185 protein-coding genes and 7 tRNA genes (2 of these 192 cut by a window edge) are annotated in these 230,686 nt (G+C 38.4%); 109 read left to right on the top strand and 83 right to left on the bottom strand.

The features are described 5' to 3' along the window. A protein-coding gene (locus P1K33_RS03815) for a M16 family metallopeptidase (protein ID WP_284651545.1) crosses the window boundary here: on the top strand, positions 1-514 show its 3' end. Its footprint begins 2,291 nt before the window's first position; 514 of the gene's 2,805 nt are visible here — the last part of the coding sequence; its start codon lies beyond the left edge, outside the window; the stop codon is at positions 512-514. 54 nt (positions 515-568) lie between these two features. Here the strand turns inward: P1K33_RS03815 and P1K33_RS03810 are convergent, their stop codons facing one another. The 6 genes from P1K33_RS03810 to P1K33_RS03785 are packed head-to-tail and all read right to left on the bottom strand — an operon-like array spanning position 569 to position 7,279. Then, positions 569-1,339 carry a class I SAM-dependent methyltransferase gene (locus P1K33_RS03810; RefSeq protein WP_284651544.1) on the bottom strand — a complete coding sequence of 257 codons (771 nt, stop codon included), beginning with the start codon at positions 1,337-1,339 and terminating at the stop codon, positions 569-571. Next, positions 1,339-2,157 (bottom strand): type I methionyl aminopeptidase, encoded by an 819-nt coding sequence (map, locus tag P1K33_RS03805; RefSeq protein WP_284651543.1) that lies wholly within the window; start codon positions 2,155-2,157, stop codon positions 1,339-1,341. Before map ends, P1K33_RS03810 begins: the two co-directional genes overlap by 1 nt. 43 nt (positions 2,158-2,200) lie before the next feature. Beyond that, positions 2,201-3,586, bottom strand: coding sequence for a TolC family protein (locus P1K33_RS03800; protein WP_284651542.1), 1,386 nt, complete (start codon positions 3,584-3,586; stop codon positions 2,201-2,203). After that, entirely contained in the window at positions 3,586-4,932 is a 1,347-nt protein-coding gene (locus P1K33_RS03795) for an HlyD family secretion protein (RefSeq protein ID WP_284651540.1), read from the bottom strand. Before P1K33_RS03795 ends, P1K33_RS03800 begins: the two co-directional genes overlap by 1 nt. Before the next feature lie 2 nt (positions 4,933-4,934). Then, positions 4,935-6,602, bottom strand: a complete 1,668-nt coding sequence (locus tag P1K33_RS03790) for a peptidase domain-containing ABC transporter (RefSeq protein ID WP_284651539.1) — start codon at positions 6,600-6,602, stop codon at positions 4,935-4,937. A gap of 2 nt (positions 6,603-6,604) precedes the next feature. Then, positions 6,605-7,279: a TetR/AcrR family transcriptional regulator gene (locus tag P1K33_RS03785; RefSeq protein WP_284651538.1), complete on the bottom strand. Its 675-nt coding sequence runs from the start codon at positions 7,277-7,279 to the stop codon at positions 6,605-6,607. A 146-nt stretch (positions 7,280-7,425) separates the two neighbouring features. Here P1K33_RS03785 and P1K33_RS03780 point away from each other — a divergent pair, with 146 nt between their 5' ends. Further along, the gene (locus tag P1K33_RS03780) at positions 7,426-8,694 is read left to right on the top strand and encodes an acetyl-CoA hydrolase/transferase family protein (RefSeq protein ID WP_284651536.1); all 1,269 of its coding nucleotides are present in this window, start codon (positions 7,426-7,428) and stop codon (positions 8,692-8,694) included. A 25-nt stretch (positions 8,695-8,719) separates the two neighbouring features. On the opposite strand, the gene gpmI is transcribed toward P1K33_RS03780, so the two are convergent. Together gpmI and P1K33_RS03770 are read right to left on the bottom strand one after the other, a co-directional pair. Further along, on the bottom strand, positions 8,720-10,246 hold the full coding sequence (gpmI, locus tag P1K33_RS03775) for a 2,3-bisphosphoglycerate-independent phosphoglycerate mutase (protein WP_284651535.1): 1,527 nt from the start codon (positions 10,244-10,246) through the stop codon (positions 8,720-8,722). A gap of 45 nt (positions 10,247-10,291) precedes the next feature. Continuing rightward, positions 10,292-12,748 (bottom strand): DUF5916 domain-containing protein, encoded by a 2,457-nt coding sequence (locus P1K33_RS03770; protein ID WP_284651533.1) that lies wholly within the window; start codon positions 12,746-12,748, stop codon positions 10,292-10,294. Between the two features lie 191 nt (positions 12,749-12,939). On the opposite strand from P1K33_RS03770, the gene P1K33_RS03765 reads away from it, so the two are divergent. Together P1K33_RS03765 and P1K33_RS03760 are read left to right on the top strand one after the other, a co-directional pair. Beyond that, positions 12,940-13,647, top strand: coding sequence for a murein L,D-transpeptidase catalytic domain family protein (locus tag P1K33_RS03765; protein ID WP_284651531.1), 708 nt, complete (start codon positions 12,940-12,942; stop codon positions 13,645-13,647). Between the two features lie 205 nt (positions 13,648-13,852). After that, positions 13,853-13,925 (top strand) — tRNA-Gly (locus P1K33_RS03760). Positions 13,926-14,079: 154 nt separating this feature from the next. Here the strand turns inward: P1K33_RS03760 and pepE are convergent. Further along, positions 14,080-14,796, bottom strand: coding sequence for a dipeptidase PepE (pepE, locus tag P1K33_RS03755; protein WP_284651530.1), 717 nt, complete (start codon positions 14,794-14,796; stop codon positions 14,080-14,082). 121 nt (positions 14,797-14,917) lie between these two features. On the opposite strand from pepE, the gene P1K33_RS03750 reads away from it, so the two are divergent. Genes P1K33_RS03750 through P1K33_RS03725 form a run of 6 tightly spaced genes read left to right on the top strand, consistent with a single transcriptional unit; the run spans position 14,918 to position 20,228 of the window. Next, positions 14,918-15,685 carry a hypothetical protein gene (locus tag P1K33_RS03750; RefSeq protein WP_284651529.1) on the top strand — a complete coding sequence of 256 codons (768 nt, stop codon included), beginning with the start codon at positions 14,918-14,920 and terminating at the stop codon, positions 15,683-15,685. 29 nt (positions 15,686-15,714) lie between these two features. Next, entirely contained in the window at positions 15,715-16,479 is a 765-nt protein-coding gene (locus P1K33_RS03745) for a BamP family beta-assembly machinery protein (RefSeq protein WP_284651527.1), read from the top strand. Positions 16,480-16,492: 13 nt separating this feature from the next. Continuing rightward, the gene (locus P1K33_RS03740; protein ID WP_284651526.1) at positions 16,493-16,993 is read left to right on the top strand and encodes a DUF6702 family protein; all 501 of its coding nucleotides are present in this window, start codon (positions 16,493-16,495) and stop codon (positions 16,991-16,993) included. A 59-nt stretch (positions 16,994-17,052) separates the two neighbouring features. Further along, entirely contained in the window at positions 17,053-19,302 is a 2,250-nt protein-coding gene (locus P1K33_RS03735; RefSeq protein WP_372508193.1) for a M1 family metallopeptidase, read from the top strand. A gap of 45 nt (positions 19,303-19,347) precedes the next feature. Continuing rightward, a complete protein-coding gene (locus P1K33_RS03730; protein WP_284651525.1) occupies positions 19,348-19,671 on the top strand; it encodes a Sec-independent protein translocase subunit TatA/TatB in 324 nt (107 codons plus the stop codon). Continuing rightward, complete coding sequence (locus P1K33_RS03725) at positions 19,671-20,228, top strand: phosphatase PAP2 family protein (RefSeq protein ID WP_284651524.1); 558 nt, start codon at positions 19,671-19,673, stop codon at positions 20,226-20,228. The genes P1K33_RS03730 and P1K33_RS03725 overlap by 1 nt, the downstream gene beginning before the upstream one ends. 231 nt (positions 20,229-20,459) lie before the next feature. Here P1K33_RS03725 and P1K33_RS03720 read toward each other — a convergent pair whose 3' ends face one another. Next, positions 20,460-21,101: an O-methyltransferase gene (locus tag P1K33_RS03720; protein WP_284651523.1), complete on the bottom strand. Its 642-nt coding sequence runs from the start codon at positions 21,099-21,101 to the stop codon at positions 20,460-20,462. 60 nt (positions 21,102-21,161) lie between these two features. Here P1K33_RS03720 and rlmN point away from each other — a divergent pair, with 60 nt between their 5' ends. Next, positions 21,162-22,202 carry a dual-specificity RNA methyltransferase RlmN gene (gene rlmN, locus P1K33_RS03715; RefSeq protein WP_284651522.1) on the top strand — a complete coding sequence of 347 codons (1,041 nt, stop codon included), beginning with the start codon at positions 21,162-21,164 and terminating at the stop codon, positions 22,200-22,202. A gap of 53 nt (positions 22,203-22,255) precedes the next feature. On the opposite strand, the gene P1K33_RS03710 is transcribed toward rlmN, so the two are convergent. After that, positions 22,256-23,080 (bottom strand): hypothetical protein, encoded by an 825-nt coding sequence (locus P1K33_RS03710; protein ID WP_284651521.1) that lies wholly within the window; start codon positions 23,078-23,080, stop codon positions 22,256-22,258. Between the two features lie 131 nt (positions 23,081-23,211). Here P1K33_RS03710 and P1K33_RS03705 point away from each other — a divergent pair, with 131 nt between their 5' ends. The 5 genes from P1K33_RS03705 (at position 23,212) to dnaG (ending at position 28,851) form a co-directional block, all read left to right on the top strand. Continuing rightward, positions 23,212-24,192 carry a polyprenyl synthetase family protein gene (locus P1K33_RS03705; RefSeq protein ID WP_284651520.1) on the top strand — a complete coding sequence of 327 codons (981 nt, stop codon included), beginning with the start codon at positions 23,212-23,214 and terminating at the stop codon, positions 24,190-24,192. A gap of 147 nt (positions 24,193-24,339) precedes the next feature. After that, the gene (locus P1K33_RS03700) at positions 24,340-24,900 is read left to right on the top strand and encodes an RNA polymerase sigma factor (RefSeq protein ID WP_284651519.1); all 561 of its coding nucleotides are present in this window, start codon (positions 24,340-24,342) and stop codon (positions 24,898-24,900) included. Further along, positions 24,887-25,636: a hypothetical protein gene (locus P1K33_RS03695; RefSeq protein ID WP_284651518.1), complete on the top strand. Its 750-nt coding sequence runs from the start codon at positions 24,887-24,889 to the stop codon at positions 25,634-25,636. The genes P1K33_RS03700 and P1K33_RS03695 overlap by 14 nt, the downstream gene beginning before the upstream one ends. 37 nt (positions 25,637-25,673) lie before the next feature. Then, the gene (locus P1K33_RS03690) at positions 25,674-26,747 is read left to right on the top strand and encodes a coiled-coil domain-containing protein (RefSeq protein WP_284651517.1); all 1,074 of its coding nucleotides are present in this window, start codon (positions 25,674-25,676) and stop codon (positions 26,745-26,747) included. Positions 26,748-26,868: 121 nt separating this feature from the next. Further along, positions 26,869-28,851, top strand: coding sequence for a DNA primase (gene dnaG / locus P1K33_RS03685; protein WP_284651516.1), 1,983 nt, complete (start codon positions 26,869-26,871; stop codon positions 28,849-28,851). Between the two features lie 29 nt (positions 28,852-28,880). Here dnaG and P1K33_RS03680 read toward each other — a convergent pair whose 3' ends face one another. Together P1K33_RS03680 and nadE are read right to left on the bottom strand one after the other, a co-directional pair. Continuing rightward, entirely contained in the window at positions 28,881-29,510 is a 630-nt protein-coding gene (locus P1K33_RS03680) for a response regulator transcription factor (RefSeq protein ID WP_284651515.1), read from the bottom strand. A gap of 82 nt (positions 29,511-29,592) precedes the next feature. Continuing rightward, positions 29,593-30,399, bottom strand: a complete 807-nt coding sequence (nadE, locus tag P1K33_RS03675; protein WP_284651514.1) for an NAD(+) synthase — start codon at positions 30,397-30,399, stop codon at positions 29,593-29,595. A gap of 96 nt (positions 30,400-30,495) precedes the next feature. Here nadE and gldB point away from each other — a divergent pair, with 96 nt between their 5' ends. Beyond that, positions 30,496-31,458: a gliding motility lipoprotein GldB gene (gene gldB / locus P1K33_RS03670; RefSeq protein ID WP_284651513.1), complete on the top strand. Its 963-nt coding sequence runs from the start codon at positions 30,496-30,498 to the stop codon at positions 31,456-31,458. After that, positions 31,451-31,786 carry a gliding motility protein GldC gene (gene gldC, locus P1K33_RS03665; protein ID WP_284651512.1) on the top strand — a complete coding sequence of 112 codons (336 nt, stop codon included), beginning with the start codon at positions 31,451-31,453 and terminating at the stop codon, positions 31,784-31,786. The genes gldB and gldC overlap by 8 nt, the downstream gene beginning before the upstream one ends. A 39-nt stretch (positions 31,787-31,825) precedes the next feature. Here gldC and P1K33_RS03660 read toward each other — a convergent pair whose 3' ends face one another. From P1K33_RS03660 to P1K33_RS03650, 3 genes are read right to left on the bottom strand one after another with little or no spacing between them, the layout of a single operon-like run. Then, on the bottom strand, positions 31,826-32,365 hold the full coding sequence (locus P1K33_RS03660; protein ID WP_284651511.1) for a hypothetical protein: 540 nt from the start codon (positions 32,363-32,365) through the stop codon (positions 31,826-31,828). Between the two features lie 3 nt (positions 32,366-32,368). Then, the gene (yihA, locus tag P1K33_RS03655) at positions 32,369-32,986 is read right to left on the bottom strand and encodes a ribosome biogenesis GTP-binding protein YihA/YsxC (RefSeq protein WP_284651510.1); all 618 of its coding nucleotides are present in this window, start codon (positions 32,984-32,986) and stop codon (positions 32,369-32,371) included. 38 nt (positions 32,987-33,024) lie between these two features. Beyond that, on the bottom strand, positions 33,025-33,789 hold the full coding sequence (locus P1K33_RS03650) for an alpha/beta fold hydrolase (RefSeq protein WP_284651509.1): 765 nt from the start codon (positions 33,787-33,789) through the stop codon (positions 33,025-33,027). 390 nt (positions 33,790-34,179) lie between these two features. On the opposite strand from P1K33_RS03650, the gene mraZ reads away from it, so the two are divergent. The 15 genes from mraZ (at position 34,180) to P1K33_RS03575 (ending at position 50,725) form a co-directional block, all read left to right on the top strand. Further along, positions 34,180-34,653: a division/cell wall cluster transcriptional repressor MraZ gene (mraZ, locus tag P1K33_RS03645; RefSeq protein WP_284651508.1), complete on the top strand. Its 474-nt coding sequence runs from the start codon at positions 34,180-34,182 to the stop codon at positions 34,651-34,653. Then, entirely contained in the window at positions 34,628-35,536 is a 909-nt protein-coding gene (gene rsmH, locus P1K33_RS03640) for a 16S rRNA (cytosine(1402)-N(4))-methyltransferase RsmH (RefSeq protein WP_284651507.1), read from the top strand. Before mraZ ends, rsmH begins: the two co-directional genes overlap by 26 nt. A 3-nt stretch (positions 35,537-35,539) precedes the next feature. Beyond that, positions 35,540-35,887: an FtsL-like putative cell division protein gene (locus P1K33_RS03635; RefSeq protein ID WP_284651506.1), complete on the top strand. Its 348-nt coding sequence runs from the start codon at positions 35,540-35,542 to the stop codon at positions 35,885-35,887. Continuing rightward, on the top strand, positions 35,878-37,887 hold the full coding sequence (locus P1K33_RS03630) for a PASTA domain-containing penicillin-binding protein (protein ID WP_284651504.1): 2,010 nt from the start codon (positions 35,878-35,880) through the stop codon (positions 37,885-37,887). The genes P1K33_RS03635 and P1K33_RS03630 overlap by 10 nt, the downstream gene beginning before the upstream one ends. Next, positions 37,884-39,347, top strand: a complete 1,464-nt coding sequence (locus tag P1K33_RS03625; RefSeq protein ID WP_284651503.1) for a UDP-N-acetylmuramoyl-L-alanyl-D-glutamate--2,6-diaminopimelate ligase — start codon at positions 37,884-37,886, stop codon at positions 39,345-39,347. Before P1K33_RS03630 ends, P1K33_RS03625 begins: the two co-directional genes overlap by 4 nt. Positions 39,348-39,351: 4 nt before the next feature. After that, on the top strand, positions 39,352-40,578 hold the full coding sequence (mraY, locus tag P1K33_RS03620) for a phospho-N-acetylmuramoyl-pentapeptide-transferase (protein WP_284651502.1): 1,227 nt from the start codon (positions 39,352-39,354) through the stop codon (positions 40,576-40,578). Between the two features lies 1 nt (position 40,579). Beyond that, positions 40,580-41,914, top strand: coding sequence for a UDP-N-acetylmuramoyl-L-alanine--D-glutamate ligase (gene murD, locus P1K33_RS03615; protein WP_284651501.1), 1,335 nt, complete (start codon positions 40,580-40,582; stop codon positions 41,912-41,914). Positions 41,915-41,988: 74 nt separating this feature from the next. After that, entirely contained in the window at positions 41,989-43,299 is a 1,311-nt protein-coding gene (locus P1K33_RS03610) for an FtsW/RodA/SpoVE family cell cycle protein (protein WP_284651500.1), read from the top strand. A gap of 39 nt (positions 43,300-43,338) precedes the next feature. Beyond that, the gene (gene murG, locus P1K33_RS03605; protein ID WP_284651499.1) at positions 43,339-44,430 is read left to right on the top strand and encodes an undecaprenyldiphospho-muramoylpentapeptide beta-N-acetylglucosaminyltransferase; all 1,092 of its coding nucleotides are present in this window, start codon (positions 43,339-43,341) and stop codon (positions 44,428-44,430) included. A gap of 1 nt (position 44,431) precedes the next feature. After that, a complete protein-coding gene (murC, locus tag P1K33_RS03600; RefSeq protein ID WP_284651497.1) occupies positions 44,432-45,772 on the top strand; it encodes a UDP-N-acetylmuramate--L-alanine ligase in 1,341 nt (446 codons plus the stop codon). Continuing rightward, complete coding sequence (locus P1K33_RS03595; protein WP_284651495.1) at positions 45,769-46,491, top strand: cell division protein FtsQ/DivIB; 723 nt, start codon at positions 45,769-45,771, stop codon at positions 46,489-46,491. Before murC ends, P1K33_RS03595 begins: the two co-directional genes overlap by 4 nt. A 6-nt stretch (positions 46,492-46,497) precedes the next feature. Next, on the top strand, positions 46,498-47,880 hold the full coding sequence (gene ftsA / locus P1K33_RS03590; RefSeq protein WP_284651494.1) for a cell division protein FtsA: 1,383 nt from the start codon (positions 46,498-46,500) through the stop codon (positions 47,878-47,880). Positions 47,881-47,920: 40 nt separating this feature from the next. After that, positions 47,921-49,909, top strand: a complete 1,989-nt coding sequence (ftsZ, locus tag P1K33_RS03585; RefSeq protein ID WP_284651493.1) for a cell division protein FtsZ — start codon at positions 47,921-47,923, stop codon at positions 49,907-49,909. Positions 49,910-50,110: 201 nt separating this feature from the next. Continuing rightward, entirely contained in the window at positions 50,111-50,560 is a 450-nt protein-coding gene (locus P1K33_RS03580; protein ID WP_284651492.1) for a GatB/YqeY domain-containing protein, read from the top strand. A gap of 91 nt (positions 50,561-50,651) precedes the next feature. Next, positions 50,652-50,725, top strand: a tRNA-Arg gene (locus P1K33_RS03575). 54 nt (positions 50,726-50,779) lie between these two features. Here P1K33_RS03575 and P1K33_RS03570 read toward each other — a convergent pair. Beyond that, complete coding sequence (locus P1K33_RS03570) at positions 50,780-51,232, bottom strand: hypothetical protein (protein ID WP_284651491.1); 453 nt, start codon at positions 51,230-51,232, stop codon at positions 50,780-50,782. 111 nt (positions 51,233-51,343) lie between these two features. Between P1K33_RS03570 and P1K33_RS03565 the strand changes: the two genes are divergently transcribed. Beyond that, on the top strand, positions 51,344-52,144 hold the full coding sequence (locus P1K33_RS03565) for a zinc-dependent peptidase (RefSeq protein ID WP_284651490.1): 801 nt from the start codon (positions 51,344-51,346) through the stop codon (positions 52,142-52,144). Positions 52,145-52,147: 3 nt separating this feature from the next. Here P1K33_RS03565 and P1K33_RS03560 read toward each other — a convergent pair whose 3' ends face one another. The 6 genes from P1K33_RS03560 to P1K33_RS03535 are packed head-to-tail and all read right to left on the bottom strand — an operon-like array spanning position 52,148 to position 60,533. Beyond that, complete coding sequence (locus tag P1K33_RS03560; protein WP_284651489.1) at positions 52,148-53,818, bottom strand: sodium/sugar symporter; 1,671 nt, start codon at positions 53,816-53,818, stop codon at positions 52,148-52,150. Between the two features lies 1 nt (position 53,819). Beyond that, a complete protein-coding gene (locus P1K33_RS03555; RefSeq protein ID WP_284651488.1) occupies positions 53,820-54,872 on the bottom strand; it encodes a UDP-glucose--hexose-1-phosphate uridylyltransferase in 1,053 nt (350 codons plus the stop codon). Further along, complete coding sequence (galK, locus tag P1K33_RS03550; RefSeq protein ID WP_284651486.1) at positions 54,853-56,043, bottom strand: galactokinase; 1,191 nt, start codon at positions 56,041-56,043, stop codon at positions 54,853-54,855. The genes P1K33_RS03555 and galK overlap by 20 nt, the downstream gene beginning before the upstream one ends. After that, on the bottom strand, positions 56,043-58,403 hold the full coding sequence (galA, locus tag P1K33_RS03545) for a beta-galactosidase GalA (RefSeq protein ID WP_284651484.1): 2,361 nt from the start codon (positions 58,401-58,403) through the stop codon (positions 56,043-56,045). The genes galK and galA overlap by 1 nt, the downstream gene beginning before the upstream one ends. Before the next feature lie 55 nt (positions 58,404-58,458). Next, on the bottom strand, positions 58,459-59,484 hold the full coding sequence (locus tag P1K33_RS03540) for a glycoside hydrolase family 53 protein (RefSeq protein ID WP_284651483.1): 1,026 nt from the start codon (positions 59,482-59,484) through the stop codon (positions 58,459-58,461). A gap of 2 nt (positions 59,485-59,486) precedes the next feature. Then, a complete protein-coding gene (locus P1K33_RS03535; protein WP_284651482.1) occupies positions 59,487-60,533 on the bottom strand; it encodes an aldose epimerase family protein in 1,047 nt (348 codons plus the stop codon). Positions 60,534-60,636: 103 nt separating this feature from the next. Here P1K33_RS03535 and P1K33_RS03530 point away from each other — a divergent pair, with 103 nt between their 5' ends. Beyond that, positions 60,637-61,635, top strand: a complete 999-nt coding sequence (locus P1K33_RS03530) for a GntR family transcriptional regulator (RefSeq protein WP_284651480.1) — start codon at positions 60,637-60,639, stop codon at positions 61,633-61,635. A 2-nt stretch (positions 61,636-61,637) separates the two neighbouring features. Here P1K33_RS03530 and rpe read toward each other — a convergent pair whose 3' ends face one another. From rpe to P1K33_RS03475, 11 genes are all read right to left on the bottom strand, one after another. Then, complete coding sequence (gene rpe / locus P1K33_RS03525) at positions 61,638-62,300, bottom strand: ribulose-phosphate 3-epimerase (RefSeq protein ID WP_284651479.1); 663 nt, start codon at positions 62,298-62,300, stop codon at positions 61,638-61,640. Positions 62,301-62,537: 237 nt separating this feature from the next. Continuing rightward, complete coding sequence (locus tag P1K33_RS03520) at positions 62,538-63,401, bottom strand: sigma-70 family RNA polymerase sigma factor (RefSeq protein WP_121311792.1); 864 nt, start codon at positions 63,399-63,401, stop codon at positions 62,538-62,540. Positions 63,402-63,483: 82 nt separating this feature from the next. Further along, entirely contained in the window at positions 63,484-67,092 is a 3,609-nt protein-coding gene (locus P1K33_RS03515; RefSeq protein WP_284651478.1) for a DUF2339 domain-containing protein, read from the bottom strand. 104 nt (positions 67,093-67,196) lie between these two features. Next, a complete protein-coding gene (locus tag P1K33_RS03510; RefSeq protein WP_284651476.1) occupies positions 67,197-68,744 on the bottom strand; it encodes a hypothetical protein in 1,548 nt (515 codons plus the stop codon). Next, the gene (locus tag P1K33_RS03505; protein ID WP_284651475.1) at positions 68,734-69,288 is read right to left on the bottom strand and encodes an RNA polymerase sigma factor; all 555 of its coding nucleotides are present in this window, start codon (positions 69,286-69,288) and stop codon (positions 68,734-68,736) included. The genes P1K33_RS03510 and P1K33_RS03505 overlap by 11 nt, the downstream gene beginning before the upstream one ends. 12 nt (positions 69,289-69,300) lie before the next feature. Continuing rightward, on the bottom strand, positions 69,301-70,614 hold the full coding sequence (locus tag P1K33_RS03500) for an Lcl C-terminal domain-containing protein (RefSeq protein WP_284651474.1): 1,314 nt from the start codon (positions 70,612-70,614) through the stop codon (positions 69,301-69,303). Between the two features lie 54 nt (positions 70,615-70,668). Next, positions 70,669-71,499 carry a hypothetical protein gene (locus P1K33_RS03495; protein ID WP_284651473.1) on the bottom strand — a complete coding sequence of 277 codons (831 nt, stop codon included), beginning with the start codon at positions 71,497-71,499 and terminating at the stop codon, positions 70,669-70,671. Between the two features lie 270 nt (positions 71,500-71,769). Continuing rightward, positions 71,770-72,450, bottom strand: coding sequence for a hypothetical protein (locus P1K33_RS03490; RefSeq protein WP_284651472.1), 681 nt, complete (start codon positions 72,448-72,450; stop codon positions 71,770-71,772). A 157-nt stretch (positions 72,451-72,607) separates the two neighbouring features. Beyond that, positions 72,608-74,764 carry a polyribonucleotide nucleotidyltransferase gene (locus P1K33_RS03485; RefSeq protein ID WP_284651470.1) on the bottom strand — a complete coding sequence of 719 codons (2,157 nt, stop codon included), beginning with the start codon at positions 74,762-74,764 and terminating at the stop codon, positions 72,608-72,610. A gap of 139 nt (positions 74,765-74,903) precedes the next feature. After that, the gene (rpsO, locus tag P1K33_RS03480; RefSeq protein ID WP_162127217.1) at positions 74,904-75,173 is read right to left on the bottom strand and encodes a 30S ribosomal protein S15; all 270 of its coding nucleotides are present in this window, start codon (positions 75,171-75,173) and stop codon (positions 74,904-74,906) included. Positions 75,174-75,278: 105 nt separating this feature from the next. Next, a complete protein-coding gene (locus P1K33_RS03475) occupies positions 75,279-75,734 on the bottom strand; it encodes an XrtF-associated fRMsr-like GAF protein (protein ID WP_284651469.1) in 456 nt (151 codons plus the stop codon). 70 nt (positions 75,735-75,804) lie between these two features. On the opposite strand from P1K33_RS03475, the gene xrtF reads away from it, so the two are divergent. From xrtF to P1K33_RS03440, 7 genes are all read left to right on the top strand, one after another. Continuing rightward, entirely contained in the window at positions 75,805-76,362 is a 558-nt protein-coding gene (gene xrtF, locus P1K33_RS03470) for an exosortase family protein XrtF (RefSeq protein ID WP_284651468.1), read from the top strand. After that, on the top strand, positions 76,337-76,780 hold the full coding sequence (locus tag P1K33_RS03465) for an exosortase F system-associated membrane protein (RefSeq protein WP_284651467.1): 444 nt from the start codon (positions 76,337-76,339) through the stop codon (positions 76,778-76,780). Before xrtF ends, P1K33_RS03465 begins: the two co-directional genes overlap by 26 nt. 40 nt (positions 76,781-76,820) lie before the next feature. Next, positions 76,821-77,240, top strand: coding sequence for an HYC_CC_PP family protein (locus tag P1K33_RS03460; protein WP_284651466.1), 420 nt, complete (start codon positions 76,821-76,823; stop codon positions 77,238-77,240). A gap of 80 nt (positions 77,241-77,320) precedes the next feature. Beyond that, the gene (locus P1K33_RS03455) at positions 77,321-79,342 is read left to right on the top strand and encodes a TonB-dependent receptor plug domain-containing protein (protein WP_284651465.1); all 2,022 of its coding nucleotides are present in this window, start codon (positions 77,321-77,323) and stop codon (positions 79,340-79,342) included. A gap of 18 nt (positions 79,343-79,360) precedes the next feature. Then, the gene (locus P1K33_RS03450) at positions 79,361-79,702 is read left to right on the top strand and encodes a heavy-metal-associated domain-containing protein (protein WP_284651464.1); all 342 of its coding nucleotides are present in this window, start codon (positions 79,361-79,363) and stop codon (positions 79,700-79,702) included. A 65-nt stretch (positions 79,703-79,767) separates the two neighbouring features. Next, positions 79,768-80,505 carry a DUF2490 domain-containing protein gene (locus tag P1K33_RS03445; protein ID WP_284651463.1) on the top strand — a complete coding sequence of 246 codons (738 nt, stop codon included), beginning with the start codon at positions 79,768-79,770 and terminating at the stop codon, positions 80,503-80,505. 70 nt (positions 80,506-80,575) lie between these two features. Beyond that, on the top strand, positions 80,576-81,265 hold the full coding sequence (locus tag P1K33_RS03440) for a DedA family protein (protein WP_284651462.1): 690 nt from the start codon (positions 80,576-80,578) through the stop codon (positions 81,263-81,265). Positions 81,266-81,339: 74 nt separating this feature from the next. Here P1K33_RS03440 and groL read toward each other — a convergent pair whose 3' ends face one another. The 8 genes from groL to miaB all read right to left on the bottom strand — a co-directional run bounded on the left by groL (position 81,340) and on the right by miaB (position 88,786). Further along, positions 81,340-82,971 (bottom strand): chaperonin GroEL, encoded by a 1,632-nt coding sequence (gene groL / locus P1K33_RS03435; protein ID WP_284651461.1) that lies wholly within the window; start codon positions 82,969-82,971, stop codon positions 81,340-81,342. 31 nt (positions 82,972-83,002) lie between these two features. After that, complete coding sequence (locus P1K33_RS03430; protein WP_121311772.1) at positions 83,003-83,278, bottom strand: co-chaperone GroES; 276 nt, start codon at positions 83,276-83,278, stop codon at positions 83,003-83,005. Between the two features lie 133 nt (positions 83,279-83,411). Beyond that, positions 83,412-83,750 (bottom strand): preprotein translocase subunit SecG, encoded by a 339-nt coding sequence (secG, locus tag P1K33_RS03425; RefSeq protein WP_284651460.1) that lies wholly within the window; start codon positions 83,748-83,750, stop codon positions 83,412-83,414. 12 nt (positions 83,751-83,762) lie between these two features. Then, positions 83,763-84,587 carry a tetratricopeptide repeat protein gene (locus tag P1K33_RS03420; RefSeq protein WP_284651459.1) on the bottom strand — a complete coding sequence of 275 codons (825 nt, stop codon included), beginning with the start codon at positions 84,585-84,587 and terminating at the stop codon, positions 83,763-83,765. 71 nt (positions 84,588-84,658) lie between these two features. After that, positions 84,659-85,162, bottom strand: a complete 504-nt coding sequence (locus tag P1K33_RS03415; RefSeq protein WP_284651458.1) for an LptE family protein — start codon at positions 85,160-85,162, stop codon at positions 84,659-84,661. A 39-nt stretch (positions 85,163-85,201) separates the two neighbouring features. Beyond that, a complete protein-coding gene (locus P1K33_RS03410; protein ID WP_284651457.1) occupies positions 85,202-86,023 on the bottom strand; it encodes a hypothetical protein in 822 nt (273 codons plus the stop codon). A 40-nt stretch (positions 86,024-86,063) separates the two neighbouring features. Next, positions 86,064-87,326: a sigma-54 interaction domain-containing protein gene (locus P1K33_RS03405; protein WP_284651456.1), complete on the bottom strand. Its 1,263-nt coding sequence runs from the start codon at positions 87,324-87,326 to the stop codon at positions 86,064-86,066. Positions 87,327-87,337: 11 nt separating this feature from the next. Further along, positions 87,338-88,786: a tRNA (N6-isopentenyl adenosine(37)-C2)-methylthiotransferase MiaB gene (miaB, locus tag P1K33_RS03400; protein ID WP_284651455.1), complete on the bottom strand. Its 1,449-nt coding sequence runs from the start codon at positions 88,784-88,786 to the stop codon at positions 87,338-87,340. A 331-nt stretch (positions 88,787-89,117) separates the two neighbouring features. Between miaB and topA the strand changes: the two genes are divergently transcribed. The 7 genes from topA (at position 89,118) to P1K33_RS03365 (ending at position 98,834) form a co-directional block, all read left to right on the top strand. Then, positions 89,118-91,634 carry a type I DNA topoisomerase gene (gene topA / locus P1K33_RS03395; RefSeq protein WP_284651454.1) on the top strand — a complete coding sequence of 839 codons (2,517 nt, stop codon included), beginning with the start codon at positions 89,118-89,120 and terminating at the stop codon, positions 91,632-91,634. Between the two features lie 3 nt (positions 91,635-91,637). Next, on the top strand, positions 91,638-92,789 hold the full coding sequence (locus P1K33_RS03390) for a formimidoylglutamase (RefSeq protein WP_284651453.1): 1,152 nt from the start codon (positions 91,638-91,640) through the stop codon (positions 92,787-92,789). 270 nt (positions 92,790-93,059) lie between these two features. Further along, positions 93,060-94,478 carry a T9SS ring complex lipoprotein PorK/GldK gene (gene porK, locus P1K33_RS03385; RefSeq protein ID WP_284651452.1) on the top strand — a complete coding sequence of 473 codons (1,419 nt, stop codon included), beginning with the start codon at positions 93,060-93,062 and terminating at the stop codon, positions 94,476-94,478. A gap of 53 nt (positions 94,479-94,531) precedes the next feature. After that, positions 94,532-95,164 carry a type IX secretion system motor protein PorL/GldL gene (gene porL, locus P1K33_RS03380; protein WP_284651451.1) on the top strand — a complete coding sequence of 211 codons (633 nt, stop codon included), beginning with the start codon at positions 94,532-94,534 and terminating at the stop codon, positions 95,162-95,164. A gap of 51 nt (positions 95,165-95,215) precedes the next feature. Continuing rightward, positions 95,216-96,763: a type IX secretion system motor protein PorM/GldM gene (porM, locus tag P1K33_RS03375; protein WP_284651449.1), complete on the top strand. Its 1,548-nt coding sequence runs from the start codon at positions 95,216-95,218 to the stop codon at positions 96,761-96,763. 46 nt (positions 96,764-96,809) lie between these two features. Beyond that, positions 96,810-97,724, top strand: a complete 915-nt coding sequence (porN, locus tag P1K33_RS03370) for a type IX secretion system ring subunit PorN/GldN (RefSeq protein ID WP_284651448.1) — start codon at positions 96,810-96,812, stop codon at positions 97,722-97,724. A 66-nt stretch (positions 97,725-97,790) separates the two neighbouring features. Further along, positions 97,791-98,834 (top strand): NAD(P)/FAD-dependent oxidoreductase, encoded by a 1,044-nt coding sequence (locus P1K33_RS03365; RefSeq protein WP_284651447.1) that lies wholly within the window; start codon positions 97,791-97,793, stop codon positions 98,832-98,834. Here the strand turns inward: P1K33_RS03365 and P1K33_RS03360 are convergent. Next, positions 98,824-99,207 (bottom strand): DUF983 domain-containing protein, encoded by a 384-nt coding sequence (locus P1K33_RS03360; protein WP_284651446.1) that lies wholly within the window; start codon positions 99,205-99,207, stop codon positions 98,824-98,826. The genes P1K33_RS03365 and P1K33_RS03360 overlap by 11 nt on opposite strands. 66 nt (positions 99,208-99,273) lie before the next feature. Here P1K33_RS03360 and P1K33_RS03355 point away from each other — a divergent pair, with 66 nt between their 5' ends. Further along, complete coding sequence (locus P1K33_RS03355) at positions 99,274-101,181, top strand: ABC-F family ATP-binding cassette domain-containing protein (protein ID WP_284651445.1); 1,908 nt, start codon at positions 99,274-99,276, stop codon at positions 101,179-101,181. A gap of 29 nt (positions 101,182-101,210) precedes the next feature. Here the strand turns inward: P1K33_RS03355 and P1K33_RS03350 are convergent, their stop codons facing one another. The 6 genes from P1K33_RS03350 to P1K33_RS03325 form a co-directional block, all read right to left on the bottom strand. Further along, the gene (locus P1K33_RS03350; protein WP_284651444.1) at positions 101,211-101,573 is read right to left on the bottom strand and encodes a hypothetical protein; all 363 of its coding nucleotides are present in this window, start codon (positions 101,571-101,573) and stop codon (positions 101,211-101,213) included. Beyond that, positions 101,570-102,058, bottom strand: a complete 489-nt coding sequence (locus tag P1K33_RS03345; protein WP_284651443.1) for a DoxX family protein — start codon at positions 102,056-102,058, stop codon at positions 101,570-101,572. Before P1K33_RS03345 ends, P1K33_RS03350 begins: the two co-directional genes overlap by 4 nt. Before the next feature lie 10 nt (positions 102,059-102,068). Further along, entirely contained in the window at positions 102,069-102,734 is a 666-nt protein-coding gene (locus P1K33_RS03340) for a GIN domain-containing protein (RefSeq protein ID WP_284651442.1), read from the bottom strand. Between the two features lie 121 nt (positions 102,735-102,855). After that, positions 102,856-104,055, bottom strand: a complete 1,200-nt coding sequence (locus tag P1K33_RS03335; protein WP_284651441.1) for a helix-turn-helix domain-containing protein — start codon at positions 104,053-104,055, stop codon at positions 102,856-102,858. Positions 104,056-104,084: 29 nt separating this feature from the next. Then, the gene (locus P1K33_RS03330; protein ID WP_284651440.1) at positions 104,085-105,236 is read right to left on the bottom strand and encodes a peptidogalycan biosysnthesis protein; all 1,152 of its coding nucleotides are present in this window, start codon (positions 105,234-105,236) and stop codon (positions 104,085-104,087) included. Positions 105,237-105,292: 56 nt separating this feature from the next. Further along, entirely contained in the window at positions 105,293-105,775 is a 483-nt protein-coding gene (locus P1K33_RS03325; RefSeq protein ID WP_284651439.1) for a DUF1761 domain-containing protein, read from the bottom strand. A gap of 215 nt (positions 105,776-105,990) precedes the next feature. Between P1K33_RS03325 and P1K33_RS03320 the strand changes: the two genes are divergently transcribed. After that, positions 105,991-106,845: a leucine-rich repeat domain-containing protein gene (locus P1K33_RS03320; protein WP_284651438.1), complete on the top strand. Its 855-nt coding sequence runs from the start codon at positions 105,991-105,993 to the stop codon at positions 106,843-106,845. A 70-nt stretch (positions 106,846-106,915) separates the two neighbouring features. On the opposite strand, the gene P1K33_RS03315 is transcribed toward P1K33_RS03320, so the two are convergent. After that, on the bottom strand, positions 106,916-107,362 hold the full coding sequence (locus P1K33_RS03315) for a KTSC domain-containing protein (protein ID WP_284651437.1): 447 nt from the start codon (positions 107,360-107,362) through the stop codon (positions 106,916-106,918). 159 nt (positions 107,363-107,521) lie between these two features. On the opposite strand from P1K33_RS03315, the gene P1K33_RS03310 reads away from it, so the two are divergent. The 4 genes from P1K33_RS03310 to P1K33_RS03295 all read left to right on the top strand — a co-directional run bounded on the left by P1K33_RS03310 (position 107,522) and on the right by P1K33_RS03295 (position 112,884). After that, positions 107,522-107,594 (top strand) — tRNA-Met (locus P1K33_RS03310). 77 nt (positions 107,595-107,671) lie between these two features. Continuing rightward, positions 107,672-108,556 carry a GTPase Era gene (gene era / locus P1K33_RS03305; protein WP_284651436.1) on the top strand — a complete coding sequence of 295 codons (885 nt, stop codon included), beginning with the start codon at positions 107,672-107,674 and terminating at the stop codon, positions 108,554-108,556. Between the two features lie 122 nt (positions 108,557-108,678). After that, complete coding sequence (gene der / locus P1K33_RS03300) at positions 108,679-109,989, top strand: ribosome biogenesis GTPase Der (protein WP_284651435.1); 1,311 nt, start codon at positions 108,679-108,681, stop codon at positions 109,987-109,989. 111 nt (positions 109,990-110,100) lie between these two features. Continuing rightward, complete coding sequence (locus P1K33_RS03295) at positions 110,101-112,884, top strand: outer membrane beta-barrel protein (protein WP_284651434.1); 2,784 nt, start codon at positions 110,101-110,103, stop codon at positions 112,882-112,884. A gap of 75 nt (positions 112,885-112,959) precedes the next feature. On the opposite strand, the gene P1K33_RS03290 is transcribed toward P1K33_RS03295, so the two are convergent. The 5 genes from P1K33_RS03290 to P1K33_RS03270 all read right to left on the bottom strand — a co-directional run bounded on the left by P1K33_RS03290 (position 112,960) and on the right by P1K33_RS03270 (position 116,190). After that, positions 112,960-113,760 (bottom strand): TPM domain-containing protein, encoded by an 801-nt coding sequence (locus tag P1K33_RS03290; RefSeq protein ID WP_284651433.1) that lies wholly within the window; start codon positions 113,758-113,760, stop codon positions 112,960-112,962. Then, positions 113,757-114,197, bottom strand: a complete 441-nt coding sequence (locus P1K33_RS03285) for a TPM domain-containing protein (RefSeq protein WP_284651432.1) — start codon at positions 114,195-114,197, stop codon at positions 113,757-113,759. The genes P1K33_RS03290 and P1K33_RS03285 overlap by 4 nt, the downstream gene beginning before the upstream one ends. A 9-nt stretch (positions 114,198-114,206) precedes the next feature. Then, positions 114,207-114,788, bottom strand: a complete 582-nt coding sequence (locus tag P1K33_RS03280; protein ID WP_284651618.1) for a LemA family protein — start codon at positions 114,786-114,788, stop codon at positions 114,207-114,209. A 67-nt stretch (positions 114,789-114,855) separates the two neighbouring features. After that, positions 114,856-115,188, bottom strand: coding sequence for a MerR family transcriptional regulator (locus tag P1K33_RS03275; protein WP_284651431.1), 333 nt, complete (start codon positions 115,186-115,188; stop codon positions 114,856-114,858). Positions 115,189-115,209: 21 nt separating this feature from the next. Continuing rightward, positions 115,210-116,190, bottom strand: coding sequence for a M23 family metallopeptidase (locus P1K33_RS03270; RefSeq protein ID WP_284651430.1), 981 nt, complete (start codon positions 116,188-116,190; stop codon positions 115,210-115,212). Between the two features lie 219 nt (positions 116,191-116,409). Between P1K33_RS03270 and alaS the strand changes: the two genes are divergently transcribed. Beyond that, a complete protein-coding gene (gene alaS / locus P1K33_RS03265) occupies positions 116,410-119,046 on the top strand; it encodes an alanine--tRNA ligase (RefSeq protein WP_284651429.1) in 2,637 nt (878 codons plus the stop codon). A 65-nt stretch (positions 119,047-119,111) separates the two neighbouring features. Here alaS and P1K33_RS03260 read toward each other — a convergent pair whose 3' ends face one another. Continuing rightward, the gene (locus P1K33_RS03260) at positions 119,112-120,671 is read right to left on the bottom strand and encodes a T9SS type A sorting domain-containing protein (RefSeq protein ID WP_284651427.1); all 1,560 of its coding nucleotides are present in this window, start codon (positions 120,669-120,671) and stop codon (positions 119,112-119,114) included. Between the two features lie 230 nt (positions 120,672-120,901). Between P1K33_RS03260 and P1K33_RS03255 the strand changes: the two genes are divergently transcribed. Beyond that, positions 120,902-121,690: a hypothetical protein gene (locus P1K33_RS03255; RefSeq protein WP_284651425.1), complete on the top strand. Its 789-nt coding sequence runs from the start codon at positions 120,902-120,904 to the stop codon at positions 121,688-121,690. An 85-nt stretch (positions 121,691-121,775) separates the two neighbouring features. On the opposite strand, the gene P1K33_RS03250 is transcribed toward P1K33_RS03255, so the two are convergent. The 3 genes from P1K33_RS03250 to P1K33_RS03240 all read right to left on the bottom strand — a co-directional run bounded on the left by P1K33_RS03250 (position 121,776) and on the right by P1K33_RS03240 (position 123,402). Further along, positions 121,776-122,183 (bottom strand): hypothetical protein, encoded by a 408-nt coding sequence (locus P1K33_RS03250; RefSeq protein WP_284651424.1) that lies wholly within the window; start codon positions 122,181-122,183, stop codon positions 121,776-121,778. Between the two features lie 66 nt (positions 122,184-122,249). Continuing rightward, positions 122,250-122,849, bottom strand: a complete 600-nt coding sequence (locus tag P1K33_RS03245; RefSeq protein ID WP_284651423.1) for a GNAT family N-acetyltransferase — start codon at positions 122,847-122,849, stop codon at positions 122,250-122,252. Then, the gene (locus P1K33_RS03240) at positions 122,833-123,402 is read right to left on the bottom strand and encodes a hypothetical protein (protein WP_284651422.1); all 570 of its coding nucleotides are present in this window, start codon (positions 123,400-123,402) and stop codon (positions 122,833-122,835) included. Before P1K33_RS03240 ends, P1K33_RS03245 begins: the two co-directional genes overlap by 17 nt. A 160-nt stretch (positions 123,403-123,562) precedes the next feature. On the opposite strand from P1K33_RS03240, the gene P1K33_RS03235 reads away from it, so the two are divergent. Then, positions 123,563-124,501 (top strand): GSCFA domain-containing protein, encoded by a 939-nt coding sequence (locus P1K33_RS03235; protein ID WP_284651421.1) that lies wholly within the window; start codon positions 123,563-123,565, stop codon positions 124,499-124,501. A 26-nt stretch (positions 124,502-124,527) separates the two neighbouring features. Here P1K33_RS03235 and P1K33_RS03230 read toward each other — a convergent pair whose 3' ends face one another. From P1K33_RS03230 to P1K33_RS03215, 4 genes are all read right to left on the bottom strand, one after another. Further along, the gene (locus P1K33_RS03230) at positions 124,528-126,285 is read right to left on the bottom strand and encodes an aromatic amino acid hydroxylase (RefSeq protein WP_284651420.1); all 1,758 of its coding nucleotides are present in this window, start codon (positions 126,283-126,285) and stop codon (positions 124,528-124,530) included. Positions 126,286-126,581: 296 nt separating this feature from the next. Beyond that, the gene (locus tag P1K33_RS03225; protein ID WP_284651419.1) at positions 126,582-127,112 is read right to left on the bottom strand and encodes a DUF4136 domain-containing protein; all 531 of its coding nucleotides are present in this window, start codon (positions 127,110-127,112) and stop codon (positions 126,582-126,584) included. Between the two features lie 15 nt (positions 127,113-127,127). Further along, positions 127,128-129,113 (bottom strand): urocanate hydratase, encoded by a 1,986-nt coding sequence (hutU, locus tag P1K33_RS03220; RefSeq protein ID WP_284651418.1) that lies wholly within the window; start codon positions 129,111-129,113, stop codon positions 127,128-127,130. A 35-nt stretch (positions 129,114-129,148) separates the two neighbouring features. After that, a complete protein-coding gene (locus P1K33_RS03215) occupies positions 129,149-129,331 on the bottom strand; it encodes a C1orf53 family protein (protein WP_284651417.1) in 183 nt (60 codons plus the stop codon). A 719-nt stretch (positions 129,332-130,050) separates the two neighbouring features. Between P1K33_RS03215 and P1K33_RS03205 the strand changes: the two genes are divergently transcribed. Further along, positions 130,051-130,812 carry a phage tail-like protein gene (locus tag P1K33_RS03205; protein ID WP_284651415.1) on the top strand — a complete coding sequence of 254 codons (762 nt, stop codon included), beginning with the start codon at positions 130,051-130,053 and terminating at the stop codon, positions 130,810-130,812. A gap of 67 nt (positions 130,813-130,879) precedes the next feature. Continuing rightward, positions 130,880-132,649 (top strand): T9SS type A sorting domain-containing protein, encoded by a 1,770-nt coding sequence (locus P1K33_RS03200; RefSeq protein ID WP_284651414.1) that lies wholly within the window; start codon positions 130,880-130,882, stop codon positions 132,647-132,649. A gap of 80 nt (positions 132,650-132,729) precedes the next feature. Here the strand turns inward: P1K33_RS03200 and P1K33_RS03195 are convergent, their stop codons facing one another. After that, the gene (locus P1K33_RS03195) at positions 132,730-138,672 is read right to left on the bottom strand and encodes a RemA C-terminal-like gliding motility protein (RefSeq protein WP_284651413.1); all 5,943 of its coding nucleotides are present in this window, start codon (positions 138,670-138,672) and stop codon (positions 132,730-132,732) included. Between the two features lie 367 nt (positions 138,673-139,039). On the opposite strand from P1K33_RS03195, the gene P1K33_RS03190 reads away from it, so the two are divergent. The 4 genes from P1K33_RS03190 to hemL all read left to right on the top strand — a co-directional run bounded on the left by P1K33_RS03190 (position 139,040) and on the right by hemL (position 144,057). Beyond that, positions 139,040-140,836, top strand: a complete 1,797-nt coding sequence (locus P1K33_RS03190) for a DUF8693 domain-containing protein (RefSeq protein WP_284651412.1) — start codon at positions 139,040-139,042, stop codon at positions 140,834-140,836. A 113-nt stretch (positions 140,837-140,949) separates the two neighbouring features. Next, complete coding sequence (locus P1K33_RS03185) at positions 140,950-141,852, top strand: 1-aminocyclopropane-1-carboxylate deaminase/D-cysteine desulfhydrase (protein ID WP_284651411.1); 903 nt, start codon at positions 140,950-140,952, stop codon at positions 141,850-141,852. Next, positions 141,845-142,744, top strand: a complete 900-nt coding sequence (locus P1K33_RS03180) for a glucosaminidase domain-containing protein (protein WP_284651410.1) — start codon at positions 141,845-141,847, stop codon at positions 142,742-142,744. The genes P1K33_RS03185 and P1K33_RS03180 overlap by 8 nt, the downstream gene beginning before the upstream one ends. A 26-nt stretch (positions 142,745-142,770) precedes the next feature. After that, the gene (gene hemL / locus P1K33_RS03175) at positions 142,771-144,057 is read left to right on the top strand and encodes a glutamate-1-semialdehyde 2,1-aminomutase (protein WP_284651409.1); all 1,287 of its coding nucleotides are present in this window, start codon (positions 142,771-142,773) and stop codon (positions 144,055-144,057) included. Between the two features lie 57 nt (positions 144,058-144,114). Here the strand turns inward: hemL and P1K33_RS03170 are convergent, their stop codons facing one another. The 3 genes from P1K33_RS03170 to lysS all read right to left on the bottom strand — a co-directional run bounded on the left by P1K33_RS03170 (position 144,115) and on the right by lysS (position 146,738). After that, entirely contained in the window at positions 144,115-144,450 is a 336-nt protein-coding gene (locus P1K33_RS03170; protein ID WP_284651408.1) for a hypothetical protein, read from the bottom strand. Positions 144,451-144,527: 77 nt separating this feature from the next. Beyond that, on the bottom strand, positions 144,528-144,941 hold the full coding sequence (locus P1K33_RS03165) for a DUF4890 domain-containing protein (RefSeq protein ID WP_284651407.1): 414 nt from the start codon (positions 144,939-144,941) through the stop codon (positions 144,528-144,530). 105 nt (positions 144,942-145,046) lie between these two features. Then, complete coding sequence (gene lysS / locus P1K33_RS03160; RefSeq protein WP_284651406.1) at positions 145,047-146,738, bottom strand: lysine--tRNA ligase; 1,692 nt, start codon at positions 146,736-146,738, stop codon at positions 145,047-145,049. 229 nt (positions 146,739-146,967) lie between these two features. Here lysS and lipB point away from each other — a divergent pair, with 229 nt between their 5' ends. After that, on the top strand, positions 146,968-147,684 hold the full coding sequence (lipB, locus tag P1K33_RS03155; RefSeq protein WP_284651405.1) for a lipoyl(octanoyl) transferase LipB: 717 nt from the start codon (positions 146,968-146,970) through the stop codon (positions 147,682-147,684). Between the two features lies 1 nt (position 147,685). Here the strand turns inward: lipB and rnhB are convergent, their stop codons facing one another. Next, positions 147,686-148,285 (bottom strand): ribonuclease HII, encoded by a 600-nt coding sequence (rnhB, locus tag P1K33_RS03150; RefSeq protein ID WP_284651404.1) that lies wholly within the window; start codon positions 148,283-148,285, stop codon positions 147,686-147,688. A gap of 198 nt (positions 148,286-148,483) precedes the next feature. Between rnhB and P1K33_RS03145 the strand changes: the two genes are divergently transcribed. From P1K33_RS03145 to P1K33_RS03125, 5 genes are all read left to right on the top strand, one after another. Beyond that, positions 148,484-151,585, top strand: coding sequence for a SusC/RagA family TonB-linked outer membrane protein (locus P1K33_RS03145; RefSeq protein ID WP_284651403.1), 3,102 nt, complete (start codon positions 148,484-148,486; stop codon positions 151,583-151,585). A 16-nt stretch (positions 151,586-151,601) separates the two neighbouring features. Beyond that, on the top strand, positions 151,602-153,218 hold the full coding sequence (locus tag P1K33_RS03140; protein WP_284651402.1) for a RagB/SusD family nutrient uptake outer membrane protein: 1,617 nt from the start codon (positions 151,602-151,604) through the stop codon (positions 153,216-153,218). Positions 153,219-153,338: 120 nt separating this feature from the next. Beyond that, complete coding sequence (locus P1K33_RS03135; RefSeq protein WP_284651401.1) at positions 153,339-155,195, top strand: S8 family serine peptidase; 1,857 nt, start codon at positions 153,339-153,341, stop codon at positions 155,193-155,195. Positions 155,196-155,298: 103 nt separating this feature from the next. Further along, positions 155,299-157,224: a putative porin gene (locus P1K33_RS03130; RefSeq protein WP_284651400.1), complete on the top strand. Its 1,926-nt coding sequence runs from the start codon at positions 155,299-155,301 to the stop codon at positions 157,222-157,224. A gap of 182 nt (positions 157,225-157,406) precedes the next feature. After that, positions 157,407-158,768: a pyridoxal-phosphate dependent enzyme gene (locus tag P1K33_RS03125; RefSeq protein WP_284651399.1), complete on the top strand. Its 1,362-nt coding sequence runs from the start codon at positions 157,407-157,409 to the stop codon at positions 158,766-158,768. Between the two features lie 28 nt (positions 158,769-158,796). On the opposite strand, the gene P1K33_RS03120 is transcribed toward P1K33_RS03125, so the two are convergent. Then, a complete protein-coding gene (locus P1K33_RS03120) occupies positions 158,797-160,446 on the bottom strand; it encodes a GLPGLI family protein (protein ID WP_284651398.1) in 1,650 nt (549 codons plus the stop codon). Between the two features lie 56 nt (positions 160,447-160,502). Between P1K33_RS03120 and P1K33_RS03115 the strand changes: the two genes are divergently transcribed. From P1K33_RS03115 to P1K33_RS03005, 23 genes are all read left to right on the top strand, one after another. After that, on the top strand, positions 160,503-161,771 hold the full coding sequence (locus P1K33_RS03115; protein WP_284651397.1) for a DUF2851 family protein: 1,269 nt from the start codon (positions 160,503-160,505) through the stop codon (positions 161,769-161,771). Positions 161,772-161,774: 3 nt separating this feature from the next. Then, positions 161,775-162,002: a PspC domain-containing protein gene (locus P1K33_RS03110; RefSeq protein ID WP_121311682.1), complete on the top strand. Its 228-nt coding sequence runs from the start codon at positions 161,775-161,777 to the stop codon at positions 162,000-162,002. A gap of 2 nt (positions 162,003-162,004) precedes the next feature. Then, a complete protein-coding gene (locus P1K33_RS03105; RefSeq protein WP_284651395.1) occupies positions 162,005-162,886 on the top strand; it encodes a ComEA family DNA-binding protein in 882 nt (293 codons plus the stop codon). A 31-nt stretch (positions 162,887-162,917) separates the two neighbouring features. Next, the gene (locus tag P1K33_RS03100; RefSeq protein ID WP_284651394.1) at positions 162,918-164,087 is read left to right on the top strand and encodes an acyl-CoA dehydrogenase family protein; all 1,170 of its coding nucleotides are present in this window, start codon (positions 162,918-162,920) and stop codon (positions 164,085-164,087) included. A gap of 78 nt (positions 164,088-164,165) precedes the next feature. Beyond that, positions 164,166-164,360, top strand: a complete 195-nt coding sequence (rpsU, locus tag P1K33_RS03095; protein ID WP_284651393.1) for a 30S ribosomal protein S21 — start codon at positions 164,166-164,168, stop codon at positions 164,358-164,360. A 68-nt stretch (positions 164,361-164,428) separates the two neighbouring features. After that, the gene (locus P1K33_RS03090) at positions 164,429-165,325 is read left to right on the top strand and encodes a tyrosine-type recombinase/integrase (RefSeq protein WP_284651392.1); all 897 of its coding nucleotides are present in this window, start codon (positions 164,429-164,431) and stop codon (positions 165,323-165,325) included. Positions 165,326-165,356: 31 nt separating this feature from the next. After that, a complete protein-coding gene (gene hpf / locus P1K33_RS03085; RefSeq protein ID WP_284651391.1) occupies positions 165,357-165,659 on the top strand; it encodes a ribosome hibernation-promoting factor, HPF/YfiA family in 303 nt (100 codons plus the stop codon). Positions 165,660-165,747: 88 nt separating this feature from the next. Then, positions 165,748-165,821, top strand: a tRNA-Thr gene (locus P1K33_RS03080). 34 nt (positions 165,822-165,855) lie between these two features. Further along, positions 165,856-165,937 (top strand) — tRNA-Tyr (locus P1K33_RS03075). A gap of 171 nt (positions 165,938-166,108) precedes the next feature. Next, positions 166,109-166,180: transfer RNA gene (locus P1K33_RS03070), tRNA-Thr, on the top strand. A gap of 55 nt (positions 166,181-166,235) precedes the next feature. Next, the gene (tuf, locus tag P1K33_RS03065) at positions 166,236-167,423 is read left to right on the top strand and encodes an elongation factor Tu (protein WP_284651390.1); all 1,188 of its coding nucleotides are present in this window, start codon (positions 166,236-166,238) and stop codon (positions 167,421-167,423) included. Between the two features lie 62 nt (positions 167,424-167,485). After that, positions 167,486-167,556 (top strand) — tRNA-Trp (locus tag P1K33_RS03060). A 17-nt stretch (positions 167,557-167,573) separates the two neighbouring features. After that, positions 167,574-167,771, top strand: a complete 198-nt coding sequence (secE, locus tag P1K33_RS03055) for a preprotein translocase subunit SecE (RefSeq protein WP_284651389.1) — start codon at positions 167,574-167,576, stop codon at positions 167,769-167,771. A gap of 10 nt (positions 167,772-167,781) precedes the next feature. Beyond that, complete coding sequence (gene nusG / locus P1K33_RS03050; protein ID WP_284651388.1) at positions 167,782-168,333, top strand: transcription termination/antitermination protein NusG; 552 nt, start codon at positions 167,782-167,784, stop codon at positions 168,331-168,333. 64 nt (positions 168,334-168,397) lie between these two features. After that, positions 168,398-168,844: a 50S ribosomal protein L11 gene (gene rplK / locus P1K33_RS03045; protein ID WP_236460692.1), complete on the top strand. Its 447-nt coding sequence runs from the start codon at positions 168,398-168,400 to the stop codon at positions 168,842-168,844. A gap of 3 nt (positions 168,845-168,847) precedes the next feature. Beyond that, complete coding sequence (gene rplA, locus P1K33_RS03040) at positions 168,848-169,537, top strand: 50S ribosomal protein L1 (RefSeq protein WP_162127315.1); 690 nt, start codon at positions 168,848-168,850, stop codon at positions 169,535-169,537. Between the two features lie 23 nt (positions 169,538-169,560). Continuing rightward, on the top strand, positions 169,561-170,061 hold the full coding sequence (rplJ, locus tag P1K33_RS03035) for a 50S ribosomal protein L10 (RefSeq protein WP_284651386.1): 501 nt from the start codon (positions 169,561-169,563) through the stop codon (positions 170,059-170,061). A 53-nt stretch (positions 170,062-170,114) separates the two neighbouring features. After that, positions 170,115-170,489: a 50S ribosomal protein L7/L12 gene (rplL, locus tag P1K33_RS03030; RefSeq protein ID WP_131476759.1), complete on the top strand. Its 375-nt coding sequence runs from the start codon at positions 170,115-170,117 to the stop codon at positions 170,487-170,489. Between the two features lie 253 nt (positions 170,490-170,742). After that, entirely contained in the window at positions 170,743-174,555 is a 3,813-nt protein-coding gene (rpoB, locus tag P1K33_RS03025; protein ID WP_284651385.1) for a DNA-directed RNA polymerase subunit beta, read from the top strand. An 80-nt stretch (positions 174,556-174,635) separates the two neighbouring features. Beyond that, positions 174,636-178,940 (top strand): DNA-directed RNA polymerase subunit beta', encoded by a 4,305-nt coding sequence (gene rpoC, locus P1K33_RS03020; RefSeq protein WP_284651384.1) that lies wholly within the window; start codon positions 174,636-174,638, stop codon positions 178,938-178,940. Positions 178,941-178,942: 2 nt separating this feature from the next. Beyond that, positions 178,943-179,254 carry a DUF3467 domain-containing protein gene (locus tag P1K33_RS03015; protein WP_284651383.1) on the top strand — a complete coding sequence of 104 codons (312 nt, stop codon included), beginning with the start codon at positions 178,943-178,945 and terminating at the stop codon, positions 179,252-179,254. 311 nt (positions 179,255-179,565) lie between these two features. Then, entirely contained in the window at positions 179,566-189,885 is a 10,320-nt protein-coding gene (locus P1K33_RS03010; RefSeq protein ID WP_284651382.1) for a RemA C-terminal-like gliding motility protein, read from the top strand. A gap of 461 nt (positions 189,886-190,346) precedes the next feature. Then, positions 190,347-196,229, top strand: coding sequence for a RemA C-terminal-like gliding motility protein (locus P1K33_RS03005; RefSeq protein WP_284651381.1), 5,883 nt, complete (start codon positions 190,347-190,349; stop codon positions 196,227-196,229). A 94-nt stretch (positions 196,230-196,323) separates the two neighbouring features. Here P1K33_RS03005 and P1K33_RS03000 read toward each other — a convergent pair whose 3' ends face one another. Both P1K33_RS03000 and P1K33_RS02995 read right to left on the bottom strand, forming a co-directional pair. Continuing rightward, on the bottom strand, positions 196,324-196,542 hold the full coding sequence (locus P1K33_RS03000; RefSeq protein ID WP_284651380.1) for an Fjoh_0651 family PID-CTERM protein: 219 nt from the start codon (positions 196,540-196,542) through the stop codon (positions 196,324-196,326). 74 nt (positions 196,543-196,616) lie between these two features. Then, the gene (locus P1K33_RS02995; RefSeq protein WP_284651379.1) at positions 196,617-198,206 is read right to left on the bottom strand and encodes a peptide chain release factor 3; all 1,590 of its coding nucleotides are present in this window, start codon (positions 198,204-198,206) and stop codon (positions 196,617-196,619) included. 257 nt (positions 198,207-198,463) lie between these two features. Between P1K33_RS02995 and P1K33_RS02990 the strand changes: the two genes are divergently transcribed. From P1K33_RS02990 to P1K33_RS02970, 5 genes are read left to right on the top strand one after another with little or no spacing between them, the layout of a single operon-like run. Continuing rightward, positions 198,464-200,431 (top strand): peptidylprolyl isomerase, encoded by a 1,968-nt coding sequence (locus P1K33_RS02990; RefSeq protein ID WP_284651378.1) that lies wholly within the window; start codon positions 198,464-198,466, stop codon positions 200,429-200,431. Position 200,432: 1 nt separating this feature from the next. Beyond that, entirely contained in the window at positions 200,433-201,281 is an 849-nt protein-coding gene (locus P1K33_RS02985; RefSeq protein WP_284651377.1) for a peptidylprolyl isomerase, read from the top strand. Then, entirely contained in the window at positions 201,244-202,671 is a 1,428-nt protein-coding gene (locus tag P1K33_RS02980; protein ID WP_284651617.1) for a peptidylprolyl isomerase, read from the top strand. Before P1K33_RS02985 ends, P1K33_RS02980 begins: the two co-directional genes overlap by 38 nt. Before the next feature lie 41 nt (positions 202,672-202,712). Further along, the gene (locus P1K33_RS02975; RefSeq protein ID WP_284651375.1) at positions 202,713-203,666 is read left to right on the top strand and encodes an AAA family ATPase; all 954 of its coding nucleotides are present in this window, start codon (positions 202,713-202,715) and stop codon (positions 203,664-203,666) included. A gap of 45 nt (positions 203,667-203,711) precedes the next feature. Continuing rightward, the gene (locus P1K33_RS02970) at positions 203,712-204,074 is read left to right on the top strand and encodes a hypothetical protein (protein ID WP_284651374.1); all 363 of its coding nucleotides are present in this window, start codon (positions 203,712-203,714) and stop codon (positions 204,072-204,074) included. Here P1K33_RS02970 and P1K33_RS02965 read toward each other — a convergent pair. Next, positions 204,071-205,207: a hypothetical protein gene (locus tag P1K33_RS02965; RefSeq protein WP_284651373.1), complete on the bottom strand. Its 1,137-nt coding sequence runs from the start codon at positions 205,205-205,207 to the stop codon at positions 204,071-204,073. The genes P1K33_RS02970 and P1K33_RS02965 overlap by 4 nt on opposite strands. A gap of 18 nt (positions 205,208-205,225) precedes the next feature. Between P1K33_RS02965 and P1K33_RS02960 the strand changes: the two genes are divergently transcribed. Both P1K33_RS02960 and P1K33_RS02955 read left to right on the top strand, forming a co-directional pair. After that, entirely contained in the window at positions 205,226-206,341 is a 1,116-nt protein-coding gene (locus P1K33_RS02960) for an acyltransferase family protein (protein ID WP_284651372.1), read from the top strand. A 165-nt stretch (positions 206,342-206,506) separates the two neighbouring features. Next, positions 206,507-208,771: an aconitate hydratase gene (locus P1K33_RS02955; protein ID WP_284651371.1), complete on the top strand. Its 2,265-nt coding sequence runs from the start codon at positions 206,507-206,509 to the stop codon at positions 208,769-208,771. Positions 208,772-208,824: 53 nt separating this feature from the next. On the opposite strand, the gene P1K33_RS02950 is transcribed toward P1K33_RS02955, so the two are convergent. The 3 genes from P1K33_RS02950 to P1K33_RS02940 form a co-directional block, all read right to left on the bottom strand. After that, entirely contained in the window at positions 208,825-209,199 is a 375-nt protein-coding gene (locus P1K33_RS02950) for a hypothetical protein (protein WP_284651370.1), read from the bottom strand. Between the two features lie 155 nt (positions 209,200-209,354). After that, positions 209,355-210,803: a glyceraldehyde-3-phosphate dehydrogenase gene (locus P1K33_RS02945; RefSeq protein ID WP_284651369.1), complete on the bottom strand. Its 1,449-nt coding sequence runs from the start codon at positions 210,801-210,803 to the stop codon at positions 209,355-209,357. A gap of 154 nt (positions 210,804-210,957) precedes the next feature. Continuing rightward, the gene (locus tag P1K33_RS02940; RefSeq protein ID WP_284651368.1) at positions 210,958-212,349 is read right to left on the bottom strand and encodes a trypsin-like peptidase domain-containing protein; all 1,392 of its coding nucleotides are present in this window, start codon (positions 212,347-212,349) and stop codon (positions 210,958-210,960) included. Between the two features lie 133 nt (positions 212,350-212,482). Between P1K33_RS02940 and dapF the strand changes: the two genes are divergently transcribed. From dapF to P1K33_RS02915, 5 genes are all read left to right on the top strand, one after another. Next, a complete protein-coding gene (gene dapF / locus P1K33_RS02935; protein ID WP_284651367.1) occupies positions 212,483-213,265 on the top strand; it encodes a diaminopimelate epimerase in 783 nt (260 codons plus the stop codon). 77 nt (positions 213,266-213,342) lie between these two features. Further along, positions 213,343-213,870 carry a GNAT family N-acetyltransferase gene (locus tag P1K33_RS02930; protein WP_284651366.1) on the top strand — a complete coding sequence of 176 codons (528 nt, stop codon included), beginning with the start codon at positions 213,343-213,345 and terminating at the stop codon, positions 213,868-213,870. 19 nt (positions 213,871-213,889) lie between these two features. Then, the gene (gene mltG, locus P1K33_RS02925) at positions 213,890-214,918 is read left to right on the top strand and encodes an endolytic transglycosylase MltG (RefSeq protein ID WP_284651365.1); all 1,029 of its coding nucleotides are present in this window, start codon (positions 213,890-213,892) and stop codon (positions 214,916-214,918) included. Positions 214,919-214,921: 3 nt separating this feature from the next. Continuing rightward, entirely contained in the window at positions 214,922-215,833 is a 912-nt protein-coding gene (locus P1K33_RS02920; RefSeq protein WP_284651364.1) for a DUF2279 domain-containing protein, read from the top strand. A 97-nt stretch (positions 215,834-215,930) separates the two neighbouring features. Then, positions 215,931-216,566 (top strand): peptidoglycan-binding protein LysM, encoded by a 636-nt coding sequence (locus P1K33_RS02915; protein WP_284651363.1) that lies wholly within the window; start codon positions 215,931-215,933, stop codon positions 216,564-216,566. A 4-nt stretch (positions 216,567-216,570) separates the two neighbouring features. Here the strand turns inward: P1K33_RS02915 and P1K33_RS02910 are convergent, their stop codons facing one another. Genes P1K33_RS02910 through dnaA form a run of 3 tightly spaced genes read right to left on the bottom strand, consistent with a single transcriptional unit; the run spans position 216,571 to position 219,224 of the window. After that, positions 216,571-217,293 carry an SAM-dependent methyltransferase gene (locus tag P1K33_RS02910; RefSeq protein WP_284651362.1) on the bottom strand — a complete coding sequence of 241 codons (723 nt, stop codon included), beginning with the start codon at positions 217,291-217,293 and terminating at the stop codon, positions 216,571-216,573. Beyond that, complete coding sequence (locus tag P1K33_RS02905) at positions 217,290-217,757, bottom strand: low molecular weight protein-tyrosine-phosphatase (RefSeq protein WP_284651361.1); 468 nt, start codon at positions 217,755-217,757, stop codon at positions 217,290-217,292. The genes P1K33_RS02910 and P1K33_RS02905 overlap by 4 nt, the downstream gene beginning before the upstream one ends. Positions 217,758-217,796: 39 nt before the next feature. Next, a complete protein-coding gene (gene dnaA, locus P1K33_RS02900) occupies positions 217,797-219,224 on the bottom strand; it encodes a chromosomal replication initiator protein DnaA (protein ID WP_121311646.1) in 1,428 nt (475 codons plus the stop codon). A gap of 187 nt (positions 219,225-219,411) precedes the next feature. Between dnaA and P1K33_RS02895 the strand changes: the two genes are divergently transcribed. Next, entirely contained in the window at positions 219,412-219,810 is a 399-nt protein-coding gene (locus tag P1K33_RS02895) for an acyl-CoA thioesterase (protein WP_284651360.1), read from the top strand. Here the strand turns inward: P1K33_RS02895 and P1K33_RS02890 are convergent. The 3 genes from P1K33_RS02890 to ribD are packed head-to-tail and all read right to left on the bottom strand — an operon-like array spanning position 219,797 to position 222,064. Then, positions 219,797-220,408, bottom strand: a complete 612-nt coding sequence (locus P1K33_RS02890; protein WP_284651359.1) for an IMPACT family protein — start codon at positions 220,406-220,408, stop codon at positions 219,797-219,799. The genes P1K33_RS02895 and P1K33_RS02890 overlap by 14 nt on opposite strands. Before the next feature lie 11 nt (positions 220,409-220,419). Further along, a complete protein-coding gene (locus tag P1K33_RS02885; RefSeq protein ID WP_284651358.1) occupies positions 220,420-221,028 on the bottom strand; it encodes an HAD family hydrolase in 609 nt (202 codons plus the stop codon). Then, complete coding sequence (gene ribD / locus P1K33_RS02880; RefSeq protein WP_284651357.1) at positions 221,021-222,064, bottom strand: bifunctional diaminohydroxyphosphoribosylaminopyrimidine deaminase/5-amino-6-(5-phosphoribosylamino)uracil reductase RibD; 1,044 nt, start codon at positions 222,062-222,064, stop codon at positions 221,021-221,023. Before ribD ends, P1K33_RS02885 begins: the two co-directional genes overlap by 8 nt. Positions 222,065-222,171: 107 nt before the next feature. Here ribD and P1K33_RS02875 point away from each other — a divergent pair, with 107 nt between their 5' ends. Both P1K33_RS02875 and prmC read left to right on the top strand, forming a co-directional pair. Beyond that, positions 222,172-222,657 carry a GNAT family N-acetyltransferase gene (locus P1K33_RS02875; protein WP_284651356.1) on the top strand — a complete coding sequence of 162 codons (486 nt, stop codon included), beginning with the start codon at positions 222,172-222,174 and terminating at the stop codon, positions 222,655-222,657. Further along, positions 222,658-223,515 (top strand): peptide chain release factor N(5)-glutamine methyltransferase, encoded by an 858-nt coding sequence (gene prmC, locus P1K33_RS02870; protein WP_284651354.1) that lies wholly within the window; start codon positions 222,658-222,660, stop codon positions 223,513-223,515. It begins immediately after the preceding gene. Here prmC and P1K33_RS02865 read toward each other — a convergent pair. Beyond that, positions 223,506-224,750 (bottom strand): ABC transporter permease, encoded by a 1,245-nt coding sequence (locus P1K33_RS02865; RefSeq protein WP_284651353.1) that lies wholly within the window; start codon positions 224,748-224,750, stop codon positions 223,506-223,508. The two genes, prmC and P1K33_RS02865, sit on opposite strands and share 10 nt — an antisense overlap. Positions 224,751-224,850: 100 nt before the next feature. On the opposite strand from P1K33_RS02865, the gene hisS reads away from it, so the two are divergent. Then, a complete protein-coding gene (gene hisS / locus P1K33_RS02860; RefSeq protein WP_284651352.1) occupies positions 224,851-226,494 on the top strand; it encodes a histidine--tRNA ligase in 1,644 nt (547 codons plus the stop codon). Positions 226,495-226,590: 96 nt separating this feature from the next. Here the strand turns inward: hisS and P1K33_RS02855 are convergent, their stop codons facing one another. Next, on the bottom strand, positions 226,591-230,686 hold the final stretch of the coding sequence (locus tag P1K33_RS02855) for a DUF8202 domain-containing protein (protein WP_284651351.1). 5,354 nt of this gene lie beyond the right edge of the window; the window shows 4,096 of its 9,450 coding nt (coding positions 5,355-9,450); its start codon lies beyond the right edge, outside the window; it ends in the stop codon at positions 226,591-226,593.

The following is a 230,686-nucleotide window of genomic DNA, read 5'->3' as shown; positions in this document are numbered from 1 at the left end:
AAGTAATGTGACGATTATGCTTTATGGCGATGCTACTTATAATGCTGATGAAGCGTATCTCTTGAAAGCGGCGGGAGATATTTTGAATATAAAATTGACCGAAGTAATCAGGGAAAAAGAAAGCGGTGTTTATACGATAAGCTCACGTGGAAGCATGAACAAAGTGCCTTATGGTTCTTATAGTTTTAATATTTCTTTCCCATGCGGACCGGAAAATACAGAGAAACTGATTACCGCGACTTTGGCAGAACTGGATAAGATTATTGTCAATGGCCCAACACAAGTGGATTTGGATAAATTCAAACAGGCAGAGCTTTTGGAATATAAAAAGCAAATGAAAGAGAACAGGTATTGGATGAGTAATTTTACCAGAAGCTATACCAATGCTTCAAAACCGGAAGAAATTTTAGAAATGGAAGCCAAGATTAACGGAGTTACCGCGAAGCAAGTGCAGGAGGTAGCTAAAAAATATTTAACCAAAGAAAAAACCATTGGGGTTTTAATGCCTGAATAATTTTTCGTTGAATAATGCCCGAAAAGCCATCATGCTGAAAAGTGTGGTGGCTTTTTATTTAAAACAAACGGGAATGATTTCGCCTTTCGCCAAACAATATTTCTCTACCAATTCAGGAGCAATTTTGTTGGTGTAATCTTCTTCGACTACTTTGAAACCAATGCTTCTCAGTTTGTCAAAATAATCTCTGCCATACACGCGAACATGGTCATATTGCCCAAAGATTTTAGCGCGTTCCTTTTGATCCACTATGCTATCATCTGAAAAAGTCACAGCTCTGGATAAGTCTTGTGGAATTTGAAAGATGCCCATGCCGCCAGGTTTTAGGACACGATACAATTCCTGCATCGCTTTGGTATCATCGGGAATGTGTTCCAAAACGTGGTTACAGAAAATAATATCATAGGCATTGTCTTCAAAGGGTAAATTACAGATGTCTGCCTTTACATCCGCCAATGGCGAAAGCAAATCGGTAGTCATGTAATCTATATTGGTTTGTTTTTTGAAACGCTTGTAAAATTCCTGTTCGGGAGCAAAGTGCAATACTTTTTTCTTGGTCGTAGCGGTAAAAAAATCAGTTTCTTTCTGTAAATACAGCCACAATAAACGGTGTCTTTCCAAAGAAAGTGTGCTTGGCGACAAAACGTTGTTTCTCTGGTTTCCGTAGCCATAAGGTAAAAACATACGGAAACTTTTTCCGTCAATTGGGTCGGTGAATCGATTTCCTTTTAACAAAAAGGCCAATATTGGTCGAACCACTATACTCAAACGAATCAGTATCGGTCTCGGAATGGTATTTAGGATGAATTTGAATAATTTCTTCATTATAGTACTAAAGGCATTTTACGGAATTCATCTTCTTCATTGCTCTCAATGCCTAAGGCTTTGTAGATATAGGCAAATGTCGAAAGCAATTCGGGTTTACCATCAATCAAAGCCACGTCGTGTTCGAAGTGAGCACTTGGTTTTCCGTCAGCCGTTAGAATTGTCCAACCATCTTTCAATTGCTTGATATTTTTGGTTCCCATGTTAATCATCGGTTCAATCGCAACCACCATTCCTTCAACGAATAGTTTTCCGCGACCGCGTTTTCCATAGTTTGGCATTTCCGGTTCTTCGTGCATTTTCTGTCCTAAACCATGACCAACCAATTCGCGAACCACACCATAACCGTGTGCTTCAGTATATTTCTGAATCGCATTACCCACATCTTCCACACGGTTCCCGATTTTGAATTCACGGATACCAACATAGAGGCTTTCTTTGGTTACCTGCAATAGTTTTTTGACTTCAGGAGCGACTTCACCAATTTCAAAAGAGTAGGCGTGGTCACCATAAAATCCGTTTTTCAACGCGCCACAATCCACAGAAATCACATCGCCTTCCTGTAAAGGGTTGTTGTTTGGAATTCCGTGAACAACCTGAGCATTCGGACTCATACAAAGCGAATTTGGGAAACCATACATTCCAAGGAATCCCGGTTCTGCACCATGATCTCTGATGAAAGCTTCCGCCAATTTATCTAAGTATAAAGTAGTCACTCCGGGTTTGATTTCGGAGGCTATCATGCCTAAGGTTTTAGAAACAATCAACGCACTTTCGCGCATCAATTCAATTTCTTCTCTTGTTTTTTGGATAATCATTTTCTTGAAATTGAGGTTGCAAAAGTAATTATTTTAATAATACTTATTCAGGATTGGCGATGATTTTAAACAAAGCGGCATTCGAATCCAAAAAACGATTTTCGAGTTGTAATTTAGATAATTGAGCAGTAACCAAGTTGTTTTCGCGCGAATTGATTAAAAAGACAGAGCTTTCGCCAAATGAAAAAAGCCTTTCTTCAGAAGCTAACATCGTACTATAATCGTTAACCAAACTTTCAATCAACTGTTGTTGTTTTTCCAATGAAGCGATTTCGGTTTGCTGCACTTTGATTTTGTTTTTTAATTGTACTCTTTCCAAATCTAAATCAAATCTTACATCTTGTAGTTTGTATTTGGCCAATCGCAAACTCCCGCGTTCTTTGCGCAAAAATACCGGAAAGGAAAAATTTACGCCCACTTTGTAATCCTGAAAGCGGTAATTGTCAAAATAACTCGGTTCGGATAAATAGGAATAACCCAAATCGATTTTGGGCAAAAGCATATTGGCTTTGAGTTTTCTTTCTACTTCGAGCATTTCGATTTTATTTTCGAGGGCATTGATTTTCGGATGGTTTTCCAAAGATGGATTGGCCAACATCAAGTCATTGGTTCGCAAAGTTTCTTTGATGGTCGCGGCCAAATTTTCCTCCGGAACCAAATCGTCTTGCAATTCGAGCGGTACATTATTTTCCAACCAAAGGAAATTGGACAATTCCAATCGGGCTTTAGCCAATTTCAGTTTGGATTCTTCCAAACTCAACTTTCGGTTTCTAACGATAATTCCGGCTTCCACGCTGTCAATGGCAGGTTTGTCTCCTTCCTCGATGGATTTTGCAATGCCTTTGTAACGCACTTCGGCATTGGTCAAATAATTTTGATACAAAGTGACTTCACCAAAATTTCGCTTCCAATTGAAATAAGCCACCGAAGCATCATATAGCACTGAAATCGCCATTAAATTGCGTTCGGCCTGACTCAATTTGAGTTGGATTTTGGCTTTGCGCAAATCGGCCATGCGTTGGTTGATAAACATTCCTTGTCCCAATGGAATTGAGATGCCTAATGATGTCAAACCTTGATTTGGAACCGTATTTTCAGGATTTAAATAAATGCCATCGTTGTTGTCAAATCCGGCTTTGATTTCTACGCCATACCAAGTTGGGATTTTGAAACTGCTGTTCAGTATCGAATAATATTCGTTGTCTTTGAATTTCTTTTGTTCAAAATCGACTTCAATTTTAGGATCAAAACCACCGCGTGCCATCATTAAATTGGCTTGTGCCAGATTGAGTTGTAAGTTGGCACTTTTAACCAATGGATGGTATTTTTTAACATACCCTAAAAACTCATTATAGCTGAGTTCTTTGGTAGCCTTTTGACTCCAAACCGTAAATCCGAAAAATAAAAAAACGACAAGAATAGATTTCATTACTTTTTGTCTTTTTGAAGGTTGTTTTTGGGTTGGTAATAATTGGGAGGAAAACCATTTAGTGTTCGCCAAATTTCAAACCAAACCGGAACATTGTCTAACAGCGCTAAAGTTTGCGCTCCCGATCCAATGCTGATTTGTTTTGGCCAAGGCACATCATTTTCATCCGGTGCAATTAAAACTCTGAATTTTCCATTATCGCTGATAAAATTTTCGATGGCTACAATCTTTCCGCCAAAAGTACCGTAAGACATATTGGGCCAACCCGAGAAAACAATAGTCGGCCAACCGTCAAACCAAATTCTCACTTTTTCTCCTTTATGTAAAAGTGGTAAATCTGTCGGAGTGACAAAAGTTTCCACCGCTATATCATATTTCGCCGGCATAATGCTGACGATTTGCGTGCCTTCCTTAATCGTTTCGCCAATGCCCGATTGCAGCGCTCGGTTGACATATCCGCTTTGTGGCGCTTTGATATAATACATGCCGTTTCGAATTTGGTAATTGGTGTACTGGTTTTTGAGTTTGTTGACTTGCGCTTCAGTGTCGTACTGACTGCTGAGTGCCGTGTATTGGTCGCTTCGGGCTTTTTGTTCTTTTTCGTTGTACTCGGCAATGATGCGATTGATTTCTACTTTGGCGTTTATCAATTCGTTTTCACTGGCCAATAATTTGTTTTCTTGGGTAATGATTTTGGCTTCGGTTTCTTGTAATTTCAAGCGTTTTTCTTCCACATCAGTCATGGGTTTTAAACCTTCTTTATTGAGCGCTAAAGAACGGTTAAATTGTGTGGTCGCGATTTTAATTTGGGTTCTCACGGCCACCAAATCCATGCTGTCGCTTTTGACTTTTAGTCTTGACTGTTTGATTTTATTTTGGGCTTGTTGCAATTTCAATTGGCGTTCACTTTGAATCGCTGCTATTTGGGCATCGAGTGAAGTCACTTTGCCACCATAAGATTTTCCGGCGAGTTCTTTCGCTTTGAGTTGGTTTTCGGTGTTTTTTACCAAGTTGGGATCTAAATAATCTTCTTTGGTTTCAGAAATAAAAAGTATGGTATCGCCTTTTTGCACAAAATCACCTTCTTTGATATACCATTTTTCAATTCGTCCCGCGATGGCGGAATGAATAGTTTGTGGTCTTTGGTCGGGCTTTAAAGTCGTAACGGCTCCGGTTCCGGAGATGTTTTGTGTCCATGGCAAAAACAAAATCAGTAAACAAAACAGAGAAACACCAACTATGATTTTGTTCAAAATTTTGTAATGCGGTCGGTTGTTCAGCGTTTTAAACGTGCTGAATTTTTCTATGCTTTCGCCAATTCGGTTGTTGTTTGAAATGTTAAGCATTGTTATTGTTTTTTAGTGTCTTTGATTATTTTTCCTTCACTCATGGTGATGTTTCGGGTGCATTTTTGTTTCCAATACTCGTTTTTAGAGGAAACAATCAGCGTCCAATTGTTCTCTTTGGAGGTAATAAAATCAATCACTTCTTTTGCAGCATCATTGTCCATTTTATCTAAAGCATCTTCATAGAAAAGAATTTTCGGTCGGTTTATTATGCTTCGGGCTAAAAGGACTTTTTGGGCATTAGACGAAGATAGTTGTTTGCCTTCGGGATAAATTTTGGTATCCAAACCTTTGGGTAACGACTTGATAAAATCACCCAAGCGCACGCTTTCAATCGCCCATTTCAAATCTTCCTGGGAAACCAACGGATTGTTGAAAGTGATGTTTTCCAAAATAGTGCCTTCAAAAGGTGTTTCTCCTATAATAATTGTACTGATTTGCGAGCGGTATTGTTCCAAATCAATTTTTCGATAGGTATCATCATTGATGTAAAACGAACCCGAAGTAGGTTGCAGCAACCCGGAAAGAATGCGAATCAAGGTTGTTTTTCCGGAACCATTTAGTCCTTCCAAATAGATTTTTTCTGATTGCTCGATCGTTAGATTTATTTTTTCTAAAACAGAGTTGGGTGCATCGGGAAATTTATAGCTCAAATTTTCAGCGGCTAATTGAATATTGGTATAACAATAATCCGCTGCTCTTGTCGAGGTTTCTTCAATTTCTAAGTCGGTGATTTGACCAATTTTTTCCACCGCGGTCAAAACATCATAAAGGGTTTCCAATCCGATTACAATTTTTTCCACCGAATTGATGACCAATAAGATGATGATTTCTGCCGCTACGAACTGCCCGATATTCATCTTTTGATTCAGTACCAAATAGCCACCAATCAATAATAATCCGGCAGTGATGATGATTTTGAAGACAATCAATTGGGTAAATTGTCTTTTGATAATTCCAAAATGTCTTTCGCGATAGGTCAGGTATTCCGAAACCAGTCGGTCATTTTTGGTCAAAGCAAAATCGAAGTTGGAAGATTTTTTAAAACTGAAATTGTTTCGCGCCATTTCCTGTAGCCAGCTCACGACTTTGTATTTGTATTTTGATTCTTTTAAACTACTCGATAGGCCTGAATTATAAGAAAAGCGAAAGATGACATACAGTAAAAGAACAAGCAAAATGCCAAAGAATATAAAAAAAGGATGGTAAAGAGAAAGCAAGATAATCCCGAAAACAATTTGCAATAAGGCTGAAGAAAAGTCAATCAGCAGCTTTGAAGCGCCCTTTTGAATGGTCAAAGTGTCAAAAAAACGATTAGCCAACTCGGGCGGATATTGGTTGTGCAACGCATCGGTTTTGATTTTTGGCAAACGAAATCCAAATTCAAAGGAAGAACGGATGAATATTTTTTGTTGCAAATTCTCTGTGATGCGCAATTGCATTAAAGATAAAATGCCCACCAATGCCACACCGGCAATTACTATAAACACTAAAACAATCCATGAAACGCTAACTCTGCCCGATTGAATCAGGTTGATGATTGCCTGAATGCCCAAGGGTAATGACAAACTTACCAATCCGGCAAAAATGGCGTAAAAAAATATCTGTAGAATATCCTTTCTATCAAGCTTCAGTAAGTTGATTAATCTTTGAGACGCGGTTAGTGCCATAGTTATTTTCTTAAAGTTTTTTGTGCTAAATCAATATAAAAATCCGTTGGCGAATTATTTTCATTGCAATTGGTAATGGTTTTCAAATGGTCCTTTAAAAAGTGTTGGTGCAACGAACCTTCGACTATCGAAGAAGCCAAACTTTTGGCATAACCATACTCCGGATTTATCTCTTGAATGATATCGATGATTCGGTTGATTACTCTCTTGTAAACCAAAAAGAAACCTTCTCTGTTTTCTTCATCTACCTCTTTGGTCAAAAAGGTTTTGGTGAATTCGGCTATGATTATTTTATTCAAAATTGCTTCGTTGATGTGTAGTGTCGTTGAATCATCTTCAATTTTTTCAGTTACGATGGTAATGGCTCTTTTGAGCTTGTCCATTGGGTCAACAATGTTGGAAGTGGAAAAGGCCAAGCGGTATTCCATCCAACCCCAATACCATGAAGACAAGTAAACCAAAAGTTTGTGTTTGCTCTCAAAATAACGGTATATTGAACTTTCATTGGAACCAATTCTTTCGCCCAGTTTTTTAAAAGTGAAAACTTCAAATCCAATTTCGTCAATCAAGACAATGCTTTCTTGAATGATTTTCTTGCCAAGAGTTGATGTTTCCGGGTCTTTCACGTAAATTTTTTCGTTTACCTGAATTTTTAAGTTAGTGAGAATAGTGTTCATATTGATTGTTTTTTATGCAAATATAATAGTAATACTATCATGTTTGAGATTTTAACTTTTATTTATAAATCATTTATCTTTTCCATTATGAGAAATGTCATATTTTTATAAGGTATTCCGATTTAATTTTGAACAAAATTTTAGTTATGAGCAAATATGTTAGTGCTGCCGAAGCAGTTAAAGTTGTAAAGTCTAATGACAGGGTTTACGTTCAAGCTGCGGCAGCCACTCCGACCATTTTAACCAAAGCCTTAGCCGACAGAGCTGCAGAACTCCGCAATGTTGAGGTTTGTCATTTACATACCGAAGGGCCAGCGCCTTATGCCAACCCTGATTTAGCCGATAGTTTTCACGTGAATTCCTTTTTTATTGGTGCCAATGTTCGACATACTTTATCAGCAGGAAATGGTTCGTATACTCCGGTTTTTCTGAGCGAGTTGCCTCATTTGTTTCGCAAAAAAGTATTGCTGATTGATGTAGCATTCATCCACGTTTCGCCGCCTGATAAGCATGGTTATTGTTCGTTGGGCGTATCCGTTGAAGCGACTGTAGCCGCCATTGAAAACGCTAAAATTGTCATTGCCCAAGTCAATCCGCAAATGCCGAGAACTTTTGGCGATGGGATTCTTCATGTAGACGAAATCGACTATTTGGTCGAGGTTAACGAGCCCATTTTTGGGCATGCGCCAACCCCTTTTTCCAAAGAAGAAGAAAAAATAGGAGAATATGTTGCCTCTTTAATTGAAGACCGAAGCACTTTGCAAATGGGTATTGGTTCCATTCCCAATGCGGCTTTGAGCAAATTGAAAAACCACAAAGATTTAGGGCTGCACACCGAAATGTTCTCCGATGGTGTAATTGATTTGATAGAAAGTGATGTGATTAATTGTAATTATAAAGGCACCTTGCGCGGCAGAGTTTTAGCCACTTTTTTAATTGGTTCCAAACGTTTGTATGATTTTGTCAATGACAATCCATTTATAGAAATGAAGGAATCTTCGATGGTAAACGATACGGCCCGCATTCGTAAAAATCCTAAAATGGTGGCGATTAATTCTGCGATAGAAGTAGATGTGACCGGACAAGTTTGTGCCGATTCTATTGGTGCCAAAATGTATTCCGGCGTTGGTGGTCAAATGGATTTCATCCGTGGTGCTTCTTTGAGCGATGGCGGAAAAGCGATTATTGCCTTGCCATCCATCACCAAAAGAGGTGAAAGCAGAATTGTGCCTTATTTGAAACAAGGTGCCGGAGTAGTCTCAACGCGTTCTCACGTGCAATACATTATTACCGAAAACGGCATTGCCGATTTATATGGTAAAACCCTAAAACAACGCTTCAACGAAATGGTGAAAATTGCCCATCCAAACCATCAGGAAAGTATTGAAAGAAGTTATTATGAAATGTTGAAATAAAAAATCCCTCAGCGGAGGGATTTTTTTATAATCGTACCAAAAGTGATCTTCCGGTCATGACTTCGGGTTTTGGAATGCCCATCAGTTCTAAAATGGTTGGAGCCAAATCGCCCAAAACACCATCGTGTACACGGATGTGGTCTTTGTCAACCAAAATAATCGGCACTGGATTTGTCGTGTGTGCCGTGTTCGGTGAACCATCTGGATTGATCATGGTTTCGCAGTTTCCGTGGTCGGCAATAATGATGGTGGTATAATCATTGGCTAAAGCCGCTTCTACTACTTCTTTAACACAAGCATCTACAGCTTCACAAGCTTTGATAGCGGCTTCCATAACACCGGTATGTCCAACCATGTCGCCATTGGCAAAATTCAAACAAACAAAATCTACTTTGCCTTCTTTTAATTCCGGAACTAAAGCGTCTTTCAATTCAAAGGCGCTCATTTCGGGTTGTAAATCGTAAGTCGCCACTTTTGGTGAGTTTCTCAGGATGCGGGTTTCGCCTCTAAACGGAATTTCCCTTCCGCCCGAAAAGAAGAACGTTACGTGTGGATATTTTTCAGTTTCCGCAATGCGGATTTGCGTTTTGTTGTGTTTTTCTAAGACTTCGCCAAGCGTTTCGGTGATATTGTCTTTGTCGTAAATCACGTGAACGTTTTCATAAGTATCATCGTAATTTGTCATCGTCACATAGTACAAATTGAGCTTGTGCATGTTGAATTCGTGGAAATCTTTTTGTGAAAGCGCTTCAGTTAACTCTCTTCCTCTGTCGGTTCTGAAGTTGAAAAAAATCACCACGTCCTCATTTTGAATGGTAGCCAAAGGTTGGTTGCTTGTGTCAACTGCAGTAATCGGCTGGATGAACTCATCGGTTACATTTTCGGCATAACTATCGGCTATGCTTTGAACGATATTAGTGGAATGTTTTCCTGTTCCGTTTACGATTAAGTCATAAGCCAGTTTTACGCGCTCCCACCGTTTGTCTCTGTCCATCGCATAATAACGACCTACCACAGAAGCAATTTTAACGGTAGTGTTTTGGATATAATCTTCTAAATCCTGAATATATCCTTTACCCGATTTCGGATCGACATCACGGCCATCGGTAAAAGCGTGAACAAATACTTTTTGTAACCCAAAATCCTGAGAAGCATCAATCAATCCGCGCAAATGTGACGTATGTGAATGCACACCGCCATCTGAAACCAATCCTAAAAAATGAACTGCTTTGTTGTTGTCTTTGGCATATTGAAAAGCATCAACCAAAGGTTTTTCCTGATTCATGGTTTTATGAGCCACAGCCAAATTGATTTTGGCCAAATCCTGATACACGATACGGCCTGCACCAAGATTCATATGACCCACTTCGGAATTCCCCATTTGACCTTCGGGTAAACCAACATTTAAGCCGTCAGTTCTGAGTTGGGCATTTGGATATTGCGCATAAAGGCTATTGATAAAAGGAACATTGGCATTGTCAATGGCGGATACTTTAGGATCAGGTGATTTTCCCCAACCGTCTAAAATCATAAGGATTACTTTCTTGTTCATCAGAATTATATTGAACAACAAATATAAAGCTAAATTTTGACTTTTTTAGAAGCGTTCTCTCGTTTTAGGTTTGGTAAACGATTTGAAAAATCTCGAGTTTTTCATCGAATTGTAATCGATAAAATAGCGAATGCTTATTGAAAATACGTGGCTGAGATTTTCGCTGTCCAAAGCGTCATTCAGATTGCTTTCCAGTTGTCGGTTGAATTCCCGGCTGAATAGTGCGGCGTTGTTTCGATACAAAACAGAAACCTGACTTCCGGGAGCAAACCACCAGGAATAGGTTAGGTCCAGATTCCATAAATTCAAATTGGAATTTTTATTTTCAGTATAAGTAGTGTTTTCGGCTAAACTTCCATCATCTTGTAAGGTCAATATTTCATGGTTGACAACATAAGACCAATAATGGCGGACGTTTAGGTTAAAATTCATCTTGTTGTTGATGGAATATTTTCCCTGTAATGTGTTGATGTAAGTGATTCTGTTTCTTCTGGCGAAGATGGTATTGTCAAAATCATCAAAATCTATCCAGCCAACATTGTTGTTTTGCCTGTTGAAATTAAAATTATAAATCAGCGAAAATCGGTCATTAAAACGGTATCTGGGACTAACAATGAAGCCATAATTTTTTCTGTCTTTTTCATCAAAAAGGGTAACCGACGGGCTGATGTCGAAAGCAAACTTTCTATTGTAATTAGTTGAGTACGTAAGGTAAGTTCTGAAATTTTTCGGGACTGCTACAAATTTTTGCTCTTCAAAAGATCTTGGTTCATAAAAATCATAAACTTCTAAAGGACTTGCGTTGATACCAAACGCATAAAAATCATTTTTTTTGTCATAAGTATTAAAAAACAAATTCAAATTTCCAGCCTGAATCCTATCGGTCCTGTTGTCAAACTCTACATAGGAATTCAAATTCGCCTCAAATCCGTTGAATATTGTATTTGGATTCAGGATTCGGTAACTGGAATTGGCATAAAAACCGTGATAATGCGTTTGATTGTTTATGCCCAAATCATTGTTGTCAAAATCTTTGGACGCGTAGACACCTCCAATGCTGTATCGGTATTTTCCACTGGTTTCCCCAAGATTAATGTTGGCCGCAATTCCTTTTTGGTCTTCCGTGTCGGCCATGTTGTTGATGTAGCTGTATTTAACAGCGCCGGAAAGATTGTGCGTGTTTTTCTTTGTATTTAAATCCCAAACGAAAGCTGAAACGTTGGCATCCCTGAAATCTCCGTTTCGGGTTACATTGGTATTGATCAATGAGACAGAAGAGTTTTTACTGAAACGTTGGTCTAAAACAAAAACATTATAATTGGTCAACGGAGCAATATTTTCCAAACGGGTTTCTCCCGTATCGTTATTCTTAATGATGACACCAGTGTTTTCGGTCACAGCGTTTAAGACACCAATGCCTAATCCGTTTTTGGTTCTTCCCGAAACCTTTACGGCATTGATTAGTTTTATTGAACTAGGCCGGTCAATAACGGTTTCATTGTCTGCAACATCAATTTCCGGAGTTTCGCCTATTCGACGGGTATAAAGCAAAGAACCTTTGCTAAACAAATCGGTTCCTTCGGTAAAGAACGGACGGTTTTCGGAAAACTGTTGTTCAAATGCTGTCAGGTTTAATTCAACATTGTCGAATTTGGTTTGGCCAAAATCAGGAATCAAAATAGCATCCAAAGTAAACGCGTCATTGATGCCATATTTAATATCCATTCCGCCTTTGAATTCGCCAAATGTCTTTTGGGTTTTGCTGGTATACAAATACTGGGAAGCGTATGGAATCAAAAACAATCGGGTAGGTGTTTTAATATTTTCAATGCCTTCAAGCATGCCGGCTTGTGTACTTTCGTTTACAATTTTGGCATCCAAAAAAGACCAGGAATATTGTTGCCTGTCGCGACGAATCTCGCGATAGAAATTTAAACCCCAAGGTTGTTTTCCATCGGTTGGGAACCGCAAGGCCGCATATGGTATTTTCATCTCAACGGTCCAGCCGAAATTGGTCACGTCAACATGGCTTTCCCAAATGGCATCCCAGGAAAAATCTTCTCCGTTCGTTTCGGTATATATTCCGTCCTGTTGCACTCCGGCGGCACTCACAAAAAAGCGAAACTCCTGTTGACCGTCATTGTATCCATTGAAAAAGACACCAAAATGGTCGGCAGTTGAAAAATTATCTCTTAAGGTGAGTTCTTTTAAAATTCGGCTTGGTTCGTTATCATATAAAGTAGCGGCAACATAAATAGCGGAGTTGTCATAAACAATCTTTACTTCGGTTCGTTTTTCATTGGCGATTGCCTTACCATTATCGGGATTAATCATGATAAAGTCAGTGGCAATCTCGGCATCTTTCCAGACAGGTTCATCAAACCTGCCGTCAATTACAATTTTTCCGGTGGTGTTTTTTGTATGAAGTACTTTTTTTTGACTGAAAGTATGGCCTGCAAAGAGCAGAAACACACATAAAAAAAAGCTGAAAAACTTTGGCATTGATAGTTTTGTTTGACAAACAAAAATAACTATTTAATTCATATTTGCAATCTTTAGCAAAAGAAAACCGGTTGATTCTAACGGTTTTAGAAAAATTAAAATTTGCTTAATAAAAGGGCAAATATTTGGTTTTGGAGAATTATAATATATATTTGCCCTACCCATGTCTAATATTAAACCTATAGAAGTCAATGAATTATAAGTCTTTCGCTCTATTGTTTTTTGTGTTGTTGATGTCATTCAACACTGTTCCCGATAAAACAAATCCAATTACTGTAGAAACTGCAGCCACTGAAAAGGAGGCTACAGCCAATGTGTCCGTTTACAATCAATTGGACGCAAATTCTTATACTTTGCCGAGTTTTGAAAGTTTTAATCTGGCTTTAGACGGATTTAATTATCTTAAAAATAAAGGCGTTGTTGAAAAAAATATCCTGACGATTGTTGATTTCAGTTTGTCATCAAATGCCAAAAGACTTTGGGTAATTGATTTAGACAATAATAAAGTGATATTCCAAACTTTAGTGGCACATGGTAGAAATACCGGTGAAGAATATGCTCAGGATTTTTCAAATCAGGCAGAATCATTTAAAAGCAGTGTTGGATTTTATGCTACAGCCGAAATCTACAATGGTAAACACGGCATGTCATTAAAATTAGACGGATTGCAAAAAGGACTGAATGATAACGCCAGAGAAAGAGCCGTGGTAATGCATGGAGCGGATTATGTTTCTGAATCGTTTATCAAGCAAAACAAAAGATTAGGCAGAAGCCAGGGTTGTCCGGCTGTTCCGGTTGAAATGAACCAGAAAATCATCAATGCGATTAAAGACAAATCTTGTTTGTTTATCTATCATCCTGCCGCTGCAAGGCAAATCATTTCTAAGTTGGCTTCTTAGTTTTTTACCGTATTACATAACGAATTCCAATTCCGGTTATATCGAATTTTATAACTAAATGGTTCTCTATGGGTTATAAACGCTGAAAATTTTAAAGTAATTTTTTTTAAAAAAAACTTGCATCGAAAGAATGTTATTCTATATATTTGCACTCGCAAACAAGTTCACTGAACACCTTATTTAAATAAGTGCTTTGTGAAGTAATGCGGAAGTAGCTCAGTTGGTAGAGCTCCAGCCTTCCAAGCTGGTTGTCGCGAGTTCGAGCCTCGTCTTCCGCTCTAAAGCCTTAACGAAAGTTGAGGCTTTTTTATTTTGTGGGCGTTCCGGCAGAGCCGTCGCGCTTTCCGCAGTACACGGTACTGGTTTCAATCGCTAACGCAGCGGGCCATGCGCCATCTGGCTCCGTCGCTAAAACAGTCCACAGGACTGTTTTTATACGCTCGGCCCAATCCAGGACAAATCACTTTCCGCTTCCAATTCTGTCGGAGTTTCATTCTGCCTGAACAATCGCGCAGTTAAACTTCCTTTTAAAATTATTTTCGAATCGTTTACTTCTAACCAACTTCCTTCACGCAATCCCAAAACCGGAGTCGTATTGAAAGCATGGAATTCCTTGATTCTCGTTTCGCGGGTTTCGCCCATGTGCTTGCTGTTCAAATCCGGATCTAAATAGTGCGGATTCAAATTAAACGGGATCAACCCTAAAGTCTTAAAACTCGGCGGATAGATGATCGGCATGTCATTGGTGGTTTGCATCGTCAATCCGGTGATGTTGCTTCCGGCGCTCGAACCTAAGTATGGCGTTCCGTTTTCAACCGTCTGGGCCAAAACTTCCATGACCTTATTTTGGTACAATTGGGTCACCAATAAAAAAGTATTGCCGCCGCCGGTAAATATGCCTTGTGCTTTTTGAATTCCTTCTGCTGGATTTTCAAATTCGTGCAAACCTTTGACTGTTTTATTGATTTTGGCGAAAGCCGAACGGACAACATCAGTATATCCGTCATGTGAAATGCCACCGGGACGGGCATAAGGAACAAAAAGAATCTCACTACAATCCTTGAAGTGGTTTTCTAAGGTTGGCAACAAATACTCCAAATAATTTCCCCCGTGTACCGTTGACGTACTGGCAATAATCAGTTTTTTCATTTTGGTTAAATCTTTTTCAAAAGTAATGTTTTTACTGATTTTATTTAACAAAAAATTACCAAGACGTTGGCATTTATTTAGGACAGCCGTAGGATATTTTTACCTAATTTAATTCCTGAAAATGAATCGATTTTTTAAAATAGCGCTCTTGCTGATGATTGTCAATGTGGCTTTTGCCCAAAATAGGACAGCCAAAAAGATAAAAGGCAAAGTGACTTCGGAGTTCATTGATTTGGATGGCATTTATATTATAAACTTACGAAGTGATGCCGCTACGGCAACGGAAAAAGAAGGTTATTTTACCATCAATGCCAGTGTTGGCGACACTTTAATGTTTTCGGCTTTTCAGATAAAAGGCAGAAAAGTGGTGATTTCCGAGAGTGATTTTGATAAGGATTTGATTTTGGTCAAATTGGAGCCAATGATTAACCGACTGGATGAGGTTGTAGTCAAACAATACAAAAACATTAATGCCGTTTCACTCGGAATTATTTCGGCGGATATTAAGCGTTATACACCGGCTGAAAGAAAATTGCGAACTGCTTCGGGTGTTGATTTGGCTGGGAATACAGATGGCAGTTCCGGAGGTTCTGTTGGGCTCGATCCATTGTTTAATTGGATGTCTGGGCGAACGGCGATGCTTGAAAAAGAAGTGGAAGTAGAGCGGAAAGAAACATTGCTTCGAAGAATTGAAAACCAGTTTGGCTTTGATTATTTTATCAAGAAATTAAAAATTCCGGAGGAATACGTCAAAGGCTTTTGGTATTATGTAGTGGAAGATACTACATTTGCCACAGCACTCAATGCAAAGAATAAAACAATGGCAGCATTCAAGTTAGCGGAATTGGCCACAAAATATATTGATCTTTTGAGAGCTGATGATAAATAGTTACTACTTTTGAAATCTTAGTCAAAAAGATGAAGATTAAATTGCTGATCATATTAACCTTTTTTCAAAGTTTCGGGTTTTGTCAATCTACTGAGTTGACTTTTCTGAGAGGAAGAATAATTTGCCCTATTAAGGAATTGGGAGAAGTCAATATCTTTAATCTTCGGTCGGAATCGGGTACTACTTCCAATAACAGCGGTAGTTATACTATGTTTGTGAAAGCGGGCGATACATTGCAGTTTCAGAGTTTGCAGATTGAAACCAAAAAAGTTGTGATTCGTCAAGAGGATTTGGCCAAATCGATTTTGGTAACCACTTTGGTCCCAAAAACCATTAACCTGGAAGAAGTTGAAATCAAAGACAACAGTAATATCAATGCAGTTTCACTCGGAATCTTACCCAAACCGGCAAAAAAATATACACCTGCCGAAAGAAGACTGCAAACAGCATCAGAAGTAGATTTTACACCTTCAGTCGGACTCATGGCCGGAGGTTCGTTTGGTGTAGATCCAATCATAAATGCCATAACCGGAAGAACAGCAATGCTCAAAAAAGAATTGGAAGTGGAGCGAAAAGAAAGATTGATGACCAGAATTGAAAGCCAATTCAAACCAGATTATTTCACCAAAAAATTAAAAATTCCCGAAGAAAATGTCAAAGGATTTTTATACTACATTGTTGAAGATGCTAAACTGACCAACTACATAAAAGCCAAAAATAAAGGCATGGCCAAATTCAGGATGAGTGAATTGGCCACACAATATTTGGCAATGCAAAAAATGGATAAAAAATAATGTTTTTTGAGCTATGAAAAGATTGCTGAGGATTTTGGTTTTGTTATTGCTTTTGTTTGGATTTACTGCCGTGAGTGCTCATCGTTTTTATGTAGCGATTTACCAAATTGATTTTGTGCCCCAGAAAAAAAGAGTGGAAATTACCACTCGGATTTTTATGGATGATTTGAACGATGCAGTAACAAAAGCTTATAAAAAAAGCACCAATATCGGTACCGAAAAGGAAACGCAGGAAGACATAGTATTGCTAAAAAAATATTTAGCAGAAAACTTCAGGATTTCCATCAACGGCAAACCAAAGGAATATAATTATTTGAGCCACGAAATTGAAAGCAATGTGGTTGTCTGCTATTTGAGCATCAAGGAAATTGCCAAAGTTTCTTCGCTTCAGGTTGAGAATTCCATACTGACAGAAGTGCATTCCGATCAGCAAAACATTATTCAGTTCAATAATAATGGTAAGAAACAGAATCTTTTACTGTCTTCTTCAATCACTAAAGGAATGTTAAAATAATTTCCGAATTTATTCCATAACTTAAATTTATTTACATTTATAACCTCAAAAAATAGGCTATGAATCGTAAAACTAAGGTTTTATCAATTTTGGTGTTGTTTGTTATGGGTTTTACCCAAGCACAGGAAACACCAAAAGCAACCAAATCAGAAGAAAGAAATCCGGATAAGTTCAAGCAAATGTACGACTTGTTGGCTACGCCCAATATGTATCGTACGGCATCCGGCGCGCCCGGGCCGGAATATTATCAGCAACAGGCCGATTACAAAATCGATGTGGAACTGGATGATAAAAACCAAAAATTATACGGAACCGAAACCATAACCTATACCAATAATGCCAAAGAATCGCTGGATTATCTTTGGGTTCAATTGGACCAAAACGAAAAAGCGAGAAATTCCAATTCACCATTAATTGAAAACAAAACCACTGATCCTGCGATTTCGGCACAATCTTTTTCGAGAAGGTATTTAGAAGCCGATTTTGATGGCGGATTCAGGATTGAGTATGTAAAAGATGCTCAGGGCAATCCAATGAAATATACCATCAACCAAACGATGATGCGTATCGAAGTACCTAAATTGGTGAAAAGCAAAGAAAAAATTGTTTTCTCTATCAAATGGTGGTATAACATCAACAACTACATTTTAGACGGTGGCCGTTCGGGTTATGAGCATTTTGAAAAAGACGGAAACAATCTTTACGTTTTAGCTCAGTTTTATCCAAGAATGGCGGTTTACAATGATGTTGAAGGCTGGCAAAACATGCAGTTTTGGGGCTCAGGAGAGTTTGCCCTGACTTTTGGAAACTATGAAGTAAACATTACCGTTCCGGCCGATCATATCATGGAAGCGACAGGAACTTTGCAAAACCGAAGTGAAGTTTTTACACCGGCACAGTTAAAAAGATACAACGAAGCTGAAAAATCATTTGACAAACCGATTGTAGTTGTGACACAAGCCGAAGCCGAAGCGGCCGAAAAAGGATTTTCAGAAAAGAAAAAAACCTGGAAATTCAAAGCAGAAAACGTGCGTGATTTTGGAATTTCCACTTCAAGAAAATTCATCTATGATGCTATGGCAGTAAAAACAGGAAGCACTATTTCTATGGCGATTTCTTTGTATCCGAAAGAAGGCAATCCGCTTTGGGGAGAATATTCAACCCGAATTGTGGCGCATACGCTAAAAAGCTACTCGAGCTATACTTTTGATTATCCTTATCCGAAAGCGGTTTCTATCAATGCCAGAGATCAGGGAATGGAATATCCGATGATTTGTTGGAATTTTGGCCGTCCCGATGAAAACGGAAAATACAATGACCAAACCAAATATGGCATGTTGGGTGTGATTTGTCACGAAGTTGGGCACAATTTCTTCCCGATGATTGTCAATTCAGATGAGCGTCAGTGGACCTGGATGGATGAAGGGCTGAATTCCTTTATGGAATATTTGGCTGAAAAATCATTCGACCCAAATTTCCCTTCGCGACGAGGTCCGGTGAAAAATATCATTCCTTATATGAGTGGCGACCAAACCGGTTTGGAACCCATTATGACCAATTCGGAAAGCCTGCGTCAGTTTGGTAATAATGCTTACGGGAAACCGGCTACCGCTTTGAATATTTTACGTGAGACAATCATGGGTCACGAATTGTTTGATTATGCTTTTAAAACCTATGCGAATCGTTGGAAATTCAAGCATCCGACACCGGAAGACTTTTTCAGGACTATGGAAGATGCATCGGCTGTCGATTTGGATTGGTTTTGGCGTGGTTGGTTTTATACCACAGATTATAATGACATAGGCATTAAAGAAGTGAAGAAGTATTTTGTGAGTAACGAATCTTCTAAAGAATCGGGCAATTTTGTCAGAAACCAACGCCGTCGTGATTCAAAACCCGGTGCGATGGTTTATATGATTGCCGATGGAAGTCCGGATTATAAACCCGAGCTGAACAAACCTTTTAAAATAACCGATTATCAGGCTTTGGATGAATATGTGAACAAGCGTTTCACTCCTGAAGAAAAAGCCAAATTGAACGAGCCAAAATACTTTTATCAGGTAACTTTTGATAAACCGGGCGGATTGGTGATGCCAATTATTGTTGAGATTGCCTTTGAAGATGGCACTACCGAAAATCATTATTTCCCGGCACAGATTTGGAGAATGAATGATAAAGAAGTGAGCAGAACATTTGCAACGCAAAAGGCAATTTCAAAAATCGTGGTTGATCCGCACATAGAAACTGCCGATATTGATACGTCTAATAATTCTTGGCCAAAAACAAACGAAAAATCAAAATTTGATTAACAGAACTTTGTAACTTTGCGACTTTATAATTAAGTAATTCAAGATATGTTTGGAATAGGCGGCGGAGAATTAATTTTCATCATTTTCATAGCATTAATGCTTTTCGGTTCAGATAAGATACCGGAAATAGCACGTACTTTAGGTAAAATTATGGCGCAGTTGAAAAATGCCACCAATGACATTAAATCAGAAATCCAAAAAAGTGCCGAAGTACAGGAAATTAATGAATCAGTAAAAGGCTTGACTTCTACATTTACCGATGAAGTGGAAAAAGTAAAGAGTAATATCAACGAAAAAGTATTACCCGAAGTCAATAAAGCCGCAGAAGACCTAGACTCTTTAACCGGTCCGATAAAACGCCAAATGTAATGCTCGAAAAAATCATCGACCTCGACAAGGAACTTATTGTATTTTTAAACGGTTTAGGCTCCGAACGTTGGGATTGGTTGTGGTTGATTATTACCAAACAGGCTTATTGGTCTCCTATTTTCTTATTCGTTTTTTATCTTCTGCAAAAGAAAATCGGCTGGAAAAAATTTGGCTATTACGTGCTTTTTACCGCGATTTTGATTCTGATTTGTGACCAAACCGTGAATCTTTTCAAGTACGGTTTTGAGCGTTTGCGCCCTTGCAATGATGAAGAAATAAAAGGAATGCTCCGTTTGATAAAAACCAGTAGTTCGTTTAGCTTTTTCTCAGGCCATGCGACCAATTCGATGGCGAGTACTGTTCTGACTTTTATGATTCTAAAAAGATACTACAAACAAGCTTATCTACTCTTTTTATTCCCGTTGATATTCGCTTACAGTAGATTGTACCTGGGATTACACTTCCCGACAGATATTTTAACCGGTTATACCTTTGGAGCGATTATGGGCTTTATTGCAGCCCAACTGTATCAAAAGTATATCTTTAAAGAGGATTAACCGTTGAACTCAGCAGGAGACTGAAGTAAGGTGGTTATTATAAAAAACACGAACAAAATCAGTGTCAGTTTGAGGAACAAATACTTAGGTTTTAATTTTCCTTTGAAAATATTTTTCAAAATAATTTTAACGAAAAAACTCCATGTCCCGCCCAGTAAAACGGCAGCGATAACATAAAAGATAATAATCCCCAGAGATAAGTTTTCGAAATGCAACTTCATATCAAATAAATTAAATAACTCTTGAAACTGTCAATCCGTCTCTAATAGGCAATAAAACTGTTTCTACTCTTTGATCATTCTTCAATAACTCGTTGTATTCCAAAATGACTTTGGTGGTAATGTCATTGGGTTTTACTGCTTCCAAAACTTTCCCGCTCCACAAAACATTGTCTGAAAGGATTATGCCGCCTTTGTTCATCATCGGCACAACCAAATGGAAATAGTTGATGTAATTCTCCTTATCGGCATCAATAAAGACCAAATCAAATTTTTTGTTCAGGGTTGGAATAATATCCAAAGCGCTACCCAAATGTTGCACGATTTGATTTCCCCATTCACTTTGGTCAAAATATTTCCTTTGAAAATCAACCAATTCTTCGTTGACGTCAATGGTGTCAATTGTTCCGTTTTTGGCCAAACCTTCCGCCATACATAAGGTAGCATAACCGGTATAAGTCCCAATTTCCAAAACATTTGTCGGATGGATAATCTTGGACAACATGCTCAAAACCCGACCTTGAAAATGACCGCTTAACATTCTGGGCTGCAGAATTTTTTGATAGGTTTCTTTGTTCAATTGCGCCAACAATTCAGGTTCGTTTTCTGAATGTGCGGTTACATAGTCGTCTAATTCGTCTGAAAGGAAATGCATAACATTATTTTTTACAAAAATACAAATTAACAACTAACCAAAATACCCTAAATTTGCGCCATGGAAATCGAGAAAAAAGACATCCGAAGTTTAACCAAAGCACAATTGCGCGATTTTTTTGTGGCCAATGGCGACAAGGCATTTCGTGGCAACCAAGTGTATGAATGGCTGTGGAGCAAAGCGTCGCATAGTTTTGAGGATATGACCAATGTGTCTAAAGAAACCCGCGCCATGCTCGAAAACCACTTTGTGATCAATCATATCAAGGTCGATACCATGCAGCGCAGCGAAGACGGAACGGTAAAAAATGCCGTTCGTTTGCACGACGGATTGGTAGTGGAAAGTGTTTTGATTCCTACGGAAACCAGAACCACAGCTTGTGTTTCGAGTCAGGTTGGCTGTAGTTTGGATTGTAATTTTTGTGCCACCGCGCGTTTGAAAAGAATGCGAAACCTGGAGCCTGGAGAAATTTACGATCAAGTAGTCGCGATAGACAGGGAAAGCCGTTTGTATTACAACCGTCCACTTTCCAATATTGTTTTTATGGGCATGGGCGAACCGTTGATGAATTATAACAATGTGATGAAAGCCATTGATATGATTACCTCGGAAGAAGGCCTAGGCATGTCACCAAAACGTATTACGGTTTCTACATCCGGCGTTTCCAAAATGATAAAAAAGATGGCAGATGATGCCGTTAAATTCAAATTGGCGGTTTCATTGCATTCGGCTATTGAAGAAACCCGAAACCATATTATGCCTTTTACCAAAAATTTCCAATTGCCCGAACTGAAAGAAGCTTTGCAGTATTGGTATCAAAAAACCAAAAGCAAAGTCACTTATGAATATGTGGTTTGGAAAGGAATCAATGACGATAAAGCCTCGATTGATGCGTTGGTGAAATTCTGTAAATATGTGCCGTGTAAAGTCAATTTGATTGAATATAATCCAATTGATGACGGTGAATTCCAACAGGCTTCAGATGAAGCGATTGACAATTACATCAAAGCTTTGGGCAAATTTGATATCGTGGCGAAAGTACGCCGTAGCCGTGGGAAAGACATTGATGCCGCTTGTGGTCAATTGGCCAATAAATCATAAAAAAAGCTCCCGAATTCGGGAGCTTTCTCTTTTATAACTAAGTCAAATAAATTTTAGTTTCCTAAAGTAATCGTTGATGTAGTGCCATTAATGGTTAATGTCGCCTGGTTATCACAATCACCATTTCCATAGTCTAAAGTAATCGTGTTGTCATTTCTAACGATATTTACAACGCCACTAACAATATGTGGGCAAGTTGCTTCTACTCTCAATGGAGTTGAAATGGTAGAGGTTTGTGTTCCGTTAGGGAAAGTGGTTGTCCAACTTCCGGTGATTGAAAATACATTGTCAATCCAAAGTAATGGTGTTCCGAAACCTTCAATCATTTCTCTTACTCGGTTACCAACTCTGTGGTAAGAATTTCCGTTAGGGAAAGTTACTGTCATGTCAATGGCCATCGTGGCTACCGGATGAACAGCCGCCAAAGTATCAGTGCTTTGCATGGTTCTTATTACGGTTCTGTTTCCTTCGATTAAGATATTATTGTGATGGAAATCAACAAAAGTATAGCTTATAGTATGTGATGGTGTATCAAAATTCAAGCTTCCGCTCACAATAATAGTTCCGTCTAGAACGTTTCCGTTTGGTAAAGTACAGTTGTCAAAAACTACTGTTCTGGTCCAGGTAGTTGACGTTAATTCAACAGTTACAGTAGCACAAGGAGGAAGCGCTTGTGTTTCAAGATCATTTTTTCCTGCTCCGGGATTGGCCTGAAGCTCATATTGTTCTTCAACAATTTTAGCCACATCTTCAGTTGCCACATCAATTTTGGCACTTACTTTGGCTTCACTTAAGTCAGATGAACCATTTTCATCTTTACTACAACTTAGGACAAACATCGATAATGCAAATCCTAATACTAAATTTTTAATTTTCATAATGGTTAATTTTTTTGGTTCCAATATTTGAATGTAAAATTCATAAAAGGTTTAATCAAAGGTAAATATTTTTTTCAAACGATTCCATTATCGTATCTTTGAATGCCCGATGGAACTCGGAAGTCATTTTAATGAATATTACTTCGCAAATAAAAAAACCGATTCAGGAAGAAATGGAGCTTTTCGAGAAAAAGTTCTACGAATCAATGACTTCTAAGGTCGCGCTTTTAAATCGAATCACATATTATATCGTCAACCGCAAAGGAAAGCAAATGCGTCCGATGTTTGTTTTTTTGGTAGCCAAAATGCTGTCAGAAAACAGCAAAGTCAATGAACGAACTTATCGCGGCGCATCCGTAATCGAATTGATCCATACGGCAACCTTGGTTCATGATGACGTTGTGGATGACAGTAACCGTCGCCGTGGATTTTTCTCCATCAATGCGCTGTGGAAAAACAAAATTGCAGTTTTGGTTGGTGATTATTTATTGTCCAAAGGACTATTGCTTTCCATAGACAATGGCGATTTTGATTTGCTCCGGATTATTTCCGTTGCCGTACGTGAAATGAGCGAAGGCGAATTGCTGCAAATTGAAAAAGCCCGCCGTTTGGATATAATCGAAGATGTTTACTATGAAATTATCCGCAAAAAAACAGCGACCTTAATTGCTTCGTGTTGTGCACTTGGCGCCAAATCAGTTTCTGAAGATGAAACTCAGGTAGAATCGATGCGTAAATTTGGTGAACTCATCGGGATGGCTTTCCAAATCAAAGATGACTTGTTTGATTATACCGATGATGCCATTGGGAAACCAACCGGAATTGACATTAAGGAGCAAAAAATGACATTGCCGCTGATATACGCCTTGAACAATTGTACCGATCAAGAAAAGAGCTGGTGCATTAATTCGATCAAGAATCATAACAAGGACAGAAAACGGGTTGCCGAAGTCATCCAATTCGTAAAAGACAAAAACGGTTTGCACTATGCCGAACAAAAAATGGTAGAATTCCAGCAGGAAGCGCTCCAAATCCTTCAAAATTTCCCCCAATCTGAATACCGGGACGCACTTTCGCTGATGGTGAATTATGTGATTGAAAGAAAAAAATAATTTTTTTTAAAAATAATTTTTGCTGTAAAGCATTGATTTTGTTGATGTTTTTCATTTTCAAATCTTCAAATTGAAAATTTTTAAAATCATCATGCAACCATTTTTTATCTATTCTCGTCTATGCTAATAGAACACTAACCAAACATTTTGAAAGTAATCAATTTACATAAAGATGAAAAAGAATTAATCGAACTGGCTGTCGAAAGCAATCGCCACGCACAGCATCAGATTTATTCCAAATTCGCTCCGAGAATGTTGAGTGTTTGCCGGCAGTATATCAAAGATGTACAACAGGCGGAAGACATAATGATTACCGCTTTTATGAAAGTGTTTACCAATCTGAAAAACTTTGAGTACAAAGGCAGTTTTGAAGGTTGGATCAGAAGAATTATGGTGAACGAGTGTATTTCGTTTATCAGAGTTCAAAAGAAAGTGAAGTTCATTGAAGACGAAAATTATTTTGAAGAAAGACACAATAATATTGAAAGCCAGTTTTCAGTAGAAGACATTCAGTTTTTGATTGACAGTTTGCCCGAAGGATATAAGATGATTTTCAATCTGTATGCGATTGAAGGATTCAAACATCAGGAAATTGCAACGATGCTGGGCATCAGCGAAGGAACTTCAAAATCACAATTATCACACGCTCGAAAAATGCTGCAGGAGAATATTACCAAATTAAAAAATTATGAAAATGGAACCGAATAAAATAGAAAAACAATTCAGAGACAAGTTGAATGCAAGAGAAATTCAACCTTCATCTCAGGCTTGGGACAGATTGGATGCGATGCTTTCGGTAGCTGAAGAAAAAAAAACAAGAAAACCTTTTGGCTTTTTGTTTATAGCTGCCAGTATTTTGGTCTTCGTAACACTTGGTTTGTTTTTGTTCAATCAAAAAAATACAGTCATTAATGCTCCGAATACCGTTGTTGGAACAGAAACTAAAATCGATACTGTTCAAAACAATAAAGAAAGTCTTCAAGCGCCAATAGTGGAAAGCCAAAAACAAAATGAAGCTGTCGCGACTTCGGATGTTCAACCGACAACCGACAACCGACAACCAATTACAAATCATCCAAGAGTTTCAATCAATAATCAAAAAGTAAATGCCAATCAAAATCAAAACAACATCAGAGACAAAGAAATTGAGTTCCAGGGTTCATCAGATGTGGCGATAAAAAGTTTGCCACAAGTAATGGAGCAGAAGCCAACTACAGTCAATAAAAGCACAATTTCAAAAACAGATGACAGTTTGTTGGCCGATCTGGACAAATCAGCTGCAGCCTCTGCCAATCAGAAATCAAGTTTAAAAGTGGATGCTAAAAGTTTACTTTCTCAAGTCGACGGAGAAGTGGAATATAGCTTCAGAGAAAAAATGCTCCAAAAAATCAATAAAAATTACAAAGAAGTTAAAGTGGCTTTGGCCAACCGGAACAACGAATAATCATCAATCAATTAAATAAATTTAAATCACAATTATCATGAAGAATTTTATCATTTATGCTGCAACATTGCTAAGTCTTTTGGTTACCAAAGCAACCGCTCAGGAAAAGGACAAAGACAAAGACAAACCAACGATTACAGTTGAAGCAACTTCTTTCGAGTTAAGAGTTAAGCTTATCTCTAATAAAATTGAAGCCATCACCAAAGAAGAAAAAGCAGCTTTAAAAGCAGAAATTGAATCGGTAAACAAAGAATTGGAAGCTGGTACCATTACCAAAGAACAAGCCGATGAAAAGAAATTAAAATTTGCCGAAATCCGTTCTAAAAATATTGAAACCAGAGTTGGTCAGGCTCAGGAAGAGTTAAAGGAACTGGTAAATCAAAAAGTAGAAGGCAAAATCAAAGAAGGTAAAGATAAGTTTTCAATTAAGTGGAACTGGGACAGAAATGATTCCATCAGGAGAAACAGAGGCGAACGCAGAACGACTTCACAGTTTGTATTTGCAGCCGGTCTAAACAACTTAGTAACCGATGGAAGTGTGGCTAATTCTGACTTCAGATATTGGGGTTCACACTTTTACGAATGGGGTGTGACTTGGAATACCCGACTTTTGAAAAATGACAATTTATTGCATTTGAAATACGGAATGTCGTTAATGTACAACAACCTTCGCCCAACAGATAGCCGATTGTTTGTGGTGGATGGCAATCAGACCAATCTTGAAACCAGTCCGATACAATTACAGGATTCCCGTATGAGAAACGTGTTTGTATCGTTGCCAATGCATTTGGAATTCGATTTTACCAAAGCCAAAAACAATGATGGCAAAAAAATATTCAGAACCCATGAAAGCGTTCGTTTCGGAATCGGTGGTTATGCCGGATTCAGAGTGAAATCAAAGCAAAAAACCAAATATGAAATGGATGGACATGACATCTATGTTAAAGAAAAAGGAGATTTCAACGTAAATGATTTTATCTACGGGATGAGTACTTACCTTGGATACAAAGGAACCAGTCTTTATTTGAAATATGACTTGAATCCAATGTTCAAAGACAACGCCATCAAACAAAACAACGTTTCACTTGGGGTTCGTTTCGATTGGAATTAAAATAATTTGTTTAGGTTAGATTATATTTCGAAAAGATGTTTCAGCAATGAGACATCTTTTTTTATTTTAAGTTTTAAATTATGTATTTTTACCCTCACTCAAATTTTTAAAAATCCAGAGCTTGATTACCCGCGAAACCATAGATAAAGTTTTTGAAACCGCCCGTGTGGAAGAAGTCATCGGTGACTTTGTCCAGCTCAAGCGCGCGGGAAGCAATTACAAGGGACTGAGCCCGTTTTCGGATGAGCGTTCACCGTCTTTTATGGTGTCGCCAGTAAAACAAATCTGGAAAGATTTTAGTTCGGGAAAAGGCGGAAGTGTGGTGACTTTCCTGATGGAACATGAGCATTTTACCTATCCGGAAGCGATTCGTTTTTTGGCCAACAAATACAATATCGAAATTGAAGAAACCGAAGTTTCTCAGGAAGATAAACTAGAAGCCAATGAAAAGGAAAGTCTTTATTTGGTTTCTGAATTTGCCAAAAGCTATTTTCACGATACGCTTTTAAATACCGAAGAAGGCAAAGCCATTGGTTTGTCCTATTTCAAGGAAAGAGGTTTTACCAACGAAACGATAACCAAATTCGGCTTGGGTTATTCACCCGAAACCTGGGATGCGTTTACCAAAGAAGCGTTGGGCAAAGGTTACCAACTGGAGTTTTTGGAAAAAGTTGGGTTGACGATTACCCGCGAAGACGGAAAGCATTTTGACCGTTTCAAAGGCAGGGTGATGTTTCCTATTCAGAGTTTGTCGGGGCGAAACTTAGGTTTTGGCGGCAGGATTTTGACCAATGATAAAAAGGCAGCCAAATACCTCAATTCACCTGAAAGTGATATTTACCATAAAAGTAAAGTGCTTTACGGAATTTTCCACGCTAAGCAAGCCATTGCCAAGCAAAACAATTGTTACTTGGTTGAAGGTTATACCGATGTGATTCAGTTGCATCAGGCCGGAGTGGAGAATGTTGTAGCGTCTTCGGGAACGGCTTTGACGTCTGACCAAATTCGTTTAATCAACCGTTTGACCAAAAACATTACCGTACTTTTTGATGGTGATGCCGCTGGTTTACGCGCTTCTGTTCGCGGAATCGATTTGATTCTGGAAGAAGGCATGAATGTAAAAGTCTGCACTTTCCCCGATGGCGATGACCCGGATAGTTTTGCCAGAAAGAACTCGTATGAGGATTTGGTTTCCTATTTAGAAAATAACGCCAAGGATTTTATTCAGTTCAAAGCGTCGCTTTTGATGAATGAAGCCAATAACGATCCGATTAAGAAAGCCGATTTGATTCGCGATATGGTGGTGAGCATTTCCAAAATTCCCGATAGGATTAAAAGAGAAATCTATATCCAGGAAACGGCCCGAATCATGGATATTTCGGAACAGGTATTGCTGAATACTTTGGCCCAAATGGTCAAAAAGGACATTTCAGAAGCCGGCAAAAAACTCAAACAAGAGCAAACCGCTTTTGAAGTCGTAAAGAATGAACCACAGATTGCTCAGGAAAAAGTCAATATTGTTTATGATTTAGAGCGCAAGATTTTAGAAATGCTATTGCTTTATGGTTCTCAGGAAGCCGATTTTGACGATTATATTCTAAAAGCCAATGAAGAGGGCGAAATGATTGAAGAAAAGGAAACCAACACCTTTAAAGTGTTCCAGCGCATTTATCTGAGTTTGCAGGAAGATGAAGTGGAATTGGCTAATCCATTGTTTAAGGAAATCTACAATGATTTGATTGCTTATTACAACCAGAATGAGGAATTCAGCATTGAACATTATCTGATGCAATTGTCACCCGAGCATTCACAAATGGTGACCGATATTTTAATGTCGGAAGAAAGAGAATTGCTTCACAATTGGGAAACCAAACACATTTATGTGAAAACCAAAACCCAGAATGTGAGTCAGTATGTTTCTGAAACGATTATTTCGTTGCGCGAATATTTAATCAATAAATTGATTTTGGACTTGATGAATTCTTTTGGGAATGTAGAAGAAGAAAATGAGTCGGGAGAAATTATGGCAACCATCAATGATTACAACAAACTGAAGGTCAGCCTGACCAATAAAATAGGGAGAATACGTTCGACTTATATATAAAAAAACCCCGCATTTTGCGAGGCTTAGTTCTAAACGATTTCCAAAGTTTTAGCTTTATTGACAAGATCAACCAAATTGGTTACGTTCAATTTCGTCAGAAGACGAAGTTTATACGTACTGATGGTTTTCTCATTAAGCGCTAAAATTTTAGCGATTTCGTTGTTTTTCTTGCCGTCACTTAAGAAACGCAATACTTCAATCTCTCTGTTGGAAAGCTTACGGTACAAACGCTCTGATTTGTTTTGTTTGGCAATTAACGCTAAGTTTCTCTTGATCTCTTCATTTAGGATAATTTGCCCTTGGTTTACTTTGACAATGGTTATACCTAAATTTTCAAGCTTTGATGTCTTATGAACATATCCGGCACATCCTGCTTTAATGGCATTTGGTGCGTAAATGTGTTCAGACAAACTACTGAATACAATAACTTTAGTTTTTGGAAAATTTCTGATGATTGACTTGACCTCATAAATACTTTTAAGTCCTTCAAGCTCTAAATCGATGATTAAGACGTCAATTTCTTTGTTTCTCAAGGCATCGGGAACCATAAAAAAATTTCCTACGTTGGAAACGATGCTTATTTCAGGGTGATCCTTGAAGTAAGCTTTCATTCCAAAGTGTACAACTGGAAAGTTATCAGCAATACATACATTTATCATAATTGTGGTATTTGATAAAAATTAATAGAAATTTACTGTAAAGTTAAAAAATTATATTCTAAAAATGTTAACGAAAAGGATATTATTTTAAAAAATTTGGGATAATACATACAGGAATGGGGTTCATTTTGTGCTGGTTAATTGTATTTAACTTCTTATAAATATTGAAAACTTCTTGTTCTCTTCCGGTAAAATCTTCACTTTTCTTGTTGTTTTCTGCTTCCAGCATTGCCCATTCCAATTCGTCATAACTGGCGCCCAATTGATCTTCATCAGTTCTCGAATCGCCAAACAAGCCATCAGTCGGTGCCGCTTTTTGTATCGACATCGGAATTTCTAAATATTCACCCAAGGCATAGACATCACTTTTCATTAAATCGGCAATCGGACTCAAATCAACACCGCCATCACCATACTTGGTATAAAAACCAACGCCAAAATCTTCTACCTTATTACCGGTTCCGGCAACGAGCAAACCGTGAATCCCTGCATAATAGTACAAAGTAGTCATGCGCAATCTGGCTCTTGTATTGGCCAAAGACAAATTCAACTTCACCTCATTGTCTGAAGTGGGAACCGCTTTTTTGAATGTTTCAAAAACACCGGTCAAATCAGTTTCCGCATTTTGCACATTCGGAAAACGCTTTTTCAATTGCTCGATATGTTCTCTTCCACGACTCACCTGACTGCTGTCCTGATGGATTGGCATCTCAATGCATAAAGTAGTTAATCCCGTTTGTGCGCATAATGTTGAGGTTACCGCCGAATCAACACCGCCGGAAATCCCAATCACAAAGCCATTCACTTTTGCATTTACGGCGTAATCCCTTAACCATGTAACAATATGGGTGTTCGTTTCCCCTACCTTGATTTTACTTTTTTTAGCCATTTTTTTATGAAAGTTTTTAGAAACTGAAATGTATATTTGCAAATGTAAAAAAATCAGAAACTTTTTAAGTTGATTTTTGCCTTATATATCCCTAAAATGAAAAAGTACGTTGTAATATTATTTTTGGCTCTGGCTCTGGTTTCCTGTGATAAAAAATCTAAAGTCGAAAAGGCTGTAGAGGAAATTCCGGTATCGCTGAAAGTGAACCGATTTGATCAGGCTTTTTTTGAAGCAACGCCAAAAGATTTGCCTAATCTGAAAGCAGAATATCCTTTTTTCTTTCCGGAAGGTGTTGAAGATAAGGTTTGGACCGATAAAATGCAAAACAAGGACTGGAGGGATTTGTATGCGGAAGTGCAGAAAAAATACCCCAATTTTAATGAGCAAACCAGTCAAATTGAAAATTTGTTCAAGCATTTTAAATACTATTTCCCAGAAACTGTAATGCCCCAAATTTATACGGTAATCGGCAATATGGATTATACCAGTAAGGCCATTTATGCCAATGACAAACTGATTATTGCTTTGGAATTGTATCTGGGTAAGGATGTGAAGTTTTATACCGATGCAGCATATTTGAAGCAAAATTATGAAGAGCGTCAAATGATGCCGGATATTGTTTCAAGCTTTGCCGTAAGAAAAATTCCACCGCCAAGCGACAAGACTTTTTTAGGTGAGATGGTGTATTACGGAAAGGAATTGTATTTAAAGGACGCTATGCTTCCGGATTATACCGATGCGGAAAAAATGGGCTATTTGCCAGAGCAAATTACCTGGTGTCAGGAAAATGAAAGCTATATTTGGCGATTTTTCATAGAAGAGAACATGCTTTTCAGCTCTGATTCAAAATTGCCAAACCGCTTTATCAATCTGGCGCCGTTTTCTAAGTTTTATCTCGAAATCGACAATGAATCTCCGGGAAGAGTAGGGCAATGGATAGGTTGGCAAATCGTTCGCTCGTTTATGGAAAACAATGATGTTAGTTTGCAGGATATGTTGAAAATGGATGCCAAAGAAATATTTGAAAAATCAAAATACAAACCCAAAAAGAATGAGTAAAACGATTAAATCCGAAATAAAATTCCTTGTCGAATTAGATGAAAACCGGGTACCTGAAAAATTAATGTGGACGGCGCAGGATGGCGGAGTAGAACAGGAAGAAGCCAAAGCGATGATGCTTTCCATTTGGGACAGCAAAGTGCAGGAAACGCTTCGTATTGATTTGTGGACCAAAGACATGCCGGTGGACGAAATGAAATTGTTTTTCCACCAAACCTTAGTCGCTATGGCTGATACTTTCCAACGCGCTACAGCCGATGAGAAAATGGCTGATACCATGAAGGATTTCTGTGATTATTTTGCCGAAAAACTGGAATTGAAGAAATAAAAAAAAGCGTCTCAGTTAAAAACGAGACGCTTTTTTAATTTAAAAAGTATATCCGATTCTCAAGTGTAAATCAACGGCGACATTGCTGTCGGTTTCATAGTCATTTAAAACGAGAAAACCACCAATGCCGATGCCTGCTTCGTATGTGAAATGGTTGCCTACCGTTCTTTTGATTCCCCACTTGGGCACAAAAGCCAAAGTACTAATTACTTTTACATTATCTTCATTTGAAATAATAAACCAATCGGGATTGTAGACAATGTTTAAGGCTAAAAAATTGCCGCTGTTTTTAGCAATACTCTTTTCCTTTTTTATTCTTTTTTCAAGATTATAATACCATCTTGGCTCCAATCGAATTGATGGAATTAATGCAGTAGTAGTTGAATTATCATCTCCTGAAATACCAAAATCTAAGCCGAGCTCGCTTCTCAAACTGGTTTGGTTTGACAACCTTGTTTCGTTATGTCCCCAAATCCCCAGAAGTCCGGTCTGCAGTCCAAAAATTGATTTTTCTACAGTAGCTTTTGTTTGTCCAAATGATAGATTGAAAAACAGAAGGGCGAAAAATAGTTTCTCCATAAATTATAACTCTCCGCTTTTAAACATTTCGCCATTGACGCTGTCAATAAAGTCGAGTACTTTGTCTCTTCCGGTGGCTTCGAGTGCCGAGGTCACAAAATGCTGCGGCATTTCTTCCCAGTTGTTGGCCAAAAGGGCTTTTCGGTATGCGGCAATATGGGAATCTATTTTGGTTTTGCTGATTTTATCGGCTTTGGTGAAAATGATGCAAAACGGCACTTCAATTTCGCCCAAATAATTGATGAATTCCAAGTCGATTTTTTGCGCTTCCAATCGAATGTCGATTAGAACAAAGGCACAAACCAATTGTTCTCTTTTCTCAAAATAATCGGTGATAAACTGCTGAAAAACTTCTTTGGTTTTCTTGGATACGCGCGCATAACCATAACCCGGTAAATCCACCAGAAACCAATTCAAATTGATTTTAAAATGGTTGATAAGCTGTGTTTTTCCAGGTTTTCCTGAGGTTTTGGCCAAATTTTTATGATTGGTCAACATGTTGATCAAAGATGATTTTCCCACATTGGAACGACCAATAAAAGCATATTCCGGTAAAGGATCTTTCGGGCATTTACTCACATCGGAATTACTGATGATAAATTCGGCGCTGTTAATTTTCATTGGGTATTAAAATAAAAAAGTCCCAAAAGGACTTTTGTTTATAAATGAACTTCTTTTAACCATTCATGTAATAATCTATTGAACTCATCCGGATGTTCCATCATCGCAGCGTGACCACATTTGTCAATCCAATATAATTCTGAATTTGGCATTAATTTGTGAAATTCTTCGGCCACATCAGGTGGCGTAACCTGATCGTTTTTACCCCAGATAATACAGGTTTTTACATGCATTTTTGGTAAATCTTTGGCCATATTATGACGAATCGCACTTTTGGCAATGGTCAGGGTTTTAATCACTTTGATGCGGTCGTTGACAACAGCAAAAACTTCATCAACGATTTCTTTGCTGGCTACGTTTGGATCATAAAAAACAGCTTCTGCTTTCTTTTTGATATAGTCATAATCACCGCGTTTTGGGTAACTGTCACCCATGGCACTTTCATAAAGACCTGAACTTCCAGTAATTACCAATCCGGCTACTTTTTCTGGATACATTTTGGAGTGGTACAAGGCAATGTGTCCGCCCAATGAATTTCCAAGTAAAATGACACGGTCAAAACCTTTAAAAGTGATAAAGTCTTTTACGTATTTGGCGAAAGCTTTGACATTGGTTTTTAAGATGTTTTGGGTATAAATTGGCAATTCGGGGATGACTACCTTATAGCCGTGAGAGGAAAAATAATCGGCAACGCCTCCAAAGTTACTCAATCCGCCCATCAACCCGTGTAAAACAACGATTGGCGTACCTTCTCCGGCTTCGAAATATGAATACCTGCCTTCTTTTTTAAAATTTCCTTCCATGTAATTTTTTTGACTTTTTACCTCGGCAACAAATATATGATTTTATAGATAAAAATTCGGCTATGCCAGGAATATTTACTACTAAAATGAAGAATTTCATCAACAATTTTCCAAAAAACCATTCTTTCGGTTTTTAAATTTCGCGCCTTTTTTTCGATGTTAATAAAATCAATTTTATGCAACAAAACGACTTAAAATGAGTTTTTTATAACTTTTTTTCGGTGTAATTCCAAAATCGTTAAATATTCGTTAAGAATCCGACGAGACAAATTTTGAACAGTTTTTATATCAAATGGGAAAGAAGTGGTAAAACTTATCAACAAAGTGGTATTTTGTGGTAAATTGTGGTAATTATTTTTATATTTTTGCTCATAACCAAAATAAACGCAATTGAACTCCATAATCGGAACATACGAATGCAAAGTTGACGCCAAAGGAAGATTGATGATTCCTTCGGCGTTAAAGAGGCAACTCGCTAATTCTCTTCAAGATGGCTTCGTCTTGAAGCGTTCCGTATTTCAGCCATGTTTGGAATTATATCCAATGCCTGAATGGAATCTGATGATGCAAAAAATCAATAAGCTCAATCGATTTGTAAAGAAAAACAACGACTTCATCCGACGTTTTACCGCCGGTGTGAAAGTGGTTGAAGTGGATGATTTGGGTCGATTGTTAATTCCTAAAGATTTGGTTGCCTTTGGGCATATTTCAAAAGACATCGTGCTTTCTTCAGCGGTAAACATCGTTGAGATTTGGGATAAAGATTTATACGAAAAAGCCATTGCAGGTGATGATATCGACTTTGTTGATTTAGCTGAGGATGTAATGGGAAATACTAATGACGATGGAGATGGAATATCATAATCCTGTTTTATTGAAGGAAACTGTCGATGGATTGAATATCAAACCCGATGGCATTTATGTCGATGTGACTTTTGGCGGTGGCGGACATTCAAAAGAGATTTTGAGTCGCTTAGGGCCTAATGGCAAATTGTTCGGTTTTGATCAGGATGAAGATGCCTGGGCCAATGCTTTGCCCGATGAAAGATTCACATTGATTCAGGAAAATTTCAGGTATATCAAACGTTTTTTGAGATTTCATGGGGTAAAAAGTGTGGATGGAATTTTAGCTGATTTGGGTGTTTCATCTCACCAATTTGACGTTCCCGAAAGAGGATTTTCTACTCGCTTTGATGCCGATTTGGATATGAGAATGAGCAAAAGAAACGAACTCGACGCCCACAAAGTCATCAACGAATATGATGATGCTAATTTGAGAAGAGTGTTTTTGGATTATGGTGAATTAAAAGCAGCACCGGCTATTGCGAGAACTATCATCGAAGCCAGAGAAAAGAAAACGATCAATACGACTGACGAATTGAAATTGATTTTGGCCAAATTTTTACCGGATCAGTTTAAAAATAAAATCCTGGCGCAAATCTATCAGGCTATACGTATAGAAGTGAACCAGGAAATGGAAGTGCTGAAAGAGTTTTTGGAACAGTCACTTGAAATATTGAAACCCGAAGGAAGATTAAGCGTGATTTCCTATCATTCCTTAGAAGACCGATTGGTCAAACGCTTTATGAAAAACGGGATGTTTGAAGGTGAACCCGAACGTGATTTCTTCGGAAATTTTTCGGTCCCGTTCAAAATCGTTGAAAAATTAATCGTTCCAAGTGACGAAGAAATAAAAGTGAATAACAGAGCAAGAAGCGCAAAACTAAGGGTTGCGGAAAAGAAATAAGAAATGAAAAAAGGAGTTTACGGCATATTAAAAGCTCGATTTTTAGTCAATGAAGATGCTACCAAAAACTGGCGTTTCATCGTGTTCCTGATTCTGCTTGCGATTTTGATGATTGCCAATGAGCACCGATATGATCAAAAGATTTTCAGAATTGCTGAGCTGACTAATGAAGTAAAGGAATTGCGTTCTGAATTCGTAGACAAACGCTCTGAACTAATGAAATTAAAAATGGAATCAACGGTTTCCGAAAGAATGGTGGAAAGAAAAATATTTCCTTCATCGGTTCCGCCACAAAAGATAAAAGTTAAAAAACCAGTAGAAAAAACTTTCTTCCAAAGATTATGGCAGTAGAAGATAAACATATCTCTTACCGAATTTATTTAGTTGCTTTCAGTCTCTTTCTGATGGCTTTGGCAATTACTTTCAAGCTATCCAAAATTCAATGGGTTGAAGGTGATTATTACCGAAAATTGGCCAAAGAGAGAACCGTAAAGAACTTTCCGCTGCCTGCCAATAAAGGAAATATTTATTCAGCTGACGGCAGTTTGCTTGCCACTTCTATTCCTAATTATAACATCCGATTTGATGCTGTAGCACCGAAAGGAGAAGATTTTGAAAAAAATGTCAGACCATTAGCTGATTCATTGGCGTTGATGTTGGGCAAACCAAGTTCTTTTTATCATTCACAATTGAGAATGGCCAGAGCCAACAAAAACAGATACTTATTGGTAGCCCGAGATTTGAGTTATACCCAATACATAAAAATCAAAAGCTTTCCATTGTTTAATTTGGGCGCCAACAAAGGCGGAATGATTACCGAGCAGGAAACTGTTCGCGAACACCCAATCGGGAAAATTGCCGAAAGAACTATTGGTTATGAAAGAATCACACCGGAAGGAAAACCGGATGGCAAAGGAATTGAATGGTCATTCAGAAAATATTTAAACGGAAAAGATGGTAAAGTCCTAAAGCAAAAAATCGCCAAAGGACAGTGGAAACCAATCCGTGATCAAAATGACGTTGAACCACAAGATGGTTATGATGTAATTTCTACCATCGATGTTTATATTCAGGATATTGCGCATCACGCTTTGCTAAAACAATTACAGGATTACAAAGCCGAGCATGGCTGTGTTGTGGTTATGGAAACCAAAACAGGGAAAATCAGAGCGATTTCTAATTTAGGTAAACTAAAAGAAACTGACTCTACTTATTTCGAAACCACCAATTATGCGGTGGCTGAATCGCATGAACCGGGTTCTACCTTCAAATTGGTCGATATGATTGCATTGTTGGATGATGGTAAAGTTGATACCAGTCATGTATATGACAGTCGTGGTGGGATTGTAGAATACCGAGGTAAAAAAGTGCGTGATTCTCACGAAGGTGGTTATGGAAAAATTTCTTTGGCCCGAGGTTTTGAAGTGTCTTCCAATACGGTTTTGGTTCAAGCGGTTTATGAGAATTATAAGAACAATCCAAAAGAATTCGTAGACAGAATCGACAGAATGGGCTTGAACAAACCATTGGGATTACCATTCCAGGGAGAAGGCAAACCATACATTCCGCAGCCGGATGACAAATATTGGAGCGCGATTTCATTGCCATGGATGGCTTTTGGATATGGAGTTTCAGTAACACCATTGCAAACACTGACTTTGTATAATGCAGTTGCCAATAACGGCGAAATGGTAAAACCACAATTTGTTTCCGAAATTAAGGAATGGAATAAAGTCATCAAAAAATACGACAAGGAAGTGATCAATCCGAAGATTTGCTCTGACGAAACTATCAAAGAATTGAAAGCCGTTTTACAAAATGTAGTCAAAAGAGGAACCGGCTCTAAGTTGTATTCCAAAGATTTCTCGATGGCCGGAAAAACCGGAACTGCTCAGGCCAATTATGGCAAAAACGGCGGAAATGACAAGCACTATATTTCTTCTTTCGTTGGATTTTTCCCGGCAGAAAACCCTAAATATTCCTGCATTGTAGTGGTTCACAAACCGAATACATCAGGAAATAATTATTATGGTGCCGATGTGGCCGGACCGGTTTTCAAACGCGTAGCGCAAAAGATTTTTACCGATGCACCATCCACGAATGAAATCAAAAATCTGAACAGAAAAATCGGCAAGCAAGAGAAAGCTTATAATGAATATGCGGTCAAATCAAATTCAGCTGGCAAAACAATTCCAAATGTAAAAGGCATGAGCGGCATGGACGCTGTGGCACTTTTGGAAAATATGAAAGTAAAAGTAAAAGTAATCGGGTTTGGAAAAGTAAAAAGACAATCCATTCAGCCTGGTTCAGCCTTAAGTAAAAATCAAATCATCATACTCGAATTATCGTGATTATTTTAAAAGACATATTGTACAAAGTAGCTATCGAAGTCGTAAAAGGTTCGACCGAAATGCCTATCAATAAAATTGAATTTGACTCACGAAAAATTCAACAGGATGATGTATTTGTAGCCATTCGCGGGACTGTTTCTGATGGCCATGACTTTATCGAAAAAGCGATAAATCTTGGCGCAGTTGCTGTGGTTTGCGATACTTTACCCGAAGTTATAGTTACCGGCGTGACTTATATTCAGGTGAAAGACACCAATTCAGCTTTGGCCTTTTTGGCTTCCAATTATTATGGCAATCCGTCACAGAATTTAAAACTGGTTGGCATCACGGGAACGAATGGTAAAACGACTATCGCTTCTCTTTTGTTCCAATTATTCAAAAAAGCAGGTTATAAAGTTGGACTATTATCTACCGTAAAGATTATGGTGGATGATACCGAATACAAAGCCACACATACCACTCCGGATTCGTTGACCATCAATTATTTCTTGGCAGAAATGAATGCCGTTGGTGTGGAATATTGTTTTATGGAAGTGAGTTCACACGGTATCCATCAAAAACGCACCGAAGGATTAACTTTTGCCGGAGGCGTGTTTACCAATCTGTCTCACGACCATTTGGATTACCATCCAACATTCGCTGAATATAGAGATGTGAAGAAATCATTTTTTGATCATTTGCCAAAAACGGCTTTTGCCCTGACCAATATCGATGATAAAAACGGTTTGGTAATGATGCAAAATACCTATGCCAAAAAGCTGACTTATGCTTTGAAGTCGTATGCTGATTATAAGGCACAAATTCTGGAAAATCAATTGTCAGGATTGTTGCTGAAGATCAATGAAAATGAAGTTTGGGTGAGATTGATAGGAACTTTCAATGCTTATAATCTGTTAGCGATTTTCGGGACTGCGGTTGAATTAGGTTTGGATAAATTAGAAGTATTGCGATTGCTTTCTGAATTGGAAAGTGTTTCGGGTCGTTTCCAATTTATCGTTTCCAACCAAAATATCACCGCGATTGTTGATTATGCCCACACACCGGACGCTTTGGAAAATGTGTTGAGTACGATTAATAACATTCGCACCAATAACGAAAAATTAATCACAGTTGTAGGTTGTGGCGGTGACAGGGATAAAGCCAAAAGACCAATCATGGCCAACATCGCAACGACAATGAGCAATCAGGTTATCATCACTTCAGACAATCCAAGAACAGAAGATCCGATTGACATTATCGCCGATATGGAAAAAGGGGTTGAACCGCAAAACCACAAAAAAACCTTGTCGATTGTCGATAGAAAACAAGCCATCAAAACCGCTTGTCAATTGGCTGGCCCAAATGATATTATCCTAATTGCAGGAAAAGGACACGAAACGTATCAGGAAATTCAAGGTGTGCGCCATGATTTCGACGATATGAAAATTGTAAAAGAACTTTTAGAACAACTAAATAAATAAAACTATGCTATATTATTTATTTGAATACCTAGACAAAACCATGGATGTTCCCGGAACGGGAGTTTTCCAGTACATTACATTTCGTTCGGCTTTAGCAATTATCTTATCGCTGATGATTTCGACCATTTATGGTAAAAAGATCATCAACTTCTTGAGAAACCAACAAGTTGGAGAAACGGTTCGTGAATTAGGTCTGCAAGGACAAAATGAAAAAGCAGGAACACCAACCATGGGTGGATTAATCATCATTATCGCCACGTTGATTCCGGTGATTTTGTTGACCAAACTGAATAACATCTATATCATTCTTTTGATTGTGACCACACTTTGGATGGGAACTATCGGATTTATTGACGATTATATCAAAATCTTCAAAAAAGACAAACAAGGTTTAAAAGGTATTTTTAAAGTAATCGGGCAGGTTGGTCTTGGGTTAATCGTAGGTTCGGTTTTGTATTATCATCCGGGTGTAACGGTTAGAGAAAAAGCGGCAAACACTCCGAATTTTAATCAAACTGAAAATGTAATTTCTCAAACACCAGTTGAGCATAAATCGACTACGACGACCATTCCTTTCATGAAAAACAACGAACTGGATTATGCCCAAATCATTGCCTGGACTGGTGAAGGTTATCAAAATTGGGCGTGGTTGGTTTTTATTCCTATCGTAATCTTTATCATCACAGCCGTTTCCAATGGTGCCAATCTTACCGATGGAATCGATGGACTGGCCGCCGGGACTTCCGCAATTTCAGTGCTCGCGCTCGGGATTTTCACCTTTGTTTCGGGTAACGTTATTTTATCAGGCTATTTGGATATTATGTACATCCCAAATTCAGGGGAAATGACAGTTTTCATTTCGGCATTTGTTGGAGCGTTAATCGGATTCCTTTGGTACAATTCCTATCCGGCATCGGTTTTTATGGGTGATACCGGAAGTTTAACCATCGGTGGAATCATAGCCGTATTGGCAATTTCTGTTCGTAAGGAAATGTTGTTGCCGGTGTTGTGTGCCATTTTCTTTGCCGAAAACCTATCCGTGATTATGCAGGTTTCCTATTTCAAATACACCAAAAAGCGCTATGGCGAAGGGAAACGAATTTTCCTCATGTCGCCATTGCACCATCATTACCAAAAGAAAGGCTATCACGAAAGTAAAATCGTAACCCGTTTTTGGATTGTTGCCATACTGTTAGCCATTGTTTCCATCGTGACTTTAAAATTGAGATAGAATGAAGCGATTGGTTGTACTTGGCGGAGGAGAAAGTGGTGTTGGAACCGCCATTTTGGGAAAGAAAGAAGGATACGATGTTTTTGTGTCCGACTTTGGAAAAATAAAAAATAAATACAGAGACGTTCTTGACAAATATGAGATTAAATGGGAAGATGAAAAGCATACGGAAACGTTAATCCTGAATGCCGATGTAGTCATGAAAAGCCCGGGAATTCCGGATAAATCTCCGCTGGTTAAAAAAATGCTGGAGAAAGGAATTTCAGTGATTTCCGAAATAGAATTTGCTTACCCATTCACGAAAGCAAAAACCATCGGAATCACCGGAAGCAACGGTAAAACAACGACAACGATGTTGACTTACCATTTACTAAAAGAAGGCGGACTGAATGTAGGATTGGGTGGAAATATAGGAAAGAGTTTTGCCTGGCAGGTTGCCGAAGAAAACTACGATTGCTATGTGTTGGAATTGAGCAGTTTTCAATTAGACGGCATCATCAATTACAAGCCTGACATAGCGATTTTAACAAACATCAGTCCTGATCATTTGGATCGATATGAATACAAATACGAAAATTATATTGAGTCAAAATTTAGAATAACAATGAACCAGACTGAAGAAGATTTCTTCATCTATGACGCCGATGACGAAGCGATTTCAGCATGGTTGCAAAACAACAAAACAAAAGCACAACTAATTCCTTTTTCACTAACCAAAACTTTTGAAATCGGAGCCTATATAAAAAACGAAACTATGGACATTATCATCAACAACGAGGAATTTGAAATGAAAACCGCTGACATTTCATTGGAAGGAAAACACAACATGAAAAACGCTATGGCTGCTACTTCTGTAGCCCAATTGATGAAAATAAGAAAACAAACCATTCGTGAGAGTTTGTCCAATTTTCAAGGCGTTGAACATCGTTTAGAAAAAGTACTCAAAATTCACAATGTGCAATACATCAACGACAGTAAAGCAACCAATGTGAACGCGACTTTCTTTGCTTTGGACAGCATGACTGTGCCAACCGTTTGGATTGTTGGTGGTGTTGACAAAGGAAATGATTACAGCGAGTTGATGCCATTGGTTCGTGAAAAAGTTAAAGCCATAATCTGTCTTGGTTTAGACAATAAAAAAATCATCGATGCATTCAGCGATGTGGTGGATATGATGGTGGAAGTAGATAATATGCGCGATGCCGTGAATACCGCCAAGCATTTGGCTGAAAAAGGTGATTCAGTTTTATTGTCGCCGGCTTGTGCATCTTTTGATTTGTTCCAAAATTACGAAGACAGAGGAAACCAATTTAAAGTAGCCGTAAAGAATTTATAAAAGCAATCAGCTTTCAGCATTTAGCTGTCAGCAAAAAATAAAAGCTAACCGCTAATAGCTAAAAGCTCGAAAATATGAAAGAACTAATTCACAGTTTAAAAGGAGATAAAGTCATCTGGGCATTCGTTGCCTTGTTGGCGTTGTTTTCGTTTATGCCGGTGTTTAGTGCGAGCAGTAACTTAGCGTATATGCGCCATGGTTCCGGAAATGCGTTGACGTATTTGCTGAAACACGGAGCACAGGTATTTGTTGGTTTCTTCATTTTATACAAAATCCACAAAGTGCCGTATCACTATTTCCGGACGATTTCACGATTGTTACTCCCGGTCGTTTGGGTGTTGTTGATTTATACTTTGCTCAAAGGAACCATTATCGATGGCGCCAATGCCAGCCGCTGGATTCAGATTCCGTTTATCGGAATTACGTTCCAAACATCAACATTAGCCTCAATCGTTCTGTATGTTTTTGTGGCGCGGTATTTATCCAAAACCAGAGAAACACCCATCACGTTCCAAAATTCTTTATGGGATTTATGGACACCGGTTTTCATTACCATTATGCTGATTCTTCCGGCGAATTTATCGACCGCAGCGTTGATATTTTCGATGGTCATGATGTTGGCATTCATTGGGAAATATCCATTAAAATATATCGGAATCATTATTGGTGCCGGTATCATCGGATTGACATTTTTCATCTTGGTGGCCAAAGCGTTCCCGGATGCTTTCCCCAATCGTGTGGATACCTGGATCAATCGTATTGATAATTTTACCAGCGACAAACCGGATGAAGATGATTACCAAATCGAAAAAGCCAAAATTGCCATTGCTTCCGGCGGTGTGTATGGTTTGGGTCCGGGGAAAAGCGTGCAGAAAAACTTCTTGCCACAATCGTCTTCCGATTTTATCTACGCGATTATTGTTGAAGAATATGGTTTAGTTGGAGGCATTTTGGTACTGTGTTTGTATTTGCTTTTACTCTTCCGATTTGTGGTCGCCGCACACAAAGCCAATTCGCTTTTTGGAAAACTCGTCGTCATTGGTCTCGGTTTCCCGATTATTTTTCAGGCAATGACGAATATGGCAGTAGCGGTCGAATTATTACCGGTTACGGGACAAACATTGCCATTGATCAGTAGTGGAGGAAGTTCGATTTGGATGACGTGTATTGCTTTGGGAATTATTTTGAGTGTGACCAAAAAAGAAGAAGAAATTGCCGAAGAAATCGCCGAAAAACAAAAACGAGAAGACGCTTTACAGCGAATGATTGACAAACAATTACAAGACGAGGAAGAAGCAGAAAAAGCAGCAGAGCAAGCCGAATTGCAAAGCTATTCCATTGAAGGTACAGCCAATCCATTGGAACCGATACTAAAGAAAAATTAAAAAAATATTCGTGCATTCGTGGTGAACTAAAATAAAAAAATGAGCAAATTAAAATTCATATTAAGTGGCGGCGGAACTGGAGGACATATTTATCCTGCGGTAGCAATTGCCAATGAATTGAAGTCTCGTTTTCCCGATGCAGAGTTTCTTTTTGTGGGTGCCAAAGACAAAATGGAAATGCAGAAAGTGCCTCAGGCAGGTTATAAAATCAACGGACTTTGGATTGCCGGTTTACAACGAAAACTGACCTTGCAAAACGCCATGTTTCCATTAAAATTGGTTAGCAGTCTATTGACTTCACGCCAAATATTAAAAAGTTTCAAACCCGATGTAGTCATCGGAACCGGCGGTTTTGCCAGCGGACCGTTATTGCAAATGGCAAATAGTCTGAACATACCAACAGTCATTCAGGAGCAAAATTCCTATCCGGGAATTACCAACAAACTGTTGAGCAAAAAAGCCAATGCAATATGTGTGGCTTATGAAAATTTGGAGCGATTTTTTCCAAAGGAAAAGATAGTTTTTACCGGAAATCCGGTACGTCAGGATTTGTTGGATGTGGAAACCAAAAGAAATGATGGTGTTGCCTATTTCAATTTGGATGCCAATAAAAAAACGCTTTTAATCCTTGGCGGAAGCCTTGGTGCCAGAAGGGTAAATCAGTTAATCGCAAAAGAATTGGATTTCCTGTTAGCCAGCGGTGTTCAGGTTTTTTGGCAATGTGGCAAATTGTATTTTGACGAGTACCAACATTTCAATGAAAGAGCCAATGTGCAAGTTGTAGCATTTATTGACAGAATGGATTTGATTTATGCGGCAGCCGATTTTGTGATTTCAAGAGCCGGAGCTTCATCTGTTTCTGAATTGTGTTTGGTTGGGAAACCAACGATTTTTATTCCGTCGCCGAATGTGGCCGAAGACCATCAGACCAAAAACGCCAAAGCCATTGTAGATAAAAACGGCGCGTTATTGCTAAAAGAAATCGAACTGGATGCAACGTTTGAAACCACATTTTCAGATTTGATTTCCAATGAAGATTTGCAAATCACGTTAAGCCAAAACATAAAAAAATTGGCCAAGCCAAACGCCACAAAAGACATTGTAGAAGAAATAATAAAATTGATCAAGTAAAGTGAATTTAAGCCAAATACATAACGTCTATTTCATCGGAATCGGAGGCATCGGAATGAGCGCTTTGGCGCGTTATTTCCAGAACATCGGTAAGAATGTTTCGGGTTATGACAAGACGCCAACGATGTTGACCGACGAGTTGATTGCCGGTGGTTTGGACATTCACTTTGAAGACAATATCAACATGATTCCGAAGGATTATTACGTTGAAAATACTTTGGTTATTGTAACACCAGCCGTGCCGATTTCTCATTCTGAATGGAATTACTTTTTGGAAAGAAATTATACCGTTAAAAAACGTGCGGAAGTATTGGGTATTATCACCAAAGACACTTTTTGTTTCGCCGTTGCCGGTACGCACGGAAAAACAACGACTTCGAGTATTTTGGGCCATATTCTTTACGAAAGCGGCGCAGATGTGACAGCTTTCCTGGGCGGAATCGTAGAAAATTACCATTCCAATTTAATCGGAAACGGCAAAACGGTTACAGTGGTCGAAGCCGATGAATTTGACCGTTCGTTCCTGCATTTGCATCCTGACATTGCCTGTGTAACCTCGATGGATGCCGATCATTTGGATATTTATGGTGATGCAACTGCCATTGAAGATTCGTTCCGTGAATTTGCCGATAAAGTAGAAGATAAAAATAACTTGTTTGTTCCCAATGGTTTGCCGCTCGAAGGCTTAACGATTGGAATTGATGACAACTCAACCTATAAAGCTTTCAACATCCGAATTGAAGACGGATTCTATGTTTTTGATGTGCAAACACCAACGGAAACGATTCGTGATTTAAAATTCGGTTTGCCCGGAAGACACAATTTGATGAATGCTTTGATGGCTTTAGCAATGTCTAAGACTTATGGCACCCCGACCGAGTCCATTGCTAAAGCCCTAGCTTCATTTAAAGGAATCCAACGCAGGTTTTCCTATCAGATCAAGACCAAAGAGTTGGTTTATATCGATGATTATGCGCACCATCCGACGGAAATTAACGCCGTGCATCAGGCGGTTCGCGAGTTGTATCCGAACCAGAAAGTGCTGGCCATTTTCCAGCCGCATCTGTTCAGCAGAACCAAAGATTTTGCCGATGATTTTGCCAAAAGCTTGTCGCAATTTGATGAAGTTTTACTGTTGGATATTTATCCGGCCCGCGAATTACCGATGGAAGGAATTACGTCAAGTTGGCTACTTTCCAAAATGGAAAATCCAAATAAAAAATTAGTTTCCAAAGGTGAATTAATACCGACAATTTTGAATAACAGCGCTAAAATAATTGTGACAATTGGCGCAGGAGATATTGGTGAATTGGTTCCAAAAATTAAACTGGCATTATCATGAAAGTATTTACTTGGACAAATATCAGATTAGTGTTGATGATTACGGTCGTAATCTTCCTGTTTTCGTTCACTTCGCATCGAAACGCCATGCGAAAAATAAGAAAAACAGAGGTTGTTTTTGTAGGTGAAAACAGTCTTTTTTTGAAGACTGAAATGGTTAATAAATTGTTAATAGAAAAAAATCAGGACCTAAAAACATTAAAAAAAGATGGGTTAGATTTGAATAAATTGGAAAAGTCCATCAACAATCATCAGATGATTCAGAAAGCTGATGTTTTTGTGAGTGTTGATGGTGTTTTAAAAGCGGTGGTGAAACAAAAAACACCAGTGGGAAGAGTGTTTGACGAGACGGGTTCTTTTTATATTGATTATGAGGGAAATAAAATGCCGTTATCAGATAATTACACAGCCAGAGTGCCGCTACTATCGGGGGAAATTACAGCAGTAAAAAAGGAGAAATTATCTGAAGTTTTAGGGATGATTGCGGAAGATGATTTTTTGAAAAAAAATATCATAGGTGTACAGGTTTTGCCTACCGGAAGCCTGATTATGGCGAACAGGAATTATGATTATCAAATCGATTTCGGGCAAACTATTAACATTGAAAGAAAATTCAAGAATTACAAAGCCTTTTTTCAGAAGGCGGTTTTAGATAGTACTTTGAACAAGTACCGAAGAATTAATTTGAAGTTTACCAAGCAAGTGGTGTGCATTAAATAGAAGATTATGGAAAAAGAGAATATTGCAGTCGGATTAGACATTGGGACAACCAAGATTGTAGCCATGATTGGCAAGAAAAATGAGTATGGGAAGTTGGAAATTTTGGGCGTCGGAAAATCCAAAAGTCTCGGTGTAGCTCGTGGTGTGGTAAATAACATTACCCAAACCATCCAATCAATCCAACAGGCAGTTCTTGAAGCGGAAAATAATTCAGGTTACAAAATAAACGATGTGGTAGTTGGTATCGCCGGACAACACATTCGCAGCATACAGCATACCGATTACGTCATCAGAACAAATCCTGAAGAAGTAATCAGCGGAAAAGATATCCAGTTGTTAATCGATCAGGTAAACAAATTGGCGATGCTTCCGGGTGAAGAAATCATCCACGTATTGCCACAGGAATTCAAAATCGACGGGCAATCCGAAATCAAAGAGCCCATCGGAATGTACGGCGGAAGATTGGAAGCCAGTTTCCACGTAGTGGTTGGACAAGCCTCTTCTATTCGTAACGTCGGAAGATGTATCCAGAGTTCAGGCATTGAATTATCCGGATTAACCTTGGAACCATTGGCTTCCGCTGATGCAGTTTTGAGTCAGGAAGAAAAAGAAGCCGGTGTCGCTTTGATTGATATTGGTGGTGGAACCACAGATTTGGCCATTTTTAAAGATGGTATCATTCGTCACACTGCAGTAGTGCCTTTCGGCGGAAACGTAATTACGGATGACATCAAAGAAGGTTGTTCAATCATTGAAAAACAGGCAGAATTATTGAAAGTAAAATTTGGTTCAGCGTGGCCGGGGGAAAATAAAGACAACGAAATTGTTTCGATTCCCGGTTTAAGAGGAAGAGATCCAAAAGAGATTTCGCTAAAGAATTTGTCGAAAATCATCCACGCCCGTGTGGTTGAGATTATCGAACAGGTTTTCACCGAAATCAAAGCTTACGGTCACGAAGATCCGCGAAAAAAATTAATTGCCGGAATAGTATTAACCGGTGGTGGTTCGCAATTGAAACACATCAAACAATTGGTGGAATACATCACAGGAATGGACACCAGAATTGGGTATCCAAACGAGCATTTGGCAGGCAATTCGGGTGAAGAAATTTCAAGTCCGTTATTTGCCACCGCAGTAGGATTGGTGATGAACAGCATCGAAAACAATTCAAACAGTGCGTACAAAATCGAGCTGAAAGAAGTGGTAGCTGAAGCACCAAGACCAGTGGCACAACAACCGGTTTTTGAACCCAAAGAAGAAGTTTCAACAATAGTGGAACAACACGTTGAGGAAAAAGTAGAAGCCGAAACCACAGAAGGCAAAATAAGAAGATCATTTTTTGATCGCTATGTGGACAAGATTAAAGATTTTTTAGATAACGCAGAGTAATTTTAGATTAAAAAGAATAAATACCTAACACCAAAATAGTATGATAAGCAACTCAGAATTTGGAAGCATCTCATTTGATTTACCAAAGAATCAATCAAATGTGATAAAAGTAATCGGTGTTGGTGGCGGCGGAAGTAACGCTATCAATCACATGTTCAAACAGGGCATAAAAGGAGTTGATTTTATAGTTTGTAATACAGACTCACAAGCGCTTCAAAACAGCCCGGTACCAAACAAAATCCAGTTGGGTGTAAACTTAACCGAAGGTCTTGGCGCAGGGGCAAATCCTGACGTTGGACAACAATCCGCTTTGGAAAGTGTTGGCGACATTGAAAAAATGTTGGACAGCAATACCAAAATGGTATTCATCACTGCCGGTATGGGCGGTGGAACCGGTACAGGTGCTGCTCCGGTGATCGCACAATTGGCAAAAGAAAGAGACATTCTTACGGTAGGTATCGTTACGATTCCTTTCCAGTTTGAAGGTAAAGTTCGTTCCGAACAAGCGTTGTTAGGTGTTGAAAAATTAAGAAAACAAGTTGATTCTTTGATTGTTATCAATAACAATAAATTGAGAGAAGTTTATGGAAACCTTGGTTTTAAAGCTGGTTTCTCTAAAGCTGATGAAGTGTTGGCTACGGCTTCCCGTGGTATCGCGGAAGTAATTACGCACCACTACACCCAAAACATCGACTTAAAAGATGCTAAAACCGTATTGTCCAATAGTGGTACTGCCATTATGGGTTCTTCTATAGCAACCGGTGATAACCGTGCTAAGGAAGCCATCATCTCGGCTTTGGATTCTCCTTTGTTAAATGACAATAAAATCTTCGGTGCTAAAAACGTATTGTTGCTTATCGTTTCGGGCTCCAGCGAAATTACTATCGACGAAATTGGTGAAATCAATGACCACATCCAATCTGAAGCGGGCTTTAATGCCAACATCATTATGGGAGTTGGTGAAGATGAAACCCTGGGTGAAGCCATCGCAGTAACGATTATTGCTACAGGTTTTAACGTAGAACAACAAAACGGAATCGTAAACACGGAAGCTAAGAAAATTGTTCACGCTTTGGAAGACGACCAGAAATTGGTTCGCGACCTAACGCAAAAACCGGTGGAAGTTTTTCAATCAATAGTTGAAGCTCCTAAAGCTGAAGCAGTTGAAGAGAAAATCGTATTCGAATTAATCGAAGAAGAACTAGATGTTCCGGTAATAGAAACACCAGTAGTAGCTCCGGCTGCCATTGATGACAACGAGCTAATCGCGATGAACCAATTCATCCGCAACCTGGATGTGACTTTCGAAATCGTATCGCCAATTATGGACATCGATTACAAAGTAACCACTCCGGAAGTTAGAGAAATACAAGTGGTTGAGCCACAAAATATCGTAGAAGAAGAGCAAATCACTTTCACTTTTGATATGCCGGCTGCCATGCCAACATTTGAAAGAGTAGAAGCTGTGGAAGCAGTGGAACCGGTTGAAGCAGTTGAAGAAAGCAGAATTGTTTTTGATTTGTCTGCAGATGCTAACGATATCGTGGTCAACGAACCGGTACAATTCGTTCCTGTGACTGAATTGAACGAAGGTGGCGTAATCAAATATTCTTTGGAAGAATACATGGAGTTGGAAAACGACCTGCTCAACTCAAAACCGGCGGCTAAAACCGTGGTGGAAGAGCCAATCGCAGAGGAATTGAACATTACTATGAAAGTGGAAACCGAAAAACCACAAGCGGTAAACTATTTCGACGAAGTATCTCCGGTAGAAATGACCATCGAAGAAACGTTGAAACACAGAGCCGACGAAAGAAGAAGAAAATTAAAAGAGTTCAATTATAAGTTCCACAACAATCCATCAAGAATTGAGGAATTGGAAAAAGAACCGGCATACAAACGCCTTGGTGTTGACCTGTCAAACAACGCCGACAATAGTTCAAACTCAAGAATGTCTTTGGGAACTGATAGTAATGATGATTTACAAATCAGAACCAACAACTCATTCCTGCACGATAATGTAGATTAGTCTGCCATTTTTTCTAATCTGATGACCCGAAAATTTCACTGAGATTTTCGGGTTATTTTTTTTAACTTCGCAGTGCTTTTTTGGGAGCGGAAAGTTTGGGTTGTTTCAGTAATCCATTTTCCTGCTATCCGCGCTACAGGGTAGCTTGCTGCTATCAGGGCTAAAAGCAAACCATAGTTCAAAATTTAAAACCATAATACAATGAGTTTAGAAACACAAATCATGGACGAAATGAAAAACGCCATGAGAGCCAAAGACACGGTCGCTTTAGAAGCGTTGAGAGCCATCAAATCGGGAATTATTTTAGCCAAAACCGAAGCCGGTGCCAGCGATACCTTGTCTGCGGATGATGAAATCAAATTATTGCAACGTTTGGTAAAACAAAGAAAAGACAGCGCTAATATTTATACCGAACAAAACCGTGCCGACTTAGCTGAGCCTGAATTGGCACAAGTAGCGGTTATCGAAAAATTCCTTCCGGCACAATTGTCAGAGGCAGAAGTTGAAACTGCTGTGGCTGCAATCATCGCTGAAGGTGGTTTTTCAGGAATGGCATCGATGGGTCAGGTTATGGGGAAAGCGTCAGCAGCCTTAGCCGGTAAAACCGATGGAAAAACCATTTCGACTATTGTTAAAAAATTATTGGCATAATTCAGATTGTTAGACTACTTAGAAAGTTAGATGTCTTAGATTTATCTAACTAATTAATCTAAAAATCTAAGTAGTCTAACCATCTAAAAATGGCTCTGTAGCTCAATTGGATAGAGCACTGGATTTCGGCTCCAGCGGTTGAAGGTTCGACTCCTTTCAGGGTCACAAATTAAAAAAGCACTCCATGGAGTGCTTTTTTAATTTAAACCTAACGCAAATTTATAGCTTGTTGAATAATTTATCAATATTCTTTTTGCTTAACCATACCGTTATTCCTCCTTCTTCTCCATTGTTATAACTGATCTTCATTTTCACGGTAGCCATATTCATCTCTTTTTTATACTGAAGGCTCACAGTTTCATTAGGCAATTCTATCTTAATGTCTTCTTTCGGTAAAGACGTAAAGCCATCGTTGATGACCGTATAGAATCCTTCCAGAGCGCCATCGATATCCTTAAAACTGAAGGTTTTGAATTCAGCAAATCCGGGTTTGTTGTAGTTCTGGTATTTAAAGGTGACCAAATCACCGGTTTTCGTAAGTTCCACGGTACTCAAAGTTGGTGTTCCCACTTTACCGATAACGATTGGTTTTGCTTCAGCCTTGGCAACCTTTATTTGGGCATTGGCTGCAAAGACAAGGAATAGAAACGATAATGATATTAATTTCTTCATAGTGTTGTAAGTTTTGATAAAAGTAAAAAAAAAATCTTATTCGTTGAAATAAGAATCTTCAGTACTTCATTAAGCTCAAGTAATCGTTCACTTTTTTTATATCTTTAGCCAATGGAAGTTATCATGTTATTTGTGCTGGGAGCAGCTTTTCTTTACTTCTTCATGTTTATCATGAGTTTACTGGATGATATTTCAATTGCGATTTTTCAAAAGCCACTTTTTGTCCATTTGTATTTCAATCCCAAAAAGATAGCTCCGGAAGAGGAATTTTTTCTCAGGCAGAATTTTCCTTTCTATCAAAAACTTTCAGAAAAGGAAAAGATTTATTTCCATCATCGCCTAAGTAGTTTTAAGGAAACCTATCAACTTATCCCAAGGGAAAATTTCCTAATCAACAGAGAAGTTCAGACCTTGGTTGCCGGAACTTATGTGATGCTGACCTTTGGAATGAGACATTACCTGATTAATTCATTTGACAAAATAATCATTTATCCTGGAGAATATCGTTCCAGTCAAAGCGATGAATACCACAAAGGAGAATTCAACCCGAGATTGAAAGCGGTTGTTTTTTCCTGGAAAGATTTTGTAACAGGATTCGAAATAAACAATGACAACTTAAATCTAGGCATTCATGAGTTTTCCCATGTGGTACATCTTCACAGCCTGCGTGGTAATGACGGCAGTTCTTTGGTTTTCCGAAAGCATTACAAACGATTGTATAAAGAAGTAAATCATCCGCCCAACCGACAAAGATTAATCGATTCGGACTATTTCAGAATTTATGCTTTCACCAATCAGTATGAATTCATTTCGGTTATCATTGAGCATTATTTTGAAACGCCCAATGAATTTAGAACGCAATTCCCGGAACTGTTTGAGCATGTGAGCAAAATGCTCAATCACAAACATTAATGCCTACCAGAATATCGTATACAAAGCGGTCAAAATAAATACAATTACCAGCGACCCAACGACAAATCCCGGTGACATTCTGAACATCGTTTTATCTACCTCCAAACCATTTGGTTGAATCCCTTTTTTGTTTTCATAGGTACTGATAAAGTACATTCCAATGATACAAAGCGCAAAGACAAATCCCATGCGGTCAATAAACGGAATCTCATAAACACCTTCAGCATTTGGTACTGCAAATCCCATCGGGTTTAGGAATGATAAATCGACAAATGCAGGCATTACAGTAAAAAGAATGGAAAGGGATAATCCACCAATCATGGCAAATAAAGCCGCATTCGAAGTGGTTTTCTTCCAGAAGAAGCCAAGAATGAACATCGCAAAAACGCCAGGACTTACTAAACCGGTCCATTCCTGAATAAATTGAAAACCACCTTTTTTATCAATGCCTAAAAACGGAGCAATCACCAGAGCGATTATCATTGCGGTAAGTATGGTCATCTTTCCGATTTTCACCAATTTCTTTTCGCTCGCTTCTACATTGATTTTTTCCTTGTAGATATCAAGCGTAAAAATAGTAGCAATACTGTTGGCTTTTCCGGCTAAGGATGCGACAACTGCAGCAGTTAAAGCCGCAAATGACAATCCTTTTAGCCCAACCGGTAATAAGTTCAATAAAATAGGATAAGCCCTGTCGGGATTCACACTCCCGTTTTGTAGCATTTCGTTTTGGAAGTGACCGTTTTGATATAATACAAATGCGGCAATTCCCGGTAAAACGACGATTACAGGCATTAAAAGTTTTAAGAAAGCCGCGAACAAGATTCCGCTACGGGCCGTCTTTAAATCGGCGCCCAAAGCTCTCTGCGTGATGTATTGGTTGCAACCCCAATAATTCAGATTGATAATCAACATACCGCCAATCAAAACAGACCATCCCGGTAAAGCCATATAATTCTCATTCGACTTGTCAAAAATCATGTGAAAATGATCACCCGCTTTTTCCTGCATAAGCCTAAACCCATTAAAAACACCGCTGGAACCAAATTCATCCGCGACTAAATTCAACGCCAAATAAGTCGTGACCAATCCACCTAAAATCAAAAAGAACACCTGGATTACATCGGTATAACCAATTACTTTCATGCCGCCCAACGTAATCATCATGGCAAAAAATGCCAAGAAGATCATACAGAATGTAATGTTCAAACCAGAAATGCTGCTAATCGCCAACGCGCCCAAATAAAGGATTGAGGTTAGATTGACTATTACATAAAGCAACAACCAAAACACCGCCATAATCATCGCCACATTACTGTTGTAGCGTTTGTTCAGGTATTGCGGCATCGTGAAGATTTTGTTCTTTAGATACACCGGCATAAAGAAAATAGCAACGATAATCAATGTGGCTGCCGACATCCATTCGTAAGTGGCAATAGCCAATCCCATTTTGAAACCACTGCCGCTCATTCCGATAAACTGTTCCGCACTGATATTACTCGCAATCAATGAAGCGCCAATCGCCCACCAAGTCAGCGAACCTTCAGCCAGGAAATAATCGTTACTGCTGGTTTGGGCTTTCTTTTTTCGGTTGTAAATCCAAAATCCATATCCGACAATAATGACGAAATAAAGCAAGAAAACAATATAATCTTGGGTGGCTAGGGTTTGCATATTAGTTGGTTTTAGTTTTGTAATGCGTATTTGGTAAGTCTCTTAAAATTTTGGCACTCTGTTCGGGTGAAATGTCGCGTTGTGCTTCGCCCAGCATTTCGTAGCCTACCATGAATTTCTTTACAGTCGCACTGCGCAACAATGGTGGGTAAAAATGCATGTGAAAATGCCATTCCGGATGCGAAACCCTATCGGTTGGTGCTTGGTGAATTCCGGCAGAATAGGGGAAAGACGTTTCAAAAAGATTGTCGTATTTCACGGTAATACCTTTGATAATTTCTGCAAAAGCCTTGGTTTCTTCATTGCTCATCGCGATGATATTCCCAAAATGGCGTTTGCTGATAATCATGGTTTCATAAGGCCAAGTGGCCCAAAAAGGAACCAAAACCACAAAATGTTCGTTTTCCAAAACGATGCGCTCTTCTTTTTTGAGTTCTTCGTCCAGATAGTCTTTCAGTAAACTTGTTTTGTTTTTTTCGTAATAGGCGCGAAGGTTTTTTTGCGTTCTTTCCACTTGGGTTGGTAACGAGGATTGCGCCCAAATTTGTCCATGCGGATGCGGATTGCTGCAACCCATAACGCTTCCTTTATTTTCAAAAATCTGAACGTAATTGATGTAATCATGACTGCCCAGCTCGATGTATTGTGCGGCCCAGGTTTGGACTACTTTTTCGATGGCTTCTACTTCCATCTCAGGTAAAGTCAGATTGTGTTTTGGCGAAAAGCAAACGACTTTGTTGATGCCGCGTTCCGGTTTTAATTGGAATAAAGATTGTGTTTTGCCTTCAAAATTGACTTCTTCCTGAAGCAAAGCCGAAAAGTCATTTTCAAAGGCATAGCAATCGGTGTAATCGGGATTTTTTACGCCATTGGCACGAACATTTCCCGCGCACAAATAGCAATCCTTGTCGTGTTCTGGACGATTGTCTTCATGAACCGTTTCTTTTTGGCCTTGCCACGGACGCTTGGCGCGATGTGGTGAAACCAATATCCATTCGTCAAGCAAAGGATTGTATCTTCGGTGTGGATGTTCGTTATTGTTGAATGGTGTCATTGTTCGTTTTGTAAAGTGAAGTGCCTTTTGAAATTTTTACTTTATAAGGTTTCAATTCGATGCCAAAGGCGTTTCGGTATCGTTGTGATATGCGTTCGATTAAGTCATTTTCTGTTCCTTTTTCAATCAGATTGATAGAACAACCGCCAAATCCGCCGCCCATCATTCGTGCACCTAAAACCGATTTTTCGTGTTGCACGGCATCAACTAAAAAGTCAATTTCGGCACAACTTACTTCGTATTCTTTGGACAAACCTTCATGGGTTTCCGACATCAATTGGCCTAGTTTTTTGAAATCAGAAATGGTCAAAGCTTCCGCGGCATCTAAGACGCGTTGGATTTCTTTCACCACAAAATGACAGCGTTTGAAAATGGTTTTGCCCAATTGTTCATTGAGTTCCAAAACCATTTCTTCGGTGCAATCCCTGAAGGTTTTTACATTCGGAAAATTCTTTTTTATGATCGCCAATCCTTTTTCGACTTCCTGTCTTCTCACATTATAACCCGAAGTCAAATGCGTGTGTTTTACATTGCTGTCCAATAAAAGTAGCGAATATTTCTTGAAATCGGCTTTGTAATACTCATATTCCAAAGTGTTGCAATCGAGTTTGATTACGCTGTTTTTCTCCCCAAAAACGGAAGCAAACTGATCCATAATGCCACAGTTTACACCGGCAAAGGTATGCTCTGATTTCTGACCAATCAACGCAATTTCTTCTTTGGTTAAACCCAATTGAAACATTTCATTCATCGCAAATCCAACGCCACATTCCAATGCCGCGGATGACGAAAGTCCGGCGCCCATTGGAATGGTACTGCTGAAAACCATATCAAATCCGTTCAGATTATAACCTCTTTTTTTAAGTTCGTGTAGAACGCCCAGTATATAATTCGCCCACATTTTTTCGATGGGTTTTAGCTCATTATTCAAGTCAAATTTGAAGGCTTCGTTGAGATCTTTGGCAATAAGGGTGCAATGCGAATCGTTGTTTTTGGAAACGGCAAAACAAATGTATTTGTTGATGGCGGCCGGCATTACAAAGCCGTCGTTGTAATCCACGTGCTCGCCAATAATATTGATTCTTCCCGGAGAAAGAAAAATGTTTTCGGGCAATTTTTGAAGGATTTTTTCAAAATGTTCCGTCGTATGTTGGATGAGTTTCTTCTTCATTATTTCACTAAAGTTATTGTGGCAGAAGCCGATTTTAATCCGTTTGCTTTGGCTTCTAATTTTATTGAACCAGCTGTTTTTCCAGCTAAAATGATTACTTGGCATTTTCCGTTGAAAGCACTTCTTTGCCACATGCCGTCTTTGCATTTGTCCGGTTCGTGCGAACTTGGATCACCATTGCCTACGCCAATGATTTTGGCATCGCCGGTGAGATAAAACTTCACCATGTTATCGGCAACCGGAACTTCACGTCCTTTGTCATCAGTAATTGAAATATTGACTACTGTAGCATCTTTTCCGTCGGCAGTTAAAAAGTTTTTGTCCGGAGTTAAAACTACATTGTAAGCTACACCAGTAGTTTCTATTTTTGAAGTCAGTTTTTTACCTTTTTTGTAACCAATGGCTTCCAGTGTTCCCGGTTCGTAATTTACGGTCCAGTTCAAATGGCTATTTCTTGGCATTACTTTTTTGCCCAAACTTTTGCCGTTCAGGAAAAGTTCTACTTCATCGGCATTCGAGTTTACCCAGATATCGATTGGTTTACCTACTTTTTCCGGCCAGTTCCAATGTGGAGAAATGTGTAAAACGTCTTCGTTGGTCCACCAACTTTGATAGTAATAGTAAATGTTTTTCGGGAAACCGCAAACATCTATAATTCCGAAGTGCGAACTCACATTCGGCCATTTATAAGGCGTTGGTTCGCCGCGATAATCAAAACCTGTCCAGACAAACCCGCCCAACCAATAGTCGTTTTCAGCGGCGAGTTTCCACCAGTCTTCGGCTTTGCTTGCCCACCATGGCGCGGTGATGTCCTGATCGGGAACATAAGCCCTGATTTCGTCTTTTTCATAAATCCCGCGAGTGGTAACGGTACTTCCCATTTCGGTTCCCAGCAAAGGCTGATTCGGATGGTCTCTGTGGTAATCGGCAACTGCAAATTGGCGGTAATTAAAACCGCGAATCGGAATTACTTCGTTTACACCATTAAATTCATTACCCATATCAGCGGCATAAGTGCTGGTTCTTGAAGGATCGAGTTCTTTTTGTTTGGCCAAAAGCGTTTGTGCAATTTTTTTACCGTGTTCGGTTTTTTGAATCCAGCCTTCCTCGTTTCCAATAGACCAAAGAAATACAGAAGGATGATTTCTGTCTCTTAGAATTAGTCTTTCGAATTGGTCCATATATTCCGGACTGCTGTTGAGTAATCGTTGTTCGTTTAAAACCAACATTCCCAAACTGTCGCAAGCTTCCAAAAGTTCTTTAGTTGGTGCATTGTGACTCGCACGGTAAGCATTCGAACCTAATTTTTTTAATAATTTGATGCGGTAATATTGCATATAATCGGGTAACGCACTACCAATTCCGGCATGATCCTGATGGTTGTTTGTGCCTTGTATTTTGAGGTGTTTTCCATTTAAAAAGAAACCGTCTTTGGCATCAAATCTCACACTTCTGACGCCAAATCGGGTTTTGGTTTGATAGACAATTTCACCATTTTGTTTCACGACAGAAAATGCTTTGTACAAATATGGATTGTCCAAATCCCATAAGCGGACATTGTTTACATTCAGTTTTTGTTTAATTGTAGATTTACCATTCACTGCAAGCGATAATTTTTGTTCGCCGGTTTTGGCCAATATTTTTCCATTTCTATCAGTGATATAGGAATAAACAATGCATTGCGAAGGATTCAGGTTTTTATTTTCAACCGTAGTTTCAATATTGACTGATGCGTTTTTGCCTTTTACTTTGGGAAAGACGTATAATCCACCTTCAGGAATGAATAAGTTGTTGTATTGGTTTAACCAAACGTGGCGGTAAATTCCGGCGCCTTCGTAGAACCAGCCTTCATATTGCGTAGCATCGACTCTTACGACGATTACATTTTCCTTGTCGAAATTCATATAGTCAGTAATATCATAAGAAGCACCGACATAGCCGCTCATATTCGTGCCCACGAAAAAACCATTAATCCAAATAGATGCGTTTCTGAAAATACCGTCAAATTGGATTTGGAATCGCTCATTTGCCTCTTTTTTATCTACTGTGAAATGTTTGCGGTACCAACCAATGCTGGTTTCCGGATATAATCCGCCAACCGGTTTGTAACCGTGTGATTCTACATCGAAACTCGGAGAATATTCAAAAGGTAATTCCACAGCCCAGTCGTGTGGTAAGTTTACATTAGTCCAAGTACTGTCGATAAATTTTGGATCAATTGCCGTTTTAGCAGCGCCACCGGATTTAGAGAAAATCGTGGCTGTACTGTAATTGAAATCCTTATCAGGATTGGCTGCATGACCAAAATGAAACTTCCAGCCTTCGTCAAAATTGATTTTTTTCTGTGCATTTGAAAACACAAAACAGAGTAAAAGGGGTATTGATAGAAATAATTTTTTATACATGTGATAAGTATTAATTTTCTTTAAAAGCATCCAATGCCGGAGATGGTTTTCCGTCGGCTTGCCAAGCGCTTAGGGCATAATGGCTCCAGCTTCTGGCGCCTTGTGGTTCCCAGTATAAAACACCAATTCCGTTATTGTTTGGAACATTTTTTACCGCTTTGATTGTTGCGGCTAAAAGTTCGTAGGTGTTTTGCACTTTATCGTCTTCGCCGCCCACTTCCACGACCATCACTTCTTTACCGTAGCGTTTGGCCATGTCGTTTAGATTGAATTGTAAATCGGCGATGGTTTCAGAATAGTCTTTTTTAATCCAATACGGATAGTAAGATAAACCAATTACATCATATCTCACTTTTTGTGCCGTGGCATTGTCGAAAAAGGTTCTGAATTTGGCATTGTTGTTTCCTTCATCGACATGGACAATGACTTTTATTTTTTTGTCAACCGCTTTTACAGCATCATAACCTTTGTTTAATAGTTGTCCTAGTTGGTGCCAATTGTCCGTGCTACCTTCCGGCCACATCATGCCGCCGGGGATTTCGTTTCCGATTTGCACCCATTCCGGTGTAACTCCGGCCACTTTTAACGCATTGATTACGTCAAAAGTGTGATTATAGACATCATTTAATAATTCGGGGAAAGAGTGTTTTTCCCAGGCTTTGGGTTTGAATTGTTTTGCCGGATCTGCCCATGAATCGGAGTAGTGGAAGTCAATCATTACTCGCATTCCCATTTTTTTTGCACGTAAAGCCATTGCCACTGTTTCTTCTTTGCTGCAATGCCCACTGGCTTTATCATCAGAAGGATTTACCCAAACGCGCAGCCGAATTGAATTCATGCCGCGGTCTTTTAGTAGCTGCAGGCAATCTTTTTCTTTACCGTCGGCATCATAAAATTTATAACCGGTGGCTTCCATTTGAGGCAGCCAACCTACATCAGCGCCTTTAGCGAAAGAGTTATTTTGACTAACGGCTTTTGTATTGCTGCAAGAAGTGATTAGCAATGATAAAAGCGCAATTTTGAGTATAGTTTTCATAATTATAGATTTTCAAATTTAAATGTAGTTTGGTGCAAATATTCTTCATCTTTTCTCAAAATAGAATTTGGAAAATGACTATGATTTGGCGCGTCAGGGAAGTTTTGGGCTTCAAAACAAATGCCACTGGTCGGGTGATAATTGGCATTTTCTTTTCCTTTTATCTGACCAAAACAATTACCGCCAACATAGATATGAACTGCGGGTTGATTGGTAACGACTGTCATTTTTATTTTGGTTTTTTCACTATAAAGCGTTGCGGCTTCCCAGCCTTCTAAAACAAAAGTATTGTCGATAGATGTTGGACAATCTTTAGCCGAAGAGTAATCGAAAGCATGATTTTTTAAATCGGTATAATTTCCGGTTGGAATCAGCTCATTTGTGGTTTCTAATATTTTTTTTGCATTGACAGACAATTTTTGACCACCAATGTCTTTGGCATGTCCGTCAAGGTTGAAATAACTGTGTTGGGTCAAGTTGACGATAGTGTCTTCATTTGATTTTGCCCAAAAAGTTACTTTTAATTCGTTGTTTTCGGTTAAAGTATAAGTCACTTTCACCTTTAACTCTCCGGGGAAATTCTCTTCGTTATGAGCACTGGTGTATTCTAAAGTGATAGAAGGATTAGGCTTTTCGTTGATTGAGGTTACTTCCCAAAATTTTCTGCTGAAACCATTCAATCCACCGTGAATTTGATGTGAATTGTGGTTTTTAGAAAGTTCTATTTTTTTTTCATTTAATGAGAAGGATGCATTATTGATTCTGCCGGCATATCTTCCGACAACCGTTCCGAGGTAAGGTGCGCTTGGTAAATCAAAGGAGTTGATATAATCTTCTAATGTATCAAAACCCAAAACCACATCGGTTTTTTTTCCATTGGAATTCGGAATTTTTATAGCCGTAATCGTTGCACCATAATTGATTACGGAAAATTCTATCCCGTTTTGGTTAGTCAAAGTATAGCGTAAAACTTCATTATTGTCGGGTGTAAAACCAAGCAATTTCGTATTTTTAGAGCTGTTAATTTGTGAAATTTTATTTTTTATCATGACTTTTTTATCAATCTGATAACGAAATTATTGTTTTATCTTTTTCATCCATACCACTACCTACCAGTTTTTTTGTAACTTACCACCAGTTAATTATAATTAGATGAAAATCATCAACATAAACCCTCAGTCCGCTCAGCCCAAATACAAACAAATTGTATTATCGGTGGAAATGGCTATAGCGGAAAAGCGATTGAGACGCGATGAGAAATTGCCTTCAGTAAATAAAGTGAGTTTGGAGTTTTCCATTTCGCGCGATACTGTTTTGCTGGCGTATGACGAATTGAAAAAAAGAGGCATTATTTATGCAGTTTTGGGGAAAGGTTATTATGTGAAAAGCGTTGAATTTACTTTAGAGCAAAGGATTTTTCTGCTTTTTGATGAGTTGAATGCGTTTAAGGAAGATTTGTACACTTCCTTTCTTTATCATGCCAATAAGAACTTCCAGATTGATATTTTCTTTCATCATTTTAATTTGGACATGTTTAAAAAACTGGTTAATGAGAGCAAAGGGAATTATTCAAAGTATATCATCATGCCATCCAATCTTGATGTTGCTTCTGAAATTATAAAGACGATGCCTTTGAATGATACTTACATTTTGGACCAAACCAATGAAGCTTTGATTGATTATCCGGCAGTTTATCAGGATTTTGTGACTGATATGTATGATGCGCTAATGAATGGATTGGATAAAATTAGAAAGTATGATGAGTTGATATTGATATTTCCCGGAAATAAGGAACCGATTGGAATGGTAACCGGTTTTCAAAAATTCTGTGCGGAAAATAATTGCCGGCATTCGGTAATTTCAACTTTTGAGAATGATGAGATTAAAAAAGGAAGTTTGTTTATCATTCCGAGTGACAGGCATTTGGTCAATGTGATTGAACAAGCCAAAATTCAGAATCTTGTTTTGGGAATTGATTATGGAATTATATCATACAATGATACTTCGCTCAAAAAAGTGGTGGAAAATGGGATTACAACTATTTCAACTGATTTTAATGAAATGGGAAAAATTTTGGCTGAAATGATTAATACTAATTTGAAGTTGCACATCAAGAACAACTCCAAATTAATACTAAGGCATTCTATTTAGAATTATACTGTGGTGATTTTTTTCAAATCAGCGATGGTTTGTATTGGATTTTGAGCTTTGAAAACAAAGTTTCCGGCTACCAAAACATCAGCTCCGGCTTGAACTAATTTTTTAGCGTTTTTATCGGTTACGCCGCCGTCAATTTCGATAAGCGTTGAAGCATTTTTGCGGATGATTAACTCTTTTAACTTCTCTATTTTTGAGTAAGTGTTTTCAATAAAAGATTGTCCGCCAAACCCGGGATTCACGCTCATCACACAAACCAAATCAATGTCTTTAATTACATCTTCCAAAAGCGCCACATTAGTATGAGGATTCAAAGCCACCCCAGCTTTCATGCCTTCGGCTTTGATGGCTTGTAATGTTCGGTGTAAATGAGTACAGGCCTCGTAGTGAACAGTTAAAATATTGGTGCCTAAAGCAGCAAAAGTTTTGATGTATCGGTCAGGATCAACAATCATTAAATGAACATCAATTGTTTTTTTGGCGTGTTTTGAAATCGCTTCTAAAACAGGCATTCCGAAAGAAATGTTCGGAACAAAAACACCATCCATGATGTCGATGTGGAACCAATCGGCTTCGCTGGCATTAATCATTTCAATATCGCGTTGAAGATTAGCAAAATCGGCTGCAAGAACTGACGGTGCAATAAGGGTATTTTTCATTTTAAAAAGTTTGTGTTGTTGGTGCAAAGATACTTTTTTGCCACGAATGCACGAATTTAATTTTGGTAACTATTTGGGCTTCCATAAAAAGTAAAACTCCGGGAACTCGAGAGTGAAACTCGAACAGACTGGAGTTTTATTTGCCGTGCAAAAAATAAAACTCCGGTAATCAGCCGGAGTTTCAATCATCAATCAAAAAACGAACAGTTAATCAGACTGTTGTTATCGTTATTAGGATTAACCTAAATATGTTTTTAAAATTTTACTTCTTGAAGTATGCTTTAATCTTCTAATCGCTTTTTCCTTAATCTGACGAACACGCTCACGGGTTAAATCGAAAGTTTCTCCAATTTCTTCTAAAGTCATTGGGTGTTGGTCACCTAAACCAAAATACAAACGCACAACGTCTGCTTCTCTTGGAGTTAAGGTTTCTAAAGAACGCTCAATTTCGGTACGCAATGATTCGTGAATCAATTCACGATCTGGATTTGGTGATTCACCTGAACGCAAAACGTCATATAGGTTAGAATCTTCTCCTTCTACAAGCGGTGCATCCATTGATAAGTGACGACCAGAGTTTTTCATAGACTCTTTTACGTCATTTACAGTCATGTCTAATTCTTTTGCAATTTCCTCAGCAGAAGGTGCGCGCTCATTAGATTGCTCTAATAAAGCATACATTTTGTTGATTTTATTGATAGAACCAATTTTATTCAAAGGCAAACGTACAATACGAGATTGCTCAGCTAAAGCTTGAAGTATAGATTGACGAATCCACCATACCGCATAAGAAATGAATTTAAAACCACGGGTTTCATCAAAACGTTGTGCCGCTTTAATCAAACCTAAGTTTCCTTCATTAATCAAATCGGGAAGCGTTAAACCTTGATTTTGGTATTGCTTAGCTACAGAAACCACAAAACGCAAATTAGCTTTGGTTAATTTCTCCAAGGCTCTTTGATCTCCGGCTTTTATTTTTTGTGCTAATTCAACTTCTTCATCGGCAGTAATTAAATCTACTTTTCCAATCTCTTGTAGGTACTTGTCTAAGGAAGCAGTTTCACGGTTAGTTACCTGCTTGGTTATTTTGAGTTGTCTCATTTACTTTTTCTCCTTTACTTTAAAGTGTTCAGGTGGTTATACGTTGCAAAAAACAAAAAAGTTACAAAAGCATAATGTTTTTTTAATCAAATCTATCTTTATACTTCTTAAATAGGCTATTCATTACTAATAATACTACACCAACGCCTAATAAAACCAAAGCCCTGATTAAGAAATCGGTATTAGATAAATCAAAGAACATTAATCTGACAACACAAAGGCCGACCAATGATAATGACACATAGCGGAAGTATTTTTCCTTGAGCAATATACCTAAAATCAGTAAGCCTAAAGCTTCCAAAATCCAGAAGAATGTCAACACGCCTTTGTCAAACGAAAGGAATAAGAAGCAACCAATACTCAGTGTTGCCGGATAAATCATGAGGCTGTTTTTAAGGGCAAATTCTTCCATCCATTTGTATGCCAAATAAATATAAATGCCCAAAAGCAAAAATATCAGAAGATAAACCGTCAAGAAGTCAGGTTCGTAAAATTTGAAACTGATAAAGCCCAAATGCAAATTGGCCAATAAATAATAAACAATGCTGATGTTTTTTTGTGGCGTAATTTTTCGGAAGTAGAGGAAAAGATTTAAGATAGCCGTTGCAGCCCAAAATACCGGAAGCCATTTGTGTTCCAACTGGCAGAACATAATGATTGACAGCCATAGATTCAGTACAATTTGGTAGTTGGTTTTTAACTTTTCGATTTCCTCTTTTTTGCTCAAAAGAAAAACAAATGCAATTCCCATGGCTACACTTCCCAATTGCAATGCCCAATCCGGCAAATCAAAGCTGTTGAGTTTGTCAACGCTATGGAAGATGGAAATAACAATTCCCAAAAAGCCAATACAGGTAGCCGTGTGAAGATCAATTTTGATTTTCTCAGTTGAAATCAGCCAGTAATTCAGTAATGCCAATCCCATAAACAACACCGGAAGATAATTTAATTCTACTTGGATAAACAGTAAAACGACTATCCAGAAATTTTGAAGATGCGGCAATGTTGTTGAGAAAAGATTGCTCTTTCCTTTTTCGGTTTTAGATAATAAGTAGTAATAGCCAACCGAAATCAAAATACTGACAGCCTGAGTAATGTACAGTATGGTTTTGTTTATCGAGTCAACATTGTCAATCGACTGGTAAATTGAAAAGGCAATCGTGCCGATTATCATTAAAAATGCATAATTACTATAACGCTTAAATTCTTCGAATTTTTGGAACGAAAGGAAAGCTATGATGGTCAAACCAGATAAAAGCAACGTTGTGTATTCGGTTTGGATACAGAAAAAACCGAACAAAAGCGCATTGTAGAGTAATAATTCAGAGTTTAGAAGATTAAAGTTATTCCAAATTGAAATTGCTTTTTCTGATTGGTTTCGAATTCTTTTAGCAAATAAAACGTAAGCTTCTATAATAGAAATTCCGAGGCAAGTCAGACCGAGTTCGGTATTGGTAAGTTGTGAGGCATTCCAGAACAAAATGAAACTTCCCATGAAGGCTAAGACGTAATAGAAAATATAAAGCAGTGTTTCATTTTCGTTGCCCAAATATTTCTTTTTAAAGTTATACCACAAAAATTCGTGATTGAGCAAGGCAATCCCAAACAAACTGAAAACCGGAAGAATATAATAATCCGATAAATACTTGAAAGATAATACCACTAAGGCAATATTCAATCCTACGATGCATAAAAACGGAATGATAAATAAGTTGTCGTAAAAGCGTTTCTGTGTCCAGTTGAAACTAATGACAGCCAATAATCCTAGGAAGAAAATCAAATCGGCATATGATTTTTCCTGAGTATTCAATATAAGTATTCCGGTCAACAGATTCGCCCCTAAAAAGAATACTCTTCCAATATCAAATGTTTTTGAATCGTAAGTTCTTTTGAGCAAACACCAAAGCAGGCCTAAAATGATGACAGCATAATAAAATGAATTTCCAACAATGTCGTTAAGGCGTAAAATGACAAACAACGAAAAAACGATGGATAGCAATCCGTTCAGGCTCAAACTATTTTCGCCATAAAACGAATCAACAGTCAGGAAATCTTTCTTAATCGAGGTGAATACCGTTACTAAAAGCGCAATGACCGAAAGCGCAATGGATGTTGCCAAAGCATTGGTGATTTGACCGGCTGCCAATGAATCGCTTATCATCAAAGCGCAGAAAATGATCAGCGCAACACCGATAAAATGATTGATGCCAAGGAATATTTTATACAACAAAGCTTCTTTTTGTTGGTAAACCACAAACAGGCAAGCAATGGTCATTAAATATAGGATGCAGGCAATAATATCAAAACCGACAGACCAATCATTGAGCATGATGATACTCAGCGAACAAAGAATAAACGCGATCATTCCGTCCAGGTTGTAAAGCCAAAATATTTTTTTCTGCCTGGCTTTGACTGCCATAAAGAAGCAAATAATTGCTCCGGCAAACAGGATGAAAGTCTTGAAATGACTTCCGGTTGAATGTAAAATCAAGCCAATGGCAAATAAAATCCAATTGGTCAAATGCGTGATAAAAGCGGCTTTGTCAAAATGGGTGTTTTCATAAACGCTTCGGTATTGCATAAACATGCAACTCGCCGAAACCATTACAATGCCTAGAATAGCGAGGATATTTTCGGTTGCAGACAAAGAAGTGCCTTCGGCGTTGAACCAAATGTCAAAAATGATAAAAGCACCAATGACAATCAGCAAGTGATATTCCCATTTTTCCTTATAGGACAAAATAATTCCGATGGTTGATGTAATTGCGGCCAAAATAAAAGTGACCAATAACTTCTCTGGGATGACACATAAAATCAGGATGCTCAAAATCACGTGAAGTGATAGAAATGATTGTTTTTTGATAATATAACCAACATACAAATTAAGCGCAATTCCCAGTCCGATTAAGGAATAACCAAATACATTATTGTGAATAAAAGTCAGCGGCTCGATTTGCGAAGCGCCAAAACAGCCAAACAAAAACAAACTCGCGCCCGCGCTTCGCAGCCAAAGCCCGGTTTTGGTCCATTTTTCCTTTTTCTCCAGAAAATAATAAGCACCAATCAATAATCCGGCATAAGCCCATAAGATTAAAACCCTGTAAAGCGGTGCCACTTTTAAAGCCGTATAAATACTCAAATAACCAATTCCAAGTACCATAATGGCAGTTCCGAGAATTCCGGTCCAGTTGTCAGCAAATTGTTTTTCGGCTTTTTTCATGAAAATGGAGAAAGCACTTTCTTCATAGACTTTCTTTTCAAAATCTTTTTCAGGATGAGCTTCAGTTTCGAAGGTTTTGGCCTTTTCGTATCTTGGCAACGGATGGCTTTCATAATTGAGTATCGGTAATTGCTTCGCCAATTCGCTTTCGCTCGGGTCCGGAGTTTTGGGTTCTTCAACTACAGGTTGCGCTTCCTGAACTGGAATATCAATAGGAGTAACAGTTGTAATTTGCTCTTCGATTATGGTCTCAGGAACAATTATTTCCGGAGCCGTTGGCTTGATTTCTTCGGTTGAAGGCTTATGTTCAAAAGATTTTTTGAGTTCTTCGATTTCATTTTTCAAATGAGACAAATCTGTTGAATATCTCTCCAAAATGGATTTAAGAAACTTATTGTCACTCTTTAAATTACTGAAATTAATAAATAAGATAATGATGCAAATGGCTAAGACGAAAATAATAAATCCCATAAGTACTGTTTTGAGTAAATCAAATATAACTATTTAATCAGATGCAAATCAAAAACCCCGATTCAAAAAGAGAATCGGGGTTTTATCTTTCAACTAACTTCAATTTATTTATCTATTAAAGCATATCTGAAGCCGATATGCAGGCCAAAATAGTAAGGCTTGTAATCACTTTTTTCAAATGAAATCGCTTGATAATTCAGCGTTGGTTCCAGGAAAAATGTTGTTTTATTGAAAATTTTATAATCGACACCAAAACCTATATTGGTTGAAACTGAAGTCTCTAACAGGCCTTTGGTTCTACCAATGTTCTGGGTATATCCGTTATCGGTTTTAATGGTTACTGTATCATCGTTGCGAATAACAAAGCTAAATCCAACAATGGCATGCATCCCAAATTTTTTGTCAAGAAAGCGGTATCTCATTTCCAACGGGATTTCGGTATAGGTTATATTCTGTGTAATGTCCATCGTTTCCGCGCCGTTTGAAGCAGCAAGGATAGATTGGTTGTTGATTCCGGGCTTGTACTTAATGCCGCTATAATTCGCCGTATCTATTATGGCGTCTTTGGTGGTATAGTTCAGTTTTATTCTACTGTAACCAATACGGATAAGCACTTTTTCGGTCAATTGGTAACTCAATCCGAAACCATAATTCATTTCAATATCCGTTGAGGTGGCATTGGCATTCAAATCTTTGTCTAAAGTTGAGAAATTGGAAAAATAGCCATAATGCGTTGGTGATACAAAGGTATCTACATAAAATTTGGTAAAACCAGGATCAGTTTTAGTGCTGTCTTTCTCTTTTTTTTCTTCGGGTTTCAGCGTTTTTTTCTTATTTTCTTTTTTGGAGGCAACAAGCGAATCGGTTTTTTTGCTGTTGATTTCTGCGGTTTTATCTGCCGAAGCATTGTTTTGTAATGAGGTTGGGTCAAAAAGGGTTGTGTTATCCGTAGTTGTTTTGGTTTCCTTTAGGCTTGAAAGATCTGTTTCCGCTTTAGATTGTTTTTGGCCATTTTTGGCCGATTTTTTAGTGCCGGCTTTAGCCAATTGATTGGCTTTAGCTTTGCTCAATTTGCCTTTGTTTTTTGTGCCTTGGGTGTTTTTTGTTGCTTTTGAATAATTGGATTTCGAATTATTGCTTTTGCCGGCTTTGGCATTCGTTTTTTTGTTTTTACCGTTTACAGAATTGTATTTTGTGTTATTGCTTTCTTTACCGGCATTATTTTTTGTGCGATTGCTATTTTTGTTGTCAATGGCATTTTCGCTGTCCGCAACAGTATTATTGTCAGCGCCTAATTTGTGACCATCGGTTTCAGTATTTCCTTCAGCAGCATTGGTTGTGTTTGTATTTCCGTCGCCTGATTTCTCCGTGTTTGTATATCCGTCATTACCATTAACGATAATTGATTCCTTAGAATTATTTGGCAAAGCCGAATCAAATCCACCATTTTGATCATAAACATACCAAGCGGCAATCGCTCCGATAAGAAGCAACCCGATGGCTTTTGTCCAAAAGAAAAAGAAAGCAAATCTTCGTTTTTTCTTCTTTTGAAGTTCGTAACTGATGCCACTCCAAACGTTTTCCCTTGGCGTCTTGTCCAGGGAACTCAGCTTGTCGCTAATGGCTTTTCCGATATCTTTTTTATTTTCCATATTTCATACTCATATCATGGACTGATATATTTTTTTTTATCTGTTCTTTCAAAATCATTTTGGCCCTGTGCAAGTTTGATTTTGAAGTGCCAACAGTTATATTCAGCATTTCGGCTATTTCGGCATGCGAATAGTTATCCAACTCATATAGGTTAAAAACAAGTCTATATTGGTTGGGTAAGTTTTGAATCAGCGAAAGAATTTGATCTAATGAAAATTCATCCAGTTCGTTTTCAGTAACATCAGTATCGGGGAAATCTGTTTCCTTGATTGGTGCTAACTGATAGGCCTTTTTATAGCTATTGATGGCTTTATTGATGGTGATTCTTTTCATCCAGCCTTCAAAGGAACCTTTGCCGGTATACTGTTTAATGTTGGTGAAAATTTCAATAAAAGCATTGTGCAAATTGTCTTCGGCTTCCGCTTCGTTTTGGCAATACTTTAGACTTAGCACAAAAAGAGTGTTCTTATACAAGTGGTATAATTCTTCTTGTGCTTTGCTGTTTTGCTTTCGGCAGGCCTTTATTAAATCTTCTAAACTCAAAAAACGGTTTTTTTAAAAATAACGAATACACCTAACATTGACAGAGTTTGCTGTCGGTACTTTTAAACTCATTACGCTTAGTCCGGTTGAAAAATCAATGGTTTTGACTGTGGTCGCATCATTTTCAGTTGAACTCCAATAAACGGTATTGGCAAAATTGCCAAGGTTTTGTTGGTGTAAATTGGTATAAAGCAAAGCTAATTCATTTTCTGTAGGTAAAAACCAATCTTTTCTACCATTTAACACATAGCCTAAAGTTTGTTTGGCGGCCACCGTTCCGTTGTTTAAATTACTGCAAACTACCGGATTGGTATAAAAATCGGTCAGTGCATCATGAAAATTCAATATCGCTCCGGAATTGTACAAGCCTTTCCCAATAGCTGGGCTTTGTGAATTTGCAATCGTTGAATTGGCACAACCCCATTCAAAATAAGTCAAATCGACTGGTGCTACTTCAGCATATCGCCAACCTTCACTATAAGAACCTTTGTCGTAAAATACAATTCCTCCCGCCGGACCTTCGTCACCAATAGCATAAGTTTCTATGTCTTGGCAGGTCTTTTTCAGATTGATGTTTTTAGGTGGATTTACAATGGTTATTTCATCACCCGTGAATATTATTTTTCTATTGATGTTCCAATCTAAAGCAATTTGGGATGTGCCTTCTAAATTGATGTTGATGTGAAGTTCGTCATTGATAAAAAGGAATGACCAACTTCCGATATACATCTGATTGTCGTAATAAAACTTTATGGTTCCGTCAATATTGACATCAAAATAACCGCTTAAATATTTGTTGTCACCTAAGGCGTCATATTGGATTTTCCAAACACATGGCACTAATGTTCCTGCACTTGAAGTGTGAAATAAACTACCGCATTGGGCGATAATATCTTCCCTGGAACAGCTGTCAATGGCCAATTTCAGTTCGGTATTGTTGTTTACAGTAAATTCGGTTCCGTCTGCAAGCGTTGTTGAAATGGGATAACTGATGCTTAAATATTGGTCAGCGGGCAGCACACCAAGATAAGCACTGAAATTATCATCGCCAATGATAGTGACAGAACCAACAGGCTCAAGATTTGAATTGTAAATAACCAAGTGTAACGGGTAAATAAAATCAATGCAAACAATGTCTACCAGAGGGTCATCTTCCTCGTTGGTTATGCGTTCCAGCAAATTGAACAACTCGTCATCTTTCTGAATTAAGTCTTCAGCATTTGGAACAGTCAGACTTTGATTATCGTCAAGGTCTTTACAGCTGTTGATGGTAAGGGCTAAAAAGAGTAGTGTAACTATTTTTAAAAAAGGGTTTAATTTTTTCATAATCATTAGCATTTTATAGAAAGTAATTAAATGTCAAAAAGGTTGCGTCAGCGATTACTCATAATAGTAAAACTTCTCTGTGGTCACATTGTTATTGGTTGATATTATATGCGTTATATAATTCTCATTGTTGAAAGTTGTAATGCTGTTGTCTTGCTGATAATAATAATTTCCGGTGAAAGCCAAATTTCTCAGCTCATTTGATTTTATGATTATGTTGTTCAATTCATTGACTGATTTTAGCATATTCGCAGGCATTGAATTTGGATAATACTGAAAAGTTGTAGTTACACCAGCCTCATTTACAGAAACCAGCTTTTGATTCTGGATGTTGGCATTGTATTCATAATCTTCAATTTGACCAGTGGTAAAACTATAGGCGCTGAAGTTTTCCTTAAATAACAATCCTGCGGTGTTTTTGGTAAATGTTCTGAATGTAACCATTTCGGCAGTTTCATCATTGTAATGTTTTGAGTCAACTGTACCATCAACATTGTAGACATAAGTAAAGAATAAGGCCGAAATCGGTTCATAAGTATGTCTTCCGACAATCCTTCCCTGAGAATCATAGTTTTCTTCATGATGTTCAGCTAATTCACCTGCATTTGTAAAAACTTTTATCGTTTTTGTCAGTCCGTTGGTAGTAACTACAGTCCTGCGCAAAAATTGATTTTGATAATCAAATGTGGAATCGGCAACGGCCTGATTATTTTCAAAATAAGTTACTTTCCTGTTGTTGGAAGTTGGGTTGCCGGTGTTGGTATAGAAACTTTCAATCTTTGCAAGATTCATTTCTGTAGTATCATCTGTAGCGTCACTGCTGTTGTCACATGAGGCAAATAAGGTTAGGATGCTTCCTAAAACGAATAGATTTTTAGCTTTCATAGTATTTTTTTTGGTTTATATTTAATAGTGTATGAAAGTCAATAAGGTTGCGCGACCGGATAGTTAAAAATCAAAAACCCTGATTCAAAGTACTGAATCAGGGCTTTATCTATAATTAACCACAATTATTCCGGCTCACCGACGAGATGATTTATAATCATCTGTCTGGATGAAGACTAAAAAAAATGAAAAGGTTGCGTTGATGATGAAAATAAAAAAACCAACTCAGTAATGAATTGGTTTTTTCTATTAAATTATATTTTTAAAGCGTTATAGTTTTCGTTTGGCCTGCCAGCCACCCGATTCAGAAGCGTCATTTGACCAACCACCGCTTATGGTATTGCCATTCATTTGTCCACTAAAGCTGCCACCTTCAAATGTTCCCCATAATGCACTGCCACCAAAGGTGCCATCACAATTAAAGACGCTGTTACCTTCATCCGATTTTGCCCATCCGTCTACGATACTTCCTTCAATAACCACATTGAGCACACCTGAGTCATCGCCGCTGTAAGTGCCTACATAGCATCTGCATAAAGAGTTGTGGAATTCTTTTAGAATCGCCATTCGGGCATTTGCATGTCCGCTGATGTTTATGTTGCTTACCGTTGGGTTTGAGCCGTCACCGTTAACGCTAAAATCAAAAGAATTGCTTCCATTGGTAAATGTCAATCCCACAATGTCGAAATCTTCAGCCACTTTTTCAGCTGCCGTGTACGTTTTTGATGAACCGTTGATGGTTAGTGTTGCAGTAGCTGTTTCGCCGTTGTACACATCAATGAATACAGTTCCTGATGAGCCGACAAAAACACCTTTGTAGATTCCGAAACTGCTGTCGTCGTATTGGACTTTTGCATCTGGCGTATCAGATAAAGGCGGTCCGGAGGAATCATCGCTGGAGCATGAAAGAAATAACGAACTGAAAATTAGGGCTAAAAATAGTTTTTTCATAATGATACATTTTTATGGTTAGTTAACTTAAAGTTAGTCAGATGATTGTGTTTGGCGAAATAAAATCGTTTAAATGTTATTTTTTTCAGTTTATTTAAAAATAAAAAACCCAACTCAGTAAAGAGTTGGGTTTTATTATGAATTAATATAAATTGGATTAACCTTGTGGAGCATCTTTTTTCTCTTCTCTTGGAGGTCTTGGCAAAAGTGCTTTTTTCGACACTTTTTCTTTTCTGGTTTTAGGGTCAACACCTAAGTATTTTACCATAAACACATCACCCATTTTTACAACATCGGCAACGTTTTCAGTTCTTTCCCAAGCCAATTCAGAAACGTGTAATAAAACCTCATTTCCTGGAGCAGCTGTATATTCTACAACAGCACCAAAATCTAACATTTTGATTACTTTCACTTCGTAAGCTTCACCAACAGTTGGTTTGAAAATGATAGAATCAATTTTCGCCAATACTGCTGCAATTCCGTCCGGATCAGTTCCAAGAATTTCAACAACACCTTGTTCGTCTACTTCGTTAATAACGATAGTAGTTCCCGTAGCTTTTTGTAATTCCTGAATCACTTTTCCACCAGGTCCGATTAAGGCACCAATGAAGTTACCAGGAATGGTTCTCATGATGATTTTCGGAGCGTGTTTCTTAACGTCAGCTCTCGGTGTAGCAATAGTTTCAGTCAATTTACCTAAAATGTGTAAACGACCGTCACGTGCCTGACCTAAGGCTTGTTCCATAATGTCATATCTCAATCCTTCGATTTTGATATCCATCTGACAAGCGGTGATTCCGTCTGCTGTTCCAGTTACTTTGAAGTCCATGTCACCCAAGTGATCTTCGTCACCTAAGATATCTGAAAGAACCGCAAATTTCTCACCGTCAGTAATCAATCCCATAGCAATACCCGAAACCGGTTTTACCATTTGAACTCCGGCATCCATCAACGCCATAGTACCGGCACAAACAGTAGCCATAGAAGAAGAACCATTAGATTCTAAAACTTCAGATACAATACGGATGGTATAAGGACAATCTGCAGGAATCATATTTTTTAAAGCTCTTTGAGCTAAGTTTCCGTGACCAACTTCTCTTCTTGAAGTTCCTCTTAAAGGCTTGGCTTCACCAGTTGAGAATGGTGGGAAATTATAGTGTAAATAGAATTTTTCTTCACCTTGTTCTGATGGAGAATCAATTTGGTTGGCTTCTCTTGAAGTTCCCAAAGTTACGGTAGCCAAAGCTTGCGTTTCTCCACGGGTAAATAAAGACGAACCGTGAACTGATGGTAAATAATCAGTTTCACACCAGATTGGTCTGATTTCAGTAGTTTTTCTTCCGTCCAAACGGATCCCTTTTTCAAGGATTACGTTACGAACCGCTTCTTTATTGGTTTTGTAGAAATATTTTCCAACCAATCCGGCCAAGTCAGCGTTTTCAGCATATTCTTCTTCAGTAAACAAAGCTTTACACTCTTCTTTTACTGCTGCGAATTTTTCGCCTCTCTCACTTTTGCCTGAAGCTTCCTGAGCAATAGCATAACATTTGTCATAGGCTGCTGCTTTTACTTTTTTGTAAACTGCTTCATCTTCCACTTCACCTTCATAAGTACGGATTTCTTTTTTACCAAAAGCTTCCTGTAATCTTAACTGGGCGTTGATTTGAACTTTGATTGCTTCGTGTGCAAATTTGATGGCTTCCACCATTTCAGCCTCTGAGATCTCTTTCATTTCACCTTCTACCATCGCAACCGAATCCAAAGAAGCACCAATCATCATATCAATATCTGATAATTCTAATTGCGCTCTGCTTGGATTGATTACCAATTTTCCGTCGATACGTGCCACACGTACTTCAGAAATTAAGTTGTAGAAAGGAATGTCGGATACAGCCAAGGCAGCTGAGGCAGCTAGTCCGGCTAATGCATCTGGCATCACGTTTTCGTCATGCGACATCAACTGAATCATCACCTGGGTTTCGGCGTGGTAATCATCCGGGAATAACGGACGTAAAACACGGTCCACCAAACGCATGGTTAATACTTCGCTGTCACTCGGACGGGCTTCTCTTTTGAAAAAACCACCCGGAAAACGTCCTGCAGCGGCAAATTTTTCACGGTAATCTACCGTTAATGGTAAAAAGTCTACACCAGGGTTTGATGTTCTTGCTGATACGGCTGTTGCTAAAAGCATACAGTCGCCTAATCTAACAACAACAGAACCGTCTGCTTGTTTGGCTAATTTACCTGTTTCGATTGTGATGGTTCTTCCATCCCCTAAATCGATTGTTTCTTGGGTTACTTTTGGAATCATAAAATTAATTCGTTTAAACAATTAGGTTAGTTGTGTTGTAGTTGTTGTAGTAGTTGTTTGTAACCCAATGAAAAACCGAAACTTTTCTTTTTATTTTTTAAAACAAAAAGAGGCGCGTAGGCACCTCTTTAGTTATGTATTACTTTCTAATACCTAATTCTTTGATGATCTCACGATATCTGTTGATGTCTTTTTTCTTCAAGTAGTCAAGAAGACTTCTTCTTTTACCTACCAAAAGAACTAACGAGCGCTCAGTGTTATAATCGTGACGATTTTTTTTCAAGTGCTCAGTTAAGTGAGAGATTCTAAATGTGAACAAAGCGATTTGTCCTTCTGCAGATCCAGTGTTTTCTGCTTTTCCTCCGTGTTTAGCGAAGATTTCTGCTTTAACTTCATTAGTTAAGTACATGCCAATATTATTTAAATGATTATTATGTATGAATTAAGGTTTTCCTAATTCGTGTGCAAAGGTAATTTTATTTTTTGATTAGGCAAATAAAAAGAGCGCAATAACTTAAAAAAGTTTGGCAACTTCCTCATTTACAAACTCTAAAAATCGTTCGTCGGCTTCCGTAAACGGATCAATCACATGGCTGTCAATATCGATTTGCCCAATGTTAATGCCATTTACAAATAACGGCACGACGATTTCCGACTTTACGGTAAAGCTGCAGGCGATATAATTATCCTGTGCGGAAACATCCGGAACGACAAAGTTGGCATTGGATTCGGCCACCTGGCCGCAAATGCCTTTTCCAAACGGAATTACCGTATGATCCGTTTCGGCGCCAACGTATGACCCGAGGTGTAAAGTTTTGTTGTCGTGATTGGCAAAATAAAAACCAACCCAATTGTAGTAATCCACATTGTCCGACAGGAATTGGCAAAGCCTTTTCAATTTCAAATCTCTTTCGACATTGGTTTCAGAAAGTATGGCAATGACCTGTGGTTTTAAGTTTTCGAAATTCATTTTCAATTTTTTATGCAAAAGTAACGACTGCACTTTTTTTATTTTATATAAATTTGTTAAAAATTCCATTTTGAAAAACCTAGTGCTGCAATACAAACCGTTTTTACTTTTTCTGGGGAAGTTTTTGCTGACGTATTTGGTTTTAACCATCATTTACCAATCTTATCTGAACCGGTTTAATGTGGAAAGAAATGAAATCGATTCGTTTTCACAATTGGTGGCCAATCAAACCCAATCGGTCTTGACTTTGTTTGATGCCGGTGCCTATATCGAGTCACACGGAAAAGAACCCAGCATCAAAATCATATACAAAGGCAAATATATTTCCCGCATTATTGAAGGTTGCAACGCTTTGAGTGTGATTATCCTGTTTATTTCATTTGTAATCGCTTTTACCGGAGAATTCAAAAAAACCATCATTTTCATACTGCTCGGAAGTGTTTTAATCCATATCCTGAATATTGCCCGAATTGCTTTGCTTTGCGTTGCATTATATAGTTTTCCGGAATATGAACACATTCTCCATGGTGTTATTTTTCCGTTGATTATCTACGGAATTGTATTTTTGCTTTGGGTTATTTGGGTCAATAAATTTTCATTACATGCTACAACAACTCCTAAAAAATAAGACACAACTGTTTTGGGCTTTTTTTCTGACTCTGCTTCTGGTTTTAATCAGAGTGTTTGAAGACCAATTGTTTTATGATCCGTTTCTGGCTTATTTCAAAACGGAATATGCACATTCAAAGTTACCGCAATTCAATGTCTTCAAGCTATTTTTCAGTTTAGGCTTTCGATTTTACATCAATTCTGTTATTTCCCTGTTTTTGTTGTACGTCATTTTTAAGGATAAAAAAATCGTCAAGTTTTCGATGTTACTCTATATGATTTTGGGTTCCATACTGATGATCAGTTTCATCTTTGTGCTGACATTCTTTGGAGAAGAAAACAAAATGACACTATTTTATCTCAGAAGATTTTTAATCCAGCCTATTTTTATAATGCTTTTTATTCCCGGTTTTTATTACCAAAAAAGAATAAGTTAATTTTAAGGAAAGCTTTTTCGTATTTAATTATCTTTGCAACATGAATTTTAAAAAGCACATAAGTATTTTAACCGCCTTGCTGATATTGGTTTCCAATTCGGGTCTGGCGTTTACGGTGCATTATTGCGAAGGGAAAATAGCCTCAGTTTCTTCTGTTTTTTCACAGGAAGAGGTTTGTGATGAACCGGTTGTGGTTGAAAAAACCTGTTGTGCCAAACCTGAAACAACACACAAAAAATGTTGTTCTGACAAGAAAATAAACCTTAAAAACAAAACCGAGAAAATCATCATCAAGACGATTTCCCTGGATTTTGAACCTGCTTTTTTCTCAGAATATAGCAGCCATACTTCTGCTGCGGTTCAAACTGCGAAAATCTCAAATGAGAATGCGGCTTTCTATTGCGATTCCAATGCACCGCCGCTTTACAAACTCTACTGTCAATACACTTTTTACGCCTGATTTAATCTGAATTCCGTTCGGATTCTCATGGCTTATGCTGAGAATCATTTGAAATAGAATTAATTTTAAATCAACAAACAATGAAAAAAACACTGTTATTCCTAACGCTGTTGTTTTCTGTCTTAAGCTTTTCACAAGAAACTTTAAAACAGGATACTTTGAAAACCGTTAAGGTAGAAGGCAGCCGAAAGGGAATAAAAAAATCACTCAATGTCACGGCCAATACGACTTTGGTTACGAGTAAGGAATTACTCAAAGCCGCATGTTGTAACTTGGCAGAAAGCTTCGAAACCAATCCGTCAATCGATGTGAATTTTTCGGATGCTTTAACCGGAACCAAACAAATCAAAATGCTTGGGCTGACCAGTCCGTATATCATGATTACCGAGGAAAATATTCCTTCGGTTCGCGGTGCTTCGCAGGCTTATGGATTGTCTTTTACACCCGGGACCTGGGTAGAAAGCATCCAAATCACCAAAGGTGCCGGAAGCGTTGTCAATGGTTACGAAAGTATTTCAGGCCAGATTAACACCGAATTGATTAAGCCGATTGGCGATATTCCATTTTTCGTAAATGCTTATGGTGACACCGGAAGCCGTTACGAATTGAATACCCATTTCAACAAAAAAGTTTCCGATAAATGGTCGACGAGCTTGTTTGTTCACGGCAATGCACGCGTTTCCAAAAACGACATGAACGACGATGGCTTTATGGATAATCCGTTAGGCAAACAATTTAACATTGCCAATCGTTGGCAATACAACAATCCGGAAACCGGTTGGGTTTCGTTTTTGAATGTCCGCTATATGAACGACAAAAAACAAACCGGTCAACTCGATTTTGATCCTGACAGAGACCGATTGACGACCAATTATTGGGGTTCTGAAATCAATACTGAGCGTTTGGATTTCTCTTCTAAGATTGGTTATGTCTTCAAGGAAATGCCATACCAAAGCATCGGTTTTCAAAATGCCTTTAGTAGCCACAATCAGGAATCTTATTTTGGATTAAACCAGTATGACATCAAACAGCAGAGTTATTATTCGAACCTGATTTTCAATTCGATTATCAGCAATACGATGCACAAGTTTGCTACAGGATTGAATTTCTCTTATGACAAATATGCTGAGTTTGTAAATCTGGCTGACGTAAGCAGGATAGACAATTCGGTTGGGGCATTCTTTGAATACACTTTTGATGACAACGATAAGTTCAGTTATATTCTCGGCGGACGAATCGATTACCACAATAGGTTAGGAGCATTTTTTACCCCAAGATTGCACGTAAAATACAATCCGTGGGACAAAGCCGTATTGCGTTTTTCTGCCGGAAGAGGAAAGCGTGCGGCGAATATTTTTGCCGAAAACCAAAATCTTTTTGCCAGCTCCAGAACCTTTTCGGTTTTGAATACCAATGGAGAAATCTATGGTTTAGATCCTGAAATTGCCTGGAATTATGGGATGAGTTTTACCCAGAATTTCAAGCTGTTTGGCATGAATGCCGATACGACGATTGATTTCTATAGAACCGATTTCCAAAACCAAGCAGTGGTTGATGTGATGAATTCACCACAAGAAGTGTTGTTTTATAATTTGGATGGAAAGTCCTATGCCAATAGCCTGCAGTTTGATTTCAATCTCGAAATCATCAAGCATTTGAATTTGAGAACAGCCTATAAATATTATGACATCTCGACAGATTATATTTCGGGAAGTTATCAAAGACCTTTACAGGCCAAACACCGTTTCTTTGGAAATGTGGAGTATGCCACACACATAGTGGAAAAAGGACGACAATGGAAATTTGATTTTACCTGGAATTGGTTAGGCAAACAACAGTTGCCCAATACGTCGACCAATCCGCATCATGACCAATTACCAGAGTTTTCACCTTCATTTTCTACGATGAATACGCAAATTACCAGAACTTTTTCGAGTACATTTGAAATGTATATCGGTGGAGAAAACATAGGGAATTACAGTCAGCACAAAGCAGTTTTGGGGGCTGATAATCCTTTTGGCCCAACTTTTGACACGTCAATTGTATACGCGCCGGTATTCGGAGCGATGTATTACGCAGGATTAAGATTTAAAATAAAATAAAAAATTAAAATATAGATTATGAAAAATATAGTTTTAGGAATGTTGTTGCTTTTTGTTGGTTTTACAACTCAGGCACAAGACAAGAAGAGCAAAAACGCCAAGTACAATATTGAAGTCAACGGCAATTGTGAAATGTGTAAAAAGCGAATTGAAAAAGCGGCTTTTTCGGTTTCAGGCGTAAAGAGTGCCGATTGGCATATTGACGATCACACATTACACTTGATAATCAATGAAGAGAAATGTTCGGTGGCGGATGTCAAAAAAGCCATCGCCAAAGTAGGTCACGATACCGACGACGTGAAAGCGACGGAAGAAGATTATAACAAACTTCACGGTTGTTGTATGTACGAAAGAAAATAATTTTAAAAACTCCTTAACTTTTAAGGAGTTTTTTTATGCTTATTTTTGTCGAAAATCACTTCGCTTTGAAAACATTTTACACTTTTATTTGCCTCTTCTTTTTTGTTATTGGATTTTCACAACAAACCAAGCAAGACCAAAGGATTTGGTTTGCTTATGCCGGACAGTATAAAGTTTCCAACCATTGGGGTTATCATATCGAAGCCCAATTCAGGATGGACAATCAGCTGGAGCAAAACCAGCAGAATCTGTTCAGATTGGGAGCCGTTTATTTTCTTTCACCATCACAAAACATAACTGCCGGTTATGCCTTGGTCAATACGTTTAGCCAGGCAGCGGATGATTTTTTTAAGGAGAATCGCCTTTGGGAACAATATCAAATCAATAAGAAATGGCACAATGATAAAAATGTCATGACTCATAGATTTCGATTGGAACAGCGTTGGGTGGAAAAAATCGCATTGGTTGCCGATAATGTGGTTTCGATGGGTTTTGATTACCAAAACAGATTGCGGTATTTAAATCGGAATGTATTCCATCTCGTGAGTTTGAAATCGACCAATGAGGAAATTTATTTAGTGTTGCAAAATGAAGTTTTTCTGAATTTAGGCAATAATGAGGTTAATGGGAAATTCTTTGACCAAAACCGCTTTTTGATTGGGTTTGGCCTGAATTACAACAATAACATCCGATTAGAACTAGGTTATCTCAATCATTATGTGACTTCTTCTGTTTCAGATGATGCAATGAACCATACGGTTTCGATTTCCTTAATTCAAAATCTAGTGTTGCAAAAACATTAAAATTAGAGGTTATCCCAAAAAAAAGCACTAATTTCACGCTCGAATTTTTTACCCACTAATTTTATAATCCATGAGTGATTTTGATTGGATGCAATTGCTGAATCCCGAGTTTTACATAACCATGTCTATTGGCGGTGTAAAGATTGGTCTTTGGATTGTATTATTTATTGTATTTGCCGAAACAGGTTTATTTGCAGGTTTCTTTTTGCCTGGCGACAGTTTGCTTTTTTTAGCCGGAATTTACAGCCGTGATTTAGTGGAGAATTTCACTTTTATCAAGAGTGATTTAATTAATGTGATTTTATTATCAGTGCTGGTTGCCGTTGCTGGAATCCTTGGGAACATGGTTGGCTATTGGTTTGGTTCCAAAAGCGGTTATTACCTGTATAAGAAAGAAGACAGTGTTTTGTGGAAGAAAAAATACCTTATCCAGTCTAAGGATTTCTTTGAGAGATATGGTGGAAAAGCTATCATTTTTGCCCGTTTCCTGCCGATTGTAAGAACATTTGCGCCAATAGTGGCGGGAATTGTAAATATGGATAAAAAGAAATTTATGTTCTATAACATACTGAGTTCTTTTCTTTGGTCATTCATCTTAATCTTTTCAGGACATTATCTGTATGGCATGTTCTTAGAGAAATTTGATGTTGATTTGAAACACCATATTGAGAAAATTGTAATCGGTATAATATTGCTTTCGACTTTTCCGGTGTTCCTTAAAATGATAAAAAAACACCCTAAAGAGGAAACCCAAGAATAAAAAAAGCCTCAGGAAATTGAGGCTTTTTAATATATATACTTTGTGTTTTTTTAGTTCAAATTTTGAACTTTGAATTACATCATTCCCGGCATTCCGCCACCCATTGGCATTCCGCCGCCGGCCGTTTCTTCCTTGATTTCCACCAAAGCACATTCGGTAGTTAAAATCATTCCCGAAACTGATGCTGCATTTTCCAGTGCTACACGCGTTACCTTTTTAGGATCGATGATTCCTGCTTTTAGCATGTCTACATATTCGTCAGTTTTGGCATTGTAACCAAAATTGGCTTTTCCTTCCGCTACTTTAGCCACTACTACTGAACCTTCCAAACCGGCATTTTCAACAATAGTTCTTAATGGCGCTTCAACGGCACGAGATACAATCTGGATTCCGGTTGCTTCGTCAGCGTTGTCCGCTTTGATGTTGCTCAAAACCGATTTGGCTCTCAATAAAGCCACACCGCCACCGGCAACGATTCCTTCTTCAACCGCGGCGCGGGTTGCGTGTAAAGCATCATCCACACGGTCTTTTTTCTCTTTCATTTCTACTTCAGAAGCAGCACCAACGTAAAGTACAGCCACACCACCGGCCAATTTAGCCAAACGTTCCTGTAATTTTTCTTTGTCGTAATCTGAAGTTGTAGTGTCCATTTGGGCTTTGATTTGGTTCACACGATTTTTGATCATGTCCGCATCTCCGGCACCATTTACAATGGTTGTATTGTCTTTGTCGATGGTTACTTTTTCTGCTGTTCCCAACATTTCCAAAGTTGTATTTTCTAAAGTATAGCCGCTTTCTTCAGCGATTACCGTTCCACCGGTTAAGATGGCAATGTCTTCCAACATGGCTTTTCTTCGGTCACCAAAACCAGGTGCTTTTACAGCTGCAATTTTCAAAGCACCACGCAATTTGTTTACTACCAATGTCGATAATGCTTCACCATCAACATCTTCCGCAATAATCAATAATGGTTTTCCTGATTGTGCCACAGGCTCTAATATTGGCAATAATTCTTTTAAGGAAGATACTTTTTTGTCGTATAAAAGAATGTATGGTCTTTCTAATTCAACCTCCATTTTTTCAGGATTGGTCACAAAATAAGGCGATAAATAACCTCTGTCAAATTGCATTCCTTCCACAACATCTACATAAGTGTCAGTTCCTTTGGCTTCTTCAACCGTGATTACACCTTCTTTGCCTACTTTTCCGAAAGCAGTAGCGATTAACTCGCCAATCACTTCGTCATTGTTGGCCGAAATAGAGGCAATCTGTTTGATTTTTTCAGAATCGCTGCCAACAACCTGAGCTTGTTTGCCAAGGTCGGCAACAATTGCTTCAACTGCTTTGTCGATTCCGCGTTTCAAGTCCATTGGATTGGCTCCGGCGGCTACGTTTTTCAAGCCTTCTTTTACGATGGCTTGTGCCAAAACCGTTGCGGTTGTTGTTCCGTCACCCGCTAAGTCATTGGTTTTGGAAGCCACTTCCTTTACCATTTGAGCGCCCATGTTTTCCAATGGATCTTTCAATTCAATTTCTTTAGCTACTGTAACACCGTCTTTGGTTACATTTGGTCCGCCAAATGATTTCCCGATGATTACATTTCTTCCTTTTGGTCCTAAAGTCACTTTAACTGCATTCGCTAAGGCATCAACACCACGTTTTAAACCGTCGCGTGCTTCAATGTCGAATTTTATATCTTTTGCCATTTTTGTATTTGTTTATTTTTAAAATATTGAATTAGATAATTGCTAAGATGTCATCTTCGCGCATGATTAAATAATCTTTGCCATCGAACTTTAAATCGGTTCCGGCATATTTTCCGTATAAAACAGTATCACCAACTTTAACCGTTAAAGGTTCGTCTTTTTTACCGTTTCCTACTGCTACCACTTTTCCTTTTTGTGGTTTTTCCTTAGCAGTATCGGGAATGATGATTCCGGAAGCTGTTTGTGTTTCGGCTGCTGCCGGTTCCACAATCACTCTGTCTGAAAGAGGTTTAATATTTAATGCCATAATGTTATATTGTTAGTGTTATTAAATTGCTTTCCTTTTTTCAGAAATTGTGCCAAGCCTTTGTAACTGCCATTTTTTCCTAAAAAAAATGCCAGCATGTCAGCGCTGGCATTGTGATAAAGATAACTCTTTATTATTTTTTTTCTTCCGCTGGTTTAGCCGGAGTAGTAGTTGTTGGTGTTGTTGGAGCAGCAGTTTTTGGAGCTACTTCTGTCTGGTCGATAACTTTTGAATCTGATTGACCAACCATGCTTGGGAAACTGATGCTTGATAATAAAATCAAAACAATTAAAATGGTTGCCAGTGTCCAGGTACTTTTATCTAAAAAGTCAGTTGTTTTTTGAACACCACCAAGCATTTGAGATCCGCCTAATGAAGATGATAAACCACCACCTTTAGGATTTTGAACCATCACAGCGATGATTAATAAGAAACAAACTAAAGTTATTGCTGCTAAAAAAATAGTAAACATGATATATTGTAATTAATTGTTATTCTGTTGTAAAATTCTAATATCCGAAATTCGGTCTGCAAAGAAACTACTTTTTTCCGGATATTTCAAAATTAATATTTCATAAGCTTGTATTGCTTTGGAATATTTTTTTTGTTCCAGATAAACCCTGGCCAATGTTTCGGTCATCAGATAGGAAGTATCTTCGGCAATTGGCTCTATTACCGGGATGATTGCATCTTTGGCAATCGGGGAAATTTTCGGATTGTTCTCAATGAATTTGTCGATTAATTCGATTTTTTTCTTCTTTTCTTCGTCTGCCGGGCTACTATTTTTAGAAGTTTCCTCTCGGAGGATTGGTTTTAATCTCGACAATTGCAGCCATTCCTGGAAAGAGTGTTTTTCGTCTTTGGAGAATTCCAAAGGTTTTCCAATGGCCAATTTTTCTTCTGCTTTTTGTTCTTCCGAAGTTGTGGCTTCTTTGATGGAAGTCAGAATCGATTGTTCCAAAGGGTCAATGACAACCGGTTTGTATTCAACAACGACTTCTTCGATTCCCACCACATTCATGTTCATCAACTCTTCGAGTTTCTTTTCATACAAACCTTTTTGTACTGATACAAAAGAATCTGAAGTGATAAAGTCAAATAAAATGCTTCGGTCTGTGGTATAGGCAGCTGAAACTTTGAGCGCATAATTATAATTAAAACTATCCTGATTGTACAAATGCTTTAATTTCAACACACGCGCACTTTGAAAATAGGGAAAAGCGCTCAGCACATTGTCCAAGGTTTCCGCATACTTATCGTTGATAGCATCGGGTTTGTTAAGTAAGTAGGTGTAATCAGTTAAATTCATAATTGTGTATTCGGTTATTTGTGTATTTGGTTATTCGTTAGACAAATGACCAAATCATCAAATTAACAAACCTACCATTTAGCTAAGGATTCATTAAAAATATCCTGAGTGATTCTTTCAAAAATAATATCTATGTAGCCGTTGAGTGTTGCGCCAGTTGGTAATTCATTGCCTTGATAGTCTTGGTAAAATGAAAATCGCTTTTCGAAATTATCACTTTCTTTATTTTTGTTAGTGAAACGAACCATAACTGAAATAGTCAATCGGCTTTCTGCTGCTTTTTGGTCGGCTGTAGCAGTCATAGGTGATATTCTGTAATCTACTATTTCACCTTCATACAACAAATCTCCGTTGGAATTCGTCAGATTCAAATTGGTTTGATTCTGAATTAAGTCCTGCAGTTTTAAAGTGAATGTTCGCTCAATTCCAGGTTCAACCAATTCAGAATTGTTCTGAAAATAGTTCACCTGAAAAGTATCAGCGTCAATTTTCCCTGTTCCGGTAAAATTGTAATGGGAACAGCTATTGATGCTGAAAGCGATTAGAATGAGAAGGGAAAGTTTTAAAAATTTCATAACAATATTAACTGGGCTAAAGTAATTCTTTATTTTAAATTATGGCAACACATCGCCTTGGTAGTAATATTTGGCCGTAACATAAGTGTTTTGGAGAACGTTCATGTTATAGAAACTTTGGGTTTGCGTAACCGGTAAGCCATTGGAATTAAACTCGTAGGCATAAGTTGCATTTTCAACGTCATCAAAAGTTTTGGCAATGATATTGTTGCTGGAAGAAGTTCCGTCTGTAAAAAACCATGGATCGTAAATTGATTTTGCTTTTAGGATCGCCATAACACCATGTTTTATTGGATTTGTGTGGGAATCATAAGTAAAAGTTTTCCAAGAGTCAACAAAAGGGCCGTGAAAATCATAACTGATTAAATTCCCATCGGTGTTATAGTTACAGTTGTAATTGGTTATGTATTGGTCAACAGCGTCATCATAGGTGTTTTGTGCTTGCTTCAAAAGATCATTGGAACCCAGTTCACATTCTAAAGTATTGAAGCCATTTACATAAAAATATTTGTGATCATAATAGCTGTAATTGTAATCGGCACTATTGATTTGATGCACAAAACCGGAACTGTCATAGGTGATGTTATAAGTGCTGTTGATGGTCCCATTAGTGTTATAGGTAATATTTTGAACAAGATTTCCTTGAGCATCATAGACAAACTTTTCGATTGGAGTGCCATCGGCTTTGACGATATCGGTTAATAATTCATCCGAATTAAAAAGCCAGCGCGTTTCCCCATTTAGACCGGGCATGAAATCAACTCTAACCAATTTACCATTGCCGGGTTCGGCTGCGGAATCGTCATTGTTGCAGGAAATCAGGATGAATATTGAGAATAAAAGAAGGCCAAACTTTTTCATAATGAGCATTTTAGTACTGTAAAAATAGAGAAAATATTTTTTACAAATCGAACTGTTTTATCTTGCGGTAAAGTGTTCGCTCTGAAATCCCCAATTCATCGGCAGCAGCTTTGCGTTTGCCTTTGTTTCGGTCTAGAGCTTTTTTAATCAGTTCCAGTTCTTTGGCTTCCAGGCTTAAGGTTTCTTCCTCTTCGATGGTTTCAGCCATTAGATAATCTGAATCGTCTTCGTCATCAAATTCCTCTTGGTGAGACTGGTTTTGCGGAGGAATTACATTAACGCGTGGCTCTTCTTCAAACGAGATTTCGCTCTCTTTTGCCGCCGAACCGTATACTTTTTGAATCAGACTTGGATTGATATCCTGTACTTTGGTGCCGTTTTTCATCAGTTCCAAAGTCAGTTTTTTCAAATCATTCAAATCGCTTTTCATATCAAAAAGCACTTTGTATAAAATATCCCTTTCGTTGGCAAAATCACTGTCTGATTTTCTTCCGCCAATCACTGAAGGCAAAGTGCTGCCTTCAATAGGCAAATAAGACTGTAAAGTAGCCAATGAAATATCGCGATTGGTCTCCAAAACGGAAAGCTGTTCGGCTACATTGCGCAGCTGACGGATGTTTCCACTCCAACGGTATTTTTGTAAAAACTGAACCGCATCATCACTCAGCTTGATCGGTGGCATTTTGTATTTATGGGCAAAATCGGCCGCAAATTTTCTGAACAACAGATGAATATCGTCTTTTCGGTCTCGTAATGGAGGCAAAGGAATATCAACGGTGCTCAATCTATAATATAAATCCTCACGGAATTTTCCTTTTTCAATGGCGTCAAACATATTCACATTGGTTGCGGCGACAATTCTAACATTGGTTTTTTGTACTTGTGACGAACCTACTTTGATAAACTCACCATTTTCCAAAACACGAAGCAATCGAACCTGTGTCGTCAGTGGCAATTCGCCCACTTCATCCAGGAAAATTGTTCCGCCATCGGCGACTTCAAAATAACCTTCACGGGCATTATTGGCTCCGGTAAAAGCGCCTTTTTCGTGACCAAAAAGCTCACTGTCAATCGTTCCTTCCGGAATCGCACCACAGTTTACCGCAATGTATTTGCCGTGTTTTCTGTGGGAAAGGGAATGGATAATCCTTGGAATGCTTTCTTTACCAACACCACTTTCACCCACAACCAATACCGAAATATCCGTAGGGGCAACCTGTATGGCTTTTTCAATGGCACGATTGAGCTTCGGGTCGTTCCCGATAATCTCAAAGCGTTGTTTTATATTTTGAACTGATTCCATTTAGACTTAATTTATTGCATATCAGAATACCCAACCGCTTCACCGATAAGCGTTGCAGTGGTACAATCAGTTACTTTTACCAAAACAAAATCTCCGGCTTTATAATCTCCTTTCGGGAAAACGGTTACCACATTCTCTGAGTTTCTGCCGCTCCAGTGTTGGTCTGATTTTTTAGATTCTTTTTCAATCAGGATTTCTACGGTTTGACCCAAGAAGCGTTTGGTTCTCTTTTCACTTAATATTTGTTGCAAGTCGACTACTTCCTGTAAACGTCTTTGCTTTATTGCTGAAGGAATATCATCTTCCATTTTTCGGGCAGCCAAAGTGCCTGGTCTTTCAGAATAAGCAAACATATAACCGAAGTCATATTCCACATATTCCATCAAACTTAAAGTGTCTTGGTGATCTTCTTCCGTTTCTGTTGGGAAACCGGTAATCATATCCTGGGAAATAGAACAATCAGGAATGATTCTTTTTATTTTATCCACCAACGCCATGTATTCTTCGCGGGTGTGTTGGCGGTTCATTTCTTTTAAAATTCTCGTACTTCCGCTTTGAACCGGTAAGTGAATATAGTTACAAACGTTATTGTATTTGGCAATCACATGCAACACTTCTTCGTGCATATCCTGCGGATTTGAAGTTGAAAAACGGAAACGCATTTTTGGGAAAGCAATCGCGCATAGTTCCAATAACTGAGCAAAATCAGTCGCGGTCGCTTTTTGCATTTCAGTGGCTTTGTCGAAATCTTTTTTCAAACCGCCGCCATACCAAAGGTAACTGTCGACATTTTGACCCAAAAGACACACTTCTTTAAAACCTCTGTCCCATAAATCTTTGATTTCTTCCAAGATGCTTTGTGGCTCACGGCTGCGCTCACGGCCACGGGTAAAAGGCACTACGCAAAACGTACACATATTGTCGCAACCACGCGTGATGGAAACAAAGGCATTCACACCATTACTGTTCAAACGAACCGGGGCAATATCGCCATAGGTTTCATCTTTGGAAAGGATAACATTGATAGCATCGCGACCTTCTTCTACTTCTTTTAAAAGATTCGGTAAATCCTTGTAAGCATCAGGACCAACGACCATATCGACGATTTTTTCTTCTTCCAGGAACTGGCTTTTCAAACGTTCCGCCATACAGCCCAAAACACCTACTTTCATGCCCGGATTGATACTGTGTTTTACCGCATTGTATTTCTCCAAACGCTTGCGCACGGTTTGTTCTGCCTTGTCACGGATAGAACAGGTGTTGACCAAAACTAAGTCGGCTTCTTCCAGATTCTGGGTAGTGTTATAACCTTGTTCGGTCAGGATAGACGCTACAATTTCGCTGTCCGAAAAATTCATCGCGCAGCCATAGCTCTCTATAAATAGTTTCTTAGTGTTTCCTTCCTTATGTTCCAGTACCATGCTGGTACCTTGTTTTTTCTCGTCGATTTCCTTTTCCATAATTTTATTTCACTTTCGGGGAGCAAAGATAATACTAAATTATAAAATATGACAAGATGGCAGAAACGGTTTAACAAAAGTTTTGGAGCGGGCAGTCAGGGTGTGTTTGGAATCCTTTTTCCCACTGTCCGCTAAGCACGGCATCGCTTCCATCAGGGCTAATTGCCTGGCGTCTTTTGTGTTGGGAAAAATTTAATTCAAAAACAGTAAAAAAATCACACTATATATTAAGGTATAATCTGAAAAAAGAAATGCCAATCATCGGAAAAAAGTGCAATAAAACGGTTTTTTAAAAAAAACAATTACTTTTGTCGGCACAAACAAATGGGTTATGGCAAAGAATTTAGTTATCGTGGAGTCGCCGGCAAAGGCAAAAACAATCGAAAAATTTCTGGGGAGTGATTATCAGGTAGAGTCCAGTTATGGGCACATTGCCGACTTGCCGTCTAAAGAAATAGGAGTAGATGTTGAGAACGGATTTAAACCCAAATACGAAGTCTCTTCCGATAAAAAAGCTTTGGTTACCAAATTAAAAGGATTGGCCAAAAACGCCGAAATGGTTTGGTTGGCTTCCGATGAGGACCGCGAAGGAGAAGCCATCTCATGGCACTTAGCGGAAGAATTAAAGTTGGACAAAAACAAAACCAAAAGAATTGTTTTCCACGAAATCACCAAAACAGCCATCCAAAAAGCGATTGAAAATCCACGTGGAATCGATTATAACTTAGTGAATGCCCAACAAGCCAGAAGAGTTTTAGACAGATTGGTTGGTTACGAACTTTCACCAGTTTTATGGAAAAAAGTAAAAGGCGGTTTGTCTGCCGGTCGTGTGCAATCGGTTTCGGTTCGTTTGATTGTCGAACGCGAAAGAGAAATCCAGGACTTCAAAGCCGTAGCTTCTTATTCGGTTACTGCCGAATTCACCAACGAAGCTGGAAAAGTAGTAAAAGCCAAATTGCCAAAAAACTTCGCTACCAAAAAAGAAGCAGAAGACTTTTTGCGCAACAATATCGGTTCAACTTATAGAGTAGCCGATTTAGAAACCAAACCCACAAAGAAAACACCGGCTGCACCATTTACAACGTCTACATTGCAACAGGAAGCGGCCCGTAAATTATATTTACCCGTTGGGATTACGATGCAAATCGCCCAGCGTTTGTATGAGGCCGGACTCATTACTTATATGAGAACGGACAGTGTGAACCTGTCGCAGGAAGCCATGGCTGCTGCTCAAGCAGAAATCACCAGTTACTACGGAAAGGAATTCAGTAAGCCGAGAAATTTCAATACCAAATCAAAAGGAGCGCAGGAAGCACACGAAGCAATCCGTCCGACGGATATGTCGCGTCACAGCGTGAATGTAGAAAGAGATCAAGCCCGTTTATACGAATTGATTTGGAAAAGAACTTTGGCTTCGCAAATGAGCGACGCCGAATTGGAAAGAACCAATGTAAAGATAGAAGCGAATAATCACAGTGAAGTTTTCCAGGCCACCGGAGAAGTCATCAAGTTTGAAGGTTTTCTAAAAGTATATTTAGAAGGAAGCGATGACGATGATGAAGAACAGGAAGGCATGTTACCGGCTTTGAAAGTCAATGAAAAATTGGCCAACAACAATATCACGGCAACCGAAAGATACACGCGTCCGGCGTCGAGATATACTGAGGCTTCTTTGGTAAAGAAACTGGAAGAATTGGGAATTGGTCGTCCATCGACTTATGCGCCGACGATTTCTACGATTATCAATAGAAACTACGTTGAGAAAGGAAACCTGGAAGGCGTAGAAAGAAAATATGTGCAGTTGACCCTGAAAGACAGTAAGGTTGACGAAAAGATTTTAAAGGAAAACACCGGTTCCGACAAAGGGAAATTGGTGCCAACAGATATCGGAACGATTGTAAATGACTTCCTGGTGAAAAACTTCGAAGCTATTTTGGATTATAATTTTACCGCCAAAGTAGAACAGGATTTTGACGAAATCGCTGAAGGGAATATTGACTGGGCGAAAATGATGCAGGATTTCTACAATAAATTCCATCCGAATGTGATTGAAGTAGAGAAAAATGCCGACCGTGAAAGCGGAGAAAGAATCCTTGGAACTGACCCAAAATCAGGGAAACCGGTATCGGTTCGTTTAGGAAAATTTGGTCCGATGGCGCAAATAGGTGAAGCGGATGATGAAGACAAGCAATTTGCGAGTTTGCGTCAAGATCAGAATATCGGAAACATTACTTTGGAAGAAGCATTGAATTTATTTCTGTTGCCAAAAAATCTTGGACAATATAAAGGTGAAGATGTTGAAGTGAGCAATGGCCGTTTCGGACCTTATGTTCGTTTCGGAAAACAATTCATTTCATTGCCAAAAGGTGAAGATCCATTGGATGTAACGATGGACAGAGCACAGGAACTGATTAATGAAAAAGCCAAAGCTGATGCACCGATTGCGGTGTATAAGAATATGGATGTTCAAAAAGGCGTTGGTCGTTTTGGTCCATTCTTAAAATGGAACGGTATCTTTATTAATGTAAATAAGAAATACAACTTCGATAATCTGTCACAATCCGATGTGGCCGAATTGATTGAGGAAAAACTACAGAAAGACATCGACAAAGTCATTCACAATTGGACAGCAGAAGGGATTTTGGTGGAGAAAGCCCGTTGGGGAAAATCAGTAATCACCAAAGGGAAGATCAAAATTGAATTGAACAAAGACATTGATGCCTCCAAATTGACTTTGGAACAAGTTCAGGAAATGATTGAAAAGAAAACACCTGTAAAAAAAGCAGCAGCGAAGAAACCGGCTGCCAAAAAAACCGCTACTAAAAAAACTACCGCTAAAAAGAAGTAAACTATGGAATTCGATTTTCTGTCGCCGATTGATCATGAGATTATACAATATATAAATGGATTGTCTTCTCAACACTTGGGAAGTAAAGTCGCGTTTCACACGGAGAAGGATTTTCCGGATACCGATAAAGTAAAGATTGCGGTTATTGGCGTTTTAGAAAATAGAGGCAATTTAAAAGCTTTTGACGAAGTGAATCTAAATGCCATTCGCAAAGAGTTATACAGTTTGTTTCCGGGGAATTGGCAAAGTTCTATTGCCGACTTGGGAGATATACTTCCGGGGAATTCATTGGAAGATACTTTTTTTGCCTTACAGAAAGTTTGTACCAAATTAATCCGCAAAGGCGTCATTCCGATAGTAATTGGCGGAACGCAGGATTTGACTTATCCTTTATACAGAGCTTACGATAGTTTGGAGCAAATGGTCAATCTGGTTTCCATTGACAGCAAGTTTGATATTGGCAAACAGGAAGAAGGCATTACCTCGGGTTCTTATTTATCCAAAATAATATTAGACGAACCCAATAACCTGTTCAACTTCAGTAATATTGGCTATCAAACCTATTATAATTCACAGGAAGAGATTGATTTGGTGGAAAAATTATATTTTGACGCCTACAGATTAGGAGAAATTTCTAACAATATTGCCTTATCTGAGCCAGTTTTTCGTGATGCAGACATAATTAGCATAGATTTAAATTCTGTAAAGTCCTCAGATTCAGGAAATTTAATTAACTTTACTCCAAATGGATTTGACGGAAAAGAAATCTGTAGTCTATCAAGATATGCCGGTATAAGTGACAAGGTTAGTTCTTTAGGTATATTTAATCACAACAATAGTAAAGAGGAATCGGTTTTGATTGCTCAAATGATTTGGTATTTCATAGAAGGTGTCAATTATCGTTCTAATGAATATCCGTTTGGAACCAAAGAAAATTATTTAAAGTATATAGTTCCGCTGGAGAACGAGGAGTTGATTTTCTATAAAAGCAATAAAACAGACCGTTGGTGGATTGAAATAAACTTTTTTGCAGGACAACACAATAAATTGAAAAAAAATACGTTATTACCTTGTTCGCATGATGAGTATTTGGCTGCCTGTAACCATGAAATACCCGAAAGATGGTGGAAAGCGCAACGAAAAAACAGCATTTAACAGAAAAATAAAAAAGAATATAAATAAAAATTAGAAAATAACGTAACCTATCACTTACAAAAATAGATAAAAAGTGTATTTTAACAGATTTAAAGTGCATTTTGTCGATAAAAAGTTTTTTTAATAACTTTTTAAATTCTATTTTTGGAAAGTGAAATTATAGATATAAGGCAAGCATAATAAAATTTAATACTATTTAATTGCTTTTTTGAAAAATAATAAATAGGTTTACGCCCTTAAAAATAAAACATTCAAATAACCCCAATTTATATGAAGAAGGTCATTGCATTCGCATCAGTTTTAGCTTTATTAACGAGCTGTGGACGATCAAGCGACAAAGGTGAATTAGTAGGAGTTAAAGGAAAAAAATGGCATCCAGAGAAGCCGTTTGGTATGACTTTGATCCCAGGTGGTGCATACATTATGGGTAAATCTGATGATGATTTAGCTAATGTACAAGATGCGCCAACTAAGACTGTAACTGTTAGATCATTCTATATGGATGAGACTGAGATTACAAATAGTGAATACCGTCAATTTGTGGAATGGGTAAAAGACTCTACTATCAGAGTGCGTTTGGCTATTCTTGCAGATGAGGTAGGTCAGACTTCTACCGGAGGAAAAGGAGGAAAAGGCGGAAAAGGTGGAAGCATCGGTGATTTTGCTTTTAACGATACTGATCCGGCTAAGATGACGCCTTACGACAAATACATGTATGAGAATTATTATAGTGTGGGGACTGATGATGATCCATATGCAGGTAGAAGACTTAACAGAAAAGTAAAGCTTATAAAAGATACAAGTAAATATCCGGATGAATATTATTCAGAGGTTATGGATACTATGTATTTACCGGTAGCTGAATCTTTCAACGGATTAAGAACTATCGATGTTAAAAAATTAAAGTTCAGATATTCTTGGATGGATATTCAGGCTGCAGCGAAAGCTAAAGTGGGTAAAAGAAGTTCATTCATCAGAACAGAGCAAGCTGAAGTTTATCCTGATACAACCGTTTGGATTAAAGATTTCGCTTATTCTTATAATGAGCCAATGCACAATGATTATTTCTGGCACCAGGCTTACGGGGAATATCCTGTAGTTGGGGTAAACTGGAAACAAGCTAAGGCATTCTGTGCCTGGAGAACTTTAAACAAAAATTCTTATATCAAATCTAAAAAGAAAAAGAACAGACCAGACTTGATCAATTCATTCAGATTACCTACAGAGGCTGAATGGGAGTATGCTGCAAGAGGTGGTCTGGAGTCAGGAACATATCCTTGGGGAGGTCCTTATGCTAAAAACGACAGAGGTTGTTTCTTGGCAAACTTTAAGCCAAACAGAGGAGATTATGCAGCTGACCAAGCGTTGTACACTGTTGAAGCTAAATCCTACGAGCCAAACGGATACAACTTATACAATATGTCTGGTAACGTTGCAGAATGGACGGATTCTTCTTATGATGCAGCAGCTTACGAATATGTTTCTACAATGAACCCTACAGTGGGTGATTTGAAGAACATGCGTAAAGTGGTACGTGGCGGATCTTGGAAAGATGTGTCTTACTTCCTGCAGGTAGGTACAAGAGATTATGAGTACGCTGATACCTCAAGAAGTTATATCGGTTTCAGAACAGTTCAGGATTACATGGGAACTCAGGTAACTAAAAACGGTAAAGCACCTAGAAAATAAATTTAAACCAACTTAATTATATTTAACTTAACTAACTAAAAATTTTTATTATTATGGCAGTATTAAGCAAAAAAGCAATGAATTTCGCTTACGGAATGGGAGCAGCGGTGGTAATCGTCGGAGCATTATTTAAAATACAACACTGGACTGGAGCAAGTTTGATGCTTATTGTTGGACTTTCAGTTGAGGCATTAATCTTCGGTTTATCAGCATTTGATGCACCTGATAATGAATTAGACTGGTCATTAGTTTATCCTGAATTGGCTGGCGGACAGGCGAAAGAAAGAGATAAGAAAGAGGATCCAAAAGATGCTCAAGGTTTGTTATCTCAAAAATTAGATGCAATGTTGAAAGAAGCTAAAATTGATGGTCAATTAATGGAAAGCTTAGGAAACAGCATCAAAAACTTTGAAGGAGCAGCTAAAGCTATCTCTCCAACAGTTGACTCTGTAGCCTCAACTAAAAAATACGCTGAAGAAATGACTAAAGCAGCAACTCAATTAGAAACTTTGAATGGTTTATATCAAGTACAATTACAAAGTGCTGAGAGAAACGCAAAAATCAACGACGAAGTTGCTGAAAACAACCTTAAATTAAAAGATCAAATGCAATCGTTAACGTCTAACTTGTCTACATTGAACAATGTATACGGTGGTATGTTGTCTGCTATGAGTAACAAAGGATAATTAGTTTTTGAACTATATTTTTATTAACAAAACAATAACTAATTAGAAAAAATGGCAGGAGGAAAACTAACCCCTAGACAGAAGATGATTAACCTGATGTACCTGGTTTTCATCGCGATGTTGGCATTAAACATGTCAAAAGAAGTATTGACGGCTTTTGGTTTGATGAACGAAAAATTTGAAACTGTTAACGCGTTTTCACAAGAGTATAATAAAAGTTTGTTAGGATCTCTTGGACAAAAAGCCGAAGACCAACCGGCTCTTTATCTTCAACCTTACAACAAAGCACAGCAAGTTGAAAAATACTCTAAAGATCTTTACAATTACTTAGGATCTTTGAAAGAAGAGGTTTCAAAAGAGTTCGAAAAAGACGAAACAACTGGAAAATTGCCATACGAAGCAATGGATAAAGGTGGCTTTATCGATGAGCATTGGTTTGAAGGTGACAAATATTCTGCAAAAGGAAACGAAGTTATCGCTAAGATTGAAAAATACAAAAAAGATGTAATTGCAGTATTTGGAAATGATGTTAAGTATCAAAAAATCATTGCAAACATTAATTCTAAATTTAATTTAGCTGATGTAAAAGACAAAGAAGGTGTATCTAAAAAATACCTGTCTTATCATTTTGAAGGTTTCCCGGCTGTAGCATCTATAGCTAAGCTTACCAGTATGCAGAATGATGTTGAGCAAACAGAGCAAGATATCTACAACGCATTAATCGGAAACACAATGGCTTCTACAGTTTCTTTGAAAACATTCCAGGCAATGGTAGTTTTAGAGAAAAATGTATTCTTTGAAGGTGAAACTGTAAAAGGTAAAGTAGTATTAGGTAAATATGATCCTAATACAGTACCAACCAGTTTCTCTGGACCTGGTAAAATCGAAAACGGACAAGCGATCATCTCTATGACAGCTGGTGGCGTTGGAGAAAAAACCATCAACGGTACTTTCTCTTTCATGGAAGATGGAAAACCTGTGCCTTTGAAATTTGAAGGTAAATATGTGGTTGTGCCACGTCCAAAAACAGCAAACATTTCAGCTGATAAAATGAACGTAGTATACAGAGGATTACCAAATCCAATGACCATTTCATTTGCAGGTATCGGGGATAATTTTGTTAACGCTTCTGCTCCTGGTTTGACTAAAGCTGGTGCGCCAGGTAAGTATAACCTTAGCCCAGGAAACGGTACTGAAGTTACAGTTTCTGTAAACGCTAAAATGCCTGACGGAACATCTGCTTCAGACAAAAAAGTGTTCAGAATTAAAAACATTCCGGCTCCGGCAGGTGCTATTGCAGGTCAGGTTGGAATCATTAAAGGTGCTAAATCTCGTTTAGAAGTTTCTCAAATTTCTGCTGTATTACAAGATTTCTTGTATGACTTGAATTTTGAAGTTACTCGTTTTAGCTTTAAAGTTCCTGGACAAGCTGCTGTAGTAGTTTCAGGAAACAGAGTGAACGCACAATGTAAGGCTGCTTTACAAAGAGCCTCAAAAGGCGACCAGATTTCAATTTTTGATATCAAGTCTAAAATCGTTGGAAGTGCTGCAAGTATTGATATCAAAACAGCCGCACCGGTTATTTACGAAATACAATAATTTAAGTTGATAGAAACCTACTTAAATAACTTATATTATAATAATTATGAAAATTAAAAATCTTTTATCAGTAGTTTTTGCAGTAGCAATAAGCGCTTCAACTTTTGCTCAGTCAAATTTGTTGAATTCCAAAACTCCGGATGAGATTGGAAAGAAGACTCCTGCTCAGTTAATTTCTGACAATGACAAGCCACTACCATACGGTTATGTTCATGACAGAGATGTATTGATGGGTAAAACCATTTGGGAGTTTGTGGATGTTGATGAGAGAATTAATTTCCCATTGTACTATCCTATCGATACTAACTTTGTTGGTAAAGAGAGAAGAGCTTTATTTGATGTATTGGTAAAAAACATCAAAAATGGTAAAATCACTGAAGTGTATGTTGATGATTACTTCAATGCTAAGAAAACATACAAGGATATGGAATCTTCATTTACCTACATTGATACTATCGATGCCGGAAAAGATGAGATTAATAATTATTATGATGAATATAAATCAGGTAAGAAAATATTAGATCCACAGTTTATCAATAAAAAAGAATTAGATGCCAGCTATATTTCTGGTTATAGAATTAAAGGATATTGGTATTTTGACAAGCGTCAAGGTGAATTGAAGTACAGATTGTTGGCACTTTGCCCGGTAACTCCGGAGGCTAGAGATGCCGGTAATGACAATGCTGACGTTATTGACTTATTCTGGGTTTATTTCCCTGCAGTCAGAGATATACTGCATGAGGCTAAAGCTTTCAATGATAAGAATTCCGCGATGCCGATTACGTTTGACCACTTGTTGAATTCCCGTAGGTTTAATGGTGAAATTTACAAAGAAGAAAACGTGTATGGTGACCGTGAAATTCAACAATACATGAAAGATAACTCTCAAATGCAGCTTCTTGAAGCGGAACGAATCAAAGAAAAGATTCGTAGTTTCGAATCTGATATGTGGAATTACTAAGAAAAATTTCTATTTACAATATAAAAACTCTCATCTTTACGGTGAGAGTTTTTTTTAGTTTACAATATGCTTGATTATATCATTGTAGGTTCGGGATTGGCCGGGATTGCTTTTGCAGAGACACTTTTGCAGAACAATAAATCTTTTGTGGTTTTTGACAATCATTCCCAAAAGTCGACTATGATTGCCGGAGGTTTGTACAACCCGGTAATTCTAAAAAGATTCAGCCAGGTTTGGAAGGCCAATGAGCAATTGGAATTGGCCGAGGTTTTTTATAAAAGAATTGAGGCTAAACTCAATACTCAGGTCGATTTTAAAATGCCTATTTATCGAAAGTTTTTTTCTGTAGAAGAGCAAAACAATTGGTTCGCTGCTTCGGACAAGCCTAATTTATCTCCATTTCTTTCTACTGAAATAGTGCATAAAAAGTATTCCGCCATCGATTCTCCTTTCGGTTATGGCGAAGTGTTGCATACTGGTTATGTTGATACCGCCGTATTACTCAATCAGTATCAGGCTTATTTGAAAGAGCTCGGTTTATTGTCTGAGGATTCTTTTGCTTACGCTGAGTTGAATGTTTTGGAAACCCATTTAGAGTATCAGGATCTAAAGGTCAAACATATTGTCTTCGCAGAAGGCTTTGGGATGCATGCTAATCCGTTTTTTAAATATTTGCCACTCGATGGCACTAAAGGCGAATTATTTATCATCAAAGCGCCCGATTTAGATTTGGATGTGATTGTTAACACAAGCGTATTTATTTTGCCTTTGGGCAATAACCTGTTTAAGGTTGGCGCTACCTATAACTGGGATGACAAAACCGATTTGCCAACAGCCGAAGGCAAACAAGAACTCGTTGACCGAATCAAAGAAATACTAACCTGTGATTTTGAAATTATTGAGCATTTTGCCGGAGTTCGTCCAACGGTCAAAGACAGAAGGCCACTTTTAGGGACGCACCATTTGCATAAGAATCTGCATATTCTCAACGGGCTCGGCACGCGTGGCGTAATGCTGGCACCGGCAATGGCGTTGGATTTATATGACCATATCGAAAACGGAAAACCTTTGGATAAGACCATTGACATTAAAAGATGTCCTATTTTTTAACCGCATTCTTGTCATAATGCACAAAAATATTGATATAGATATTTCTGGAAAGTCGGGCAGTAATGGGCATCAAAGCAATCAAGGCTACAATGATGGCCACAAATGAGTTTAATAAATTCATTCCGATAATCACTTTTGCCAAAATAAAAGCGGCTACTCCAATCGCAACGGTCAAGGCATAACTCACATACATCGCGCCGTAAAAAAAGGATGGCTCAATCTGATATTGTAATCCACAGTGACTGCATTTTTCATGCATCGTGTAGATATTTTTAAGATTGAAGGGGTTTTTGTCCTGATACATGCTTTCTTCCTGACATCTCGGACAAGTTCCTGTTAAAATGCTATTTAGTTTGGATCCTTTTTTTAACATTTGCAAAAAATTTCGATAAAGGTACTGATTACAGTTCTTTCGATATCATTTTTACAAAAAATCATTATGTTAAACATACACAATTTATCGGTTTCGTTTGGTGGTACGTATCTTTTTGAAGAGGTTACTTTTCGATTGGGTTCGGGCGACAGAGTAGGATTGGTAGGGAAAAACGGCGCCGGAAAATCGACTATGCTTAAAATTTTAGCCGGCGATTTCAAACCCGATAGCGGACAGATTGCCACTGAAAAGGAAGTGAAATTAGGATTCCTTCGTCAGGATATTGATTTTGAAAAAGGAAGAACCGTTTTGGAAGAAGCCTATCAGGCTTTTGAAGAAATTAAATATGCCGAATTAAAAATAGACGAAATCAATCACCAATTGGCGACGCGCACCGATTATGAAAGTCAGGCTTATTCCGATTTGATTGAGCAATTGAGTGATGTGACGCATCATTATGAGATTTTAGGCGGCTATAATTATGTAGGCGATACTGAGAAAATTCTTTTAGGCTTAGGTTTCAAAAGAGAAGATTTCGAAAATCAAACCGATACTTTTTCGGGCGGATGGCGTATGCGTATTGAGTTGGCCAAATTGTTATTGCAATCCAATGACATCCTTTTACTGGATGAGCCGACGAATCACCTGGATATCGAAAGTATCATTTGGCTCGAAGGTTTCCTGAGAAACTTTCCGGGAGTTGTGGTAATTGTATCCCACGATAAGATGTTTTTGGACAATGTGACCAACAGAACTATCGAAATTTCCCTTGGGAAAGCTTATGATTTCAATAAACCGTATTCTCAATATTTAGTGTTGCGCGAAGAAATCCGCGAAAAACAATTGGCCACCCAAAAGAACCAAGCCAAGAAAATTGAAGAAACTGAAAAGTTAATCGAAAAGTTCCGTGCCAAAGCCTCTAAAGCTTCGATGGCGCAATCGTTGATTAAGAAATTGGATAAAGTGGAACGAATTGAAGTCGATGAAGATGACAATTCCGTAATGAATATTTCGTTTCCGGTTTCCATGACGCCGGGAAGAGTGGTGATTGAAGCCGAACACGTGTCCAAAGCCTATGGCGATAAAACCGTTTTAAAAGACATTTCACTTTTGGTGGAAAGAGGAAGTAAAATTGCTTTCGTTGGTCAGAATGGTCAGGGAAAATCAACGTTAATTAAGGCGATTGTAAACGAATTCAAATATGACGGAAGCATCAAACTCGGTCATAATGTACAAGTCGGTTATTTTGCCCAAAACCAAGCCGAATATTTAGACGGAGAAATTACGTTATTGGAAACGATGACCAATGCCGCTACCGATACCAATCGCTCAAAAGTACGAGATATGCTGGGTTCATTTTTATTCCGAGGCGATGATGTGGAAAAGAAAGTCAAAGTGCTTTCCGGAGGTGAAAGAAACCGTTTGGCGTTGTGTAAATTATTATTGCAACCGATTAACGTCTTGCTGATGGATGAGCCAACGAATCACCTCGATATCAAATCGAAGAATGTTTTGAAAGCCGCTTTGCAGAAATATGAAGGAACTTTGCTGTTGGTTTCGCACGATAGGGATTTTCTTCAGGGAATGTCAAACATCGTTTACGAATTCAAAGACCAGAAAATAAAGGAATATCTGGGCGATATTAATTACTTCCTGGAACAACGCAACGCCAATAATATGCGTGAAATTGAAAAGAAAGACGTAGTTGTTGAAACGAAATCAACTTCTGCTAAAAACCTTTCTTATGAAGACCAAAAGAAAAGTAAATCGCTGCAAAACCGTCTGAGCAAAATCGAAAGCCAAATCAAACAACTGGAAATCGACATTCAGAACGATGATAAGGAATTGGCTTCCAATTATGACAAACACATCGAGAATGCCAACTTCTTTACGGCTTACAACAAAAAGAAATCAGAATTAGACAAACTGCTCGAAGACTGGGAAGTGGTTCAAGGCGAGATCGACAATTTATAGTTTTAAAGAGTTCCGACAGGAACTCTTTTTTATTCTTTGTCAAAAATAAGATGGACATAAGTGGTATCTTTTTTAGTATCAAAAACAATGCGTCTGTTGGGCTTGTCTTGCAGTTCAAAATTGCTGTTTACGGTGCATTTAACTTCAGTAAAAAAATAACCGGTATTGGTAATGATAATGGCTTTGTACAAACTGTCTTTTACCATTTCCTGCATTGGATAATCTATTTCCCAATTCAGTGGTTTTCCGTTTCCTCGAATTCCAACAGATTGAATATCTTTTACTTTTGAAACATCGAGGGTAACAACTACAATGCGGTTGAATGATTTTTGGACACAACTGTTCAGCAATAAGTAAAGTACTATCAGGGTAGGCGTTATATTTGATTTCATAATCGAATGGTTTTATGAGTAAATAAATAATCTATTCCAAATCTGCCTGAACCTGATACCATATAAAATAATCCAACCCAAAGGAAACCCATCGCAGGTAAACAATTCCATAAACCATTCTGGATTTGTTGCATAAAGATGGCAACTACCATCGTGCTGATTATCAAAAATGACGCTATTCGAGTTAGAAAGCCAAGCAATAAGAAAATCCCGCCAATAGCTTCGCTAAAAGCGCCCATCCAGGCAAAGAAAGCAGGAGCTAAGGCAAATATCCCACCATATTCGGCCACGTCATTTGGGAACCAAAAAGCGACTTCAAAAAAGTCTAAATTATTATCGGAAGGAGACCAAGGCAAACCAAATTTTGCCGCTCCAAATTCAACAGTTAATAAATAGCCACAAACAATTCTTGGAATAGCCAATAGTAAATCTTGTGTCCAATGTGGTAATAAAACCGGTTTTGTAAGTTGAGAGAGTAGTTTCATTTTTTAAATTTTATTTGTAAATAAAATCTCCGTTACCGGTTTTTCTGGAGTTGCTGTCGAATTTGGCTTTGCCGATGTTTTTGACATCACCATTTCCGTTTAGTATAGCCGTAAGATCTTCGGTAGCATTAACAATCACATCACCATTGCCTGTGTTTTTGATATCTGCTTTTTTAGCTGTAAGTTTTCCGGAATCAATATTGCCATTGCCGCTTTTAATGATGTCTAAACTATCTATCGAACCACTAATTGAAGTGTCGCCGTTTCCGGTATTTTCTATTCTGAAATAACGTCCGATTATGTTTTTTATGATTAAATTACTATTCCCTATGTTTTTAATGACAGAAGCTTCTGGCATGGTAATTTTGATTTTACAATTGGTGTTTTCAATGTATTTTTTATTGTTTTGATTGTCTTTGAAACTTAGTGTGAGTTCATATTCAGCTGGGTTTTCTGTAATTGAAAAAATATCAATCAGATTGTCATCTAAAGTTACTGAAACACTAAAAGGTTTCCCGATTTCGACTTCCAGTTTTCCGGCTAAGTTTTCGAAATAAACTTTGTCAAAGTTTTTAAAATCATAGGTTTTGGCAATTGTTTTTCCGGAACCTTTCAGTTGTGCTGATGACAATATGGAGGATAATATCATCGCCGTGGTTATTAGAATTGTTTTCATAAATAAGATGTTTTTATGGTTTTGTATAGCAACAAAATTGCACTATCAAGTATAACCAATCGCTTCAAATTATAATTTGAGACCAATTAAAAACAAACGGGAAGTGTTTTGAATACTGAGATTATGGCTTTTCTATAAATTCTTTAGGTGAAAGCCCGGTGTTTTTTTTGAAAGCTCTATTAAAAGTGGCTTTCGAATTAAAACCACAGTCAAAAGCAATGCCCAGTAAGGTTGACTTTTTATGTTCACCCGCGTCAAATGCTTTTTTGACAGCATTGATTCGGTATTGGTTGATAAAGTCATTAAAGTTCAATCCAAAACTTTGATTGATAGTTTTGGAAATTATTGAGGCATTGGTTTCTAATTTTTTAGCCAAATCGGTTAAGGTAAGCTCCGGATTTTGATAGAGCTTTTCTTCGGCAATTAAGGTTGCTATTTTATTTTTCCAAATTGAGGTTTCCGGTGATTCTTGTTTGAGAAATGTTTCCTGTTCAATATCGATAATTACTTCTTCACTTTTGTTGGATTGCACCAGCAAAGCCGGTTGATTGGGGAAAACCGATATTTCAAACGGAATTTTAGTAACTATAGGATTTGAGTATCCTGTAATAGCGATGTAATACATGATGATGGAGAAAAACAAAAAGAACCACCAAGTGCCGGTGTAGCTTTCTATTTCAGGTTGAAAAATAGCAATAATATCAAAAACTACCGGCAGCAAAAGCATGATTAAAAAAGCACACAAATAGGTTTTGATCCATCTAAATAAAACACTATCGGCAAAACTTACGACTTGATAAATCAGCTTGCTGTAATTGTTGTAATACCGAATGCTTAAAACAAAGTAAACAATCATGGAAACCAATCCTGTTTTTTGGTACCAATAATCAAAATCTTTGTCTAAGCCATTTTGATAGAAATAATATTCATGTACGATGAATTTGTCATAAACCCAAAGAATGGCGATATACAATAGATAAGCAATACCGGGAATAAAGTGTAATATTTTTTTTTTATCCAATGAAAAATTAGCATTCAGTAAGCTTTGCGTGTAAAAGAAAATAACTGGTCCGATTAAAAATAGATGTTGAAATGGTGTATAAAAAAGAATATCCCGATAAGGTTGATTGTCATACCAACCAGCAAAACCCAACATCCAAGGCGCAATATACAAGCTGCATAAAAAGATAAACAGACTTAACCAGTAATTCGGCTTATTTTCCGTTTTGATGGCTTTTGCCAAAAGTAAAACGCTGTAGATTATTCCTTGTGAAAACGAAATAAGCAGGAGTGAAGAATAAAAACCAAATTGGAAAAGCATACCTCAAATTTGGTTAAAGATAGGAAAGTTTAACTTTCTTTAAAAGGATGTCGTTGCTGCCAAACCAAAGTTGGTTCCAATTGCGGGAATATTTTCGACATTAATTTATTGATCCATTTATTGGTATGGTAAATGAATCCCGACATGAAAACGGGTTCAGCACCGATGGAACTCTTAATTTCCAAAGCGGTTCTTCCAAAGATGATTTTTTTGAATTGGTTTTCAATGCCAAATTTAGTCATGTTATACAACATGTTCAGATACAGCATTTTCTCTTTCTGCACTTGTTCGTCGTAGCCGAGGAAATAGGTTTCCAAAACTTCTCCGTTGAGCAACAGGGTGTGAAACCCGACCAGTTTTTCATTTAAGAAATAGCCAACCAATTTAAATCCGTCACCACATTGCTGTTTAAACGTTGAGAAATGATTCTTGGCTAAGAAAAAAGTATTGAAGGGTGCATTTTTGGCAACATGATGATACAATTCATAAATGCGTTGTTCATTCGTAAGGATATCGTCAAAGGATAATTCCTTGGTTGTAATGCCTTCGGCTTTTTTATGCGAGCGTTTGTATTGGTCACGGTACTTTTTGGTAAAAGCAGCAATATAATCTTCATTGGTTTGCCAATTGGCATTCAAGTCAAAAATCATATTGGGCTGTGTATTAAATTCGTAGATACCCGAAAATTGATGTTTCTTCAATTCACCTGCGCAATGTTGATAGAAATCCTTAAAGGAAACAATGTGGATTTTGATTTTTTGTTCCTTGAAATATTGGGTAATGGCATTGGCACATTCCAGCAATAAATCCCCGATGTCTTTATAATCGATGTTCTTGACAAACTCATAACCGTTTTGCCCGGTAATCATATTATTCCCAAGGAATAGAACATGGGAAGCAAAGTTTTTAAAGACAAAATTACGGATATAGGTTTTGAAGCATTGGTCTCTTTCCCCAAATGATTCCAGTTTGTTCAGATTCAGATATTGCGCCAGCGCAACACCTATCAATTCTGATTTTTCAAAAATCCCAATATAAAAGCATTGCATATTGGTTGGTGCCGAATCTTCCAGGACTTTTAAATAATGGGTTTGCAGGAAAACATTCTCATGCGCAACCTTGTCCCAGGTTTCGGGAAGTTGTACTGTTGAGGAATAGATTTTAAATGAATGTGTATCCAAGGTAAAAAAAATCGCTCCACAAATGTAGAGCGATATGTTTATAATTAAATGTTAATTTATTTCCAGCCACAGATGATAGCACCCATAATGGTCAATGAAACCATCCAATAACCGGCATTGACCAATATGTATTTCCATGATTTTTGCTCAAACAAACCATTGATAGCCGTAATTGGAAGTGCCAAGAACAATCCCGACATAAACCCGTGTAAAGCACCATGTTTGTAAGTGCGGAAAGCATCCCCATAATCTGCCAAAAAAGCTTCGTAAGACGGCTTGGCAATTGTAGGATCTCCTCCAATCATTCCTAAGGCACCCATTTGATGAACAACAAGTGCTGGCATAATAAAGGCCAACATTAATGAGTAAAAAATGGTCAATCCGAAAACTTTCATCATGTTGGATTGTTTGGCTTTTTCTTCGGTCATTCCGGTTTCATTCATCCAGATGGTTCCGAAAACTTTTGGGTTGTACCATACAAACCCAACTAATAATGTTGCAAGTGAGGCAACAAGTACTGCGTAAAAATTAAATGGCATAATGTTTATTTTTAATTGGTTAGAGTACCAAATGTATAAAATATTTTTAATTCATTATCAAGTGCTTTTAAAATGCCTCAGATTGTTAAATTTTAACACATTTGTAAGATAAATATATAAAAAAATAAATGTAAAATGCATTTCATCGATTAAATTTGTTTTTAAACGAACATTCTTATAGTTTTACTTCGTCATTAACCTCAAATCTAAGTGATATGAAATCTATTTTTACCTATGTAGCAGTGCTGTTGGTTTCGACCTCAGTCTTTGCAGAAATATCTTCAACAGAAAAAAACGCTTTGATCAAATTATACAAAGCGACCAAAGGTTCGCAGTGGACCAATAAATGGGATTTAAAATCGCCAACCACGACTTGGTATGGTGTTGAAATCAAAAATGATAAAGTTGTCGGAATCAAATTGATGAACAATAACCTCGTTGGGGAATTGCCAACAGAAATAGGTGATTTGACTTCATTAGAGGTTTTGAATTTATTCAGAAATGACATTTCAGGTGTTTTGCCTGCATCCATAGGAAACCTAAAAAGTTTGACTAAGCTAAATGTGGCTTTCAATAAAGTGTCTGGTGCTTTACCTGAAACTTTAGGCGGTGCTACTCAATTGAAATCAATTGAAATGCACATGAACAGACTGACCGGTGTTTTACCTGTGAGCATTGGATCTTTGTTAAAATTGGAAACCCTTTCCTTATTCAACAATGAAATCGAAGGAGCAATTCCGGCATCATACTACCAGTTAAAATCTTTAAAAGTGTTATTGTTAAACAGCAATAAATTAACGGGTAAATTAGAAAAAGAAGTGTCTAATCTTTCTTCTTTAGAGACATTAAGTTTGTTTGAAAACAAAATGGATGGACAAGTACCATTTGATTTAGAGAAGTTACAAAACCTGAAAGAAATGAATATCTCCTACAATATGTTCAATGGTTTTGTTTCAAGAAACCTGGCCAAATTGGATACTTTGAATATGACTATGGTGAATGAGCAAGGTGTTGCTACTACTTTAAAAGTAAGTATAGATAAAAACTCAGCTTTTGCTGCTGATGAATAATATGTTTTGTATTGGTTGTTTTTAGAGAAGAAGGTCTCAGTTTTTTAACTGAGACCTTCTTTTTTGTGGTTTATTCTGCGGCAACTAATTTAGAAGCACTGCGGTAAATGTATTCGTTGTAAATGTGTCTTCGGGCAAAACGACTTGGGGATTCGGCATTGACCATTTTGATAAAAATTGGTCTTAAAACACCAAAGTATTCAAAAGAATTCCCGTCCAGAAACGTGATGTATAAAACACTGTTCTCATAGTAGAAATCAGCAATATTGGTACTGGTAGTGATTCGGGTGTATTCTTCTTTGTCTTTTTCCAAAGTTTCAGGAGCGATACTTACCAAAAAGTGATAAGCCGCAATAATCTCTTTACTTCTTTCTTCTGCCAAATGACGCTCTTCATCATCTGATATCGCATCCGGATGACAATCCTTCATGCTGTTTCGGTAAATGGTTTTCAGCTCTTTTAAAGTAGCTGTCTTGGAAACGCCGAGCAATGCTCTGTACTCGACAATTTTTTTCATGTTCATATGGCTGAAAGGTAACCCTTTAGGGTTTTTAAATTTTTTGCAAAAGTAGTTCTTTACTTTAGATATATGGATAGTCATTTGAAAATTAACTTATTTTTTAGTTTAAATAACTTGTGAGTCTCAATTTTCGTTGTATATTTGCACTCGAAACAGCGCGGGATAGAGCAGTAGGCAGCTCGTCGGGCTCATAACCCGAAGGTCACAGGTTCGAGTCCTGTTCCCGCTACTAGACTCAAAACCACTCATTATTTGAGTGGTTTTTTTGTTTCGTTCTAGTACTAATCCTGTTTCCAACTCTCAATTATGGAACACAAAGCAGGCTTCGTCAACATCATCGGAAATCCAAACGTAGGGAAATCAACTTTAATGAATGCCTTTGTTGGGGAAAGATTATCCATCATCACTTCCAAAGCGCAAACCACGCGCCACAGAATTTTAGGGATTGTGAATGGTGAAGATTTCCAAGTCGTGCTTTCGGATACTCCGGGGATTATCAAACCGGCTTACGAAATGCAGAAATCAATGATGGACTTTGTGAAATCCGCTTTTGAAGATGCTGATGTATTGATTTATATGGTTGAAATAGGGGAAAAGGAATTAAAAGACGAAGACTTTTTTAATAAAATCATCCATTCTAAAATTCCGGTATTGCTGTTGTTGAACAAAATAGACAAATCCAACCAGGAACAACTGGAAGAACAAATCGATTTGTGGAAAGCGAAAGTCCCAAATGCCGAGATTTTCCCAATCTCTGCTTTGGAGAATTTCAATGTAAAAGAAGTATTCGCCCGAATTTTGGACTTGCTTCCGGTTTCGCCACCTTATTATCCAAAAGATGCTTTGACCGATAAACCCGAACGTTTCTTTGTCAACGAAACCATCCGTGAAAAAATCCTATTGAATTACGACAAAGAAATCCCATACGCAGTAGAAATAGAAACCGAAGAATTTTTGGAAGATGAGAAAATCATCCGAATCCGTTCTGTCATTATGGTGGAACGAGATACTCAAAAAGGAATCATCATTGGACACAAAGGCGCAGCGCTAAAGAAAGTCGGAATGCAATCGCGCGAAGACTTGGAGAAATTCTTTGGGAAACAAATCCACATAGAACTTTACGTAAAAGTCAACAAAGACTGGAGAAGCAATGCTTATCAATTGCGTCGTTTCGGATACAATCAGAAATAAGGCCGAGCGTAACGAACAAAGACTATTTTGTGACTTTGGAACTCAGTTACTCAGTAACTTAGCTACTCAGTAACTCTATAACCAACTTTTATACGTACTTTTGCAAAAAATTAAAAAAACGCATGAACAATATTGTAGCCATAGTAGGAAGACCTAACGTAGGGAAATCAACCTTCTTCAATCGATTAATCAAGAGAAGAGAAGCCATTGTTGACTCGGTGAGCGGTGTGACTCGTGACCGAAATTACGGAAAGAGCGAATGGAATGGAAAGGAGTTTTCTGTAATTGATACCGGTGGTTACATCAAAGGTTCTGATGATATCTTTGAAGGCGAAATCCGTCGTCAGGTAGAATTGGCAATTGATGAAGCCGATGCGATTATTTTTGTGGTTGATGTAGAAGAAGGCATTACGCCGATGGATGCTGAAGTAGCCAAATTGCTAAGAAAAGTGACCAAGCCAATCCTTTTGGCGGTGAATAAAGTAGACAACGCGATGCGTGAAAAAGACGCTATCGAATTTTATAATTTAGGTTTAGGTGAATATTTTACAATCGCCAGTATCAGCGGAAGCGGAACAGGTGAATTACTAGATAAATTGGTAGAAGTTTTACCTGAATTGCCTGAAGTTTCAGAAGATGAAGAGCAACTCCCAAGATTCTGTGTAGTTGGTCGTCCGAATGCCGGAAAATCATCTTTCATCAATGCCTTAATCGGGGAAGACCGATTTGTGGTAACTGATATTGCCGGAACAACTAGAGATTCAATCGACACAAGATACAATCGTTTTGGTTTCGAATTCAATTTGGTGGATACTGCGGGAATCCGCAGAAAAGCGAAAGTAAAAGAAGATTTAGAGTTTTACTCCGTAATGCGTTCGGTACGTGCGATTGAGCATTCTGATGTTTGTATTCTTTTGATTGATGCAACCCGCGGTTTTGAAGGACAGGATCAAAGTATTTTTTGGTTGGCCGAAAAGAACCGAAAAGGCGTCATCATTTTGGTAAACAAATGGGATTTGGTTGAAAAAGATACCATGTCAACCCGTGATTACGAAGCCAAAATCCGTGAAGAATTGCAACCGTTTACCGATGTGCCAATCATCTTTACTTCGGCATTAACCAAACAACGTTTGCTGAAAGCCCTGGAAGAAACCGTTAAGGTTTACGAAAACAGAAAACAACGCATCCCGACATCCAAATTCAACGACTTTATGTTGAAATTGATTGAAGCTTATCCACCACCGGCATTAAAAGGAAAATATGTAAAAATCAAATATTGTATGCAGTTGCCTACGCCAACGCCTCAGTTTGTGTTTTTTGCCAATTTGCCGCAATATGTAAAAGAGCCATACAAACGTTTCCTGGAAAATAAAATCCGTGAAAACTGGGATTTCTCAGGCGTTCCGATTGATATTTACATCAGAGAAAAGTAAAGTAGATTTAAAGTGTTAAACTTTTCGTAAGAAATTTTCACTTTACATACTAAAATAAGAATTTAGCCGTTATTATTGTCTCTAACCAATATTAACAGCTAAATTTTTTTTATGCCCAAATCGCTCTATTTATTCCTAGCACTTTTTATTACCTCTATGACTTTTGCACAATCAACCATTACCCTCAAAGGGAAAGTTGTTGATGAAAACACCAAATTACCCATAGAATCTGCCACTGTTTACCTGACCTCTGTCAAAGATTCTTCGGTTGTTGATTATACCATTACCAATAAACTCGGCGGATTTAATTTCAAAATCAAAAAGATGGACAAGCCGGTTTATCTTAAGGTTTCCTATGTCAGCTATCAGGATTTTAAAGAAGATAAAGTGACTTTGGATGCCGATAGAGATTTTGGAACTATCGGGATGAAAGAAGCAGTCAATCAGCTTAATGAAGTCGTAATCAAATCTGAAATTCCACCAATCAGAATAAAAAAAGACACACTCGAATTTAACGCCGCGTCTTTTAAGGTTGGTGCCGACGCCAATGTGGAAGCCTTGCTCAAACAATTACCCGGAGTCGAAATCACACCCGAAGGCAAAATCACGGTCAACGGACAGGAAGTGAATAACATCCTGGTTAACGGAAAACCATTCTTTGGAAAAGATGGTAAAATCGCCACTCAAAATCTTCCTGCCGACATCATTGATAAAGTTCAGGTTGTGGATACAAAGACCAAAGCCGAAGAAATCTCCGGAGAAAGTTCGGGTTCTAAAGAAAAAACCATCAATCTGACCATACAGGAAGATAAAAACAAAGGTTTCTTTGGGAAAGTTACTGCCGGAACCGGTTCGGATAAGCGGTATGAGTCGAGTATTTTGATGAACTATTTTAAAGGCGAAAGAAAAATAAGTGTTCTTGGTTCCGCTAATAATATTAACTCCGTCGGTTTCTCGATGGATGAGATTTTTGACAATATGGGTGGCGGCAGGAATATGTCGGTTTACTATAATGATGACGGTAGTTTCGGGATTAATAATATGAGTTTTGGCGGCACAGGAAGCGGTATCACCAAGTCAAATATGATTGGACTTAATTATCAGGACAAATGGCTTAAAAAGGTCGATACCAATAGCAGTTATTATTTTTCGAATTCCGAAACAGAAAACAACAACCGAACCAACAGAATCAATCTTTTGCCTGATAGCCGAACATTTACCAATTCTAATTCGTTTTCCAAGACCGGAAGCAACGGTCATAGTTTGAGCGCGGATTTTGAGATTGCGATAGATTCAACGACTTCGCTTTATATTAATCCGAGGTTTGCAAAACAGAAAATTACCAATCGTTATACAAGAACCCAAACGACAACCGATGAAGCTCTGAATGAATTGAACAGCAGTAACAACGATGATTATTCCGAAAATGACAATGCTACTTTTGGTGCGGATGCCAATTTTAATAAAAGATTTAAAAGAAAAAACAGAGGATTGAGTATCAATTTCAATACAGAGATTCAGCGAAAAGATAATTTTTTGAATACCAATTCGGCTACTTTATTTGCCGATGCCACGCCTGATGACATCAGACAGCAAAACCGGTTTGAAAAAAACAAAAATGATTTTGCGAAATTAGAAGTCAGGTTTGGTGAACCTTTAACCGATTCACTTCGATTGAGCCTGACCTCGGAAGTGACTTTTAGAAAAATAAACAACCAAGCCAATACTTTTGATTTTGATAACGGAACCAATGCTTATGATGATTTTAATGACGAACAGTCGAACAAAATCAATTCAAAAACGTCTACTTTCTTTCCTTCCACCGGAATCATTTTGGCCAAAAGCAAAACCAATGGACGAATCAATTTTGGTCCGGAATTTATCAACTTTGATGCGCAATCCAACTATTTGGGCGTGACAACCAACAGAGACCGAAATTATGTGATGCCAAGAGTCAAAGGTTATTTGAGTCACCGATTCAATAAATCAAAATCAATCTATACCTTCTATGATTATGGTGTTCAGTTGCCCGAAGCCAATAAAGTTTTGGCCTTTGAAGACCTTTCCAATCCTTTGAATACCGTTATAGGAAATGAGAATCTGAAACCAACCCAAACGCATAATCTGTACTTTAGTTTTAACGATTATGACCATGCCACACGTTCTGGGTATTATTTGTATTCCGGATTTGATTTGAGTACGAATGACGTGGTTTCTTCAACCGTTTTTGACGACAATTTTAAATCAACAACCACTTATCAGAATGTTGATTTAGGTTATAGTTCTTATTTGGGGATGAACTGGAGCAAATCCGATAAAAAAGAGAAACGAACATTTCGTTATGGTTTGGGCGTGAATTTTAATTATGGTTTCAATCAAGGTTTGACCAATGCCGTGCAATATGAATCCCGAACATTATCAGTCAATCCAAAAGCCAATTTGACATGGAGCATTGATGACTTAATCACCATTTCGCCTTCATATCGTTATAATTTGAATACGTCAAGCTATGAGAATTACGTAATTAGTAAAGCACAAAATTTCACCCATAATGCCAAATTGGAAATTACTTCTTATGTGCCAAAGAAAGTTGTTTTGGGAAGTGATTTCGGTTACACTTATAATTCAAACATCGCTGATGGTTTCAAGAAAGATTTTTATTTGTGGAATGTGAGTTTGGGCTATAACTTTTTCAAAGACCAATTTTTAGCCAAAGTAAAAGTGTATGATTTGCTTAACCAAAACCAAAACAGCACCAGAACCATTACACCAACCGCCATTGTTGATGCGGAAAATACAGTATTGAAACGTTACGTCATGTTCTCACTGACCTACAAACTCGAAAAGTTTGCCGGAAAGAAAAAAGGAGAAGGCGGCATTATGATAATGGATTAATAAAAAAAGCCCGGTTAATTGACCGGGCTTTTTCTTTATAAATCTGTCGACTGCTATTGCGGACTTTAATCTGAACTACCAACTTCCACCGGAACCACCGCCGGAAAATCCGCCACCGCCAAATCCGCCACCGAATCCGCCGCCGCCAAAACTTCCTCCACCGGAAGAACCTCCACCAAATCCACCGCCACCGCGACCCAGACTGCTCAGGATGATAATATCCGCTAAGTCAAGTCCGCCGCCACGACCACCGGAATTACCGCCGTTGTTTTTGTTTTTGGCAATGATGAAAATAATCACAAAGACTATGATGATGATTGGTAAAATCGGGATTCCTCCATTTTTTTTATTGTTCTTTCTTTCGCCTTTGTATTTGCCTTTAAAGACATCAAAAAGCGCATCAGCACCCTTGTCTAAGCCTCGGTAGTAACTTCCTGCTTTAAACTCAGGAATGATAATATTTCGGGTGATTTCTCCACCGATTCCTGCGGTTAATCTGTCTTCCAATCCGTAACCCGGAGAAATCCAAATTTTTCTTTCGGCTTTCGCCAAAAGAATGACCACACCATTGTCATTTTCTTTACTTCCGCCAATTCCCCATTCTTGTCCCCATCTTGGTGTCAGGATTCCGATGTCTTCACCTTGAAGGCTTTCGATGGTGATCACTACAATTTGGGTTGAAGTACTGTCGGAATACCGAACGAGTTTTTCTTCCAGTTGTGTTTTTTCTTCCGGACTCAAAACTTTCGCATAATCATAGACCGAAGTTTGAAATTTAGGCACTTCCGGAATTGTGTATTGGGCAAAACTGAGCTGAGTAACACAAAGACAAACGATGAGTTTCAGGAAAACGCGAATAGTGATATTATATTTCATTCTCCTCTTGATATTTCGTTAGATAATTCATCCCTGTCACCATCTTGATATGGAAAATATTTTTGTAATTGTTCTCCGGCTCTGAGTATGCCTTCCACAAGACCTTGTTTGTAATTGTGTTCTTTGAAATTCTTTTCCATCACATCACGGGTGCAATCCCAAAAATCATTCGGAACCAAATCATTAATGCCTTTATCGCCACAAATCACAAAATGTTTGTCCTTGACGGCAAGGTAAATCAACACACCGTTTTTCAACTCGGTTTCATCCATTTTCAATAAATGGAAAACTTCCATCGCACGATCGAACGCATCGATGGAAGTAGTTTTTTCTATATGCACTCTAATTTCACCGGAAGTATTTTTTTCGGCCACGCGAATAGCTTCAACAATTTCCAGCTCTTCTTCTTTGGTTAAAAAATCTTCTACTTTAGACATGGCAGTCAATTAGAATTTTACTTCTACCGGTTTGTCAGCACCTTCTACGGCTTTGAAATATGGTTTTTCTTTGTATTTGCCTAAGAACATGCTTTGTGGCATTGCCAATACATAACCGTTATAGTCCTGAACGGCTTCATTGAAACGGGTTCTGGCGGTTAAAATTTGGTTTTCTGTGCTGGCCAATTCGTCTTGTAGTTTTAAGAAGCTTTGATCGGCTTTTAAATTTGGATATTGCTCTACTGAGACTAACAATCTTGATAATGATGATGAAACTCCGCTTTGGGCTTGATTAAATGCCGCTAATTGCTCCGGAGTGACATTCGCAGGATCAATACTAACAGCAGTAGCTTTAGCTCTGGCTTCAATAACTGCAGTTAATGTTGTTTTTTCGTGTTCTGCATATCCTTTAACCGTATTTACCAAATTACCAATCAAATCATTTCTTCTTTGATACGCCGTATTTACATTTCCCCATTCTTTATTGACAGCCTGATCTTTTCGCAATCCGGTGTTCATTACACCAACCACCCAAAAAGCGATGATTAAAATTAAACCAATTCCGATAATCCAAGGTAAAAATCTTTTAATGTCCATGTTTTCTATTTTTAGTTTTTGTTATTAGTTTTTATTTATTTCAATTGTTACAATTTGTTTTCTAAAGTTGGCTTTTGATATTCATCAATTGTGCTTTTACCGTTTCCAGTTTGCTGATGATTTCAAACTTGTCCAACGTTTTCTTTTGGCCTTCTTTCAAATGCGTCTTCGCGCCATCGAGGGTAAATCCTCTTTCTTTGACCAAATGATAAATCAGCTGTAGGTTTTTTACATCTTCAGGCGTGAACATTCGATTGCCTTTCGCATTTTTCTTGGGTTTCAGAATGTCAAATTCCTTGTCCCAAAAACGAATCAACGAAGCGTTCACATTAAAAGCTTTGGCCACTTCGCCAATGCTGTAATATCTCTTTCCTTCTTTTAACTCTATATGCATAGTGTCTGTATTTTTGTTGGATTAATCCAATGATTGATTTTCCTGATTAGCTAACTTCGAAATAACGGTATATTCCGCAGCCGAGATGTTTCCGTAATAAAAATTAATCGGATTCACGACTTTGCCATCTTTGTGTACTTCATAATGCAAATGTGGCGCTTCACTTCGGCCGGTACTGCCAACATACCCAATCACATCACCACGTTTTACACGTTGTCCTCGTCTTACTTTGTATTTGCTCAAATGTCCATACAAAGTCAGATAGCCATAACCATGCATAATTTCAATGTGGTTACCATAACCCGATTTTGAATTGTCAGCATTTTTAACGATTCCATCGCCTGTGGCATAAATGGGTGTTCCCGTTTTAGCCGTAAAATCCATGCCTTCGTGCATTTTTCGCACTTTGGTAAACGGATCGCTTCGGTAACCAAAACCAGAAGCAATTCGTTTCATTTGTTCATTTTTTATGGGTTGTATCGCCGGAATTGCTGATAGCAATTTATTTTTCTCTTTGGCCAATTTCAAAATTTCATCCAACGATTTGGATTGGATTGCCAATTCTTTGGAAATCACATCTACTCGTTTGGAAGTGTTAATCACCAACTCCGAATTGTCAAAACCTTCCAATTCTCTATAACGGTTAACACCGCCAAAACCTGCTTTTCTTTGCTCTGTCGGAATAGGCGAGGTATTAAAATAAGCCCTGTAAATATTATTGTCGCGGTCTTCCACATCAGCTAAAACTTCCTCAACCTGATCAATTTTTTTGTTTAAAATGGAATAGCGTAATTTCATTGTTTCAATTTCGCGCGCCTGTAATCTGTCTTTGGGAGTTTCTAAATAGGAACTATTCAGTAAAACCACAAAACACAAAAATCCAAATAAACCTGATGCAAGTAAAAACAACCCGATGTAACCCAGTTTCTTGGATAGTTTTGGCTTTATTTTTCGGTAAGCCAAACTTTCGGTATCGAAATAATACTTTACTTTTTTCGCCATCTTTTATTTTATACTATTTTTGTGCTTGTTTTAAGAAAACAATGGTTATACGAACAAATTTAGCAAATGTTTCAATCATAATGTAAATTTATTTCATGAGCGAAACATTATAAAGTGGATTTGGTTATTTGTGGATTCGGTTATTTGAAAATAAACCAAATCGCAGACAACCCAAATCACAAATAACCAAATCACCAGTTAACCGAATTAACACAAAAAATGAAATCACAAGACATTCGAAAAGCGTATTTACAATTCTTTGAAAGCAAAGGCCACTTAATTGTGCCTTCAGCTCCAATCGTCCTAAAAGACGATCCAACCCTGATGTTCAACAACTCGGGTATGGCGCAGTTCAAGGAATACTTTCTAGGAAACGGGACACCCAAAAGTCCACGTATCGCCGACACGCAAAAATGTCTTCGTGTATCCGGAAAACACAACGATTTGGAAGATGTAGGTTTTGATACGTACCACCATACCATGTTCGAAATGTTGGGCAACTGGTCCTTTGGCGATTACTTCAAAAAAGAAGCGTTGGCCTGGGCTTGGGAATTCCTGACCGAAGTATTGAAATTGGACAAAGATCGTTTGTACGTTTCCGTGTTTGAAGGCAATCCTGAGGAGAATGTTCCATTCGATCAGGAAGCTTGGGATATTTGGAAACAATACGTTCCCGAAGACAGAATCATCCTTGGAAATAAAAAAGATAACTTCTGGGAAATGGGTGACCAAGGTCCGTGTGGGCCATGTTCGGAAATCCATATCGATTTAAGAACCGATGCCGAAAGAGCAGCGGTATCGGGAAGAAGTTTGGTCAACGCCGATCATCCGCAGGTAGTGGAAATCTGGAACAACGTATTCATGGAATTCAACCGTAAGGCTGATGGTTCGTTGGAAAAATTACCGGCACAACACGTAGATACCGGGATGGGATTTGAACGTTTGTGTATGGCGATGCAAAAGGTAACATCCAATTACGACACCGATGTGTTCACACCACTGATTGCCAAAATTGAAGAAATCACAGGATTAAAATATACTTCGAATGAAGTAAAAAATATAAGCGAGGAACAAAACAAAACCAATATCGCGATTCGCGTAATTGTGGATCACGTTCGTGCCGTAGCTTTTGCTATTGCTGATGGTCAATTGCCATCCAATACCGGTGCAGGTTATGTCATCCGCAGGATTTTGCGTCGTGCGATTCGTTATGGTTTTACGTTTTTGAATACCAAAGAACCATTCATCAATAAATTGGTTGCTGTTTTGGCAGACCAAATGGGTGAATTCTTCCCTGAAATCAAAACCCAACAACAATTGGTGACCAATGTAATCCGCGAGGAAGAGGCGTCTTTCCTGAGAACGTTAGACCAAGGATTGCAATTGTTGGATAAAGTCGTAGCCGAAACTTCCGGAAAAGAAGTAAAAGGCGAGAAAGTATTTGAATTGTATGATACTTTCGGATTCCCGAAAGATTTGACCGCTTTGATTTTAAAAGAAAAAGGCTATTCGTTTAACGAATCGGAATTTGATGCCGAATTGAAAAAACAAAAAGACCGTTCGCGTGCCGCTTCGGAAGTTTCAACCGAGGATTGGAAAGTTTTAATTCCGGGGAATGTGGAAACTTTCGTAGGATATGACCAAACGGAGAATGAAGTTAAAATTACCCGTATTCGTAAAGTAGACAGTAAAAAAGATGGTATTTTATACCAAATCGTTTTAGACAATACGCCATTCTATCCGGAAGGCGGTGGACAGGTAGGTGACAAAGGAACTTTAGTTTCGGCTAATGAAACCATTGACATCATTGACACCAAGAAAGAAAATAACCTGATTTTGCATTTTGCGAAACAATTGCCTGAAAATGTAACTGCGGCTTTTGTGGCCAAAGTGAATACCGATTTAAGAACAGCAACGTCTAAAAATCATACGGCAACTCACTTGATGCATTTGGGTTTGAGAACGATTTTGGGAACGCATGTGGAACAAAAAGGATCTTTGGTTAATCCAAATCATTTGCGTTTTGACTTTTCGCATTTCAGCAAAGTAACCGATGAGGAAATCCAGAAAGTGGAAGCTTTTGTCAATGCGAGAATAGAAGAGCAATTGCCATTGGTAGAACACAGAAGTATTCCAATCCAACAGGCGATGGCACAAGGTGCGATGGCATTGTTCGGGGAAAAATATGGCGACAATGTCCGCATGATTGAATTTGGCGACAGCAAAGAATTGTGTGGTGGAATCCATGTGAAAAATACTGCCGACATCTGGCATTTCAAAATGGTGTCTGAAGGCGCTGTAGCGGCTGGAATCCGTCGTGTTGAAGCGATTACCGGTGATGCAGTAAAAGATTTCTTTAACCAACAGGAAAACGCTTTGGCATCGATTAAAGAAACCTTGAAAAACCCTCAGGACACAATCAAAGCTGTGGTTTCGTTACAAGACGAAAACGCCAAACTTAAAAAGCAAATTGAACAACTGTTGAAAGAAAAAGCCAAAAACCTAAAAGGCGAATTGGCTGCTCAATTGCAGGAAATCAATGGCGTAAAATTCTTAGCGACTCAAGTTGATTTGAATCCGGAAGGTGCTAAAGACTTGGCTTATGAATTGGGGAATTTAGGAACGAACTTATTCCTCGTTTTGGCTACTGCTGAGGATGACAAACCAATGCTGACCTGCTATATTTCCAAAGAATTGGTGACTGAGAAAAACCTAAACGCCGGACAAGTAGTCCGTGAATTGGGGAAATACATTCAAGGCGGCGGCGGCGGACAACCGTTCTTTGCCACAGCCGGAGGAAAGAATGTAGCCGGAATCAAAGAAGCTTTGGAAAAAGCAGTTGATTATATAAAATAAGCTGTTCTTAGTTAATAAATAAAAACCCTTTCAATTGAAAGGGTTTTTTATTGGAGTTTGGTCTCTTATTTTGAAATGATGATTTTTGTTTTTTCTATTCCGTTGATCGTGGCAATCGTTAAGAAATAGATTCCTTGGTTTTGGATATCAATTGTTGTTTCTAATGAATTACAATGGTATTCATTTACTTTTTGACCTAAAGCATTGTAAACCATAACTACTGTGATACTCGAATCCGATTGTATATTCACTAAGCCTGTTGAAGGATTGGGATATACCATCAAATGACTTTTATTTTCAAACTCATTAAGGCCAAGAAGCCTTGGGATACATCCCTCAACATAAGTTTGGGGTTCGGTATCCGGTAAAGTTAAGGTTGACGGAGTTTCCAATAAGGAAGAGGATGGTGTGATCGTCAGGTTAATCGAATTAAAATTCAAAGTGACATTGTCAAAAGTCAAACTCATATTGTCGTTAGCACACGTCGTTGTACCGTTGTTTTCGGTGTTAAATAAAATGGGGTTGTTATTGTCAAAATTGTTATTGTGGAAAGCGGTGTAATACCAATTGTTATCACTTTTTACGAAAGGAGTGCTAATTCCAAAACCATCATTATAAAGTTTTAACCATGAAAAGGTTTCATTGCTGCTCATTCTCATGCTAAATGTTTTATTGAAGGCATTGTCATCTTCCCTCATTGAGCCTGTTGCCACAATATCGCCATCGGCAAGTTGTGTAATATTGTTAATACCAGAGGTATAAGTACTGGTGGTTTTGACGGATAGTGAATTACCTGCGGATGATAACCGGTGTAAATAAAGCCCGCCAAATGAGATAGAATAATTATAAAAGTTACCGGCCAGTAAAACATCACCGGTATCTAAAGGAAGGATATCGTTAATGGTTATAATGCTTCCGCTATTGATATGTTTAAATCTTTTGGACCAAAGGACCATATTGGCGGAGTTGATTTTGCAAATATAATTTCCATCGGCATAGGCGTAGCCCGTTATGTAATAATTCCCCGAATTGTCTTTAGAAATATTTGTAGGAGTTGTCCATGCTGAGACTCCGCCATCTTCTAAAACAGAGGTTTGCAGTACATTTCCATTGGTGTCGAAATCAATGATAACCTGAGTAGAAGATATGACATAACCAAAACCATTGTAGGTACTTACGGTACCAACTGCTTTGATGTTATTGCCTATCAATTCAGCATCGTTTATGGCTAAGCGAACCGGATAAGTGGTGAAATTGCCAATAGAAAAAAGGATTTGTCCATTAGGATCAAGCTTTAGCAAAGAACCTGTGTCAGTAAAAAAAAGCGAAGTGCCATCATTTAATACAATGGTTTTCTTTCCGTTTCCACCATATAAATTCTTGCTCCAGAGCGAGACAAAATTAGCATCCGTTTTAATAATCGTTGATTGATAACCAGGTGACGCATCCCAATTGGGATAAGAATAGGAATAATTTAGAATGTACCCATTGTCAGGAGTTTGGACTATTGGGGCTGAACTTCCCATAGAGTAATGAATTGAATTAGCAGGGATTGGAAAAGTCCAGGTATTCGTTTGCCCTAAAATGCTCAATGGCAGTAATAGTAAAAGTAGTTGTGTTTTCATTTAAGAAATTTTCTATAAAAATAGAAAATATTTTAATTGTTGATTTGTTAAATTTTGAAGATCTCTGCTCTTAGTTCTTAATTTATTGCTGTTTAAATGCTCAAAAAGCGCAGAACAACAGATTTTTTAACAGTATATCGAAAGATTTTTTTGCTAGAGATTCACTTCTATACATTTGATTTGAAATTAAATACTGCCCCGTAATTAATTACCACAAATACTTTTAACCTATGAAAAAAGCTATTCAATATCTTTTGATTTCCTTTCTGGTCTTAGCTGTTACTTCGTGTACTAGCGATGATGAGATTAATGAGGAACAATTATTGAGAACCTTAATTGAGGTAAATGTAGATGGTACTTCTGAAACGACTCATTTGACTTATGACGGGACCAAAATTTTATCTATCGTTTCTCCAACCAAAAACGAAACCTTCGAGTATACCGGTGAATTGATTACGAGAATTAACAGTATGGATATTCCAAACCAGGAATTGACCATTTTCGATTATATCTATACCAACGGTGAATTGACAAAAGTAATCTGTTCTGAGAATTATGTATTGAATTTTGTACACAATGCCGATGGAACGGTTTCTTACGAAAAAATTACTCTTGACACAAACAACAATGAGGTTTTAGTTTACCATGGAACATTGTATTTTCAAGGGCAAAACGCCTTGGAAGACAAAAGAGTTTTAGACAATACTGTGTCAAATGAAGTGCATAAACAAGAAGTGAGCTTTGTGTATGATGTCAAAACAAACCCACTGAACAGTATCACCGGTTACAGTAAGTTATTGGATCATTTTACAACCATTTCTGCGAATAATGTTGCTTCAAACATTGAAATTTATTCGGTAAACTATTTAGATACAGAGCAAGCGACTTCTTCGGCTATTCAGTATGCGAGAAATTATCAATACGACAATAACGGTTACCCAACAGAAATCCTTTCACCTTACCCGGTTTTTGGGCCTCGAAATGATAATCATTTGAAATCGCTTTACTTCTACGAATAAGCTTTTTCAAACGACAAAAATTAGTTTTATAAATCAAGCACTATAATCAAACCCAAACCCTTTCACCTGTCAATGAAAGGGTTTTTTATTTTCGGTCAAAATAGATAGTGCCCAGTCCAAACTTAAAAATAAGTTGCTGGTCATCCAGGAGCTCAATTTCAGCGTCTTCTTCAATGCTTTCAAAGCCTTCTTCGCCTGAGGAATCTTGTTTTTGGGTCAGTGTTTTTCCATCGGCTGAAATTTCATAATGGCCATGTATTGGAACAGCCCCAACCTGGGCTAAGGTTGTGGTGAATTTTCCATCGGAATCAAAACACACCACAGAGTTTTGGGCTTCATCAACCATATCGGCTGGAATATCCTTTGGGTTTTTAAATTCTATTTTTTTAAAAACCCAACAACCCAATATTTTTTCTGCATTTGTTTTTTGGGCGACAGCTTTTGAAGTAGTGAGAGAAAGAAATAAGAAGGCAAAAATTTTCAGGTATCTCATAGTTATGATTTGGTTTTAAAATTTACGTTATTGAGCCAAACTGCTGTTCAGGCCTTGATTATTTTTTTATTTCGTTAATCTGAATAAAGTCAGATTTGGATTTTCTTCGGTACTATTTTTTAATTCTTTAAAGCCTAACTTCAGGAGAAGCCCGGTTGAACTTTGGTTTTCCTTATGTGTTATTGCATCTATCATTTTGAGTCCAAGCGTTTCACTTGCATATTCAACTATTTTCTTTGCAGCCTCAACCATAATCCCTTGTCCTTGATATTCGGTTAAAAGCTCATATCCAATTTCACATTTCTTTGGGTCACTTAAAAATTCGAATAAACAAATCGTACCAATCAGTTTTGGCTTTCCGGTTTCTGTGATGGCCCAATAAAAAAAATCATCGCTTTCGTTTTCAGCTATCTTTTTAATAAAATTCAAGGCATCTTCTAATGTTTTACTTGGTTTCCTGTCCAGATATTTATTTATTTCAGGATTGGAGCGCAATTGCAATATTTCTTCGGAATCACTTTTTGAAAGTCGCCGAAGCGTTAACCTTTCGGTTGTCAATATTGGGAAAGTCTTTGATTCTTTGCTCATTCTAGAGGGATTTTGTCTGATAACTAACGTGCCGTGGCTTACTACTGTTATACAACGTTTTTTATTTTCGATATACATTTACTTCACTACCCGTTGCGGTAATAAAATAATTACCATCATAAGAAAAGCCATAAGCTTTTAGTTCATAATCACTGAATATTTTGAAACAGTCTTTTGCTTCGTCCTCTTGATAAATACTTTTGAAATTAGGTTCAAAAATTAAATCTATTATTGGCCATTGTGTTGCCATAAATTGAAGTGAATCACCATACTTATTTAAAAAAGGTAGTCCACCACCATGAATTCCGCCAACTAATATTTTTTCGTCAAATAGTTTACCAATTCCCATTGACCACAATTCGTAAGTGTCCATCCATTCCCAACTATCATCATAATCCCTTTCGATTAATTCAAATTTAGAACAATCTATGACACCTCTTCCTTGACTCGATATTACTAGAAGCATTTCTGGAAATTTTTTAGAAAAACCTACGTTACTCAATCCGCCAACGGCGAATGTTTCTTTTTTCCATCCGGTTGGTATATCCATTTCTTTAGCTTGATCGACTAACTTTTGAAGCCTTAATCTGTTTTCATCATCGAGATTACTTTTTTTACTAAATAGATTCATTTTGAGTTTCGTCTTTTTAAAATGGTGTATAACGTGTCGTAGATTGTGACAGTAGCGTTTATCTAGTTTTAAAGATAATAAAAAGTTCAATATGCAGCTTATCAATGACAGAAAACGGTAAGCCCAATTTTTGTACTTTTGACCCAAATCAAATCCCAAGATGCATTTCACCACCAAAGTTCCCGTTGCGGCTTATAACAATCCGATAGACTACCAATCCAGGATATTGTCTTTGGGCTCGTGCTTTGCCGAGAATATGAGCGAGAAATTCGCTTATTTTAAATTCCAAATCGCGATCAATCCGTTTGGGATTGTCTTTAATCCGGTGTCGATTGAAAAATTAATAGACAGAGTAGTGAACCAACGCTTGTTTACCGAAGCCGATATTTTCTTTCACAATGAGTTGTGGCATTGCTATGAAGTCCATTCTGAGTTGAGCCATCCTGATAAAGATTTTTTTCTCGACAGATTAAATCAAATCCTTGGAGAACTTCATCATCAAATTTTCAAATTTTCAAATTGTATAATCACATTTGGTACCGCTTGGGTTTATCGCTACAACGATTCAGGTCAAATCGTAGCCAATTGTCATAAAGTACCGCAAAAGGAATTCACCAAAGAAATCCTGTCACCCGAAACGATTCAGCAATCGATTCAAAACACCATCGCTTTAATCCAAAAAGTCAATCCCGATAGTCAATTTATTTTCACCGTGTCACCGGTGCGCCACCTCAAAGACGGTTTTGCTGAGAATCAAAGAAGTAAGGCCCATTTGATTACCGCCATTCATAACTTAACCGCCCAATACAACTACTTTCCGAGTTACGAAATCATGATGGACGAACTCCGCGATTATCGTTTCTATGCCGAAGATCTATTGCATCCAAGCCAAACGGCTATCGATTATATTTGGGAGCGATTTTCTGAACACTATGTTTCTGCGGATTGTTTTGGGGTAATGCAGGAAGTAGACAACATTCAAAAAGGTTTGGCACATCGTCCGTTTAACCCGAATACGGCGAGTCACCAACAGTTTGTAGCCTCGATAACGCAAAAAATAGCCAAGTTGAGAGCACAGTTTCCGCACTTTCAATTTTAAAAAAAAACAAGAAGATTACCGATTCTTTACAGCGTCATTTTTTCTAAAAACAATTCCAATCCACCCGATATCAAATGCGCAATCTCAGGACGGTTTTGCTTTACTTTTTCCAAATGAAGTAAGACTTCGTTTAGCAGTTCAGTATTGTTGTTTTTATCGGATAGCTCCGCAATTTCAACGGCAAGTAACCAATCTTTAGGATGGTTTTCTTTTAGAACAGCAAAGGTTTTTTCGATTGAAAGTTCCGCCGTTTTGCCTTCGCGAAGGTTTCGGATGTTGAGGTACAATCCTTCCAGTTCTTCACGTTCAGGTGATTTTTTGGCCTTAATGGTGTGGCTTGATGGCACATGATTGATCATGTCAAAACTGTTCACATCAGCCGGACCTGAAAAGGCAGAAATCACTTTTTTACCCACAGCCATATCGTAGATGCCCCATTCCGGTTGGAATAAAACGGTGTCATTATGGGTTACGGTACAGTTTTTAAAACTGATGATGATAATTTCGCCTTGAAGGTTTCTCGAACCGGTAATGATTTCACCGGTAACGGTGATGTTGCCTTCAAATTCCAAAGTTACTTTTTCGGCTTCATAAATATCATACGCTCGCAAATCACGAGGACTCATATCTTCAATCGCCAGGTTGATGCCTTTTAGTTTCCCTATTGGCGAACCAAAACCTTCGGCGTGATAGTTTGTCCCGTGACCGACCAATTCTTTTTCTCGGTAGGATAGCGCCGTTTTGCCGGTAGTTTGCACATAAACCGGTTTACCTTCGTGTTCAATCACATTGGTAAACATCCCCGAAATCTGAATTCCGGTGCTGAGTTCAATGGTTCCTAAAGACTTAGAGTTAATCAGTTTTTGAATACCCGATAATCCACCGGTGCGCAAGGCCATCGTATTAGCAAACTCTTCGAGAACCAAGCTCAAATGGGCAAAATCAGGCGTAACATACAACTGCGGTTGCGGTTTAGTAATATCAAAACTTTGGTCCGCAGCTGAAATCTCATAAGGGATTTTGGTTACGTTGTCGGTCATGCACCAGGCACTTTCCCCAATCGAAGAAAGCAATCCGGCACCATATATTTTTGGGTTGTCCAAGGTACCTATCAAACCATATTCTACCGTCCACCAATGTAGGTTTCTGATGCGAGACATTTCGGAAAGTTCGCCCATGTTATTTTGTAGAAAATCTACCTGGTCTTCCGCTTTTTTGATTTCGTCAGCAGGCGTTCCTTCGGCTTCTTTTAGTATTGATAACAAACGAATCGCTTCATACATTTCGTAATCGCGGGAAGACGAAATGGCTTTACAACCAATTTCTCCAAAACGACGCAGATATTCCGCATATTCCGGATTGGCAATGATAGGAGCGTGGCCGGCACCTTCGTGAATGATGTCCGGAGCTGGCGTGTATTCAATATGTTCTAACTGACGAATATCGGAAGCAATGACCAAAACATTATACGCTTGGAATTCCATAAACGCATTCGGCGGAATAAATCCATCTACGGCTACGGCAGCCCAACCGATTTCCTTCAAAATACGGTTCATGCCATACATGTTTGGGATATTGTCCACTTCCAGTCCTGTTTTTTTCAAGCCGTCTAAGTAAGATTCATGCGCTACTTTTGAAAGATAATCCACATTTTTACGCATCACATAACGCCAAACAGCCTGATTAATCGGAGTGTAATCGTCATAATCCTGCGGTTTTATAAACTGCTTTAAGTGCTTTGGTAATCTGTCAATCAAAGGGTTGCTTTCAAAATTTGCTTCCATAAATCCAATAGTGTTGTGTCTGTAAATTTACTAATCTTAGCGGAAAGAAGTGTTATAAATTAATTAAAAGCAATGAATATTTTTCTGGAGCTTTGTCCGGCTGTCCGTTTTATCTTTTTACTTGTTCTCGATACTTTGCTTCGCAAAACTCGAACTGACGTAAAAAGGATGCCACTTCCATCCGGGCTAAAAAAAAACCGCAACATTGCTGTTCCGGTTTATATTTTTAAAAATCTGCTGATTTGTTTCTGTCATTCCCAACTTGATTGGAACTGAATACTGCGACTACAGACAGTTTACTTCTTTTGTGGTGGATACTGTTCCAATATTTTGGTCACAAATTCCTTGATTTTTTCGTCTTTTTTGTTGGTATCTTTGGTTAGGACGCCTTCACCTTCACCTTGCCAAATGAGTTCTTTTTTATTGGCATCGATGATATCGATGTACAAAGTACCTTCGGTGTATCTTGAAACGGAAGTGTTTCCGCCCCATAAATATGGATTCCAACCAAAACCCCAGCCATAACCCCAACCCGCATTGAATTGGCTTACATTGACTTGTTCTCTTTCTTTGGTGAAAAATGCAATCAACAAATCGGGATTTTCACTTTTGGTAAAACCTTTGGAAACCATTACTTCATCAATAGAGCGAAGAATTCTCTTTTTGTCTAAATCAGAAACCTCGGCTTTGTCTATTCCGGTTTTGTGAAAAGCATACGTTTTATAAGGGGCAAAATCTACCTTTTTGTCATAATCCGAGTTCACTTTAATGGAACTACACGAAGATAGCAGTAAGATGAATACTGCGAGAAGTGCAAACTTTTTCATAGCTATAAATTTTGGTTACAATAATTGATCATCAACTATACTAGGGATGGTAACTTTTAATAAAGGTTGCGTGGCCATGGCTCTTTTTATGGCAAAAACTGCACCTTCATTTCTGGCCCAACTTCTTCTTGAAATTCCGTTGTTTACATCCCAGAAAAGCATTGATTCTAAGCGTCTTGACGCAGCTTTAGAGCCATCAAGAACCATACCAAAACCACCGTTTATAACTTCGCCCCAACCAACACCACCGCCATTGTGAATTGATACCCAAGTTGCGCCACGGAAACTGTCGCCGATAACGTTATGGATTGCCATATCGGCAGTAAATCGGGAACCATCATAGATGTTGGAAGTCTCTCTGTAAGGTGAATCCGTTCCGGAAACATCGTGGTGATCACGGCCTAAAACCACATAGCCAATGTCACCACGTGCAATCGCCTGGTTAAAGGCTTCTGCAATTTTGATTCTGCCTTCAGCATCGGCATAAAGGATTCTCGCCTGTGAACCGACAACCAATTTGTTTTCCTGTGCGCCTTTGATCCATTGGATGTTATCGGCCATTTGTTGCTGGATTTCTTCGGGAGAATTTTTCATCATTTCTTCCAGAACGTCACAGGCAATTTTATCTGTCTTGGCTAAGTCATCCGGATTTCCGGAAGCACAAACCCAACGGAATGGCCCGAAACCATAGTCAAAACACATTGGTCCCATAATATCCTGTACATAACTTGGATATTTGAATTCTCGTCCCAATGTTGGATTTTCAGCCATTACATCGGCTCCTGCGCGGGAAGCTTCCAATAAGAAAGCATTTCCGTAATCAAAGAAATAGGTTCCTTTGGCTGTATGTTTATTAATCGCTGCAGCATGACGGCGCAACGTTTTTTGTACTTCTTCCTTGAATTGTTCAGGATTATTCGCCATCATTTCATTCGCATCTTCAAACGAAATGCCCACCGGATAATAACCTCCTGCCCAAGGATTGTGTAGTGAGGTTTGGTCGGAACCTAAATCGATATGCAGATTTTCCTGATCAAATCGTTCCCAAACATCAACTACATTTCCGAGATAAGCAATAGAAACCACTTCTTTGTTGTCCAAGGCTTTTTTAACTCTTGGGACTAAATCTTCGATATTTTCAATCACCTCGTTAATCCAACCTTGTGAATGGCGAATGTGGGTGATTTTCGGATTGACTTCGGCGCAAACTGTTACACAACCGGCAATGTTTCCGGCTTTGGGTTGGGCACCGCTCATTCCACCCAAACCTGAGGTTACGAATAAACCGCCGCTTGGGGATTTTTTTATTTTTCTGAAACCGTTTAAAACCGTAATGGTTGTTCCGTGAACGATACCTTGCGGACCGATATACATATAACTTCCGGCAGTCATTTGACCGTATTGGGAAACGCCTAAAGCATTCATTTTTTCCCAATCATCCGGTTTGGAATAGTTAGGAATTACCATTCCGTTGGTCACGACAACTCTTGGTGCTTCGGCATGTGACGGGAATAAGCCCATCGGGTGACCGGAATACATGACTAAGGTTTGTTCTTCGGTCATTTCGGCCAAATATTTCATCGTCAAAAGATATTGTGCCCAATTGCTGAAAACAGCTCCGTTTCCGCCGTACGTAATTAACTCGTGTGGATGTTGTGCCACGGCATAATCCAAATTGTTTTGGATCATCAGCATGATGGCTTTTGCCTGTTCGCATTTTCCCGGATATTCCGAAATCGGTCGGGCATACATTTTATAATTGGGGCGAAATCGGTACATGTAGATGCGACCGTAAGTTTCCATTTCCGCTTTGAATTCGGGGATTAATGTCGCGTGATGTTGTGGCTCAAAATAACGCAAGGCATTTTTCAGCGCCAGCTTTTTCTCTTCTTCGGTTAGTATTTCTTTGCGTTTTGGTGCGTGATTGATTTCAGGTTCGTATGGTTTAGGATTTGGTAAAACCGCCGGAATTCCTTGTAAAATCTGTTCTTGAAAAGTCATTTTGTTTGAGTTGTATATTGTAAGTTATGTGTTGTTTATTTTTTTGGCCTGATGGTTCCTGTTTTTTTGTCAAATCCATAAGGACAATGACGGCAGCCACTGCGACAGCAATAGCCGCGTTTTAAATGGTATTTTTCGGTGAAACATCGGTAACCTTCGGGTGTTAGGTAATAATCTTCGCCTTCAATTAATTTATTTTCATTATTTTGCTCGTTCATACGCGCAAATTTAAATACTTTATAAGTAATGATACTAATCGTTTCGAAATATTTAATTCCAAAAGGTTACCGAGGATTGACCCTGTTCCCTTTTGTATTTTTAAAGTGTCGGAGTGATAAGGAAAATATTGCATTGCTCAACCATGAAAGAATTCATTTGCGCCAGCAACTCGAGTTGTTGATATTGCCTTTTTTTGTTTGGTATTTGATAGAGTTTTTACTTAAGTATTTAAAATACGGAAACCGAAATAACGCTTACCGGAACATTTCTTTTGAAAAAGAAGCCTATCAGAATGAAAAAAATCAGCTTTACTTATCAGAAAGAAAGCCTTACTCTTTTTTAAAATTGATTTAACAGTTTGATTTTTAATCATTGATGTTTTATTTTTCATTCTCCACAAATTCATTTCCTCTGTTTTTTGAAGAATATCTGTTGCGATTTTAAATAATCGCAATAAGTTATTAATTCACATAATATAATTTGTTTTAGTAAGAATAAGCGCGCAATGTAATGCTTAAAATGCATTTTAACTATAAAAAATCGCATTTTGTCGATGTTTTTTTTGGTTCGTAAAATTATATATTGTACGTTTGCTTCGTTAAATACCACACACAAATTTTAAAAATGAAATATTTCATATAAAATTTATAACACGATGTAAAAAAGGAATTGGGTTATAAAGTAAAGTTCAGTTTTGTCAAAATTAAAATTAAAAGACATGAAAAAAATACTCTACTCAGCCCTAATCTTGGTATCATTCCAAACCTACTCCCAAATTGGAATTGGTACAAACTCACCTCAAGCGACATTAGACGTTAGAGAAATTGATCCTTCATCACCAACTGCCGAAGCCGGAATTGCTATACCACAAGTAAGCGTTTTGCCATCATCAGGAAACCGATCGGGTCAAATAGTTTTTTTAACCACCACCAATTCTTATTATTGTTACGGAGGTTCCAGCTGGCAGCCACTTTATACCCAGGTATATACTTTAGGAGATGTAAAACACGGCTTCCAAACCGCAGATCATAACGGTTGGATTTTATTAAACGGAAGAGCGAAAAGCACTTTGACTGCAAGTCAGCAGGCTGCTGCCACCGCTTTAGGGATTGGAACAAACCTCCCTAATATTTCCGATAAAAGCATAGTCGGAGTCAGTGGTACCAAAACATTAAATACCACCGGCGGTAGTGCTACAGTAACCCTCGCGCAGAATCAATTGCCCAATGTTACCTTGTCAACCAGCACAGATGGTGCACATACCCATAATTCAGGTAATGCGGCCAATTCGCTTTTTTCATCACTTTTGCCTTTTTCAGGAACTCCCGTGTTGTATTCTACAAGTGATACAGACGCAACATCGAGCAGCGGTTCCCACAGTCATACTACTTCTTCTATCAATGGAGGTGTTGCCCAACAGTCAGTTACTGTTCAAAATCCCTATTTAGCATTAAACGGATTTATTTATTTAGGCTCTTAATAGATGCACTTTTCCCCAAGAGTGTATTTATTTCAGTCGTTATTCTTAAATATTAAAAAAGTGTATTATGAAAAACCTACTTTACATATTACTTTTATCTGTTTCATTTGCTTCAAAAGCACAACTATACGTTAGCAGCAGCAGTTATATCTATAACAAAGGAAGCTTGCTATATGTCAAAGGAGCTGTTGAACTTAACGGCTCAAGCAATCTTTATCTGAGAAACGGAGGTCAATTGCTTCAGGGCACAACAGGAACTTCAGTCAATAAAGGAACGGGAAAGGTTTCCGTATACCAAGAAGGAACTGTAAATAATTATTTCTATAATTATTGGTGTTCTCCGGTTGGAACTGCTTCAACCACTCCGGGAAATGAAGATTTTGGTATATCCATGTTACATGTTCCGACAACCAATACGGCAAGTACTGAAGCGGTTTTGGATGGGGGCACTTTGGATGGCGTTTCCGGTACAGGAACTTTGACCATAGCGTCTTACTGGGTTTGGAAATTCTTGTCTTCTGCAGGTTATAACCAATGGTTTTATTCCGGACCTAATACCAATATTAGTTCGGGTCAAGGTTTTACGATGAAAGGGACAAGCGGTTCAGATGCCACCAATGTTGGGGAAAGCACTGTAAACAATATAGGAAGCGCACAACGATATGATTTCAGAGGCAAGCCAAACGATGGAAACATTTCAGTTGACGTAGCTGCCAATGGCTTTACTTTAACCGGTAATCCTTATCCGTCGGCACTTCATGTGAATGCTTTTTTATTGGACGCAGCCAATTCGGCTTGCGATGGCGTGGCCTATTATTGGGAACAGGACAAATCGGTCAATTCACATGTTTTAATGGATTATCAAGGTGGTTATGGTACTTATTCTCCAATCAGCTTAGCTTCTAACGGAATTTATGTTCCGGCCACTTATAACACCTATAATGAAGATGGAACTTTAAATGTAGCTGGTGCTTCTTCACAATTGAGCATTGAAAGAAAGTTTGCGCCAATCGGGCAAGGTTTTATGATCAAAGGTGTAACTGACGGAACTTTAACAATCAAAAATGAACATCGCGTCTTTAAGAAAGAAGGCGATTATTCGCAATTTCACCGTCAAAATAATGCCATGACATCCACTGATGTTGTCGGAATTCCACAGATACGATTAAATACAATTATGAATAATCAGTACACAAGTCAAATCGCTTTAGCATTGATTCCTTCAGCGACTGATGGTGTTGATAATGGTATTGATGCCAAAAGCCCGGTAGCGGATAATATACCAAATGATGTGTATTTCTTTTTGGCCAATGAAAAGTATGTCATTCAGGGCTTGAATTTTGATGTTGACAAAAGGATTGCGATAGGCATAAAGTCAACGGAGAACAGTACTTTTAAGTTTGAGGTGCCACAAATTTTGAATTTTGACGAATCCCAACCAATCTATCTGTATGATGCCGAAGATGATTCTTATCACGATATAAAAAATGGAACCTATGAAGTGTCTTTGCCTACCGGAATTTACAATGACCGTTTTCAAATTACCTTCAAAGACAATTCCCTGAATACTACTATTGCTATTGTTCCGTCTGACTTGGTTGTTTATCAGGATAACAGCTTGCAAATGTTGACCATTTCGAATCCGAAGCTTATCGAAATTAAATCGGTGGTGCTTTATGATTTGAGTGGAAAAAAGATTTTCAATAAATCCGAATTACCGGTTCAGGACAGTCATCAGTTTTCGACCAGCGGATTGAGTAATGGGGTTTATCTGGCCGAAGTTTTTTCCAAAGAAAACAAAAGAACCGTTCAGAAAGTATTGATTTCTTTTCTATAATATTTCCCAAAAGAGATTCTTATAAAACAAAAGACCTTTACTTGATAAGCAAAGGTCTTTTTTGGTTTTAAATTATATGATTAGTAAATCACTTTTCTGATGACGGTTTCACCGTTTTGCAGTTTAATTTTCAGCAGAAGAGTAGTGTCATTTTTTCTCAAATTATAAAGCGTAAAATAATTGGTTTTGATGCCTTCATAACTGTCTAATCTTTGTCCTAATGCATTATAAACAATAATTGATTCCATAGGTAAATTGCCAGAACTAACACTTACGCCATCTTTGATGACTACTCTGATATGGTTAGAATTTGAAAATTCAGGGTTGCCTAAAGCATTGGTGAGATACACCACTTTAAATCTGTCATGAATGATACCGGTTTCGGCTGTAAATTGATATGGATTCTCTTTTAAATCGTGGGTGATATTTAATAGATTGTCTTTTAAATAAATATTTTGTCCGCTGAACAAACCATCAATGGCTGCCAAGGCAATAGAATAATTCCCCGAGGCCGGAATGTTAACACCAATAGGTACTTCGTCATTTACATCAAAAGGCAAAGCTCTTCCCTGAATAGAGAATTTAGTATCGTCTATCAACGAATAAATAGCTATTCCGCCGGTGTTTTGCATCGTGCAATCAAAGAAAGTATCGCTACCCATCGTGGCGTTTTCAATGTAGCCAAACAACGTTCTGTCGGAATTGTAATTGCTATCAATGATGTCGAGCCAAATTCTGTTTCTTTCCAAATTTTCAACCACACTATTTGGAAAGTTTGGATTTGATAATTTATAAAAAGTACTATTGGTATAAGTATTACTTCTCAGACTGTTGGTAAATGTTATACTGTTTGAAGTTGCTGGGCCATCAATCATCTGAACAAAGAAGCCTTGTCCCGAACCAATAAATAAATCGGAACCTGCCGCAGGACAACAACTTGTTCCTGTGAAATTATAAGTCAAATAATCACCCGGGCTATAGTTATAGATAAATGAATCATAAAACGGACTGGCAATAATGGCCGGTAAAGTGCCATGTGTCCACAATTTGACATTACCCATGATTTTAGTGTTGTTGTCAAATAAAAACTGACTCGCTCTGATCGATGATGGATAAGGGTTTCCTAACAAATTCCAGTTATCGCTATAATTAGTGATTTCTGCACCGTTAATTCCGTAATGCGTACTCGTGTTGGTATCACTTCCTCTGTAAATTGGTATGGTTATGTTTCCATTATTTGGAACACCCGTAAAAACACCATTCAAGGTAGCTGCGGTATCAGAGCTAAAAGTACTTGGCCCACTGGCAATATAACCTTTACCGGGAATCATGGTGTCACCGGCAGCGCTTTCCCAATTTCCTTGTCCGCCATTTGTATTGGCTACCGTAGTATTCCATTTATACATTCCCCAGAATGATAATGGAGCGGCAATATTGGCAAGTGAAAAATTAGCTACAGGTGATGACCAATAGACATAATCCAGGCTTCGAATATAGGCATCGCGTTTGTAAACGATGTTACCGGTATTGGCAACGTTGTTAATCTGGATCAAACTAGAGCTGTTGTTCAATGTAAAACTACCTGTTGATTCTACATTAACAAAGTCGGTAATAGTGATGTTGTTTGTAGAATTCACCAAAAGATTTCCACCGCTCAATACACTAAGATTGAGCCCATATGCATTGTAAGACGACCCACTGATGATTGGGTCATTAGTTACATTAGGAATGATTACACAATCAGAGCTAGTTGGAACCCCGGTTGGTGTCCAGTTGAGGGCTTTGTTCCAATCGGTATCAACATTACCGGTCCATTTTTTTCCGCCATTTACGGTAACTACAGTATTGTCTGTAATGGAGTAGTTAACACCATTACAAAGAGTATAGGTTACCTGAGCAGTATATACTTGAGTTACATTCGGGCAAACATTAATTGTATTGGTGTTTCCAACAACAGTTCCTGTAGTTCCTACGCCTTCATACCAGGTGATTGTAGACAAAGAACTTCCGGAAGGGGTAAAACGCCAGGCTTCATTGGTGACAGTCCAATCGGTACTGAGACCATTTCTGTTGGGCGCAGCCACAGCTTGTGCTCCGGTCGCATTTTGAATGCCAACTATAGCATTTCCGCTATTCCATGAGGAACAAACATTTTTTTCTTTGATATATACTTCAATGATATTGGTGTTTTCATAAAGCACAATCATACCGGTATAAAGTATCGAGTTACAGGTAGAGGAAAACATTGGAATATCCTTCCAGGAAGCCACTAAGGCACGGCATCCACTGTTAAGGTTAACCAATTCCCAACCAATTTCACCGCCTTTACTTGGGTCAATATCATGGTAAACACCAAAAATGGTATTCAAAAACAATGAAGTACTCGGAAGATTGTTGGCAAATGACCATCCACAATAACCGCCCGGACTGTTATTTGTAGTGTCAAAAGTGATTACGCCGTTTGAACCAATCAGACAAGTGTTGTAATTATTTCCATAAAAGCAAAAGTTAAATGGCAGTGTGACTGTTGGCGACCAAACGTCGTCCACATTAACACTCACAGCGTTTTGCAAACAGCTGAATTGATATGGCGGACTATATGTTATTGATTGTACCGTATAACTTGTAGTTTGATTTATAGGTAAATAAGTAGCTTCTAAATTAACACATGTGGTATCAGTGCAGGACATGGGAGCTGGATCTGAACCTAATAATCCCAAACCGCCTGAAACTAAATTAGGACAACTCAAAGTGGTAGTGCCGGTTCCCGAACCAATGTTACAAGGAGTAAAGACTTTTGGCCCTAACCAAGTGCTTTGGTCTGATCCGCTACAGTTTGACCTTACCCAGAAATAATATACTTGGGAAGTTATTAATCCAGTCAGGTTAACACTAACTACACCAGCGGTAGTTGAGCCTGTTGGGGTAGTTGAACTTGTTGGCGCTGTATTGGTTGTAGTAAGATAGTATTGATAACCGTTTGCGGCGGGTGGAGTTGATGCCATCCAGCTTACGGATACGCTAGTGCTCGAAGTTACGGTTGCTAAAATATCTGTAGGAGGCGGACAGGTCGGGCTGGTAATACAAATTCCAAACGTTCCGGGGTTGTCATTGCTGTATTCCCAAACACGTATAAAAATAGTAACTCCCGGTGTTAACCCAGTCAGGTTTAAATAAGACATCAAACCATTAGCACTGTCATCATCATCACATTCAATCAAGGTCAATGCGCCGCAGGTGCCTGAATAAGCTGCCATTCCACTGTCGGTTAAACTACCGCTGTTAGTGTCTATGGTCAATATGCCTGTTGCCGGAACGACAACTTTAAACCAAACATCACCGCCTGAATAACTTCCACAGCCTGGCGCGGTTACACCTGAGGTAGCTGTCGCGCCGAGAGTCGTATAGGTGGTGTAACTACAACTTGAACTCGTTGTTAAAGTGATGGCATTACAAGGATCGTCATTGGTTAATGGTGGTGGTGGACAGCTTATGGTGAAGCTGGCGCTGCCACCGACAGTACTTTCAGGATCCAATAAAATATAGTATTGCGTACCGGCAGTTAAGCTGAAACTAGCACTGGTTCCCGAGCCAAATATATCATCAATACAGGTCCAGCCAGTGCCGTTACATCCTGATGCAACAGGTTTGAATTGATAATCAATATAAGCGAAAGAAGTCGATTGAGAAATTGTATAGCTTCCGGTGGTGGTTGGTGTAAAAGTATAGATTTGTTCATGTCCGGGCGTTGACCATCCGCAGGCAGATGTGCCGTAAGATCCGGTACCCGAAGTTATGGTTGCGGTGGTGCTCGTTCCACATGCTGCAATATTCGGAATTGATGCACAAGGATTAAAGGCCGTAGTACAAGATCTGGAAATGGTAAAAGCTCCCGTAGTAGTATCTCCTGATAACCAGTAAGCGACATAAACATAGTAAGTAACCCCTAAGGTGGCTGTAAAACCGTATGTTTCAGTTCCGCTGGACAAAGCAATATCCTGACAGGTTATGTTGGTTAAGCTGCCACAGCTTCCGCTGGCAATAGCCATTTCGGCATCAAAACTAGTGGTTGTAACGGAAATGGTATTTAGGTTACCATCACCAACAAAAGTGTACCATTTGCCATAGTTGCTCATTGAACATCCTGTGCCATGAGTGTAATTGGTACTGCCTACAGTCGTTCCGGCCAAATTGGTTGTGCCACAATTTAAAGTTGTTGCATTCGAACACGGATTTCCTGCTGATGTAGTCACAGAACCTGTTACATAGGAACTGCTGCAACCATTACTGGCTAATATTCTGTAGTAGTATGTTGTACTTGAAGTTAACCCCGAGATGTTTAACGTTACTGTAGGTGCAGCGACCGAAAAAGGAGAACCTGAAATATTGGTTGTATAGCCAGCATCTGTGGTAATTTGTACTGCATAAGTAATCGTGCCGGATGTTCCACCGGTAGGAGTAGCCCAATTTATGGTGAATCCTGTTGAGGTTACACTGGCTGTCGAAACTGAATTTGGCACTGCAGGACAAGTGATCGCATTACCGGTTAAGGCACCTGATGTATTATAAACAGGTCCGCCTGTACAGGAGGTGTTATTGTAAGCATAAATGAAATAATAATATTGGGTATTCCCCGTTAGTCCGGAACTTGCTATCGTGTTTGATGAACCTGTTTGTATAAAGGTCAAACCCGAACCAAGAGTTGCTATATTGGCGCTTGAATAAGTAGTTCCATTTACTGGTTGGGATGGCGGTGTGCTGGTTAGTGAGCGAATCACTAAATACCCGTTTGCCGTTCCAGAAAATGAAGCCGGAAACGAAGTTCCTGTGATTGTACCTGGTGTAAATCCGGTTGCCTGGCTTGGCGCAACACAGGCTCCGATTGAAGTGGTGACGTTTCCACTTACATAAGAACTACTGCAGCCATTATTGGCCAAAATTCTATAGTAATAGGTTGTCGACGAAGACAATCCTGTAACGTTCAAAGTGGTTGTTGGCGCAGCAACAGAAAAAGGAGAACCGGGAATATTAGCGGTATATCCGGCGTCTGTAGTGACCTGAACACTGTAAGTGATAGTTCCTGAACTTCCTCCGCTTGGTGCCGCCCAATTCAAGGTAAAACTGTTAGAGGTAATGCTGGCAGTCGCAATTGAATTCGGTACTGCCGGACAAGTGATTGCGTTCCCGGTTAAGGCACCTGAGGTATTGTATACCGGTCCGCCTGAACAGGAAGTATTGTTATAGGCATAAATGAAATAATAGTATTGGGTGTTTTCGGTTAGCCCTGAACTTGGAATTGAGGTTGATGAACCTGATTGGACAAAGGTAAGCCCCGAACCAAGAGTTCCTATATTGGCACTGGAATAAGTGGTTCCGTTTACCGGCTGGGATGGTGGTGTACTGGTTAGTGAACGAATCACTAAATAACCATTTGCCGTTCCTGAAAATGAAGCCGGAAATGAAGTTCCTGTTATTGTGCCTGGCGTAAATCCGGTTGCCTGGCTTGGGGCAATACACGGAGAGGAAGATGTTACACAAAGACTGGTTAATGTCATGGTACTTGAACCAACATTGACCACTTTGATATAATATATTCCATCACTTAATGTTTGGGATATGCTCTCAGTTTGTACTCCGTTAGTGTCATTTGAATTAGCACAATTTATCTGAGCTAATCCTGTACATGAGGATGTTGATGAGATTAATTGCAGAAATAAATTTCTGTTGCTCACTTCAGCATTAATGTTTATGGTCATTGGACCGCCAGTAACCGTAAAAGTATACCAACCTTCACGTGCAAACGTTCCGGGGCAAGTAGCTATGTTTGGTGGGTCCTGTGCAGAGTTTGTTATGCTGTGATTTGTTGCACAAGCACCGTTAACAGTTAAAGGTGTGGCTGCAGAACAGGCATTTCCCTGTGCCTGAATGCTTCCTGTGAAAAGAAAAAAGCAAACAAGGAAAAGCCCAAGAAAAACTCGGCTGAATTTTAATTTTCGGCTTAAGTCGACGTAATTATGTTGCATTTTGTGGTATTTACGAATGCAAATTAATGAATTTTTTTAAAATATTATTAAAATCATATAAAAAACCCAAGCAATTAACACTTAAGTTGTGAATTTACAATGATTTTTTTTGTTATTTTTTGTTGAAAATCCAACTAAAAAGCAGCCGAATTTTCAAATGGATAAACTGTACAAAAACTATACAATGTCATTTGGTTTAGATTTCAATTTTGGAAAAAAGCCACTAATGACAAGTGTTTTTTAGGATGATGAGTTTATTGTTCATTTGGTTCGCCAAGTTTTTTGACGAGGCGTTATTCATAAAACGAAAAAAAGTTATATATTGCAGGCGTTATATACTGTTTATTAAGCATTTATGGTTTTAAGTATGAAAAAAATATTTTACATTGCGATTTTGTTGGTCTCGTTTCCTGCTTTGAGCCAATTTTATGTTAGCTCAGGTACTTATGTGTTTGTGAAAGACCAATATGTTTTTGTCAATCAGGATATCAATTTGCAGACAAACAGTAATCTTTATTTGAGAAATGAAGCTCAGATTTTGCAAGGTACAACTAGTACATCTACCAATAAAGGAGCAGGAGTTTTGTCTGTTTTTCAAGAAGGAACATCAGATAATTATGATTATAACTATTGGTGCTCACCGGTAGGAAATGCATCTGCCTCAACAGGAAATGAAAATTTTGGAATTACCAAGTTATACCGTCCAACTACGATTACTGCCAGCACACCAGCTACCATGGATTCGGGCAGTTATGACGGTGCTTCAACCAACAGTTCTTTATCTATCGCGACCTATTGGATTTGGAAATTTTTAGCCGGTGCTGATTATTCTGAATGGATTCATTCAGAAGCCAATACAGATATTGAAGCCGGTCAGGGATTTACCATGAAAGGTACCAGCGGAACTGATAATACAGCAGTCGGAGAAACTGTAGTGAATAATCCTGGAAGCGCACAACGTTACGATTTTAGGGGTAAACCCAATGATGGTAATATCACAGTAGGTGTTGCTATCGATAATTTTACATTAACCGGTAATCCATACCCGTCAGCATTGCATGTAAATGAATTTTTATTAGATCCGGCCAATACAGATTGTACCGGAATCGCTTATTATTGGGAACAGGACAAGACTGTTAACTCTCACTTATTATTAGATTACCGTGGAGGTTACGGGACTTATGCGCCTATCAGTACTTCCCCAACAGAATATGGCGTTTATGTGCCGGCTACTTTTGATTCTTATAACATTGACGGTACTGAAAACACCACTGGTTCAACTTCAGGGTTATCAATTCAGAGAAAGTATGCGCCAATCGGGCAAGGTTTTATGATAAAAGGTAAAGCCAGTGGAAGTCCGGTTTCTGTTACTTTGAAAAATGAATACAGAGAATATTATAAAGAAGCAGGTGCTTATTCTCAATTTGAAAGAAACATAAACAGTACCGGAAATGCAACACAAGATGTAGATGTAAATCCGGTTGCTCAAATTCGTTTGAACACCATCATGAACAATCAATTTACCAGACAGGTTGCTTTAGTTTTGATGCCAACGGCTACGGATGGTGTCGACAGAGGTATCGATGCAAAATCACCTGTTGAAGAGACAATTCCTAATGACGTTTACTTCTTTTTGGACAACAACAGATATGTTATCGAAGGAGTGGCTTTTGATATCGATAAAAGAATTCCTGTAGGTGTTAAATCTACCGATAATGCAAGTTTCAAGTTTGATGCTTCTTTGGTTTCAAATTTTGATGAATCACAAAATATTTACATGTATGATGCCTTGGATGGCAGTTATCACGATATCAAAAACAACGCTTATGAAGTGGTTTTAGCTACCGGAGTTTACAATGATCGTTTTGAGATTACTTTCAAAAACGCAGCTTTGGATGATGAAAACAACATCAAATCAAGCTTTGTGATTTTCCAGGATAATGTGTCTCAAAACCTGACCATTTCAAACCCGAATTCAATCGAATTAAAATCGGTTACGCTTTATGATCTGACTGGAAAGAAAATTTTTGGCAAACAAAATTTAGGCGCTGAAAACAGTTATCAATTCCCAACCAATGGTTTAAGCCAGGCGGTTTATTTGGTGGAATTAGTAACCAATGACAATAAGAAAGTAGCACAAAAGGTTATCATTTCTAACCAATAACAATAAAACAGAAAGCGATTTTTTAATCGCTTTTTTCTATATCCAAAACTTAGGTTGCTTACCTTTGCATATGAGACCTTTAGGTCGACTGTATGAAGTAAAAAAAACCTTTCTTGGAGAGTTACAATCAGAAAATTGAAATCGGAAACCCTCATTACACGCTCTATATCAAGCGGGAAGATTTGTTGCATCCTACTATTTCCGGAAACAAATTCAGGAAGCTGAAGTACAATTTGGTGCAAGCCAAACAAGAAAACAAACGCAAATTACTAACTTTCGGAGGTGCTTTTTCTAATCATATTTTGGCAGTCGCCGCAGCCGGTGCAGCCAATGGTTTTAAAACTATTGGCATTATCAGAGGTGAAGAATTACGGGATAAAATAGACGAAAATCCAACGTTAAAAAAAGCTCAGGATTTCGGAATGGTTTTTGAATTTGTCTCCAGAGAACAATTTCGGGAAAAGAACAGCCGCAATTTTATTCTATCACTTGAACAACAATTTGGCGATTTTTACGTTTTACCAGAAGGCGGAACTAATGATTTGGCCGTAAAAGGATGCGAAGAAATTTTAACAGCATCCGACGAAAACTTTGATTATGTTTGCTGCGCCGTCGGAACGGGAGGAACGATTTCGGGGATTATAAATTGTTCAAAAAGTAGTCAACAAGTTTTGGGATTTCCTGCTTTGAAAGGTGAATTTTTAAAAGAAGATATTTGTAAATTTGTCCGGAAACCAAATTGGGAATTGGTCACCGATTATCATTTTGGAGGTTATGCCAAAGTCACGGCCGAATTAGTGCAATTTATAAACGATTTTTATCAAAAATATCAAATTCCGTTAGACCCGGTTTATACCGGAAAAATGGTTTTCGGCGTTTTAGATTTAATCGAAAAGGAATGGTTTCCCAAAGGCTCAAAAATACTGCTGATTCACACCGGCGGATTACAAGGAATCGAAGGAATGAACCGTTTGTTAAAACAAAAAAACCAAATCGAAATAAAACTCAATGATTAAAAAGCTGTCACTATTGCTCGTTATGATTTTTTTGGTGTCTTGTGGCTCCAATCAATCTGTGGTCAGAACTTCAAAACCTGACCCAAGAAAAACAAATGCACCTGTTGTGCAAAGGGTAAAAAAGCCTATCTACAGGCCAAATACATCCAATACTCAAAATCCTGTTGCTACAAAAACAGGCACTTCACCTGCACAAAATAATAGCGGCGAAACCGTAATTTTAGAAGCCACAACCAGAGTCAAAGTGACTACGGAAATGGTGTTGGCTTATATCGAAAAATACAAAGCCATCGCGAAAGACAATATGCTCAAAACCGGAATTCCGGCGAGTATTACTTTGGGACAGGCCATCCTGGAATCGGGTGCAGGAACCGGTCCGTTGAGTGTTCAGGCCAACAATCATTTTGGGATTAAATGCCACAAGGAATGGTCAGGACCAAGTATCCGATATACCGATGACGAAGAAAACGAATGTTTCAGGAAATATGATGAACCAAACGGCTCATTTGTTGACCATTCTTATTTCTTAACCAGCAGACCAAGATATGCAACGCTCTTCGAATTAGGGAAAGATGATTATGCGGCTTGGGCCAGAGGTTTAAAGGCCGCCGGTTATGCTACCGATCCTAAATATCCGGACAAATTGATCGGGCTGATTGAGCGTTACCAATTGGCTAAATATGATGCGGAAGTATTGGGTAAAAATTATGTGCCTGTGATGGCCAAAAAAGAAATCGTTTACTCAGAAGAAGCGCAAAGATATACCGTAGTCAAAGGGGATACTTTGTATTCACTTTCCAAAAAATTCAATATATCCATTGAAGAATTGAAAAGGAAAAATAATTTAACCGATAATTCCTTGTCTTTGGGACAAAACATCATCGTTAAATAACATCCAAATAAAAATACCGTTTAGATATGATTTATCAAAGAAGCAGTCAGTTGTTTGCTGAAGCTGAAAAAGTAATTCCCGGTGGTGTTAATTCACCGGTAAGAGCATTTAAAGGAGTAGGAGGAACACCCATTTTTGCCAAAAGTGCCAAAGGTGCTTATTTGTATGATGAAGATGATAACCGTTTGATAGATTATATCAATTCCTGGGGACCAATGATTTTAGGTCACGCCTTTCAACCAGTTGTTGATGCGGTGATTGAAAAAGCCAAAAAAGGAACTTCCTTTGGTATGCCAACGGAATTAGAAACCAAAATTGCAGCCTTAGCGATTTCCATGGTGCCAAACATTGACAAAATTCGTTTTGTGAATTCAGGAACCGAGGCTTGTATGAGTGCCATTCGTCTCGCCAGAGGATTTACCAAAAGAGATAAAATCATCAAATTTGCTGGTTGTTACCACGGTCATTCCGATTCGTTTCTGATTCAGGCCGGAAGTGGTGCGAGTACTTTTGGTACGCCAAACAGTCCCGGAGTTACACAGGGAACAGCCAAAGACACTTTGTTGGCCAATTATAATGATATTGAAAATGTAAAAGCTTTATTCGAAGCCAATGCAACTGAAATAGCCGCCATCATTATTGAACCGGTTGCCGGGAATATGGGTTGTGTGCCGCCAGCAGAAGGCTTTTTACAGTCACTTCGCCAAGTTTGTGATGCCAATGGCGCCTTACTAATTTTCGACGAAGTAATGACCGGATTTCGCTTGGCCAAAGGCGGAGCACAAGAGCTATATGACATAAAAGCGGATATTGCTTGTTTCGGAAAAGTAATTGGAGGAGGTTTGCCGGTTGGTGCTTTTGCAGCACGAAACGAAATCATGAATTATCTGGCGCCACTTGGACCAGTGTATCAGGCTGGAACCTTGTCAGGAAATCCACTAGCTATGGCTGCCGGATTGGCGATGCTTGAAACTTTAAATAGCGATGCGGATATTTTCAAAAGACTCGAAGAAAAAACAGCTTACCTGCACAAAGGAATTGACAAAGTTTTAAAGGACAACAACATTGTTTTTACCATCAATAGAGTGGGTTCGATGATTTCAGTACATTTTGACGCCAATCCGGTAGTTGATTTTCAAACGGCTAAAAACGGAGACAACGAAACCTTTAAGAAGTTCTTCCATGGGTTGTTGAATGAAGGGATTTATATTGCACCTTCGGCTTATGAAACCTGGTTTATCACAGATGCGCTTACGTATGAAGATTTAGACTTTACGATTAACGCAGTCAATAAGGTTGCCCAAACATTATAATATAAAAAAAGTCCTTTCTTAACGAAAGGACTTTTTTTATGGTGATTACAAATAAAATTATTCGTTTGTAATCAATGATTTATACAAATCTTTATTTTGTTTCAATTTGGTCAACTGTGCATCTGTTAAGGTAGCAGCAACTTTAGCTTCAATCACTCTTGAAACTTCAGCTCTTCTTTCTTGAGATAATGTTTTATCAGCAAGTGTTCTGTGCTTTTGTTCAAACAATCTCGCAAAATCAGCTGTCATTGTTTCGTTTAAATCCAAGTACTGAGCTAAAGCTACAGCTTCTTGTTTTCCTTTTTCAGTAGAGGTTAACTCTTTTTTGTCTTGTGCATTTGCATTTATACTAAATGCTAACAGTAACGTTAAAGCAGCAATAAATTTTTTCATTTTTTTGATTTTTAGAGGAATAATGACTCCAAAACTAATTTATTTTCACGTAAACTCAAAATTTATTTTTATTTATCTTATTTAATTGGTTCAATTTCCCCGTTTCCGCTTCGTTCATTTATTTTCTCAACCATCCTTGCTTTTTTCTCTTCACGCTGTTTTTCCCACTTAGCATATTGCTCTGCAGTCAATACTTTTTTCATTTCGGCAGCAAAAGCAGCTTGCTCTTTTTTCATCTTAGCTTTTACTTCTTCTCTCTTTTGAGTCTTTTGTTCTTTTACTTCAGCTCTTTTAGCTTCTCTTTTCTCCACTTCTTTGGCAATGAGAACGCGAACTTCTTTGGCTTGTTTTTCATCTAGGCTTAAATCGCGTGTAATTCTTTTTACCTGTAGGTCAATTTTTTCTTCAGAAGTAAGTCTGCTTCCTCTTTTTTCTTGTGCGAATGTTGAAATGCCAACAAGCAACAACATGGCTAAAAATACTTTTCTCATTTTTTGATTATTTAAAATTATACCGTTAGGACAAATCTAGTTCTAAAAGGTTTAAATGTTAACAAAAATTTATAAAAAAAGGAACTCAATTGAGTTCCTTTGGTTTTAGTTCAAAACGACCGTTTTGTTATCCCCGTCAACCATTACTTTGGTCAAACCGTGCTTGGCTAATCCTTTGATGGCAGCATCCCATTTTTTGCCGCTCAATTGTGATTGCTCTTTCAATTGACCCAATGCCTGGTTGTTTTCAGCTTTTAATAAACCGATAATTAATTTTTCATCTTCAGTCAATTCAACTTGTTTTTTCTCCGGACGCATTTGCGGGAAGAACAATACTTCCTGGATAGAAGCATTATTGGTCAGGAACATGATCAAACGGTCCATTCCAATTCCCATTCCTGATGTTGGTGGCATTCCGTATTCTAAGGCTCTTAAAAAGTCTTCGTCAATAATTCCGTTGGCTTCGTCATCGCCTTTTTCGGCCAAAGCCATTTGGTTTTCAAAACGCCCGCGTTGGTCAATCGGATCATTCAATTCGGAATAAGCGTTCGCGATTTCTTTTCCGCAAACCATCAATTCAAAACGCTCTGTCAATTCCGGATTGTCTCTGTGTTCTTTACACAAAGGCGACATTTCTTTTGGATAATCAGTGATAAATGTTGGCTGGATAAAGTTGCCTTCACATTTGGCCCCAAAAATCTCATCAATTAATTTGCCTTTACCCATTGTGTCATCCACCTCAATTCCCATTCCTCTGGCAGCTTCAAAAATCTCTTGTTCGCTTTTGCCCGAAATATCAAAACCGGTAAACTGTTTGATGGCATCGGTCATCGTAACTCTGGCGTAAGGCGCTTTGAAATTCACTTTGTGCTCACCAAAAGTTGCTTCTGTAGTTCCGTTTACTTCCTTGGCACAATATTCCAATAAGTTCTCGGCAAACTCCATCATCCAGTTGTAATCTTTATAGGAAACATATATTTCCATCGCGGTAAATTCAGGGTTGTGCGTTCGGTCCATTCCTTCGTTACGGAAGTTTTTGGAGAATTCATACACACCGTCAAATCCACCGACGATCAATCTTTTTAAATATAATTCGTTGGCAATTCTCATGTATAATGGAATGTCCAGACTGTTATGGTGCGTGATAAACGGACGCGCGGCAGCACCACCGGGAATCGATTGCAATACCGGAGTTTCTACTTCCATATAACCGGCTGCGTTGAAAAAGTTACGCATCGCCGTGAATAATTTGGTTCTTTTGATAAACACTTCTTTCACTTGCGGATTCACCACTAAATCCACGTAACGCATTCTGTATCTCAATTCGGCATCATTAAAGGCATCGTGTACTTTTCCGTCTTCGTCTGTTTTTGGCAATGGCAACGGGCGCAATGTTTTGCTTAGGAAAGTAAAATTGGACACGCGAATACATTTGGCACCAACCTGAGTGGTAAACAATTCGCCTTCCACGCCAATAAAATCGCCCAAATCGGTCAGTTTTTTAAAAACCTGATTGTACAATGTTTTGTCTTCACCGGTACAAATCACATCGCGGTTGAAATACAATTGGATACGGCCTTCGCTGTCCTGTAACTCGGCAAAAGAAGCTTTTCCCTGATCACGAACGCTCATTAATCTTCCGGCAACAATCACCTGTTTGCCTTCTTCGAAGTTTTCCTTAACCTGCTTTGACGTGTGGTTTACGGGAAATAAATTCGCCGGATAAGGGTTAATACCTAATTCGCGCAAGGCGTTAAGTTTCTCTCTTCTGATGATTTCTTGTTCCGAAAGTTGCATATCATAATTGTATTTAAGCGTGCAAAGATAGGGATAATTTGAAAATGTGACAATTTGAAAATTTGAAAATGATTTTAAGGATTTGGAGCTGAATGTTCAGGGCTTTTCGGCGATCCTTTTTCCCGCTTTCCATTGCAATCTCTTCGAGGATTTCCATTTCAATCGAGGCTAAAGATTAACGTCGAGTTAACTTATAAACTTTGTAACTTTGCGCTTTGCTACACAGATAATGAACAAACAGATACAACTTCAGGATTTAGGGAATAAGGATTACAAGGAAACTTGGGATTTTCAGGAATCGCTTTTCAAGGAAATTGTCGATATCAAAATAGAAAAAAGGAACAATCCTGATTTGGTTACGCCGAATCACTTTCTTTTTGTAGAGCATCCGCATGTTTATACTTTGGGGAAAAGCGGCGATATGTCCAATCTTTTGCTTTCCGAAAAACAATTGGAAACCAAAGGCGCTACTTTTTACAGAATCAACCGAGGCGGTGATATCACTTATCACGGACCGGGACAAATTGTAGGTTATCCTATATTGGACTTGGAAAACTTCTTTACCGATATTCATAAATACCTTCGTTTCTTAGAGGAAGTCATCATTCTTACCCTGGCAGAATATAATCTAACAGGAACCAGGAGTGAAGGCGAAACCGGTGTTTGGTTAGATGTTGGTACACCATTCGCCCGAAAAATTTGCGCGATGGGCGTAAGGGCCAGCCGTTGGGTAACCATGCATGGTTTTGCTTTGAATGTGAACGCCAACTTGGGTTACTTTGACAACATCATTCCGTGTGGCATCAAAGGCAAAGCGGTAACGTCAATGCATGTGGAATTAGGAAACAATGTTGATGAAGAAGAAGTGAAAGCAAAAATCACCAAACATTTTGCAAATCTTTTTGAGGCAGAATTTATTCTTAAACCTTCCTACAGTACAATTTAAATCAAAATTCCAATTTGAGTTGCTCAGGCAATAATCGGAAAGACATCCGATGGTATTTGGTTACCCCATATTTTTTAATGGCTTCCCGATGTTCAATCGTTGGGTAGCCTTTGTTTTTTTTCCAGTTGTACATTGGAAACTCTTCATGAATCTTATTCATATATTCATCACGATAGGTTTTGGCCAAAACCGAAGCGGCAGCAATGCTCATATATTTACTGTCGCCTTTTATAATAGTAGAATAAGGGATGTTGTTTAAGGGCTTAAACCGATTCCCGTCTACTATTATATAGTGTGGATTTGGATCCAGTTTTAAAATGCTCTCCTGCATCGCTTTTATTGAAGCATTTAAAATATTGATATCATCAATGATTAAGGGTTCGAGATGGGTAACGGAAAAGGATATGGCTTGTTCCTCTATGATAGGTTTTAGTTTTTCCCTGGTTTTTTCTGAAAGCTGTTTGGAGTCATTTAAAAGGCTCAGCTCAAATCCATCCGGGAGTATTATAGCGGCTGCGGTTACTGGCCCGGCGAGGCACCCGCGTCCTGCTTCGTCAGTACCGCATTCTAAGCTGAAATCGGAAAATTTATGTTGTAGCATTAACAATTTTTTAATAAAAGTATAAAAACCGACGCAACCTTTTACAATTATATCCATCAATTAAGTGTTGAGTTGTTGGCGCCGACATCATCGCAGACTTTTTTTAACACAAATAAATTGTATTAATCCGAAGTAATATTTGTTTATTTAAGAAATAATTAAGAAGTTTGCGGAATAACTAACTCAAATAAAATTAATATGAGATCGAAGTTCAAATGGATTTTTACGCTATTATTGGCGTTTACAATGCAGTTTTCGTTTGCACAAGAGAAAACTGTAACTGGAGTTGTTTCAGATAAAACTGGACCACTTCCTGGTGCAAATATTGTTGTGAAAGGTACAACTAGAACTGCACAAACTGATTTTGATGGAAATTATTCTATCAAAGCCAAAGCAGGTGAGACTTTAGTATTTAGCTTTACTGGCTATGAAAATTTCTCAGCAGTTGTAGGTGCTTCAAACACTATCAATGCTAAATTACAAGATGGAGTTCAACTTACAGAGGTGGTAATCGATGGTTACCGTACTACTGCTAAAGCTAAATCTGCTGTTTCCCAAACAACTATCCTTGCTAAAACGATAGAGAACAGACCAAATGCGTCTTTCCTTCAGTCATTACAAGGGCAGGTGCCTGGTTTACAAATCAGCACAGCATCAGGTCAGCCGGGTTCTGCTAAGATCCAGTCTTTAATCAGAGGGGTTTCAAGTATATTTGGTGCTACAGAACCATTAGTGGTTATTGATGGTATTGCTTCAACTCAGTCGATTTTCAGAAGCATCAACCCTAACGATATCGAGTCTGCTACTGTATTGAAAGATGCTGCTGCAACTGCTATCTATGGAAACAGAGCTACTGCCGGGGTTATCGTTGTGAAAACCAAAGGTGGAAAATATGATTCCAAGTTGACTTTTAAATATTCCGGAAGTTATGGTTTAGTTGATTTGCAACAAAACAAATACGACATGGCTAATACACCACAAATCTTGAGATTAGAAAGAACTTGGGGTGTTGGTTTAGGAGCGTTGAATCCTGATACAGGTCTTCCGTTTACAGATGCTGAAATTGCAGCTTACCCAATCCAAACCAACTGGAAAGATATTTTCTTCAGAAAAGGAACGGCTCAAAGCCATGATATAAGTATTTCAGGTGGTACCAGTAAAATGACCAACTTTACTTCATTAAGTTATTTTGATCAGGAAGGTATTGTGCCAACTACAGATTTCAAAAGGTTTGCTTTAAGATCTAACTTCTCTGGAAAATCAACGAATGACAAATTCAACTATTCTACGAATATTTATTTGTCTTTCTCTAAAAGACATCAGTTAGATCAGGAAACCAGAACTGATATCAACGCGAACGTGTTGCAAAACCCGTTGCAAGGTTTGTTGACTTCGTTACCATACACAGATCCAAGCTTGTACCAAAACGGTCAACAATTATTGGATGAGTTTGGAGCGCCAAGTTTCCAAATCGTTCCTTATATGTTGATGGACTATTTAGTACCGGGTAACATTCCAAGTGAGTGGCAGGAAACTAAAATATTGGTTAATGGTTCTGCTTCTTACAAATTGACTAAGGACTTAACCTTTACCAACACCAGTGGTGTGGATTATACACAAAGTTTCAGAAATTTTGCAAGAGCACCATGGTCATACTTAGCACTTGCTGCTACTCCTGCAGGAGCACAGTTTGGTGGTATTGAAACGATGAGTTACAATAGAGATTTTGGTTTTACGTCAACTACTAAGTTAAACTACAACCATACTTTCAAAAGCAAGCATACTATTGATGCTAACCTATTTACAGAGTATTTAAAGTACCACAGAAAATTCTCTACCCATACCCAAAGTGGTTTGGATCCAAGAACTTGGGCTTTTGGTGCCGGTACAGGGTATATTCCGTTTAACACGGCGACACCTACATTGTACAGACCAACTTTTGCAGCCAGTAAAGATATTGCAGGTATGTTCTCTTACTTTGGAACATTCGACTATGATTACGATGGTAAATATGGTGTAGCTGCTACTGTAAGAAGAGATAACTCATTTAAGTTTGTTGATGATAATAAATGGGGTACATTCTGGTCAGTTGCCGGAAGATGGAATGTGGACAGAGAGTCATTCATGGCCAATTCTATATTTGATGCTTTAAAACTTAGAGCTTCTTATGGTACGAGTGGTAACTCATTTTTAAATGGTCCGGATATTTATTCAAGTGATAACATTGTTAGAGACTTAAGTTCAACTCAGGTAGGTTATGCTAATGCAGCTTCTATCGGGATATTTAATATTGCTAACCCTAAGGCTCAATGGGAAGAAACAACTCAGGCCAACGTAGGTATTGATTTCAGTATCAACAAAAGATTTTCTGGATCGGTTGATGTTTATGAAAAAACTACCAACAAATTGTATGATGCAATTACAACTTCTTATGTTACAGGAATCGGCGGTATCGCAGGTAATAAAGGATCTTTGTCTAACAGAGGGGTTGAGCTTTTGTTAAAGTATGATATATTCAAAAAAGGAGATTTCAAATTAGAAATCTGGGGTAATACAGCTTATAACAAAGGTACCTACAATGATACAAACAACAACAATTTAGATGAGCCGGACGGAAACACTATCAGATACGTAGGTGGTCTTATCAATGAATATTATGTTGTGCCTTATATTGGAGTTAACAACAATGGTTATGTTGATGTTGACGGAAATGCTGTAGCAGCTAACGGAAACTTGTTGTTCTTGGATATTGACGGTAACGTTACAGAAACTATCAGTGATGCTGACAGAAGAAAATCTGGTAAATCAGCACTTCCAAAACACCAAGGTTCATTTGGTTTCAATGCTTCATACAAAGGATTTTTCCTTAATACACAGTTCTCTTATTCTTATGGATTGTACAGATTTGACTTTGATTTAACAAACATGTCTGATCCAGGAGCAATAGGTATATTTAACGTTACTAACGACCTTGCTGATGCATGGGATGCAACAAATAACCCAGAAGGGAATTATCCATCTTTGAATGCAACTAACTTAGCTGCTGGTGATACTTTCTCTGACAGATGGTTACGTGATGCTTCATATGTTAGAATGAAACTGTTAACATTCGGTTACAATGTTCCTGCTAAATTCTTAGATAAAACATCTATCAGTTCATTAAGATTATATACTCTTATGGAGAATTATGTTACTTGGACAAAATGGAGAGGTTTCGATCCTGAAAGTATTGGAGAAAGTAATCAAGGAGGTTACCCTGCGCCTAAAGCTATCACGTTTGGTGTAGATATTCAATTTTAAAAAAAAAGAAAGAGATATGAAAAAATTAAGTTTATTATTTTTAGTTTGCACGGGGTTGTTTTTCAACTCATGTGAAGATGCGACTAACATCATTCAGGATGGTGAATTCTCTGAGGCAGCTACTTTCAGAACAGTTGCGGATATGCAATTGTTCTTGTACGAGGTTTACGACAGAGCTTCTGTTCAAAATGAAATCGGTTTCACAGCTATTATGACTGATGAAGCTGCTGTTGGTAACCAAAATGCCGGTCAGGACAAAGATCTTTACGGGTTTGTATTAAACTCTAATGATGGTTATGCAGATGGTATTTGGGCTGGTCAATACAATATGATCAACTACGCTAACAGATTGTTAAGAGGAGCTGCAAGAGTTACTCCTGAACCAGGTGAAGAAGCTGAGTACAATTCAATTATTGCTCAGGCTAAAGCCTTGAGAGCGTTTGGTCACTTTGAATTATTGGCTTATTATTCAACAAATATGGCTGATGACAATGCATTAGGAGTTATCTTAATGGACAGAGTTCCGGGTATTGCTGAAGAATTGCCAAGAAATACTAATGGTGAAGTTTTTGCATTGATTGAGTCAGATTTAGATTTTGCATACAACAACATTATTGATCCAACTGCTGCTGTTGTTAATGCTAAACCATGGACTTTCCTAAGCAAAAATGCAATCAATGCATTAAGAGCCAGAATGTATTTATACAGAGGCAACTATACTTTGGCATTACAATATGCTAATCAAGTAATTGCTGATTCTCCTGCACTTACCATTGCTACTCCGGTACCAGCTGGTGTTGTAGGATCTACAGCATGGAATAATTCATTTTACAGTGCTACTGCTCCGGCAAATCCTTACAGAAAAATGTTAGCTGATTTCGAGAGAGGAGAAATTATCTGGTCTCTTGACAGACCGGCTGGTAAAGGTTCTGTAGCTGGTTTGTTCTATTTCAACAGAACTAACTTTACAGGTGGATGCTACCATGATATGAGTAGAAATATGTTTAACATTTTAGAAGGAAGTGTGCCTCCAACGGTTAATAATGCTTCTAATTCAAGTGATATCAGAAGATTTGCTTACATCGATCCTACCAGTAAGATTGATCAGCCGGGTTACTCAACTTATACTCCTGCAAATGGAGATTATACTACAGATGCAAGTTACCAATTAAACGATGCTTTGTTGATTGACAAATACCCAGGAAAATCGGGTGCTGATTTGAACAGTGATTTGAAAGTATTCAGAGTTTCTGAAATGTATTTCATCCGTGCTGAGGCTTTAGTGGCTGCTGGTGATTTAGCTGGTGCTGCTGTTGCTATCAAAGCGGTTAGAGATGCAAGAACATTTAGAGCTCCATTCCCGGTATTACCAGTTTATGCTAATGCTACTGCTGCTTTAACTGATATTCTTTTGGAAAGAAGATTAGAGTTGGCATTTGAAGGACACAGATATCTTGACTTGAAAAGGTTAGGTGCTGCAACCGGACAAACTATTGACAGATATGTTAGAGACTGTGAAACAGTTCCTACTTGTTCAATTGCTAATGGGGATTACAGATTTACAATGCCAATTCCTATTGCAGAGATGAATACCAATGCACAAATTCAACAAAATCCTGGTTATGACGAATAACCTTGGATTAGTTCCATAAAAAAAGAGCCGCCATTTTGGTGGCTCTTTTTATTTTAAATTATACCTTTGCACCACCCGAGCCCAAAATGGGCGAACGGAACGAAGTTAAATTAAATTGCTATGTACAAACTAACACTACTACTATTACCCTTTTTTGTTTTTTCACAGTCGGCCAATGACCGAAAAAAAATAGTTTCAATGTATGATGCTCAGGCGGTTGCAAAGTTCATCAATGAAGCAAAAATTGAAAACGATCTGCAAAAGAAACTAATCGCCAATTATAAATTGAATCATCATATTGAAGAAAGCGAAACACATTCGCTTCAAAGAATTTATGATAATGAACCTATATTTTTCACAGTTGACAATGCCGGTTCAGGAATTACCATTTCGGCTAATAAATTGTATCCAGGTGGTTCATTGGGATTGAGTGTTACTGGATCAGGAATGACTGCCGGGGTTTGGGATAGCGGTAAAGTCAGAAATACACATCAGGAATTCGGCGGAAACAAAGTAACCCTGGGTGATGATAATACAACTTTAAGCCAACATTCAACGCATGTGACCGGAACCATTGTAAGTACCGGACTGATTCCTGCAAGCAAAGGGATTGCTTATCAGGGAATGGCTAAAACATTTGACTGGGATTCAGATTTTACCGAGATGGCTGTTTTTGCGGGTGAAGGTTATTTAACCTCAAACCATTCTTATGGATATGTGAGCAGTAATTTGGCCCTTTGGAGATTTGGTTCTTACGATTCCCAAGCTATACAAGCGGATAGTTTTTCAAATACATTTCCTTATTATCAAATCGTTAAGGCAGCCGGTAATGATAGAAACAATACCGACTTCCCACAAATTTTTATCAAAAATGGTTATGATTTACTAACAGGAATGACAAATTCCAAGAATGCGATTGTTGTAGCTGCAGTTAATGAAGTGCCAAGTTATTTAAATCCTGATAGCGTAGTAATGAGTGAATTCAGTAATTGGGGGCCAACGGATGACGGAAGAATTAAACCTGATATTTCTGCAAAAGGGGTTGATGTTTATTCAACTAATAGTTCGAGTAATAATGCGTATGCCACTTTACAAGGAACATCAATGGCGGCACCGGCGATTACCGGAATGATATTATTACTCCAAAAACATTACAATAATTTAAATGCAAGCTATATGCGTGCGTCAACCGTGAGGGGTTTGATTTGCCATAGTGCTAAAGAAGCCGGTTTGAATAACGGACCGGATTACGAATTTGGCTGGGGATTAGCCGATGCTGAAAAAGCAGCAAATATCATAACAAACAGAAATGTTACTACTTTGTTGGAAGAGAATACTTTGACAAGCAATGCGACCTTTACCAAACAAATCTCTATTAGTGCTGCTCAAAATCTTGCGTTTACCATATGTTGGACCGATCCTGCAGGAAGCGGAAATGTAAGCGGCGATGAAGACAACAGGTTTCCAAGATTAAAAAACAATCTTGATTTAAAAATACTAAAAGATGGCAATACGTATTACCCATGGAAATTGAACCCTGAAGATCCAAGTGGTGCGGCCACTAATGATTCAGATAACAATGCGGATAATATTGAGAAAGTGGAAATAGCCAATGCTCAACCGGGAGTTTACACCATTCAAGTTACCCATAAAGCAACCTTAACCGGAGGTTCTCAGGTCTTTTCATTAATCGGAAATGGAAGCGTAGCATTAACATTGGCCAATACCGACTTCGTTTATGACAACAGTATTTTCATCTACCCGAATCCGGCGGGCAACGTTTTGAACTATGACATTAAAAATGGAGTGGAACTTTCAGCTATCAGCATTCATGATATCTCAGGAAAAGAAGTATTCAGAAATGCCAGTATTGGCGGTACTTCTGCGATTGATGTTTCCAGTTTAGCTTCGGGGGTGTATTTTGCTACTTTCGAATCGGATAAAAATTCGGTGACTAAGAAATTTATCAAGGAATAATTTTTTCAATAAATATATTTAAACCATCTCTGTCAAAAGGGATGGTTTTTTTATGATTTTATTACAAATTGTTTTGTGTATTTTTGCCTTGAAATTTATTCTGATGAGAAACGTAATTATAGCTGTCTTTTTATTGATTTTTTCTACCGGGTTTTCGCAAGCGCAAACAACCCCAAAAGGTGGCAATACAAAAGAAGAAACTCAAGAGAAAACACCAAAAGCTGCTTTTGATCAATATAGAATTATCACTTTGCAAAGAGATACAACCTATGTCGATACTTCCTTAACCATCAAAAAAGAATACGAGTACAATTACCTTCGAAAAGACATCTTCGGATTGTTGCCTTTTGCCAATGAAGGACAAACCTATACGGTTCTCGATTTTGGCTATAAAAAATTCAATTCCTTTCCCGAAATTGGTTACTCTGGGAAACATTTCAATTATATGAAGCCCGATGATATAAAATATTATTCTGTGGCCACACCGATAACCGATTTGTATTTTAAAACAGTAATGGAGCAAGGCCAATCCCTGGATGCTTTTGTTACCGTCAATACTTCCGAGAGATTCAATATATCGGTTGCTTTTAAAGGTTTGCGCTCTTTGGGTAAATATGTGAATCAATTGTCGAGTACCGGAAACTTTCGATTTACATCGAGCTACAATACCCTGAACAAAAGATATTATCTCAACTTTCATTATACCGGACAGGATTTCCTCAATGGCGAAAACGGCGGAATTACGACGCTGGAAGATTTTGAAGGTGAAGATGCCGCATTTCAAAACCGTGCCCGATTGGAAGTCTATCTTACGGATGCCAAATCGTTTATGAAAGGCAAAAGATATTTTTTAGACCATAATTTCAGGATAAACAGTAAAGCCGGAAATAATAATCTTTACTTAACGCACCAATTCAATTACGAAACTAAATTCTTTGAATACAATCAGAAGACAGTGCTGTCAACGGTAGGTGAGGATGAGATTTATCGCTTTGGAGATTCATTTGTGGCTTCTGGCATCAATGACCAGAATCACTACAATAGAATGTACAATAAAGTGGGTGCCATTTATGAAAATTCATTGCTTGGTAAATTCCAGTTCTTTGCCGAAGATTTCAGATACAATTTTTTCTATGACAGGGTTCTGATCACACAGAATGGCATTATTCCGAGTTCGATTGGAGATGAAATTAACACGGTTGGAGGACAATACGAATACAGAAAGAACAAATGGAACGGAATTTTCCAATATTCCAATTCGATTTCAGATCAGTCTTTATCAAACTTTGACGCCAAATTAAAATACCAACTCAATGATAAAAATGAGTTGGTGCTCCAATACCAAATGCTCAATAAAATCCCGGATCATCTTTACAGCCTGCACCAAAGCAGCTATATAGGTTATAATTGGTATAATGTTTTCAAAAACGAAAAGATAAACAACCTTGAGGCTACGGCTAAAACCCAATGGTTTGAAGCTTCATTGCAGGTGAGCTCGATGAGAGATTATCTGTTTTTCAGCAATGATGCTACTGATCCGCAACAGCAAATCATAACGCCAAAGCAATACGATAAAACCATCAATTACCTTTCGGTAAAAGTCAGCCGCGAATTCAAATGGTGGAAATTGGCCTTGGATAATACTGTATTGTACCAAAAAGTAGATCAGGAAGACGATATTCTAAACGTACCGCAAATCGTGACCAGAAACTCTCTTTATTATACCGATTATTTCTTCAAAAAAGCCTTGTTCCTCCAAACCGGTTTTACCCTGAATTATTTCACCAAATACTATGTCAACGACTACAATCCGGTGTTGGCAGAAGCTTTTGTGCAAAACGAAAGAGAAGTTGGTGAGTTCCCAATGATAGATTTCTTTGTCAATGCCAGAATCCGTCAAACCCGAATTTTCTTTAAGCTGGAACATTTGAACTCCAGATTTACAGGCAATAATTTCTATACGGCACCCAATTATCCGTACCGCGATTTTATGATTAGGTTTGGATTGGTATGGAATTTCTTTCAGTAAAAACGAAAGGTTCGGGCTCTATCAGCCAAGGTAATTCCTGCTATCCGCGCTACAAGGTAGCCACTCCTATCAGGGTTAAAGGATAAACCATTCGAATTTTTGTAAACGTTTGAAATAGCATTACATTTGTTCCATAAAAAACAATCTATTTTCTTTACTCTATATTCTATTTTCTTAAAAAAATGAACTACGCAGAAAACATATTAGGCACTATTGGCAATACACCATTGGTTAAATTAAATAAAGTCGTAGAAGGCATCGACGCTTTGGTTTTAGCCAAAGTAGAAACCTTCAATCCGGGAAATTCCACCAAAGACAGAATGGCACTCAAAATGGTTGAAGATGCCGAAGCCGACGGACGATTAAAACCAGGCGGAACCATCATCGAAGGAACTTCCGGAAACACCGGAATGGGATTGGCCTTGGCTGCCATTGTAAAAGGATACAAATGTATTTTTGTAATCACCGACAAACAATCCAAAGAAAAAATGGATATCCTTCGTGCCGTTGGCGCTAAGGTTGTGGTTTGTCCAACCGATGTTGAACCAACAGATCCACGTTCGTATTATTCAGTGTCCAAAAGATTAAGCACCGAAATTCCGAATTCCTGGTATGTCAACCAATACGACAATCCATCAAACGCGCAAGCGCATTATGAGCAAACCGGCCCTGAAATCTGGGAACAAACCGATGGAAAAATAACGCATTTTGTGGTTGGAGTAGGAACGGGCGGAACCATTTCAGGAATTGGAAAATATTTAAAAGAGAAAAATCCAAACATCAAAGTTTGGGGAATTGATACCTATGGTTCGGTATTCAAAAAATACCATGAAACCGGAATCTTTGACGAAAACGAAATCTACTCTTATATCACCGAAGGAATCGGGGAAGACATTTTGCCAAAGAATGTTGACTTTTCCATCATCGATGGTTTCACCAAAGTAACTGATAAGGATGCTGCCGTTTACACCAGAAAAATAGCTTTGGAAGAAGGGATTTTTGTGGGGAATTCAGCCGGTTCTTGTGTGAAAGGTTTGCACCAGTTAAAAGAACATTTCACCAAGGATGATGTGGTTGTGGTTTTATTCCACGATAGCGGAAGCCGTTATGTTGGGAAAATGTTCAACGACGATTGGATGCGCGAAAGAGGTTTCTTAGACGAAGACATCACCAAAGCAGAAGATGTAATCAAAGACCACAAAGACAAACCGTTAGTGATTGTACGTACCGAAGAATTAGTGTCTCACGCAATTGAACGTTTGAAAAAATACAATATCTCTCAAATCCCGGTCATTGATACGACAGGTTTTGTGGGAAGCATAGACGAAACCGATTTGTTCAGAAGTTATGTGGAAGACAAAAACATAGCCGAAAAACCAATCAAGGATATTATGGGCAAACCTTACCCGATTGTGGCAGCCAATGCGCCAATCGAAGAAATCTCGAGATTGATCAACAAAGAAAATCAAGCGGTTTTGGTAGATTTAGGAAATGGCAAACACCATATTATTACGAAACACGATATCATCAGTTCGATTAAGTAAAAAAAAGCCAGCATTTAGCTGGCTTTTTTTATTCTCCAATCAAAACACCTGAAATATTCCAGGCACTGAAACTTCCGCCTTCGGGCAAACCTTGTGGGATTTTGATTTGTATCGTATGGCTTCCGGCAGCCAAATCACCTAAGTCAATAAAGATTGGATTGGTTACAGTTCCCGGACACCAATTGGCTCTGCTGTAATCAGAAGAAGATAATCCGTTCGGGAAATTCCCCGAAGCCGGATTGGACAATCGATACGAACCACAATCCTGACGCCAAGGCGTGAAAGCAAAAGTCGCCGCGCCGTCTAAGAAAATCGAATTTTTCTTTGGTACAAATTCATCACCATTTTCCCAGCCGCCATGACCAGTGGTAATGTAGCGTAGTTTACAGTTTTTCATAGGTTTGTCCAGTTTGAAAGTGACTTCCAAACCTTTGTCATTGTTAAACATTGTGCCATATTCCTGACCGGCCATTTCCATGACGTTATTGGTACAGAAAAGTGGAACAATTTGCGTTGGTTTTGCTTTGCTTTCCTCCTCGGTATGAATCGTAATATTCGCAGACACTTTATGGCCACCTTTGTCATAGTTACCAATGTTAATGCCGAGCCAAACTTCCTTTCCGCTCAACAATGTTCTCAAATCGGTCACGTCTTGTCGGTACAGAACATTTTCTGCCCAAGTCTTGTCTTTGAGTTGCAAAGTATTGTATTGTTTGACTCCGAAAGGTGTGAAGAAACGCATTAATTCTACAATTGGATTGTAGTTGTCATTAGCAACTACGCCTTGGTATTCTTTCCCGTTGCCGTTAGTATAAATCGGTAATGTTTTAGCGCCGTTTTGTAATCCGTTTAGGAATGACATTTCCTTATCGGTCGGAATCATAAAAAACGAACCGGTTCGGTCATACGCATCACCATTGGATTGTTCGGTGACATCGACAAAAATTTGGCTTCCTATTTTAATCTCAGGCATTGTTATTTTTCGCACCGCGATTGTTCCGTTGGCAAATGTTAGGATGGAATCATTCGACTTTGAAGCATCTGAAAAATTGATGATTTGGTCTTTAAAAACGTTAATCGTTGTGAATCGGCTTTTCCAGAGTAAATCTTTATAAGTTAGCAAATCTAACGGCTGATTGGTGCTCAAAAGCGCAGGGAATGTTTTCGTTTTTTCCACCTTCGTAGCTGTTATGGCAAAATTACCGTTGCGTACCATTTCCAAAACCAAACCCAAATTTTGCCCTAAAACCGTTGGTGAACCTTTGACTTTCAAATCATCAGTATACCAAAATTCAATCGTATTGGAGTTGACAATCGTTTTGGCTTTTTTACAATTGTAGCCTAAGATTTTTTTAGTGTCATTTAAATATTCAAAGGTTTGCCTAGCCAAAGAAACGCTATCGTTAGTAACAATAACATCCGAAGCATTTAGTGTTGCTACCTGATAAAAAGTGTTTGTACTTCGGTAAATGGTTGTCTCCTCAAAAGGAAATTCCGCTTTTTTGTTTTTAATCTTTTCCGAGCTAATCAAGGTGTGGCTTGCATTGGTAAAAACCCAAATCGGATCCTGACCTTCAATCAAACTTCCATTGGAACTTTTCAGGTAGGTAATTTTAAAACCCTGGGCAAAGCCATTTCCTGAAAGGATAAACAAAAAGAATAAAAGTAATTTTTTCATTACAAAAATTTTTAAGATAAAAGTAAATTTCTTACTTTTGAATAAAATTAAGAATCGTGAAAGAAGATTTTCTTCATTATGTATGGCAATATAAGAAGTTTGCCTTTTCCAACCTAACAACGGTTTCTGGAGAAGAGCTCACGATTGTCAATACCGGTCAATATTTAAGACAATCCGGTCCTGATTTTTTTAATGCCCAAATTATTATTGGCGACCAAAAATGGGCCGGCAATGTGGAAATCCATCTCAAGTCGTCCGACTGGTATTTGCACCAACACGAAAATGATGACCATTATAATAATGTGATCCTGCATGTGGTTTGGGAACACGATACGCCGATTTTCAGAAAAGACAATTCGGAAATCCCAACTTTGGCATTGAAACCTTATGTTACCAACGATATTTTGAACCAATATTTATCACTGTCTGCGCCAAAGTCCTGGATTTATTGTGAGAACCAAATTGAATCGATTGATGGATTTCAATTGAGTCATTGGCAGGAGCGATTATTTTTTGAACGCTTGGAGCGAAAGTCAATCCCGATTCAGGAATTGCTGCAGCAAACCGATAACGATTGGGAAGCGGTTTTGTTTTATATGCTGGCCAAGAATTTTGGGTTGAATACGAATGGTGAAATCTTTTTGAAAATGGCCAAATCGATTCCGTTTTCCATCATCAGAAAAGAGAGTTTTGAAGTGGAGAATCTCGAAGCGCTGTTGTTTGGCAAAGTGGATTTGTTGCCTATTGATGCCGAAGATTTTTACAGCAAGGATTTGCAAAGCCGCTCCACTTATATCACACAGAAACATCGGCTGAAAAAATCATTTATCGAACCGGTTCAGTTTTTCAAACACCGTCCTGATAATTTTCCGACGATTCGCCTGGCACAATTGGCAATGCTATATCATAAGCAGCAAAATCTGTTTTCCAAAGTGGTAGCGACACATTCACTCGAGGATTTTTATAAACTGTTTGATGTTGGCGTTTCGCCTTATTGGCAAACACATTATCAGTTTGACAAGGAAAGCCCGAAAAAGAACAAGCAGTTCTCCAAGTCATTCATCGATTTGCTGATTATTAATACGATTGTTCCGTTCCAATTTGCCTATGCCAAAAGTCAGGGCAAAGAAATTTTGGAATCGCTTTTGCAACTGATGGAAACTATTGCGCCCGAAAAGAATATTATCATTGAAAAGTTTTCTAATTTTGGCATAGATGCCAAAAGTGCCTTTGAAACCCAATCGCTTTTGCAATTAAAAAAAGATTATTGCAACCAGAGTAAATGTTTGCAATGTGCTATTGGTACTGAACTTTTAAAATCATAACAAATGTCACCGGTTATACAACTTAAATATTTCTTCGAAAAACACGGTTTTCACGTTTCGTCCCGCTTGGCAGACAAACTCGGAATGCGTGCTTCGAATGTGCGTTTGTTTTTTATCTATATCACTTTTGTTACCGCCGGATTGTGGTTTGGTGTGTACCTCACTTTGGCCTTTTGGATTAAACTCAAAGATTTAATTCGCGGCAAACGAACTTCGGTGTTTGATTTGTAATTATGACGAATGATAATTCCATCCTGCAATCGATTTTAAGTTATTCGAAAAGTCAACGGATTGGAATTATACTGCTCTTTTTAATTATAGTGGTTTGCCAGGGATTTTATCTCTTTAGTGATTTCAAAACCTTTGATGATTCTAATCAGGAAAAAGCCAATTGGCTGGCGAATCAAAGTTTGTTAGACAGTCTCAAACTTCGGAACAAAAATTACAAGCCGACCATTTATCCTTTCAATCCCAATTTCATTACCGATTTCAAAGGGTACAAACTCGGTATGTCGGTTGCGGAAATCGATCGATTGCTGGCGTATCGCAAACAAAACAAGTTTGTCAATTCGGCTGCGGAGTTTCAGGAGGTAACCAAAGTTTCCGATTCTTTGCTTAAAGCGATTTCGCCTTATTTCAAATTTCCGGATTGGGTCAAAAGCAAAAATGAATACAAGTCAACTTATACCAATACGGAATTTGCTAAAGCTGAAAAGATTCTGATCCTCGATATCAATGAAGCCACAAAGGAAGATTTGATGAAGGTCTACGGAATTGGCGATAAAATTTCGGACAGAATTTTGGAACAAAAAAGCAAACTTGGCGGTTTTGTTTCGATGGAACAGCTGAATGATGTTTGGGGTTTGTCACCCGAAGTCATTGAAAATCTGAATAAATATTTTGTTGTAAAATCAACTGCCAATATCAAAAGAGTTAGTATTAACAATGCCTCTGTCAAGGAGTTGGCTCAATTTCCATTTTTCAGATATGCTTTGGCCAAAGAAATCGTCATCTACAGAAGTATGAATGGCGATATTAAAATTGAGGATTTGTCAAAAATTAAAGGATTTCCTGTTGATAAGATAAAGATAATTGCCTTATATTTGGAATTCTAAAAAAATACCCTAAAAAGACAGCCTTATTTATATGAATTCAACCTATTTTACAGAAGAACACGAATTGTTTAGAAAAAGTTTACAGGACTTTTTGCAAAAAGAAGTAGTACCACATATTGAAAAATGGGAAAAGACGGGTACTATCGAACGCTTTATTTGGAAAAAGTTTGGAGAGATGGGCTTTTTTGGACTAAAATACCCTGAGGCTTATGGTGGATTGAATTTGGATTTGTTTTACACGGTAATCTTTTTAGAAGAACTTCAAAAAATAAAATCATCCGGATTTGCTGCTGCCATATGGGCACATGCTTATTTGGCCATGACGCATCTAAATGCTGAAGGCGATGAACGAATCAAGCAGGACTATTTGGCACCAAGTATTGCAGGGGATAAGATAGGCGCTTTGTGTATTTCTGAGCCTTTTGGCGGAAGTGATGTTGCGGGTATGCGAACTACAGCCATAAAAAAAGGAGACAAGTATATTATCAATGGTTCTAAGACTTTTATCACAAACGGTGTTTACGCAGACTATTATGTAGTTGCCGCAAAAACAGATCCGGACTCAGGGAATAAAGGAATAAGCATGTTTGTGATAGATACAAACCTAAACGGAATTACCGCTACGAAGTTGGACAAATTAGGTTGGCGAGCATCAGATACTGCTGAGATATCCTTTGATAATGTTGAAATTCCACTCCAAAATTTAATGGGTGAAGAAGGAAAAGGATTTGCCTATATCATGCAGCATTTTGCTTTAGAGCGATTGATTATGGCTATCAATGCCCATGCAAGAGCGGAGTATGCGATTGAATATACGATTGATTATATGTCACAACGCGAAGCATTTGGAACTACAATAAACAAGTTTCAGGCATTGCGCCATACGATGGTGGACCATGTTACCGAAGTGGAGCATTGTAAAGTGTTCAATTATGCCGCTGTGGCAAGGTTGAATAATGGTGAATATGTAGTAAAAGAAGCCAGTATGGCTAAATTAAAATCGACCAAAGTTGCTGACGAAGCCATTTACAGTTGCCTGCAAATGTTAGGAGGTTACGGTTATATGGAAGAATACCCATTGGCACGTCTGTTAAGAGACAGTCGTTTGGGGCCAATTGGCGGTGGAACTTCAGAAATCCTCAGGGAGATTTTGTCAAAAATGATCTTTGATAAACAAAGCTATCAGCCGGCCGTGAAATAATTTTCTTTGTTCTTTGCTTTGAAAAATCAAAATAAGTGTTACTTTTGCACCCACTAAATGAGAGGAGGTGTCTAAATTATGTTGATTATACCAATTAAAGACGGAGAAAACATTGATAGAGCATTAAAGCGCTACAAAAGAAAATTCGATAAAACCGGAACTGTAAGACAACTTAGAGCGCGTCAGGCGTTTACTAAGCCATCTGTAGTGAGAAGAGCACAAGTTCAAAAAGCTGCTTATATTCAAAACTTAAGAGACAGTCTAGAAGGATAGTTAATTTCCTTATAAGATATAACCGCTGATGATTAAAGTTTCATAACTTTGAACTCAGCGGTTTTTTTATGGAAAATTTTAAAAATAAGTTTCAGGATTATTTACTGTTAGAGAAAAAATACTCTTTGCATACGGTAACCGCTTATATCAATGACATCGGTTTCTTCGAGTCATTTTTATCCAATGCTTTTGATGACTATAATCTGATTAAGGTTAACTACAGTCAAATCCGTGCCTGGATTGTTTCGCTTTCAGATGATGGTATTTCAAATTCTTCGATTAACCGGAAAATATCTTCCTTAAAATCGTTTTACAAATTTTTACTCAAAACAAAACAAATAGAAGCGAGTCCGCTTTTGAAACACAAAGCCCTAAAAGCCCCCAAGAAATTACAAATTCCCTTTTCGGAAAAAGAACTGGATCTGGTTTTAAACCAAATCACTTATACAAATGATTTTGACGGCATCCGCGACAAACTGATAGTTGATTTGTTCTACACTACCGGTATCCGTAGGGCAGAGCTGATTAATCTAAAGTTGCACAATATTGATTTGTCCAACGGAACCCTGAAAGTTTTAGGGAAAAGAAATAAGGAAAGGATTATACCGATTTTGCCCATCGTGGAAAATCAGATAAAATTATATTTAACAGAAAGGTCACATTTACAAAGGATTGAAGATGCGGAGTATTTTTTTCTACTGTTAAAAGGCGTTAAATTGAACGATTCGTTTGTTTATCGTCTAATAAATTATTACTTTAGTAATGTCTCCGAGAAGGTTAAAAAAAGTCCACATATATTAAGGCACACGTTTGCCACACACCTACTCAACAACGGGGCAGATATTAATTCGGTTAAAGAGTTATTAGGACATTCTAGTTTGGCCTCTACCCAAGTCTATACGCACAGCAGTTTAGCGGAACTTAAAAAAGTCTACAGTAGTGCTCATCCGAGAAATAAAAAATAATTCTCAATGTTTAATCAATAAAAATTTAATTATGAAGGTAAATGTTAATGCGGTAAATTTCACTGTCGACAGAAAGCTGGTTGATTTCATCAATGAAAGATTAGGTAAACTTGAAAAATTTTATGATAAAGTGGTTTCGTCAGATGTTTTTTTGAAGGTTGATAATACAAGTGAGAAAGAAAATAAAATTGTAGAGGTTAAAATTCACGTTCCGGGTGATGATTTTATGGTAAAGAAACAATGTAAAACATTCGAGGAAGCAGTGGAGTTATCGTCCGAATCTTTAGAAAGATTATTGGTAAAAAGAAAGGAAAAAATCAGAACACATATATAACTTAAATTTTTTTATAAAAATGTTTTGATTAAAAGATAAAATCCATACATTTGCAGTCCGTTAGAAATAGCGGACTTTTTTTATTGTCGCCGGTGTAGCTCAGTTGGCTAGAGCAGCTGATTTGTAATCAGCAGGTCGTGGGTTCGAGTCCCTCTATCGGCTCTGTTCTTTATAGTATTGAAAATAAAAAGGTTAGGGGGAGATACTCAAGCGGCCAACGAGGGCGGACTGTAAATCCGCTGATTACATCTTCGCAGGTTCGAATCCTGCTCTCCCCACAAACTTTTTGAAAGGCATTTTCTGAAAGCTTGCTTTCGGGAAAATGAAGTTTAAAAAGCTTGGATAAGGCAACGCCTTATCAGGATCACCAAAGCACAGCGAGGTAATCCGAGTAAAGAATCATCAAAAAAATGAGATGGTTCACCATATGGTTTTTAACCAGGGAAACTGCCGACTTAGCTCAGGGGTAGAGTGCTTCCTTGGTAAGGAAGAGGTCACGGGTTCAATTCCCGTAGTTGGCTCAAAATTGTAAAATTTGAACACTAATATATAAACTAAGATTAAAAATTAAGTAAAATGGCAAAAGAAAATTTTAACCGTAACAAGCCCCACTTAAACATTGGAACAATTGGGCACGTTGACCACGGAAAAACAACTTTAACTGCAGCAATCACAAAAGTATTGTCTGATGCAGGTTACTGTCAAGCGAAATCATTTGATCAAATTGATAACGCTCCAGAAGAAAAAGAAAGAGGTATTACTATTAATACTTCACACGTTGAGTATGAAACTGCTAACCGTCACTACGCACACGTTGACTGTCCAGGTCACGCGGATTACGTTAAGAACATGGTTACTGGTGCTGCTCAAATGGACGGTGCTATTTTAGTAGTTGCTGCAACAGACGGACCAATGCCACAAACACGTGAGCACATCCTTTTAGGACGTCAGGTTGGTATTCCAAGAATCGTTGTGTTCATGAACAAAGTGGATATGGTTGATGACGCGGAATTATTAGAATTAGTAGAAATGGAAATCAGAGACTTATTGTCTTTCTACGAATATGATGGAGATAATGGTCCTGTTGTTCAAGGTTCTGCTTTAGGTGGATTGAACAATGATCCAAACTGGGTACCAAAAATCATCGAATTGATGGAAGCTGTTGACAACTGGATCGAAGAGCCAGTACGTGATAACGCTAAACCATTCTTGATGCCAGTTGAGGACGTATTTACAATTACAGGTCGTGGAACTGTTGCTACAGGTCGTATCGAAACTGGAGTTGCTAATACTGGAGATCCAGTTGAGATCATCGGTATGGGAGCTGATAAATTGACTTCTACAATTACTGGAGTTGAGATGTTCCGTAAAATCCTTGACAGAGGTGAGGCTGGAGATAACGTTGGATTACTTTTAAGAGGTATCGATAAAGCTGATATCAAAAGAGGTATGGTTATCTGTAAACCAGGTTCTGTAAAACCACACGCTAAATTTAAAGCTGAGGTTTATATCTTGAAAAAAGAAGAAGGTGGTCGTCACACGCCATTCCACAATAACTACCGTCCACAGTTCTACGTACGTACAACTGACGTAACAGGAGTTATTTCTTTACCAGCTGGTGTAGAGATGGTAATGCCAGGTGATAACTTGACTATCGAAGTAAACTTGTTAAGCCCAATTGCATTAAACGTAGGTTTACGTTTCGCTATCCGTGAAGGTGGTAGAACAGTAGGTGCAGGTCAGGTTACTGAAATTTTAGACTAATTATCTAATTAAATATATTACCAGCAGAGGGCCTTTAGGTTACTCTGCTGGTTTTTAATGAAACGGGCGTAGTTCAAGGGTAGAATAGCGGTCTCCAAAACCGTTGATGGGGGTTCGAATCCCTCCGCCCGTGCAAAAAAATAATTTACAATGACAAAAATTGTTAACTATATATCAGAAGCATTTGAAGAGTTGAAAACAAATGTTACTTGGCCGGAATGGGCTGAAGTTCAAAAGTTCACTATCGTAGTGGCTTTATTTTCAATTGTTTTTGCTTTGGTAACTTGGGGTATTGATGAAGCTTGTGCAAAAGTTATTGCCGGTTTCTTTAATTGGTTAAAACCTTAATTTTTCTGAAATGGCTGATATTAATGTAAAAAAATGGTATGTCGTTAGGGCTGTTAGCGGTCAGGAGAATAAGGTAAAAGCTTATATCGAAACCGAAATCAACAGACTGGGCATGGCAGATTATATCTCTCAGGTTCTTGTTCCGACTGAAAAAGTGGTGCAGGTTAGAGACGGAAAAAAAATAGCTAAGGATAAAGTGTATTTTCCTGGTTATGTCATGATTGAAGCTAATTTGGTTGGTGAAATTCCACACATCATTAAATCGATTACCGGTGTAATTGGTTTCTTAGGTGAAGTAAAAGGTGGAGATCCTGTGCCGTTAAGAATGTCTGAAGTAAACAGAATGCTAGGAAAAGTGGATGAGTTGGCTGTGAATACAGATACGCAAAACATTCCTTTCAATATAGGAGAAACAATCAAGGTTATTGATGGTCCTTTCAATGGTTTCAACGGAACTATTGACAAAATCAATGAAGAAAAGCGTAAGCTGGAAGTAATGGTGAAAATTTTCGGTAGAAAAACACCATTGGAATTGAGCTTTATGCAAGTTGAAAAAGTATAATTTGTTACACTATTATAAACCGCAATAATTTGCTTCCACGGATTATTGTAAATTTTTAAAAACAATGGCTAAAGAGATTAGTAAAGTAGTTAAACTACAAGTTAAGGGAGGTGCTGCGAACCCGTCGCCACCGGTTGGACCTGCTCTGGGAGCTGCTGGTGTTAATATCATGGAGTTCTGTAAGCAATTTAATGCTAGAACACAAGATCAACCTGGCAAAGTGTTACCGGTACAAATTACCGTGTACAAAGACAAATCATTCGATTTTGTCGTGAAAACTCCACCTGCTGCAATTCAATTATTGGATGCTGCTAAATTAAAATCTGGTTCTGGAGAGCCTAATCGTCGTAAAGTTGGTAACGTTTCTTGGGACCAAATCAAAACGATTGCTGAAGACAAGATGACTGATTTGAATGCATTCACAATCGAATCTGCTATGAGCATGATTGCTGGAACAGCTAGATCAATGGGATTAACTGTAACTGGAGATTCTCCTCTAAACAAAGGATAAGACATGGCAAAATTGACAAAAAAACAAAAAGAGGCTGCGGCAAAAATTGAAAAAAACAAACTGTATTCACTAAAAGACGCTTCGTCTTTATTGAAAGTTGTTGCTTCTGCAAAATTTGACGAGTCTGTGGATATTGCTGTTCGTTTGGGAGTTGATCCAAGAAAAGCAAACCAAATGGTAAGAGGTGTTGTTACACTTCCTCATGGAACCGGTAAAGACACTAAAGTATTAGCTTTAGTTACTCCGGATAAAGAAGCAGAAGCGAAAGCGGCTGGTGCTGACTATGTAGGATTAGACGATTACCTTCAAAAAATTAAAGATGGTTGGACAGATGTTGATGTAATCATCACTATGCCTGCTATCATGGGTAAATTAGGTCCGTTAGGACGTGTGTTAGGTCCAAGAGGTTTAATGCCAAACCCTAAAACTGGAACAGTAACCATGGAAATTGGTAAAGCTGTTGCTGAAGTGAAAGCGGGTAAAATTGACTTTAAAGTTGATAAAACTGGAATCGTTCACGCTGGAATCGGAAGAATCTCTTTCGAAGCTGATAAGATTGTAGATAACGCTCACGAGATCATTCAAACATTACTTAAATTAAAACCAACTGCAGCTAAAGGAACATACATTAAGAGTATTCACATCTCTTCTACTATGAGCCCTGCTATCGCTTTAGATCCTAAAGCAGTGTAATTGGTAGTTAAACAAATTTTATTATGACAAGAGAAGAAAAATCAATCGCGATAGAAGATTTAACTGCAAAGTTGGCTGAAAGTAGTATTGTATATATTGCTGACACTTCCGGATTAGATGCAGAAACTACTTCAAGCTTAAGAAGAGCTTGTTTTAAAGCAGGTATCAAATTAGAAGTAGTTAAGAATACCTTGCTTGAAAAAGCAATGGAAGCTTCAGCTAATGATTATGGTGATTTACCAACTATATTAAAAGGAAACTCTTCTATTTTTATAGCTGACATCGCTAATGCTCCGGCAAAAATCATTAAAGACTTCAGAAAAAAATCTGATAAACCAGTATTTAAAGGTGCTTACATCAACCAAGAAATCTACATTGGAGATAACTTGTTAGACAGCTTAGCATCACTTAAATCTAAAGAAGAAGTTATCGGTGAAATCATCGGATTACTTCAATCTCCAGCGCAACGCATTATTTCAGCTTTATTAAACAATGCTGAGAAAAAAGGTGAAGCAGCTGAATAATTAGAGCAGACTAAAAAAATAATAATTAAAGAACATTTTAAACGATAGAAAAAATGGCAGATTTGAAACAATTCGCAGAACAATTAGTTAACCTTACAGTAAAAGAAGTTAACGATTTAGCTACAATATTAAAAGATGAGTATGGTATCGAACCAGCTGCTGCAGCTGTTGTAGTTGCTGCTGGTGGTGCTGGAGACGGTGGTGCTGCAGAAGAGCAAACAGAATTCACAGTAGTATTGAAAGATGCTGGTGCTTCTAAATTAGCAGTAGTTAAAGCTGTTAAAGAATTAACAGGTTTAGGTCTTAAAGAAGCAAAAGACATCGTTGATGGTGCACCTGCAAACATCAAAGAAGGAGTTTCTAAAGCAGAAGCTGAAGGTTTGAAAAAATCTTTAGAAGAAGCTGGAGCTGTTGTTGAATTAAAATAATCCAACACCGGTTTTAGAACTAGGTTTAGGCCTTGGACAAATGCGTCCAAGGGCCTAAACCATTTTTCGTATAATAAAATTATTGTCTTAAAATAATATTAAATGCGAGAGCTTTTAATCAACACGAAGAAAAAAATGAACAATTTTTCCTGGTTTATTTTTAAGAGGTGTTGGTTATCAAAAGGAAAGTATAGATTATACAGTGTTTTTACACACAAAAATTACTTTTTTTAAATCAAAATTTTGTCCATTGATGATAACAAATCAGACTGAAAGATTGAATTTTGCCTCTACTAAAAACATACCTCAATATCCGGATTTCCTAGATGTTCAGGTAAAATCTTTTAAAGATTTCTTCCAATTGGAAACCAAATCTGACGAGAGAGGCAACGAAGGGTTATACAACACCTTCATGGAAAACTTTCCAATAACTGATACAAGAAACCAATTTGTATTGGAGTTCCTAGATTATTTTGTTGACCCGCCACGTTACACCATTCAAGAGTGTATCGAAAGAGGTTTAACATATAGTGTGCCTTTAAAAGCCAGACTAAAACTATACTGTACTGATCCGGAGCACGAAGATTTTGAAACTATTGTTCAAGATGTTTATCTTGGTACAATTCCATACATGACACCAAGCGGAACTTTCGTTATCAATGGTGCTGAGCGTGTGGTAGTTTCTCAGTTACACCGTTCACCTGGTGTTTTCTTTGGTCAGTCTTTCCATGCTAATGGTACTAAGTTGTATTCTGCTAGAGTTATCCCTTTCAAAGGTTCATGGATTGAATTTGCTACCGATATCAATAGCGTAATGTATGCTTATATCGATAGAAAGAAAAAATTACCTGTTACTACTCTTTTCCGTGCTATCGGATTTGAAAGAGATAAGGACATTCTTGAAATTTTTGACCTTGCAGAAGAAATCAAAGTTTCAAAAACAGGTCTTAAGAAATACGTTGGAAGAAGATTAGCGGCGAGAGTATTGAATACCTGGCACGAAGATTTCGTTGACGAGGATACTGGAGAAGTAGTATCTATCGAACGTAACGAAATTATCTTGGATCGTGATACCATTATCGACAAAGATAATGTGGAAGAAATCATCGATTCTAACGTAAAATCTATTTTGTTACACAAGGAAGATGCTAATCAAGGAGATTACGCTATCATCCACAACACGTTACAAAAAGACCCAACAAACTCAGAAAAAGAAGCTGTTGAGCACATTTACCGTCAGTTGCGTAATGCAGAACCGCCTGATGAGGAAACCGCTCGTGGCATCATCGATAAATTATTCTTCTCTGACCAACGTTACAACTTAGGTGAAGTAGGTCGTTACAGAATGAACAAAAAACTGAACCTTGATATCCCGATGGAAAAGCAAGTCTTGACCAAAGAAGATATCATCACCATCGTAAAATATTTGATCGAATTGATCAACTCTAAAGCAGAGATTGATGATATTGATCACTTGTCAAACCGTCGTGTGAGAACCGTTGGTGAGCAATTGTCTCAACAATTTGGTGTAGGTTTAGCCCGTATGGCGAGAACCATCCGTGAGAGAATGAACGTTAGAGATAACGAGGTGTTTACACCAATCGATTTGATCAATGCTAAAACATTGTCATCGGTTATCAACTCTTTCTTTGGTACGAACCAGTTGTCTCAATTCATGGACCAAACAAATCCATTGGCTGAGATTACACACAAAAGAAGATTATCTGCCCTTGGACCAGGTGGGCTTTCGAGAGAAAGAGCCGGTTTCGAGGTACGTGACGTTCACTATACGCACTACGGAAGATTGTGTCCGATTGAAACGCCTGAGGGACCAAACATTGGTTTGATTTCATCATTGGGTGTTTATGCTAAAGTTAACGGAATGGGATTCATCGAAACACCATACCGTAAAGTAACCAGCGGAACAGTTGACTTAGTGTCTGAACCAATCTATTTAAGTGCAGAAGAAGAAGAAGGTAAAATGATTGCTCAGGCAAACATTGAAATGGATGCCAAAGGAAAAATTACTGCCGATAAGGTTATTGCCCGTGAAGAAGGTGATTTCCCGGTAGTTGATCCAAACGAGATCCACTATACCGACGTAGCGCCTAACCAAATCGCCTCGATTTCAGCTTCATTGATTCCTTTCTTGGAGCATGATGATGCGAACCGTGCGTTGATGGGCTCCAACATGATGCGTCAGGCTGTACCATTGTTACGTCCTGAAGCACCAATCGTAGGAACAGGTTTAGAGCGTCAAGTAGCTTCTGACTCAAGAGTATTAATCAATGCGGAAGGAAACGGAACTGTAGAGTACGTTGACGCCAACATGATTACTATCAAATACGACAGAACTGAAGAGGAAAGAATGGTAAGTTTTGACCCGGATGAGAAATCGTATAACTTGATCAAATTCAGAAAAACGAATCAAAGTACGTCTATCAACCTGAAGCCAATCGTTAGAAAAGGCGACAGAGTGAAATTAGGACAAGTACTTTGTGAAGGATATGCAACACAAAACGGAGAGTTGGCTTTAGGTAGAAACCTTAAAGTAGCGTTTATGCCTTGGAAAGGGTATAACTTTGAGGATGCGATTGTAATCTCTGAAAAAGTGGTTCGTGACGATATCTTCACGTCTATCCACGTTGATGACTATTCATTGGAAGTTAGAGATACTAAATTAGGTAATGAAGAGTTAACTAATGATATCCCGAACGTTTCTGAAGAAGCTACTAAAGACTTGGATGAAAACGGAATGATCAGAATCGGTGCCGAGGTTAAACCTGGTGACATTCTAATCGGAAAAATTACGCCAAAAGGAGAATCAGATCCTACACCGGAAGAGAAATTGTTAAGAGCGATCTTCGGGGATAAAGCAGGTGATGTGAAAGATGCTTCATTAAAAGCTTCTCCATCATTACACGGTGTGGTTTTAGATAAAAAATTATTCGCGAGAGCGGTAAAAGATAAAAAGAAACGTACCAAAGATAAAGACGATTTGACGTCTTTGGAAATGGAATTCGAAACCAAATTTGTTGAATTAAAAGACAAATTGGTTGACAAATTATTCAACATTGTAAACGGAAAAACATCGCAAGGTGTAATGAACGATTTGGGTGAAGAAGTATTGCCAAAAGGTAAAAAATACACCCAAAAAATGTTACATGCCGTTGAAGATTTCGCTCACTTAACCAAAGGCCAATGGGTTGCGGATGAGGAAACTAACCATTTGGTTAACGACTTGATCCACAATTATAAAATCAAGTTAAATGACTTGCAGGGTGCGTTAAGAAGAGAGAAATTTACAATTACTGTTGGAGATGAATTACCAGCCGGTATTTTGAAATTGGCGAAAGTATATATCGCTAAGAAACGTAAATTGAAAGTGGGTGATAAAATGGCTGGACGTCACGGAAACAAAGGTATTGTGGCTCGTATCGTTCGTCATGAAGACATGCCGTTCTTAGAAGACGGAACTCCGGTAGATATCGTATTGAATCCACTGGGTGTACCATCCCGTATGAACATCGGTCAGATTTATGAAACGGTATTAGGTTGGGCCGGAATGAACTTGGGTAGAAAATTTGCTACACCAATTTTTGACGGAGCAACGTTAGACCAAATCAATGAATTGACAGACGAAGCAGGTATTCCAAGATTCGGTCATACTTATTTGTATGATGGAGGAACTGGAGAGCGTTTCCACCAGGCAGCAACAGTTGGAGTAATCTATATGTTGAAATTGGGTCACATGGTTGACGATAAAATGCACGCACGTTCTATCGGTCCATACTCTTTGATTACACAACAACCATTGGGTGGTAAAGCTCAATTTGGAGGTCAGCGTTTTGGAGAAATGGAGGTTTGGGCACTTGAAGCTTATGGAGCATCAAGCACGCTTAGAGAAATTTTGACTGTTAAATCGGATGACGTAATCGGTAGAGCAAAAACTTACGAAGCAATCGTTAAGGGAGAAACTATGCCGGAACCAGGACTACCAGAATCATTCAATGTATTGATGCATGAATTGAAAGGTCTTGGATTAGACATCAGATTAGAAGAATAAAAATAGTTGGCAGTGGCAGTGTTCGGATACATGATCTGAACACTGAACACTGAATACTGAACACTTTAAATGTTACGACTATGATGAATAGAAATAAAGATACTAAAAATACTATCAAAAGATTTGACAGAATTTCGATAGGACTAGCTTCTCCCGAATCAATCTTGGCTGAGTCAAGAGGTGAGGTTTTGAAGCCGGAAACTATCAACTATAGAACCCACAAACCAGAGCGTGATGGTCTTTTCTGTGAGCGAATTTTCGGTCCGGTAAAAGATTTCGAATGTGCCTGTGGTAAATACAAAAGAATCCGTTATAAAGGAATCGTTTGTGACCGTTGTGGTGTTGAAGTAACCGAGAAAAAAGTACGTAGAGACAGAGTTGGTCACATCAATTTGGTGGTGCCAATTGCTCACATCTGGTACTTCCGTTCGTTACCAAACAAAATTGGGTACATCCTTGGATTGCCGTCTAAGAAATTAGATATGATTATTTACTACGAAAGATACGTAGTAATCCAAGCGGGTATTGCTCAAAATGCTGATGGCGAATCATTACACAGATTAGACTTTTTGACTGAAGAAGAATATCTAAACATTTTAGATACCCTTCCGATGGAGAATCAATATTTAGATGACAATGATCCAAATAAATTCATCGCCAAAATGGGTGCTGAATGTATCATGGATTTATTGGCACGTACTGATTTAGATGCTTTGTCTTATGAATTGAGACACAGTGCTAACAACGAAACGTCTAAGCAAAGAAAAACAGAAGCGTTAAAAAGATTACAGGTAGTTGAGTCTTTCCGTGAGTCAAACCTAAACAGAGAAAACCGTCCGGAATGGATGATTTTGAAAGTAATTCCGGTGATTCCACCAGAATTGCGTCCGTTGGTGCCGCTTGATGGAGGTCGTTTTGCTACTTCCGATTTGAACGATTTGTACAGAAGAGTAATCATCCGTAACAACCGTTTGAAAAGATTGATGGAGATCAAAGCTCCTGAAGTAATCTTGAGAAACGAAAAACGTATGTTGCAGGAATCAGTAGATTCATTATTTGACAACACACGTAAAGCTTCTGCGGTTAAAACAGAATCAAACAGACCATTAAAATCACTTTCTGATTCATTGAAAGGAAAACAAGGTCGTTTCCGTCAAAACTTATTAGGAAAACGTGTGGATTATTCTGCTCGTTCGGTAATTGTTGTTGGACCTGAAATGAAATTGTTCGAATGTGGTTTGCCAAAAGATATGGCTGCTGAACTATACAAACCATTCGTTATTCGTAAGTTAATCGAAAGAGGAATCGTTAAAACGGTGAAGTCGGCTAAGAAAATCATCGACAAAAAAGAGCCTGTAGTATGGGATATCCTTGAAAACGTAATCAAAGGTCACCCGGTATTACTAAACCGTGCTCCTACCTTACACAGACTTGGTATCCAAGCTTTCCAACCAAAATTAATTGAAGGAAAAGCAATCCAGTTGCACCCATTAGTATGTACGGCGTTTAACGCGGATTTTGATGGTGACCAGATGGCGGTTCACTTACCGTTAGGGCCAGAGGCTATTTTGGAAGCACAATTGTTAATGTTGGCTTCTCACAATATCCTTAACCCTGCAAATGGTGCTCCGATTACCGTACCTTCTCAAGACATGGTATTGGGTCTTTATTATATGACCAAAGAAAGATTGACTACTCCTGAGCTTAAAATTTTAGGTGAAGGTTTAACTTTCTATTCAGCGGAAGAAGTAAATATTGCTTTGAATGAAGGAAGATTAGAATTGAACGCCCGTGTGAAAATCAGAGCGAAAGATTTTAATGAAGAAGGTGAATTAGTGTATAAAATTATCCAAACTACTGCAGGTAGAGTATTATTTAATGAAGTAGTACCTCAGGCAGCTGGTTATATCAATGAAGTATTGACTAAAAAATCTTTGCGTGATATCATCGGAAAAATCCTTGCAGTAACTGATGTTCCTACAACGGCAGCGTTCCTTGACAACATGAAAGACATGGGATACAAATTCGCTTTCAAAGGTGGATTGTCATTCTCATTAGGAGATATTATCATCCCGGAAAGAAAAGACGAATTGATTGCTGATGCTCGTGAGCAGGTTGACGGAATTACCGTAAACTATAACATGGGTCTTATCACCAACAATGAGCGTTACAACCAGGTAATTGACGTTTGGACTTCAACAAATGCGTTGCTTACAGAATTAGCGATGAAAAATATTAGAGAAGACCAACAAGGTTTCAACTCGGTATATATGATGCTTGATTCCGGAGCGCGTGGATCTAAAGAACAGATTCGTCAGTTAACCGGTATGCGTGGTTTGATGGCTAAGCCTAAAAAATCTACTGCTGGTGGTGGTGAAATTATTGAAAACCCGATTCTTTCTAACTTTAAGGAAGGCCTTTCGATTCTTGAGTACTTTATCTCTACTCACGGTGCTCGTAAAGGTTTGGCGGATACCGCTTTGAAAACGGCAGATGCTGGTTACTTGACCCGTCGTTTACATGACGTTTCTCAAGACGTAATCGTAAACTCTGTAGATTGTGGTACATTAAGAGGAATTGAAGTTTCGGCGTTAAAGAAAAATGAGGAAATCGTTGAAACATTAGGAGAGAGAATCTTAGGACGTGTTGCGTTACAAGATGTAATCAATCCATTGAATAATGAAATCTTAGTTCACTCTGGTGAGCAAATTACTGAAGCGATTGTTAAAGCGATTGAAGAATCTCCATTGGAGAAAGTAGATGTACGTTCGCCTTTAACCTGTGAAGCTAAAAAAGGTATTTGTGCTAAATGTTACGGACGTAACCTGGCTACCGGAAAAATGACTCAAAAAGGAGAAGCAGTCGGAGTTATCGCTGCCCAATCCATTGGAGAGCCTGGAACACAGTTGACACTTCGTACATTCCACGTTGGTGGAGTTGCGGGTGGTGTTTCTGAAGAATCAGCAATCATTGCAAGATTCGGTGGAAAACTTGAAATCGAAGATTTGAAAACAGTAGTAGGTGAAGATGCAGATGGAAACAAAGTAGATATCGTGGTTTCTCGTTCAACTGAGTTGAAATTGGTAGACGTTAAAACGGGGATTTTATTAAGTACACACAATATTCCTTACGGTTCGGTTATCAATGTAAAAGATGGTGACACGGTTGAAAAAGGTGCTGCTATCTGTAAATGGGATCCATATAACGGAGTTATCGTTTCTGAGTTTACCGGAAAAATTGCTTACGAAGATTTAGAACAAGGACAATCGTTCCAGGTTGAAATTGATGAGCAAACCGGATTCCAGGAAAAAGTAATCTCTGAAGGAAGAAATAAAAAATTAATCCCAACCTTATTGGTTTACGGTAAAGACGGAGAATTGATCCGTTCTTACAACTTACCGGTTGGAGCTCACCTTATGGTAGAAGATGGAGAGAAAATTAAAGCGGGTAAAATCCTTGTGAAAATTCCTCGTCGTTCTTCTAAAGCAGGCGATATCACAGGAGGTTTACCAAGAATTACCGAGTTGTTAGAAGCTCGTAATCCTTCAAACCCTGCGGTAGTTTCTGAAATTGATGGTGTAGTTTCTTTTGGTAAAATCAAAAGAGGTAACCGTGAGATTGTTATCGAATCTAAATTTGGTGAGGTTAAGAAATACTTGGTGAAATTATCTAGTCAAATCTTAGTACAAGAGAATGACTTCGTAAAAGCCGGGGTGCCTTTATCAGATGGAGCCATTACTCCGGATGATATCTTAAGAATCCAAGGACCATCTGCTGTTCAACAGTATTTGGTGAATGAGATTCAAGAGGTTTACCGTTTACAAGGGGTAAAAATCAATGACAAACACTTTGAAGTTGTTATTCGTCAAATGATGCGTAAAGTACAAGTGCAGGATCCGGGAGATACATTATTCCTGGAAGAGCAATTGATCCATACTGCTGACTTTATCGAAGAAAATGATAAACTATACGGAATGAAAGTGGTAGAAGATGCAGGTGACTCTGAGGTGTTAAAACCGGGTCAAATCGTTTCTCCACGTGAGTTAAGAGATGAAAATTCATTATTGAAACGTAATGATAAAAATCAGGTTGTGGCTCGTGAGGTAATTACGGCTACTGCAACTCCGGTACTTCAAGGTATCACGAGAGCATCGTTACAAACGAAATCATTCATCTCTGCAGCATCGTTCCAGGAGACTACCAAAGTATTAAATGAAGCAGCAGTGGCTGGTAAAGTAGATACATTAGAAGGTCTTAAAGAAAATGTTATCGTTGGACACAGAATTCCTGCGGGAACTGGTATGAGAGATTACGATCACACCATTGTAGGTTCGAAAGAAGATTACAATGAAATCATGGCTAACAAAGAAGAATATATCTACTAATCATGAGTGATAATAATCAACAACAAGGGCAAATCAATATTGAGTTGGATGAGAAAACAGCCGAAGGAATTTATTCCAACTTGGCTATCATCAATCATTCCGCTTCTGAATTTGTAGTTGACTTTGTAACCATCATGCCTGGTGTGCCAAAGGCAAAAGTTAAATCGAGAATTGTTTTAACACCGCAGCATGCTAAAAGATTTCTGAAGGCATTAGGCGAGAACATCCACCGATATGAATTAGCCAACGGTGAAATCAAGGATACGGAACAACCACCAATTCCTTTGAATTTCGGTCCTGCCGGTCAAGCATAAGTTTAATATGTTTTAAATAAAAAAGCCCTCTCAAGTGATTGAGAGGGCTTTTGCTTTTATACTGATTATTAGTTTGATATGGAGCATATTTTATTGCTGTATTTAACTACAATTTAATGTTATATGGCTTAAAGTCAATGTTATTTATTGCAACTACAACGTTTGCGTAACATTTTTTTTTTTGATTTTTATATAGAGCATTTTTTTTGGTTAGTTTTACGTCCCCTAAATTGATTTGGGACAGTTATGCACTGTCTTTTTTTATGTAATAATACCAAAGAATAAATAAAACAAAAATACAATACCACAGTATGAGTAACTCTATCCAAACCAATTTGATTGCTGGGAAAACTCTTTTTCAAAAAGTCATTTTTAACTTAGGCCTTCTTTTTTCCCTTTTGATGAGCAATTGCATTTGGGCACAGCCTGGTTCCATGTCTATCAATCAGGATGTCAGCGGTACCTATGCCAACACAGGAATGACCCTGGTAGGTGGGGCGTTTAGAGCCCGATTCCAGGAAAACGGTTCCGGGACTTCTTCAGGAACACGCAATTGGCAGTTCAATGCCGATGGTTATTTCAACCAATGGGGAACCACTTCGGGAGCCGGAATACAAACCTTAACGGGTTTCAATACGGTAATTGTTCCAAATACAGGTACGGCATCAGCAAATTTTTATACCACTGGTTACAACAGCAACGGTAGATTGCCGGCAACACAGGCTAATTATTATTATACGTATAACATTATCAAAGGAAGTTCCTATGCCAGTCAGAGAATGGCCATTTTGGAAACGAGTTATAACCCGGTAACCGTTAATTCAGTTTCTCAGGCCGTTGGAACTTATGGCTCAAGAACCATTAATATTGTGACTTCAGGCACGCCGGCTACAGGGGAAAATATTTTTGTACGTTATTCAACCAATAGCTTTTCAACTTCTACCATTGTTCAGGCAACAGGTTCAGGGACAAGCTGGTCAGCAAGTATTCCTTGGCAATCAGGAGCGGTTAGTTTTTATGTTTATACCAGTAACCGTACAAAAACAGCAATTGATAGTGATGTAACGTCATTAAGTACTCAGGAAGTACATGATTTAAGTACATTAAACGTAAATAGCAATAGTGGATCTAATTATTCCTGGACTCCGGTTACGGGTGCTTTCATTGTGACCAGTGCTGCGGGGACTTTTGCTTCGGGTATAGGTTATTCAAGTTTGACAAATGCCTCCGGGGTTTTCTCGGCTTTGAATACAGCAGCTTCGGGAACAGGGGCAGTGACCATTTTGCAAACTGCAGATAGTTCTTCTGAAGCAGGAACGAATTCCCTTAATGCATCAACGAACTGGACATCGATTACTTTGAACCCTTTAGGCGCCAGAACGATTAGTGGAACGGTGGCTGCTCCAATGCTTAACATCAGTGGTGCAGATAATGTAACCTTCAACGGATTGAATTCCGGAGGTAACACGCTAACTATCTCCAACCTGAGTACTTCAAATACTTCGGGGACATCAACTTTCAAGTTTTTAGAAGGAGCAACGGGTAACACAATAACCAACTGTAATGTTTTGGGTTCTGCAACGATGGCTAATGGGACAAATGGAGGGATTTTCTTCTTTTCAACAGATGGTACTACAACCAACGGAAATGACAACAACACGATTTCCAATTGTAATATCGGTCCGGCGGGTTCTAATTTACCATCCAAGGCCATATATGGTAATGGTTCAACTGGTACAACTGCCATAAATAACAGTGGGGTTACCATTTCCAATAATAACATTTATGATTATTTTGGAGCGGCAGTGGCAAGTTCCGGAATTTACCTCGGAAACGGAAATACCGATTGGACCATAAGTGGAAATAAATTCTACCAAAGTGCCTCAAGAACCCAAACTACGGCATCCTTACACGCTGCGATAAACATTTCCAATACTTCATCAGGAAATAATTTTGCCATTACCAACAATACGATTGGTTATGCCAATTCATCCGGTACCGGAACTTATGGATTTGTTTCTATTTCAGGTTCATTGTTTTATCCAATCAACTTGAATTTATCCACAGCTACAGCCACAAGTGTTCAGGGGAATACCATTGCCGGTATTGCATTTTCCGGAGCAGCCAGTGGAACCACCAGCTCATCACCATTTATTGGAATTTATGTAGCGGCCGGTTTGGTTAACATTGGAAATACTACCGGTAACACCATTGGTAGCATGTCGGCAACAGGAAGCATCACTTATACTTCCTCTTCATCAACAGCTTCAGATATCAACGGTATATATAATTTCGGATCGAGTAACTGGAACACAAGTAATAATAATATCGGAGGTATATCGATTACCAACTCTTCTACCGGTTCTGTTTCATTCTTTGGTTTAAGATGTAACACAAGTTCATCGGTAAACTGGACCTGTAATAACAACACCATTGGAGGAACAGTGGCGAATTCAATCGATAATACTTCTTCTAATACTGCCAATACCATTAATGGTATTGTGGTTACAGCGCCAATTGCAACCTTAACCGGAAATATCATCAGAAATATGAGAACAGCCGGTGGTACCGGTAGCGGTTCGGCAAGCTCTATTATTGGTATCAGAATTGATGCCGCGGCAGCGCAAACCATAAGTCAGAATCAAATTTATAACCTGTCAAATATCAATAGCGGAGGTACCGCCGTTAATATCATTGGGATTAGGAATGTATCAGCGGCCGCAACCAATTCGTTTGCCCGTAACCTGATTTACAATTTTAATGTGGCAACTTCAGCGGCGTCAACCGTCAATGGTATCAGCATGGTGGGATCATCAGGAACGAATACTGTTCAAAATAATATCATTCGTTTGGGATATGATACTTCAGGAACAGCCATCACAGGGAATTATACATTTACCGGAATAAATGTAGGTGGAGGAACCAACAATTGTTACTTTAACAGTGTTTATATTGGAGGTGCCGGAGTAACTACCGGAACAGCCAATACGAGTTGTTTCATTTCTACAGCATCAACATCGCATGTTGTCAATGTGAGAAATAACATTTTCTACAATGGGCGAAGCAATAACACAGGAACCGGTAAGCATTATGCCATAAACTATGTTTCTACACCTGCTACAAACACATCCAATTATAATGATTACTATACCGACGGAACCGGAGGAGTATTAGGTTTTCTGACTTCAGACCGTGCATCGCTTTCCGCTTGGCAAACCGCAACTTCTCAGGATCTTAATAGTTTTAATGGGAATCCTCAATTTATTGATGCGACAGGAACAACCCCTGATTTGCACATTCATGCCACCAATCCTACGGTTGTGGAAGGAAGCGGAATCAATATTTCAACCATTACCGATGATTATGACGGACAAACCCGTTCCGGACTCACTCCTGAAGACATCGGTGCCGATGCTGGAAACTTTACATCGTCGATAGTGGCTTGTACTACACCATCAACACAAGCGACTGGTTTTGTTTCTGGGACCAATACCGTAAATTCAATCGCCGGATCATTTACAACGGCGTCAGGATCCCCAACAGGCTATTTGGTTATCCGTAGTTCAGGCGCATTTTCGGGAACGCTTTCCGACGGATCAAATTATGCTGCAGGAAATACCATTGGAAACGGAACAGTAATCCAATCAAGTTCGTCAACTTCTTTTTCGGCAAGTTCACTGGCTTCAAATACTGCTTATACCATTACGATTTTCAGCTATAACAGCGGTGCTTGTAGTGGTGGGCCTAAATATCTGTCGGCATCTCCACTTACTGGTACTTTGACTACCTGTCCGGTCGCTCCGACTGCTTTTGTTAACTCGGGAGTGACTTCTACAGGAGCCACTATCTCTTGGACCGGTTCTGCTGTAGGCGGAAGTGCGGCTACGATAAACTATACTTTGGAGGTTTACACCAATTCCGGTTATACTACTCCAATTTCTGGTTCGCCTTTCAGTGTAGGATCAGGAGTTTCTTATTCTCTAACAAGTTTATCATCGATAACTACTTATTACTATAGGGTAAAAGCCAATAACGGCTCTTGTGATAGTGCCTATCTTACCGGAGGAACTGTAACAACTCTTTGTGGGGCTGAAGCAGTGCCAACCACGGTACAGACTTTTGCCACTTTTACCGGAAGTGCACCAAACCCGGTTTGTTGGTCTGAAGCTACCGGAGCTGTTGCCAATCCATCGACACTGACTTCTGCTGACAGTGAATGGTTGAATTCTACAGGTTTTGCCAATACGGGTTCGAATGTGGGTGTAAAAACCAATTTATTCAATACCAATCCGGGAGAATGGATTATTTCCAACCCGATTGATTTAGGGTCAACAGCCGGATTGTATCGTTTGAAATATGATATGGCGGTAACTTCTTTTAACGGAACCACTGTTCAATCTACATTAGGGACACACATTGTAAGAGTGATTATCTCTACAGATGGCGGTGCAACCTGGAGCAGTACTAATACTTTGAAAACTTACACCGGAGCAGCAACTTACAGCAATACCGGTCAAACGGAATATATTAACTTAACATCTTATAGCGGCGTAGTGAAATTTGCCTTTGTGGCGACTACGTCTTCAAGTACTCCGGATATTGATTTCCATATTGATAATTTTGGGGTTGAAGTTTTGCCGGCTTGTGCCGATGCACCGGCTTCTGTTTCTGCAGCCAGCGCGGTTACCAATAATTCAGCATCGCTGAACTGGACAGCAGCGGCTACAACTCCCGGAAATTCTTATGAGTATTACTATAGCACTTCGAATACTGCCCCAACAGCAGGAACTTCTGCTTCGGGTAGCGTAGGGCCTACAGTTTTAACTACCGGGATTTCAGGATTGAGTGCTGCAACGACCTATTATTTCTGGGTGCGTTCCAATTGTGATGGGACCAATAAGAGTATATGGACAGGACCGGGAACTTTTGTGACCGCTTGTAGTGTGCCGAATAATCCTTCTTCATTGGTTTTTTCTTCAGTTACTGCCACCACATTGAATTTGAATTTTACCGCAGCAAGTCCGGTGCCTACAGCCTATGTTATTTTCAGATCAACCAGCAGTATGGCTCCGGCACCTTTAAACGGTACAACTTACAATAGTGGTACGTCTTATACCTTTGGATCAGATTCATATACTTGTGTGGCCAATGCAAATTCTACCACGCTTTCTCAAACAGGGCTTACAGCAAATACCAATTATTATTACTATGTGTTTTCAAGAGATAACACTAATAGTTGTTTCGGAGCACCATGGTATTCAACAGGGGTAAGTGCCAGCCAGATTACATGTCCGGCAGCGCCTACAGCTTTTGTCAATTCGGCGATTACAACTACAGGCGCTACCATTTCCTGGACAGCATCAGCAGGAGGAACTGCCGCAACCGTAAATTACACTTTGGAAGTCTACACCGATTCTGGTTATACTACTCCAATCTCAGGTTCGCCATTCTCAGTAGGAACAGCTGTGACCAAAACACTAACCGGCTTGACTGCGGGAACGGTTTATTATTACAGAGCGAAAGCCAACAACGGAGTTTGTGACAGTACTTATTTGTCTTCGGGAACGGTAACAACCGTTTGTGCCAATGCCACATTGAATATCATCCAAGGGTTCAACAGTACTTCAATGCCAATATGTTGGTCTACCGCTATAGTTCCGGTAGGCGGAACCGCAACGGTACTTCAGGCTGCAACAAAAATTTCATTCCTTGCTTCAGGAAGTGGCCCAACCACAACTCCACAGGAAGGATCACATATGGTTCAATATAATTCATTCAGTGTTTCAGGAGATGCCGGAGGTGAGGAACGTTTGATAAGCGTTCCGGCAACTACTACAGGTTTTGCCAGTGTAGACGTTGAGTTCTATTGGAGAAATGAGAATAATAGTTTATACAGTACCGGGAATTATTTGAACGAAGGGGTTCAGATCCAGTATTCTTTGGATGGAACCACATGGACCAATGCCGGAAGTTTTATTCCGAGACACGATGGGACTTTGGCTTCTTCAACAGCACAATGGAACAAAAAAACGGTAACCATAGCGGCAGCCGGGAATCAAGCCACAGTATATTTTGCCTTTAAATTCCACTCGGAATTTGGAGATAATCAGTTTTTGGACAACGTGACGATAAAACCAACACCAGATCCAATCACCATAACACCTTCACCAAGCGCTACAATATGTAACGGTGCTTCTACATCGTTAACAGCATCAAGTACAGCGGCCTATACTTATACATGGTCACCAGCTACAGGGTTGAGTGCTACTTCGGGAGCGACAGTTACCGCCAGTCCTACAACCACTACCATTTATACAGTTACGGGGGTTGCAGGCGCAATGACTACAACCCAAACCATCACAGTTACAGTAAACCCATCACCTTCGACAGTTACTGTAACACCTTCAAGTACTACTGTTTGTGACAGTACTATTACGACTTTAACTGCCAGTTCTCCTAGTACAACAACTGTTACTATCGGAACCAGTTCGGGAAGTTCTGCAGCGGCCAATACGCCATACAGACAAGCCGTTACTACACAGGCAAGAATGCAGTATTTGATCACTAAAGCGGAACTTAATGCAGCTGGGATAACTTCAGCAACCAATATTACATCGATAGCTTTTAATGTTACTTCTGCCGGTGCAGGAACTATTCCGACTTATACTATTGGAATGGCTAACACTGCTGCCACAGTAATGACAACAACATTCCTTTCACCAACATTTACGACAGTATACACCGGAACCAATTATGTGGTGACTTCAGGGCTTAATACCCATACATTTGGAACAGCTTTTTCATGGGATGGTACTTCGAATATCGTAGTCAACATCTGTATGGCCGGTGTGACCTCGGGAACAACTGCTACGGTGAGTGTTTCAACTCCTTCAGTAGTTAGTACAGCAACCTTAAACGGTTCAAATTCCTGTTCAACAGCTACTGGTAATGCAACCAGTACTAACCGACCGGTAATGACTTTTGGAGTGGCTGGGAACTATCCTATAACTTGGTCTCCATCAACAGGTTTATATACCAATAGTGGTGCTACTACCGGTTATGCCGGAGAGGCTTTGTCAACAGTTTATGCAAGACCATCTACGACAACCACTTATATAGCTACGGCAACTTTGGGCTCTTGTACCAAGACCTCTTCAACTACCTTAACGGTGAATACGACGCCGGTTGCAGGTACAGTTAGTAGTAACCAGTCAATTTGTTCAGGCGCGACTCCGTCAAATATATCATTGAGTGGAAGTTCAGGAAATATTCAGTGGCAGTCTTCAAATGACAATTCCGTATTTACTGATATTTCAGGTCAAACAAGTTCGACTTTACCAGATACAACCATAGGAGCATTAACGGCAACGAAGTATTTTAGAGCTGTTGTTTCTAATGGTGTCTGTACTCCAGCGATTTCAGGAGTGGTGACTGTTGCTGTTTCTTCAACTGTAGATTTTGCAAATCTTCAATTCCCGGCTACAGGTTCAATCTGTTTGGGAGGTTCTTTTACAGCATACGGACAGGTTTATGAACCAGGAGTAACTCCGGGCGCCGGTGCGGGTGCAGGAATAACTGTTGAGTTCGGGTATAATGCTACCAACACCGATCCGGCTTCTTGGACAACATGGACAGCTGCATCATTTAATTCACAACAAGGCAATAACGATGAGTACTCTTATGTATTCACGCCAGGATCGGCAGGTACTTATTATTACACTTTCAGATACAAACAAGGTGCTTGTGATTGGCAGTATGGCGGATACAATGGCGGTTTCTGGAATGGAAGTTCAAATATCAATGGAACACTAACCGTAAGTTCACCTCCAACCACAGCTGCAGCAGGTAATGATTTGACAGTTTGTGAAGGAGTAACCATTACTTTAGAGGCGAATACTCCGGTAATAGGAGTTGGTTCATGGAGTATCATAAGCGGTACTGGTGGTGCCGTAGCCGAATCAGGCAATCCGGCATCGAACTTTACAGGCAATTCAAATACGACTTATGTTTTAAGATGGACAATCAGTAATGGAACTTGTACAGCGTCTACGGATGATGTTTCGATTACCATTCAAAGAGGAATATTAGATTATGGCAATTTGCAAACCGATTCTGCAACGATTTGTGCAGGCAGTACTTTTGATGCCTATGGTCAGGTATACGAGCCAACGGTTACTGAAGCTGCTGGAGCCGGAAGCAATATTGAAGTACAATTCGGGTATCATACAGCAGATACAAATCCAAATACCTGGACATCCTGGACATCGACCGGAGTAAGCTATTTTGGTCAGGCCGGAATTGGGAGTAACAATGACGAGTATAAGTTTACCGGTGGAGCATCATTGGGAGCAGGAACTTATTATTATGCTTTCCGATATAGAATAAATGGTTGCCAATGGGCTTACGGAGGCTATTCGGCTACCGGTGGCGGAAACTGGAATGGAACGACTGTTGTTAATGGCGTACTGACGGTTACTCCTGCTTTGTCTGCTTCAGTTAGTATTACCGCCAATTCGAGTACAACAATTTGTGCAGGAGCAAGTTTGTCGTTTACGGCAACGCCAACCAATGGAGGAACAACACCATCCTTTCAATGGTACGCTGGTGCAACACCTGTAGGAACAAATAGTACTACTTATACTTCTAATTCATTGGTGAACGGAGATACAGTAAGTGTAGTGATGACTTCAAATGCAACGCCGTGTTTGGTGAATTCTCCCGCTACTTCAAATGGTATTGCAGTTACCGTTAATCCTTTACCGACGATAATTGCCACTGCGGATACTGCGGTTTGTGCCAATAAAATTGTCACATTAACAGCTACCGGTGCAGACAGTTATGTTTGGTCTTCGGATGTTTCGAATACGCTTTATGATGATGCTAATGCTACCATTCTTTATACCGGTGCAAATGCTGCAACCGTTTATGCTAAAACGACTGTAACGGCTAACTTTACGGTTACCGGAACGAATACATCAACAGGATGCACTAACACGGATACAACGACTTTAACCGTTCAAACGGTTACGTGGAATGGTTCATGGTCAGGTACTCCAACAGCATCTACGTCAGCAGTAATATCGAGTAATTATACCACAACAGAAAGTTTATCGGCTTGTGCACTAACAGTAACTAACAACGCTAATGTTATTGTGTCACCAAATCATACTATTACTTTAGACGGAGCGCTCACTGTTGAAACAGGAAGTACATTTACTCTTGAAAGCAATGCTGTTCTTTTACAAGGCGGTGCAACCAATACAAATAGTGGAGCAGCAACTATCAAGCGTAACAGTTCTCCTTTGTATCGTTTGGATTATACTTTATGGACTTCGCCTGTTGCCTCACAAAATCTTTACGGTTTTTCACCGCTAACCTTAACCAACCGTTTTTATACCTATAAAGAATCTACGAATGTTTATTCTACGTCGGATTGGTATACCAATGGTTTGGCACTGTCTTCAACCAGTACTTTCCAAACGGGAAGAGGTTACTTAATCCGTACACCAAACAACTGGGTAGATGTGAGTACCGGAACACCGGCTTCTTATCCGGGTAGTTTTACAGGAGTGCCAAACAGTGGAGACATTTCGGTTTCAATAGATAAAACCGCTGGAGATCCGGATAACTATGGTTATAATGCTGTGGGTAATCCTTATCCATCGCCTATTAAAATTTCTACTTTCTTAACTGATAATTCAGGTTTAATCGGATCTACTTTATGGTTCTGGAGAAAATTGAACAATGTAAACCAAACCCTTCCGGGTCAGGCAACAACTTCTTATGTTACTTATAGTGGCGGAACGTTTAGTTCAGGAGCTGAAGAATATTATAACATTGAACCGGGTCAAGGTTTCTTTGTAAAAGCCAACTCGGCCGGATCTTTACAGTTTAAGAATACACAGCGTGAAGCCAATAATGGTCGTTTCTTCAGAACAAACAATCAAGCCAACACCATTGGGGAAGGAAGACTGTGGTTGTATTTGAAGAATAATGAAGTGGAAGTTGGGAATTTAGCCATTGGTTACAAAGAAGAAGCCACAAATGATTTGGACGAAGCTTTTGATGGTGCTTATATCAATGACAGTCCATTGGCACTGACATCGTTGGTTCAGAATAAAGAGTTGTCAGTACAGCACAGAGCGCTACCTTTCATGGATACAGATGTGGTGCCGTTATCCTTTAAAACAGATGTTGCAGGAACTTTCAGCATTGTCTTTAATACAGCCGATGGTGTGCTTGCAACCCAGGATGTTTATTTAGAAGATTTGCTTTTAGGACAAATTGTAGATATCAAAGCTGCACCTTACTCCTTTAGCAGTAATACAGGCTTTTTTGCCGATCGCTTTAGAATTGTATATTTGGATAATACTTTGGGTATTAATACGCCACCATTTAATGCCAATCAAATTGTGATTTATAAAAATGGGCAAAATGATTTGGTGATCGATGCCGGAACTACTATGATGAGTGAAGTGAAAATATTTGACATTAATGGTCGATTAATTATTGAAAGAAAAGAAATCAATACATCAGAGACTAGTATTCCGGTGAGTTTGGTCAATGAAGTTTTGCTCGTTCAAATTACTTCTCAGGAAGGAATAACAGTAACCAAAAAAATAGTTAAATAGCGTAAACCGTATTCGTTTTATACAAATGCCTCCCAATAACTTGGGAGGTTTTTTGTTTTATGATAAAAAGACAAACTTCAAATAGTTCTGTATAAATTCTTTGTTAAAATGTTTTCAAACGAAACCTATGCTTGTTATCATTAGGACTACTTTTTTATGTTAATTAACATAAATATAAAGGTAAAAAAGCTACAGATATTAAAAATGTTGTGTTATTTAGCGGAAATAAGTGTAGATAATAGACTTAAATTTTGTTTTTTTGTAGGACTGAGCCTTGTTTGAATGAAATGAGTTAAAAACTGGTCATTAATTGCAAGCAAAACTCAGTAAAATGCATCAAAATTTAGCATTATTAAATTACATCGATAATTTCTGCTATTGAACAATTATAATTGTTCTGTGCATTTATAACAGATATTTTCGCCAAAAAATCATTTACGCAAGTCTCAAAACAACAACACATGAAAAAATTACTACTCAATTCAAGGAAATTCAAACTAGCATTTCTATTTTTAACTTTCTTTTTTGTCAGTGCCACTTATGGTCAGAAGACATGGGATGGAGGAGCAGGAACAAGCAACTGGGGAGATGGTAATAACTGGAATCCAAACGGGCTTCCGGCTAATACGGATTCGGTTACTTTAACAGCCGGTCAAGTCGTTGTGGTAAACATTCCCGGTGCGGTTTGTGCCTCGGTGCAAATAAATAATTCAACTAATAATGGTGTGACTACTTCACTAACCATTAATAGCGGACAAACATTAACTGTTGGTAGTGGTGGAGCCGGCGCCGTAACAATTGGTTCGGCTACCGCTATGGGTAATGGGAATATAAGTACAACAACATTAACAGTTTCCGGAAACTTGGTGTGTGGAAATATTAATCAATCACCTGGAAATAGAACCGCTGGATCTGGAGGTGACGGAAGAACCAATCTTACGATTAATTCGACAGGGGTTGTTACGGCTACAGGAAATGTGGCAGGAACTTCGTTAAATGGAACGGGAACATTGACTGCAAGTGCATCAGTTATTTTCTCAGGTGCAGGAACCTTAAATTTGACAGGGACTTTTTCTACAACGGTTTTTACTCAGTCGACAGGTACTGTCAACTATAATAATGCCGGTGCACAATCGGTAAGGGCGGGTGCACATTATAATGTTTCCTTAACAGGTTCGGGAACAAAAACACTAGCGTCTGGAACAACAATATCAAATAATCTCACGGTTAATGGATCTCTTGCTGCTCTAAATACAGGTACAACTTACAATGTAAATTCGCTTACTTTAGGAAGTTCAGGGACGAATACCGGTACTTGGGGATCAACAACATCTTCCGCTACCTATAAAAACAATACTTATTTTACCGCTACCACTGGTATGGTTAATGTAGCAGCATACACTAGTACAACACCAACAGTTACACCAACCGTTGGTTCTTATACTTATACTGGTTTGGCGCAAGGTCCAAATGCAGCAACCAACACAGGAACCGGAACCAGCTATACTTTTAGTTATGTTGGTGTGAGTGGAACTACTTATGGTCCAAGTGCAACCCGCCCTACAAATGCAGGTAGTTATACCGTAACCGCTACAGTAGCGGACAGTTCGGATGGTTTTTACAGATCAAATAGTTCTAGTGCTACGGCTTTTTCAATCGCCACAAGAGCTTTAACGATAACGGCCAACAATGGTACTAAAGTTTATGGTACGACTCAAAGTACACCAGTAACAGGTTCAGCAGCGTTTGGTTCAACCGGTTTGCAAAATGGTGAAACTATCGGTTCGGTAACTTTGACTTATGGAGCAGGAGCTTTAGCTAATAACGCAGCAGTTGGAAGTACTTCAACGATTACGCCATCAGCGGCGACCGGAGGTACATTTACGGCGAGTAACTATAGCATAGCCTATACGCCAAATTCAGGAACCTTAACCGTAACTGCGGCTAACTTAACGATTACAGCGAATAATGGAACCAAAGTTTATGGTGTAACACAAACTACACCGGTTTCAGGCTCGACTGCATTCGGTTCAACCGGATTGGTAAATGGTGAAACTATCGGAACAGTGACTTTGACTTATGGCGCTGGCGCTTTGGCTGGAAATGCTGTGGTAGGAAGTACTTCGACGATTACACCATCGGCTGCGACCGGAGGAACATTTACTGCAAGCAATTATAATATCACTTATACTCCAAATTCAGGAACATTAACCGTAACTGCTGCGCCATTAACCATAACAGCTAATAATGACAGCAAAACTTATGGGCAGACGTATACCGTTGGTGCAGGTTCTACAGCATTTACGCCGACTGGTTTGCAAAATGGGGAAACGATTGGAAGCATAACGACTGCAAGTACAGGAGCGTCAGCAACAGCTGCAGTTGGTTCATACAACATAGTGGCTTCAGCGGCAACTGGTGGAACATTTACAGCGAGTAACTACTCGATAACCTATAATAATGGGACGCTTACCGTGAATGCTGCGGCATTGACAATAACAGCAAACAATGGTACCAAAGTTTACGGTACGACTCAAAGTACACCGGTAACAAGTTCAGCCGCTTTCGGGTCAACCGGTTTGCAAAATGGTGAAACTATCGGAACGGTAACTTTGACTTATGGAGCCGGAGCTTTAGCAGCCACAGATGCTGTGGGAAGTACTTCTACTATTACCGCATCAGCGGCAACGGGAGGAACTTTTACAGCCAGTAATTACAATATTACTTATACGCCAAATTCAGGGACGTTGACTGTTATTGCGGCTAACTTAACGATTACAGCAAATAACGGAACCAAAGTTTATGGTGTAACACAAACTACACCGGTTTCAGGTTCAACGGCATTCGGTTCAACCGGATTGGTAAATGGGGAAACTATCGGAACAGTAACTTTAAATTATGGAGCTGGCGCTTTAGCAGCTACAGACGCTGTTGGAAGTACTTCAACGATTACACCATCGGCTGCGACCGGAGGGACATTTACGGCAAGCAATTATAATATTACCTATACCCCAAATTCAGGAACATTAACGGTTACTGCTGCTCCATTAACGATAACCGCTAATGATGACAGTAAAACTTATGGGCAAACTTACACTGTAGGTTCAGGTTCTACAGCATTTACGCCAACTGGTTTGCAAAATGGGGAAACTATTGGAAGCATAACCACTGCAAGTGCAGGAGCAGGAGCAACTGCAGCAGTTGGTTCATACAGCATAGTGGCTTCAGCTGCAACTGGAGGAACATTTACTGCAAGTAATTATTCAATAACCTATAATAACGGGACGCTTATCGTGAATGCTGCGTCATTGACGATAACGGCAAACAATGGTACCAAAGTTTATGGTACAACCCAAAGTACACCGGTAACAGGTTCAACTGATTTTGGTTCAACCGGATTGGTAAATGGGGAAACTATCGGAACGGTAACTTTGACTTATGGAGCCGGAGCTTTGGCAGCTACGGATGCGGTTGGAAGTACTTCTACAATTACGGCATCAGCGGCAACAGGAGGAACTTTTACAGCCGGTAATTATAATATCACTTATACGCCTAATTCAGGAACCTTAACTGTTATTGCGGCTAACTTAACTATTACAGCGAATAACGGAACCAAAGTTTATGGGACTACCCAAAGTACGCCGGTTTCAGGTTCTACTGCTTTCGGTTCAACCGGATTGGTAAATGGGGAAACTATCGGAACGGTAACTTTGACTTATGGAGCTGGTGCTTTAGCAGCTACAGATGCTGCTGGAAGTACATCAACGATTACACCATCGGCTGCAACCGGAGGGACATTTACAGCGAGTAACTACAACATCACTTATACTCCAAACTCAGGAACATTAACCGTTACAGCAGCTTCATTAACCATTACAGCTGATAATGCTGTAAAATGTTTTGGAACTACTTATACTTTAGGAACTTCGGCCTTTTCTTCAATCGGATTGCAAAATAGTGAAACCATCGGAAGTGTAACCTTATCAAGTACAGGTGCAGCTTCAGGTGCTGCTGTTGGTTCACATCCAATAGTTTCGTCGGCTGCAACCGGTGGAACATTTACTGCATCAAACTATAACATTACTTATGTTGACGGAACTTTGACCGTTAATGCTTTGCCAAATGCTCCAATTGGAACAGATGGTGCGATTTGCAGTACCGGAACAGTAAATTTATCTGCCTCAGTAAACGGAGGAGAAACAGTAGATTGGTATGATGCTTCTTCCGGAGGAACATTATTATTGAGCAATTCAACAAGTTATACTACACCAAGTATTTCTTCTACAACAATTTATTATGCTGAGGCCAGAAATACAACAACCGGTTGTGTTTCAGGTTCAAGAACAGCGGTTACTGCTTTTGTATACGGAACTTCTTTTAACTCAGGAGCAATTAGTACAAGTGGCGAGACAGTTTGTTATAATGGATTTCCGGCTTTTGCAATCGGTAGTCTTTCTGATGCAACTGGTGGCGATGGGTCTATAACTTATGTTTGGCAAGCAAATGGTGTTGATATACCAGATTCAAATTCGGCAACTTTTGATCCACCACCAGGATTAACTGTTACAACAACCTATATCAGATTTGCTAAAGACAATACCTGTAACCCAACATTTACACAATCAAGCGGAAGCTGGGTAGTGACAATTTCTAATGATAATACTTGGACAGGTAGCGTAAGCACAGCATGGTCAAATGGAGCTAACTGGTCTTGTGGTGTAGTACCTGCTGCGGTTTCAAATGTAACCATCAGTACGGCTACTTTTTATCCAGAGATTTCATCAAATGTAACAATCAACACTTTGACTTTAGATTCGGGAACTACTTTAAAAGTTAATTCGTTAAATGGTTTGACAGTTACAGATGTAATTGACAATGACGGAACTTTGACAATAGAGAATAATGCCAATTTACTTCAGACCAATAATGTATCCAATATAGGTTCAGGTTCAACAGTGGTGAAACGCAACAGTTCTGCTTTAAAACGTCTTGATTATACCCTATGGTCTTCACCGGTTACCGGACAGGGATTGTATGCCTTTTCACCATTGACTTTTGCTAACAGATTCTATCAGTATTTGACTGCTACTAATGTTTATAACAATAGTTTAGGATTCAATATTACCGGTTTAAACGGAAATGGAGTAAACGGAACCGATACGAACAATGTTCCTTTTACTGTTGGACAAGGTTATTTAATCCGTATGCCATGGAATCATCCAACTACAGCAACTCCTTGGAATGGACAATTCACAGGAACGGCCAATAATGGAGATTATTCAATCAGTATTAGCGATAATGGTTCAGGTTTCAGATATAATTTAATCGGAAATCCATATCCATCACCTATAAGCGCGGTTGATTTTGTGGCTGCCAATAGACAATCAGGAGATGAGAGAATTACCGGGGTGTTATATTTCTGGAGAGAAACAAACAATACAACGGCCAATAATGCTTACTGTTCTTGGTCTCCTGCGGGTGGAGGAAATGGTACTTATGTATCCAATGGCCAACCAGAAGCCAATGATTTGAATGGTGTAATACAAACCGGTCAAGGATTTATCGTTGAGGCCGAAAGTGGTGCTTCAGCGGTTGAGTTCGACAATACTATGCGTCTTAATAATACCGCAGGACAATTCTTCAGAACGAATCAGGAGGTAAATACCGTTTCTGAATCTAACCGTATTTGGTTAAATGTAACCAATGCAGCAGGATTATTCTGTCAAACAGCCTTTGGTTATATGACTGATGCGACTATGGGTTATGATGGCGGTATTGACGGTAGATTGATTAATGATGGTGACATCGCTTTGTATTCAACCGTAGGAAATGAGTCTTTGGTTATCCAAGGAAGAGCTTTGCCATTTGAGTTGAGTGATGTTGTGCCATTAGGGCTTAGAATCACTAATGCAGGAAACTATACGGTTGCAATTGACCATGTGGACGGATTGTTCTCAGAAGGACAAACCATTTATTTACGCGATAATTTAACAACTACAATCCATGATTTAACCACTGGAGCTTACAATTTCAACTCAGATGCGGGAACATTTGCTTCGCGTTTTGAAGTGCTTTACCAAATGCCGTTAGGTGTTGGCACTCCAACATTCAATGCGAATCAGGTGGTTATCTACCAAAATGAAGTGAAAGACTTTGTAATTAAAACCGGTAACATTGTTATGTCTGAAGTGAAAGTATTTGACATCAAAGGTCGATTGATATTAGAGAAAAAAGAAGTAAACGATTCACAAACGATTATCAATGTTGGTCAAAGCAATCAAGTGCTTTTGGTTCAAATCACTTCTCAAGAAGGATTGGTAGTAACCAAGAAAGTGATAAGATAGTTCAATCCCTAAAATAGAAAAACCCCATCAAGTAATTGATGGGGTTTTTTATTGAAGTTTATTTAAAGTTTAATCTTGTAAAGAGAAATAAAATTTAAACTGTTCTTTTGTTTTTTCTATAGGTGTAAATCACAAATAAAACACCTGTGATTGCCAATAAGATTAGTTTACTGTTTATTGGAGCCGGTTGCGGGTCACCACCTTCAAGACCGCCGCCACCATCATCGTCACCGGGACCGCCTTGTGCAAAAACTACAAAATCGGAAGCTATTAGAAATAGGGTGACAAAATAAAATTTTAAATTGTTTTTCATAACTTTTTGTTCAAGCCGTAAATATAATAATCATTTTTAAACATAAAAAATTTAGGATGTAATTTTAAAGTTAATTAGTCAAATTCAGAGGTGAAATACAATTTAACGTTTGGAAACTTGCTCTGTGTCATTTGTATCGTGAATTCAGAGTCGGCCAGGAACACCAATTGACCATATTTGTCATGCGCCAGGAATTTCTGTTTGATTCTTTTAAATTCTTTGAATTCCTCACTTTTCGGGTCTGTTGGTTTCACCCAGCAAGCTTTGTGAACCGGGAAATTTTCATAGCTACATTTCGCACCGTATTCATGTTCCAAACGGTATTGGATAACTTCATACTGCAAGGCACCAACGGTTCCAATGACTTTTCGATTGTTCATTTCCAAAGTAAACAACTGCGCCACACCTTCATCCATCAGCTGGTCAACACCTTTATCCAATTGCTTCGCCTTTAACGGATCGGCATTGTTGATATAGCGGAAGTGCTCCGGTGAAAAACTCGGGATTCCTTTGAAACTCATCATTTCTCCTTCGGTCAAAGTGTCTCCGATTTTAAAGTTACCGGTATCGTGTAAACCTACAATGTCTCCCGGATATGAGATATCCACAATTTCTTTTTTCTCGGCAAAAAAAGCATTCGGGCTCGAAAATTTCAGGTTTTTATTTAATCTTACGTGAGTGTAAGGTTTGTTTCTTTCAAATGTTCCCGATACGATTTTGACAAATGCCAAACGGTCACGGTGCTTTGGATCCATATTAGCGTGGATTTTGAACACAAAACCACTCATTTTTTCTTCCTCAGGTTTAACCAATCGGGTTTCTGATTCTTTTGGTCTTGGTGTAGGAGCAATTTCGACAAAACAATCCAGCAATTCTCTTACGCCAAAATTATTCAGGGCTGAACCAAAAAATACCGGTTGCAAAGTACCGTTCAAATAGCTGTCGCTGTCAAACGCCGGATAAACTTCCGAAATCAACTCGAGTTCTTCTCTTAATTTAACCGCTGGTTTTTCACCAATGATTTTTTCCAATTCCGGACTCGCAATATCCGAAAAGGCGATGGTATCTTCAATGTTTTTACGGCTGTCACCGCTGAAAAGATTGATGTTTTGTTCCCAAATATTATAAATACCCTGAAAGTCATAACCCATACCGATTGGGAAGCTCAAAGGCGTAACGGTCAATCCTAGTTTTTGCTCCACTTCATCCATCAAATCGAAAGCATCTTTTCCTTCTCTATCCAATTTATTGATGAAAACAATCATCGGGATGTTACGCATACGGCAAACTTCTACTAATTTTTCGGTTTGTTCCTCAACACCTTTTGCCACATCAATTACCACAATCACACTGTCAACAGCCGTTAAGGTTCTGAAGGTGTCCTCGGCAAAATCCTTGTGACCCGGTGTATCAAGAATGTTGATTTTTTTGTTCTGATAATTAAAAGCCAAGACCGAAGTAGCCACAGAGATTCCTCTTTGACGCTCAATCTCCATAAAATCGGAAGTAGCTCCTTTTTTAATTTTGTTGTTTTTTACCGCGCCGGCTTCCTGGATGGCTCCACCAAAAAGCAATAGCTTTTCAGTTAAGGTTGTCTTTCCGGCATCGGGATGTGAAATAATTCCAAAAGTCCTGCGGCGTTGTATTTCTTTTAAAAAACTCATAATTTTCGATAAATTGTCTGCAAAAATACTATTATTTACTCATTATTCAGACATGTATTTGAAGTCAGTTTTGTTTAATGTAAAACATCGTAAAAGTTCTGTTAATAAAATTTTGTTAATAGTAGCCCCGATACTTGTATAATGTGTTTGAATTGTTACTTTTGTTGATTGTTACAACTAAAAACTAAAGTGGTTTTGGGCACTTGCAAAAACCAAAATTTAATTGTGAATTTTTTTAAAAACAGATAACAGATAAGATGAGTTTAAAACAGTTTTTTTTAGGATTGTTCTTTTCAATGTCAATTGCCGCCTCAGCGCAAAATAGTTCAAAAGAAGTTTTATTTACTATTAACGAAAAGCCTTATTATACCGATGAATTTTCAAGGGTTTACAAGAAAAATTTAGATTTAGTAAAAGACGAATCACAAAAAGATTTGAACCAATACCTTGAGCTTTTTGTAGGCTATAAACTAAAAGTGAACAAAGCCTATAAATTAGGATTGGAAAACAATCCGAAGTATCAGAATGAGTTAAAATCCTACCGGACTCAATTGGCAAAAAACTATTTTAACGATACCAAAATTACCCAGGAATTGGTTGAAGAAGGTTACAATCGCCTTCAAAAAGAAGTAAAAGCATCACACATCCTGATTTTAGTAGATGAAAATGCATCTCCAGAAGATACGCTTAAAGCCTATAAAAAAATAGAAGAAATCAGCAAGAAAGCTTTAGCCGGAGGAGATTTCGCGGCTTTGGCCATGGAATATTCAGAAGATCCGTCTGCCAAAGAAAACAGAGGTGATTTGGGTTACTTTTCGGCTTTCAGAATGGTTTATGCTTTTGAAAGTGCGGCCTTCAATACGCCAAAAGGTAAAATTTCAAAAATCATCAGAACCCGTTTTGGTTACCACATCCTAAAAGTGGAAGACGTTAGAAATAACCGTGGTGAAGTTACCGTGGCGCACATCATGATTTTGAATCCGAAACCGGAAGATACCGATCAGGATAAAGCGAAGAATACCATCAACGACATCTACAAAAAAATCCAACAGGGAGAAAAGTTTGAAGATTTGGCCAAACAATTTTCAGAAGACAAATCATCATCATCCAAAGGCGGTGTTTTGAACAAATTCGGTTCAGGTCAATTGAGCTCTGAAGAATTCGAAAACATGGCTTTTTCATTGACTACGGCTAATGAAATCTCAAAACCATTCCAGTCACAATTCGGATGGCACATCATCAAATTGATTCAAAAACATCCGGTACGTACTTTGGACGAAATGAAAAATGAACTGGAGACGAAAGTAGGTAAAGATGACCGATCAAAGAAAATTACAGCTTCTTTGAATGAAAAACTGAGAAAAAAATACACCTATAAAAAAGATGCTAAGCAATATGCTGCGATTTCCAAATTGGTGACCAACGATTTTTATGAGTCAAAATGGAAACAACCAGAAAATGTTAATGATTTTACGGCTCCGTTATTGACTATCAATGCTAAAAAAATTCAAGGAAAGACCTTTTTGGAATTTGTTGACAAACAACAAAAAGCCAATTTGACGACCAAACCGATTTCAAAATTGGTTGACGCTTTGTATGAGAAATTCTTAGACGCCCAATTAACGGCTTACTATGATGAAAATCTTGAAACGGAATTTTCAGAATTTGCTAACGTAATGGAAGAATACCGCGATGGATTATTGCTTTTTGATTTGATGGAAAAAGAAATCTGGGAAAGAGCAAAATCGGATACGGTTGGTTTACAGAAATTCTACGATGAGCACAAAAATGAGCACTTGTGGAAAAACAGGGTTGAAGCAACCATACTTTCTTCTACTAAATTGGATGAGATTAAAAAAGCTTTGGCTTTATTAAAGAAAGGCACCGAAGTACAGGCGATTAAGGAAAAACTAAACGTTGGTAATGTGGTTAATGTGATGAGCAATAGCGGCACATTTGAAGAAGGAAATGACGCTTTGCCAAAAAGCACCAAATTTGAAGTTGGAATTTCGGATATCGTTAAGGAAGGCGAATACTATTTTGTGACCAAAGTAGACAAAGTATTGCCAAAAGGCGTAAAAACTCTGGATGAATGTAGAGGTAAAATTGTAAACGACTACCAGCAATACCTGGAACAAAGATGGGTTGATGATTTGAAACAGGAGTTTAGTGTTAAAATCAACAGAGATTCTTTTGAAAAAGTAAAAAAACAGCTGAATCCATAAAATGATTAGAAGTGGCCTTTTCCTGGTAATGGTTTTGTTTTGTTCTTGTAATTATTTTAAGCCGGAACAAAAGCTAGAATCAATTGCCAGAGTCGGAAAGAGCTATTTGTATAAAAGTGATATTGCTACTTTAGTTCCGGCCGGAACGTCAAAAGAAGACAGCATACTGATGGTTCGGGATTTCATCAACCGATGGGCCAGTCAAAAATTACTTATCGAAGCAGCGGAAAGAAACCTGAGCGATAAGAAAAAAGGAGAATACAACGCTTTAATAAAGCAATACAAAATAGATTTATATACCAAAGCGTATATAGAAGAAGTGGTTAAAAACACCGTAGATACTTTGGTAACCCAACAAGAGTTAAAAAAGTACTACGACGAAAACAAGGAGAATTTTAAAACTACCGGAACTTTGGTTCGACTGCGTTTTATCAATCTGTCAATAGACAATCCGCGTTTTGCCACGATAAGAAGTAAGTTCTTTGATTATAATAAGAAAGACAAAAAGTTCTGGGATACCTATGCGCTACAGTTCAAGAGTTTTGCTTTGAACGATTCGGTTTGGGTTGACATGAGCCAGGTGTATGTGAAATTGCCGGTCATCAATCCCGATAACAGGGATGATATTATACGACCGGGAAAGAAAGCCCAGATTCAGGATAATGATGATGTCTATTTAATTAAAATCACCAATGTGATTGATCGAAATCAAATCTCACCATTTGAATATATCAAACCCACGCTGAAAGAAGTTATACTAAACAAAAGAAAATTAGAATTAATAAAGAAATTTGAAAAAGAGATTACGGATGATGCCATTAAAAACAAGGATTATGAAATATATAAATAGCCAACTTGCAGTAGCAGTTATTGCTACAATTTTTACAGTTGGTTCTGCCAATGCACAGGAGATAATCAAGGATACCGTGAAGACCAATCCTCAGGCAAAAATGGCTCAAAAACTTAAAGTTGACGGCATCATTGCCACAGTAGGAGATTATATTGTTCTGGATTCTGATATCGACAAATCATTTTTGGAATTGTCAAGTCAGGGACAATCGGTTAAGGACATTACACGTTGCCAGATGTTGGGCAAGTTACTTGAAGAAAAATTATATGCCCACCAAGCCATTCAGGATAGTATCGTGATTAAGGATGAAGAGGTAAAAGAAAAAATGAGTGAGCAGATTGGTTATATGGTGGAACAATTGGGTTCGATGGAAAAAGTAATCAGCTATTTCAAAAAAGACAGCGAAGAAGATTTCAGAAATGAATTGTTTGATATCATCAAGACCAACAAACTGACGATGGAAATGAGAAAGAAAATCATCGATGCAGTTGAAATCACTCCGGAAGAAACCCGCAATTTCTTTAAGACCATTTCACAGGAAGACTTGCCGGTTTTTGGTGCCGAAATGGAAGTAGCACAGATTGTGGTTATCCCTAAAATCAGCCCTGAAGAAAAGCAAAGAGTCATCAATCGATTAAAAGAAATCAAAGCTGAAGTTTTAGCCGGTTCGAGTTTCAAAACCAGAGCCGTTATTTATTCAGATGACAGAGGTTCGGCCTCCAATGGTGGTTTTTATAAAATCAACAGAAAAACGCAATTCGTAAAGGAATTTAAGGATGTGGCATTTAGTTTGGGCGAAGGAGAAATCTCTGAGCCGTTTGAAACAGAATATGGTTTCCACATTATCATGGTGGAGAAAATCAAAGGCCAGGAAGTTGAATTAAGACATATCTTAATGATGCCAAAAGTGTCCGATCAGGCTTTGAAAGACGCTAAAGAGAAAATCATTACCATCAAAAATAAAATTGAAAGTGGTGAAATTTCTTTTGCCGATGCCGCAAAAACCATGTCTGAAGAGAAAGAAACCAGAGCGAACGGAGGAACGTTAATCAACCCGAAAACCCAGGATACACATTTTGAATTGACCAAAATGGATCCGAGTTTATACAGCGAAATATCTAATTTGAAAGATAAAGCGATTACGCCGCCAATTTTAGAGGATGATCCTAGAACCGGGAAAAAATATAAAATCATCACGGTGACCAACAGAATTGATGCTCATACTGCTGATTATGCCAAAGATTATATCAAAATCAAAGATTTGGCACTAAAAGAAAAACAAATCAAAGCCATTGGAAAATGGTCTGACGAAAAAATCAAGGAAACCTATATCAAAATTAATGGCGAATACCAAGATTGTGTATTTGTCAATAATTGGTTGAAAAAATAAATCGTACTTTAGAACATTCAAATCCTAAAATCCTGAATAAAATGTCTGATGTTGCTGCCATTCAAAATTTAGTTCAAAAACGTTTAGAACTTAAAAAAGAGATTGCGAAGATTATTGTAGGTCAAGACGATGTCGTTGACCAAATTTTATTGAGTATTTTCTCGGGCGGACACGCACTATTGGTTGGTGTTCCCGGTTTGGCCAAAACCTTAATGGTAAATACCATTTCACAAGCTTTAGGATTGGATTTCAAACGCATTCAGTTCACACCCGATTTGATGCCTTCGGATATTTTGGGAAGTGAAATCCTCGACGAAAACCGTCAATTTAAATTCATCAAAGGACCAATATTTGCCAATATCATTTTGGCAGATGAGATCAACAGAACACCGCCAAAAACGCAGGCTGCTTTGTTGGAAGCGATGCAGGAACGTTCGGTGACGATTGCTGGTCAAAACTATAAATTGGCCTTACCGTATTTCGTATTAGCAACGCAAAACCCAATTGAGCAGGAAGGAACTTATCCTTTGCCGGAAGCGCAATTGGACCGTTTTATGTTTGCCATAAAATTGGATTATCCATCGTATCAGGAAGAAGTACAAGTGGTAAAAAGCACCACATCTGATGAGAAGCAAGTGATTAATCCGTTATTTACTGCTCAGGAAATCATCGATTTCCAACACTTAATCCGTCGCGTTCCGGTGGCTGATAACGTAATCGAATATGCGGTAACTTTGGTTGGCAAAACACGTCCGAAAGGAGCTTTGGCTTCTGAATATGTGAATAATTATTTGGATTGGGGCGCAGGACCAAGAGCTTCGCAGAACTTAATTTTGGCTGCCAAAGCCAATGCGGCTTTCAATGGTAAATTTTCTCCCGATATCGAAGATGTAAAAGCGGTTGCGACCGGAATTTTGCGTCACAGAATCATCAAAAATTACAAAGCTGATGCTGAGGGAATTAGCGAGGAGATGATTATTGATAAATTGCTATAATATTTCGGTCTTTTTTTCGTTTTCTGTTTATCAATGCAACAGAATATGAAAAAATACATTCTTCTTTTACCTGAATTTATTCTTCTTGGGCTGACGGCTTTTTGGTTTCTGGAAAACATTTTAGCGACCAATCATTTTAATCCGTTCGCCTTTATCGTATTTTCGATACTCTTATTGCAGGTGGTTTTTCAAAACAAATACCTGGGCTTTTTGATGGCGTGGCTGTTTTTTTTGTTTTCCCTATATATGGTTTTAGCGGTTTTCTTAGAATTCAGGGATTTTCCAACGGTCACTTCTGATGCGATTCATTTACTCGCTGTAGGATTGCTTATGTGTTTTTTGGCCATTGGTTCTGCAGTAATCATGTTTTGGAAATATTTGCCAAGGGTTTTTCCGTTCAGTCATTAACTTTGCTTTTGAAGCAAGTCATCCAATTCTTTGTCGTAAAAAAACAAAAACATGCTGCCCATCATATCTTGATCAGTGGCTGTGGTATTATCAACTTCTAACACAATTTCGTATTCGTGGTTCTCATAGAGCCAAATGCCTTCCTCAGACGAAAAAGGATCAATACTGGTCAAACCGGTTTTTCCTTTGTGATTTGCGATTTTACTTTTAAAAATGGCTTTCCCGGTGGTTTTGTCAAATAATGAAATGCTGGTTGCAAACGGATGCACATGAATCGCCGCTGCATGCAAACGCAAACTGTCCTTGATTTGCAATTGCGATGTGACGCTGCTTCGATAAGTGTTTTTACCGGCCGGAATAACCCAATGCCCGGAAAGCATATTGCCATTTCCGTCATCATAACTGTGGTTTTTGGTTTCTACCGGTATGCACATATTGGTTCCCGGATCGGTTGGCGATTTGCTTGGGTCATATTTGTCATAAGGCAGCATGATAAAAGCGGTACGGCTCATCAATGGCTTTAAGTTTTTGGCTTTCGAATAATTGATATCCACTTCATGTCGTATCCAAAAATTGGCATCAGGCAAATTGTGGTTCAAAGATTCAGTAGTAACATAAAGCAATTCATTGCCTTTCATCGGTACGCCGTAGCCTTTTGGAAAACTGAAATTTTCCATGCCGTGTGAAAGCGAAGTCAGTCTCGGATATTGTTTGCCGATTCTTTTTTCCAAATGAAACGAACTGTAATATTTCACATCGTTAAAATCGACATTGGTATGGCAGATAAAATCCTTGGAAACCGGCGCGAGTGTTTTATTATCCAATGCTTTCACTTCAAAACCAGTCAGCCAAAGTACGGTTGAGTCCTGTGAAAGCTGTACATAATTGGAAGATTTCGGACCTTCCATCGATTTGTAAATGCCGTCAATGTAAAACTCAGGTGAAATCATTTTGTACGTTTCCGATTGGTTAGCGACCTTCCAGTCTTTTTCTACTATGCCTAATTTTTCAAACACAAATGATTTCACAATCGCTTTGTGTCGGTTGGGCAATTGCCAATACCAAATTGCGCCGGCCAATATACCGAGGAGAATCAGAACTCCTGAAATTTTATATATCTTTGATTTCAACATATAACAAATGTACATTTTATGATTGGGAATCAAAATCAAAATAGAATATTTGGATTGGATGTGATGCGCGCTGCTGCCATTTTGATGGTAATGTTTGGCCATTGCATTTGGGTTTTTCCTTTGACTTATGGCGTTTTTCACCAGTTAATGCTCCTGTCGGGTTTCTTGGGTGTTGAGGTGTTTTTTATTTTGAGTGGATTCCTGATAGGGAAAATTTTATACGAATTGTATTTAAAACAGGATTTTTCGATGAATTCGGTTGTCTTTTTCCTCAAAAGAAGATGGTTCAGAACCTTACCCAATTATTTATTGATACTCATTGTCAATATACTCATTGCTTTTGTCATCGGGAATGATATTTCCTATTCCTGGAAGTACTTTTTCTTTGCCCAAAATATCTTTACGCCAATGACGCCGTTCTTTACCGAATCCTGGAGTCTTTCCGTTGAAGAGTTTGCCTATATTGTTTTGCCGCTATTCTTGTTTTTAGTTGGAAGTGTTGTCAAGCCTCAACAAAAATCGAAGTTTTTTCTCTTCTCGGTTTTGATATTGATACTGCTTTTCTTTTGTAACAAGATATTTTACCAAAATACGACAACCAATACGACTTTAAACCAATGGAACATGTCGTTGAAAGCTGTGGTCATTTATAGGTTAGACAGTATTTTTATAGGTGTTTTGTGCAGTTGGATTTACTTGAACTTTAAGGAATCCTGGAGAAAATACCGTTACATTTTCTTTGTTATTGGGATATTTTTATTCCTGTTCCAATTTGTCGCCATCGGTTATTTCGGGTTGTTTATTGAAACCTATCCGGCTTTTTGGAACATTCTCTATTTGCCTTTGGTATCGGTAGTGGTCGCTTGCTTTCTGCCATTTTTCTCAGAATGGAAAAAGGAAAAAACAGTCATAAAAAAGCCAATCGTTTTCATCAGTATAATTTCCTATTCAATGTATCTTTTACATTATGGTGTCGTATTGCAGCTGCTAAAACATAACATTGATTACAATGCCCAAAATCCGATTGAATTGTATGGATTTTTATCGGCTTATGTGTTCATAACCTTATTTTTGAGCTATTTATTGTATCGTTTTTACGAAAAACCTCTCATGGATTTAAGAGATAAAAATTAAGAATAGTCATTTTTTGACTTTTAAAATATGTAATTGTTAAAAAACGGTTGTCAAAAATCGCTATTTCCTAAATCATTCTCCCGAATTAACTTATTTTATTAAAAACTTTTCTTAAGTACAACGTTTTCGTAAATTTGCACAGCAAACAAATTAACCCAGTTTATTATGGCTTTTGATATTGAAATGATTGAAAAAGTGTATGCTACTATGGCTGCCCGTGTTGACAAAGCACGCGAGTTAGTTGGTCGCCCACTTACCTTATCTGAAAAGATTTTATATTCGCATTTATGGGAAGGAATGCCTTCTCAATCGTTCACTCGTGGAAAAGATTATGTTGATTTTGCGCCGGACAGAGTGGCTTGCCAGGATGCTACGGCACAAATGGCTTTATTGCAATTCATGCACGCCGGGAAAAAGACTGTTGCAGTTCCTACTACCGTACACTGTGACCACTTAATCCAAGCAAAAGTTGGCGCTACAACCGATTTAGCTGTGGCCAACACGCAATCAAAAGAAGTATTCGACTTCCTTTCTTCAGTATCCAATAAATATGGAATCGGGTTCTGGAAGCCGGGTTCAGGAATTATCCACCAAATCGTTTTAGAGAATTATGCATTCCCGGGCGGAATGATGATTGGTACCGATTCTCACACAGTAAATGCTGGTGGTTTAGGTATGTTGGCGATTGGTGTTGGTGGTGCAGATGCCGTTGACGTAATGTCGGGAATGTCATGGGAATTGAAATTTCCCAAACTGATAGGAGTAAAGTTAACCGGAAAACTAAACGGTTGGACTTCTCCAAAAGACGTAATCCTTAAAGTAGCAGACATCCTTACTGTAAAAGGCGGAACAGGTGCTATCGTAGAATATTTCGGTGAAGGCGCAACCAATATGTCCTGTACCGGAAAAGGAACCATCTGTAACATGGGAGCAGAAATCGGAGCAACGACTTCTACTTTTGGTTATGATGATTCAATGAGAAGATATTTAGCCGCTACAGATCGTCAGGATATTGTGGATGCAGCCGATAAAGTTGCCTCTTACTTAACTGGTGACGCTGAAGTTTATGCTAATCCGGCAGCTTATTTCGATCAATTAATCGAAATCAACCTTTCTGAATTAGAGCCACACATCAACGGACCATTTACTCCGGACAGAGGAACACCGGTTTCTAAAATGAAGGAAGAAGCCATTGCCAATGGTTGGCCTTTAAAAATTGAATGGGGATTAATTGGTTCTTGTACCAATTCATCTTACGAAGATATGGCGCGTGCCGCTTCTATTGTGGAGCAGGCTGTTGCTCATGGCATTACGCCAAAAGCTGAGTTCGGAATCAACCCAGGCTCAGAACAAATCCGTTACACTATTGAAAGAGATGGCATCATCGCGACTTTCGAGAAAATGGGAACCAAAGTGTTTACCAATGCTTGCGGACCATGTATCGGGCAATGGGACAGAACAGGTGCTGATAAAGGAGAGAAAAATACAATCGTTCACTCGTTCAACCGAAACTTCTCAAAACGTGCGGACGGAAATCCAAATACCCATGCTTTTGTAACGTCACCGGAAATGGTAGCCGCATTGGCAATCTCAGGAGATTTGACTTTCAATCCGCTAACAGATACCTTGTTAAACGATAATGGAGAAGAAGTTAGATTGAATCCTCCAACAGGTGATGAATTGCCAAAAAGAGGTTTTGATGTGGAAGATGCGGGATTCCAGGCACCGGCAGCTGATGGTTCATCAGTTCAGGTAGCGGTTTCTCCTACGTCAGACCGTTTACAACTTTTAGCACCATTTGAAGCTTGGGATGGAAAAAACATTTCAGGGGCTAAATTGCTAATCAAGGCATTTGGTAAATGTACTACGGATCACATTTCTATGGCTGGACCATGGTTGCGTTTCCGTGGCCACTTGGATAACATTTCTAACAATATGTTGATTGGAGCAGTAAACGCTTTCAATCAGGAAGCGAATAAAGTGAAAAACCAATTAACCGGTGCTTACGATGCAGTTCCTGCAGTGCAAAGAGCTTATAAAGCGGCTGGTGTTCCATCAATTGTTGTGGGTGACCACAATTATGGTGAAGGTTCTTCTCGTGAGCATGCAGCTATGGAACCACGTTTCTTAGGGGTGAAAGCGGTATTGGTAAAATCATTTGCCCGTATCCACGAAACCAACTTAAAGAAACAAGGAATGTTGGCACTAACTTTTGCCAATGAAGCTGATTACGACAAAATCCAGGAGAATGATACTATTAATTTCTTAGACTTGACCGAATTTGCTCCGGGTAAACCATTAACCTTAGAGTTTGTTCATGCTGATGGTTCAAAAGATACTATCCTGGCAAACCATACTTACAACGACAGTCAAATTGGTTGGTTTGTTGCCGGTTCGGCATTGAACCTTATTGCTGCCGGTAAGGCGTAATCAAAATCAATATAGTCCATAAAAAAAGCTCAACTAAATGTTGAGCTTTTTTTTTAAATGTTCTTTTTGTAAATTTCTTTTTTCCCTGAACACCAACTTACCGTTTCATAATAAAAATCTACAGCAGTCAGATTGTCCTTTTTCCTGATGACACACCTCCCGGTAACATCCGCTTCATCACCAAAAACCGTTACTTTCTGATCGCTTTGTAATTTCTGATCTAAGTACATGCGGTAAATTTTGGTTGCAATTTCTTGACGAATTGTCATTTTGGAATTAAACGTACTGATGATAACAGTTCCGTTTTTGTTTTTCGCAACGTACTCCATTCCGTTGTGACCGTAACTGTAGGTAGTTACTTTTGGCTCTTCATTATCTGAAAAGGCAAAACAAGTCATGATTAGTAGACTAAAAATTGTTTTCTTCATAAATGTTTGATTATAGGGGCATTGTTTTTTTGACAGGCGAAAAATAGTAATTATTTTAATACGCACGACACTTATTAACAAAAAAGTGTTGAAAACAACAAAAAAGCCGCTTAATTAGGAAAATTAAACGGCTTTTTTTGCGAATTAATAAACTATTAATAATAAGTATAGCGTCTTACTTTGGCAATATATTTGGCCAAACGAATTACCTGATGGCTGTAGCCGTACTCGTTGTCATACCAAACATATAGTACTATATTTTTTCCGTCACCGGATACAATTGTAGCGTTACTGTCGAAAATCGATGGAGCAGAAGTACCAACAATATCAGAAGAAACCAATTCGTTATTCAATGAATATTTGATTTGCTCTACCAATTCGCCTTCTAAAGCGTATTTTTTCATGATGTTATTCACTTCTTCAACTGAAGTTTCTTTTCCAACTTCCAAATTCAATACTACTAATGAGCCATTTGGAACAGGAACACGAATCGCATTGGAAGTCAATTTTCCGGCTAAGCTTGGTAATGCTTTGGCCACGGCACTTCCCGCACCGGTTTCAGTGATTACCATGTTCAAGGCAGCAGCACGGCCACGACGGTATTTTTTGTGCATGTTGTCTACCAAGTTTTGGTCATTGGTATAAGCGTGAATGGTTTCCAAATGTCCTTTTACCACTCCAAGTGTTTCTTCAACCGCTTGTAGTATTGGCGTAATCGCATTCGTAGTACAAGAAGCTGCGGAGAAAATATCTACAGTTTCAGGGTTATGATCGTTGTGGTTAACTCCGTAAACGATGTTTGGAACACCTTTTCCTGGCGCGGTTAATAATACTTTTTCAACACCTTTCGAAACCAAATGGCGTTTCAAGGCTTCTTCCGTAGTGAAAGCACCGGTATTGTCTATTAGTAAGGCATCTTCAATGCCGTATTGTGTATAATCAATTTCTTCCGGAGAAGCAGCCGTGATGATGTGAACCGTAGTTCCGTTAATAATCAAAGCATTATTTTCAACATCTGCCTGAACTGAACCTTCGAAATCACCGTGAACTGAATCATAACGCAACAACGAAGCTCTTTTTTCTAAAGATGAAGCATCGTTTCTATCACGGGTCACAATAGCGCGTAGACGCAGCTGTTGTCCTTTCCCTATTTTGCTCATCATTTCACGCGCTAACAAACGACCGATACGACCAAAACCATATAAAACCACATCTTTTGGTTTGATGTTTTGAAATTCTCTCGCATTTTTCAACTTGTCAATCACAAATGCTCTGGCATCGTGGTATTTGTTGTCTTCTAAATGGTATTCGTAAGTCAGTTTTCCAATGTCAATACGAGCTGGTGGCAAGTCTAAATTAAGAATGGCTCTGGCAATTTCTACTGAATCAAAAACATTGATTGGTTTCTGAACAAATTCACCGGCGTATTCATGCAAATTGATGATGTCGCTCACATTTCTGTCGATCAATTGGTTTCTGAAAAGTACCAATTCGATAGATTTATCATACCATAAGTCGCTGATAATCTTGATGAATTCTACGCCAGCCTTTCGTCTGTCGGCCTGAAATGATAATTCCTTCTCGTATAAAGTATTACTGTTCATAAAAAAGAAAAGAGTTTAGTTTGTGTTGAAAATTTAAATTTGGCGCAAAAGTATAAAATAGAAGTGTTGCACGAAAACGATTTCGTAATTATTTAACAATAAAAAAAGCCAACCCTTTTATAGGTTGGCTTTTAGAAAAATAAGTAAGATGAATTTATATAATAATCTGAATCACTTGTCCCATTCTGTTGATCATTTGAATGCTGACACTTTGATTTGGGTCTTTTTTGTTTAAAAATCGGGATACCGATTCGACATCCGTGGCTTTGATATTATCTACAGATAAGATGATATTTCCTTTTAGCTGGTCTGCATAAGGCGCCAAATTTTCGCTGTTCACTTCTTTGATGCGAACCCCATAATCAATTCTGTATTTCTTTTTGTCGGAAGCATCAATGTCTTCCAATTCCAATCCTTTGAATTCAGTGGTGAAGAGGTCGTTTTTAATCAAAGTCACCGAAGCCATTTTGGTCTCACCATCTCTGGTGTAAGTTACCTGAACTTTGTCATTTGGTCTTTTGGTATTGATATAACCGGTCAATTCGGCAAACGAACTGATTTTTTGATTGTCGAGTTTTTTGATGATATCGCCATTTCTCAAACCTGCTTTTTCAGCGCCGGAATTTTTGGTTACCTTATTAATATAGAAACCTTCGGTGTCATTAATGCCAAATTCTTTTGAAGCTCTGCTGTTCAATTCCGAACCTTCAACACCCAAAATGCCACGTTGCACACCGCCAAATTCCATAATGTCTTCAATGATTTTACGGGTAATATTAGACGGAACCGCAAAAGAATAACCGGCATAACTTCCTGTAGGCGATGAAATCATCGTATTGATTCCAATCAATTCGCCGCGGGTATTGACCAATGCACCGCCACTGTTCCCGGGATTTACGGCAGCATCGGTTTGAATGAACGACTGAATGCCGTTAGCACTGTCTAAATTTCGGGCTTTAGCCGAAACAATTCCGGCTGTAACCGTCGAATTTAAATTGTATGGATTTCCAACCGCCAAAACCCATTCGCCCACTTTCACCTGATCTGAATCGGCAAAAGAAGAATACGGTAATTTCTCATCGGCATTGATTTTTAGCAAAGCGATATCCATTTTAGAATCGGTTCCGATGAGTTTTGCCTTGTATGATTTGTTATTGTTTAAGGTTACTTCCAATTCGTTCGCGCCGGCAATCACGTGGTTGTTAGTCACGATATAACCATCTTCAGAAATAATCACACCCGAACCGGTTCCAATTTGTTCCTGTTGCTGGCCACCGCGCTGTCCATAGAAGAATTCCATAATCGGATTGGAAACCGTTCTGACCGAGACATTCTTTACGTGAACAACGGTGTGAACGGCATTGGCTGCGGCTTCGGTAAAATCAACGGCTTCACCTGACAAGCCGACTGTTCTGTTGTTGTTATTGGAAGCCATCGTTACAATCGAATCACGGTTGTTGCTTCCGTCGAAAAATAATTTGTAAGCACCAAGTGTAGTGGCGCCGCTTAATAAAGAAACCAAAAATAAACTTGATAATCGTTTCATAGTCATTAACATTTAAATTACTTGAAAGTAAAATTATAAACTTTCATTTTTTCTTCAAACACCCTTTAACGCTCGTTTAACAATTTTTAAGTCAATCTTAAATTTTGCTATCTTTGTGGGAGTAAACAACGCTATGAAGATTAATTTTGCCAAATACCAGGGGACCGGAAATGACTTTGTTATGATTGACAACCGCAAGGGTATTTTTCCGAAAAATAACATTGAACTTATCGAAAAATTATGCGATCGACGCTTTGGCATTGGTGCAGACGGATTGATTTTGCTGGAGAATGACAGCGAAACCGATTTCCGTATGGTATATTATAATTCAGATGGGAATGAAAGTTCAATGTGTGGTAATGGCGGTCGTTGTTTGGTGGCTTTCGCCAAAAGCCTGAATGTGGTTCAGGATGACACCGATTTCATTGCGACTGACGGTCCGCATCATGCGTCCATTTTTGAAAACGGAATTGTGTCTCTTGGCATGAAAGAAGTTGATTTTGTAAAAATAGAACCCGATTATGTTTTCCTCAATACCGGTTCGCCTCATCATGTAATGATGGTTGATGATTTGAAAAATTATGACGTCAAAACCGTTGGTGCCCAAATTCGTTATTCCGATTTGTATGGAAAACCGGGAAGCAATGTCAATTTTGTAAATCAAATTTCAGAAAATCATTTTGCGTTGCGTACTTACGAGCGCGGTGTGGAAGATGAAACCTGGTCTTGTGGCACCGGAGCAACCGCCGCCGCGATTGCGATGCACGCCATTGGCAAAACTACCGCGCATCATATTCATTTGGATGTTGAAGGCGGAAAACTCGAAGTTTCCTTTGTAAAAGAAGGCAATAAATACACCAATGTTTTTCTGAAAGGTCCGGCAACCTTTGTTTTTGAAGGGGAAATAGAAATATAATTTTTAGCACGAAGGCACGAATGTATTTAAATAATCAATAGAAAATATTCGTGGATTAGTGGCAATTTAAAACAATCATGATAACACTTCAAGGACAAAATATTTACTTACGCGCTCTTGAACCCGAAGATTTAGCGTTTATATATGCTATAGAAAACGATGAAAATATTTGGGAAGTCAGCAATACGCAAACGCCTTATAGTAAATTCCTCATCCGTCAGTATTTGGAAAATGCGCATCAGGACATTTATGAAGCCAAGCAATTGCGTTTGGCCATTTGCAGAAAGGACACTTTTGAAGCGATTGGTCTGATTGATCTGTTCGATTTTGATCCTAGGAATCATCGCGCTGGAGTTGGCATTATCATTCAGAATGAAACCGACAGAAATACTGGTTTTGGCAAAGAAGCGCTTGGTTTGGTTATTGATTATGCGTTTCAGCAGTTGCAATTGCATCAGTTGTTTGCAAATATTGGAACCCAAAACACAGCGAGTATAGCGCTTTTTACTACATTTGGGTTTGAAAAAATCGGCGTTAAGAAAGATTGGATTTCCATCAATAATGTCTTTCAGGACGAAGCGCTGTTTCAATTAATAAAAAAATAAATCTTTAAAAGTCTCAGTTTTGAATAAAGGTAAAATCTTAAAAATTATAGTTGCTGTTGGTTTAATCGCAGTATTGATTGTGTATATTAAATTTTTCACTTCGGATACCAATTTTGACAAAGAGGAAGTTTATGTTGAAATCCCGACCAATTCCAAATATGAAGATGTGCAGCGAATCCTTTCGCCTTATGTAAAAAACATGGGCAGTTTCGAATTCATTGCCAATCTTCGTTCGTATCCGGAAAATGTCAAAGCCGGACGATTTTTATTAAAAAAAGGAATGAGTGCCTTTCAATTGGTCGCAACCATGCGAAGAAACGTACCCGTGAAATTGGCATTCAATAATCAGGAAAGATTGGAAGATTTATGCGAACGTTTGAGTTCCCAGATTGAACCCGATACCACAAAACTTTTAGCGACTTTCCGTGATTCTGCTTTTTTGAAGAAAAACGGATTTACCAAAGAGAATGTGTTTTCGATGTTTTTGCCGAATACCTATGAAGTGTATTGGAATATTTCGGCTGAAAAATTCAGAGATAAAATGTTGGAAGAGTACAATCGTTTTTGGACTAAAGAAAGAATTGCCAAAGCGGCTGACTTAAACTTAACCCCGGTACAGGCGATTACCTTGGCTTCCATTGTTCACAAAGAAACGGTAAAGAAAAGCGAAAGGCCAACAGTTGCCGGTGTTTATCTGAATCGTCTGAAAGACGGAATGAAATTGCAGGCAGATCCAACCGTGATTTATGCTTTGAAATTAAGAGATAATGATTTTGAAAGAATCATCAAAAGGGTTTTGTACAATGATTTATTCATAGCATCACCCTATAATACTTATCAAAATCTTGGTTTGCCACCCGGACCAATCGCTATGCCCGATGTGGATGCGATTGACGCGGTGTTGAATCCGGAAAAGCACGATTACCTTTATTTTTGTGCAAGTGTGGAAAGATTTGGTTACCACGAATTTGCGGCCACCATGGCGCAACACGATGTCAATGCCAAGAAATATGCCGATTGGTTGAATGCGCAGGGAACAAAACGTTAATCGTTGAAAAGGCAGCATTACATAATCCTGTTTTTGTGCTGCTCGTTTTTGCTGCAAGCGCAAAACGGTATAGAAAACTTTCTTAAACCTTCGGATACTTTAAACAAAAGCCGACTCAAAACGCTTGTCATTTCTGAAGCGACGATCGGAGCCGTTACTTTGGTTGGTTTGAATCAGGTTTGGTATGCCGATTATCCGCGTTCCGATTTCCATTTTATCAATGACAATGCCGAATGGCTACAAATGGACAAAGCAGGGCATGTTTTTTCAGCCTATCATTTAGGAAGTTTTGGTGCCAATGCTTTAAAATGGGCTGGCTCCAGCAGAAAGAGCCAATTGCTTTATGGCTCGACTTTAGGATTGGCTTTCCTGACCACCGTTGAGGTTTTTGATGGTTATTCCGCCAATTGGGGTGCGTCTTTAGGAGATGTTGCTGCCAATGTATCCGGAACTGCTTTATATGTTTCTCAGGAATTATTGTGGAAAGAACAACGAATCATTCCCAAATTTTCTTTTCATACCACACGATATGCTTCTGCCAGACCGGAAGTTTTGGGCAGTTCTTTGCAGGAACAAATACTCAAGGATTACAACGGACAAACGTACTGGCTTTCGGCTAATATTCATTCGTTTGCCAACACATCCAAAATTCCAAAATGGCTGAATATTGCTTTCGGTTATGGAGCGGAAGGAATGGTCACCGGCGATAGGGAATCAACCGACCCGGATTTGCTCCCGGAACGACAAAGATTTCGTCAATTTTACCTCAGTCTCGACGTTGATCTGACGAAAATTGAAACAAAATCCCATTTTGTTAAGACAATTTTAACAATTTTCAATTCCATTAAGATTCCAGCTCCAACGTTTGAAATCAAGGGTCGCGGCGGTTCGAAGTTGCACTTAATCTACTTTTAGAGTAGTTTAACTACTTGATATTCAATTTTATAAATTTAGTTGTATATTTGCACCCGGTAATTTCATGTCGGTGACAGCGCTTGAGAAATAACAATTAATGATAAAAAAAGGAATTTTTTACACATCAATCCTACTAGTCGTAGCTTTCATAAGCTCGGGTTTTAAACCTTACAATTCCCAAATCAATTTCGGTTTCGGTGTTGATCAAGACGGGAGACTTTTGTATGTCTTTCCATCAAAAAACAACATCAATTATTTTAGCTTGGATGTTCCATTCAAGGGAAAATATTTTATTGGCTACAAGGATGCTATTGCACACAAAGAATCACAAGGAAAATACAAAAAAATTAACTCTCTAGGATATTTAGGTAAATATCAGTTTGGTGTTGAGACATTAAAATCAATCGGTATTAATGATAGTTCTGCATTTTTAAACAATCCAAAACTTCAGGAAAAAGCATTTATTGCCTTACTTTCAAAAAACAAATATGAGTTGAGAAACTATATTGAGGATTTCGAAGGAATGGTAATTGACGGTGTTTTGATTACCGAATCAGGTATTTTAGCCGCTGCACATTTGGGCGGAACCGGTTCGGTAAAACGTTTTCTGAATACCAGAGGTGAAAGAAAATGTAGAGATGAATATGGTACTTCGGTTAGAACTTACCTTAAAGATTTCGGCGGATTCGAAACTTATGGTATTAAAGCCATCAAAAACGCCAAAGTAAAATAACACATTATATTTTGTGAATAATAAAAATGGTCGGTCTGTTATACAGGTCGACCTTTGTTTTTTTCCAATCGGCTACGCGCAGCGTTTTAATATACTCTGTAGGCAAAGTGATGTCAGTTGCAATGCACAAATGGGTATTCGGCTGTAAGGTAGCCAAAATATCTTCCAACAACTTATTGTTTCTATATGGTGTTTCAATAAAAAGTTGGGATTGGTTTTTATCGTGTGACAGTTTCTCAAAGTTTTTCAGTGCCGATTTCTTTTCGCCTTTGTCAATAGGCAAATAGCCGTTGAATGCAAAACTTTGTCCGTTCATTCCTGATGCCATCATCGCCAATAGGATAGAAGATGGGCCAACCAATGGAATAACCTGAATGCCTTTCTCGTGTGCCAATTTCACAATGACAGCTCCGGGATCAGCCACACCGGGACAACCGGCTTCACTCATTAATCCTACGTTTACGCCATTCAAACAAGGTGCAATCATCGCATTGTGTTCGGAAACGTCGGTGTGTTTGTTGAGTGCGGATAATTTTAAACTAGCCTGAACCTTTTCGGGATTCACCGCTTTGATGAATTTACGGGCTGTTTTTTCGTTTTCAACAATATAAGTGTCGAGGAAGTCGATAGCTCTTTTTACCGTTTGTGGCAAGACATCATTCGGATTCATTTCGCCCAAAGTGGTCGGAATCAAATAGAGTTTTCCTCTGAGACTTATAGCATTCATGGGTGTTTTTCAATCAGTTTTTTGGCCAAAATAACGCAAGTTTCATCCAGCATTTCGTACACCATGTCAAAACCGTTCTGCAAACCGTAATACGGATCGGGAACATCAACATTTTCGCCCGGGAATAAATAATTCAGGATCATTTCGACCTTTTGTTTTTGATCTTCTGTTTTGGCTAAATCGATGACATTGTCATAATTGGAACTGTCCATCACAAAAATATAATCGAATTCGTCAAAATCCCTGGAAGAAAATTGTCGGCCTCTTTGATTGGTAATGTCCAATCCATTTTTTTGTGCGACCAAAATGGAACGCTGGTCAGGTTGTTTGCCAATGTGGTAATTGCCTGTTCCGGCAGAGTCAACAATGAATTTATCCTGTGGAAGTTTGGATGCTAAAATACCTTCTGCCAATGGAGATCGGCAAATGTTTCCTAAACAAACCATTAAAATTTTAACGGGCATATTGAAATTTCTAAGCTGCAAACTTAGTCAAAAAGCAAATTACAGAGATAATTTTTTGTGAATATCTTCAACAAATTTTTTGAATTGTTTGTCTGTAGAAACCAGGTTATCAACGGTTTTACAAGCGTGTAAAACGGTAGCGTGATCTCGGTCTCCAATTTGCGAACCAATGTTGGCCAAAGAAGATTTGGTAAACTTCTTAGCAAAGAACATCGCCAATTGACGGGCTTGAACCACGTGACGTTTTCTGGTTTTGGATTGTAAAGTGTCTACATCCAATTGGAAATAATCAGAAACTACTTTTTGGATATAGTCGATAGAGATTTCGCGTTTTACATTCTTAACGAATTTTTCTACCACACTTTTGGCCAAATCCAACGTCACTTCTTTTTTGTTGAAAGACGATTGGGCAATCAAGGAAATGATAGCACCTTCTAATTCTCTCACATTAGATTTGATGTTTCTGGCTACATATTCTACAATCTCTTCCGGCATTTCAACGCCATCGCGATACAGAATGTTTTTTAAGATAGAAATACGGGTTTCGTAATCCGGTTGGTGCAACTCGGCAGACAATCCCCATTTGAAACGCGACAACAAACGCTGTTCGATGTCCTGCATGTCAACCGGTGCTTTGTCCGAAGTTAGGATTACCTGTTTTCCGTTTTGGTGTAAGTAATTAAAGATATGGAAGAATACATCCTGCGTTCCTGATTTTCCTGAAAGGAATTGAACGTCGTCAATAATCAACACGTCTATTAATTGGTAAAAATGAATAAAGTCGTTTCTGTTGTTTTTCTTAACCGAGTCAATATATTGTTGCGTGAATACTTCAGCAGAAATATACAGAACTGTTTTTTCAGGATATTTGTCTTTGATTTCAACCCCGATAGCATGCGCTAAATGGGTTTTTCCTAAACCAACGCCACCAAAAATCAACAACGGGTTGAAGGATGTTCCACCCGGTTTGTTGGCTACAGCCATACCGGCAGAGCGCGCCAAACGGTTAGAATCGCCTTCAAGGAAATTGTCAAAACTGTAATTTGGATTCAGTTGCGACTCGATTTTTAAATTTCTGATACCCGGAATCACGAAAGGATTTTTCAGTTCAGGATTCAGGTTTTTAAACGGAGCATCAACGTCTTGCGATTTTATCGGGCTACGGTGAGCACTTGGCAATTGTTCCGTAAACGGTTGTTTATTGCCATAAGTGTTTTCCATTTTGATTTTATAGAGTAACTTTGCGTTTTTTCCGAGTTCTTTGGTTAACGCTACCTTCAATAATTTAACGTAGTGTTCTTCGAGCCATTCGTAGAAAAATTTACTAGGAACTTGAATATACAAAGCGTTGTCTGTAAGTTCAACTGACTTAATCGGTTCAAACCAAGTTTTGAAAGCTTGCTCTTGAATATTGTCTTTTATGAATTCCAGACAGTTTTCCCATACCGATTGCGCAGTTTTGCTCATATTTTGGTTAAAATTATAGTAATTATTGATAGGTTATTTTGACATAAACAGTGATGAAAATCATCACGTTTTTCGGGATAACAAATATGTGAATAAAATTCGTTAAAAAAAATTTAAATGGTATTGATTTTTTAAAAATATTGTTGTAGGGAGAAGTTAGATTTTAGATTAAAAGCAAAAAAAACAGATGAAAGAACATCAGATTCAAGTTAGGGTTCGCTACTCAGAAACCGATCAAATGAGCGTGGTTTACCACGGAAATTATGTCCCTTATTTTGAAATGGGACGCGTGGAATGGCTTAGAAACAAAGGGATTTCGTATAAATCACTTGAAGAGAGCGGAATTGCATTGCCTATAGTTTCCATGACGATAAATTACAAAAAGCCAGCACGTTATGACGACTTACTTACAGTGATAACAAAGTTCAAAAGTCAATCCTCAGTGAAGATAGAATTTGATTGTGAAATTCGCAATGAAAAGGATGAGTTATTAACAACTGCTCATTTTTTGCTTGTTTTTGTGGATATAAATTTGGGAAAACCTATTGCGCCTCCACAATACATTTTAGACATCATGAATGATTAAATTTTTTAATCTCAATTTCAAATAAATTATTAAAAATGTCGAATATATTTTCGGCATTTTTTTTTCGTGTGGCAATTTCTATTTGACAGCTTTCATCCATTTTTTGATTCACAATCTCCAGATTTTTTTCTTTGATGATGCGCATCACTTTGTTCATGTTTTTATAATCAAAGGAAATTGAGAAATGGATATCAATGGTTTTTTCGATGATTTCTGATTCCTCGAGGGCCAATTGTGCAGCTGTTCTGTAAGCTGATATTAATCCGCCAACGCCTAATTTTACTCCACCAAAAAACCGAACGACTACTATTAATATATTGGTGACCTCAAAAGATTGTATTTGGCCATAAATGGGCATTCCTGCAGAATTACTGGGTTCGCCGTCATCATTGGCACGAAAAGTCACCGATTCAGTTCCGAGTTGGAATGCATAACAGAAATGTCCTGCGCCTGGATGTTGCTTTCGCAATTGGTCTAAATGGATTTTGATTTCGGCTTCATTGGTTACCGGAAAAGTATAACCAAAGAACTTGCTGTTTTTTTCTTTAAAGAGAATTTCTGCCGAAGGTGAGGCAATGGTATTATAAGTGTCTTTCAATGAAACTGGGTTTAAAAAGGCAGGTGTTTTTGGTCAAATAAGTTGATGACATCTTCTTTGCCAACCTGTAAATTCCACACATGAAGCCCAAGTTTTTCCGCTGCATCTGTGTTTTCTTTTTTGTCATCTACAAACAAGGTTCTTTTGGGCGATAAGTCGTGTTTGTTCATGATTGCCGTGAAAATCTCCGGTTGCGGTTTTCTCATGCCCATTTCATAAGAGTAATATACTTTTTCAAAACAACGGTAAAAATCGGAGTAAAAAGACATGCCTACTTTATGTTCAAAACGGTTGATGTGAATCGAGTCGGTATTGGTCAAAAGAAACAAACGGTATTTATTGGATAACAATTGCAAAAACTCTAAACGGTACAAAGGAAAATCCCCGATAACAGAATTCCAGGCTTTGGTAATCTCTTCAATCGAAGCATTGGGAATGAATTTGTGAAAACTTTCCACAAATTGCACATCGGTTATCTGCCCTTTTTCAAACAAATCATTATGTGCCAATAATTCTTCATTTGGCCCAGCAAGACCTAACTTTTTAAACTCTTCAATCGATTTTTCCTTTTCCAGATTGATAAAGACATCGCCAAAATCGAAAATAATAGTGTTAATCATGGTTTAAAAAAAGTTTAAGTTGGTCACCTTTTATGTCAGTTGTTTTGGAAATTCCACTTAACAAAGGTGCTTTTGTGCCTTCGTTTAGGGAAATATTACCAATAAAAACTCTAGCTTCATCCCAAAGATTATCATCTATAAATGTTTGTAGTGTTTGTTTTCCACCTTCAACAATCATAGACTGAATGCCGTATTTGTATAAAATGTCGGTAATATTTTTGGTTAGCTGCTTATCAAAGATAACACTTTCATAAATACGATTCTCGTCAAATGTTAAATTTTCTTGTTCGGTGATAATGATGGTTTTGGTTTGGCCATCTTTCACAAAATAGTCCTCATTTATTTTTCCGGTTCGGTCCAAAATAATGCGAATCGGATTCTCTCCGGTCCAATCGCGAACATCCAACTTTGGGTTGTCATCCAGAACGGTTTTTGTGCCCACTAAAATGGCTTGTTCTTCACTACGCCATTGGTGAACCAGTTGGCGTGAATATGGATTTGAAATCCAAACCGGTTCCTTTTTTGCCTTGGTCAACGGTGCCATAAAGCCATCTTTGCTTTCGGCCCATTTCAAAATGATATATGGTCTTTTCTTATTATGAAAAGTAAAGAAGCGTTTGTTCAATTCGTTGCATTCGTCTTCTAAAATACCCACAATAACATGACAACCATTCTCAATTAATCTTTTGATTCCGGTTCCGGCGACTTTGCTGTTTGGATCAATAGTTCCGACAACGACATTTGGAATTTTATGTTGGATAATCAAATCACAACACGGCGGTGTTTTGCCAAAATGACTACAAGGTTCGAGTGATACATAGATGGTTGATTTGGTCAACAACGATTTATCTTTTACTGAGTTGATGGCATTAACTTCGGCGTGTGGTTCACCGCTTTTTCGGTGCCAGCCTTCGCCAATGATTTTGCCGTCACAGACAATAACACTGCCGACTAACGGATTTGGATAGGTGGTACCCAAACCATTTTTGGCCAATTCAATGCAGCGATTTATGTAAAATTCTTCCGTCGATTTCATTTTTGCCTAAGGTCGTCAGGAACGCCATTAAAGTTGTTATTTAATACTTGTTTCTCATTAGCGTTTCGTGTATCTTCACAACACAAAAATAAGACATTACTTTTAGAATGAGTGGCATACAAATTAGAGAAATCAAAAAGGAAGACAATCAACAGATTGCAGCGGTAATTAGAGAAGTTTTTATTGTTGATGATTTCCCAAAAACAGGAACGGCCTTTGCCGATGCGCAATTGGATTTTATGTTTGAAGCTTATGACAAACCGCGCTCGACTTATTTTGTAGTCGAGAATGAAGGTAAAATTATCGGTGGCGCAGGTGTAAGTCAATTGGAAAACTCAAATGAGAACATCTGCGAATTGCAGAAAATGTATTTTTTGCACGAAGCACGAGGGAAAGGCATCGGTTCGCAAATGATTCAAAAGTGTTTGGAAAAAGCTGACGAGTTTGGTTATGAAAAATGTTATCTCGAAACCTTGCCCGAAATGCTGGCTGCCCAAAGTTTATATAAGAAAATGGGTTTTGAATACCTTTGTTCGCCTATGGGCAATACCGGTCATACGACATGCCCGGTTTGGATGATTAAGAATTTATAGATGTTACTCAAAAACTACAGAACCACATTTCTTCAGGAACTTTCTTCCTTGTATGATGAAAAGGAAATCGAGAGTTTCTTTTATTTGATATTGGAAAAGCTGCATGCCATGAAGCGCATCGATTTGGCGCTAAAACCCGAAACAGTACTCGATGGAATCCATCTGAAACAATGGAAAAACATCGTTTCGGATTTAAAAAACCAAAAACCGATTCAGTATATTTTAGGGGAAACCGAGTTTTATGGTCTGCCATTTTTGGTCAATGAGAACGTTTTGATTCCGCGTCCGGAAACGGAAGAGTTGGTGGAATTAATTATATCGAATTACCAAATCACCAAATCACCAAATCCACTAAAAATTCTTGATATCGGAACGGGAAGCGGTTGCATTCCGATTGCATTGAAGAAAAATTTGTCGAATGCTGAAGTCTATGCGATTGATGTTTCGGAGAAAGCTTTGGCGACAGCCCAAAAAAATGCAGAATTGAATAAAGTGGAAATCCATTTTATGTTGAAAAACATTCTGGAAACCGAAGATTTGCAGCAGCAATTCGACATCATCGTTTCCAATCCACCGTATGTACGGAATTTGGAAAAAGCGGAAATCAACCCGAATGTTTTAGAATACGAACCGCATTTGGCCTTATTTGTAGAAGATCATGATGCCTTGCTTTTTTACCGGAAAATTACCGAATTGGCCAAAAAGAACCTGAACCCAAACGGACAATTGTATTTCGAAATCAATCAGTATCTCGGGGCAGCAACCGTTGCGTTGGTTGAAAGTTTTGGCTTCAAAAATGTTAAGTTGATTAAGGATATTTATGGTAACGACAGAATGATTTCAGCCGATTACTCATAACGCAAGGCTTCAATCGGATCCAATTTAGAAGCTTTAATCGCAGGATACAATCCCGAAACCACGGCCACAATAAAACTGGTGATAAAAGCAGCCATCATCGCACCCCACGGAATCACAAAATCCCATTCGAATAAACTGCACAGTAAAAGCCCGATTAATATTCCGAAGATAATTCCAAACAAACCGCCGATTTGACCAATCGTCAAAGTTTCTATAAAAAACTGAAAAGCAATGGTGCGCTTTTTGGCGCCAAGTGATTTTCGAACGCCAATTTCACGCGTTCTTTCGGTTACCGAAACAATCATAATGTTCATCAACGCAATGGACGAACCAGCGATGGTAATGATACCTATAACCCAGGCAGAAAAGCTCAGATAGCCGGTTATCTCTCCAATTTTGTGGAGCAAATCGTCACTTCGGGAAATACCGAAATTATTTTTTTCCACAGGATTCAGTTTCCTCACTTTTCGCATCGTTATAACCGCATTGTCAACCGCTTCGTCTAAGAATTCTTTTTTGGCAATCATCACACTCACGTAGTAGTTGATGTTGGGCGCTGAAAACATAGAACGCGCTACCTGAATCGGAATCATCACGCGCAAATCCTTGCTGTTTCCAAAAGTGGAGCCTTGTTCCTTTAATACACCAATGACCCTGAATTTGGCACCGCGAACCGAAATGATCTTATCGATTGGATTGGTGTCTTTGAGTAAGCCTTTTGTAGCAAAGTCGGAACCAACCACACAGGCATAAACATTGTTAGATATGTCAAACGAATTGAAATTTCGGCCTTGAACCACTTCCAAACCTGAATTGGGCAAAAAATATTCGTCAATCCCTAAAACAGAGATTTCCGGATCGGTTTTCTGGTTTTCAAATTTTACTTCGGCATTGGATGTTGCCGTAAACGAAAGTGACGTTTGCGTCAATGGATAATTGTATTTTTCCTTGAAAGCTTTGGCTTGTGGATAAGTGATGGTTGGATTGATTTCTTCTTCTTCGTCACCGCCACGGCTTCTGTTTCGGGATTCGTATTGATTGATGTTGAAGGTATTGGAACCCATCGAGGCAAAACTCGAGTTCAGGTTGTATTCAAGTGCGGTAACTACCGTTAGAATCGCCACCAAAGCGGTGATTCCTATGGCAATAATGACTACCGTTAATATCGTTCGGAGCAATTGCGTCCGAATCGAACCCAGTGCAATTTTTACATTTTCTTTGAATAATCCAATCATAACGGTAATTTGACACTAAAATACAGCTTTTGTTACAAGCAGAGTTATATTAAGTCTATAAAAATATAGATATTTGCACATTCAATACAAAATAATTCCAATGGCACAAAAACCGAGTATTCCAAAAGGCACCAGAGATTTTTCACCTGCAGAGGTTTCCAAGCGCAACTACATTATTTCGGTGATGCGCAATCATTTTGAGAATTTTGGTTACCAACCGATAGAAACGCCATCGTTTGAAAATTCCGATACCTTAATGGGAAAATATGGGGAAGAAGGTGACCGTTTGATTTTTAAGATATTGAATAGTGGTGATTTTTTCGATGCTTTTAATAAGTCGTTAGTAGAAATTATAAAGACAATACTCTATAATCTACAATTTTTTGCTAATAAATTTCCTGGAAATGATAATTATCGAGAATTTATTGAAGCATTGACTTCAAAAGCAGTAGAAGATGCATTTAAACGTAATCCTATTTCAGAAAAAATAGATTATGCAAACCTTAAGCATGAATTAAATTCTATAATAGTAGCACATTTTTTACAAAGACCTGATTTATTAGAGCAACTTAAAAGTTCTGATAACGAATTATTGAGTCTTTTTTCTATGACAATATACGGTGTCTTTATATCTAATGCTCAATCAAGAAAATTGAGTACGCCGATCTCCGAAAAAGCTTTGCGTTATGACTTAACCGTACCATTTGCCCGTTATGTTGTGCAACACCAAGGCGAGATTGAGTTTCCGTTTAAGCGTTACCAGATACAACCGGTTTGGCGTGCCGACCGTCCGCAAAAAGGAAGATTCAGGGAGTTTTACCAATGCGATGCCGATGTGGTTGGTTCCACTTCGTTGTGGCAGGAAGTCGAATTGGTGCAATTGTACGATGCTGTTTTTGCTGAATTGGGATTGAATGGCGTGACTATTAAAATTAATAATAGAAAAATATTATCGGGAATTGCTGAGGTAATTGGCGCCTCGGATAAACTGATTGATTTTACCGTGGCTTTGGACAAGCTCGACAAAATAGGAGAGGAAGGCGTTAAAAAGGAAATGATGGAGAAAGGCATTTCGGAAACAGCTTTGTCGAAAGTGCAACCATTGTTCAGTTTCACCGGAACGATTTCCGAGAAATTAGTCAAATTAGAAAGTTTGCTTTCTACTTCCGAAGATGGTAAAAAAGGAATTGAAGAACTGCGTTTTATTTGTGACAACGTGACCAAATTAGGCTTGAAAAAAGCCAATCTGGATTTGGATGTGACCTTAGCGCGTGGTTTGAATTATTATACCGGAGCCATTTTTGAAGTGACCGCACCTGAAGGCGTGGCGATGGGTTCGATTGGCGGCGGCGGAAGATATGATGATCTGACCGGCATTTTCGGTTTGAAAAATATGAGCGGCGTGGGCATTTCTTTTGGCCTTGACCGAATTTATCTGGTGCTCGAAGAATTAAATTTGTTTCCACAAACCGTAACGACTTCAACCAAAGTGATGTTTTTAAATTTTGGCGAAAGCCATGCATTTGAAGCGATGAAAGCCATTACTTTTTTACGCAGCCAAAACATCAAAGCAGAATTATATCCTGATGCAGCTAAAATTGACAAGCAATTCAAGCATGCCGAACGAAGAAGCATTCCGTTTGTGGTCAAAGAAATTAATGGTGATTCTTTTATTTTGAAGAACCTAATATCCGGCGAACAATCGGAAACTGATCTATCGGGTATTTTAGCGAAATTAGCTTAAGGGTTAATAATAGTAGCATAGGTTTAGGGCTTAAGGGTTAAAAAAGCGCTCCACTTTCAGCGGAGCGCTTTTTAGTGTCAAAAAAAGTATAAAAAACTATTTAATTAGAATTTTCTTGCTGATGTCACCTTTGTCGGTGATGATTTTCACTACATATCCGCCAGCGCTTATTCCGCTAACCGGTAAATGCATTTCGTTTTGATTTTGGTTTTTGATATTCCATGAAATCACTTGTTGTCCAAGTAAATTGTATAGCGCCACCGATTTAATCGAAACTTCCTGTAACTGATTATTGATGTTTACCATATTGTCTACTTGTGAGTGCGTAACACCAATACCATGTTGTAATGTGTTTTCATCTGTGCCTAAAGATTCAGGATTCAGGAATCTCAATGAGAATCTTGTATCATAAGTTCCGGCAGGCAAGTTGATTTCGAAATCCTCAGACTTGATGTCGTGGTAGATTTGTGTATCATTGTCATAGATAAAGATATCCTGGCTATCGTCAAAGTTCTCTTTGTTGGTTACAGCAAATTTCACAGTTCCTTCAGTTTCATTTTTCACACCAAGCGGATAGATATTATTCACATTGAAATAACCGTCACCCTGGATGTTCAATTTGGTATCAGCATTTAGGAAATACATATCGTTGGTTAAGTCTTCAATGCTCAAGGCATCATAACCATTATCCCAACCGCTGGTTGCGTTTTCATTCATAAAGCCTAACAGTATTTCTCTGTGGTAATTATCGGCTGAGTTATAACCCAATCTTAATTTCATGAATTGCTCTTGGGTGAAAGTATCCTCTGAATTGTTGAAATCAGGATTGTTGTTTACCACTGGGTTGTTATTGTTTCTGAACAATGTAAAAGAACTGGCATTGTCTTCTTTTACAAAAAGTCTTTGACTGTTGTTGAAAGTGATTGTACCACCAGTTACTGAACCGGTAACAAAGAAACCTTGTCCAACCGGGATGAATCTTTTAGCTGTTTTGCTGCTTGATCCTAAACCACTAACTCCGGCAGGAGCAACTGGAGCAGTTCCGCCCACTTTGGTATAAGTGGCATAACCACCTTGATATTGTTCAGTAACGTGGGTATTGTTAGTACCGTAATGTTCCCAGAAATACAATGTTCCGGTGATGCTTGCCACATTATCATCGATAAATTTATCGGCATCAATAGCTGAAGCAAACGGATTTCCACAAAGGTTTAAGTTGTTGGCTGAAACTGCTGAGGTAATTGTTCCGTTATTCGGTTTACCGGCAAACGTATAGTTTTGATTTGCAGTAGCAGCATTTGAACCTTTCATAGTATAACCCTGACCGGCTAAAAGTGTTCCGTAAGGACCAACTCCAGACCAGTTTGCATAATCGTTGGTGTAGTTTTGGAATTTGAATATCCAGTAACTAGCGATTGTTATAGGGCTTGTTGCAGCACCGTCTATTCCGCCAGACCACTGTAAACTTTGAATGTTGTTTACATTGGTTCCGTCTTTCATCACATCGGCTACAGTGTATCCGTGATTGATGGTCGTATTGTTGATTGTACTTACCGGAGAAGACCAATAATTGTAGTTATAGGTATTCGACTGACCTTGTTGGTCTCTTTCGATAGAACCTGCACTGGTTACATCCAAATCACTATTGGTTGTTTGTACCAATTGGGATCTGCCTACCAAGTCAATTTTCCCGTCCAGTTTCAAATAATGTGATATTTCAACTTTTGTATCGTTTGTAGCGCTTAAAGTATTAGCAGTAACCAATAATCCAAGAACCGTTTTGTTTCCTGTAGACTCAACATTATTAGCGGTTCTCACGATATTCCAGTCGATAGCAGTAGTACCGTCAACAATTGAAGTACTGTTTGGCAATTGTTGGATAGTTCCGTTAGACCAAGTACTTGTGCTAGACCATGCACCATCAGTTGAACTTTGATATGGCTGAGGAGAAGACTGTACCGTTATCGTTGTTTTGTTTGGTAAAAATACATTTCCTCTATTGTTGTTTTGCGAATCATCATTGATGTGTGTTCCAATGAATGAGTTCATTGAATAATATGCCTGAAGATTGCTCCAGTTTAAAGTATTGATGTCATTTTTTGTAATGGTTGTTGGTAAAACAGCCCCTTTTGTGCCGGTGCCGTTTTGAAGAATTTCCTGGTTCATTACAAATTTTAATTCAGTTAATGTGATGGCTTTATCCCATAATCTGAATTCATCGATATCTCCTTTAAAGAAATTACGGGTATCTGATTTAGATCTGTATTCAGCACCGATAGAGAAAGTGTTGGTACTTGAAGCCGGAGCTGCAGAGTTAACTGTTGAATCCAATACACCATCGATATAAAGCTTGATAGATCCACTTGAATAAATCACAGCGATATTATGCCATTCTGCATTTGGTAAAGTCGTAGCCGAAGTCAAAGTTGTTCCACCAGCCCAAGAAACATTTACCTTGTTGTTTGTAGATAAATACACTCTAAAGCCAGTCGTACCATTATATTTTGATACAATTGTTCTGTCGTTAACCAAAGTGTTTGCACCTGTTGGTCTTACCCATGTCATCATTGAAAAAGTACTGTTCAGATTGTTAGCGTTGCTCACTTTCATCGTATCATCAGTACCATCAAAAGTGGCATGTCTTGAATAAACGCTTTCATGGGCTACTCCAAAAGTGAAGTATTTAGCTCCGTCAAAATCATAATCAGCTTCCTGATTAGAACCATTGGTTGTTAAGAACACTGTTTCTAAGTCAGTTGTAAAAGCAGCATCAGAAGCAACAATCATTACATAAGCGTCATTTCCTGATAAAGCCGGCAAACTTGCAAAAGCTGTGGTTGGTATAGCCACTTTAGCTTTAGCTACATCTCCACCTGTTTCCACGATTTTCCATTTTTTATTTGGAACATCTGTTAATGTTGTAACATTTGAAGTACCACCAAAAGTAATGGTTAAGTCAGTTCCGGAATCACTCATGTTTCCACCGTTGTCACCCCAGATTAAATATTTTTTATCAGCATCAAAGGCGTTGGCATTGGCAGTATTTGTACTTGAAATTGTTCCTAATCCAATAGTCACATTAGCATTAGCATTAACACTTTTAGATTGTTTTTGATTCAATTTTGAAACATCATCTCTTCCAATTCCTGCAATGTCATAGTTATAACCGGCATTAGTCGAGGCATTCCATAGAATGGTTCCGTCAGATCCAATATAGTTTTGTGAAGTACCATTTACGCCTAATGTTATTCCGTATTTAATACCTAAATAACTTTCAATTTTGTTTCTTTCCGTAGCGTCATTTTTTCTTGAGCTATAGGTAATCACTTCAGCAATTCTTCCATCCAAACTTCCATCCCAAGCCTCACTTCTTCCAATCCAGTATTGACTGTCATAGATGTTTCTGTGTTTGGCTGCATTCACTTCAGTAGTTGCAATGTTATTGGCATTATAATACAATTGCATTCCTGTGTTTCCTGAATTATTTCTAATGTTTATAATTCCCGGTCTGTTGTATTGTGTAGTTGTACTAACTTCTGCGGTTCCGTATGATGTGCTTGTTCCTGTAGTATAAGATAGTACTTCGTTAGTAAAACGAGTGTCAACATTACCATAAGAGATACCAGTTTTAACGTTTTGAGCACAAGGAGAACTTTTTCCGGCGAATACATCCATGCTGTTCAAAGCAGAAGTTACCGTAACATCAGGAATAACTACTACGAAGGTATCTTCAGAATAATAACCATTAGTTCCTTTTAAATATTGTCTTGAACTGTTCATGTCGGTATAAACCTGTGAAGGTGTGTTATAAGGATTAGTAAAATCAACTACCGCATTAAAATTAATGTTATAGGCTGAATTATTACGATATACCGGAGCACCTACAGCTGCAGGTTTAATAGCATTAGCACCTCTGGCTTGAGTATACCAGGTAGTAACAGGAGTATTATCTGCTACTGTTGTAGTTCCGTTTAATAAATCAGAACGCAACCATAATTGTAAATTTGAGGTTACACCTCCTGGTGCATTTGTTATGGTTGATGGCAAAGCATTTACCGGCCATTTGATGATTACTTTTCCATCAGCACCAGGACCACCAGCACCTTGGTTTACACCATTGTTTCCGTTTCTGCGTCCGCCACCGCCACCGCCACCTGGAGTTATTCCCGGTGATCCATCTCCGTTTTGAGAC

It is taken from the genome of Flavobacterium terrisoli (assembly GCF_030167905.1).
Taxonomy (GTDB): domain Bacteria; phylum Bacteroidota; class Bacteroidia; order Flavobacteriales; family Flavobacteriaceae; genus Flavobacterium; species Flavobacterium terrisoli.
The sequence above is the reverse complement of the archived record's forward strand: the minus strand, read 5'-3'. Positions and strand labels throughout refer to the sequence as shown.

Excerpts from the sequence above, each read along its gene's own strand:
- P1K33_RS03810 (WP_284651544.1), bottom strand. The coding sequence starts at position 1,339 with ATGAAGAAATTATTCAAATTCATCCTAAATACCATTCCGAGACCGATA.
- map (WP_284651543.1), bottom strand. The coding sequence starts at position 2,157 with ATGATTATCCAAAAAACAAGAGAAGAAATTGAATTGATGCGCGAAAGT.
- P1K33_RS03800 (WP_284651542.1), bottom strand. The coding sequence starts at position 3,586 with ATGAAATCTATTCTTGTCGTTTTTTTATTTTTCGGATTTACGGTTTGG.
- P1K33_RS03795 (WP_284651540.1), bottom strand. The coding sequence starts at position 4,932 with ATGCTTAACATTTCAAACAACAACCGAATTGGCGAAAGCATAGAAAAA.
- P1K33_RS03790 (WP_284651539.1), bottom strand. The coding sequence starts at position 6,602 with ATGGCACTAACCGCGTCTCAAAGATTAATCAACTTACTGAAGCTTGAT.
- P1K33_RS03785 (WP_284651538.1), bottom strand. The coding sequence starts at position 7,279 with ATGAACACTATTCTCACTAACTTAAAAATTCAGGTAAACGAAAAAATT.
- P1K33_RS03780 (WP_284651536.1), top strand. The coding sequence starts at position 7,426 with ATGAGCAAATATGTTAGTGCTGCCGAAGCAGTTAAAGTTGTAAAGTCT.
- gpmI (WP_284651535.1), bottom strand. The coding sequence starts at position 10,246 with ATGAACAAGAAAGTAATCCTTATGATTTTAGACGGTTGGGGAAAATCA.
- P1K33_RS03770 (WP_284651533.1), bottom strand. The coding sequence starts at position 12,748 with ATGCCAAAGTTTTTCAGCTTTTTTTTATGTGTGTTTCTGCTCTTTGCA.
- P1K33_RS03765 (WP_284651531.1), top strand. The coding sequence starts at position 12,940 with ATGAATTATAAGTCTTTCGCTCTATTGTTTTTTGTGTTGTTGATGTCA.
- pepE (WP_284651530.1), bottom strand. The coding sequence starts at position 14,796 with ATGAAAAAACTGATTATTGCCAGTACGTCAACGGTACACGGGGGAAAT.
- P1K33_RS03750 (WP_284651529.1), top strand. The coding sequence starts at position 14,918 with ATGAATCGATTTTTTAAAATAGCGCTCTTGCTGATGATTGTCAATGTG.
- P1K33_RS03745 (WP_284651527.1), top strand. The coding sequence starts at position 15,715 with ATGAAGATTAAATTGCTGATCATATTAACCTTTTTTCAAAGTTTCGGG.
- P1K33_RS03740 (WP_284651526.1), top strand. The coding sequence starts at position 16,493 with ATGAAAAGATTGCTGAGGATTTTGGTTTTGTTATTGCTTTTGTTTGGA.
- P1K33_RS03735 (WP_372508193.1), top strand. The coding sequence starts at position 17,053 with ATGAATCGTAAAACTAAGGTTTTATCAATTTTGGTGTTGTTTGTTATG.
- P1K33_RS03730 (WP_284651525.1), top strand. The coding sequence starts at position 19,348 with ATGTTTGGAATAGGCGGCGGAGAATTAATTTTCATCATTTTCATAGCA.
- P1K33_RS03725 (WP_284651524.1), top strand. The coding sequence starts at position 19,671 with ATGCTCGAAAAAATCATCGACCTCGACAAGGAACTTATTGTATTTTTA.
- P1K33_RS03720 (WP_284651523.1), bottom strand. The coding sequence starts at position 21,101 with ATGCATTTCCTTTCAGACGAATTAGACGACTATGTAACCGCACATTCA.
- rlmN (WP_284651522.1), top strand. The coding sequence starts at position 21,162 with ATGGAAATCGAGAAAAAAGACATCCGAAGTTTAACCAAAGCACAATTG.
- P1K33_RS03710 (WP_284651521.1), bottom strand. The coding sequence starts at position 23,080 with ATGAAAATTAAAAATTTAGTATTAGGATTTGCATTATCGATGTTTGTC.
- P1K33_RS03705 (WP_284651520.1), top strand. The coding sequence starts at position 23,212 with ATGAATATTACTTCGCAAATAAAAAAACCGATTCAGGAAGAAATGGAG.
- P1K33_RS03695 (WP_284651518.1), top strand. The coding sequence starts at position 24,887 with ATGGAACCGAATAAAATAGAAAAACAATTCAGAGACAAGTTGAATGCA.
- P1K33_RS03690 (WP_284651517.1), top strand. The coding sequence starts at position 25,674 with ATGAAGAATTTTATCATTTATGCTGCAACATTGCTAAGTCTTTTGGTT.
- P1K33_RS03680 (WP_284651515.1), bottom strand. The coding sequence starts at position 29,510 with ATGATAAATGTATGTATTGCTGATAACTTTCCAGTTGTACACTTTGGA.
- nadE (WP_284651514.1), bottom strand. The coding sequence starts at position 30,399 with ATGGCTAAAAAAAGTAAAATCAAGGTAGGGGAAACGAACACCCATATT.
- gldB (WP_284651513.1), top strand. The coding sequence starts at position 30,496 with ATGAAAAAGTACGTTGTAATATTATTTTTGGCTCTGGCTCTGGTTTCC.
- gldC (WP_284651512.1), top strand. The coding sequence starts at position 31,451 with ATGAGTAAAACGATTAAATCCGAAATAAAATTCCTTGTCGAATTAGAT.
- P1K33_RS03660 (WP_284651511.1), bottom strand. The coding sequence starts at position 32,365 with ATGGAGAAACTATTTTTCGCCCTTCTGTTTTTCAATCTATCATTTGGA.
- yihA (WP_284651510.1), bottom strand. The coding sequence starts at position 32,986 with ATGAAAATTAACAGCGCCGAATTTATCATCAGTAATTCCGATGTGAGT.
- P1K33_RS03650 (WP_284651509.1), bottom strand. The coding sequence starts at position 33,789 with ATGGAAGGAAATTTTAAAAAAGAAGGCAGGTATTCATATTTCGAAGCC.
- rsmH (WP_284651507.1), top strand. The coding sequence starts at position 34,628 with ATGACGATGGAGATGGAATATCATAATCCTGTTTTATTGAAGGAAACT.
- P1K33_RS03635 (WP_284651506.1), top strand. The coding sequence starts at position 35,540 with ATGAAAAAAGGAGTTTACGGCATATTAAAAGCTCGATTTTTAGTCAAT.
- P1K33_RS03630 (WP_284651504.1), top strand. The coding sequence starts at position 35,878 with ATGGCAGTAGAAGATAAACATATCTCTTACCGAATTTATTTAGTTGCT.
- mraY (WP_284651502.1), top strand. The coding sequence starts at position 39,352 with ATGCTATATTATTTATTTGAATACCTAGACAAAACCATGGATGTTCCC.
- murD (WP_284651501.1), top strand. The coding sequence starts at position 40,580 with ATGAAGCGATTGGTTGTACTTGGCGGAGGAGAAAGTGGTGTTGGAACC.
- P1K33_RS03610 (WP_284651500.1), top strand. The coding sequence starts at position 41,989 with ATGAAAGAACTAATTCACAGTTTAAAAGGAGATAAAGTCATCTGGGCA.
- murG (WP_284651499.1), top strand. The coding sequence starts at position 43,339 with ATGAGCAAATTAAAATTCATATTAAGTGGCGGCGGAACTGGAGGACAT.
- P1K33_RS03595 (WP_284651495.1), top strand. The coding sequence starts at position 45,769 with ATGAAAGTATTTACTTGGACAAATATCAGATTAGTGTTGATGATTACG.
- ftsA (WP_284651494.1), top strand. The coding sequence starts at position 46,498 with ATGGAAAAAGAGAATATTGCAGTCGGATTAGACATTGGGACAACCAAG.
- ftsZ (WP_284651493.1), top strand. The coding sequence starts at position 47,921 with ATGATAAGCAACTCAGAATTTGGAAGCATCTCATTTGATTTACCAAAG.
- P1K33_RS03580 (WP_284651492.1), top strand. The coding sequence starts at position 50,111 with ATGAGTTTAGAAACACAAATCATGGACGAAATGAAAAACGCCATGAGA.
- P1K33_RS03570 (WP_284651491.1), bottom strand. The coding sequence starts at position 51,232 with ATGAAGAAATTAATATCATTATCGTTTCTATTCCTTGTCTTTGCAGCC.
- P1K33_RS03565 (WP_284651490.1), top strand. The coding sequence starts at position 51,344 with ATGGAAGTTATCATGTTATTTGTGCTGGGAGCAGCTTTTCTTTACTTC.
- P1K33_RS03560 (WP_284651489.1), bottom strand. The coding sequence starts at position 53,818 with ATGCAAACCCTAGCCACCCAAGATTATATTGTTTTCTTGCTTTATTTC.
- P1K33_RS03555 (WP_284651488.1), bottom strand. The coding sequence starts at position 54,872 with ATGACACCATTCAACAATAACGAACATCCACACCGAAGATACAATCCT.
- galK (WP_284651486.1), bottom strand. The coding sequence starts at position 56,043 with ATGAAGAAGAAACTCATCCAACATACGACGGAACATTTTGAAAAAATC.
- P1K33_RS03540 (WP_284651483.1), bottom strand. The coding sequence starts at position 59,484 with ATGAAAACTATACTCAAAATTGCGCTTTTATCATTGCTAATCACTTCT.
- P1K33_RS03535 (WP_284651482.1), bottom strand. The coding sequence starts at position 60,533 with ATGATAAAAAATAAAATTTCACAAATTAACAGCTCTAAAAATACGAAA.
- P1K33_RS03530 (WP_284651480.1), top strand. The coding sequence starts at position 60,637 with ATGAAAATCATCAACATAAACCCTCAGTCCGCTCAGCCCAAATACAAA.
- rpe (WP_284651479.1), bottom strand. The coding sequence starts at position 62,300 with ATGAAAAATACCCTTATTGCACCGTCAGTTCTTGCAGCCGATTTTGCT.
- P1K33_RS03520 (WP_121311792.1), bottom strand. The coding sequence starts at position 63,401 with ATGAGACAACTCAAAATAACCAAGCAGGTAACTAACCGTGAAACTGCT.
- P1K33_RS03515 (WP_284651478.1), bottom strand. The coding sequence starts at position 67,092 with ATGGGATTTATTATTTTCGTCTTAGCCATTTGCATCATTATCTTATTT.
- P1K33_RS03510 (WP_284651476.1), bottom strand. The coding sequence starts at position 68,744 with ATGGAAAATAAAAAAGATATCGGAAAAGCCATTAGCGACAAGCTGAGT.
- P1K33_RS03500 (WP_284651474.1), bottom strand. The coding sequence starts at position 70,614 with ATGAAAAAATTAAACCCTTTTTTAAAAATAGTTACACTACTCTTTTTA.
- P1K33_RS03495 (WP_284651473.1), bottom strand. The coding sequence starts at position 71,499 with ATGAAAGCTAAAAATCTATTCGTTTTAGGAAGCATCCTAACCTTATTT.
- P1K33_RS03490 (WP_284651472.1), bottom strand. The coding sequence starts at position 72,450 with ATGAAAAAACTATTTTTAGCCCTAATTTTCAGTTCGTTATTTCTTTCA.
- P1K33_RS03485 (WP_284651470.1), bottom strand. The coding sequence starts at position 74,764 with ATGATTCCAAAAGTAACCCAAGAAACAATCGATTTAGGGGATGGAAGA.
- rpsO (WP_162127217.1), bottom strand. The coding sequence starts at position 75,173 with ATGTACTTAACTAATGAAGTTAAAGCAGAAATCTTCGCTAAACACGGA.
- P1K33_RS03475 (WP_284651469.1), bottom strand. The coding sequence starts at position 75,734 with ATGAATTTCGAAAACTTAAAACCACAGGTCATTGCCATACTTTCTGAA.
- P1K33_RS03465 (WP_284651467.1), top strand. The coding sequence starts at position 76,337 with ATGCTACAACAACTCCTAAAAAATAAGACACAACTGTTTTGGGCTTTT.
- P1K33_RS03460 (WP_284651466.1), top strand. The coding sequence starts at position 76,821 with ATGAATTTTAAAAAGCACATAAGTATTTTAACCGCCTTGCTGATATTG.
- P1K33_RS03455 (WP_284651465.1), top strand. The coding sequence starts at position 77,321 with ATGAAAAAAACACTGTTATTCCTAACGCTGTTGTTTTCTGTCTTAAGC.
- P1K33_RS03450 (WP_284651464.1), top strand. The coding sequence starts at position 79,361 with ATGAAAAATATAGTTTTAGGAATGTTGTTGCTTTTTGTTGGTTTTACA.
- P1K33_RS03440 (WP_284651462.1), top strand. The coding sequence starts at position 80,576 with ATGAGTGATTTTGATTGGATGCAATTGCTGAATCCCGAGTTTTACATA.
- groL (WP_284651461.1), bottom strand. The coding sequence starts at position 82,971 with ATGGCAAAAGATATAAAATTCGACATTGAAGCACGCGACGGTTTAAAA.
- P1K33_RS03430 (WP_121311772.1), bottom strand. The coding sequence starts at position 83,278 with ATGGCATTAAATATTAAACCTCTTTCAGACAGAGTGATTGTGGAACCG.
- secG (WP_284651460.1), bottom strand. The coding sequence starts at position 83,750 with ATGTTTACTATTTTTTTAGCAGCAATAACTTTAGTTTGTTTCTTATTA.
- P1K33_RS03420 (WP_284651459.1), bottom strand. The coding sequence starts at position 84,587 with ATGAATTTAACTGATTACACCTACTTACTTAACAAACCCGATGCTATC.
- P1K33_RS03415 (WP_284651458.1), bottom strand. The coding sequence starts at position 85,162 with ATGAAATTTTTAAAACTTTCCCTTCTCATTCTAATCGCTTTCAGCATC.
- P1K33_RS03410 (WP_284651457.1), bottom strand. The coding sequence starts at position 86,023 with ATGAAAAAGTTTGGCCTTCTTTTATTCTCAATATTCATCCTGATTTCC.
- P1K33_RS03405 (WP_284651456.1), bottom strand. The coding sequence starts at position 87,326 with ATGGAATCAGTTCAAAATATAAAACAACGCTTTGAGATTATCGGGAAC.
- miaB (WP_284651455.1), bottom strand. The coding sequence starts at position 88,786 with ATGGAAAAGGAAATCGACGAGAAAAAACAAGGTACCAGCATGGTACTG.
- topA (WP_284651454.1), top strand. The coding sequence starts at position 89,118 with ATGGCAAAGAATTTAGTTATCGTGGAGTCGCCGGCAAAGGCAAAAACA.
- P1K33_RS03390 (WP_284651453.1), top strand. The coding sequence starts at position 91,638 with ATGGAATTCGATTTTCTGTCGCCGATTGATCATGAGATTATACAATAT.
- porK (WP_284651452.1), top strand. The coding sequence starts at position 93,060 with ATGAAGAAGGTCATTGCATTCGCATCAGTTTTAGCTTTATTAACGAGC.
- porL (WP_284651451.1), top strand. The coding sequence starts at position 94,532 with ATGGCAGTATTAAGCAAAAAAGCAATGAATTTCGCTTACGGAATGGGA.
- porM (WP_284651449.1), top strand. The coding sequence starts at position 95,216 with ATGGCAGGAGGAAAACTAACCCCTAGACAGAAGATGATTAACCTGATG.
- porN (WP_284651448.1), top strand. The coding sequence starts at position 96,810 with ATGAAAATTAAAAATCTTTTATCAGTAGTTTTTGCAGTAGCAATAAGC.
- P1K33_RS03365 (WP_284651447.1), top strand. The coding sequence starts at position 97,791 with ATGCTTGATTATATCATTGTAGGTTCGGGATTGGCCGGGATTGCTTTT.
- P1K33_RS03360 (WP_284651446.1), bottom strand. The coding sequence starts at position 99,207 with ATGTTAAAAAAAGGATCCAAACTAAATAGCATTTTAACAGGAACTTGT.
- P1K33_RS03355 (WP_284651445.1), top strand. The coding sequence starts at position 99,274 with ATGTTAAACATACACAATTTATCGGTTTCGTTTGGTGGTACGTATCTT.
- P1K33_RS03350 (WP_284651444.1), bottom strand. The coding sequence starts at position 101,573 with ATGAAATCAAATATAACGCCTACCCTGATAGTACTTTACTTATTGCTG.
- P1K33_RS03345 (WP_284651443.1), bottom strand. The coding sequence starts at position 102,058 with ATGAAACTACTCTCTCAACTTACAAAACCGGTTTTATTACCACATTGG.
- P1K33_RS03340 (WP_284651442.1), bottom strand. The coding sequence starts at position 102,734 with ATGAAAACAATTCTAATAACCACGGCGATGATATTATCCTCCATATTG.
- P1K33_RS03335 (WP_284651441.1), bottom strand. The coding sequence starts at position 104,055 with ATGCTTTTCCAATTTGGTTTTTATTCTTCACTCCTGCTTATTTCGTTT.
- P1K33_RS03325 (WP_284651439.1), bottom strand. The coding sequence starts at position 105,775 with ATGCCATTTAATTTTTACGCAGTACTTGTTGCCTCACTTGCAACATTA.
- P1K33_RS03320 (WP_284651438.1), top strand. The coding sequence starts at position 105,991 with ATGAAATCTATTTTTACCTATGTAGCAGTGCTGTTGGTTTCGACCTCA.
- P1K33_RS03315 (WP_284651437.1), bottom strand. The coding sequence starts at position 107,362 with ATGAAAAAAATTGTCGAGTACAGAGCATTGCTCGGCGTTTCCAAGACA.
- era (WP_284651436.1), top strand. The coding sequence starts at position 107,672 with ATGGAACACAAAGCAGGCTTCGTCAACATCATCGGAAATCCAAACGTA.
- der (WP_284651435.1), top strand. The coding sequence starts at position 108,679 with ATGAACAATATTGTAGCCATAGTAGGAAGACCTAACGTAGGGAAATCA.
- P1K33_RS03295 (WP_284651434.1), top strand. The coding sequence starts at position 110,101 with ATGCCCAAATCGCTCTATTTATTCCTAGCACTTTTTATTACCTCTATG.
- P1K33_RS03290 (WP_284651433.1), bottom strand. The coding sequence starts at position 113,760 with ATGAAATATAATATCACTATTCGCGTTTTCCTGAAACTCATCGTTTGT.
- P1K33_RS03285 (WP_284651432.1), bottom strand. The coding sequence starts at position 114,197 with ATGTCTAAAGTAGAAGATTTTTTAACCAAAGAAGAAGAGCTGGAAATT.
- P1K33_RS03275 (WP_284651431.1), bottom strand. The coding sequence starts at position 115,188 with ATGCATATAGAGTTAAAAGAAGGAAAGAGATATTACAGCATTGGCGAA.
- P1K33_RS03270 (WP_284651430.1), bottom strand. The coding sequence starts at position 116,190 with ATGGCGAAAAAAGTAAAGTATTATTTCGATACCGAAAGTTTGGCTTAC.
- alaS (WP_284651429.1), top strand. The coding sequence starts at position 116,410 with ATGAAATCACAAGACATTCGAAAAGCGTATTTACAATTCTTTGAAAGC.
- P1K33_RS03260 (WP_284651427.1), bottom strand. The coding sequence starts at position 120,671 with ATGAAAACACAACTACTTTTACTATTACTGCCATTGAGCATTTTAGGG.
- P1K33_RS03255 (WP_284651425.1), top strand. The coding sequence starts at position 120,902 with ATGAAAAAAGCTATTCAATATCTTTTGATTTCCTTTCTGGTCTTAGCT.
- P1K33_RS03250 (WP_284651424.1), bottom strand. The coding sequence starts at position 122,183 with ATGAGATACCTGAAAATTTTTGCCTTCTTATTTCTTTCTCTCACTACT.
- P1K33_RS03245 (WP_284651423.1), bottom strand. The coding sequence starts at position 122,849 with ATGTATATCGAAAATAAAAAACGTTGTATAACAGTAGTAAGCCACGGC.
- P1K33_RS03240 (WP_284651422.1), bottom strand. The coding sequence starts at position 123,402 with ATGAATCTATTTAGTAAAAAAAGTAATCTCGATGATGAAAACAGATTA.
- P1K33_RS03235 (WP_284651421.1), top strand. The coding sequence starts at position 123,563 with ATGCATTTCACCACCAAAGTTCCCGTTGCGGCTTATAACAATCCGATA.
- P1K33_RS03230 (WP_284651420.1), bottom strand. The coding sequence starts at position 126,285 with ATGGAAGCAAATTTTGAAAGCAACCCTTTGATTGACAGATTACCAAAG.
- P1K33_RS03225 (WP_284651419.1), bottom strand. The coding sequence starts at position 127,112 with ATGAAAAAGTTTGCACTTCTCGCAGTATTCATCTTACTGCTATCTTCG.
- hutU (WP_284651418.1), bottom strand. The coding sequence starts at position 129,113 with ATGACTTTTCAAGAACAGATTTTACAAGGAATTCCGGCGGTTTTACCA.
- P1K33_RS03215 (WP_284651417.1), bottom strand. The coding sequence starts at position 129,331 with ATGAACGAGCAAAATAATGAAAATAAATTAATTGAAGGCGAAGATTAT.
- P1K33_RS03205 (WP_284651415.1), top strand. The coding sequence starts at position 130,051 with ATGAAAAAAATACTCTACTCAGCCCTAATCTTGGTATCATTCCAAACC.
- P1K33_RS03200 (WP_284651414.1), top strand. The coding sequence starts at position 130,880 with ATGAAAAACCTACTTTACATATTACTTTTATCTGTTTCATTTGCTTCA.
- P1K33_RS03195 (WP_284651413.1), bottom strand. The coding sequence starts at position 138,672 with ATGCAACATAATTACGTCGACTTAAGCCGAAAATTAAAATTCAGCCGA.
- P1K33_RS03190 (WP_284651412.1), top strand. The coding sequence starts at position 139,040 with ATGAAAAAAATATTTTACATTGCGATTTTGTTGGTCTCGTTTCCTGCT.
- P1K33_RS03180 (WP_284651410.1), top strand. The coding sequence starts at position 141,845 with ATGATTAAAAAGCTGTCACTATTGCTCGTTATGATTTTTTTGGTGTCT.
- hemL (WP_284651409.1), top strand. The coding sequence starts at position 142,771 with ATGATTTATCAAAGAAGCAGTCAGTTGTTTGCTGAAGCTGAAAAAGTA.
- P1K33_RS03170 (WP_284651408.1), bottom strand. The coding sequence starts at position 144,450 with ATGAAAAAATTTATTGCTGCTTTAACGTTACTGTTAGCATTTAGTATA.
- P1K33_RS03165 (WP_284651407.1), bottom strand. The coding sequence starts at position 144,941 with ATGAGAAAAGTATTTTTAGCCATGTTGTTGCTTGTTGGCATTTCAACA.
- lysS (WP_284651406.1), bottom strand. The coding sequence starts at position 146,738 with ATGCAACTTTCGGAACAAGAAATCATCAGAAGAGAGAAACTTAACGCC.
- lipB (WP_284651405.1), top strand. The coding sequence starts at position 146,968 with ATGAACAAACAGATACAACTTCAGGATTTAGGGAATAAGGATTACAAG.
- rnhB (WP_284651404.1), bottom strand. The coding sequence starts at position 148,285 with ATGCTACAACATAAATTTTCCGATTTCAGCTTAGAATGCGGTACTGAC.
- P1K33_RS03145 (WP_284651403.1), top strand. The coding sequence starts at position 148,484 with ATGAGATCGAAGTTCAAATGGATTTTTACGCTATTATTGGCGTTTACA.
- P1K33_RS03140 (WP_284651402.1), top strand. The coding sequence starts at position 151,602 with ATGAAAAAATTAAGTTTATTATTTTTAGTTTGCACGGGGTTGTTTTTC.
- P1K33_RS03135 (WP_284651401.1), top strand. The coding sequence starts at position 153,339 with ATGTACAAACTAACACTACTACTATTACCCTTTTTTGTTTTTTCACAG.
- P1K33_RS03130 (WP_284651400.1), top strand. The coding sequence starts at position 155,299 with ATGAGAAACGTAATTATAGCTGTCTTTTTATTGATTTTTTCTACCGGG.
- P1K33_RS03125 (WP_284651399.1), top strand. The coding sequence starts at position 157,407 with ATGAACTACGCAGAAAACATATTAGGCACTATTGGCAATACACCATTG.
- P1K33_RS03120 (WP_284651398.1), bottom strand. The coding sequence starts at position 160,446 with ATGAAAAAATTACTTTTATTCTTTTTGTTTATCCTTTCAGGAAATGGC.
- P1K33_RS03110 (WP_121311682.1), top strand. The coding sequence starts at position 161,775 with ATGTCACCGGTTATACAACTTAAATATTTCTTCGAAAAACACGGTTTT.
- P1K33_RS03105 (WP_284651395.1), top strand. The coding sequence starts at position 162,005 with ATGACGAATGATAATTCCATCCTGCAATCGATTTTAAGTTATTCGAAA.
- P1K33_RS03100 (WP_284651394.1), top strand. The coding sequence starts at position 162,918 with ATGAATTCAACCTATTTTACAGAAGAACACGAATTGTTTAGAAAAAGT.
- rpsU (WP_284651393.1), top strand. The coding sequence starts at position 164,166 with ATGTTGATTATACCAATTAAAGACGGAGAAAACATTGATAGAGCATTA.
- P1K33_RS03090 (WP_284651392.1), top strand. The coding sequence starts at position 164,429 with ATGGAAAATTTTAAAAATAAGTTTCAGGATTATTTACTGTTAGAGAAA.
- hpf (WP_284651391.1), top strand. The coding sequence starts at position 165,357 with ATGAAGGTAAATGTTAATGCGGTAAATTTCACTGTCGACAGAAAGCTG.
- tuf (WP_284651390.1), top strand. The coding sequence starts at position 166,236 with ATGGCAAAAGAAAATTTTAACCGTAACAAGCCCCACTTAAACATTGGA.
- secE (WP_284651389.1), top strand. The coding sequence starts at position 167,574 with ATGACAAAAATTGTTAACTATATATCAGAAGCATTTGAAGAGTTGAAA.
- nusG (WP_284651388.1), top strand. The coding sequence starts at position 167,782 with ATGGCTGATATTAATGTAAAAAAATGGTATGTCGTTAGGGCTGTTAGC.
- rplK (WP_236460692.1), top strand. The coding sequence starts at position 168,398 with ATGGCTAAAGAGATTAGTAAAGTAGTTAAACTACAAGTTAAGGGAGGT.
- rplA (WP_162127315.1), top strand. The coding sequence starts at position 168,848 with ATGGCAAAATTGACAAAAAAACAAAAAGAGGCTGCGGCAAAAATTGAA.
- rplJ (WP_284651386.1), top strand. The coding sequence starts at position 169,561 with ATGACAAGAGAAGAAAAATCAATCGCGATAGAAGATTTAACTGCAAAG.
- rplL (WP_131476759.1), top strand. The coding sequence starts at position 170,115 with ATGGCAGATTTGAAACAATTCGCAGAACAATTAGTTAACCTTACAGTA.
- rpoB (WP_284651385.1), top strand. The coding sequence starts at position 170,743 with ATGATAACAAATCAGACTGAAAGATTGAATTTTGCCTCTACTAAAAAC.
- rpoC (WP_284651384.1), top strand. The coding sequence starts at position 174,636 with ATGATGAATAGAAATAAAGATACTAAAAATACTATCAAAAGATTTGAC.
- P1K33_RS03015 (WP_284651383.1), top strand. The coding sequence starts at position 178,943 with ATGAGTGATAATAATCAACAACAAGGGCAAATCAATATTGAGTTGGAT.
- P1K33_RS03010 (WP_284651382.1), top strand. The coding sequence starts at position 179,566 with ATGAGTAACTCTATCCAAACCAATTTGATTGCTGGGAAAACTCTTTTT.
- P1K33_RS03005 (WP_284651381.1), top strand. The coding sequence starts at position 190,347 with ATGAAAAAATTACTACTCAATTCAAGGAAATTCAAACTAGCATTTCTA.
- P1K33_RS03000 (WP_284651380.1), bottom strand. The coding sequence starts at position 196,542 with ATGAAAAACAATTTAAAATTTTATTTTGTCACCCTATTTCTAATAGCT.
- P1K33_RS02995 (WP_284651379.1), bottom strand. The coding sequence starts at position 198,206 with ATGAGTTTTTTAAAAGAAATACAACGCCGCAGGACTTTTGGAATTATT.
- P1K33_RS02990 (WP_284651378.1), top strand. The coding sequence starts at position 198,464 with ATGAGTTTAAAACAGTTTTTTTTAGGATTGTTCTTTTCAATGTCAATT.
- P1K33_RS02985 (WP_284651377.1), top strand. The coding sequence starts at position 200,433 with ATGATTAGAAGTGGCCTTTTCCTGGTAATGGTTTTGTTTTGTTCTTGT.
- P1K33_RS02980 (WP_284651617.1), top strand. The coding sequence starts at position 201,244 with ATGCCATTAAAAACAAGGATTATGAAATATATAAATAGCCAACTTGCA.
- P1K33_RS02975 (WP_284651375.1), top strand. The coding sequence starts at position 202,713 with ATGTCTGATGTTGCTGCCATTCAAAATTTAGTTCAAAAACGTTTAGAA.
- P1K33_RS02970 (WP_284651374.1), top strand. The coding sequence starts at position 203,712 with ATGAAAAAATACATTCTTCTTTTACCTGAATTTATTCTTCTTGGGCTG.
- P1K33_RS02965 (WP_284651373.1), bottom strand. The coding sequence starts at position 205,207 with ATGTTGAAATCAAAGATATATAAAATTTCAGGAGTTCTGATTCTCCTC.
- P1K33_RS02960 (WP_284651372.1), top strand. The coding sequence starts at position 205,226 with ATGATTGGGAATCAAAATCAAAATAGAATATTTGGATTGGATGTGATG.
- P1K33_RS02955 (WP_284651371.1), top strand. The coding sequence starts at position 206,507 with ATGGCTTTTGATATTGAAATGATTGAAAAAGTGTATGCTACTATGGCT.
- P1K33_RS02950 (WP_284651370.1), bottom strand. The coding sequence starts at position 209,199 with ATGAAGAAAACAATTTTTAGTCTACTAATCATGACTTGTTTTGCCTTT.
- P1K33_RS02945 (WP_284651369.1), bottom strand. The coding sequence starts at position 210,803 with ATGAACAGTAATACTTTATACGAGAAGGAATTATCATTTCAGGCCGAC.
- P1K33_RS02940 (WP_284651368.1), bottom strand. The coding sequence starts at position 212,349 with ATGAAACGATTATCAAGTTTATTTTTGGTTTCTTTATTAAGCGGCGCC.
- dapF (WP_284651367.1), top strand. The coding sequence starts at position 212,483 with ATGAAGATTAATTTTGCCAAATACCAGGGGACCGGAAATGACTTTGTT.
- P1K33_RS02930 (WP_284651366.1), top strand. The coding sequence starts at position 213,343 with ATGATAACACTTCAAGGACAAAATATTTACTTACGCGCTCTTGAACCC.
- P1K33_RS02915 (WP_284651363.1), top strand. The coding sequence starts at position 215,931 with ATGATAAAAAAAGGAATTTTTTACACATCAATCCTACTAGTCGTAGCT.
- P1K33_RS02910 (WP_284651362.1), bottom strand. The coding sequence starts at position 217,293 with ATGAATGCTATAAGTCTCAGAGGAAAACTCTATTTGATTCCGACCACT.
- P1K33_RS02905 (WP_284651361.1), bottom strand. The coding sequence starts at position 217,757 with ATGCCCGTTAAAATTTTAATGGTTTGTTTAGGAAACATTTGCCGATCT.
- dnaA (WP_121311646.1), bottom strand. The coding sequence starts at position 219,224 with ATGAGCAAAACTGCGCAATCGGTATGGGAAAACTGTCTGGAATTCATA.
- P1K33_RS02895 (WP_284651360.1), top strand. The coding sequence starts at position 219,412 with ATGAAAGAACATCAGATTCAAGTTAGGGTTCGCTACTCAGAAACCGAT.
- P1K33_RS02885 (WP_284651358.1), bottom strand. The coding sequence starts at position 221,028 with ATGATTAACACTATTATTTTCGATTTTGGCGATGTCTTTATCAATCTG.
- ribD (WP_284651357.1), bottom strand. The coding sequence starts at position 222,064 with ATGAAATCGACGGAAGAATTTTACATAAATCGCTGCATTGAATTGGCC.
- P1K33_RS02875 (WP_284651356.1), top strand. The coding sequence starts at position 222,172 with ATGAGTGGCATACAAATTAGAGAAATCAAAAAGGAAGACAATCAACAG.
- prmC (WP_284651354.1), top strand. The coding sequence starts at position 222,658 with ATGTTACTCAAAAACTACAGAACCACATTTCTTCAGGAACTTTCTTCC.
- P1K33_RS02865 (WP_284651353.1), bottom strand. The coding sequence starts at position 224,750 with ATGATTGGATTATTCAAAGAAAATGTAAAAATTGCACTGGGTTCGATT.
- hisS (WP_284651352.1), top strand. The coding sequence starts at position 224,851 with ATGGCACAAAAACCGAGTATTCCAAAAGGCACCAGAGATTTTTCACCT.